Source organism: Paenibacillus amylolyticus, assembly GCF_003719335.1.
Lineage (GTDB): Bacteria > Bacillota > Bacilli > Paenibacillales > Paenibacillaceae > Paenibacillus > Paenibacillus amylolyticus_D.
Genome location: NZ_RIAS01000012.1, coordinates 1 through 218,012 on the forward strand (window position 1 = coordinate 1; position 218,012 = coordinate 218,012).

Sequence of the window (218,012 nt, forward strand, 5' to 3'; positions counted from 1 at the left end):
CAAGTCCGCTCGACTTGCATGTATTAGGCATGCCGCCAGCGTTCGTCCTGAGCCAGGATCAAACTCTCCAATAAAGTATTGAAAAGAGCGATAAGCTCATTTTGAATCTGACGAGATTAAAAATCTCATTTGTTCATTCTGCAAGCAGAATGTTTACTCACTCGTTGTTCAGTTTTCAAAGATCAAACACAATTATTTCACTCATTCTCGTCTTCGCCAAGTTTCGGCGGCGACTTGAATAATGTAACACATTTCGTTCATTTTCGTCAAGAACTTTTTTTTGAGATTCTTTTTTAACACTTCATGTTCTTCACTTTTCCTCAACTGAATTCGTCATTTTCTCACGATTCACTCATTTGGGGAACGAAATATAATGTACCATAATCTCCAGCTTAGAGTCAACACCTAAATATATAAATTATTAACAAACAAAAAAGGAAGGTTTCCCCTCCTTTATACATCCCTTCTCAACAGCAGATTATTCAAACAGATCAGGTCTCGATCCAATAGCGAATTTCCCGGCCTTCCCCTTCCAGAGAGGGCCATCCAGCTGATTCTTTTACTATAGAACGAAACACAAGTTTACGAAGTACCAATGGCAGGTCCTTGCGAACAAATCTTAATTGAGGATGATGAACAAGTTCATTAATACTCCATGGCTCTTTCCGGCTTCTAATCACACGGAGCAGAAGTTCAGAGCATTCTCCCATTTTCGACATGACAGAAAATTCGCAAGCAAGCAATACAAGCTCCACACGCTGTTCCAAAGTCTCAGAACTTACCGTTAGCTCCTGATATAGCTTCCATAATGCACGATCTAATTGCTGTACATGAGTCCAGACGGCATGATCAGGGTAGATGCCCTGTTCAATCAGCACGATCCTTGCCCAACTTCCCAGTGCTTCCAATGCATTATAATAGGCATCCACAACATGCCCCTGCTGGATATGACGCTTCGCCTCAACATACATCCTTAGAAAACTGGTGAACTCGTGAAACAGTTTTTGCTCACGCAACTCATTCCCAAACGAAGATAACTCTTCTCGCAAGTTGCTAATCTGATTGCCCGTTTCCCAGATAATCTCCCCTTCAATCAGGCATTGCATGAGATTATCATGTTCCCCAGTAACCGCAGTAATCTGTAAATCAGACTGGCCGACATAGATCAACTGATAACGAAGATCTCCATATCTGTAATGTTCGACCGTAGACATCGATTGATCTGTGTTATGCACGATCAGTACCATCAAGTCAAAATCCTGGATCAGGGAGCCGTGGAATCGCTCTCCCGGGTGGGAATAAGCGATAGCCCCAACTGCCCCTGTCTCTTCCGACTGCTCGGACAAAAAAGCAAGGTTCTTTAATTCCACGATTCCCTCCATACAATTTATACAATTCATGGCAGTTTAGCGCCAAGTCAGTTATAATGTAATTCGACATGATATACAATGTTTCCTTCTTTTTCAGGTCCGATACTACTCATACGATAGGAGCATTTTTTATGATTTTTAAATCAGCAAAAATTAATGCTTTTCGCACTTGGGGATTGCTGTTAACCATGCTAGGAATGGGCCTAATGATACTTGGCACAGCCGGAATTGTGTTCTGGGGACATGCCGGAAAGGTCATCGCAGCGGTCGGGCTTGTAATTGGCCTCGTTGCCATGCTGGGCAGTTTGATCATTTATTTCTGGGCAGGCATGCTCTCAACCAGTGCTGTGCAGGTCGATTGTCCAGAATGCGGCAAATTAACGAAGATGCTGGGTAAAACAGATCGTTGTATGTTCTGCCATACGATTCTGACGATGGACCCAAACAAAGCCAATACGATGAGTCCGCCTGTTGAACCATCTACTCCACCCGCCGCGCCTTCCAAGTAACTCACAAAGCGGCCCGAAATCCATTAATGCACTTTGTCTATAAACATTCACCGTGCACACTTGAATTCTGTACTTTACCGACAAGGTGGGTACACGCTATCCAGGGGTTTACACCGCATAGTTGCAGGTGTACTTGTTGTTAACAAGTTCTGAAACGGTATTCGTCCCAACAAAAAGACCCGGTATCTTTACCGGGTCTTTTTTGATATGGCACATGAAAATGATGAGTTCGATTTATTATAATTCATTTGGAATAACCAGCCTCTTTAAGTGTTTCCCAGGCTGATGAATTAGCAAAGCTTCTATTCCATGCAGCCACTCCGCCCAGTTTCAACGAAGAAATCAGATCTACCCGTGCTTGCAGGGATACCGCATCTTCGATCCAGATTTTTTTGACAGCGCCGTCTTCCTTATACTCTACATAGTTTTGTCCACTTGCTTGATCCAGAACAGGCTTGAGCTTCTTCTCTTTAATTAACTCCTGCACGGCGTTCATACCTACCGCTTTGGAAGAAACTTTAATTTCCCCCTGATCATTCGCTTTTTCAGTCCAAATCCGTGTATATAAAGGAACGGCCATAATAAGCTTGTCCGCAGGGACTTCATCTTCTTCCAGTATGCGACGCATGGAGGATTCGGTCCATGGCAGTGAGGCAACAGAACCTGCTTTCGGACTGGCTGCCCAGTGCTCGTCATACGCCATCACGACAATATAATCGGCAAAAGTTCCTAATCCACGACGATCCAAAAACGCAGACCACATTTCACTGTTTGATTTTGGCGTAACATCCACCGATAACATCAGTCCGTGAATACGAGCCATTGCCTTCATTTCACGTACAAACTGGGTAACATTCGCTCCATCCTTGGTATACACATTTTCAAAGTCGATATTAATACCATCCAGCCGGAACGTTTTAGCATAGTCCAGCATTTGTTCAATGATGTGTGTACGCTTGGCGTAGGTAGACAGTGCCTCCTTCGTGATGTCCGGATCAAAACTGTTATCCATCAATCCCCAAACTTCCATCCCTGAACGCTTCGCCCAGTTCACATAGGCTTGATCTGCTTTGCTTTTCACTGAGCCATTGCCATCGGTAATATGGAACCATGTCGGGCTCACTACGTTTACCCCAGGCATCTTGCCAATGGAGCCCACGTCAGGCTGACGATTGTAGACAGCCTCCCATACGAGATTCACCGGTTTGTTTTTCCACTTTTTCTCCGCCGCAGTGGGTGTAAACTTCGGCGTGTCCAGCGTCTTTTTCTCACCTAGAACAAGATGATCGTTATCTACATAACCGGCATAACCGTTATCCATCTGCACAAAGCTCTGATCTTTTCCCGTCTGCCACACACGCACTCTTGTATTCTGCTTCATATCCGTGAGAATGGGGGAAGACTCTTCTCCGCTTTTATACAGAGGAACGGTCTCATCTTCTTTGGATGACAACGTATCAATCGCAGCATATTGGATCGTGTCTCCGCCGCGCATCAAAATAATGGCTCCTGTTGTCGGATCTTCCTGAACGGCCAGCCCGTATACCTCCTTCAACGGTTGAAGAGGAATGTACGCCTCATTAGACTTTACCTCCGGCTTTACTTTGAGCGGATAATCTTGATGATTCAGTTCAGCCTGGGTACTGCCCTCTTTCATATGAAGCACTCTCTGCGGAGAAGCGATAATGATATCCCCCGAATCAGGTTCGTATCGTATTCCCGGATCTACCGTTTCTTGCAACACCTTCACGGGCAGTTTAAGCTGACCGCCTGTGCCAGAAGCTTCCTCATCCATAAGCTGTCCATCTACAAAAATAGGCTGATTTCTCCCGAGCCACTCCGGGTCCTCATAGACCTTATTCAACCATACGCTAGTAATAAGCCAATAGGCACCACCTGCCACCAGACAAGCACCAAGTAACCCTGGCCAAAATGAACGTCGTTTACGACGTGTATATTTGCTATTTCTACCCAAACGACTACCTCCGTTAATTCCTTAGATGCTGGTAAACATCCAAAAATAATAGATATATCACACGCATGATTTTCTCAAAAACCTGTATAAATAAAAAACGTGAAGAATCCATACTGAATTCCACACGTTAATATTGTAATTCATCTCTATTGATGCCTGCAACTTTTGCACACACCATATACTTCCAATCGGTGACCATGTACTTCAAATCCCGTGCTTGACTCAGCTTGAAGCTCCACACTCTTTAACGATGGATAGCTGAAGTCTTCAATCTTGCCACACTGGTCACATATCACATGATAATGATCCGTCACATTGGCATCAAAACGGCTTGAATTATCTCCGTAAGTCAGTTCCCGAACCATACCGGCTTCCAGAAACATTTTCAAATTGTTATATACGGTCGCCACGCTCATACTAGGAAATTGGGGTTCAAGTGCCTTGTAAATCTCATCGGCTGTCGGATGCCCCATCGATTCCATCAAATAGTTTAATATGGCATGACGCTGGGGTGTAATACGGACACCGGTCGTTTTGAGCTGCTCCAACGCATGTTGGACACGTGTTGCCATAAAGCCCACCGCCTTACCTTTCATTCTCTGTTTGAAGAAAAATAAACCTTCGCCCTCATACAAAGTATAATTTACCGGCTATACACAACGAAAAACGCTCTTTCACGTCATGTAACCTTGCCAGTGTACATTTATTGTACGGCGATTGCAAGTTTATTGTCAACGCGACGATGCAGGAACTTCGGTTGTATCCTCTTGGGAATTTGGACCTTCATCTGTCGTCTGCTGTCCATCCACATTCGTTTCCACTGACTCTTGCAATATCGATTCTGGTGTAGGAACTTCCGGATTACGCTCTACCGTAAGATCACTGTTCCCTTCGATTTTGATCCTGTATTCTCCCTCACCCAGCTGCCCTTCAATCGTTTTGTTTTTGACGTTGAATGGCATATCCGTCTTCAAATCACCGTAACTGCTGGAACCTGTGAGACTGTAGTCACCGCGTTCAGGGATCATAACGTTAATGGCTCCCACTGCGCTATATACATCCCAATCTCCACCAACTTTGGTCGAAACGACGTTAATACTGCCATTGAGAGACTGAGCTTTCACACTCAAATTAGCGCCATCCAGTGTAATATTGCCATTCCGGGTTTCAGCTGTAAATACACCAACAGAGTCTGTGATACTGACATTCCCCATTTGCGTGGTCAAGTCCACATCCCCCGAAACACCGCGTGCTTTCATATCGCCACGGTTGCTGTCCATATCCACGTTACCTATTGCATTCGCTACGATTACGTCCCCGTTTAGCGTTTTCCCCGAGATATCGCCAACCGCATTCGTAATCCGAATCCGCCCATTGCCTGTCTCGGCAAAAATGGTCTTGATTGCTTCAGGGCGGTTCAACAAAATGGCACCATTCGAGGTGCGGATATCCAGATTGAAACGGCGGTCGTCTGGAATGATGATCGTCATATTCATGCGTGGTTGCGTTTTTTCATTTTCACCATACGCTTTACCTGTTGCTTTAATATGAATGACCTTATCTCCTTCCGCTTCCACAAAAGAAGCCGCCGCTACTGCCTTGGCCTGGACTTCAGATGCTTGATCGACCCAGACAACGGTATTCACTTGAACCTCATCCGTATCTCCCCGCTGGAGCGTTATATCTCCGTTCACACCTTCGACCACAATATCCGAAGTATCCATACGGACAGGAACTGCGATCATGCCCTTATCTTCCTTGTATCCGGCAGCCTGACTGTAGTCCATTGAGGCAGCTCCGAGATTAAGACTGACGCGGTTCCACAGATGCATGTAGTGATCCTGTTCTGTCACAATAAACACAGACGCGGTTAAAATCAAAGAGGCCAGAATGCCTTTGGCATCCGGTCTAAAACGTGCTTTTTGGCGCTCATCGGGCGAGGACAAACGATCTAACTCTCGTTTACTTCTGATGCGTGTCCACAGGAACAATACAACCCATTCCACACCCAGAGCCACAAGCAAAAACGGCCACCAATCCACGAATTCGTAGAGGTAGTCTGTCCCCCACTGTTTATCCATAATGAGCAGTACACCGACAGCAACGATTAGAGCAGCAGCCGTATAACGCCCAACCCGGACTTTACGGTTCATTCTTTTTCCCTCCTTCCGTCCATATTCGTTCTCTATATTTTTTTCTTACGCAGCATAACCCAAAATTCCCGGCCGAATAGCAACAAGCCGCCTGCGATCATCAGAATAGCAAACGAATATCCACCGTACATGGCAATCAACTCTTGAAACCAGCGTGGTTTGCGGAAGAACAGCACCATCAGTGACCCCCCCACAATTAGCAGGAGTCCAAACGAAATGCCACGTTCCCATACCATCATTCGCTCCCGTTCAGAGCGTTCGCCAGCTTGCGGCTTGTCCAAATTGCCTTGCGTTACAGCCCGGCGTCTGCGCAGCATGACCCAATCAGCCGATTGCAATACATCATATACGTTGTAGAAATAAATTACCGGAATACAAAGAGCCAGCAAGATCAGTAAAGGCACATTGATCTGTATGCCGATGGACGAGAAGTATAACAAAGCGGACAAATCAAGCAAAACAAGCAAAATAAAAGTCAATCCACGCATGTACAGACGCAAATAAATATGTCCCAAGCCCGGAATAATAGCACTTAACAGCCCCGCAATAAACTTATGTGTTTTATTCCGTACCTTCTTGGGTTTTCGAGTCTTTCCCGTTCTTACGCGATCTATACGCCCTTTCCCCTTCTTCATAACATGCTCCTTTCTTCGAAAATAACCGTTACCTCTCATCATGCATTTGGTTAGATAGTACCCTAAAGCGCCCGAAGAGTAACTGGAAGAAAAATGGATATCAAGAAAAACCCTCCGCCGTACCTGTGCTCAGAGGGTTGGAATTTCCTTTATTCAATCGACACTTTGGTCATGTGTTCCCACTGTCTTAACTTGGAGACAATTTGTATCGTTTTAAAGTCATGCGGCACTTGCACATGCAGTACAATTTCTATTTTCCGCTCAACGGATACGACTTCTGCAAAAGCCAAATCTGGTTCATTCACGGTAATTTTACGAACTCTGATCTTTTCCTGTTCCATAAAAGACGAGACCTTCTCTAATGTCCCTGGTTCGGACAAGGTATGGAGGGTAATGACATGGAGCTTATTGCCGCGCAAATACCTCAGCTCTAATTTGTTGAATACCCAAAGATTTAAGAGTACCAGCACGGTGGAAACGATGGAGGCAAAAAAGAACCCGGCCCCTGAGGCAAGACCTATCGCGGCAACCACCCAGATCGACGCTGCGGTTGTGAGTCCCGTTATGGACTTACCTGTGAAAAGAATCGTACCTGCGCCTAAAAAACCGACACCGGTAATTACCGCTGTAGCCAGACGCGCAGGATCAATCCGCACGTTTAATTCATGTGCAAAATCTTTAAAACCATAAATAGACAGCATCATAATCAGCGCCGATCCAAGACAAACCAAAATATGAGTTCGTAGTCCAGCAGCATGATTGGAACGCTCACGTTCCAGACCGACAAGTCCACCAAGCAGCATTGCCAGCAATAAACGAAGCAAAATATGCCATTCATCAATAAACCAAGGATTGCTCAACGTTCTAGTTCCTCCTCTAAGTTGTTCACATGCTTAAAGCTTATTCTTATGAAATGTCGTTAATTCCACTCCAGGTGCGATCTCTGCAGCATCTACAGGCTTAAATCCAAACTTCATATATAGATTCACCGCGGCTGTATTCAGCGTTCCTGTGCATACGATGTAGCGAGGCAGATCGGGATGTAGTTCGAAGACATGCTTCATTAAAGAAGCGGCAATTCCTTTTCGAAAGTGGCTCGGATGTACCATCATACGTGTAATGGTTAGTGTGTCCCGTTCTTCCTCCATCACAGCCACTGCGCCAAGCAACTCTCCATCCTGCTCATCAACACATCCGTAAAATGTTTCCCCGCAGTTCTGTAATGTTTCCATCGTATCCAGCAAAGGTGGGATGTCTTGAAATCCGATAATCTTTGCTTCCAATCGGTAAGCCATATGCTGCAGCCTCCACAATTGAGCCAACATTTCCTCATCACGCAGTGACAATGTTTGAATTCTCATGGTCAAGCAACTCCTCCATATCAGACTTCATAAACCGTTAAAGCAAAATAAGGCAGTGCGTCAGAATTCTTTATACCAAAAAAAGAGGCTGTCACAGGGACGAGCCTCTTTCTGTCCGACCTCACTGGAAGGATTAGCGGTTCAATACATCTGCGAGCAGTTGGTTGGCAAGGGCTGGATTCGCCTTGCCTTTACTTTCTTTCATAACCTGACCTACGAGGAAACCGATGGCCTTTTGTTTGCCAGCCTTGTAATCTTCGACAGATTGCGGATTGTTCGCAACGACCTGCTCTACAATGGCGAGGATCGCTCCTTCGTCACTGATTTGCACAAGTCCTTTTTCTTCGACGATCTGCTGTGGAAGCTTGCCGCTCTCCAGCATTTCCTTGAATACAGTCTTAGCGATTTTGCTGTTGATGGTGCCTTTCTCCAGCAATCCGATCATCTCACCGAGTCCTTGCCCCGTCAGCGGAACTTGCGTTACCTCAAGGTTATTGGTGTTGAGGTAACCGAGCAGATCACCCATAATCCAGTTGGAAACGGATTTGGCATCCTGGGTATATTTCAGGCTGTCTTCAAACAGATCTGCAATTGCCTTGGAGGAGGTGATAACCTCGGCATCATAACTTGGCAGACTGTAATCCGCAGTGTACCGGGCTTTACGCTGATCCGGCAGTTCAGGAATGGACGCTCTGATGCGTTCCTTCCATTCGACATCAATATGCAGTTTTACCAGATCCGGGTCTGGGAAATAACGATAGTCATGCGCCTGCTCTTTGCCACGCATTGACAAGGTTTTGCCCTGAGCCTCATCCCAGCGGCGTGTCTCTTGAACAACTTCTCCGCCGTCATCGAGAATTTCGGCCTGACGATATTGTTCATATTCCAGACCACGCTGTACACCACGGAAGGAGTTCATGTTTTTGAGCTCCGCCCGAGTGCCCAACTTCTCCTGACCATGTGGACGCAAGCTGATGTTGGCATCACAACGAAGTGACCCCTCTTCCATCTTCACATCAGAAACATCACAGTACTGCATGATCGCACGAAGTTTTTCCAAATACGCACGCGCTTCTTCGGGAGAAGAAATCTCAGGTTCGGATACAATCTCTACCAGCGGAGTTCCGACACGGTTAAAGTCCACGAGAGAGGCATAACCACCATCTACGTGTGTGAGCTTTCCTGCATCCTCTTCCAGATGCAGACGTGTGATACCGATTCGTTTTGTTTCGCCGTTGACTTCGATATCAATCCAGCCATTCTCACCAATCGGCTGATCAAATTGTGAAATCTGATACGCTTTAGGTGAATCCGGGTAGAAGTAGTTTTTACGGTCAAACTTGCTGACATCGGCGATTGTACAATTGAGAGCCATTGCGGCTTTCATCGCATAGTCAACGGCCTGACGGTTCAGCACAGGCAATACGCCCGGGTGTCCGAGACAGACCGGACAGGTGTGTGTATTAGGCGGAGCTCCAAAAGCAGTGGAGCAGCCACAGAAAATTTTGGAGTTGGTATGCAACTCCACGTGGACTTCAAGTCCAACGACCGTTTCGTATTTAGATGCGGACATTTCTTATTACCTCCGTTCCGGGCAGTCTACAGCTGCGGACGCTGCTTGTGGAATGCTGTATTTTGTTCATACGCATGCGCTACGCGCAGTACGGTTGTTTCATCGAAAGCTTTACCGATAATCTGCAATCCAACAGGTAAACCATCTGCGAATCCGCAAGGAATGCTGACTGCTGGAACACCCGCCAAACTGACTGGGATCGTCAGAATGTCATTCAGATACATCGTAAGTGGATTGTCTACCTGAGAACCCAATTTAAATGCCGTTGTAGGCGCAGTAGGCCCAATAATTACGTCATATTTGGCAAAAACATCATCGAAGTCCTGTTTGATCAGCGTGCGCACTTTTTGAGCTTTCAAATAATACGCATCATAATAACCGGAGCTGAGTGCGTAGGTTCCAAGCATAATACGACGTTTCACTTCCGGACCAAAGCCCTGACTTCTGGACTGATGATACAGATCCAGCAGATTCTCCGGATTGTCCGCACGTACACCGTAACGTACACCGTCAAAACGAGCCAAGTTGGAAGACGCCTCAGAAGAAGCGAGCAGATAATAGGTAGCTACTGCATATTCGGTATGCGGCAAGGATACCTCTTCCCATGTCGCTCCAAGTCCCTCCAGCACGTTCAGTGCGGCAAGAACTTTCTCTTTTACTTGCGGGTCTACACCTTCACCGATGTATTCCTTCGGTACGGCAATACGCAATCCTTTGACATCCCCTGTCAGTCCGCTCAAGTAATCCGGAATATCTACCTTGGCAGATGTCGAATCTTTAGCATCATAACCGGCAATGGCTTGCAACACATAAGCAGAATCTTCTACATTTTTGGTCAGTGGTCCGATTTGGTCGAGGGATGATGCAAAGGCCACCAAGCCAAAACGGGAAACCAGTCCATAAGTAGGCTTTAAACCGACGATTCCGCAATAGGAAGCAGGCTGACGAATAGAACCGCCCGTGTCTGATCCAAGTGTGAAGTACGCTTCTCCCGCAGCAACCGCTGCAGCAGATCCACCTGAGGAACCACCTGGGACACGATCAAGTGCCCAAGGATTATGCACAGGGGAGAAGCTGGAATTCTCGTTGGAACCGCCCATGGCAAATTCGTCCATATTAAGTTTACCCAGGGTTACTGTATCCGCTGCCTTAAGCTTCTCGACAACCGTTGCATCATACACCGGGTCGAAATTGCGAAGGAACTGACTTCCGCAAGTCGTACGCAGTCCGTTCGTCACGATGTTATCTTTGATACCAACCGGTAAGCCAAACAGCAAACCTTTCTCTTCACCACTGACAAGTCGGTCATCCAGCTGACGAGCGCGTGCGCGTGCGTTCTCCTCGTCCAGTGTCAAATAAGCCTTCACTTTGTCATCATGCGCGCCGATATTCTGATACGCCTGATCGACCAGATCACTGACCGATAGTTCTTTGGCGTGCAGCTTGTTATGTAACTCAGGCAACGATTGTTCAAATAAACTCACAGTGCTTGTCCTCCTTCCAATTATCCGTTATTCCATCACAGCAGGCACTTTAAACTGCCCGTCTTCTTCATCTGGTGCGTTGTGCATCACCTGTTCTATGGACAGGCTTTCCTTGGTTTCATCCTCACGCATCACGTTGCTGACATGCAAAACGTGAGTTGTTGGCTCAATATTTTCCGTGTCCAGCTCGTTCAGCTTCTCTGCATATTTTAAGATCGCGTTCAGTTGACCTGTCAGCGTCTGTTCTTCTTCAGCAGTTAGATTAAGCCGAGCCAGCTTGGCCACATGCTGAACGTCATTGTTCGAAATACTCATTACCGGATGCCTCCTTCAATCGTTCTGTGCCTAAGACAAACCTGCAAACGAAGCGTTCGTTTAACGGGCTAAAGTCCCAAGATAACTTTTCTAATTATAGGTGAGATAGGTCGACAATTCAATGCAAAAGCAAAAAAGGAGCCGGCATCAGCCGACTCCTGAAATACTAGTCCTTAAATCCACGCACGCAGATTAACCTGCTTTATAAAATCCGCCTGAGACATTACATCAATCGCGGTTTCTTCTTCCTCTTCCACAGCTTGAGGCTCCCCGTTCATCAGTTGATGAAACAGCTTCTCATTATGTGTCGCAAGGGCGTAATCTATCAACGCTTCTCGCTCGACCCGCTCAGCTTCCTGCTTCAGCAGAACCTCTTCCAGATCGATGTCGCCGGATGGAACAAAAAAGTTCCGATTAACCAGCGGCACTCGAAGCACGTAATCGAACGCATTGTCCGGATTCCGGTCATAAGCGATGATGTATCCATATTCCCCCACAGGAAGATTCTGCTCAAACGCATCCGCGACGATGACAACCTTCTCTCCTAATCGTAGCATCGTCTAACCTCCTGGTAGTCTATCATTCATATTTATTTGTATAGTCTACTAGAAAAGAATAACGATGTCTAGGAATACTAGATTTAAACAACATATTTGTGCAAAATCTTTTTCGAGTTTTTCTCAAGATAACCCCGATCGTTCCCATATCATCTGTTATGTTTACTTCTTGCTGCGTCGTTTCATGTCTGTACGAATCACAACTAACCAGTATATTAGCAGTGGACCTGGAACGCTAGTTATCCCCCACAATCCCCATAACCAAGGAAAACGGCCTCGTTTACGTGCATCCAGAAAGATCCATGTTCCTTGAAACAACAGCAGAAGTGCAAGGAATACAAGCAGAACCGGAGGAATCTCTTCTAATGAATAATGCAATCTATTCATGATGCATCGTCTCCTTCCTGTGCCGGACCAACCATAATGCAGCTACAATAACAGCAATGACTGTACCCAGAACTTGTATACCCAAGTACACGGCAGGAGAAGAAACAAACAATAACGTTGCCAGTGTAATTACCATCAGAGCGACGAGCCAGAAGCAGATGATTTCAACCAGATTGGCTCTGCGCTTAATACGTCTTTGTTCCCTTACACGGGATTCAAGTGTTGCCAAGGATGGAATATCAGCAGGTTCACAGACATCATCCAGCGCTCTCATAGATTGCTGTAATCGCCGTACGATTTCCTGATCCTGTGACTCATTCGATCTGCTCATTTTATTCCAGCTCCTTTCTTAATTGACGGAGACCATATGCTGTCCGAGACTTTGCTGTTCCAGCAGGTATGCCCAACATATCGCCGATCTCATCGTAACTATAACCATAATAATGTTTCAGAAGCACAGTAATGCGATGCTCAGGGGTTAGCCTCGTCATCGCGTCCATGACGTCTGTCCATTCCTCGTTTCGACTTTCGAGTTGCCAGCGAAAACGACGGATGCCCTGATGGCGAATCAAGTCAATCCAGCTCTGCTCCCGCTTCTTTCGTCTGGTTCTGTCAATGTAGATACGGGTTCCGATAGTGATCATCCATGATGAAAATGCTGATGTGCCATCATAACGCCGAATATTTTCCATACAGCGTACCATCGTGTCCTGCACAATCTCTTCAGCGAGATTAGGATCCATCGTAACTTTCACAAGATATTTATAAACAAACGAGTAATGTCGCTGTAGTAGTGATGCAAGTGCACTGTCATCGCCCTCCGCCGCTCTACGCACTTCCTCCAATTCAGCTGTTCTCATCATGATAATCACCCGCTTCCTGTTCAATCTAAAGGTAATACGATAGACTACGCTCAAACGTTCAACGCAAAATGAGATGTTTTTTAAGGAACTTTATTTTCGAAAATTTCCGGGTAATATGAATACGACAATTTCCCGGGCAATCAGACTCCATTTCGGTAATCTTGCAGTTTGTCGAACCACCGCTGATCACGGGCTCCTTTCTGCAACACACGACTGGTCCATATATTTTGCTGAAATATGAGGTCTGGTTTAGTACGATCTAACTTAGAATGCCTCTGATCAGAGCGCGATTGCTTTGCTTTTTTTAAAATGGAATGATCTGAGTCAGTATAAGGATGACCTACACTCCAATGGGGATGTTTATTTCTATAAATTGGATTCAAACTGCTATTAGGTATGTATGCTTTCTGATGAACTGCTTCCTTAATAACCGAATTCATGACGGAATGTAACTCACGTCGTCGATCATCAAGACATGTGTATTCTGGTTGCTGCGGCTGAAACATGTTTATTTTCTCCACATCATTCTCCCTCACTCTCTCTTCTGAATACATATTTCTTATATTCTTCTAAATCCAGCTAAAAAAGGCTGAAAACAAAAAAAAGAACGCAAACCGGGTATAGACCACAGTCTGCGTGCTTCGCAAGTTAGGGTATTTCTATTCAACGCTTTAGTTAAGTGATGCCTTAACGCTTGTAACAACTAATTGCTATTCTAATGAAAAAGCTGACACTTGTCCAGACTTAATTCATATATTCTGTCGAATTATCTTGCAGGAACGTAAGGATTATTCTGTTTCTCATATCCTATCGTTGTTTTGGGACCGTGTCCCGGATATACCTTAACCTCATCGGGGAAACGATACAACTTATTCTGAATAGAGTCCACCAGATCACGTTCACGTCCACCTGTGAGGTCCGTTCTGCCTACGCCCATTCGGAACAACACATCCCCGGCAAACAGATCATTTTCGCATAGGAGACTGACACTGCCTGGAGAATGGCCTGGCGTATGGTATACCTGAAACGTGTGGCCAATCAATTGCAGCTTCTGACCTTCATCCAAGGCAAACTCTGCCGGTTTCGCTGTAATCGGTGGTGTTACTTGCGGCCAGTTCAGCGACCCGTTCAGCTTGGCCGTAGTCAGCCAGTCACTTTCCAGATCATGCAAGTAGACGGGACAGCCCTTCAGCTTACGAATCTCCTCCAGACCGCCGATGTGATCGAAATGAGCATGGGTCAGAAGAATCGCTTCAATCTCCAGATCCTGAATAGCCTTGAGCAACGGGCCAGGATTCATGCCTGGGTCAACTATAACAGCTTTACCCGGGTCCTCACCCTGTAACAGGTAGGCATTGGTTTGCATCGGCCCGAGCGTAAATGTACGAATGTTAAGCATATGAATTAAAAACCCGAAATCAGTTCACGCAACTCACGAATGATCACTGCATGGGACTCCGTTCCTTCCCCATAACGTTTCATAATCTCTTTGCGCGCTTCGGCCATGTTATCCTGGTAGTCTGCAGCTTCACGGTCAGGATTCAGTCGTTTGAACTCGACCATGACCTCTTGTACGTGTTGCGGACGCGGCCCCCATTGACCAAGCACATGTCCGCCTGTATCTGCTACGATCACAATCGGCACAGAACGGCCGCCCATCGTCAGGAATTCATCCATCACATCCGGATGATTTTCCATAATCAGAACCTCAGTCGGGATGCCTGAAATCTCCAGCGCCTGAAACACAACCGGAATATTACGTACTACGTCACCACACCAATCTACTGCCAGAATGAGCACACGAAGGTCGTCACGATAGTTCAAACTTTCGAAAAACTCACGATCCTCTTCGCTTGCCCAGACAAAGCTGTCATAGTTCGCCTGAAATTCACTTTGATTTTTGGTCATACTTGCGATAAATTCCTTCGGAGGCAAGCCTTTACCGAATTTGTGAGACAAGTTAGGTTTGGACATTACTTCACACTTCCTCTCTTTTTACGTACATTCATCCATTTGATAACAACATAAATAATCATAAGAGCGAGCGCGACAAGCAAGATCGGCGTAATAAACGGTGCCGCTTTCTCATCTACATGCTTCCACTGGTCTCCGAGAATCATCCCTAAATATATAAACAATGCAGTCCAAGGTATAACAGCGAGTGTGGTCAGCAGAATGAATTTGCCTGTGTGCATTTTCGTGATGCCAGCCGGAATGGAAATCGCATGCCTTACGACCGGAACAAATCGCGCAGTGAAAATAACACCTGTCCCATACTTGCGGAACCACTCTTCGGAATGATCGATGTGTTTTTTCTGGATCAATATGTATTTACCGTAGCGCTCAAGTACAGGTCTGCCACCATAACGGCCAATCCAGTAAATAAACAGCTGAGCCAGCACTCCGCCCACTGTACCAAAAATCATCGCACCGAAGAAGTTAATGTTATGCTGAGAAACGAGAAAACCACCATATGCCAGCACAATTTCACTTGGGATAACTTCCAGCATTAACCCGAGCATGATGCCAAAGTATCCGAGACTTTGAATCCAGTCGAATAATTGGCTGACAATGTTATGAATAACGTCCATCTCAACCCTCTTTCTTTTTCCTGAATGGCGGTGCCTTGCTGCACCTTGGATGTTCGTCCTTATTTTATCACAGCCCCCTGAACGTGGCTACTTGCGAGAACGGGACAGTATCCCGCAGGCACTGCTCCGCATATGGTATGGAGAGAGGAGTGTGGGAACGTGTCATTTAAATCCACGCCCGGGTCTCCCCCGGTCAAGCATAAGCAATCCGGACAACAGCTGCCCTCTGCCCGCGGTATTCGCCGTGCCTGCAGCAAGGAATTATATCGGACAGCCAAGAGGCTGAAACTGTACATCTCTCCAGAACGCATGGAGCAGGCCGAGGAAAAATACTACGCCAAAGTTATTGCGAATCTGCTCTGGATTGGAGAAAACCGCAATGACCGCAAAAAACTGTGCGAATGGTGGAATACCGAAGTCAGCGCAGATATTGCTGCGCTCTGGGACGTTGAGGTTGAACCGTTGAAAGAAGCATTCAAACATGCTTTTGGTGGTTACCGTCTGTAGAAAAGTTTGAACAGGCAGGCGAAAGCATTCTCGTCCGCCTGTTCAGGACCTGTGGAGAAAAGCAACCCGCAGCAATTCTGTGCAAATTCTCTGCAGTCAACGAAGATGAAGGATGCAATTGAAAACGACGATCGTTACGCATCCGTTCTGTATTTACCTGTGATGCTAATTCTTTGTAACGTTCATATATTTCTATCCCGATCGCCGCAGTCTTTTGGGCTTGTCGGACTTTTCCTTCTGAAATCTCACGCATCGTCGCCTGTTCCATCCAGTAGAGCGCCGTCCTCTGGGGTATAACATCATAACGATTCCGGGCGATGGCTGAAATGAAATATACCCCCGCTTGCTTCCCCTCTCCAGATTTGGCTTCCAATCGGCCAAGCTCTACATAGAGGTCAGGATTACTGGGCGAATGGGACAAGCTGTTCAATAAGATGAGTTTGGCTTCCGCTTGAGGCAGCGTACGCGCAAGAGAAATCGCCAAATCAGGCCGATATGGATTCAAACGATATGCCGATCGAAGATACTGGACACTCGCTGTTGTCCCCATTGGCTCAGTCAGTGCGTGACGATATTGCATGTCCGCCCCGGAGTACCGTGCTGTGATCCAGACGGTGCCCCCGAGCCAGCATGTAAGCATGAGTACGACTGCATATCGTTTGATGTGGCCTGGCCGGTGATGATGCGATGAGACTGGCTCCGCTTCTTTTCTCAGCGCGACCGCCCATGCCGCAAGCCAGATGAAGAGCATCCAGCTGAGCGCATAGCTCCAGTCGAAGTCCACGATTCCATGCAGGACGAAGACAAGCACTGGCGGCAGCAGCCGCGGTGCGAAGCGGCGGATGCTGCGCAGGGTGAAGAGCATCCACCCTGCAATCAGCGCGCTGCCGAGCAGGCCCGTATCCAGGGCCAGGTCCAGCAGCCCGCTGTGAACCTCGCCGCCAACATACGGCGAGGACTGGATGGCGCGGAACATGTTGCGCCATGTATCCCCCCCGTGGCCGAGCCATGCGGCCTCGGTCCATAACCGCAGGGCATCCCGCCACAGCTGCAGGCGGGATGCCCCTGTGCCGACACCTGCCGCGAAGCGTTCGGCGGTGGAGGCTGCGGCCATAAGTGCGGCGGCGATGCACGCCAGCACGGTGGCCGCCAAAGCAGAGGCGCGCCCGGCTGGGCCGCCGCTGTGCCAGAGACGGCACAGCAGCAGCGTGCCGAGCAGCGCAGCTGCCCACGCCCCGGCCAGTGCGAGCAGGCCGGGCACGGGTGCAGGCGCCAGCTGGGCATCAGCCAGCTGGCGGTACAGCCAGGCCGCGCACGCCAGAGGCGCGGCCAAGGCCAGCAGCAGCGGCAGGCGGGCACCGCGCCGCTGCAAGAAGGCGGCGGCCGCGGCACAGCCGGCCGCTAGCCAGGCGCCGCGCGACTCGCTCAGCAGGAGCGCGGCTTGCGCGGGCATGAGCGGCAGCACCGCCGCGAAGAGACGGCGCGCCGGGACGGCTCGCCCGGCCAGCACGCCCGCGGCGGCCGTAAGCCGCTCCAATGCGTACATGCCAACAACGGCACCGTACGCATTGGGGTACTGCAGCAATCCGCCGAGCCGGGCACCGGCGGAGCTGATCTCGGGATCGGCTGTCCGCATGACCCCGTAGGGCAGCGGCAGCACACCGCACACGGCTAAAATGCCGCTTAGCACAAGCACACCGCCTGCCAGCTGCCAGCCAAAGGCAAGCCAGCGCATACCATCCTTGCTCGCTGCCAGCAACACAGCGAGCAGGGCAAACATCGCGAGCAAGCTCCAGCGCAGCATCTCAAGGATACTGCCTTGCGTACTCACCGAGCCTGCCCAAGCATGCACGGCATAACACACCATGATTGCCAAAGGGAACCCAACATGCACTAAATCCCCGACGCGCAGCCGAATGGTTTCTGCCCGAACGGAGGCCAAGCCATCATTTTCCCTTTTCAGGACGCCACGGACATACATCACAAGCGAGAACAGCACGACAACACCGGTCATCAGAATAACGGGGTACAGGTCAGTTGAATGAAACAATCCTCTTCGCAAGCACCCTGTCAGCAATATAGCTACCATGCTTAAACCTAAGACTACAATCCACCAGCTGAATTCACTATTACGCTTCTCACAACCCTTATTCCCCATTTCAATCTCACAACTAGGCGCTGATGCCCCATGCCCGGAGATCAAGAAACGGCGTGGACTGGCTATATCGTTATATGTATTGTGATGAACTCTGAAATAGCACCCATTTTTGAGAAGGTTACTTGTGCTCACATTCATACTCACACCCATAAATTCGGATCGGTCAGAAGCTCGCTCTCTGATCTCATTCCTCTCATTCTGAAAGTTCTGATCTGGATCGGTATTTCCTACTTCCCCATTCTGTTTTACCTCCCTTGCATCCTGATCTGTATGTAGCTCTCTGTCCTTCACCCATGTCTCCTCCTTCCTTCACGATTTAAAAATACAAAAAAGGCAGAAGAGCCCCTCTTCGGGTCCTTCTGCCTTGGTTTACGCCCTCGCCGTCAGATCGGTATAATCTAGATCGGCAACCGTAACTTAACGGGATTCGGATGCATACGCACAGACTTATTGGAATCACTCATTCCCTTAACCATTATGAACTTGTTCACGCATATGCGGACATCATTGGCATTCTATATCTTGCACATCAAGTGAAGCGACCCTGGTACCAGTATGTCCTCTTCTTCACGTATGCAGACCAGCCGTGCACGAAACATCCCTGCTTTGGTTCTTCTTATAATATCAATTGAATTTTTCTCATCCATTACCTTCATGCAAAAATTAGTGAAGATTACACTTCGCAGTCCGCTCTAAGTTTTCCCTGTCCACTTTTCCACCAGTTATGCTTCCTTCAACCGGTAGCAGATCCGCACAAGCACGCTCCAGATATGGATCCGCATGAATGAAATCACGGAATGCGGTGTATTCAGCCCACATGTCCTTCACTTGACCCGCCTGTCCACGAACGGCGCGAATCAGTATATTTTTTGGTGTATTCTCCAGATCAATGAATTCAAGCAACTGTGTTTTATATCCCATAATGTCCAGCAGTTTAGCGCGAATCGCATCTGTTGCCAGTGCCGAGAAACGCTCCTTCAGAATGCCATGGGACAGAAGCGGATTCATCACCGAAGATTCGACCTGATCATACAGCTCATGCTGACAGCAAGGAACCGACAAAATGACAGAAGCTCCCCAACGCACTGCTTTCTCCAGTGCCGCATCCGTAGCCGTATCACAAGCATGGAGAGTAACGACCATATCCACTTCGTTCAGTTCATCATAATCCGCAATGTCACCTACAAGGAATTTCAGATCACCGTAATGCAAACGTCTGGCCAGATCATTACAGTGTGCGATAACATCCGCCTTTAAATCCAGACCGATGATGTTAAGCGAACGGCGCTGTTGTACGGATAAATAATGATACAGGGCAAAAGTCAGATACGACTTGCCGCAGCCAAAATCCACAATAGTCAGCGGACGTCCTTCTGGCAAATGGGCAATAACATCCTGCACCATCTCCAAAAAACGATTGATCTGTCTGAACTTGTCATACTTGCGTGCAAGCACACGTCCTTCGTCATTCATAATTCCAAGTTCAACGAGGAAAGAAACCGGAACGCCCTCTTCAAGTACATATTGCTTTTTGCGATTATGGGACAGATCGACCGCTGTTTTGGAGGGGGATTTGGTCAGAATCGATACTTTATATTTTTTGCTGATCAAAATTTGATAATCCGCATCTGCCGTACAGAGCAGTCCCTGACGGAACGTCTCTTCACACAACAAAGTCATACGTTCCAGCGCTTCAGCCGGGGTCAAATTCTCATGCAACACTTTATTCGCATAATGAAAAGCAAACTGATAATGAAGCTGATTCTTCAACGTAACCGGCTTCACCTGCACTTTGGTAAACGAGACATTGTCCCGTCTGCGCAGCTGACTCCAGGTCGCCGTAATCAGCGAGTTCTGTTCAAAAACATCTTGTATAAGCTTTCGCAACGAATCCACGGGGTACATCTCACTTTCGGTTTGGTTTGGTCAACCGTTACCATACCATAATTCTGTTCCCTCTCCAAGTGAAGAGCTACTCTCCATTGGTTCAGTCATCAGATATTTTATAAGTTCAGCGATCCGTTCGGTTATTCTTCTGTTACAGATAAGCAGTAAGTTGAATTATATATTTTTACGTTCTTCATCGTTCACTTGCTGACGTTTGGTTTCCAGCGCTGTAATCTGTGCCAGCCCCTCTTCGACCTCATCCCGCGGCAAACCGCCCTGTTCAAGTTGCTCATCTGTAAGTTCCGTCAACCTCTGATAAAAAGCTCTCGCGTCTTCTTCATACTGTACCGGATAATCCGTATCAAGATGCATCAATCTGTACCAGCCATTCTCGGCCGCATCATATCTGCCCTGTTGCTCCCGGTATAACGCAAGTTGCTTCTCCGTTCGCGCAGGAAGCTCATATCCCTTAATTTGCTCTATGATTCCTTCTATACGGTCAGGTACCTGTAACAACTCGCGATTAGCACCATGATTCTGGGCATACAGGTAAAAATGTAACGCTCGCATTAAACGAACAAGCGCCGCATCCTCTGCATCCAGTTTTTCCTCATCATCTATGCCTTCGACTCTGGCTTTCTCGTGATAGATATATGCTTCTTCCTCAATCAGTCTCGCCGCTTGCTGCAGATTGTCTACCTCAATGACGCCGCGAAAACGGAACATCTCGATCACATCCTCTGCTGGGAGAGAGTTAAGCAAATTGAGATTCATGCCAAATTGCCTGCGCATCAACTCATCCAGTTCAGACAAAGCCTCCGTATGTTTACGTTGCTGTCTAAGCGTAAAAGCCTTGCCAATTGCCTCTGTCATTTCCTCCATCATGCGGAGCAGATAATCCTTCCTGAACATCGGTGCGCCCCCTTATATCTTCACTCATTTATCGCATACTTTATATCGCGTATTCATATGATTTATTTTAATTCATGCCGTAAAAAAAAGCGAAAATCCGGCTTCCCCCTACTCCCGAAGCCGTTCAGCAAACACCTCAAAGCCCCTGCCTGTCCACATGGACACACAGGGGCTTCATATACAAACTCGATTGAGTGATCTTATGGTTAGTCGGACAATCCCGTCATAAACTGTTGAATCACCTGAATCAATTGTTCCGGCGCTTCATACATACTCATATGTCCTGCGCCCGCAATGGTGGCCTGCACAATATGAGGCTTGTCACTTGTGAAGGTTCGCTCCGGTGGAATCAGCCCATCCTTCTCTCCAGCCACAAGTAATACTGGAAGCGGTGTGGCAGACAACACATCACGGCGATCTGGACGTTCACGCATAGCCAGTGCCGCACCAACCGCACCTTGAGGAGCAGTTTGATAACCAATTTCCTTCACACGATTCACATGTGTCGACATTGATTCAATATGCTCTGGAGCGAACAGACCCGGTACCAGCCCGTCCACAAAATTCACAATGCCTTCAGTCTGAATCGTAGATACTGCACGTAAACGTTTCTCCTTCGCTTCCTCACCGTCCGGATACGCTGTTGAATGGATCAAACCGAACGCGTTAAGTCGCTCCGGATGGTGCTGCGCAATGGAAAGTGCAATATATCCGCCCATGGAATGTCCCAGAATTACTGCTTTTTCCACGTCTAACTCATCCAGCAATTGCAGCACATCATTGCCCATCTGTTCAATCGTGTAACTGCCTACAGGTGCATCCGTTTTGCCGTGCCCACGCAGATCAGGTACGATACAACGATAGCTACGGGCCAGCTCCGGCACTACTTCATCCCAATAGGATGAACTACCGCAGTAACCGTGAAGCAGTACAAGCGTTTCTCCCTTACCCTGCTCAGCATAACAAATCGTTGTTCCATCACACATCACTTTTTCCATATTAATCCCTCTCTCTGCGCGAATGTAATATTTCAGGTTGTATATTATTAAGCATTCATCTCATGAATGAAACGTTTCTTTTGTTTTCCATGCCTCCGTTACCGCATCGGCAATGGTTTGAGACATGCCCATGACCAAGTACAGCGAAGTCATCTGCAAAATCGAATAGGGTCTTGGGCCGTTGACATTCACTACCGCTGCTACACTGTATTCTCCAACAGGCGGCAAATTACCACCAACGGATTGGGCAGGGCGCAAAGATGTTCCCGATACATAGTATGTCCCGGCAGCATCTTTTGGGCCCAAACATGCATCTATTGCTATAACCGTATGGTGTGCCGGAATCTGGGCCACTCTCTTTTCGAGAGTGTCTGCATCACAAGGAGCTGCCAGTGTACCGATGACATGAGGTATGCCGCGCTCCTCCAGCAAAGTCCCCGTCATCGGTCCAAGTGCATCCCCGGTCGAGCGATCTGTACCGATACATAGGAACGTAAGCTCGTCCAGCTTATGAAGCTTGGAGATCTCCTTGAAAAAAAGGGCCATCTTGTCTCCAGGCACGCCTTTGCGTATACCTCGACTCTGTTGCCGGACAAGTTCTCGTTTGTATAAGGTCAAACTGAATTCCCTCCTTGTTACACACGAATATATTGGACAATCCTAGTGTTATCTTTATTTCCAGTCGTTGTGATCTATTCTCATATTGTAACCGATGCTCCATTCTCCCGCAAAATCATTGGCTTGTCCCCTTCCACTCATGCTACAATAACAGAAGTTCCGTGTGGACAAGCGAGTAACCCATCTCCGGAGATGGAAAGGATGAAGTTAACGATGGATTTAACACAAGCAACAGCAGAAAATATGGAATATATGATTGAAGCAATCAAAACCAAGCTGCGGATGGCCAGTGGTGCCGCGATGCAGGCTTCAGCGTTCCCACTTGAGAAATATGAAGATTTGCAGGATTTGTACGAAATGGTGATGAGCAAAGAACATTTGAGCATCTCCGAAGTAGAAGCGGTCGCTTCTGAACTCGGCAAACTCCGCAAATAAACTTCTCTCTAAGTTTTATCTTCACACCTGACACAAAATGAGCAAAAAAAAGGACCTGTCTTACATCAGAACACTGATGCAGGACAAGTCCTTTTGTATTGTTAGTCTACTTTTTAAGTTTACACATTGGCTTGTTCAGACCTTGTTCATGTCATCTCCGTCAAGGAAGATCCACAAGTACAAACTCGGCAGGCTCGCTGCCTGTACTGGTCATTTGTAAATCACAGCTTTTACGGATGCGAGCCGCGTCTCCGGGCTTGAGATTAAAGTTTCCATCGGAACACTGAATTTCCAGATGTCCGTTGATCAGGAACAAATGTGTACGACGCTCCTCATGTTGCGGAAACATTAGCTTCTTTCCCGACTCCAGCTTGGACAGATAACAGGTTACATCCTGAGCGATGCGGAGTGGGTCTTCGTCTATGGATTCATCCGATGGACCAGAGGCAGCTGACACAACTGGACAAAGTCGGTTGAGATGGGCAGACTCTTCTATTTTTCGATAAGCATAAGATGGTTTCAGCATTCGCTGAGAGGGCAAAAACCACATTTGCAGGAAACGTACCGGTTCATCCGTGGCTGGATTGGTTTCAGAGTGCTCTACGCCTGTACCTGCACTCATCACCTGAACTGTCCCGGCTTCCAGCAACTGTTCTGTGCCCATACTGTCTGTATGTTTAAGCGTACCTGATATCACATAACTGACAATTTCAAGGTCGTGATGTGGATGTTTCTTAAAGCCTTCTTGCGGCATCAGTATGTTGTCGTTGTGGGCTAACAGACAGCCAAAGTGAGCATTGCTTGGGTCCTCATAATCCGCAAAGGAAAAGCTGAATTCGCTGTGTATCCAACCGCGATCCGACGTGTGTCTTTCTTCCGATGTCACTACTTTAATCATATTCATCCACCTCCAGAGGATTGGAACTGCCTTATGGCAATAATCCATGCGTGTTCAAAATGATATAGGTCAATACCAGTTGGTATGTGATCTTTACCCGGGGTCCGGCCATTTTAATCACGTTCCTTCTAAAGGTTATACACTATATTTTCATGAGTGGAGCACGAATTCACTATCCATCCGTCCGACAAGAGTCCCTGCATCATTACGTATGTCTGAAGGAAATACTTCTGCCAGGCGGGCAATCGTTTTCGGGTTGGAATAGTTCAGTTGCTTCAATATCGATTGTGCAATGGAAGCCCATTCTTCCTCAGAGCCATCCAGCACTTTAAAGGTGATGCCCAGTCTTTCTTTCTTCAGCGCAAAACCAAATACACCCTTAAATCCGCCCTTAGCGACAATATTGTCGTCCTCCAGCAACACCGAATCCACGCGATTCGTGCCACCGACCATAAGAGGGTACTGATTCATCGCAGCAGTAATGGTCTCCACAGCGATGCGTGTGGATTCATCCTCAATGAGGTCAGGACATGCAAGTTTGAGATATGCATTGGCCAGTGCAGACAGAGGCAGCGAAAATACTGGGAAACCACAGCCATCCGTTCCTAATTGAATCTCTTTTTCTTCAATGCCTGCGAGACCTGCCAGTGTTTCAAGGATTTCCCGTTGCACTGGATGATCTGGCTCGGCATAGCTTCCCAAATCCAGTTTTCTCATCTGACTATAGCCCAGAATGCCCAGATGTTTACCCGAACAGTTATGCAGTATTCTGCGTTTCTCTCCTTGCGCCCGCAACCAGTTATTGCGGCTTTCTTCATTAAGCGGATAGCTTGGCGCACAGATCAGACATTCCTCACCAACTCCGATTTTATGAGCCAAATGCTCCAACACTTGAATATGCTCCGGCTCAGAGCGATGTGATGAAGCCATGATCGCAATCTCTTGTGGTTTAAGACTATAATGTTCGCCTATTCCAGCCCGAATCCCTGGAATCGCTTGAAACGGTTTGGCCGATGAACGTGTAAACGCTCTGAAATGAGGATCACCAGCCGAATATACAACCCGGCCATGCTCATCCGTAATACATATGTGTCCGTAGTGAGCGCATTCCATCACGCCTGCACGGTATTCTTTAACTAACAGGGCACTCTCCATGCGTGTTTCTCTCCTTCATACTCCCAAATTCATCTCTGCTTTGCTTCACGGCGCCGCATGGGATATCCTCATTAGTATAGTACAAAAACGACGTTTTTACAGTTTTTTCGACAGTTGTTTCGGGTAAAGATTTATCAGCCTCACTGAAACAATACAATTTCTTGAAGGAGATACCGCTTATGTTGCGCAATTCTCAACATCTCTCATCTGGACCATCTCATGTGATGTCTTTGCAATCTCTGCTGAAATACATCCTGATTGGTTCACTGCTAAGTTCGGCTACTGTAATATTATTAGCTGGTATCGGAGCCTGGCTGGGTCTGGAACGTTTAATTCGACTGGACACTCAAGTTCAGCAAATATTTTATCTCCATTCGCAATCCCGTCTGTCTTTGCTGCCATATACCTCCTTCATTACGGCACTGGGTTCATTTAAAATATCAGCACTCGCCGCAGCAGGTTTCGCACTGTTATGTTTCCTGCAGCGTCATTCCAGAACGACGATGTATGGTTATGTCATCTGCGCAAGTTTTGGAATGATGTGGATTTTGAATACGCTATTGAAGGAGATCTTCAGACGTAGCAGACCTGAGCTGGATCATCTTCTCGTTGTGCACGGATATAGTTATCCCAGTGGTCATGCCATGATTTCGATGGGTTTTTACGGTATGCTTTTTGTCATCTGGGCCATCGAATGGAAGGAACGGGATGTACTTAGAAGATGGCTTCCTGTCATTTGCGGTATTCTGTTTATTCTGTTGATCGGCGTAAGTCGGGTTATGCTCGGGGTTCATTATCCTACCGATGTCTTTGCCGGATTTGCCGCCGGATTTGTCTGGATCTTATGCATGGTTCCGGGAATAAAACGATTCGCTCCGTGATTCATTTCCTTCAATTTCCATTTTATTCAAAGGGCAGTTAGTTGTTTCACCATGTTGCACGGCGTTTATATACGAAGTAAGCAAACGCGAACAGACAACATCCTGCATCAAGTTGAAAGGAGGCGGTTGTTATGTGGGGCATTATTATCAGCATTGTCATGGCGATCATTATCGGTTTGATTGGAGATGCACTTGCCGGTCATAACATGCCGGGAGGCGTGATTGGTGCGATGATTGCCGGATTCGCCGGAGCCTGGCTGGGAGCACTTTTGCTTGGTAACTGGGGACCGGTTATCGGTAACTTTGCCGTCATTCCCGCCATCATTGGTACAGCGCTCTTTGTATTCTTGCTGGGGCTTGTGTCCAGACTGCTAAGACAGGCTGCCTGATTCGGGTTAGATGGTGTTCGTTGTTTCGTATCTGTTTCTTAAATTAACGAAGGAGTGATTAGACATGAATAAAGCAGAAGAGCAATATCCTGTACAAAGTGGTTCAACTTTCGCCAAAGGCATTTTCATCGGAGGTTTGCTGGGTGCGGCAGCTGCCCTGTTATTCGCCCCTAAACCAGGACGCGAATTGCGTGGTGATCTTTCCGAAAAGGTAGGCATGGTGACTGACCGTACAAAGGAAGTGGCCACTGTTGTTGGTGACAAAGCTTCTGAAATTGCCAAAACGGTATCATCCAAAACGTCTGATCTGGCAAGAACAGTAAACCAAGGTCGCAATGACGTTATGGATTCCGTGAAAAAAGCATCAGCAGATATTGCTGAGGAAGCAACACGTGCATCTGAAGAAGTGGCTGCCGCTTCCGCAGAAGCCAAGGAAGACGCACGCAAAGAATTGAACTCGACCAGCCTGTAAAAGCTGACGAGTTCGAGCGATGAATAGCCAGCTGCATATACAGCTGGCTATTTTTTATCCAAGTGAATGGAGGAATCACCAATATGAGTAAGGTTACGATCAATGGGAATACGCCAGTGACTGGAGGAACGCCTGCACAGCAGTATGACACCAGTGAACATCCTTTTGAATTGCGTCACGAGGTCAAACGGCTGAACACACGGCTCGACCAGATTGCTGACAGTCTGGAGAGGGCTCAGATCAAAGACATCATTGAAAATTATAGCAGTCCCAAGAAACGAATCATTACCAACTTTACAGCAGGTATGGCTCGTGGACTTGGATTGACCGTTGGTACGTTTGTTGTGCTCGGTTTGCTTGCCTTCATCCTTAGCCAATTCGTCAATATGCCTATCGTGGGCCAGTATATCGCCGACTTGCTCGGTTACATTGAGGATTACAAAAAATAAAAGAGGAACCGCCCAGTCTGTGACTATCGCGGTTCCTCTTTTCCTCTGTCCCGTTTTTCCCGAGCGGAGGACTGTGCAGATTTCACTTTTAACAAATCCCCTGTCCATCCTTTCATCATCATCCATATATACATGCTGATCATGCTGCAGATGATCAGTGTAATAACAAGCACGACTCCCCATGTCTTGTCGATCAGAGGCAAATTCTCGAAGTTCATCCCCCATATAGCACCGGCGGCTGTTGCTGGTGTAAACACGGATGTCACAATCGTCAGCGTCTTCATAATTTCGTTGCCGCGAACGCCTGAAATCGCGTTGTCTATCGAGATTAAGGTATCAATCTCCTTTTCATAATGCTGGAACAGGCACTCCATTCGTTCAACACGGTACTGAAGTTGCTGATAGAAGCGATTCTCTGTAATCTCTTGGAGATAAGCTTCCCGGGAAGCGGCCATTAATTCGGTGTAAGGAATAAACAGATTACTCCAGTACAGCAATTCGAAGCGCGCTACCAGAATCTGATCCATTAATGTCCGCGCATTCCGTGATTCCATTCTCCGTTCCAGATCACGCAAATTCATCTCAAAATGATCCATTCCCACATGATAATAATGCAATATGGCCCGAAAAAGCACAAACATGCCTTCTCTGGCCTGTGTACATTGTTGCAGCATTTGCATTCGTTCACCCGATTTCATAATGCCCCTTGTATTGTCGTCCAAATTGAGCGTGACCAAATTGAACTTATCAACATAAAAAAACATCTGATTATCTCTTCGTTGATCTTCTCTCTCATTTTTGACAGCATATAAGAAGGAGCCAAAAATAACCGCATCTGTGCCATTAAAATAACGAACGGACAAGTAGTTCGATTCAGCTTCCGGTATTTTGCTTAGCCAGTATTGCATCTCTGGAAATGCCTGTTCCAGATCACGCAGTGCACTGTTCATACTACTAGAATCCGGAGCTACCCAATCCCACCATTGCCAATCTTCGGAGCAGGATAACTGATCACGCCGAGCTTCCAGTTTGATTTGATCCACCTGACATTCCTCCTGACATATTTGTTCCATTCCGCCAAGTCTACCCCTCAATGAATTCAAAAAGGACACGTATGCAATCCAGTGCAATACCGTGTCCTCGTCAATCCGTATTGGGGCAACAATTGGAATAATGGTTCATAGCAAAGAAGCGTTAGACATAATCTGCTTCAGTTTCTCCGTAGCCCTTTTCTGAATCCGGGAGACACTCATCTGCGAAACACCCAGTTTCTGGGCTATAGCCCGCTGTGACTGTCCATCCTGAAAGGCTAAAATAAGTACTTTTTGTTCTTGCTCCTTAAGCTGACCTAATGCCTGCTGTAAATCCATTCGTTTTTCCACCGAATCAAAGTCATTCACGTCCGCGCTGATTAGTTCACCAAGTGTCGCAGCACTGTCATCCTGAGATAATGGAGAATCCAGTGAAACATAGTGGTAGCACTCCCGGCCAGCCAGAACTTCAATCGTTTCCTCCGGTGTAAGATCCAGGTACTCAGCAATCTCATTAACCCCGGGTGAACGTTCCAGCTTTACCGTCAGCTCATCAATGGCATGTTGCACCAATGCCCCTTTTTCTTTGATTCTTCTCGGTACTTGAATGTACCATGACTTATCCCGTAGATAATTTTTCATATGACCGATCATACTTTTCATCGCATACGGTTCAAATGGAATCCCCAGATTGATATCGTATTGCTTCAACAATCGGATCAAAGCCATTTGCCCCGTCTGGTACAGATCCTCATATAGATCCGGTCGATTTCGGGCAATTTTACCCGCAGCCATTTTGACCATCGGTTCGTACTTGCGGATAAGAACCGTAGCGATTTCATTGTCCTGTGTTTGTTGGTATTCCCAGATCAAACCAATCGCTTCAGACATGGACTCTGGGGGAGTCACTTTCTCATTCATACTTTCTCCTCACTTTTTGCAAGACGTTTTACGAGTACTACTTTCGTACCTTTGCCCGTCTCACTTTCAACACTGACATCATCCATCAAGGCTTGCATCAGGTAGAACCCAAGTCCGCCAATCTGAGCGTCTGTCAGTTCTTTGTCATGAAGTCCGGAACGTAATGCGGCTGGGTTCACATTCTCGAAGCTGGAACCCTCGTCTTTGACAGTGATCGCGAGCATCTCACCATCTACTTCAAAAACGACTTCCACCATGCCGCCTTCATGAGAGTAGGCATACAATACGGAATTGTTGCAGGCTTCGGACACAGCAACCTTCATATCCTCAATGTCTTCATAAGAGAATCCCATTTTGGACGCAACACCATATAGATTAAGTCTTACAATATCCACATATTCAGCTGTCGCCGGTAAATTCAGCGTAATTCTTTGGACTTCTGCATTCATTCCTTTTTCGATCCTTTCCTATTGGGAATTCTTCTGTGTAACAAAGAATTTGGCTATACCCGTCATATCAAAAAGTTTCTGAATTTGCGCAGGAACTTCCTGTACTTCAAAGCGAGCTTCCATTCCATGTCTAGCCTTGAGAACAGATAACAGGATACCAATCCCTGTGCTATCAATGTACTTTAGATCTTTCATGTTAATAATCAGATCCTGCTCCTTGTTGTCCACGAGCGGTTCCATTACCAAACGGAAGTCAGGAGCAACCGACAAATCGAGTTCGCCAGTCAGATACACTGTGCATACACCGTCATGTGTCTCGGTTCTTGCGTTGAATTTTTCATTTTTATTTGTATTCATTAGACATCTCTCTCCTGATCAATGGTTTCCTTACCTTATAACCCAACTTACGCACGAGTGAAACAGGAAACATAACTAGTAAAAATTTCAATTCGCCTGATTCATCGCTGAACTACCCGGATGGATAACCTGGCGTTTCTTCTGGAAATGGGAAAGTTTCTGTTTGACACTACCCATTTTTACCGGCTTGCTGATATAATCATCCATTCCCGCCTCAGTGCAGCGTTGCTGTATGCCTTCCATTACGTTAGCTGTCATGGCTATAATGACAGGTTGTTGCTTCTGAGGCACGCTTGCTCGTATTCTTCTCGTGCATTCCAGACCGTCCATCACTGGCATCTGTAGATCCATAAAAATAAAGTCATATGGCGACGGATTTTCCATCACCATGTTCAGTGCTTTCTGCCCATCTTCCGCTATATCTGAAAGAAGTCCAAGTTTGTGCAACATGATGGCCATCAACTTCTGATTGATCGGATGGTCATCCACGATTAATACAGTTGCATGTTTGTCTTCATGATTAACGTCTGTCAGCTTCTCTTCGCCGCTGCCCTGAACCAGTTCCGTTTCAATGTAACGCTTGGCCTGAATGGTAAACACGAAGGTAGCCCCCCGCTTTTCAGAGGTATCCAGATAAATCTGCCCACCCATCATTTCGACCAGTGTTTTACAGATCGCAAGACCAAGGCCAGTTCCACCATACTTTCGAGTCATGGACGTATCGAGCTGAGAGAAAGGCTGGAACAAGCGATCCACTTTCTCAGGTGCGATGCCTATACCTGTATCCTTGACAGCAAACTCCAAAGACATGTTTCCGTCCTTCTCTTCGTTGACGGAGACAATGAGATACACACCGCCCTGATCCGTAAACTTCACTGCGTTGGCGATCAAGTTCAGTAACACCTGACGGAGGCGTGCCATATCTCCATAGATTAACTCCGGCACAGCATCTTCAAGGAAAAAATCCAGTTCCAGACTTTTCTTACCTGCTTCTGCAGCGAACAAACCAAGCACTTCACGTATACAGGAAACCAGTTCAAATGGATGCTCCTCAAGCTCCATTTTGCCAGACTCCATCTTGGTAAAATCAAGAATGTCATTAATTACCGTGACGAGTGCATCGGCACTGCGGCGAACGATATCCACATATTCCTTCTGATCTTCCTTCAACTCGGTTTCCATCAACAGGTCGACCATACCAATGACTCCGTTCATCGGCGTACGGATCTCGTGGCTCATCATTGCCAAAAACTCCGTTTTGGCATTAGCCGCAATCTCGGCTTCTTCTTTGGCCTGCACGAGCTGCTGATTCATCTTCTCCAGTTCCTGCGTCTTCTGATGAAGCAACATGGTCTGTGTTTTTAGTCTTTTGTTTGAGATAAACATCTCCACAAAGCCCTCGATTTTGGACTTCAAAATCTGGGGAATAAACGGTTTGACCATATAATCAATGGCTCCGGCTGAGTATCCGGCAAATAAATGCTCAGCCTCTCTGCTATTCGCAGAAATAAAGATGATGGGTACATCCTTGGATTTGTCTCGCGCCTTGATTAATTTTGCCGTTTCAATTCCGTCCATCCCAGGCATCTGTACATCAAGTACAATGACCGCAAATTCGTCTTTGAGCAGACAACGGAGTGCCTCCTCTCCGGAATTTGCCTTGACGAGTTTATATTGCTCTGATTCCAGAACCGCTTCGAGCGCAAGCAGGTTCTCAGGGCGGTCATCTACCAACAATATGTGGATTGGTTCATTGAGCCCCATAGCTAAGCCTAACCCCCTATTTGATCTTCCGGTATATTTTTTCGGTCCGGTCTAACGGCTCATAGGCATCACTATATTCTGTAAAATGAATGGATTCTTTCGATCCTAGAACTAGTATGCCGAAGTGGCTCAAGCTCTCATGAAACAGCCCGTGCACATGATTCCGCAGCTCATCGTTGAAATAGATCATGACATTGCGGCAAAAAATAACGTTAAACTCATTAAATGATCGGTCCGTTGCCAGATTATGCTCGGCAAAGATAATATTTTTCTGAAGAAACGGGTGAAATATAACAGAATTATATTTCGCTGTATAGTATTCGGAGAAGGCTTTTGTGCCCCCTGCCTCCAGATAATTTGTTGTAAACAACTTCATTTTCTCGATCCCGTATACGCCTTCCTTGGCCTGTTGCAGCGAGCGGTCATTCATATCTGTTGCATAGATTCGTGCCTTGTCATACAGACCTTCCTCATGCAGCATAATCGCCATGGAATACACTTCTTCACCCGTAGAGCAGCCTGCATGCCATATCCGAATATAAGGATAGGTTCTCAGAATAGGAATGATCTTTTCCCGAAACATACGAAAAAGCGATGGGTCGCGGAACATTTCCGTTACCGGAATGGATAAATTCTGTACGAACCGTTCAAACGATGAACGGTTGTGCAGTACCTTTTCCTGCAGCCCGGATATGCTTTTCACTCCTTCCGCATGCGCATAATGCCATATTCTTCGTCTTAGGGATGGCAACGCATAATTTCTGAAGTCATACCCATACAAACGATGCATTCCTTCCAGCAGCAATTCAATCTCGATCAATTCCCGTTCTTCATCTTGCGGTATACGGATCGTATCTGCTCCCGTCTCGTTAGGTTCCCACGGTGTCATAACTTCTCTCCACTTCATCTTTGGTTACTTGCGTATGCGTTATTGTCCTTCATTACCCAAACCATACGCTTACGAATACAGCCATACCCGCATTAATGATAACAATTGATCGGTTTGAATCGGTTTTTTCACATAATCGGATGCTCCAGCTTCGATACATTTCCCACGATCCTCCTTCATCGCCTTGGCTGTGAGCGCAATAATCGGCAATTTATCAAATTTCGGGTTCTGTCTGATCCGTGTCATCGCTTCGTATCCGTCCATCTCTGGCATCATCATATCCATCAGCACCAGATCAAACTCCGGATTTTTCTCGAGTGCCTCCAGCGCCTCACGACCGTTCTCAGCAAATGTAACATCCATGCGGTACCCTTCAAGCACACTGGATAATGCAAACACATTCCGGATATCATCATCGACAAGCAATATTTTTTTACCTTCGAACAAGGTCTCTTTATTATGAAGCTTCTGCAAAATACGGCGTTTGTCCTCTGGCAGATTGGCTTCTACCCGATGCAGGAACAAAGTCGTTTCGTCCAATAATCGCTCCGGTGACTTCACGTCTTTGATAATGATCGATTCCGCATATTTACGAAGTTTCAGCTCTTCCTTGGAATCCAGCTCTTTTCCGGTATAAATGATGATTGGCAGATCATTCAGATATTCATCATCCCGAATCTGATCAAGCAGTTCGAAACCTGTCATATCCGTCAGCATCAGATCCAGTACCATACAATCGTAACGCTGGCTGTGCAATTCATTCAGAGCCTCTTGCCCTGTAGAAACAGCGGTGATAGCAACATCATCATGACCGATCAATTCAATGATTGCTTTGCGCTGAGTCTCATCATCTTCAACGATGAGCAATCGTTTTAATTGATTTTCCATATAGGATTCGATATGGGAGAATGCTTTATCTAGCGAATCTTTGCTGGATGGTTTTTTAAGATACGCGATGGCCCCCATCATCAACCCTTGTTTCATATCATCGACAACCGTAATAACATGCACCGGGATGTGACGTGTTACGGAGCTGCTCTTCAGCTCACCCAAGATCGTCCAACCATCCATTACAGGCAGCTGAATATCCAGGATGATCGCATCAGGCAAGTATTCACGAGCCATCTCCAGTCCAGTATCTCCCTGAAGGGCAACCAATGCCTTGAAGCCCCGGCCTCTCGCCATATCCATCAGAATATGGGCAAACTTCACATCATCTTCGATGATCAACAACGTTTTGTCACCTTCTGTGATGGTGTTAACATCGTCTTCTATACGTGTCAGCTCTGCACTGCGGGCAGGCGATAATTCAGCCACACGACTTCCTTCCGGGTCAGACGCAAGAATGGATTGTTGCGGAGTACGGACAGGTTTAATGTCGTGCACCAGCGCTTGTTGTTGTTCTGAAGATACCGCTGCTTCTTGTGTTGCTTTTTCCTCTGCCAATTCGGCCTCTTCATGATTATCCGGCAGGAACAGGGTAAAGGTGCTTCCCACTCCTTCTGAGGATTTCACCTGTATTGCGCCACCAAGCAGACGTGCCAATTCTCGGCTAATCGATAAACCAAGACCCGTACCGCCATATTTACGACTTGTCGTACCGTCTACCTGTTGGAACGCTTCGAAGATAAGATCCGTCTTGTCAGGTGGAATGCCAATGCCGGTATCTTTGATGCTGAATCCAAGGTATTCCTGGTTCGTATTCAGATATCCCGGCAATTCCTCTGGCTTCATACGCTTGGCAATCAGACTCACCGAGCCACGGTTTGTAAACTTGAATGCGTTGGACAACAGGTTTCTTAAAATTTGTTTCACCCGATGACTGTCTGTATAAATCCATTCCGGAAGTGAGCGATCAAAATCAATATTCAGATCCAGTTCCTTCTTGTTGGCCATCGGGCCAAAGTTCTGGGTGACAAAGCTGGTTAACTCATCCAATCGGACGGTTTCGTAGTTGATATCCATCTTGCCTGCATCTACTTTCGACAGATCAAGAATCTCATCAATCATCTTCAGCAAATCTGCACCTGACATATAAATGGTTTGTGCATATTCCTGCTGTTTGCTGCTGAGATTGCCATCCTTGTTCTCCGACAATAACTGAGACAATATGAGCAGACTGTTCAATGGAGTACGAAGTTCATGCGACATATTCGCCAAAAATTCTGACTTGTACTTACTGGTCATCGACAATTGCATCGCCTGTTGTTCCAATTGTGTCTTCGTTTTCTCAATTTCATCATTTTTCTCTTCCACTTCACGTACCTGCTCTTCAAGCGCACGCGTTTTCGCAATCAGTTCGGTATTGAAATGTTCCAATTCCTCCTGCTGACGTTGCAACAGTTCCTCCGAACGTTTAAGCGCATCCGTCTGTTCTTCCAAATTTTCATTGGAACGGCGCAATTCCTCCTGTTGTGTCTGCAGTTCCTCGGATTGCACCTGTAACTCTTCCGTAAGCGCCTGGGACTCCCGCAGCAATTCTTCCACACGAAGACGTCGCCGAACATTATTGAGAATGACGCCCAAATTCATAATCAACTGACCAAACAACTGCTTGTGCATCTCATTAAAACCTTCGAAGGAAGCCAGCTCCACCACACCGATCAATTCGTCTTCGAACACAACCGGATAGATCATAATTCCTGCAGCCCGTGCCGATCCAGAAGCAGAACCGATGCTCACATATTGGTCAGGTGTATGATCCAGCACAATTGGGCTCATATCCAGTGCAGCTTGACCAATCATGCCTTCCCCGATCCGATACATTTCTTTACCAAGCTCCCCATTCTCTTCAAAAGCATATGAACCATAACGTCTCAGTTCATCCGGATGCTTCTCTTCGTCAATCAAATACACCACACCCAGCTGTGCACCAAGCACAGGTGTAAATTCACTGATAAACATCTGGGAAATTTGACGAATGGAGCCGATGCCCCGCAGAAGTTCAGGCACTCTCGCAATGTTGGAACTCATCCAGTTTTGATCCTGCTGAGCCTGCACATAGGCTTTCTCGATCTCCAGCTTCTCTTCCAGGTCGTTAGAGACTTCTTTGAACACATTGGCAATTTGACCGATCTCATCGGTGGACTTGATTTGAATCCGGCGGATGGTTTTATATCGACCTTTGCCAAAACTCGTAATCATCATTGACACTGTATTCAGCCCACGCGTAATACTAGGAAGCACCCACAGGATGACTCCCAAGGCAAGCAGTAATCCCGCGACCATAATGCTAATCGTTATCTGAACCGCTCTGGTATATGCAGCGTTGGCATCTTTGATCTCGGCGTCAATCTCCTGATCCTGATAACGAGACAGGGCATTCAGACTATCCACCGCCTCCTTCTGAACGGCAAGTCCAGTAGAGTTGCGATAGTTGTTAGCATCCTCCACCCGGCTCTGGGACATCAGATTGATGACTCTTGTCGCATAATTCGTATAAGCATCCCAAGCATTATTCACACGATCCACAAGTTGATGCTCCGTGGCTGTATCTGCGCGATCCCTTACCTGTTCCAGATAACGGACACCTTTTTCCTTCATTTCCTTCAGATTTGATTCTGTCGCGCTGACCGAATTGCTCGGGTTTAACAACAAGTTAGCTACCACTTTAGCAATATCATTGACTTCTCCACGCGCCGCGGAAGTAAATCGCACCTTAAGATAACGTTCCTGATACATCTGATCGATCTGTTTATTACTGCTGTTAAGCCGCTCATAGCTTACAAAAGTAAGGGCAATCATAATGGCCATCAAGGCGGTAAAACCAATCAGCAGTTTATTTCTGATTTTCATTCCGTTACCGCCCCTTTATCTAGCGTAATCCACACGAGACACTTGTCATCGTCCCGTTCCGGATTCAATTCATCATTGAAGAATAACGCCTGCATTGCCTCTTCATTCCATGCATGGGAGCCTTTTAATTGCTCTTTCAGGAATTCCAACTGTTGCTCCTGATCCCCCTGAACGGCTTCAAGCAAGCCATCCGTATACATCGCAATATGTCCATCGCCTTCGTAATGAATGGTCTGCGGTTCAATATCCATTTTGTCGAATAATCCGACTGGGCAGCATACGCTGTCAAACGAAGTTACACTGCCGTCATTACGGAAAAATAGAGCTGGAGGATGCCCGGCATTTACATAATCAATCCGTTTCATACGCGTGTCTACGACTAAATAGATTGCTGTAAAGTAGTACTGCACCAGTTGTTTTCCCAGATTCAACTGGTTAAAGCGTCGATTTAACTCCTGGATAACCTTCTCTGGGTCTACATATGTCGTCACCGTATCCTTAAGCACAGACGCGATAAACATTGTAAACAGCGATGAAGATATGCCATGCCCCATCATATCCAGAAGCAGAACCCCGTAACGTCCCTCTCCAAGCGGGAACCAGGAGTAAAGATCACCTGCGAGCTCGAAAGATGGTTTATAGATAGCGTGCACCTGGAACAACGGATCTTCGATGGCATGACTCAGCACAGCACTTTGCACCATCGCTGCCAGTTTAAGCTCATCCTGAATTCGCTGGTCACGCTCCTTGTGCCAGTCTTTCTCCTGTTTCAGACGTAGCGCCAGCCGAATTCGGGCCATCAATTCCACTTTATTGATCGGCTTCGTTACATAGTCCGATGCACCTGCATCGAGTGCCTCTGCCAGCTTCTTGGAATCACCAATCGCAGTTACCATAATAATCGGGATATCTTTCAGATTTTCGTATTTCTGTACAATACTGCAAGCTTCGATGCCATCCATTTCAGGCATCATCATATCTAGCAAGATCAGGTCAATATCCGACGGCTTGGGACGCAGTTCGCTGTTATCTTCACCAATTCCCAATACTTCGAACATCTCCATAGCTGAGCTTGCTGTCACAATATCGCGGTAATTTTCTTTTTTCAAAATTTCTCGAATGATAATGACATTCGTCGGATTGTCGTCAACAATAAGTATTCTCATTTCTATCTCCTTATCTTTGGCGTCCGGGTTTGTCGATAGTTATCTATTCAACGAACAACCTTATTTATACAAAATTTGCATCCAGAGCGGGCAGTAGACATAACAATTCCTAGTCTAACTATAATGATAAATCCAGAAAATGACTATCAGCAAATCAAACCATTAGAGGTAGCTTTCCCTTGATTTTATGGTTTTTGCAACGGTTTATACCGGGAGCTTTTGCCCATGACGGGGGCAGAACTTGCAAAAACATAGATAAGGAATGGGGTTAACCCCATTCCTTATCTATGTTTTTGATTAAGCCTGTCCCGGTTCATCGCAGGGCCTTATCTCGATATAACACTCCTGCGTTCAGGATGTACATATTAGTCTTTCTTTTTGGCAATGATCAGTACCTTGCCTTTATCCAATTCACTTTCATAGAAATCAGCCTCGGCTTCGGTAAAGCCCATCGATACGATTTTGGCCCGAAGTTCGTCACCGCGTGAACGGAACAGATTCGCCATGGAATCAAATAAACCTTCCTCCTTGATGCCAATCTCGTTAGCATCTGCGGTATCAGCAATACGATCTGTACGATCCTTCTCATGGGCAAGAACGAAGATATGATCAGCTAAGTATCCAGTAGTCTGCAACTCTTTCACCGCTTCTACTGCTTGAACTCCGTTTTCTACCACTTTGGCATACGCCTGTGCATTGGTTGAATTCATCGTTTCCACTCTCCTCTGATTAATCTTCTTTATCGAGCTCTTATAGTATATAACCATACTATTTTACGTTGAAACGTAGGTTGGATTAGAATCTCAGAAAACCGTATCGTCGAAAAAGTCAACACCTTCAATCTGGTCAGAACCCGGTTTCATATACACTTTGATTGCGTAATGGCCCCGAAGAAACACCTCGCCATCCTCAGCAACAGTATAAGGCTCGCCCAAGACTTGATGAATTGCATCAATCTGCATTGGGATAGAATTTCCATTCAAGTTCAAGTCATCATGCGAACCATCGACATGGATGAACTGAATCATGTCTGTATCTTCACAAATCCCCACATTCACATGACGAAAATGATATTCCGGGCATCCCATATAAGGATCTTCTTCGATGGCAACTGGCTGACCTAACTCGGCAAATAATTCATGCTTTCCATCCTCTAGTGAAACGCCATTCAGAGTCCGAAACTGCTCGAACGTCTCGGAACGATCCGCAGCCAGAGTCATCTCTGGCTGCTGCTCCTCCATTACCGTCCACTGCATGTCGTGAGCAGCTGGTGTTGCTGCCGGTTGAACGGAAAAGGGAGAAATTACGCTAAACATGGTTACTAGCAGTAGTTTCATCATGATTCTCACCCTTTCATCAAGTTCATCACCGCCCTGAAGGCTTCACCCATTTTCAGAAAGCAGTCATGTTATTTACGCATCCGTTGCCACACATTAGCGGCAAGATCAATATAATTCATCCAGTTCTTCCCGCCCTTTGTTTTATCCTGATATGTAGCTTCATAGGATTGCACGGTGCGCTCCGCAGGCGTCGCAGGCGGAGCAGTTACCTGATTGGATTCAGACGGTTTGCCTGCTTTTGCTTTGGTTGGTCTCGTCTGAAATCGGGTCATCAGTGTGGTTGACACCTGCTTGGCTGCTGCCGTTACTTCACTCAGAACTTCTCCCAGATTCTCAACGGATTCCATTACCGGGTCAATCTTCTTCATTTTGTGCTGTACATCAGCCGTAATGTCATTGGCATGTCGTACCGTCTGTTTTACTTCATAACTGAGTTCATCAATCGTTTTTTGCACTTCCTGCAGTGTCTGAGAAACATTGTCCAGTGAGCTCTGGGCAGATTTTAATGTGCGAATCAAAAAGAAAACCAGTACAGCAAATGCCACTGCAATTAGGGCCACGCTCAGTTGATAGATCATAAAAGAACCTCTCTTTCCATGGTTGCGTTCGGTTTTGTTATTGCTATAGTTACCCGTCGCTTTCCCGGGCGAAACAAAATAAAAATGGTCCTCCAGCGACGTATAGAAGAAGAAAAAAACACCATGTTTCAAGTCATTTGACCTCGGTTAAGGTTAGACTACACAGGGCAGTGAGACACATCGTTCACGCCGTATCCCTAAATACGAAAGGATGAATTCTCATGTTAAAATGGTCAGTCATTTTTCTGATTATCGCGCTTGTCGCCGGAATCTTTGGATTCTTCGGAATTGTTGAAGCAGCTGCTTCAATTGCAAAAGTATTGTTCTTCATCTTTGTTGTACTCTTTGTCATTTCCCTTATTACGGGACGAAGCCGAATGCGATGAATGCGGATGTCTGAATCTGATGATTGCACTACATACGAAAGCCGATGATGCCTCTAGGCATGTCGGCTTTTGTTGCGTTCCAATACAGGTACACCTACCTATTTTTCTATATTTATGTATTACACTCCCTCCTGCTTTATTCCAAGATAAACCGCCGAAGAGTTCTTAAAAAACAGGACTTTAATGATATAGTCAGCCCGATTTTATGCCTCGTAAGTCTGATTTTTACAGGCTTTCTATATACCCACATATGCGCCAGTTGACTCTGGAGGAACCAAGAAAAAATTGTTATAATTTGTGATTCATAGGTGAGCTTGCTTGGTTACTTTTAACACAGGACACCAAAACTACATATTTAACCGAGGAGGAAAAACAAATGAAAAAAATCGTAAGTTTTGCCGCTGCTTTAACATTGATGGGTTCCATGGCTGCCGCTGCAGGTGCGGAGGAAGCGGTTACCGGCACGGTAACACCAACAACTTCCGGTACTGAAGCGACTACGACTACACCGGCAACAACAAAACCGGCTGTAGAAGTAAACAAACCTGCTGTTCAGACTGTTGAAGGCAAGGTAGAAACCGTAACAGGTAGTACTTACAGTGTAAATGGTAATAATCCTGTTCCTGGGTCTGACTTAATGTTCGAAGAGCCGCTTGTAAAACCGGGTGACGAAGTTGTAATGCCAACCATGCTGCTCAACTTGCTGGAACGCACATGGTTCTATGATGCGCCAAACGGTAAACCGATCGGTGCTCTGAGTGCGCAAGTCGTTGATACAACAGGTGAAATTGTTGACGGATTCGACGGCGGCGAATGGGTTCAAGTTTACACTTGGAAAGGTAAAGCCTGGATTCACGTTGCAATTCAATAACATCGTATAATCGTTTCTAACATAAGTAAAGAGGACAGTACGCGACATCGCGTCTGTCCTCTTTTTGATGTATCTATTTTGTGAAGACCTTCAATTGAATTATGACCGGTGAGCTTCTCCAGATCGTGGCTCGACATGTACATGAACATGCATAATATTATGCGAACGTTTCAGTCGTTCCTCTACCTGATTACAGATTTCATGTCCTTCCACCAGCGTTAATCCCCCGTCCACTTCGATGACCACATCCACCAGAACATGGCTGCCATGTACTCGTGCCTTCACATCTTTTATCGTTTCTACACCAGGAACCCGGGCAACGGCTGATCTCAGATCCGTTAATTGCTTTTGATCAAAGCCATCGGTAAGCAGATGCGTCGAATCGCGGAAAATTTCCCAGGCTGTCTTACAAATCAGCAGACCTACAAGGATGGCAGCTACTTTATCCAGCCAAGGGAGTCCGAATTGTGAACCAACGATGCCAATGGCAGCACCGATACTCACCCAGGCATCAGAACGGTTATCTTTAGCCGCCGCGAGCAATGCCTGGCTATTGATTTTTTGGGCTAGACGCGAGTTGTAGCGGTACACCCCCAGCATAACCACAGCACAGATCAAAGCTACGCCGGCCGCCCAGAGGTTCGGAGCAGTGTAATCACCTGCATACCAGGATCGGACTGCCTCAACCAATACCTGAAGTCCTACAACCGCCATAATAAATGAGGCAAGTAATGCCGCGATCGTTTCGGCCCGAAAATGACCATAGGCGTGATCCGAATCCGGCGGTTTTTGCGAGATGCGCAGGCCGACTAATACTGCGACAGACGCCACAATGTCCGTAGCATTATTGATACCATCCGCAACCAGAGCGCTGGAAGCAAACAAATATCCGCAGATCAGCTTAAATGCAGACAAAACGAGGTACGCCGCAATGCTGATCCAGGCTCCCCGCTCTCCTTTACGTATTTCTTCATAAGCGTTCAAGGGGACGACACTCCTTTTCACGATTCCAATAACTAGTTTTTCCATAGTACCAAATGCAAGCCGTGTGGGTCTATAGAAACAGTGTTGCCGGGTAGCAGGGCTGTAGGCAAGCCGAAACAAAGTTTCCAAGAGGCATGGCTTTAGTGATAAAGAAACAATGTTGGTTCAGGTAAAACTGGTGGAAAGCGGCATTTTATCAGGTTGCCCTTGTGACGCCTTTATAAAACGTATAAAATGAGTACATCCCGTCCAAATTGGACGGCTTACTGTAAGACCGGGAGGGATATATTATGAGCGAAAATAATGAACCGAAAAAGGTTAGCTTGCAAGACGCGATCCGTCAAAAGCTGGCACAAAAGAAAGAGCAACAAAACTCCGGCAACCAATCCGGTGCTTACTTTGAGGGCGGCCCTAAAGCCATGAAGAGCCAGAACAACAAAAAGCCGAACAACCAGCGTCGTCGTACAGGCGGATCTTAGGTTTAAGGTTTACTGGAGCCATTCAGCCGCAGTATAACAACACACAAAAAACCGCAGGCCCTCATGGAGGACCTAGCGGTTTTTTTGTGTGTTCTTATTCGAAAACGAGATTAAGCTTCAACAGGATACATCTTGTTCCGCAGCTCTTTCACTTCTTCGCTTTCCAGATATTCATCATAGCTCATCTGACGATCGATGAGACCCGTAGGCGTAATTTCGATGATACGGTTTGCAATCGTCTGGATGAACTGATGGTCATGGGAAGTGAACAGCATCGTGCCATCAAAATCGATCAAGCCGTTATTCAGCGCCGTAATGGATTCGAGATCCAAGTGGTTCGTTGGCTCATCCAGAATGAGAACGTTCGCGCCAGTCTGCATCATTTTCGCGAGCATACAGCGTACTTTCTCTCCTCCGGACAATACACTCGCTTTTTTCAAAGCTTCTTCCCCGGAGAACAACATACGGCCCAGGAAGCCACGCAGATACGTTTCATCCTGATCTTTGGAGTACTGACGAAGCCAATCCACAAGGCTCATCTCTACACCGTCAAAGTATTTCGAGTTATCCTTCGGGAAATACGCTTGAGTTGTGGTTACACCCCAAGTGTACTCACCACTGTCTGCTTCCGTTTCACCCATCACGACATCAAACAGTAACGATTTAGCATTACCGTTCGGGCCAACAAAAGCAATTTTGTCTCCCTTGTTCACCACGAAGCTGATATCGTTTAGCATATTTTCGCCTTCAACAGCTTTACTTACACGGTCAACCGTAAGCAGCTGTTTACCCGCTTCACGTTCAGGCTTGAAGTTAATGAACGGATATTTACGGTTGGATGGACGAAGATCATCCAGCGTAATTTTGTCGAGTTGTTTCTTCCGGGAAGTCGCCTGTTTGGATTTCGAAGCGTTCGCGGAGAAACGTTGAATAAAGGCTTGCAGCTCTTTAATCTTCTCTTCTTTTTTCTTGTTGGCATCCCGCTGCAACGCAAGCGCCAATTGGCTGGACTCGTACCAGAAGTCGTAGTTACCTACGTACAGCTGGATTTTACCAAAGTCGATGTCTGCAATATGCGTACATACTTTGTTCAGGAAGTGACGGTCATGGGATACTACGATGACAGTACCTTCATAATCCATCAGGAAGTTCTCGAGCCATTGAATGGATTCGAGGTCCAAGTGGTTGGTAGGCTCATCGAGCAATAAGTTGTTTGGACGGCCAAACAACGCTTGCGCAAGCAATACGCGGACTTTTTCGTTACCGCTAAGCTCTACCATTTTTTTGTCGTGCATATCGCGATCAATTCCGAGACCGATCAGGAGTGCTGCTGCATCCGGCTCAGCGTCCCAGCCGTTCAGTTCAGCAAACTCACCTTCAAGCTCACCTGCACGTAATCCATCTTCTTCCGTGAAATCTGCCTTCGCATACAAAGCATCCTTCTCTTTCATGATGGAATACAAACGGGAGTGACCCATAATGACGGTTTCGAGAACCGGGTACTCATCATATTCGAAGTGGTTTTGCTTCAATACGGCCATACGTTCGCCCGGGGTGATGTGCACCTCTCCCGAGTTGGCTTCAATCTCGCCGGACAAAATTTTCAAAAATGTTGATTTGCCGGCTCCGTTCGCACCGATCAGGCCGTAACAGTTACCTGGCGTGAATTTGATATTCACATCTTCAAAAAGTGCACGTTTTCCGTAGCGGAGCGTGATGCCGCTTGTACTGATCATTAAGCATACCATCCTTTATTGGTTAATCTGCATACTGCATGAATAGCAACCTGCGTAAATCATGGATTCAATATCCGATGCCTATTCTGGCACCATATTATAACACAAAAAAGCGGCAAATTCGAAAATCAGCCGCTTTTTACGGATTAAAGTTTTGGTAAATATGCTGTTCATGCACGTATGTTTATAGATTACCATATCTGGCTGGCTTTTGTTAGCCCACTTAACGTACTTTTCATGGACTTTTTTAATTACTACTCACTGGGTCTCATCAGCTTCATGCCGGATGCGAAGAGTCTCACCATGCCCCAGCACCCGAATGCGTTCCTTGGCGATACCGAGCCGTTCTCGCTCCGCCTCAAGCCGATCCAGTGCTTCCTTGGGTGTGTCGTCAGCCAGCTTGAAGGTTCCATAATGCATAGGCACCATAAGCTGTGAGCCTGTTTCTACGAACCCCTGTAAAGCCTCCTCTGGGGTAACATGCTGCGAGGTCATGAACCATTCGGGGTCATACGCGCCAATCGGCATCAGCGTTACATCTATATCGAAGCGTTCACCAATCGTTTTGAACTCCTTGAAATACCCGGTATCTCCCACAAAATATAGAACAGGTGGATAACCTGCTACTTGTTTGTCATCGTGAGCTTGCTGCGATTCAGAATTCACTGAAGCAGACTGGTCTGGCACTTCTTTTGTTGCTGCGCTCTCTTCTGTGGTATGCAAAACATGGTTTGGCTCCAATACATAACCGCCCCAATGAGACGTATTGGTATCAAATAACGTTCGACGTGTCCAATGCTGAGCAGGCACAAACGTAATCTTCACTCCACCAAGCACCGTATGTTCCCACCATTTCATCTCCTGACAGCGATGGAATCCCTTACGGATCATCTTGCGTTTCAGGCCATCCGGCACAATAAGCAATGTCTTCGATGTAATCAGCTTACGCAGGGAAGCCAAGTGCAAGTGATCATAGTGTGAGTGAGAGATAAGGATGACGTCAAGCGGCGGAATATCCTGAATCGGAATGCCGGGGGCACCAAGTCTGCGTTGAAACCCCATTTTTTCCGCCCACACCGGGTCGGTTACGATGTTCAGTCCATAATATTGGATGAAAAAGGTGGAGTGTCCGATCCACGTGATCGTGGTTTCTTCCCGGTTAGCATGCAAGTAATCGAGCTCTGGCTCATGCTTCGGAACTTTGTAGGAATAGTCCTTTACTTTGCGGCGGCGCTGTTCTCTCCACTGCTTGAACTCCTTCAGCGTTTTGTCTGTACTGACATTGTCAATATTGTTGTAACGAATTTTGGGCATGAAGGGGCCTCCTCCCTTCCTCAGTTCTTAACATCAGATTACCCGTATCGGGAGTGGACGTACCACCTGACATAAGTACAACGGCAATCCAATCAATCTTTTGGATTTTTACACACCGCCATATATACAAAGAGAAAAACGATCGCAACCACCATAATCAGAGGCGGAGCATACATGATCGTAAACGTCTCAAAAAAGCTAAGCCCCGTGATTCCCGGTATGCCTTTCACCCCTTCTTCCAAAAGCGGATGCAAGTGCAATCCCGGATAAATGCCCGTGGGCCATGCAGATCTCAACACTGAAAGATGCCGGGGCAGCAGAGCAGACAGCGTATAGAGAATATTCGAAATCGTCGTTGCAAACATGGCGAAGTCATCCTTTCTTTTTCCCGGCGTTACCGCGTACATAATTGGCATCAAACAGGAACAGCTTCATAATTAGCACCAGCGATGGAATGAGCACCAGCAACCCAAGACTGAATGCGGTAATCAGCGCAATCCCCATCGTTCGGTTTGTAAAGCTATCGTAAATATTGATGTACGGGTACAGAATATAGGGCAGATGTGAGCGACCGTAACCGTACCATGCAAAGGCAAATTGGAGCATAACCGCGATAAAACACCAGCCCAGGTATTTCTCCTTCCACACAAGTGACACTGCGATAACAAAACAGATAAAGGATGCGATAAACATCCATGACATGTCCACCATACGTTCAAAGTGAGCCGGATTTTGTTTGTTAATTTGCAGAAAAGCCAGAAAACTCGCAAAAATCGTGGGCAAGCTCCACAGCAGCGCATACTCCCGAAGTACGCCAAAGGCCGGCTCATCCCCGGCCCGCTTCGCGTAATAGGACAGGAACATCGCGGAGATGTACAGCACACTCACCAAAGCCAGCAAAACAACGGACCACGTATAGGGATTTGTCAAAAATTCACGCCAGCGAAAAAACACCTTTTCGCCTACCTGTTCGATAATTCCGCCTTCGGATATCGCTAAAATGGTGGAGAAGACTGCCGGGATCAGCAATCCCGTTGCCCCGTAAAGTGCCAGATAGATTCTGCTATTTTTCCCGTGGTTGCCATAAGTATTGTAGGCATAATACACCCCCCGAATCGCTAGTAGCACAATCGCCAGCGAACCCGGAACAAGCAGAGCCGTACCGTAAAAGAACGCACTATCCGGGTAGAAGCCGACCAGCCCCACCACAAAGAAAATAAGAAACACATTGGTCACTTCCCACACCGGTGACAGGTAACGTTGGATAATGTTATGAATTTTGTTTTCATGTCCGGTCAATATGCTGTAAAAGCTGAAAAAACCCGCGCCGAAGTCAATCGACGCTACGATCAGATAACCGAACAGAAACGTCCACAAAATCGCTATGCCCGCAATTTCAAAGCTCAATGCACGATGCCTCCTTCCAGACCAAGCGAATCCAGTTCCTTCTCCGCTTCCTTGTTACGGAACAACTTGCTGATCACGCGAATACACGAGAAACACAGCACCAGATACAGCAGGATGAACAGCACAAGCATCCAGCCAACCGAAGTCGAGGTCGTCGCCGCCTCAGACACCTTCATATATCCGCGCAAAATCCAGGGCTGTCTGCCCACCTCGGCAAACATCCAGCCAAGTTCAATCGCAATCATCGCCAGTGGGCCCAGGAGCACGATGCCAAGCAGCAGCCATTTGGGATAAGGTTTGCGTCCTGGCAACCAGCGGCGTAACACGTAAAGCACAGGTATCAGCAGAATAATGACTCCTGTTGTCACTTTCAGGTCGAACATGTAATGGATGGACAACGGGGGCCTGAGATCGGCTGGATATTCTTCCAGCCCCTTCACTTCTGTATCTGGTCGATTGCCAGCCAAAATGCTTAGCGCATAAGGAATTTCAATGGCATATTTGACCTCGTTGTTTTCATCCAGAATACCGCCATAGACGAGCGGTGCTTCCTTCATCGTTTTGAAATGCCACTCGGCAGCGGCCAGCTTCTCCGGCTGATATTTCGCCAGAAATTTACCTGAAGAATCACCGATCATGACGGTGCTGATCGCAAACACAAGCGCAGATACGGTTGTGAGCTTGAGCGCTTTTTTGTAGTACACATGATCACGTCCACGCAACAGACTGAACGCCGCAATACCTGCCAGCACGCCTGCGCTCAACGTGTAGGACGAAGCGAGCACGTGGGACACTTTCGTTGGTGTTGCCGGGTTCAGCATCGCGGCAATCGGATCAATGTCTTTCATGATGCCGTTAATCAAGGTGAATCCTTGCGGCTGGTTCATGAACGAGTTCACAGTTGTGATGAAGATGGCAGAAGCGGATGAGCCAAGAGCCACCGGAATGAGCAGCAGCATATGCGTATATTTCTTTTTGAAACGGTCCCAGGTGTAGAGGTAAATCCCGAGGAAGATGGCTTCCACAAAAAAGGCAAATGTCTCCATAAAAAGAGGTAACGCAATCGCCTGACCAGCCACACGCATGAACATGGGCCACAGCAAGCTGAGCTGTAAACCGATCGATGTGCCTGTGACTACACCCACAGCCACCGTAATCACAAAACCTCTCGCCCACCGACGAGCTAGCAAGGTGTAATGTATGTCATTGGTACGCAGCCCCCGCCATTCAGCCAAAGCAATCATGAGCGGAACACCGACACCAATGGAAGCAAAGATAATATGCACAAACAGGGTCAGACCGGTTAGAATCCGGCTGAGCAGTACAGGGTCCAGAGATGACATGGGTACACTCCTCTTTCAGCGTAATCGTTATCGTTGTTTGGTTGTTTCGTTATGGGTTATGTACATGCCTGAACGGATTTTTAATAACTCATAATACGGATGATGCTTTTGACCACGGCGTACAGTACAACTACAGCCGCCACCAGACAAACGATGATAAGCGTTTTCTCTTGTTTGCGAAACATATACGTGGTGACCTCCTTTTGCACAGAATGCAAATTATGGCTCTATATACAGTGTGCAAAAGTTCCCGTTTTTTTATCCCAGATGACGAAAAAACAAAGTTAGAACGATAAAAAAAAGCCTTTACCTTTCCGCACGGTTACGTGCCAAAAGATAAAAGCTCTCCATTCCATATCAACTTTCGGTAAACACACTAGAGGACAACGTCCTGTTTGGGCAGCCTGACTTTGAACGTACTGCCTTTCCCTGGAGCCGACATGAAGGTCAGACTTCCTTGATGATCCTCCACAATTTTGCGGGAGATATACAAACCGAGGCCCGTGCCACCAATCTGACGATGATCCGAATTATCTACACGATAGAATTTGTTAAACAGCAGATCCTTCTCACTCTCGGCAATCCCTATGCCATAATCCCGTACATCGATGCATAGGGCTCCCTCTTCTTCCCATAGTGTTACATCGATTCGTTCTGCTCCTGGTGAGTACTTTACCGCGTTGCCTATAAGATTATGCAATACTTGAACCATCCGGTTCTGATCCGCATAAGCAAAGAGATCACCATTAAAGACATGCACATAGATTCGCTGAGAAGACTTCATGTTCCACTGCTCTGCTACACCTTCAACAAGGTCCACGAGAGGAACGTAGGTCATATGATACGTCATGCCCTCATTATCGAGACGTTGGATATCAAGCACATCATCCAGCAAGCTGCTCAGACGTTTGCCTTCAGACGCAATAGTCTCCATGAACTCTTTACGTTGGGATGCCGGAAGGTCATACATTAACATCAGTTCAACATATCCCATGATGGTAGCCACAGGTGTCCGAAGTTCATGAGAAACAACGCTGATCAACTCGTTTTTCATCCGGTTGAGCCGCTCTTCACCCGTTAAGTCACGAAATACGAGCAGGAATCCATGATTTTTCCCCGGCACGTCCATCTGTTTCATATACAATGAAAATACGCTTTGTTCCACATTGTCAAAATAGAAATTGGTCTCGATGAATGCTTGTTCTCCATCCAGGAATGCTCTTGTCTGTTCTGTCAGATTGAAGTTTTCAGTCTGCACCATTGAATCGATGGCTTGAGCCAAGTCAGTTATCGATTCTCCTAGGAAATTACCCAGTCCAAACATCTCTTCTATTCGGCGATTCACAATCGTAATCGTCCCCGAACGGTCAGACATGACAAGTCCTTCACGAACCGATTCAATAAATTGTTCACTGATATCGCGCTGTTCCTGAATCGCTGCCTTCTCTTGGAACAGTTCCAGGTTAAGGTGCTCCAACACAAGGGCATGACGCACCCGATCTTCTTCAGCACGAGTACGTTCTGTAATATCTTTAATGAACAGATTGTACAACGTCTCGTTTTTCCCCAATTGAATCTCTACAATTTTATACTCAATCGGAAATACGGAGCCGTCATTACGAACACCTAATATTTCATCAACCGTTATATACCTTTTGCCTTCGACATACTCATATTGTTCTAACATCAACTTAATTTCCTGAAAACCAATCCCCTGAAAAAGAGAAGGTGCCTCCTTCTGCAACACGACCTCTTCCCGACCCAATCCAAACATCCTTTCGGCCTCAGGGTTAAACTCAATGATCACCCCTTGGGAATCAACCGAGATAATCGCATCAATGGAGGACTCGATGATCGCACGTTTAATTCCTTCACTATTTTTAAGTTCCTTCGTGCGGGCAACGACCCTGTCCTCCAGTGTTAACTTATCGAGTCGAATCTGTTCGAATTGTTCGAGTAACACATCCGCCATCTTGCGTAAGTTTCCAATGAGGATCTGGACTTCGGTCACATGACTGCTAGGCCAATCCATACCTCCGTTTCGAAACAGTAGACGGGGAAGAGAACCTGTTAGCCGGGTCAAGCGAAGTAAAGGACTAACCACTTTGCTGCTCAATGGAGCTGCTGCAATCATTGATGTAACGATAATAACGAATAAAGATTGTAACGTCGTCAAATAGATCTTTTCAATCTGCGTGTAATACTGGGACGAATTGGTTTCAACCAAAACCTCGTAAGGCGTTTCTGCCGTTTCCTCAGCCTCATAAATGAAAGAAGCCTGCCTCCAATGATCCAGGATATCACTGTAATGAGCTTTCTCCGAATTTAATAAAATTGGACCGCTCGCCGATGTAATCACCTGAAACTGATCCATATTTATGAACTCCCCCGGCTGATATTCTGGCAGTCCAGAAACAACGACCGCTTTGCGCTGATCTAGCAAAACCACATTCATCCCCAGCAAATGATGATAACGCTCTACATTTTCTGCAAGGTTACTCGGTGTTACATAATGCTGATCCAAATCCTGAACAACAGCATTCGCCGCATGTCTCATATCCCATAAGATGGATTCGTTCATCTGGCTCAATTGTCTGCGGCTATCCACGGACAACAGAACAAGAGATACAAACACAACAAAAGCAACCACATATTTAAATGCAATTCTGGATAAGGGAATCGTGCCTGCTCGTTTCGCCTGATGTTCCCCGAGCGTGATCCAAAAATCAACCACAATGCCTGCAATCAGGGCGTTTACCATGCTCACGACAGCCATGTACATATATTCATATTTGGTCACTTCCACACTCAGACCTAATACGTAATATCCGTAACCAATTACAGGAAGCGACATCGCAACCCAGAACACCCCGTTAGCTTTGATCAGACTGCCTTTTTTATAGTATCTCTGCCACCCCAGCATCCAGATCAGTTCTATAAAATGTCCTGCCATGACATAAAGGTTATGGGAATCCAGCCCAACGATCAGGCTTTTCAATAGATAGATTAACGTAAGTGATACAAAACCGTATATCCCCCCATACAAGCGAAGGGCAACCAATGCCGCGGCACTAATGACTACAAATTGCACACCATAGAACAATGTAAACGGAAAAATGGCACTTAATGAACCAAAGATCACTAGGAGACCTGTTCCAATCCAGGGTCTTCTCAAGTGCAATTGAATCCGTTCCAACAGGTTCCTTACTTCCGTTATCCCATACATATATATCTATCCTCACCATGGATTCGTTGTATGCCTGCTCTCTTTGGTCTCTCTAACAACATCTGTTCCCCCTAATAGCTGGCGATAACTTTGAACATTTCCCCCCTCAAACCACTCTGATCCATTATACTTTAATTAACATTCAATGTACGTATGGCAAAATTTATGATTCAGCAAAAAAAGTAAACTCATGATAAACTACATTATTAAGGTAAAGTCATTTTGCAAGTTGGTGCTACTTTCTATATTCTGGAATAGAACCATTAAATTTTTTGCGTTATTTTTAATCATTTTATTGTATTTTCTTAACAAATCCTTGTTCACCAGGAGTGTGAAGCTATGTCAATCAAAGTACTTCTTATAGAAGATGAAAAGAATTTAGCGGACATGATCGCTTTTTTTCTTGAGGAGGAAGGATACATAACCGAGCGGGTTCATCACCCCCGTGAAGCACTTCATTTATTTCCCCAGTTTCAACCTGATATTGTGGTGACGGACTTGATGTTGCCCGAGATTGACGGTAACGAACTTGTTGATGCTTTTCGTCAAAATTCCACCGTTCCTGTACTGATGATATCTGCAAGTACCATGTTAAATGATCGACTTCGTGCCTTACATAATGGTGCTGACGATTTCCTCTGTAAGCCGTTTAGTCTGAAGGAGTTGGACGCCAGAATTAAAGCATTGCTACGCAGGTCGATTATCACCTATCAGGATAAACCTGTTAAGGAGAATCAGCCAGCTGAAGTGACAGGTCACATTCATGTCAATGAATACAGGAGAACGTTATTTGTAGATGGTGTTGAAATCGATGTAACCCATATTGAATTTGAGATTATGAAGGAATTGTATCGCAATCCGGGCAAAGTGTTTACCCGTAATGAACTGATGGACCGCATCAAAGGCTCTGAACGCGCCTATCTGGATCGAACCATCGACGTACATATCTCTAGTCTTCGCAAAAAAATAGAGCCCGACCCCAAAAATCCCCGTTATATTAAAACGGTATGGGGTACAGGCTATAAATATATGGTCTAGTTAGTCTTCGATAAAGACGTCACCAAACATAAACATGACAAAGCTGTATAAAAACGGTTTCACGCACCATGCTTCTTTCGTTTTACCTGATGTGTAGAGCGGAAGGCATGGTTATTGGTGCTTCATACCCGAAAGTTTGCAGCCACTTCTTAATGCCGCTAACCAATTGATCGGGGTCTTGTTCATTCCAGAGCATCAACTTCATAACACCATTACCTGTTATCTGTTGCAGATGACGCTTACGAACCAAGGATGTAAAATCGGTAATGACCAGTAGCGGCACATCCGGTACAAAAGCACGAATGGCTTTCGCTGCGGATACTGCCTGTTCAGCGTTCCTGTAATCTACAATGCAAAAACGGGAATTTTCCCAATCCCCTCTTCCTGTTTCCTTTACTGAATCTGATGGCGCAGAAGCAATCCAATCCTCAAACAAAGGTTTGATCTCCTCAAAGTTAATACAACGCTCTCCATCCGTTAGCACAGTAACAGGCTCCATAGATATGACCTCCAATAGCTTCTTACCTATATTGTGTCAGGTTTCATTTAAAAATGTTTGTGCACGAACATGAAAGAAGTGTTAACAATCTTCGTACTTCTTCACATCCCTACGCAGATACCTCTTCTCGGCATGTAATTTCGCAGTTTTCCTGATTTCATGTAGAATAGAGATATCCGTTAAAATAAAGGTATCCGTGTGATTTATTTTGCGGAAGGTTGTGTATCAATCTGGTATTATAGGAGGTTTCACCCATGAATATCGTTTCCATTGAACCAACACCAAGTCCAAATACGATGATGTTACATCTCGACGAACGTCTGGAAGACGGGATTCGCAGAACCTATACACTCGACAACGAACGTTCAGCCCCGGCGTTTATTCGCCAGATGCTCCACATTCCAGGCGTGAAAAGTGTATTCCACACCACCGACTTCGTCGCACTGGATCGTAAAGGCAATGCAGACTGGTCTGTTATTCTTGGTGAAGTACAGAGCCGTCTGGGTCAGGAAAGTGTGAATCTGGACTGGATCGAGTCGGAAGATGCCACAGGTGAACACTTTGGGGAGGCACAAGTTTTTGTTCAGTTTTTCCGCGGAGTGCCGATGCAGATTCGAGTCAAAGCCGGAACGAAAGAAGAGCGAATTTCACTATCAGACCGTTTTGTTAAAGCCGTTACAGAAGTAGCCAGCGCTACGTTGATTAAAGAACGTAAACTGAGTGATTACGGCGTACGGTATGGTGAGCTTCCGGATATTGCACGTGAAGTTGAACAGGAACTGGAAGCGGCCTACCCGCCGGAACGATTGGAGCAGGTCATTCAGCAAGCTATTGCGCATGGTACAAATACGGAAGAATTCGTTGAGCATCGGCGTGCGCTGGTTGGAACGGAACTGGAAGAAGCGCTTCGGAGCGAAGACTGGAATGTACGCTATGCCGCACTGGATGGCATGGAGCCAACAGAAGAAAGACTGCCTCTGGTAGCTCAGGCGCTACGCGACAGCAAAATGCAAATTCGTCGCTTGGCCGTTGTCTATCTGGGGGATATTCGTACACCTGAAGCGATGGAACTTCTGTACGAAGCGCTTCGCGACAGTTCTCCCGCTGTACGGCGTACTGCCGGGGATACGTTGTCAGACATCGGTGACCCTGCTGCCACACCGGCCATGATCGAAACGTTAACGGACAAGAGCAAACTGGTGCGCTGGCGTGCGGCTCGTTTTCTGTATGAAGTCGGAACTGAAGAAGCGGAGCAGGCTTTACGTCTCGCCGCGGAAGATCCCGAATTTGAAGTGAGTTTACAGGCCAAAATGGCGCTAGAACGTATCGAATCTGGTGAACAGGCCGCCGGAACGGTGTGGCAGCAGATGGCAGGACGGAATAAAAAGCAGGATTAATCTGTTCTTCTACATGTTCTTTACCAAGCCATTAGAGCAAACTCCAACATTTGTTATTGCACTGTAAAACGATGAGCGGTATACTTGTTGTCTGTTTGATTAACAGGTTACACGCTGCTCGAAGCGTGATTTCTAATTTCATAAACAATAGATACACCTCATCCATTGCATGGTGAGGTAGAGGTCGCGGGTGCGATCAGTAAGCTGAAGAAGGCGTTAGGAGCCGCTGTTGAGATCAGCCGAAAGGTGTACCCGCCGAAGTTTACTGGACGTTCCTTTATCGGTCCGGTGAGCTGGGGCTGCAGCCGAAAGGTGCAGAACTGTCACAGCAAGTATTCGTATCTTTTTCTAAAAAAGGTATGACTTCTTCTGTGTTGAGCTATCTTAATCATCTGGGACATGGTGCGGATATAGATATCAAGACCGCTGGCTCATGCCTGTGGTCTTTTTTGGTTTATGGAGCTTATGATCTGCATTAGCAATACAAATGAAGGAGTGTTTTCATGCAAGACCGCAGCAACCAATCACACACAACAACAACTGGACCTACATTGAAAAAAGGATTGCGTGCACGTCACATGACCATGATTGCCCTCGGCGGCTCCATCGGTACGGGGCTGTTTCTGGCAAGTGGTACAGCCATCTCGACTGCCGGCCCTGGTGGTGCATTACTTGCCTACGCAGCTGTTGGAATCATGGTTTATTTCCTCATGACCAGCTTGGGAGAACTCGCAACCTTTATGCCGGACTCCGGTTCTTTTAATACGTATGCCGCTCGGTTCGTAGACCCCGCTCTCGGCTTCGCCATGGGCTGGAACTTCTGGTACAACTGGGCGGTAACGATTGCCGCGGAACTCGCTGCGGCTACCGTTCTGATTAAATATTGGTTTCCGGACAGCTCATCCATGCTATGGAGTCTGCTATTCCTGGTACTGATCTTTGCTCTAAATATCCTGTCCGTCAAAGGATACGGGGAATCGGAATATTGGTTTGCCATTATCAAAGTGGCCACCGTCATTATCTTCCTGAGTGTCGGCGTATTAATGATTTTTGGTATTCTGGGCGGTGAAGCTGTTGGCTTCAGCAACTTTACTGTCGGCGATGCACCATTCCACGGCGGCTTCTTCGCAGTCCTTGGCGTGTTTATGGCCGCGGGTTTCTCCTTCCAGGGAACGGAATTGATCGGTGTCGCCGCTGGTGAAAGCGAGAATCCACGCGAAAACGTGCCTCGTGCCATTCGCCAGGTCTTCTGGCGCATTCTGATCTTTTACATTTTGGCGATTACTGTAATCAGTTTAATTATTCCTTACACTCACCCGAATCTGCTCAAGGGTGATCTGGAGAACATCGGGGTCAGCCCGTTTACACTTGTCTTTGAAAAAGCAGGACTTGCGATTGCGGCTTCTGTCATGAATGCCGTCATCCTGACTTCCGTGCTCTCAGCCGGGAACTCCGGCATGTACGCTTCAAGCCGTGTGCTCTACGCTCTTGCTCGGGATGGCAAAGCTCCGCGTTTCCTTGGCAAGCTGAATAAACGAGGCATTCCGATGAATGCGCTGCTCGTCACAACCGCTGTTGGCATGCTTGCATTTCTGGCTTCTCTCTTCGGTGACGGCATTGTGTATACGTGGTTACTAAATGCATCCGGCATGTGTGGATTCATTACGTGGCTGGGTATTGCGATCAGTCATTACCGATTCCGGCGAGCTTATGTTGCACAAGGACGGGATTTAAGGGATTTGCCTTACCGTGCACGTTGGTTCCCGTTTGGGCCGATCTTTGCTTTTGTCCTTTGTATCATCGTGATTCTGGGACAGAACTATCAGGCATTCACAGGTGACCAGATCGACTGGAGTGGAGCCCTTGTTGCTTATCTGAGCGTGCCGCTATTCCTCATTCTATGGCTTGGTTACAAATGGATCAAAAAAACCAAGGTTGTTCCGCTGCAGGAATGTGACTTCACGCCTACCGAATCGTCGGGTATCAAAGAGTAGGGTCAGTCGCTAAGTGTAGTCGTCGTTGATTCAACCCTGCTTTTCGTTTAAACCTACGATAATGATTCATTAATCCCCTGTTCTACAGAGACTTTTTTTGTAGAACAGGGGAATTTATTTTTCAGTGCAATTCCCCTGAAAACTGAATATCAAAAAGAGCGCCCAGGTTACCGGGGCGCTCCAATCATTAGAAAGACACGTTGCTGTGCATATACTTGATCCGTTGTACGGGGGCTGAATCCTGAACCTGTCTGTCTATTACAAGGTCCAATTGATTTTGACACGCAGATCTGTTGTATCTTCCATCTTGGAGACAAAATAGGAGATGGACTTCATACCTAGCTGGTACAGATCCTGCAAATCTTCGATCAAACCGCTCTCCGTGCCCTTATATCTAAAAGTTAGCGAAGTTCCGCCCTCATTTAGCACACTCTGGACTTTGGTTTTGAGCACTGCCCGTTCCTTGACCGCATCCTGTTCATCGTACAGAGAGTACTCCAGTGCGTGGTACAGCTTTTGGTATACCTCCTGCTTGTTTCCGTCCGTCTTCGCCAGTTTAAGCAGCGCATCACGGTAAGGTGCATAGGCTGCAGGGTACTTGTTTTTGCCTGTCCAGACATGGTCACGCGCCATCTCTTTATCACTTAACAAGTAATAATTATGGCTCACAACGCCTTTGCGATCAGGTGTTGGATCATCCCATGTTGTATCGAGGTGATACCATTTTCCATCCAGCTTCACCAGATTCCAGGCATGGAGTTGTCCGCCTGCTTGACCTTCAACAATGCGATTTTCAATCCCTACCCGCTCCAGCATGCGATATGTGAGCAAGGAGTATCCTTGACATACAGTACTGCCTGTCGCAAGTCCGTCATAAGCCGTATATTTTTGTAATGAGGTATCATAAGCAAGGTTTAACACAATCCAATCATGAATAACTTTAACTTTCTCATGGCTCGTCATTCCAGGTTTAATGATTTCTTTGAGCACACTAGCTACTTTCCGATTCACATAATCGGTCTGCGCTTTCGTTTCCCGATACGAGAGGGTCACATCCACCTCGGCTGACGTATTGGAGCCTTTATAGTTAAACGCATAACTTTTCACTGTATATTGAATATAAGGATCACTCTTCATTGCTTCATCGATAGAGGTCTGCAACTGTTTCTTGAGGCCCTTCACATTCCCCTTATAGGTAAACACCACTTTCTCTGTACGCTGCGACATCGCATTCAACAGTGTCTGACGCAAATCCGTCGCTGTAGATAGTTCGGACGTACCTGACGCGGCATACAATTGATCAAGGTCAACCGTACGCGGCAACCAAGCCGCAACAAGACAGCCTGCCAGCAACAAGGTGATCACTCGTTTACCGTTCTTACCCATGAAAGGACCCCACCCTTCTTCGTAGCATTCTCATGCCCTATTGTATCATAAAAGGTCTTGCTTTCATTGTTCTATATAAGTTGAACTAAAAATTTTACACAGTCCACTCCAAGGACAGAATAACCTTCCCATCGCTGTTATCCCCAGATTTTTTGAATTCCCTTTTCCAAAGGGGAAAATCCGGTGATAAACGCGAGCGCTTCGCTTTTCCAGGTTTTTTCTGTCCACTTCGTTAGCGTGTAAAAGAATAATTCAACTTATATCTTTCCAATGTTAGTGTAATCAAGTGGAAAAGGGACCTTCTCGGAAGGCCCCTTGAACTTTAGTTGCAGTCATCATGTTTGCCGCTTCACTTCATCCTATGTTTTCCTGGAGCAGATTATGAGTGGCTTTGCCTGCGTATAGATTCGTACAAATGAATGCAGGTGAGCTCCGCCTGGAATTAATAAAGGCGGCTGCCTTTCATAAACGTGTCCGTTTTGCCCTGTAACTTGGCAAGTCGCTCAAGAACTTGAGATGCCTCGGCTACCGTTACTTTGCGCGCAGGCATAAATCTTCCCTCAATAGAAGGTAACAAGCCAAGCTTCAAGCTCAGAGAAACAGCACCCTTATTGTTGATCGCACTGGCGTCGGCAATGTTAGGCAAATCGGACGGCTGCATATAGAATCCGGCGAGCTTCTCATAACGTAGAATGCGCATCAGCAAGACTGCCAATTCCTCACGTGTCATTTCTTCCTCAGGTTTTAGCTGCTTCTCAGGGTCAGCTCCACCGATCCAGCGTTGATCTATGAGGACTTTCACCGCCTTGTAATACGGACTTTCTATGGTTAAATCAGCAAAAAGTTTTTCATTGCTATCGCTGTTATAGTACATGTCCATGTTCGGATTAATTGCTCTTGCCAGATAATTGAACCACTCTCCTCGGGTAACGACCCGATCCGGAAATACACGTCCCTGCTCATCGGCAAGCAACACCTTATGCTTGGTCATGTTACGCAAAGCTGATTCAGCAATATGACCCGCAATATCTGTCGGTTCGATCTGAGATGCCGCATGGTCTACACCGTACATGAAGAACCATTGACCTGTATTGGCATCGAGCAGTTCATTCAAATTGTATAGAGATTTCTTGCCGCTTACAGGTACGTAAGCCAAATTTACTCCTACAGGTACAGGTTCACTAGCACCCAAACCGAACCCACCGTAACGAGCATAATTCAACGTTAACGTATATTTCTTCAGATAGAGTTCCCTAGCTTTTTCGTAAGAGATTGCAGGTGTAATATCTGCCGGTAGTTGCTCAGAAGATGCCGCCAAGCGTGTATAGAATTCAGTAATATCCCCATTGTTCTTTACCTGCACCTGTGCCGTGTCATCCTGAACCCGAATCCCATTCAAATAACGCTGAAACACAAACGTACGAGCATCGTCTGCTTCTATCATTCTGGCCAGTTGATACTGCTCTTTTGCCTGTGGTACAGCGGCAATGATCGTATTCATCGCAAGTTTCTCGGCCTGTGTTGAAGTAACAGCCTTTTTATCCTTCTCTTGAGAAGGCTTTTCCTGCCCCATCTCTGGTCCAACCCGTTGCATCAAATTGTAGCTGTAGACCTGTCCGGTAACCGCATCGACCTGTGCCGAAATATCACGCATGAACATATAGGATATGTTTGCATTCCGATTGCTCCAGCTTAGACTCCATACCTGGCTGTTCGCATTGCCATAGTAACCTTTAGTTAATTGGCTGTGCTCGAGTTTGTAATCCTTGGGAATGTCAAAATTGGCTGCAACCCGCTCTACTGCCTGTTGCACATTTAGGCGCTGACCGCTCGCTGCGGCAAATGCCGGCCCATTGCCCGTTACTTTTTTATTTTGCTGTGAACTGCTCTTGTCCACGGCTTTTCCTGTCATCACGTCAATTCGGTCTAACGTGTTAGCGTTAATCGGCCCCATACTATCACCTTTTGGCAAATAACCAAGAACATATTTTTGCCCCTGTATGGAAGACAATTGTTCTTTGGAGATATATGCAAGCTCTACATCAAATCCATCTTCAAACACCTGTCTGGCCTGCTCTTCCGAGGCCTTCGGCTTGGAGGAGGGGTATTTTGCCGAGATAGTCGAACGTGAATACGATGTGGCCTGACCTCTCTCATCCACAGTTATGTAGACTGTCTCTGCATCCGACACAACACCATCATGTTTCAAGTTATAGACAAATTGATATTCATTGCGGCCAAATAACGCTTGCTGTTCCACAGGTGAAACCGTGTCTCCTAGCGGTACATACTGTCCATCCTTAAGTTCAGGAATCGCTTGATGTAGCAGTTCCAAAGCCGTTTTTTCGGCTTCTTCCTTGGTCAGTTGAACCTCTGATACGGATGACAACTGACTCTCTACAAACTCAGATGGCAGATGTACACTTAGGACTTCCCCTGTACCTGCATGCACACTTGCGCTGAATCCCATGGAATGATTGCCTTGTACAAACTGAAATCCGACATCCCATACTTTGTAATCCGGCGGTGGATAAGAATTGGATACATCGAAATTAGCGGATGAGATCGTCGCTTTTTTTAATAGCGGAAACAGCTTTAATATATTTTCAGCGGCTTGCCTGGATGAAATTTTTGCACCCTCCGGCACGTCATTGCTTGTTACGTCTAGTTGATCATTTTCCCCCGACACTGCTTCATTCACTGAGCCAGCTCCCGCCTGAGCAGCGGATGCGCTCCCCGTCAAACCTGGTACCTGTGTCGTAAACAGCAGAGTTGCCATTGCTGTTGCTGCGGCTTTGGCTGTGAACGTTTTAAGCCTTCCATTCATGTTCCAATCCCAACTCAAAATGGTTACCTCTCCCTTCGATTTCACGCAAGATGCATGATAAATACTCTCGCATGAATTTTGCCATTCTAATCTATGATACCATAAGCTTCCTTTTTAATCGCTGTTTTCCGGGTAATTTTACAATTGTGAATTTCTGTATAATAAAAAGACACAACAAAAAAAACGCCAATCGAGTTGGCGTTTTTCGCTATCAACCTGCGCTATGATGCAGATCTGTTGCGTCCTGATTAATTGTAGTTTCGTCATGCGCAGCTCTCTCTGGAGCGGAACGAACATGCATTTTCAGGAACGGTATGACCGTATCCCAGAAAGCCGGATCTTCCTCAGAGCAGCTGTGACCTTCACTGTTAACCCATAGATGCTCTACCGGCGGATCGGCTTTGGACATAAAATATTCCAGTTCACTCGGTGGAATAAAATTATCCCCTTTGGAGTGTACCATCAAAAATGGCAACTGCATGCTTCTTCGCCGCTCATTCAGCATCATTACTGCATCATTCTGCTGATACGTCTTTAAAGACTCACCTAACCGCCAAAACCAGATTCGGGGGATCAACTGTGCCAGCGGGAAAAGCGGCAGGCGCCGGCGTCTCAGTTCCGAACTGACGATCACCTGAAACTGGGATGGCATGGAGTCGGTGACCACGGCGGAAACTGGAATGCCTTCTGTAATTGCAAGAATCGTTCCCAGTCCGCCCAAGGAATGCCCCAACACTCCGATAGCTTCGGGGTCAATCTCGGACCGGCCTGATACATACGTCAACGCAGCCAGTAGATCGTCCCTAAACAGATAGGCTGATGCAGCACGAACAGGATCACTGGCTCCATGACTACGCACATCATACATAAACAGTGCATACCCGGCTTCCCAGATGGGGTGCGCATAGCGTAATACACGAGAGCGATTGGAACCCCAGCCATGTGCTATTATCACGAGCGGCCAAGGCTTAGGAACATCGGGTCTCGCTGGAATGAACCAACCTTGCACCTGTCCCCCTCCACTTTCAAAGGTAATATCCTCAAAAGGCATCGGCGGTGTCAACGTAATCGGAATTTTTTTGGGTGTCTGGCTTTTTACCGCTGCCTTCCATAAACCACCCGCAGTTACAGCGGCTACTGCCAACATACCGCCAATCATCGTTCTCGCTTTCACAAGGCCTCTCTCCTCTCTGGCTACTGACATATGCTTATCATACGATAACAGGATCAACTACACGTTAAATGATCTCCATTTTTGTTAGTAATCACGATTAACCATGTAAACTCTTTTTATATATACCCCATTACGCCTAATTTACTTATTTCTTCTTAAATTAAGCCCTCTACTCTAGTCCCTTTGCTCTTAACGTTACCTAAACGCTATCTACTGTCTGTTCTCGCAGTCGCTGCCTTCACAAATGCTCTTGCTCGCTCTGCAATCTGTGCGCTATCTCTCGAAGCTAGAGCTTCTTTTGGCAAAAGTGCACTTCCCAAGCCTACTGCGGCTGCACCTGCCTCATAATAGGCAGCGATATTCTCCAGCGTCGCGCCACCCGTTGCGAGCAGTGGAATGTGATCGAGAGGTGCCTTGATTTCACGCAGGTATGGAATACCCAGACTAGCCATAGGAAACAGCTTAACAGCCCGCGCTCCCGCTTCATATGCAGCTACAATCTCCGTTGGTGTCATCGCCCCAGGCCAAATCTCAACACCGTGTTCTACAGCATATTCAATAACAGACAGATCGACATTGGGGGATACCAAAAATTGTGCCCCTGCAGACACGGCTTCCTTCGCCATGCTCACATTGAGTACCGTGCCTGCGCCGACATAGGCTTGTCCTCCGTGACGTTCGCGCCAGTCAGCAATGATCTGATGCGCATTCGGTGTATTCAGCGTTACTTCCATTAAACGAATGCCACCGTCGGTCATGCCCTGACCAGCTGTCACCGCCTCTTCCCGGCTTATGCCGCGTACGATCGCGACCAGTCTGGATTCGAGTAATACTTCTGTCAGATCCATATCCATATCCATATTCATATCCATTCACTCCCCTTGCTTCGTTCAGATTCGGCAGCCAAAAACCCGTGAAGACAAGTCTTGGTGTTCACTGCTTTTCCGTTAAAAACTATTGTAATGCATATGCTCCATTGAACGAAATACATTAATCCATAATAGGGATCGTGGAAGTAGGGATTGTGGACAACATAACAATAAGTCTCCCTGCGGTGCCAGAACGACCAAGAGATAGAGGTATAGAGTATAAAGGCATCAAGGCATCAAGGCATCAAGACATCACGACCTCAGGCATCAGGCATCAGGCATCAGGCATCAGGCATCAGGCATTTCCATTTTGTCATTGCAATTATTAGCTCCGATTCGCGGTTTAGACATAACATCACATTTTCTAACGATCACCAGAAACCTTATTTAGCCTGATTCGCCACTACTTATTTTCTAACGATCACCAGAGAGCTTATTTACTCAGATTAGTGATGTTTTCGCCCCATTATGTGCATTCTTGCCGAAATAGCGTCTGTGGTGATCGTTAAAATTCTCATACCCTCAAAAACCTTGAAATAAGCTCTCCTGTGATCGTTAGAATAAAGTCGGAGCCAGTTACCCTGCCATGAATCCCACGAACTCATTGTAATATCCACTACGAGATACATCTAAAATGGCGCACATTTTCTCCAAAAAAACTCAGAGCGATGGTTTTCCACAAACTTATCTTTCGGAATATTGAGCTCTTCCGCGAGATCCCCTGCCAGTTTTCTCCCCCTGTGGGCCCGTCTCCTTAATTCTGGTTTTAAAAATAGACACAAAAAAACCTCTTCATCGCGAAGAGGTGGACTCTGTTAACCTTAGGATTCATTCTAGTTTTTTGAATAAGAGGAGCTACAAATGCAACAATTTCCTTGCATTACATGCATTATGGCAACTAACGTGCTGATCATATATCGCTATTAAAGCCCGTTAAGCTAAACTCTATGCATTCTCCAATACGCTTTCCTTCGCCAAATCCTTAAAATATCGATCATTGTACAACATACTTGGGTGAGTAGGATGATAAGCTAGGGCAATGTCGTTGTGCTCCTTCGCTTTCGCTCGGTTGCCCATCCGATCATAACATACACATAGTTGCAGATGCGGCATCCAAGTCCACGCTGCTTCATTCAGTACAACCATCGGATCACCTGGACGGATCGCCTGCACGGCCTGTTCATACCAGAATATAGCTTGGCGGTAGTCTTCTCTATCTGCAAAATATCCCCCCAGTCGGCAGCACACCTCTGCTCTCGGCAAATCATAGGCAAAGGAACGGAACAACGCAGCTGCTTCCCGTTCCGGGCGTTTCAGTACTGCCTCGCAATCCGCAATTTTCTGGCAGGCTGCAATCCGATCCTCGACCCATCCCAGTCCGGTGTCCAGAAATTTCTCATAGTAGGTTATGGCTTCTTCGTGATAAGCATGGTCTTTCAGTTCATTGCCAAAATAATAGAGGTCACGCGGTGAGAAGTCTTCACCAGCCTGTTCCCGTTTCCGATATATTCTTAGGTTTCGATCTGTATACACCTTATCTTTCTTATGCGTCACAGCCACATCACTATGCAGCAAATTACCTGCTACAGCCAAGTATTCATGCACTGCTCCAATCCAGCGAAACTGGCGATCCCGCCGCACCAGACGATTTCGCCGCAGACTATACGCGACCTTGCCCTCTGGAGTGAAGGAAAGGTTGTAATCCATCGTTACACTGTCCACTGCCGGATCAAGCGACTGTTTCAATGCAATCAGTTTGGCGCGATCCTCTGGTTCAAACACATCATCCGCATCCAGCCATAATATATATTCGCAGGAGGCCTGATCAAAGGCAAAGTTCCGTGCCGCAGCAAAATCATCCACCCACTCAAAATCGAAAATACAGTCGGTGTACTGAGCCGCAATTTGCCTTGTGCGATCCGTGGAACCTGTGTCCACGATGACGATCTCATCGGCAATTCCTTTTACGGAGTCCAGACATCTGGCAAGGGAGGTTTCTTCATTTTTCACAATCATACATAAGCTAATACGAATGCTCTCTTCGCCTCGTCTAATTCTGCGGTTATAGGCCGCTGCCCCCGGCAAGTCGGACAAACGATAGATATGATAGGCTGGGTAGTGAGTGTCCACAAACAGTTGAAACCCGTACGCCTGAGCACGAATGCAGAAATGACGATCCTCTCCCCAAAAAGAAACATTCGGGATACGATCAAAATTCACTCCCGCTTCAAGTACAGATCGCCGAATTAGAGTACAAGCACCTAATCCACCCACCTCATAACAACCCGGAATACGCAGCTGGTTTAGAAAGGTACTCGCCTGGGCGTCTTCATCCTGCGCTTCTATGCCCGCAAGAGCTGACCCTCCCCGACGATAGAGTGCATACTCATCCTGAAGCCATACTTGCGGCATTTCCTTTGTTCCCGGTTGCCAGCTGGTCCAAAAAATATTGGATACAATCTCATTTTGGCTCGATACCAATTGTTCCAGCGTACGCGGGTGCAGCACCAGATCGGAATCGATCAGAAACACACCATCATATTGATGCTCACGTGCGTACTGTAAAATGTTATTTTTCAGCCTGGCCACTCGCCATACCTGTTCGTTTCTCCAGTAGTGACCACCTTCATCTTTGTTGTAGTTCCCTGGATCGTCCGCGTCCCCACTCTCCGTACCATTCAAATCGCGAGCATGAATCATCTTACCGTTATGGCGAAGTACAAAATCATGCAGCATTTGCGAGGAGGCTGCTTCCTCATTATCATCTACAAACAAATAGTCTGTACGCACCGTCTTTCGCTCAAGTCTTTGCAGGGAATCCAAAAATTCATTCAGAATGGCCGCTGTCTGCCGTACAGGGCTGGCAATGAGGATACGCTCACGGGTACTTTGCGAGATATCCTCTTGCTCTTGCTCTTGCTTTTCCATTTTCTTGTCCTTTTCCTCTTCGCTTTGCTGTGGCTGTTGTTTTCCCTTCTGACTTGTCATTTGTTGGGGCTGTTCCACTTGCTTCTGTTCTTGTCCTTGTTCTTGTTCTTGTTCCGGGATTTGCTCTTGCTCCGGGGTTTGCTCTTGTTTGTGTACTCGCTCTTTTTCTTTTTCTTTTTCTTGTTTTATCCTTAACGTTTGCCCTGTCTCCTTCTCAGACTTGGATGGTATGGTATCCGCTGGCAGTTCATCTTGGATACTTTTGTTACTGCTTTTACGGTCTAGCGGTTCTTTCATCAATGAAGCTCACTCCCTTCCCCTTAATCAGACCATGGAATAAGCCGAGGCTCTGCATCCAATATCGATTCATATTGCTCTTTCCAGCCATACTGTGCTTCGGGGTCCAGTGTTTGGTATCTCTCATATTTGCGAACACGATCTTCTTCTCTTGCCCAGCCATAATGCTTCACTCGCGGGGTATGACAGGCATAGGGCAGATGCTGAATGCTCAACGGGAATCGTCCGCAATGCTGCGGTGTTTCCTTCCATTCATACACCATCCCGGGACGATACTTGATGAGAAAAGGCCGATAATACATATGTGCCTGCCAGTATGCATCCTCACGGTACGCAGTCTCACTCCACATATCATATAAACGGAAATAAATAGCTTCTTCCCATCCGCTTAAGATGTCATCCCGCAAAATCCCAAAATCCGGTGTTAAAACCTCGTCCGCATCCAGATTAAGAATCCACTCCGGGTTCGTTGAGAGGGTCTCCTCCCATTGTTGTTTTCGCAGAGTCACCTCATCGGAAAAACGCGAGACCGGATTCTGCACTAGTACAAGAGGAATACCTTGTAAAAGCTCTCTGCACATGGCGGCCGTCCCATCCGTACTTCCATCATCAATAATGACAGCCCGATCAATCCATGGACGATGTGTTACAAGTGCCTGCCTAAGATATCGCTTCTCCTCGTTGCATACAATCATGGATAAGGTGATATGTGGCCTTTGATTTACCAGTTGTTCCTTTCCCTGCCCATGATTCTGTTGCTCTTGCTCTTGCTCCTGTTCCTGTTCCTGCTCCTGTTGCTCCTGCTCTTCCAACCCCACACCCCCATGCTTCCGGTTCTTGTAGACGCAAACCCTCTATATCCAATCTATGCTAAGCTGGAATCCGGTTATGCAGGGCAAATGTGAGGTCCATAGAGTAAACAAAACAAAAAAGCACTCGCCTGCGCGAATGCTTCTCTAATGTTTCTTTTATCACAGCTTATGCTTTTATAGGCTTGTTCTGGAAATAGGATTGCTCCTGCTTCTCCATGGCGATTTAACGATATGCCGCCAAACGATCATTCAAGCCACGTGTCTGTCCGTACACCTCTTGATAAATGGCAAATAATCCGTCATAGACCGCTACCGTCTCCGGATTTGGTTCGTAGGACTTCGCTGGACGAATAAATGCCGCCGCACACTCTTGCAACGTCGGGAACCAGCCACTGCCATAAGCCGCCAGCATGGCTGCCCCCATCGCCGGACCTTGCTCACTCTCCAGCTTCACAATCGTTGCATTGAAAATGTCCGCTTGCATCTGCAGCCAAGCTTCGTTCTTCGCTCCGCCGCCAATGGAGATCACCTCATTGACCGTCTTGCCCGCACCACGCAAAATATCAATCGACTCACGTAACGAGAAGGTGATGCCTTCCATTACAGCACGTCCAAAATGCTCCAGCTTATGTCCGGCATCCATGCCGATAAAACTGCCTCGAATATTCGCATCAGGGTGAGGTGTGCGCTCCCCTACGATATATGGCGTGAACAGCAGACCGTTGCTTCCTGCCGGAATCTGGTCGATTCCCTGCAAAAGCACATCGAATGATTTGTCTGCTGCAAAGGTGTCTTTGAACCAGGAGAGACTGTATCCCGCCGCAAGCGTTACACCCATAATATAGAAGGCATCTTTCTCCCCGTGATTAAAAAAGTGCACTTTTCCTTCGAAATCGAGATCCTTACGTTCTTCGTACGAGAGAACGACCCCAGACGTACCGATGCTGCACATCGTCTGTCCTTCACTTAGTATGCCTGCGCCAATTGCACCGCAAGCATTATCGGCACCGCCAGCAAATACTTTAGTTACTGACGCCAAGCCTGTTTGCTCTGCAATCTCAGGCAATAAGGTGCCGACTTCGTCAAAAGATTCAACTAGGCGCGGGCAAAGTGACATCGGCAGATTAAATGCCGATGCGATCTCCGTGCTCCATTGTTTGCCTGCCACATCCAGCAGCAACGTACCCGCTGCATCGGAATAATCCATCGCGTAATCGCCAGTCAGGCGATAACGGACGTAGTCTTTTGGCAACAAGAACAAGGACGCTTGTTCCAGCAATTCAGGTTCATTTTCCTGCACCCACAAGATTTTAGGCAGCGTAAAACCTTCCAATGCACGGTTCCGGGCAATGCTGAGCAACTTGCTGTCAAGCACCTTCTCAATCCGGCGGCACTGTGCTGTCGTTCGGGTATCGTTCCACAGGATGGCATTGCGCAGTGGTTTACCTTCTGCATCCACCAGCACCAGCCCGTGCATCTGACCGGAGAAGCTTAATCCTTCAATCTCGGAAGGTTGCACGCCCGATACTTCCAATAGCTTGCGAAGCGATAAAATCGTCTGCTCCACCCAATCCTCTGGATTTTGTTCACTATATCCAGCTTTAGGCTGATACAACGGATAAGCCTCCGATGCTTCAAATGCCACTTTACCTTCTCGATTGACCAAAACGGTCTTGACTGCACTTGTTCCGAGATCGACGCCAATTACATAACTCATAAGTATACTCCTTTCGTTTATACAGGATTGAAACCTTAGTGGACATGGAAGGTCACTCCGTGTGCAGAAAGCCCTCCGATCTCCCTTACCCCCGGATTTCCTCACTTCCCCCTTTTCAAGGGTGAAATCCGGTTGTAAATGCGTAGCATATGCTTACGATGTCAGCTTTCCTCCTGAAAGCTTTCAGCTCCGTTTCTCCGGTTTCTTTCTCCCCACTCCGTTTCTGCATGCCCCTTGTAACGTTGCTTTCAAACGGTACAACCGTACTCGTTTGCGGCAAATTGGGCTTCAATGACAACAAACCGTCCCCGCCTTCCCAGAGGAAAGCGGGGACGGTTTGAATGTCACGCTTATTCAACGTCCAGGGTGCAACATACTTTTGCACCGAGTAGGAAGAGGTATGATTCCTATTTTATCTGCGGCAATGATCTAGTCATAGGCAGTTCGTTCGGACATGAATCCACTCTTCCTCTAAGACTGTTATTAAAGACTGCTATTAGTCAGCCAGGATGTATTGATTGAGTTTTGCTCTCAGCAATTCCTGACGTCCGGATTGGTTTTTGCGTGGATTTTCGTTGTTCAGTGCATACTCAGCGAGAGAAGCAAGTGTAGCTTTACCTGCAACAACATCTGCACCGATGCCTTCGTTGAAGCTGCTGTAACGTTGCTCGATGAATTCATCGAATACACGGTCTTCGATCAGCTTGGAAGCTACTTTCAGACCTTTCGCATACGTATCCATACCTGCGATGTGAGCCAGGAACAGATCCTCAGGTTCGAAGGAGCCACGGCGAACTTTAGCGTCAAAGTTTACGCCACCTTTGCCCAGACCGCCGTTTTTCAACACTTCATACATGGTCAGAGTAGCATCATACATATCAACCGGGAACTCGTCCGTATCCCAGCCAATCAGCAGATCGCCTTGGTTTGCATCCAGGGAACCGAGCATGCCGTTGATACGTGCTACGCGGATTTCATGGTCAAATGTGTGACCAGCCAGCGTTGCATGGTTCGCTTCAAGGTTCAGCTTGAACTGTTTGTCGAGATCATATTTTTGCAAGAATGCAATGGAAGTTGCTGCGTCAAAGTCATATTGGTGTTTCGTTGGCTCTTTAGGTTTAGGCTCGATCAGAAACTGAGCGTCAAAGCCGATTTCTTTTGCATAATCAACAGCCATGTGGAACATACGAGCAATGTTGTCTTGTTCCAGTTGCATATCCGTGTTCAGCAATGTGTCGTAACCTTCACGACCACCCCAGAAGACATAGTTTTCTGCACCGAGACGTTTACCTACTTCCAGGCCTTTTTTGATCTGTGCTGCTGCGTGAGCATATACATCTGCGTTGCAAGTGGATGCTGCACCAAACATGAAACGTGGGTTGGAGAACATGTTAGCCGTGTTCCACAGCAGCTTTTTGCCGCTTGCTTTCATGTGCTCTTCCAACAGATCAACGATCGTATCGATGTTGCTGTAGAATTCACGCAGTGATGCGCCTTCTGGAGCCACGTCTACATCGTGGAAACAGTAGTATGGGAGATTCATTTTTTCCATGAATTCAAAAGCCGCTTCTACACGAACTTTCGCTTTATCCAGACCGGAGTAGCTATCCCATGAACGTACCGCTGTTTCAGCACCGAACGGGTCACTGCCGCCTGCAGTTAATGTATGCCAGTAAGCCATACCGAAACGGAAGTGTTCTTCCATCGTTTTGCCAGCGACAACTTCTTGTGGATTATAATGTTTAAAAGCAAATGGATTCTTGGAATCTTTACCTTCGAATGCAATCTTATTAACGGATTCAAAATAGGCCATGTGATAAATGCCTCCTCAAAAGTTTTAAAAAGAGTTTGTTTAAGAAATCGTTTACACCGTTATCCTAACACATCCATTTTACTTTGTCTATTGGTTAAACAAAGTAAAAATAAAATTGTTTTTTCCCGGTTCGTTTACGCTATAATAGTCGAATAGCTTCTTAGCGGATATACATGAAATCCTTTGTTACAAAGAATAGGAGTGCCTTAACGATATGAAAATTACCGGAGACCAGATGCTGGTCAAAAAAATAAACAAGTCGATCGTACTGGATACGATTCGCCGTCACGCCCCCCTTTCCCGGGCCAAATTGTCTGAAGTGACCGGCCTCAACAAAGCAACGGTTTCCAATCTGGTGGCGGATTTGATCAGCGATGAGTTAGTGCAGGAGATTGGACCCGGAGAATCCAGCGGTGGACGCAAACCTCTAATGTTGCTTTTCCGAGGTACGGCTGGATATGCGGTTGGCCTGGAATTGAGCGTAACCCGTTTGAAAGGTGTGCTCACTGATCTTGAAGGTCATATCGTCGCCGAATATGCCCTTAATCTGGAGCAGCATGACACAGCGTCTGTATTTGAACAATTAAAGCTGGCTGCGAGTCACCTGATGAAGCAAGCTCCCCCCTCTCCACACGGCGTCATAGGCATTGGCATCGGCGTTCCAGGGATGGTGGATGAACAAGGCACCGTGCTGTTTGCGCCCAACTTGAAGTGGGAGATGGTACCCTTGCGAGCCATGATGGAAGAAAGCTTCAACCTGCCTGTCACCATAGATAACGAGGCCAACGCGGGAGCGCGTGGTGAATTGAATTTCGGTGCAGGTGTTGGTGTGCGTCATCTGATCTATATCAGTGCAGGGATCGGGATTGGTTCAGGCATTATGGTTGATGGTGAATTATATAAGGGTGCTTGGGGATACGCTGGTGAGACTGGACATATGTCCATTGAAGCAGAGGGTCTGCCTTGTTCTTGCGGAAATCGGGGATGCTGGGAGTTATATGCCTCGGAAAAAGTATACGAACACCCGGATCAGCAGCATCTGCCTGCATATACGACCAAAGAACTGATTGAACACGCCCAGAATGGACACCAGGACGTGATAGCCTTATACGACATCATTGGACGCAAGCTAGGTGTGGGTATTACCAACATCGTTAATAGCTTTAACCCGGAACGTATTATTATTGGAGGGCCGCTTTCGGAGGCTAAACCTTGGATTGAATCCGCACTCAAACAGGTGGTCGAGGAACGTACGCTGCCTTATCACCGTCGAAGTCTGCAAGTCGAATGGGCTGCACTCGGTAGCCGTTCAACTCGAATAGGGGCAGCATATTCAGCAATATCCCAATTTTTAGGAAATGTAAGGGTTTCTGTTTAATATTTAGCTAAAAATCATTAAAATTGACAAGATTTCGCCCCATTTCCTCCCTTTTTGTTAAAGAAATCCAGAGGTATAATGAGATTATGTGATTTTTGTCATGGCAGCGTTCTCGTTGCCGTGTTATCCGATAATGAAACGGAGTGAAAACTCGTGACCTACGTGGATACATCAGATATCTCGGCGCCAGTATTTGTCACCGTACTCCTGTTCCTGATTGTGCTTGCGCCCCTGTTCAGCCTGGGCATACTTCGATTTTTTCAGAGCAAAAAGAAGGCTGGTTTCATGTACATGTTGTCAGGTTTACTGGTGTATGTCGTATTTCAGACGTGTATGAGTATTTTTTTCTAGCTCAAAAAGAAGACGCTTATGCGCAATGTCCTTACATTCAGACGTTGCCTTACGCGTCTTCTTTTTTTGTTACTTTTACATTCCTTCTAAAAATGTAAAAACAGAAAAACCGTACCTCATCAGGTACGGTTTTTCTTCTCTTCACTTCTATATTCAAACGGCTCGCGCGAACCGGAATAGCTTCAATTCTGTTAAACTACATAGCCAGCAACCATAGCTAGCCAAGCATGAATTAAGCGTCCAACGCTTTAGCAAATTGTGTTTTGTTCATACCCAGAATGCGGTGTTCACCGATTACAGTCAAAGGAACTGCGCGTACGCCCATATCCCATACTTGTTGTGCGAACTCGTCGCTTGTCTCGATGTTGCGCTCTTCGTAAGCAATGCCTTTATCAGCCAGGAAAGACTTCACGGATTTGCAGTTCGGGCAGTTCGTGGATGTGTATACAATTACGTTTTCCATGTTCGATTCACCTCATAATGATTATTTGATTTATATCGTTAATTATTAATAAGCTTAAAAAAGCACTGTTCAACACTGGAGTTACAGCTTTTTAATCCAAAGTCCTTTAATGCCAACTCCGAATTACAACGCTACTGCGCTGTGCTCCAGGCTTTCAATGAATTTCTCGGTGTCCATCGCAGCCATACATCCGCTTCCTGCTGCTGTAATCGCTTGTTTATAGCGTGTATCCTGAACGTCACCACATGCGAATACGCCTGGGATGTTTGTTTCAGAAGTACCTGGAGTTGTCAAAATGTAACCATGCTCGTCTGTAGTAATCTGACCACCCAAGAAACCAGTGTTTGGTGTGTGACCAATCGCTACAAATACGCCGCTTGCCGGAATCACTTCTTCTTCGCCGGTTGCATTGTTGAGCACTTTCAAGCCAGTTACGCCGTTGTCGCCAGCAATCACTTCAAGTGGTGTGCGGTTCAGCGCCATTTCTACTTTCTCGTTGCTGCGTGCACGATCTTGCATGATTTTGGAGCCGCGCAGTTCTTCACGACGGTGCACCAGCGTTACTTTGGAACCGAAACGGGACAAGAAGCTTGCTTCTTCCAATGCGGAATCGCCGCCGCCGATAACGATAATCTCTTTGTTCCGGAAGAAGAATCCGTCACATGTCGCACAAGTGCTGACACCGCGGCCCACGTTTGTTTCTTCTCCTGGGATACCCAAATATTTAGCAGATGCGCCTGTAGACAAGATCAACGTTTCGGATACAAGTTCTCCCATACCTTCGACTTGAATTTTGAAAGGACGCTCGCTCATATCGATGTTGTTTACCCAGCCCGTACGGAATTCTGCGCCAAAACGCTCTGCTTGCTTACGCATATTGTCCATCAGTTCAGGGCCCATGATGCCATCAGGGAAACCCGGGAAGTTCTCCACTTCTGTCGTTGTTGTCAGCTGTCCGCCAGGTTGCGGTCCTTCAATAACGAGTGGGTTCAAGTTGGCGCGTGCCAGATAGATTGCTGCTGTCAGCCCTGCAGGGCCTGTTCCAATAATAATTGATTTATACATGTATAGTTCCTCCCCCATGTTCTGCAAAAAGATCAAGCCCTCCGGCATCAAAAGCGCGAGCCTTTGCATACACTAGAACGGATAGCCCACATCATGTCCATCAGAGCTGCCTGCGAATATGACGATTTGCCTATGCAGAAACGGAATTCTAATTTATAATCATTCTAATCTGTTGTTCATTATGATCTCTTTTATGTACGGTGTCAATGCTCGGCAGCGATTATGAAGAAGTCTTCATCAGGAGGGAAAATGGAAGCATGAACGACGCTCTACTCGGCAGTATTATTTCGGCCATGTCTACCGGACTTGGGGCCGTACCGATCTTATTTATGCGTAAAATATCACATCGTCTGCGCGACATTTTACTCGCTTACGCAGCGGGTATTATGACCTCGGCCTCGGTGTACAATCTCATTCCCGAAGCACTGGGACAATCTAATCTATTTGTTCTTGCTTTTGGCATTATGCTCGGTAGCTTGGTTCTGCTGGTGCTGGAGATGCGTATTCCGCACGTAGATCTGGAGAATCCCGAAAAGATGCCTTTCAAAATTGAAGGCAAAGCCTTTATGATTATCGCAGCTATTACGATGCATAACTTGCCGGAGGGCTTGTCCGTCGGTGTAAGTTACGCTAGTACGGATGAGAACTTAGGAAATCTGATCGCCTTTTCCATAGGATTACAAAATGCACCGGAAGGATTTCTGGTCGCTCTCTTTCTCGTCAATCAGAACATCGGTCGCTTCAAGGCACTTGGCATCGCAACACTGACTGGGGCTGTAGAGATTATAACGGCCATGATCGGATATACGCTCAGTAGTCTCGTTGCTGGGCTGGTGCCATATGGTCTTGCTTTTGCAGCAGGCGCGATGATGTTCATCGTGTACAAAGAGCTCATCCCTGAGAGTCACGGTGACGGCAATGCACGCGCAGCAACAATCTCCTTCCTGTTTGGTCTGATTACGATGATCGGACTAACCGAGCTATTTTAAATTGGTGCACAAGGTGAGCAGCTAAAAAAAGCTAAAAGATTCTGCAGATAGCGAACAAGAAATTACGCAATACAATATGTAAAGCAAAAGAACCCAGACCACAGCTCATGCTGAAGTTGGGTTCTTTTTTTAGCCACAAATGAAGATTCCATGAAATTGCTGAAATTGCTGAAATCATCTATAAGGCAATTTATATTTTCTTTTTATCCAAACGATCAAGATTGAATAAATCGAATCAGTTCGGCATTGTATTTTTCCAATTCATCATAAAATGCACCGTGTCCACTCTCTTCAAACACAACCAATTCGGCCGCAGGAATCGCTTTTTGCATCTCTTCAGCGAATTCGAACGGGCAGATTTCATCTTTTTTACCGTGGAAAATGGCTGTAGGCACCTGAATTGTTTCTAGTTCCCCGCGCAAATCCTCATCGCGCAGCGCCATCGCACTGCTGATCGTGCCATAAGACGAAGCCTCCATGCCGAGTGCATGGAACCACTGCATGAATGGCTGGCTGTGTTCTTTTGCAAAAAACATCCCGCCGAACGTATCCAGCAGCTTCGCCCGATCTGTAAAAATCGGCTCAATAATCTGCTCATTCAGCTCATCTGGCGTCAAGCCGTACGGATACCCGTCACGCTGTGTAAATACAGGAGCCGCTGCCGATAGCAAAGCCAGCTTCGATACCCCGTGCCCCTCATGACGCGCCATGTAATGTGCCGCGATAGCACCACCCATGGAGAAACCAGCGAGTACGGCATCTGTCAGTCCCAGATCGTCAATAACAGCACGAACATCGTCTGCCATGCGGTCATAGTCATATCCAATAGATGGCTTATCGGATAAACCGTAACCTCTGAAATCCATTGCAATGGTGCGAATTCCGTGGTTCGGCAACGCATTCAATTGGTATTCAAACATTTTATAATTGACAGGCCAGCCGTGCAAAAACAGTACCGGAGTCCCTTCACCAATATCTTCAACATATACTTTTACATTTGGTTCAACTTGTACGTAACGGTCCATTGTTCACAGCTCCCCTTATCATTAGTAATGATCGTTAATAAGAAACGTTATATTGTCTCTTCGACTATTTACCCTCTGACCACAGGTGTTCAAACGGAGCTGCCAGACTGTATCAATTAAACCTCAATGTGATTCACATGTTCATGCTTTTACACGGATACTCGTTATGCTCTTTCAGCTCAACTTAACGCAACAGCCGAAGTCCATTCAAAATTACCAGAATCGTACTACCTTCATGACCAATGACACCAAGCGGCAAAGCAACATCTTGCAGGAAATTGCCTGCGATTAACGCCAGAATGACCGTAATGGCAAACCACATATTGTGTCTCACCGTGCGTTCTGCTCGCCGAGCCTGCCCGATTACCCACGCAATCTCTTCGATATTGTCATTCATAAGCACCGCATCAGCTACCTCGATTGCTGTCCCACTGCCTGACAATCCCATGCCCATCCCCACCGTTGCTGCTGCAAGTGCTGGCGCATCATTGACCCCGTCACCAACCATGAGCACATGACCATATTGCTCGCGAAGCGCCTGCACCTGTTTGACCTTATCTTGAGGCAGCAAGTCCGCATAGATCAGGCTAACCCCGGTTTCGCGAGCAATGACCGAGGCTGAACGAGCGCGGTCGCCGGTTAACATCGCTACTTTGACGCCCATACTCTCCAGCTTTTGCACGGCAGCAGCCGCCTGTGGACGGATCATATCCCGCATCGCAATCAACCCCGCAAACTCACCATTGAGCGTTACAACAGATATCGTTTTCCCTTCCTGCTCCAGTTGGGTACATACCGCTTCCCAGTCCGCGGCACTGTTTACGGTTACTTCATCGACTGTGGTCTCCAAGGCAGTCTCTCTCTTGGATTCTGGCATTACAGCCAGTGTTTCCGTAGCTTCTCTCTTTTCCGTCGTTTGCATCATCTCTGATTCCTGTACCTCTTGCATTCTATTTTTCTCTTGATTATGTTGCTTCTCCTGCATCTCTTGCATCTTTTGTGTACCTTGTATCGATTGAAGCCACGTTGCTCCATCCAGTCGGCCAATCTTCCATACGACGCCGTTTACGGTTCCCTCAATACCATGTCCCGTAATGGATTGAACCTGCTCTGCTTCTTGTAGAGGCAAGTTCTCCTTGTTGGCCCGCTCCACAATAGCCTGGGCAAGAGGATGCATCGAGAGATTCTCTATGGACGCCACCGCAGATAATAATTGTTCTCTGCTTACGTTAGAAGTGGTCAGAATATCCGTTACTTGCGGCGTTCCCATAGTGAGTGTACCTGTTTTGTCAAAAGCAACCACCTTGGTTTGAGCGATATTCTCCATATGTGCCCCTCCCTTGAACAAAATACCGCGTCGGGCACTGCTGGACATTGCAGACAGCATGACAGGCATGATGGACGACACGAGCGCACAAGGGGAAGCCACCACAAGAAAAACCATCGCTTTGTAGAAAGCCTCATTCCACGTCCACCCCAAGAGCAGCGGGGTTCCTACAATAACAAGGAGTGTAACCCCTACTACAATGCGTGCATAGATGCCTTCAAAACGTTCCATAAAACGCTGTGAATCCGGCACCTCGGCTTGCGCTTCCTCCACCAATTTGATGATTTTCCCGAACAAAGATCCTGCAGCCGACTTCGTGACCTCGATATATAATGCCCCTTCACCGTTCACGGTGCCTGCGTAAACTTCGTCGCCTTCACTTTTATCCACTGGCATGGATTCACCGGTAATCGACGATTGGTTAATAAAAGAACTTCCCCGATAGACTACACCATCCGCAGGAATCAGCTCCCCCGGTTTTACCAGCAGCAGATCACCCGACTTCAATTCCTCAATAGCCACCACATTCATCTGCCCATCCTCGAGCCGCAGTGCTGTCTCCGGTTTCAGTGCCATCAAAGAAGAAATGTCTTTGTGACTGCGCTCCGTCGCGTAACTTTCCAATGCACCACTGAGAGCAAAAATAAAGATCAGCATCGCGCCTTCATTCCAGTAGCCAATCGTTGCTGCCCCGAGTGATGCGGCAATCATCAGCAGGTTGACATCCAGATCGCGATCCTTAACCAAGGTTTCGACGCCTTCCTTGGCCTTTGTCCAGCCACCAATGGCATAAGCGGCGATGTAGAGTATTACAGACAAGGTGGAAAAATAAGGAGCCATTCCCCATGCAATGAGCATCATAATGCCGCTGCCCAGCGCCGCCTGCATCTCCTTGTTCTGCAGCATCGCGCGGAAGTTCGGTTTCTTGCCCCGGTTGGGGCCAGGAGTTTGGGCGGACTTCTGTTTGGCTTGCTGTTTTCCTTGTAAAGGCTGATGTATCGCTTGCATATAAATCACATTCCCTTCGTATGAATTTGAGTGTAATGACGTCACTTCAGCTTTCTCCAATTCGTGCTTTTACTTCTACGAGTGCTTTGCTTTCGCTTCTACAAGTGCTTTTACTTCGTTAGTTCCAACGCCTAGGCTGTTCTCCTGTCTTCTTCTTTTTGGCTGCCTTCACCCAAATTGTATTGAGAATGAGAGCCATTGTTATTGCCCTAAAAATGGCACATGCTGCTGCGGGAATCCCGCAGCAGCATGGTTTAGAGATGATTTTGTCTTCTCATAGGATCAAAGATCCAGTGAGAATGATAATCATTTTTGTACTTATGCAATTATTTTTACTCAATACAACTTTTGCTTAATTATATGCCTGTGCCGTTCATTTGTAAATGGGTGTTTATCGGAACGGTGCACTATTCCAACTACGAAGTGGATAGGTATCCGTCCTTTTCAGAATCTGAATATGATGATTCCGTTGTTGCGAGTTCCAGCGCCTCCATACCCAAGACGAGTGCACCATATAAACCTGCTTGCTGTCCCAAGCCTGGTTGAACAATATATCGATCGATATTTTGTAGCAGTTCGGATGCCTTCACATAACCATTGATATTCTGGACAACCCGTTCCCGAATCATGGGAAACAGATGCGTTTGCTGCATGACTCCACCGCCCAGGATGACCTTCTGCGGCGAATGCAGCAGGATCGATGTTGTGATGGACTCTGCAATGTAGAAGGATTCGATCTCCCACGCCAGGTGGTCGGTCGGCAGCTCACTGCCGGGCCTCTCCCAGCGTGCTTCGATGGCCGGTCCTGCGGCCAGCCCTTCCAGACAATCTCCATGATAGTTGCATAGGCCAACAAAGTGATCATGAGGATGACGCCTAGTCCGAATATGTCCACCCTCGGGATGCAATAACCCATGTACCCTTTTCCCTCCGGCGATGAGTCCGACGCCAACCCCGGTGCCAATTGTGTAATACACACAGTTGTCCAGGCCCTGCGCAGCTCCCCATGTGACTTCACCCAGTGCAGCGGCATTCACATCCGTATCCCACCCGATAGGAAGCCCGAATTCACGCTTCAAGATGCCAACCACATTGCAGTTGCTCCATCCCGGCTTTGGGGTTGTCGTAATACAACCGTAAGAAGGGCTATCCGGTTGCAGGTCGAGCGGACCAAAGGAGCCAATGCCGATCGCAGCCACGCCTTTCCCCCGAAAATAATCCCTAACCTTGGCGAGTGTAGTCTCGGGATGTTCCGTCGGAAAACTACACCAGTCCTCCAGATGTCCTTGTTCATTACCTATTCCACATACAAATTTTGTTCCGCCTGCTTCAATCGCACCTATACGCATCACCCCGCCCTCCTTCTCTCTATTTTTCATTAATTACCACTTTTACTGGAGTCAACTTGTAGATATTAAGTGAGGAAAAGACTACGTTGTCGTCACCGGCATCTACCGTGATTCGTTTCGCTTCCGCATCCGGATAGATCAGATCGGTAATAACGGCCTGCCCCCCATTGGCAAATACCTCAACCGATGAAGAATCTACATAAATACGCAGATGATGATCTCCATTCTCTGACTGAATGCTTGCTGCATGACGTCCCCCGAAATGCTCATGAAAATCGACGATGCCTGATCGCTCGCGATCAACGTACACTTCTTGCCGACTCGCATCGATTCCAACGACGGTTTGATGATTTGCGCCGCTTCGCAATTTAAAGTGAACGGATTGCTCGGATATCCACTTCGCATCGACTTCATAGCTCTCCAATTGCAGGTTAGTAAGGTGAGTTCTAGCCTCTTTGACTGTTACGTTCTGCAAAGACAATATCGGTCTCCGGGCTAGTTCAAGCTCACGGGCAGGGCGCTGAACCAACGTTATTTTTCCGTTTATCGTTTCCAAACTGAGTTCACGGGCTATAGTCATGACGCCGCGGTAACCTTCTGTAGGCGTTTGGTTGGCATACATCCAATTGCTCATCCAGCCCATAAACAGCCGCCTGCCGTCTTCTGCCGGAATATCGGACCAACTGACCCCCGCGTAGTTGTCCCGTCCATGGTCAAGCCAGCGCACGGTGTGGGAAGCTTCATCCGGGACAAAGGTCGAACCATCGAACTCCCCGGTAAAGTATTGAGTTCGCGAACCTTCCTTAAACGCAGGATCTGCGCCAATGCTCACAAGCATAACCCATTTTATATGCTCATTATTTCCATCCACTGCTAGCGGAAACAGATCAGGACACTCCCACACACCGTCATGTGAACCGATGCCTGCACCGAATTCACTCCCGAGAGTCCACTCCTTCAGATTGGGAGAACGGTACAGGCACACGGTCTGGCCGCAAGCAATAATCATCACCCATTCCTTCGTCTGCTCATGCCAGAACACCTTGGGATCGCGAAAATCTACGAATGACTCATGCTGCAGTACCGGATTTCCCTTATATTTGTCCCATGTGCGGCCATTGTCCTTGCTGTACGCAATGCTTTGCCGCTGAACCGGCTGATCGTTCGGTACTTCCAAGTGGTGAGTGAAAATGGCTACTAGTCCTGGCTCCTCATCAAAGAAACCGGAAGTATTTTTCCAATCTACCACAGCACTCCCCGAGAAGATCATGCCATGTTCATCGGGCGCCAAAGCCACAGACAGCTCTTCCCAGGTAAAGAGGTCCTTGGTCACAGCGTGTCCCCAATGCATGGGTCCCCATGTATTACCGTACGGGTGATATTGATAGAACAGGTGGTACTCACCTTTGAAGAAAACCATTCCGTTAGGATCATTCATCCACTTCTCTTTTGGCGAGAAATGATAGGTACTGCGGTAATCGGTTGTTGAAATTGTAGACATGCTGATTCTCTCCTCTACATAGACCGGTTTGCCAGAGACTCTGATGTCTAAGCAGGTTGCCACTCGAAGTCAAAGTCTCCGTGTCCGGTTCGTTTATTGGGTATTGCGGTCGTATCCTGCTTGTTTGATTTGAAGCCATTCCTGTAATCCAAGACGATCCAGCTCTTTCAGATAGGCACTCCACTCCTGCTCAATCTTTCCGTTTTGATACCATTCCGTGCGCATGCGTAGTACATAGGCGAACAGGTCGGTTTCAATGGTAGACAGTCGGTCAAGCTCGTCGATGGAGAAAAATACGCTTGGGTAAACGTTATCTGCTTTCATATGTGGAACCATAACCCGATCAAGAAGCTCCATGCGCCATGCAGCATCTTCCGGTTTGGTTGTATACTTGCCGTAATAACTGTCGAGAATCGCCAGCGGTCCGGCAATGCTTGTTTTTTGTCTCAGTTCGACAGGCGCTGCCCCTTCCAGCGGCAGATGCTTCAGCATGCCTTTGGCTTCATCGAATTCAAAAATATTTTGCTGGGTTTCATCTCCGTACGTTCCCCAGTTATTTTGGATCGACTGGAGCGGTTCGTATAGCTGGTCCACCCACTTTGCTGTAGATTCCAGATTTTTATTGCTGCTCGTGATGACCATACGCCCTCGGTCAAGTCCGATTCCGTTAGTTCTTGTCACATTTCTCTCTCCGTTGGGACCGGCAACCGGTGGCAAAACACCATACGCATCATTCATTCCTGTAATGTTGGCCTTATCCCAAGTGAAATACATGCCATACTTATGGTCCTTGCCCTTGGCTAGATACGTATTCCAATCCTGCTGATAAGCCTCCACATCAACAAGGCCTTCCTTCACAAGCTCATGGATGAATTTCACGGCTTCCTTGTAGCCGTCATCCGCTGCGGTAAAGACCACCTTTCCATCGTTCGTCACTACAGTATGGTCCCAGTTCTCGCCAAGTCCAAATGCCGCAAAAAGAAAAGTCAGGTCTTCACCGCCCGGCTTGTTAATGAACGACAACGGAATTTCGTCTGCCTTCCCATTCCCATTCGGATCCTGCGTTTTGAATGCGATCAGCACCTTTTTCAATTCCTCCGTGGTAGTCGGCATCTTCAGTCCAAGCTTGTTCAACCACTCCACATTGATCCAGGGCAAATTATCCACCGCTTGTATCCGTTGCTTGCCGCTTCCCAACTCCTCGATCCATGGAAAAGAATAAATATGTCCATCCGGTGCTGTGATCATGCTCTTGTATTCCGGAGCTTCCTTTAATACCTTTTGCAGATTGGGCATATATTGATCGATCAAGTCTTCAAGCGGAATAATAGCCCCGTCTTTGGCCAGCTTCAAGAGATCATAATCCCCGTAACCCGCGTCAAAAATGGCATCGGGCAAATCCCCGCTGGCTACCGCCAGATTTCTTTTTTCGGCAAACACATCACTCGTATAGTTCTTCCAGTTGATATGCACATTGGTCTTTTCCTCAAGCCTTTTGTTAATCAGCTTCTCGTTGGGATCGGCCGGAGCCAGCGGCGAGCTCTGCGTTATAAAATTCAATGTCACTTTCCCATCCGGAGACTGAGCTTCACTTGCTGCCCCTCCCCCGCTCCCACCACAAGCCGAGAGCAGCAGCATAGCAGACAACATCGAAACGGAAAGCGTTGTAATGGCTCTTTTGGACTTTTTCATTTTTTTCATGACGTGACCTCCACTTTATAGGATTGAAACCGACTAGCGATATCTCAGGCCGTTCACTATTTCAGCGAACCTACCATGACACCCTTCTCGAAATACTTTTGAAAAAACGGATACATGATAATCAGCGGCAGACTCGAGATAACAATCGCAGAGTACTTAATCATCTCGGAAAGCCGTTTGAGCTCTGCCATAGCAAGCTGATCACTGATCATGCCCGGCGCAGCCTGATTCTGGATCAATATGGAACGCAGAACAAGCTGTAAGGGGTGCAGATTGGGATTATCCAGATAAATCATGGCATCGAAATATGAATTCCATTGTCCGACGAACGCATACAAGGCGAGGACAAATATGATGGGTTTAGACAACGGAATGACAATCTGGAAGAAAATCTTCATATCCGAAGCACCATCAACGTTCGCAGCTTCTTTGAGTTCCCTTGGGACACCTTTGAAAAACGTTCTGGATAGAATGATGTTCCACACGTTAACCGCTCCAGGAATAATGATCGCCCATATCGTATCGAGCATCCCGAGATTGCGTACGAGCAGATAAGTGGGAATGAGACCGCCGCCAAAGAACATCGTGATGATAAATATCACCATGAAGAAACCTCTTCCCGCCAGTCTTTCCTCAGACAATGCATAACCAGCACAGATTGAGACCGCAACGGTCACGAAGGCAAAGGAAACGGAGTATAGCACCGCATTCGCGAAACCTCGAATCATGGCCGGATTGGATAAAATCATCTGATAGCCGTCCAGACTCCAGTCCGATACTTTAAAAGACAAACCTTGATTAAGCAGTACCGTTGGATCCATAAAAGAAGCGATAACGATATAAATGAGAGGAACCACCACTACGAGTACAGCACACGTAAGAAAAATGGCATTCAGTGCAAGGATCAATCGATCCAGCCCTGTCGGTTTAATAGTCATGCCTAACACTCCATTCTAATAAAGTCCTTCACCTTCGTTTAATTTCTTCACGATCAGATTCACAGTAAGAAGCAGAATGACATTGATGAAAGAGTTAAACAATCCAACTGCCGCAGAATAGGCATAATCCCCGGATTGCAATCCCACTTTATAAACGTAGGTAGCAATAATTTCGGAGGATGGCAGGTTCATGGATGTTTGCATCAGGTACGCCTTTTCGAATCCGATGGACATAATTCCGCCCGCAGCAAGGATAAATACGATTGCCATAATCGGACGAATGGTCGGGAGGTCAATGTGGCGAATACGCTGAAGAAGATTGGCACCATCCAGATTGGCCGCATTGTGAAGCTCTGGATCGACATTGGCCAGAGCTGCAACGTATATAATCGAGGCCCAGCCTGCTCCAGTCCAAATATCGGACAAAATGTAAATCCAGCGGAAATATTCAGGTTCGGACATAAACATGACCGGCTGACCTGTAATCCACGTGGTTAATTGATTAATGGGACCTGTCGGGGATAAAAAGATAAACAACATGCCCACAACAACGACAACGGATATGAAATTAGGTGCGTATAGAAACAATTGAATATTCTTCTTCACAGCAGCTTTTCGCACCTGGTTCAGCATGATAGCCAGCAGAATAGGTACAGGGAAACTGAAAATCAATCCCAAAAAGCTGAGTTTAAGCGTATTCATAAAAATGACATCAAAATTGGGTGAAGCCAAAAATTTCTCGAAATGCTTAAAACCCACCCACTCACTACCCATGATGCCCTTGATCGGACTGAAGTCCTTGAACGCGATAATAGCTCCATACATCGGAATGTACTTAAAGATCAAAGTCAGGATGAGCGCTGGTGCAAGCAATACATACAAAAAATAATTCTTTTTCATTTGCTGCAGTGGGTGAAAAAGAGAGCTTCTCTCTTTGAGGCCGTTCGCCATCCTTTTATTCGTGTTCACTGTTTTGTCCAACACATGACCTCCGTTCATGAATGTAATTTACAATCGTTCATAGTAAGGGCTTACATTGTTTACAATTGCAACTTTTATATTTTACAATTTATCAGGATAAACCTTACTTCGTCAATACATAATGTGAAAATTTAATGTGCATATGCTCAATTTTCAGTGCGAAACTAATTGTATAATAGACAGATTTATAGCTCAAAAACCCCACCGTACGAGGTGTTTAAATACCTAATAACCGTGCCTGATTTTGATTTACATCGTAATAACAAGAAATGATACTTTCGCAGAATGCGACAGAAATAAGTTTACAAATGAAAATTAAAATTGTTCATTTGTAAATATACAATTGCTATTTGCCCTGATATATTATACATTTGGTTTAGAACATATTTGAGATGATGAATTGACCATTTGAGGTGAGATATGACATGGCAAAAGAGAAAGTGACGATACAGGATATCGCGGATGCTTTGGGCATTTCCAGAAATACAGCTTCCAAAGCCCTTAATGATAGCGGAAACATTCCAGAAGAGACACGGAATCGGGTTATTAGAAAGGCGATTGAGTTAAAATATAAACAATTTGCTTACGTGGAGAGTGAACAGATTCTCAGCAAAACGCCGGGCAATATCGCCCTGTTAACAGAAAACCTTCCTAATACGTCTCACTTTGGATCATTGTTAATCAGCGGACTGGAGAAAAGAATCAGTGCAGAGGGGTATAATCTTTCAATCCATATCGTTCGTGAAGTTGATCAGGATGGCCTGACATTACCAAACAATTTTGATGTTTCAAAAGTGGACGGCATCATTTGCATCGAGTTATTTAATCTGGAATACACCCGCCTTATTACAGAGCTCGGGATTCCTACGATCTTTATCGATTGTGCAGCCAATATTTGTTATCCGGATTTCCATGCCGATCTGTTACTTATGGAGAATGAACATAGTATCTACCAATTAACCAAAAAACTAATTGATAGCGGCTGCAAGAGTATCGGCTTTGCTGGGGATTACAATCACTGTAAAAGCTTTAATGAACGATGGATAGGATATCACCGTGCGATGCTGGAATCAGGACTGCAGGTAGATCTCTCCCACTGCATTACAGATGATGATAAGCTGTTCTTCTCAAAACCCGGTTGGATGAAGGAGCGGGTTTCTGCACTGGAGACATTTCCTTCGGCGTATGTATGTGCCAATGACTTCATTGCGGTTGAGCTAATCAGGGCCTTTAAATCTAGAGAAGTGACGGTTCCGCAGGATATTGTGGTATGTGGATTCGATAACGCGCCTGAATCAAGAATCATTGAGCCTCCTTTAACGACGGTTCATATCTACAGCAACGAGATGGGAATTAAGGCGGCAGAGATGCTGTTGTCCCGAATCGACAACCCCGAGCAGCCTTACCAGATCTCACATATTGTGACTACACCTATTATGAGAGAATCTACACCTGGTATTTTGCCGGACAAACTGACGCTTGTAAGCCAATAAAGGCACACGTAATGTACTCTCGTTTAACTCAATCCACCTTTAATATCGCGTTCTTTGAGCTGGTGGAATAAAAAAAGAAGTGAGCATCCAACAGAGGGATGCTCACTTCTTCGCAACTTTTATTGTACCTCAATGATTAAACTACACATTAAACTTAAACCTTTTTACGCCCCTACACTTGCACCTTGGCTCGCTTTAATCGCTTGCTCCAGGTCGTAGATGATATCCTGAACATTCTCCGTACCAATGGACAGACGGATCAATTCCGGATTTACGCCAGCTGCTGTTTGCTCTTCCTCTGTCAGCTGGGCATGGGTTGTGCTTGCAGGGTGGATGATCAATGACTTGGAATCGCCCACGTTGGCGAGGTGAGAGAATAGTTTTACATTTTCGATCAATTTACGTCCTGCTTCTACGCCACCTTTGATTCCAAATGTTAAGATTGCACCCTGCCCTCTTGGAAGATACTTCTGTGCAAGCTCATAAGATGGGTGACTTGGCAGACCGGCATAGCTCACCCAAAGAACATCCTCATGTTTCTCCAAATATTCCGCTACGGCCAGAGCGTTACTGCTGTGACGTTCCACGCGAAGATGTAATGTTTCCAGTCCTTGCAGTAACAACCATGAGTTAAATGGAGAGATCGACGCACCCAGATCACGCAACAACTGTACACGCGCTTTAATAATATAAGCAATTGGTCCAACCGCTTCTGTATACACAACCCCATGATAACTTGGGTCTGGTTCAGTCAGTCCCGGGAATTTACCACTTGCTTTCCAGTCGAATTTACCGCTGTCTACAATGACACCACCAATGGATGTACCATGTCCACCAATGAACTTCGTCGCTGAGTGAACAACGATATCCGCTCCATGCTCAATTGGACGAAGCAGATACGGGCTTGGGAACGTGTTATCCACGATCAGAGGAATCCCGTGCTCATGGGCAATTGCTGCCACGGCTTCAATATCAAGTACGTTACCTTTCGGGTTACCAATCGTTTCAGCGTACAACGCTTTTGTTTTCTCCGTAATCGCCGCGCGGAAGTTCTCAGGATCACTGGAATCTACAAATTTCACATCAAGGCCTAATTTCGGCAACGTGGTTGAGAACAGGTTATATGTCCCTCCATACAGACTTGCTGAGGACACAATCTCATCTCCAGCACCGGCAATATTCAGCAAAGAGAACGTAATGGCCGCTTGACCCGAAGCTGTAGCCAATGCCCCTGCTCCACCTTCCAAAGCCGCAATCCGCTGCTCAAATACATCCGTTGTTGGATTCATCAGACGTGTATAGATGTTGCCAAACTCTTTCAAACCAAACAGATTAGCAGCATGCTCCGTATCACGGAATCCATAAGATGTTGTCTGGTACAAAGGTACAGCTCTAGATTGAGTTGTTGGGTCAATCTCTTGACCTGCATGAATAGCTAATGTTTCAAATGAAAGCTCACGTTCGTTTGACATAATTCTGAATCCTCCCTTGATATATGCATTCTTGTGCATCCTGATCTCAACTTTTGGCTTCTTGATGTCTTCTCATGGCAGCTTATGTTTTCCATATTCTCTCACAAGATGTCGGTTTTGAAAAGAGTTATTTCCGATTTTTCCGATAAGAAATATTAATATGTAAAATACAATCTTGCTGTATTAAAAAAACCTTTGCCGTAGCAAAGGTTTTTCAGTTCATTCGTCGTTAGAACTTCTACTAAGCTCTCATTGCATTTTTGTAGTTTCATCATTCAGCATAACATTTTTCATCCGCTAGAGGAACGGACCGCTGACCGATTCTCTAATAGTCGTTCAACCCTCTTGTTATTAAACCTTCACGGCGTTCCATACCTCACGCAGGTGCTTGGCAGCAGGCACAGCCTCCTCTGCATTCACACCCTCCAGCGAAATATCAATGTGGGGTTTATACGTTTTGAGCAATTCGAAGAACAACGGATAATCCAGGATGCCCGATCCAGGAACAGGATTATACTTCTCACCCTGTGCGTTGAAAGCTACGTCCTTTGCATGAATCACGATAATCTTCTCATACAGTTTCTCCATGACTTCGCGCAGAAAAGCTCCTTGATCTTCAGTATGATGCTGTTTAATCAGATTGCACGGATCAAACAACATGCCCAGATTGGATGACGGAATCTCTTCAAACAAACGAGTCATATGTTCATGCGTATGAAGCGTATGTGTCGCCACGGGTTCAATGGCAGCATGTACGCCCCACTTTTCCGCTTCCTCCGTGATTTCCTCCAGCGTATCTTTCAGAACACTCCATGACTTTTCATCGTACGTGTCTGGATAGGTATCCCGATAAGTCGTTCGTTCTCCTGTTTCTGTTGCCACCATACTGCACCCGAAATCCCGGGCATATCGCAGATGTTCCTTGAACCGGTTAATGTCTGCGCGACGGCTCACAGGATCAGGATCAATCGGGTTGATATAACAGCCTAGAACGGCAATTTTCACCCCGCGGCTGGCAAATTGTTCTCCTACCTCATTAGCGAATCCAGGACTCAATTTGCCGTTCGCTGAATCCATGTCCGACAATGCTTTGGCAAGAGCCAGTTGCACGGAGTTGAATCCGTTGTCCGCAATGATTTGCGCCAGCTCAGCTGTAGGCCGTTTACCAAACGTATGGGCCAGAACACCAAGTTTCATCTCATTGCCTCCTTCTGCAAAACGGATCTCAGATGATGGTTTAACGTGCCATCCATCCGCCATCCACATTAAGTACGTGACCATTCAAATAATCCGATGCGGCAGAAGCCAGGAACACCACCGGACCTTTCAAATCCTCTGGTGTTCCCCAGCGACCTGCTGGAATACGCGCCGTAATATCGCGGTAACGGTTCTCGTCCGCACGAATTTGGGTTGTATTATCCGTTTCCATATAACCTGGAGCGATACCGTTAATCTGAATGCCTTTGCCAGCCCATTCGTTAGCCAGAGCTTTCGTCAACCCGGCAACGCCGTGTTTACTAGCCGTATACCCTGGAACATTAATGCCGCCTTGGTAAGAAAGCATCGATGCAATGTTAATGATTTTGCCGCTTCCACGTTCAATCATATGTCTACCCGCCAGCTGGCTAAGGAAAAACACACTGTTCAGGTTCAGAGCAATCACATCATGCCAGTCCTGATGTCCGTGATCCGCTGCTGGAGTGCGGCGAATGATACCCGCATTGTTGACGAGAATATCAATTCTTCCTTGGAACGCAAGTGCTTTTTCAAACACAGCTGACAATTCCTCTTCCTTGCTCAGATCAGCTTCGATGATATACGCTTTACGTCCCAGTGCTTCAATTGCACTTGCCGTCTCTGCCGGTTTGGAGTAAGACACCAGCACCACATCTGCCCCCGCTTCAGCGAGGCCAACTGCCATTCCTTGCCCGAGTCCTCCTGAAGTACCTGTCACCATTGCAACTTGTCCGCTTAAATCAAATGGGTTCATGAACATTTCCTCCACATGTCTTTGATATGCAAACAACAACTGTATTGTTCGTTATTTCATTCCGTTAAAAATACATGAAGTTAACTTTTGTAATCCACATCGACACCGCTCTGCCTGTATAAAGCCGCAGTCTCTTCATCCAGATTCCGGTCGCTGATAATATAATCCAGTTCAGAGCACTGTGCGAAGGTACGGAGTGCAAATTGCCCGAATTTGTAATGATCCACTACGCCAAACACCTGCTGTGCGGCAGCGATCATTGCTTTTTTCAGTGGAACCAAATCCCCTGTATAGATGGAAAGGCCAAATTCAGGATGAAGTGCCGTTGTTGAAATGAAGGCTTTGTGAATGTTCAGACCGGAGATAAATGCCGCCGTATCTTCACCTACCAGCATATTACGCACACGCGCTCCACCAGGAACGACCAGTCGCACCTGTTCCTTTTTCGTCAGCTCAGCAATGATGTACAAATCACTTGTGATCACCGTCAGCGGCTGATTATCGAGCCGCTTGGCCATCTCTAACGTGGTGCTGCCACCATCCAGTGCTACAATATCTCCGGGCTTAATGTACGCAAGTGCTCGTTCGGCAATCTCGGTTTTCTCGGACTGGTGTTTCTCCAGTGCCCCGCGGCTGTTCAGAATCCCATATTGATCATTCTGGGCCAGCATGGCTCCGCCGTGTACACGCACAAGCAATCCCATACTCTCCAGCTTGTCGAGATCCTCTCGCACCGTTTTGCCAGTCACCTGCAACAATTCGCTCAGGTCACTAACCGTGACCTCCTGGCGCTCCAGCAGAGCCTCCATTATCTTTTCATGTCGTTTCAATGGATTCATCTAATCAACTTCCTATTTCTTTCTTATTTCAGATCCTTCATCGCTACGCCGTCCATGTCTTCGAACGTTTGGTTTTCTCCAGCCATTGCCCAACAGAAAGTGTAGTTGCTTGTGCCCACACCGCTGTGAATAGACCAGCTTGGAGAGATGATCGCCTGACGATCACGTACAACGAGGTGACGCGTTTCAGTTGGCTCGCCCATCATATGAAATACAACGCCATCTTCAGGCAGGTTCCAGTACAAGTAAACTTCGGAACGGCGGTTATGCGTATGTGCCGGCATCGTGTTCCACATGTTACCTTTGTTCAGTTCAGTAATCCCCATAACCAATTGACAGCTCTTGATTCCGCCTTCACCTTGGTGAATGTAACGGTAGATCGTACGCTCGTTGGAGGTTTCGATGCTGCCGAGGTGGTTCGGCTGTGCTTGCTCCTGAGTTGCTTTTACCGTTGGATAGGTATGGTGAGCTGGTGTAGAAACAAAGTAGAACTGAGCCGCCTGCTCTGTGCCATTGCTCTTGAATACCACTTCCTTAACGCCTTTACCGATATAGAGGCATTCTTTGGCTCCAATTTCATACGCTTCTCCGTCCGCTGTTACTGTACCTTGTCCACCCACGTTGATGATACCGATTTCACGGCGCTCCAGGAAAAAATCTGTTCCGATATCTTTCAAGTTGACTTCAAGGGTAATGTCTTTGCTTTGTGTCACCGCAGTTCCTACGATGTAACGATCCACATGGGAGTACACAGTCACGAGTTCGTCTTTGGCAAACAATTGCTCCATAAGGAATTCCTCACGCAAACGAGCTGTATCATACGTTTTCACTTCATTCGGGTGGGCTGCATAACGGTTTTCCATTTGTAATCCATTCCTTTCGTCTTGTGAATTAAGTTTAGAGTTGAGCTCATTGTCGCTTTCTGGCTTTCAATGAAGTTCACTATGTTTATTAAAGTTCATATAAGTTCATTTTAGTTCATTTCCTATCATTTGTGTACCCTTATTTTATGATTCAACCAAATCATTGGACCGTGTTGGCTATTTTGAGTAAAACTTACGGCTCCAGTTACACACAACTTACCACTAAAAAAAGATGATTTCTGCAAGATGCAGAAATCACCCTTTTTTAGTCAACTCTCTTTTTTAAGATCACTTGATGAATTGAACTATATATACATTAGATCAATTCAGACTTTTGAAGAAGCTTCTGGATAATCGTGGCTACCTCAGCTCTTGTAATATAAGCCTTAGGTACAAGTGCTGTGGCACTTCTGCCAGATATGATGCCTGCTTGTACACTTTCCATAACGCTACTTTGTGCCCAATGAGAAACACTAGACGCATCTTGAAATGATTGAAGTATTCCATCTGTCGATTGTACAGGCTGCTTTTCCTTCAATCTGGTCAGAATCATTGCCTTGGAAAGGATCACCATCGCCTGTTCACGTGTAATCTTATCCATCGGACGGAAGGTACCATCTGGATAACCATCAAGCAATTCGTATGCATACGCCGTACTAATTACACTGCTATACCAATCGGAAGACTTAACGTCCGAGAAAGGCGTAGTCTCGTTCTCAAGTTTAAGTCCCAGTCCTCGAACAATGCTGGCTGCGAATTCGGCACGTGTAATATCTTGGTCGGGACTGAACTGCTCATTGCCGGTACCGTTGACAATCATTCGGGAACCCATATCGTTCACAGCTTTTTTAGCCCAGTGCTTTGCAACATCACTGAATTCTAGCGGGTGCCAGACAACGGTATAAGTGCTGTTTGTTAAACTGTTGATCCGAGCGTAATACATTCCCTCCTTGAAAATCACTTTGGTTGGTACATGCCTTACCGATCCATCCGGCTCTACCACCAAACCTGTTGTAATCTTATTCGGATCAATACCGTTCGGAAGAGCAACGCTTCTTTCAACATATGCGTTAAATTTTGATACGTCAATGGCCGTGCTTCCATATGTTGCGCTAATCTTGAAATCCGTCGGTGGAGCAACGAGCGTGAGCCCATTCTTCCCTGCCGCTTGGTCTACCACTTGCATCATATCCGTGATTGGAGCGGCGATTTCAATGCGAACTTTGATGTCTTGCAGGTTCAACTCTTTACCCAATTGGGCGGATAGGGCATTAATATTTATTTGTTGAGCTGGCAAGGTATATGTTGCTCGGGCTGTTCTAATCTCCAATGTCGCACTATAGCTTTCCAGATTTTTAATCATCTGACCGTTCAATTCACCAATCACAATATCCGATTTCGTATTAACTGGTAGAGTCACTACGGCTCCAGAGCCTTCCGATGCAAGCTTGTTGTCCAGCTTGTTCTGGTCGACGGATATCGTGGTTACGCTTTGGTTATTGCGTTGCGATGCCGTGGCCGTACCTGCGCTCTCCACTTTTCCGTTAACAAGAATGTCTACCCCAGTAGTGCCGCTTGAAGGAGCGCTGCTACCAGAACCACTAATTACCGGACTAGTCGGCGAACTTGGTACGTTAGGGATGTTAGGCACGGTCGGTGCATTATCCGTTGTTATGTTCGAAACGACATTCGATGTGCCAGCGTTCGTACCGCCAGTGACCACGAGTCGGAAGTCATACGACGTGGCTGGGTTCAATCCTGTTACCGTGGCACTTGTGGCATTGGCCGCAAGGGCTCCGCTTGTGGACGATGTTGTCCACGTGTTCGTGCCCGCTAGGGATTGTTCGATCACGATCCCAGTTGCCCCGCTGGCTGCTGTCCAGCTAAAACTTGCCGTTGTACTCGTCTTCGCCGTATTCGCAAAGTCGGTGAGCGGCACGCTTGGTGCATTATCCGTCGTTATGTTCGAGACCACATTCGATGTACCGGCATTTGTACCGCCAGTGACCACAAGGCGGAAATCGTATGACGTGGCCGGGTTCAATCCTGTTACCGTGGCACTTGTGGCATTGGACGCAAGGGTTACGTTTGTGGAGGCCGTTGTCCACGTGTTCGCACCCACAGGGGATTGTTCGATCACGATCCCAGTTGCCCCGCTCACTGCTGTCCAGCTAAAACTTGCCGTTGTACTCGTCTTCGCCGTATTCCCAAAATCCGTGAGCGGCACGCTTGGTGCGGTATCTGTCGTCACATTCGAGACCAAAATCGATGTACCGGCATTCGTACCGCCAGTGACCACAAGTCGGAAGTCATACGACGTGGCCGGGTTCAATCCTGTTACCGTGGCACTTGTGGCATTGGACGCAAGGGCTCCGCTTGTGGACGATGTTGTCCACGTGTTCGTGCCCGCTAGGGATTGTTCGATCACGATCCCAGTTGCCCCGCTCGCTGCTGTCCAGCTAAAACTTGCCGTTGTACTCGTCTTCGCCGTATTCGCAAAATCCGTGAGCGGCACGCTTGGTGCATTATCCGTCGTGATGTTCGAGACCACATTCGATGTACCGGCATTCGTACCGCCAGTGACCACAAGTCGGAAGTCATACGACGTGGCCGGGTTCAATCCTGTTACCGTGGCACTTGTGGCATTGGCCACAAGTGTTCCACTTGTTTGTGCCGTTGTCCATGTGTTCGTGCCCGCAGGGGATTGTTCGATCACGATCCCAGTTGCCCCGCTGGCTGCTGTCCAGCTAAAGCTTCCAGTTGTACTCGTCTTCGCCGTATTCGCAAAGTTAGAAATTGGTGCCATCCTGTTGATACTAATCTTGTAGTACAAGGTTGTATTGTCTGCCGCAACGACTTTGATGTATACATCTGTTCCTGAACCCGATGTAAGGTTTACGCTGCCGACATCAGGCGTCACGAAAGTACTGTCTGTTCCGTAGAAAGTCACCGTTGCTCCTGCGTCGTGCTTGACGATATCCCCGCCCGATACAGTGGATTCTCCATTTGCTACGGTGATGCTTGCCGTCTTCGGCGTCGCAATTGTTCCCGCTTCCGAACCTGCCGTTAGGGTCTGCCCCAATACGCTGGTCAAAGCTGCGTCGTTACTCGAACCGGAGGAAGCAAAAAAGTCGGTTTGTTTGCCAGAAACATAACCTGCCTCCATGTTAGTCCCATCAAAATACTGCAGCATCAGATTTCCAGTCGAAGGAGCGAACGGATACAGCACGTCCAAATTCTTGCCACGCAGGTTATTTAATTCTGAAATATCTATTAAACCCTTACTCCACGTATTACTTCCTGCAAATTTTCCGTAATAGTACAACGAAGTAGGAGTAAAATCATTTAAATCGATTGAAGCCGCAATAATAAACATATTATCATTCGCATCAATGACCAATTGACCTACTGGTTGGGCTGTTATCCCAGCTATGACAAAATCAACGTTATCAATCATTGTTGTTTCCCAGGATCCCCCGCTTCCAGTATCGGATACGATTCCGATACCACCATATCCATAGTCGCTATAAAGAATATGAATGTGACTCGACGAATCTAGTGCGGCACCATAATAAGAATAATAATTACTATCTCCATTTATTAATTCTGTAGATGATGAATATGGGGCACTGGAAACGTATATATTTACACCACTAGTTGCTTCGGTTGTATAAATAACATTGGTATTTCCGTTTTCATCACTTAAAATGCTACGAATAATTCCGGCTTTCGGCAAATTTATTACCGTTTCAGACCATATCGTATTGGCATTCGAACCCGTTTGCACTTTTATTTGATGATTCGGTGAAGCTCCATTTTTATATTTGGTATAGGCAACATTAACCCCACCTGAAGGTTTTACCTGAAGCTCAAGTGAATTATAATAGTCATGGACTACCGTTACAGGTTGTGTTGGAAGACTCTGTGTCTCGATCCCCGTAAATCCACTTGACCATGAGCTACTGTTTGTATTGTATGTACCATAATAAACGCCCTTGGAGTAGGAATACCAACCTCCACTATTAATAGAACCGGTCTTTAAGAAAGCGACGTGCAGCATTCCGGTTGAATCAACTGCCATTTTTAATTCCCTGTAATAATCATTAAGCTGGTCCAGTCCTACAACTGCATTGATACTCGTTTCTAATGAAAAAGAATTGCTCACTGAAGTCCATTTATATATCTTAAAATCACGAATCCCCTGGCCACCTTGAACGGCTCCCATTTCAGGATATGCAATATACATATCCCCGTTTGAGCCCTTGGCCACCGCCGATGGTATGCCATTGAATTCAGGATATGAATTGCTTGTAATCCCTGAAGCAGCCGATACAGGAAAAGAATGCAAACTAACGAAAAGTACAATTGCCATGAATGAAGAGAACACCTTATTAAGGTAGCTCTTCGCATTTTTTGTTGGATGGGATAAATGTCTTTGCAGCCCGATTTCTTCAGCTGTGGCCTTTTTCATCGCTATTCTCCTTTTTATTGAACCGTAGATTATGCAAGAGTTATTACAAACCTTATTTTGCTCGAGATTGTATCATGAATTTTAGAATCATAAATTTAAAGTTTCACCTCAGCCCCTTCCCAAATCATCCCTATAAAGTCTATATCGGTATGTAACCATACCGCCATCAGTCCTAATTGAAAAAAAAAGAACCTTCTCGTCTGAAATCCAGACAAGAAGGTTCTCGTTAAAAACTATTAATGTGCAACTGCGTTGTTCAGCATGATCCAGATCGAACCAATGACGATAGTCAACATCATCAGCAATCCGAAAATGAGAGCCATCACGTTCCAGCGAGGTTTCTCCGTTTCACGGATATGCATGAAAAAGAAGAGTTGAACTACAAACTGCAGTGCCGCAGTTCCCAGAATAACAATCATCGTTCCTGTTTTGCCCATCATGTCGTTCAGCACCACTACCAGAGGAATGATGGTCAGAACGATGGACAGTATGAAGCCGATGACATAAGACTTCAGGGAACCATGTTGTTCATGGCCATGAGAATCATGTGCGTTGTGCTGTGCCATCTACATCACCCCCATCAGATAGACGATGGTCAGGAGGAAGATCCATACAACGTCCAAGAAGTGCCAGTACAAACTGATTACGTTGATTTTACCGCGAGTGACATCGGTAATACCTCGTTTTTTCAGTTGGAACATCAGGCCGATCATCCAGATCAGACCGAGCGATACGTGAAGTCCGTGAGTACCTACAAGGGTAAAGAACGCGCCGGATGCTGCACTTGTTGTGTAGCTGAATCCTTCGTGAACCATCTCAACAAACTCATAAATCTCCAGGGCAAGGAAGCCTGCACCCAGAACGGCTGTAACGATCAACCAGTTAATCAATTGTTTTACTTTGCCTTGGTTCATTGCCAGAACTGCAAGTCCGCTCGTAAATGAACTTGTGAGCAACAAGAACGTTTCAGCAATGACACCAGGCATTTTGATCAATTCAGACAAAATCGGTCCGCCCGCCGTATTGTCACGCAACACAATGAAGGTTGCGAACAATACGGAGAACAGGATAACGTCGGAAATCAGGAAGAACCAGAATCCGAGAATTTTCATTTCCTGTGGATCATGGTGGCCATGGTCATGGCCGTGTGCATGATTCTCACCGTGCTTAGCGGCTGCTTGAGCCATCTATACCGACCCCCTTAACGACGCTTCGGTACGCTTGATTTCATCGACCGGAATGTAATAGTCCGTATCGTAAGAGAAGGAACGAGCAATCATGCAGATACCCACGCCAGCGAGTCCAAGGATTGCCATCCACAGCCATCCAAAGACGAAGCCGAAACCAGCTACGAACCAGAAGACAGACATAATGAACGGAATCGAGGAATTTTTCGGCATATGAATTGGCTCATATACAGGCTCAGGCGGATAGATGCCTTTCGCACGACGTTCTTTCTCTTCCCACCACTCATCCACATCATCTCCGCGAGGTGTAACAGCGAAGTTGTATTCTGGAGCTGGTGAAGGAATCGACCACTCGAGCGTACGACCATCCCATGGATCGCCAGAAGCTTTGAGTGTTTTATATTTGCGAATACCGTCTGCAATTTGTGCAACTTGGAACAAGAATCCAACGCCCATCAGGAAAGCCCCGATTGTGGATACGAAGTTCAGTTCCCACCAGCCGGTATCCCAGCCGTAAGTGCTCAGACGACGAGTCATACCCATCAGACCGACAGCATACTGCGGCATGAAGCACACGTAGAAACCAATATTCCAAGTCCAGAATGCCCATTTGCCCAGTTTTTCTTCCAATTGGAAACCGAACATTTTTGGCCACCAGTAGTACAGACCTGCGAAGTATCCGAAGACAACGCCACCGATCAATACTTGGTGGAAGTGGGCAATCAGGAAGTAACTGTTGTGGAACTGGAAGTCAGCAGGAGCAACAGATAACAGAACGCCCGTCATACCCCCGACGATAAAACACGGGATAAAGGCAAGTGTCCACATCATCGGAGTGGCCATGCGTATCCTTCCTTTATACATCGTAAACAGCCAGTTAAATATCTTAACCCCTGTTGGAATGGCAATCAACATCGTCGTAACCGCGAAGAATGCATTAACGTCCGCTCCGGAACCCATCGTGAAGAAGTGATGCGCCCACGTGAAGAAGGACAGGAAGCTGATGATCAGCATCGCGAATACCATCGATTTGTAACCAAACAGTTTTTTCTTCGAGAATGTACTTACAATCTCGGAGAACACACCAAATGCCGGCAAGACGACAATGTATACCTCAGGGTGACCCCACATCCAGATCAAGTTGATATACATCATTGGGTTGCCGCCCAGATCAAGTGTGAAGAAATGCGCCCCGGCAAACCTGTCGAGGAAGAGCAGTGCAAGTGTCACCGTCAAGATCGGGAATGCAAACAAGATAATGATACAAGTGGAGAATACTGACCATGTAAACATCGGCAGTTTCATCCATTTCATGCCTGGCGCACGCATTTTAATGATGGTAACCATAAAGTTGATACCGGTTGCCAGGGAACCGATACCCGATATCTGGATACCCCATATATAGAAGTTTTGTCCTACCCCCGGACTGTGCGACAGCTCCGATAGAGGCGGGTAACTCAGCCATCCTGCATCCGGTGAACCACCGATAACGAAGGACAGGTTGAACAGCATTGCGCCCAGGAAAAATAACCAGAAGCTCAGTGCGTTCAGGAACGGGAATGCAACGTCCCTCGCTCCGATCTGTAACGGCACAATGACGTTAAACAAACCGAACATAAATGGCATCGCCATGAACAGGATCATGATCGTACCATGTGTTGTGAAGACCTGATTATAGTGTTCTGGATGTAAGAAATCCATATTAGGCATAGCCAGCTGCAGACGCATCATCAATGCATCCACACCACCACGGAACAACATGATAATGGAAGCAATGATATACATAATACCGATCTTTTTGTGATCGACAGTAGTTAACCAGTTACGCCAGAGCCAGCCCCATTTTTTGAAATAAGTCAGCACCGTTACGATGGTAATCATCGTAATTCCGATCGCCACGTCTGCTCCATAGATCAACGGATCGCCGGTAACGAAAAACTCCGATGCAAACTCTTTTAGTCTCTCTAACATTGGGGGCCTCCTTTCGAATCTTTAATTCGTACTTGTATTTAATTTCGGTACAGATAAGGATTTGTCTCCAGCAGCAGACTCGTTCGAGCTTGAGCCTTCATGCTTGCTGTGAGCACTTTTACCGTCAACAACGTATTTGGTTACGATTTTCTGGAACAGACCTTCAGGAAACGCAGAGTAGTAAGCAACGTTACTTGTTCCTGGCTTAGCCAGTGCATCATACGTATCTTGTGTCATTGGCTGGGATTGTTGCTTCACTTCATTCACCCATTTATCAAACTCTTCGTCCGAAGTTGCATTAACATCAAAACGCATCTCCCCAAAGTGTTCACCAGTGAAGTTCGCGCCTGAACCCCAGTATTTACCCTCATGGTCAGCTTGCAAATACAAGGTCATTGCCATTCCTGACATCGTGTAAATTTGTCCACCCAATTGCGGAATCCAGAACGAGTTCATTGGTGAATCCGCAGTAAGTTCAAATTTCACAGGCCGGTCTGCAGGAATATTCAGTGTGTTAACTGTTGCAATGCCCTGCTCAGGATAAAGGAACAACCATTTCCAATCCAGTGAAGATACCTGAATCGTAATTGGTTCTTTCTCATGTGCCAATGGTTTGGAAGGCTCCAAATCATAGGTGTAGCGCACAGTAACGATGGCCAAAAGTCCGATGATGACAATCGGAATTGTCCACCAGATGACTTCCGCCTTTGTACTATGAGACCAGTTTGGCTTATACTCATTTTTGTTTTCTGGCTTGTCGCGGTAACGCCAAACGATTACAGCGGACATAATCAACACAGGGACGATGACAACAGCACACAGAAGAGTTGAAATAAGTATCAAATCTTTCTGTGCGGCGCCGATAGGCCCCTTCGGATCCAGAACAACATACTGCCCGCCTGCCAGCATTGGCCAGACAATCAATGCAATTGTAACCAACGTCAGGACAACCGGAAGGATAATCCGGATAAGCGACCTAGGTTTCTTGTTCATTTTGATCCCCTCTCCTTAAATATTCGCTAATACTAAAAAATCAGTATACTACTCTCTTCCTACTAAAGATATCAGAAACGAGTGACTTTTTTGTTCATGTTAACAAATTTGTCGATTTTACACCCTAAATGTGTGAATTTTTTCTCACAAATCGCTTGATCGGTTGATATTTGTACATTGTAATCTTTACACTTCAGCTCGCAAAACAAAACCCTTTGCAGTCCCGTTGAACGATTGTCAACGAATCCGCAAAGGGCTTTATTGACTGGATTTCCGGGGAATTCTCCAGTCTTATTATGGACGATATTACGCAAGATTATAATTAATCTGCACCTTCATCTTCATGCCGTGTATGAACCAAACCAATCGATTTAGCAATAACGTAGATAAATACGCTGCCTACAAGAAAGCCAATGCCGACCATTAATCCTAAATTGCGATCATTAAATTCATTCAAATTAATCAGGCACAGTACTACTCCGGTGATGAGCGCAACCCATGCCAGAACTGTCATCGTCAAAACTGCGCGACGCATATTTTTATCTTTACGCTCTAATTGGCTGACCATTGCTGTTTTAGATGCCATAGTAAACACTTCCTTTTCCCTTTTTGTAAGTGCTTTCCTAATACCAATATACCACATCAGTATGAATTTTAGTCAATAAATGTTCAAATTTATTTCTCATTTTTGACACTTTATTTCTCAAAAACATATTGACAAATACATCTTCACCATCACCATACTTCTTATAACCCAAAAACGATCATTTTATAACAGAAATTAAGTTAAAGCTTATGAACAGTTTAGAAATTCTAATTTTACTTGTGACAAATAGAAAAAGACGGTCTATCGGAGAACTCCGACAGAACCGCCTATATATAGTAGAAAAAAATAATTTCTGTTAATGAGGACATTCGCTCAAGCTTAGTTTCGGATCTCAAGCCAATTATTTTTAATCACGCTCTGATACCAGTAAAAGCTTTCCTTAGGTGTTCTTACAAGCGAACGAAAATCAACGTGTACCAAACCAAAGCGCATCCGGTAGCCTTCAGCCCATTCATAGTTATCCATCAGCGACCAAGCCATATATCCTTTCAGGTTGATGCCGTCATTGATAATGCGGTGGATCTGCGCCAAATGCTGCTCATAATACGAGATGCGGCGATCGTCGTTAATTTTGCCGTTCTCCAGATCGTCGTTAATGCATGCACCATTCTCTGTAATATACACATCCACGTTACCGTACTTTTGCAAATAATGCATAAACTCATACAAGCCGCGTGATTCCACAGGCCAGCCGATGTCTGTTTTAATTAATCCCATGTTCATTTCTTCCGACTGAAGCACACCCGCATCCGGATTATGACGGTTAATGCCCATCGTATAGTAGTTAATGCCAAGCAAGTCAATCGGCTCTGAGATAATTTCCATATCCCCATCTTGAATCGGTACAGTTGCTCCTGCTTCTGCAAACCAGTCCACCAGAAACTGAGGATAGGAGCCTTTATAGATTGGATCAAGGAACCAGTCTGTGTTCAGTGCGATAGAGCGGTCACATGCTGCCTGATCCTCAGCAGATTTGCTATACGGCTCAGCCCAGCATACATTCGGAGCGATACCGATCTGCCCCGTAATGCCCATACGGCGGAAAGACTGTACAGCTTTGCCATGTGCCACGAGCAGACCGTGAGCCACATTAATAGCCGTTTGTACATCTTTATTACCTGGCGCATGAATGCCAAGCATGTTGGACAGGAATGCAATACACCATGGTTCATTAAAGGTCAGCCAGAAGTTGATTTTGCCTGAAAATTCTTTGAAGATCACTTCAGCATATTTGACAAAAGCATCCACCGTTCTGCGGTTACCCCAGCCCCCGTCATCCTCCAGCGTCTGCGGCAAATCCCAGTGGTACAGTGTGAGGAACGGTTCAATACCAGCATCTAGCAGAGCATCTACAAAACGATGGTAGAAATCCAGACCTTCACGGTTGATCTCCCCATCCCCATCTGGAATAATGCGCGGCCACGCAATAGAGAAACGATACGTGTTAATCCCGAGCTTTTTCATGAGTGCAATATCTTCTTCATAGCGGTGGTAGCTGTCACACGCAACATCGCCATTGTCACCGTTAAACACTTTACCAGGAGTACGTGCAAATGTATCCCAGATGGATACTCCACGTCCTCCTTCTTGCGCAGCCCCTTCAATCTGATAGGAAGCCGTTGCGGTTCCCCAGCGGAAATCTTGCGGAAATTGAAAAATGGTCATTGCTAAATCCTCCATTTCAGATGACGTACGGATCGTATATCCCACGGCATTCAATAGTAATAGGGTAGTGCATGTGAGGCATCATTCCATCTCGCTTATCGCTTCATTTTTTCATTGCTGAAATACTTCAATTGCAATTAGCGAAACCAGTTTCCTAAAACGTTTTCGAAAAAGCGTAAATAAAAAAGATCCAGACATGTAAACATGCATAACTTAAAATCCATCCAATTGCTTGACTGGAAGTGCTTACAATAAGAGGATTATATGCGATATCAAAAATGTCGTCAATGCTTCTCGTTACAGAATTCTGAAAAGCTACTAATATAATAAAAGGCCCTCATAAATGAAGGCCCTTTTCCAACTACTCCGATTTGAAACTGGAATATTGATGAACTCAACTTATTTCACATCTTTACCTGTCCACAGGGATACACGATCTTTGATCCATTCCGTGTATTGTTTCTCCATCTCCACTGCGCCGGCTTTGTCCAATTCAGCCAGGAATGAATCATAGGTTGCATCGAAGTTCGCTGGTGAAGTCAGAACAGCTTCCGGAATACGTTTGCGCACGATATCCTGTGTTTTCTGGAATTTCACACTGTAATCTGTACCGGAAGGCACGGGCATATTATAAGCTGCCCCCCACTCTTTCAGCTTCAGATCATCTTCAGCAGGATAGAAATCCTTCCACGTGTTAATGCCGTAAGCTTTCAACGTTTCCTTCTCAGCCGCCGTGTATCCGGCCTGAATCTGCTCAGGGAAGTTGGTCGTGTAGTAATTGTCGGTTGCATCCTTCACGCCATCACCGTATCTGGCACTGAAAATGTTGTACATGCCAATACCCGTTTCTTTGGTGAATGCGGCGTTATCGTTTACTTTACGATCCTGAATATCCTGCGGAACGACACGTTTGCCATCCTCTACTTTGTAATGCTCATTTTCAATGCCCCAGTTTCTCAGGACTTGACCTTCATCGGATGCGAGCCAATCCATGAACTTGATAATGCGAACCGGGTCTTTCGCAGACGTCGTGATTCCGATGCCGTAACCGTCAAAGCCGGTTGGCTGGAACGTGTGGTCTACGATGTCCTTGTTCAGTGAGACGGAGAAGTGAGCATACGTGCTGTCATCCTTACCTGCGGACTTGAGAGCATTTTCGGCTTCACCATAGTTCCACTCCTGATCAATCAGACCTAGAACACGGCCGCTGGCAATTTTGGACTTGTATTGGTCATCTTTCTGCACAAATGTATCTTTGTCCAAGAGACCTTCGTTGTACATTTTATTCAACCAGCGGAAGTATTCTTTCTCCTCTGGACGTTTGTAGTGGAGCATCGCTTCATACGTTTCAGGGTTAATGTAGTATTCACCATCGTCCGGTGCTCCTGTAGCCTGGAAAGCCGGATTCGTAACGGTGATCATGATTTTCCAGTCATCGGCATTCAGCGTCAGTGGAATCGTTGGCTGACCATCGATCGTAGGATGTTTTTCATAATATGCTCGAAGTACATTTTCGTAATCTTCCAGTGTTTTTACTTCAGGGTAACCTAGTTCTTTCAATACCTTTTGCTGAATTTCGAATCCGCCTGTAGCGTCAAAGACAACGTTATCTACCCCCATATTGGTCGGGATGGTATAGATTGCTTGATCTTCGGTGCTGTATTTCAGACGGTTCATCTGATCACCATAGATTTTTTTCAGATTGGGAGCGTGCTCTTCAATCAAATCGGTGAGGTCAATCATTGCACCTGCATCCACCAATTTTGACAAGTTTCCTTTTGGGAAAATCATGTCTGGATAGTCACCGCTGGCCGCCATCAGCGCAACCTTCTGGTCACCGCCATTGTTAACATCATACTCGGCCTCAATCGTAACGCCGGTTTGCTTTGTGATTTCTTTACCAACGGCATCCTGCATGTTGTTCCAGGTTGGACTTGGGTCCGCGCCAAAGAACGAGATTGTAATCGGGTCGGTACCGCTGGATTCGGTAGTCTCCTTGGTGCCGGAGTTACCGCATCCAGCCGTAACCAACATTGCACTAGCCAACATTAACATTGCAAACGTCTTGGGTGTTTTACCTGTCATTCTGCCTTTCATTTTGCCTCTCATTTGTCTATCTCCCCTATTTATGAAGGTTTTATCTGTATAACAGGCTTGGTGCCTGTGAATACCACATCATATTTGAGCCAAGCTTATTCCAGAAAAATATAATCACAATTTTCCTTTAATCATTTATCTTGCTTATTTCACATCTTTACCTGTCCAGAGGGATACGCGATCCTTGATCCATACGGTGTACTGTTTTTCCATCTCTACTGCGCCTGCTTTATCCAGTTCAGCGAGCAGTCCGTCATAGAGAGTGTCAAATTGATCCGGCTTTGCCAAGATCGCTTCTGGAATGCGTTTGCGGATGATATCCTGTGTTTTTTGGAAGGTCACGTTGTATTCGGTATCGGAAGGCACCGGCATGTTATATGCTGCACCCCAATCCTTCAGTTTCAACTTATCCTCAGATGGGAAGAAGTCTTTCCATGTCGTGATGCCATACGCTTTCAACGTTTCTTTCTCCGCCGCTGTATATCCAGCCTGAATCTGTTCAGGGAAGTTCGTTGTGTAGTAGTTATCTGTGGAATCTTTCATACCATCACCATATCTGGCACTAAAGATGTTATACATTCCAACTCCTGACTCTTTCGTGAAGGCCGAGTTATCGTTGATTTTGCGATCTTGGACATCTTCCGGAACGATGCGTTTTCCATTCTCTACTTTGTAGTGCTGGTTCTCAACACCCCAGTACCGGAGTACCTGGCCTTCGTCAGAAGCAAGCCAATCCATAAACTTGATGATACGAACCGGATCTTTCGCAGACGTTGTAATACCAATACCGTAACCGTCAAAACCGGTTGGCTGGAACGTATGATCTACGATGTCTTTGTTCAGGGAAACGGAGAAGTGAGCATATGTGCTCTCGCCGTTGTTTTTGGATTTCAACGCATTCTCAGCTTCGCCATAGTTCCACTCCTGGTCGATCAGACCCAGAACGCGGCCACTGGCGATTTTGGACTTATACTGATCATCCTTTTGAACAAACGTATCTTTATCCAAGAGCCCTTCGTTGTACATTTTGTTCAGCCAGCGGAAATATTCTTTCTCCTCTGGGCGTTTGTAGTGCAGCTTTGCTTCATACGTCTCCGGATCAATATAATACTCACCATCGTCTGGTGCTCCTGTGGCTTGGAAGGCCGGGTTTGTAACCGTAATCATAATCTTCCAGTCATCGGCATTCAGCGTCAGCGGAATGGTAGGCTGCCCATCAATGGTTGGATGTTTCTCATAATAAGTGCGAAGCACATTTTCATAGTCTTCAAGGGTTTTCACTTCGGGATAACCCAGCTCTTTCAACACTTTCTGTTGAATCTCAAATCCGCCGGTCGCATCGAATGCGACGTTACCTACACCCATATTGGTTGGAATCGTATAGATGGCCTGATCTTCCGTGCTATACTTCAGACGGTTCATCTGATCACCATAGATTTTCTTCAGGTTAGGCGCATGTTCCTCAATCAGGTCGGTTAGATCAAGCATTGCACCTGCATCCACCAGCTTCGACAGATTTCCTTTGGGATAGATAATATCAGGGTAATCACCACTAGCAGCCATCAGCGGAATTTTCTGGTCTCCGCCATTATTCACGTCAAACTCTGCTTCAAGCGTAACACCGGTTGCCTTCGTGATCTCTTGCCCAACAGCATCCTTCATGTTATTCCAGTTCGGACTTGCATCGGCTCCGAAGAATGTAAAGGTGATTGGCGTGGTTGTATCCCCCGTGTCCACCGGTTTTTCTTCAGCTGATTTCCCTCCGCTAGTTCCGCATCCTGCTGTGATCGCAAGAGCGCTCGCTAACAAAAGCATTGCAAATGTTTTTGGTGTTCTGCCCTTCATGTATAATCCCCCTTTGGATAAAATGAAGCTGTGTATTTGTATAACAGGGCACGCCTGCTCATACCATATCCGGGTGAATCCAGTGTACTTTCTCAGATTCAGTGACATTAAAAGCGCTTACTTATTTTCCAGTCAATAAGGGATATAGAACTGACCTAACCAAGCTTTGATGACTCACATGTTTACTCAATTTGGTACTAACGTTTAAGTCTATCAAGCAGCGTACAAGTTTTTGTAAGTGCTTTCACAGTTGAATCATAATATCTAAAAAATACCTTGTCAATAGCTAATTATAAAAATATAAAACGGTTTCGCTAAAACGTTTTCTGTATAAAACAAACCCGATAGTTCAGGTTTGATTTCATTTTTGAAGTGGACAAGTCTGTACTACTTCAACACTAATCAGCGTTCCACAAACGAACGCGATTTTGAATTAAAACGGTATATTGTTTTTCCATTTTTTCTGCTCCCGCCTGGTTCAGCTCAGCGATCAAGCCATCATAAATGGCATCAAATTGATCTGGCGAACTTAGGACAGCTTCGGGAATCCGTTTGCGAATAATATCCTGTGTTTTCTGGAAAATGACATTATAATCCGAGTCCCCGGGTGTAGGCATGTTATAAGCTGCTCCCCAAGGTTTCACCGCGAATTCCTCTTCATTTGGAAACAGGTCCTTCCAAGTGGATGCCCCATATGCCTGTAGGGTTTCTTTCTCCGCTTGGGTATATGAAGCCTGAATCTGTTCAGGGAAATTCGTCGTATAGTAATTATTCGTCGAGTCTTTTACACCATCCCCGTATCGTCCAGACATATTTTTATAAAGTCCAATGCCAGACTCTCTCTGGAAGGCAGAAGCATGGTTTGTTTTTTGCTCCTGAACTGCTGCAGGAATTACACGTGTGCCATCCTTGATCTCGTAATGCTGGCCTTGGATGCCCCAGTTCATCAAGATCTGGCCTTCTTCGGAAGCCAAATAATCAAAAAACTGGATGGTACGCACCGGATCAGGGTTTGAAGTCGTTATGCCTATCCCCCAGCCCGATACAAATCCTGTATCCTGAAAAGAATGATCTTTCATGTCTTCGGACAACGTCACCGGAAAATGAGAATAGGTTGCTTCCGCTTTACCCGCTGATTTTAATGCGTCCTCAGCGTCGGCATATCCCCAATCCTGATCAATGAGACCCAGTACGCGTCCACTCGCTATCTTGGATTTATACTGATCTGATTTTTGTACAAAGCTTTCCTGATCGAGCAAACCTTCGTTGTACATATGGTTCAACCAGCGGAAGTACTCCTTTTCCTCTGGGCGTTTATAATGCAGCTTCGCTTCATAGGTGACCGGGTCAATGTAGTATTCGCCGTCATCCGGCGCGCCTGTTGCCAGAAACGCAGGATTCGTAACGGTGATCATGATTCTCCAGTTGTCAGCATCCAGCGTTAACGGAATGGTCGGCTGACCATCCGTCATGGGGTGTTTCTCGCTGTAAGCTCGCAATATATTTTCATAATCCTGAAGTGTACGAACCTTGGGGTATCCCAGCTCTTTGAGCACACGATGCTGAATACCGAATCCCCCGCCGGCATCAAAATACTTCTGGTCCACCGCATAATACGTTGGCAATACATAAATAGACTGATCCTCGTTGCTGTATTTCAACCGATTCATGGAATTACCATATAGCTTCTTTAGGTTGGGAGCGTGTTGTTCAATCAGGTCTGTCAGGTCGAGCATCGCTCCAGCATCAACCAGCTTGCTGAGTTCTCCTTTGGGAGAAACGATATCTGGATAGTCTCGACTTGCTGCCATCAGGGATATTCTGTCTTGTCCCCCGCTAACGGCAAATTCACCGTTCAGGGTGATGCCTGTTTTGGCTGTAATGACCTTGCCCACTTCATCCTTCATGCCATTCCAGTTCGGACTCGGATCAACACTGAAAAAATCGAACGTAAGTGGAGATGGCGCTCCGCTTGTATTCGTAAGTGACGTTTTACCGTCAACGCCTCCATCACAGGCTGTAAGCAAAAGTAAAGCCAGAACAGGCGCCAGTGCGACCTTCATTTTGAAACTGGACATAATGGTATTCCTCCCTATTTCATACGTCTGTCTTATACGGAACTGTTCTGTTCCTCTCTTAGCTTCATGAATATCCCTGCGCTGCCGCAACAACTTAAAAATTATAGCGTATGGCAGCAGTCGGGATACCCTGAGCTTCTCTATATAAGTACTCTATTATAGGTTTACAATCCATTATTAGGCCAGTCTTTACATCTGTACCACGGTCTATGCTTTTACTGCACCAAGCGTCATCCCGCCAACAAAATACTTTTGCAGGAATGGATACACAATCAGAATTGGAACGGTAACGACGATCGTAATCGCCATTTTGATCGACTCTGGAGAGATTTGCGTCATTTGCTGTGCCATATCATTCGCATTCCGTCCGGCTCCCGAACCTTGTTGTGTACTTTGCAATACTTTCATCAACTCATATTGCAACGTCGTCAGATGTGCTTTCGAGCCGTTATACAGATACGTATCGAACCAAGCATTCCACTGACCTACTGCCAGGAACAAAGCAATCGTTGCGAGTACCGGCTTACACAGCGGCAGAATGATCCGGTAATAGATTTTGAAATCATTCGCACCGTCCAGCTTCGCTGATTCCTGCAAAGCATAGGGCAGACCGTCAATGAATGAACGGATGATAAATACGTTCCAGGCACTGATCATACCAGGCAATACGTATACCCAGAATGTACCGATCAGGTTCAGGTCACGCATCAGGATGTATACCGGAATCAAACCACCCGAGAAATACATCGTAAGCGCCAGTGTTGTGGATACAAATTTCCGAAGACCGAAGTCAGGTCTACTGAGCGTAAAGGCAATCATGGAAGAACTGATCAGACCGAGCAGTGTACCTACGAGCGTACGCATAATGGAGATTTTCAAGCCTTGGAGCAAACCTTCATACTGGAAGATCGTCTGATAGTTCTGTAATGTAAATTCACGAGGCCATAAGTAAATTCCGCCGCGTACCGTATCTGCTGAGTTGTTCAGTGAGATCGCCAGTACGTTAAGGAATGGATAGAGTGTTACAATCAGCACCATGGTCATCGCGAGGATATTGAATATATCGAACACTTTATCGCCCCGTGTGGCATTGAATGTTTTGTTCGCCATAATGTCTCCCCCTCCCTACATGATGCTTTCTTTGGTGAATTTTTTGAACAACCCGTTAGCCGTAAACAGAAGGATGATACTGACAACAGAGTTGAAGATACCTATCGCTGTACCGTACGAGAATCGACCCATATTCAAACCGTAATTGAGTGCGTAGAGGTCGAGGACTTCCGAGTAATCCAACACCAGACTGTTCTGTAGCAAAAATTGTTTCTCAAACCCGATACTGATCAGATGTCCGATCGACATGATGAACAATACGGAGATCGTCGTCCGGATACCTGGCAGTGTAATATGCCACATCTGTCTAAAACGGTTTGCACCGTCTACACGGGATGCTTCATACAATTCTTGGTCGATACCTGTAATGGCCGCCAGATAGATAATCGCATTCCAGCCCGTTTCCTTCCACATATCTGAAGCGGTTACAATGTACCAGAACAGATTCCCTTTGGCCATAAACTGAATAGGCTGATCAATAATATTGAGACCGATGAGCAGGTCATTAATAATGCCACCATCCGTGGACAGCATCTTGGTAATAATCCCCGCGACAACAACCCAGGATACAAAGTGAGGCAGGTACGATACGGTCTGCACAGCCCGCTTGAAAAACATACCTTTCATCTCATTCAGGAGGATCGCGAAGAAAATCGGCACGATAAAACCGACAACCAGTCCCATCAAGCTCATCGCGAGTGTATTTCGAAGCACCAGATAGAACCTGTCATCACTGAACAATTCTACAAAGTGTTTAAAACCAACCCAGTCCTGTTCACCGAACGACCTGGCCGGTTTATAGTTTTGAAAAGCCATCGTCCATCCCCACAGCGGAAGATAGTTGAATACAAAAACCCAGGCAACGAATGGCAATGACATGAGATAAAGATATTTCTGTTGTTTCATTCTGTCCCAAACTCCGTTCCGCCTTGGCTTCAATGGCGGTTTGGGGTCACTGTTTCTTTTCGCGGAAGCGGATTTTTTTGTTAGCGTTTCCATCTCCGTTCCCCCTCCTCTGTTTTTATAAAATAATCATAATCGATAGAGCGTTTTCAAAATACCATCTGGATTTTAGAGAAAATCATATAAAAATTAGATATCCCCCTCTAAAATAAGACATTTATCCGTTAAAATTAGAGATATTAAATACTTATTAGTGTTACAAAATCTATATGAAGTAAAAAATAACTTTTTTAACTAAAATCCGAAAACGTTTTTTAGAAATCGTTTACTTCGCATGTTACACATCAAAAAAAGAGACCTGGATAGGTCTCTTGAGTGTCTTGATTCGTGCAGTCTACAGTGTACAGCATGGACAAACCTTTGCTTATACGGGGAATTACATGGACTATCTATAATTTGCTCCCGTACCATCGCGGGTTATTCATCTTCATTGTCATGGTGATTCGTTACTCTCGTGTGAGATTGCGATCTGGATTGTTTATATGCCGAAGGGGATTCGCCGACGTATTTCTTGAATTTACCGTGAAAATAGTCCACATTGGCATATCCCACTCTTGAAGCCACCTGATGAACCTTTAACCCTTCATCAAGCAATACTTTTGCTTTCTCAATCCGAACTTTATCCAGAAAGGCGTTAAAAGATTCGCCCGTGTGATTCTTGAACAATTTCCCCAAATAACTGCTGTTATAATTAAACACTTCGGCCAGAACCTCCAGCTTCAGATTCTCCCCCGGATTACGCTGAATAAAATCAATCATCTGTTTCATCACCGTATCCGTACTGCCACCACCCATGCGATGAATCAGACGATTCAAATGCTCCGCCGCCATCGCTTTCAGATCAGCCATCGTGAACTGATGATAGACTTCATTAATCAGCACGGAATGATCCTGCATAATGGATTGCATGTGCTGATTCGCTGCAGCAAGTTTGTTGAAAGCGAGCGAGAACACTTGAGAGAATGCCGTTTTGATTGCCTGCTCCGTCCAATGATAGGGAATCAGGCGCTCCTCCATCTCTCCAAGCACACGCATAACAGATTCACTGCTGCGAATATCCAAGGCATAATACAGCTTGTCCGCCAGTTCAACTTCATCAGGCTCTTGAACGCCGTCTGCTTCGACTCCCATACCGTTACTCTCCGCACTTGAAGGAGAAAGCCTCCCTTCATCCCAGCGTTTGATCCGTTGCTCTGTGAACAGGAACCGTTCTGCCATAAGGCTGCTTGCCTGTGTGTATGATCTGGCAATCTCCGCAGTAGACTGTACCGGTTCTCCAGCGGAAGCGTACATGTGAACATTCCATTCTTCGAGTAATGTTTGCAGTTCATCATAGAGATTCTGTGAAGAGGTATTCTGTGTAACCGCTTCTTTGATCAGTAACCCCAAGCCGGAATGATATGAAAATACGATACCTCTATTCTTCTGATCGAATGCTTCAATCAGTTTGCGTTTCATTTCATTCCCCCGCTGCAGATCCAGCGTTGCATGAATTTCCAGCAAAATCACTTGATACTGTGGCCAATGAAGTCCAAGGCCGTCCTCTTCCTTGCTCCCCTTACCTTGTAAAGAGTCATATAACAGTGCCTCGATCTGATGTTCTCTGTATGCCGTATCTTCTCCGGCGTAGCGAGCCTGCGTTTCCTGTTCCTGATGAAGCTGTCCCGCAATTCGCTCTAGTTCAGCGATGATCTCTTCTTCGTCAACCGGCTTCAGCAGATAACCATCCACGCCGAAACTAATTGCTTTCTTGGCATAATCAAAGTCAGCATAACCGCTCAAAATCAGAAAATGTGCGTCAGGTTCATGCTGGCGGATCTCTTCGATGACTTCCAGGCCAGTCATGCCTGGCATCCGTATATCAATAATGGTCAGGTCCGGCTTGATTTCGTTGAAACAGGCGATGGCCTCGCGCCCGCTTCCGGCTGTAGCCATGACCTGGAAGCTGTATTTTTCCCAATCGATAATCGTGGTCAATCCCTCGCGAATGCTTGGTTCATCGTCTACCAACAATACTTTATACATGCTGGTTCCCTCCTGCTGGCAAGGTGAAAGAAACCTCTGTTCCTTCCCCGTACACACTGTTAATCTGTAATCCGGCATTTTCCCCGTACGTCAACGTCAAACGCTGATGCACATTGCGCATGCCAATCCGGCTCTTCTCCTCTTCTTCAGGACCGCTGACAAACTGCATCACTTCTGCAAGTCGTTCCGGCGTGATGCCCGCTCCATCATCTTTCACTTGTACCCTGACCATGCGTTCTACCATACAAATCAGAATATGCACCCGCACGGTTCCTTCTTTGTTTTCCAGTCCATGCACAATGGCGTTTTCCACAATCGGCTGAATAATCAAAGGCGGGATATACATCCTCTCCACCTCAGGGTCCAGATGAATCTCAAAGGCTAATCTATCCCCGTACCGAAACTTCTGAATCTCCAGATAGGAACGCACCATTTCCAGTTCTGCCCGAAACGTTGTTTTGCCGCTGCCAATCTCCAGGCTTTTCCGCATCAGCTTGCCAAGCAACCTGACAATATTCGCAATCTCCGCTTCTCCCTTGATATGAGCCTTCATGCGAATGGATTCAAGCGCGTTAAACAAAAAATGAGGATTAATCTGGCTGGCCATCATTTTCAGTTTAATCTCTTTTTGGGCGATTTCCAATTGGTTGTTCTGCTCCGTTGTCTCGACCACCTGGGTCATCAGTTCGTTGATGCTTTTCACCATGTAGTTGAACTGACGTGATAATTGTCCAATCTCATCGTTCCCGTCAATGCGCGAAGTGACGTTCAAATCTCCAAGAGCCAGCTTGTTCAGATGTTTACTGAGGCGCAGTAGCCGGTTCGAGGTGAGAAACGAAATAATGTACACCAGCAGCAGCGCAATCACCAGCACCATAGTAATAAAAATCATGCCGATCTGGCTAATCTGGTTGGCATCTTTCACGATATTTTTGGTCGCAAACACCGAGATAACCTTTAGCTTGTTAAAGCTTGATCCCGGCCCCAGTTCATCAATGACAATATTCGAGGGTTCCCCCTGAAAATCAGCTTCAATGGTGCCCTTAGGTTGACTCTGGAGGTCTACACCAAAATCAAGCTCATCCAGCGTTTTCCCGACCAGGTCGGTATTTTTGGCTGCAACAACGTAACCCTGCTCATCCGTAATCAGTGTCTCGAACTGTTCCTGACGCAGCAAACCGTTAAGTTCTTCCTGATTGATTACGATCATGAGCACACCTTCGGTCTTATATTCGGCAAAAGGAACTTTACGCACCAGACTGAGCCGGTGAACCGGATTGTCTTCGTTGCCAGGGATATAAAACCAGCCAATGCTCGTTGTTTTCAGCGCTTCTTTATACCAGTAACTCTGCTTGGTTCGTTCATTGACCGGAATAAATTCAAGATTGTTGATCAATGTCGGGTTCGTCGAGTAAAAACGTATCCCTGCAATTTCCCGATAAAGCCTTCGATATTCCTGAAAATCTTTATACGCGAGGTAAGCCGAGGTCAGTTCCACCACACTCTTGTACTGTCGATTCACGATCTCCTTGAGATCGGTGTTAAACATGAGCAAGTTGGATATGTCTGTAGGCACGCGAAGCATCGTTGCCGTCTGGCTTTTAATTTTATCCACATTGATGATCGTTTGCCCAATGGCATTATCCAGCGCTTGCTGACGAAAATAACCGGTCACTGCGAGACCGATAATCAGGACGGGAACCATGACAACAAGCACGTAGGAAATGAGCAATTTATGCTTTAATTTGAGATCATTTGTAATACGAATCAGCCGTTTTAACATATCCGCACCTTCCGTCATCTTGTATAAGCGCTTACAACTTGCGATCATCCGATGCAGATCATTCTCACCTGCGCATCCATCATACCACATAAATGCAGCGTTCGATTTGACATTAAAGTGGAGATATGGATTGAGTTCCTATTGATTAGAACCATGGATGGGATTTAATAAAACATGGTCTACGCTAAAAAGACACTTCCATGATTGGAAGTGTCTCTTCATTAAATCTAACGTTAGATTTAACATTTTTATCTGATATTGTTCTTAAACTTTAAGTTATATTAAAGCTTTTTATGGACGTGGTGTGCTTACGCCGTTGAGAATCAACTTCGGATGAATATCTGCGCTCAGTGATGCGGAAACGGCGCAGTATTTCTCTTCAGCCATTTGGATGGCTTTCCAGATCCGGTAATCCGGGATGTCCCCGTCCACTTTGAAGATCAAGTCAATGGACGTAAAACCTTTGGGCATATCCTCGCTCCGTGTGCCTTGTGCTTCAATCTCAATCGAATCGATCTTGTCCAGAAAAGCATCCAGAATCATCGTAATATCGATTCCCATGCAACCGCCAAGGCCAGCGAGCAACAATTCCATCGGCGTAGCGCCTTGGCTGTCACCGCCATATGCCGCTGTGGCATCCATGCCTACAGCATACCCTGAGGGTCCTTCGGAGGTAAACGCGCGTTTTCCCTTCCATACTGTTGTTACATTCATGATGTTTTCCTTCTTTCTATATAGTTTTACACACACGCTCCGATGACAGAATAACCTTCCCATCACCGGGCAATTTAAAACTCGGTAATCTGCCGCAGGAACTGGCGTGTACGCTCTTGCGCCGGATGTTCGAAAAAGGCCTCCGGGCTTGCCGTCTCTACAATAGAACCGTCCGCCATAAAGACAATTTTGTTCGCCACGTTCCGGGCGAATTTCAGCTCGTGTGTCACGACCAGCATCGTCATGCCTTCCTGCGCCAGCTCTTTCATCACCGACAGCACCTCTCCAACCAGTTCGGGGTCAAGGGCTGAGGTCGGCTCGTCAAACAGCATCACTTCCGGTTCCATCGCCAGTGCCCGTGCAATGGCTACGCGTTGCTGTTGTCCACCGGATAAACGGGAAGGATACGCATCCTGCTTATCCGACAGACCTACACTATCCAGCAAAAGCCGTCCGCGCTCGGCGGCTTCGTCCCGTTTTATTTTTTTCACCGTCACAAGACCTTCCATGACATTACCAAGCACGGTCTTGTGCGGATACAGGTTAAACTGCTGGAATACCATGCCGGTCTGGCGACGAATCTCCAGCACCCGGGCACGCTGAACGCGTAGCGGATCTGCGCTGTTTACCACAATGCCGTTTACTTCGATCTGTCCGCCGGACAACTGTTCGAGTCCATTAAGACAGCGCAGCAGTGTACTTTTGCCTGAGCCACTGGGACCCAGCAAGACAACTATATCTTTGGCATCCACATGCATGTCGATATTGGTGAGCACTTCATGATTTTGAAAACGTTTGGTTAGTCCAGTTGTAGTAATCACCCGGTTCTCTCCCCCTTTAGTAAGCCCGGGCCAGCCGGCGCTCCACTTGTTCCAGAATGGCCGAGAAGCCGATGCTCATGATCCAGTAGATCACGCCGATTGCCAGATAAAATGGCATATTGAGCGCATACTGCGAAACCAAAAGCTGTGCAGAACGCAACAGTTCGGTAACGCCAATAGCAGCAACTAGCGATGTTTCCTTGAGCATGCCAATAAAGGTATTCCCCATCGGTGGAATGGCAATGCGAACAGCCTGCGGGAAAATGATCCGTCTCATCGCCTGAGCCGGAGTCATACCCGTAGCGTATGCCGCTTCCGTTTGCCCTTTGGGTACAGCTTGAATCGCACCGCGGAACGTTTCCGACAGGAACGCTCCTGCGTTCAGACTGAGACCAAGACAAGCGGCCGTTAGCGACCCGAGGGTTACGCCATAATCTACAAGCCCGTAATAGATAACGAATAATTGCACCAGCAGCGGGGTTCCCCGCATGATAGATACATAAAATCTGGCGATCAGCCTTAGCCACATCGGTCCTTTAAGCCTAGCAATAGCTACAAGCACCCCGATGATAAAGGCAAAAAACATGGAGATCACCGTAACATACAGCGTATAATAAGCCCCCTTCAGAAAGAAGGGGATATTTTCGAATATCAGTTCCATGGATCAAACTTCCCTTCGCCTTGCCGGTTCATTATTGCGCAGGCTCTTCACCAAACCATTTTTTGAAGATTGTATTGTACGTGCCGTCATCCTTCATGCCTTTCAGTGCATCGTTCAGTGCCGCTACAAGTTCAGGGTTGTCCTTACGCACCGCGATACCTGCCTGGTCACTCTTGATTGCTTCGCCAACAGCTTTAATTTTGAATCCATTCGCATCTACGATGGGCTTCAAAGCATACAGGTTGTTGATCGTTGCATCGATCCGTCCCGCGTTCAGGTCTTTCAGAGATGAGATAACATCATCATACGTTTTGATTGTAAAATCTCCGACTTTGGGCAACACTTCGTTGCGCAGGTACGTTTCATCGTTTGTGCCCAAACCTACACCGATCGTTTTGCCTTTGAAATCTTCCAGTTTCGTAATATCGTTGTTGTCTTCTTTGACAATGATTTTGACTTGGTTTGTGATGTACGGATCACTGAAATCCAGCACTTTTTTACGATCGTCCGTAATCGTCATTTGGCTGATAATCGCATCCAGCTTTTTCGCTTGCAGACTTGGTGTCAGACCGGAGAACTCCTGGGATACAAATTCAACCTTAACGCCGAGACGCTTCGCCACTTCACGTGCGATATCCGCATCAAATCCGTCCATTTCTTTCTTGTCGTTCAGGAAGTTGTATGGACGATACGTACCCATCATGCCGACCTTAATGACACCTGCTGATTTGATCTGTTCCAGTTCGTTGCCACCAGACTGTGCTGCATTATTTGTGTTGCCATTCTCCGCCGCTGGTTTGCTGCCGCACGCACTCAGTACGAGCACAACCATGAGCAGAATCGCGGTGATAGACCACCCTTTGCGGATTTTAGTTCCATATGTGTTATTCATGACGTTAACTTCCTCTCATTCATCTTATGTTCTCTTGGTGATTCCATTATTCCCTGTGGCTGGCTTAATCATGTGAAGAAGTGTATAACTGTGAATCCTTCCTGTCTCTTTTGCCTGAAAAATAAAGCCCCAGGCCTTGCCTACATTATGTGCCGAGCAGTCCGTAAAACTCAAAACTCGCCGCTTCAGCTGCCAACGCAGCAGCGCTCATCTCCGCGAAACGGCTGTGCAGCTCCTCTGAGCCAAACAACCATCGCGAGATCATGCCCTCGATCATGCTTACAAGCAGTGCCGCACGCAGGGGTACATTCATGTCTGCCGGCAACATCCCCAGCTCGATAGCTCGCTCCATATTGTGGCGGAACGCTGTCTCCACCGCATTACGGGTCTCTCCAACTAGCCTCTGGACGGATTCCTCGGTCACGATCCCCTTAAGCAACAACTCCATGAAATATCGATTCTGCGCAGCAAAGGTGAACAAGTTTGTAAACAGCTTCTCTGAGGCCTTCACCATATCTTCAACCGAACCGGCATCCTTTCGATACCCTTGCCCGATTGCTTCAAGTAGTTGTTCTCTGCCCGTTAACAAAATCTCGGAAGCAATGGCTTCCTTGCTCTTGAAGTGCCAGTAAAAGGTGCCTTGAGCGACTCCAGCTTCGCGAACAATATCAGAGATTTTCGTCTGATGATACCCTTGAGTTGCGAATCGTTCCATCGCTATACGAATAATTTGGTCCCTTCGTTCTTCTCCGGGTCCCAAACCGTTAACTTTGGCCATGCTTTTTACCCTCCCGATTGATCAGTCAGTCAGTTAATGTATATCCTATGGGATAACTAGGTTTTTGTCAATATAGTTTTAAACAACGGGTTACAAGCATAGAGTTGAAGTGAGAGGCAATTCTGAGCATAATAGAGAATAGTCTTGTTCGAAAGGACAGACATCGTTATAGCAGGACAAGCCTTATGGCTGTCATCTGCATTTCAAGGAGGAAGAGAATTGGACTTTATATCATCCATTATTATGGGCATCATCGAAGGTTTGACTGAGTTTTTGCCCGTGTCCTCTACCGGACACATGATTCTGACAGCTCACCTGCTGGGTCTATCAGAGGACAACGAGTCAGTCAAAACGTTTGAGGTGGTTGTCCAGCTTGGTGCTGTACTGGCTGTTGTTGTACTGTACTGGAACAAATTCATTGATATGTTTCGCTTCACTGGGGGCAAACGGCCGTATTCCCGCCGCCTCAATCTGGGACATATCATTCTGGCGATGGTTCCTGCTGTTGTCATCGGACTTGTGTTCCGGGACTGGATCAAGGCTCACTTGTTTGGTCCGCAAACCGTACTGTACAGCCTTGTTATCGGTGGTATATTGATGATCGTAGCTGAACGCTGGAGCCATAAGAGCTCACGGATTACCACACATGACGTTGACGATATTACCTACAAACAAGCTTTTGCTGTGGGTATGTTTCAGATTTTGGCGTTGTGGCCAGGCTTCTCCCGTTCCGGCTCTACGATCTCGGGCGGCTTGTTTGCCGGAATCAGCCGGGTGGCTGCGGCAGAGTTCACCTTCCTTGTGTCCGTTCCAATTATGATTGGTGCCACGGGATATGATATGTACAAGAGCATCGATCATCTGAACAGCGATGATTTTCTCATCTTTGCGATCGGATTTATCGCTGCGTTCATCGTTGCCATGCTGGCGATTAAGACATTCCTGTCTATTTTGAAAAGATTGAGCCTGACTGTCTTCGCTGTGTACCGCTTTGTACTGGCAGCTGTATTCTTTGTGATCTTGATGATGTAATGGATATCCATTGAACAAACTGAGTTCAGTTTACACCTCTCACTCCGATGACAGAATAACCTTCCAACCGCTGTTATCCCCAGATTTTTTGATTCCCTTTTCCCAAGGGGAAAATCCGGTGATAAGCGTATGCTTCCGATGTAGCTTTCTTTCAGAAAGCTTTCAGGCGGCCGCTTCGCTTTTCAGGTTTTTTCTGTCCTCTCCGTTTCTGTGTAAACACCGTTCAATTCTTATCAACCATCAAACAGATCCGTTGATTTAATTGGAAATGGCGGCCCTGTCTTCCTCACGGAAGTAGGGCCGCCATTTTGCCATTACTTATATGTACATGTACCATCATATTTCTATGGCATGTTCAGGAAGTTAGATCGTTACTCCCATCGATCGGCCTGAATGCTTCTTTGTCTTCTTCGCTCCTTGAGTCTCCCTAGCCATCGATATCTATTCAGCTTCTGTTCATGTAACATTTGTTTAACACCCATCATCAACAAGTGATATCGACGGTCGTCATTGTGGCTTAGTTGGTGCATCTCATCTATAATCTCTCTGCTCATGCGGCTCTTGTTCACTCCAATATTCAGTTTGTTCTATTAAGTATAACGAACGATACTGAACAAATTCTAAACAAGATTTTTACTGCTGCTGTCCAAACAATTGCAATGCCGTTTCCACAAATAAGCGCGAAGCTGGAGAAGCCTCCGTAAAGGAAGGTACAGCAAGCTGAACTGGACGATAGGCTTTTGGCTCCGTTGGCAGAGCTCTGACACCAGGTGGAAGCCAGGATAGCGAAATGGCAGGTAATATGGCTGTTCCCAATCCTTGTTCGATCATGTTTAGGCACGTATTGACATTATGAACAATAAAGCCGATGCTAAGCTCTGCTTCCGCACGGGCAAACAGATCTACAATAGGCATCTCATAACCACCGTTACAAATAATCATTGACTGCCCGCTTAGCCGTTTCACATCCAGTATGTCCTGATCAACAAACGTCTCGTCCTCACGAAATACCGCAAGCATCTCTTCGTTGTACAGCGGCATCGTTTCATAGTTTAGTTCTGCCGCCTCCTGCTCCGTTGCAATCATTAAAGCAACATCAATTACACGCGAATTCAGCCACTGCTGAATCTCCACAATATTGCCTTCGTGCAGCTCGAATTCGATCTGCGGATAACGATCACGGATAGATCGGATAATTTGAGGCAGTAGATGAGCCGAGGACATCGGAAAAGAACCGATGCGAATGGTTCCAATCTCCAGCCCTTTCTCCGCAGCAACGACTTGTTGTACCTTATCATATTGCTGTAAAATCCTGCGGAAAATGACTAATATTCGTTGCCCTACATCCGTCAGTATAATACCGTTACGTCGGTCTCGAATGATGAGCGAAACATCCAGTTCATTCTCCAGTGCGGAGATGGCACGGCTCACCGCAGGCTGCGTCATATTCATCTCTTGGCCAGCTCGTGTGAAACTTCTCGTCTCGGCTATTTTAATAAATAACTGCAATTGTGAATTGTTCATAACAGTTCTGGTATGCTCCTCATAAATAACATGCATTTCAATTATTATGTTTGTTATTGTATCATGGTGAACACGGACGATCAACGACTGGCAAATACAATAGCCAAAGAACATTCGAATGGGTTGATACAGATGAAAAGCTGTACTTTGCGGTTCAACAGACTTTTCCATATAACTTGAAGGAGAGATAATCTATGGCTTTATCACGTTCAAAAGCAGGCTGGATCTTGGCCTTTCTGGTTCTCATGTGGGGGATCAACTGGCCGCTGACCAAATACGCATTAAACTATACACCGCCCCTTCTGTTCGCAGGCATGCGGCTGCTAATTGCCGGACTGGTTCTTGGTTTTTATGCATTTCCGCGGTACAAAACACTTCAATTTCGGAAAACATGGTATATTTACGCCATCTCTGCCGCACTTAACATCATTTTCTTTTACGGTTTCCAGACGGTCGGTCTGACCGAAGTGCCTGCAGGATTGTTTTCTTCCATCGTGTTTCTGCAGCCTGTCCTGCTTGGTATTGGAGCATGGCTGTGGCTTGGTGAGACGATGTATACCATGAAAATAATCGGACTCGCGCTCGGCTTTGCAGGCGTAGCAACGATCAGCATCGGTGGCATGACTGGCAAAGTGTCCCCTGAAGGTGTCATGCTGGGATTGTTCAGCGCCATCAGTTGGGCAGCAGGCACGATCTATATGAAAAAAACTTCAGCCAAGGTGGACGGAATCTGGATGACAGCCATTCCAATTATCATTGGCGGTATAATCCTAACTTTAGCGGGAACCGCCACAGAGAACTGGAATGAGGTACAATGGGTTCTACCTTTTGTGATCGATATGCTGTTCATCTCCGTATTTGTCATTGCTCTCGGCTGGCTGGCCTTCTTCAAACTAGTCAGTTCCGGGGAAGCCAGCAAAGTAGGCTCCTTCACCTTTCTGATTCCACTGATTGCACTGCTGTGTAGTGTGTTATTTCTAGGAGAATCCATCACCATCAATCTGATTGCTGGACTGGTCATGATTATTGCAAGCATTTTGCTTGTAAACCTCAAGTCAAAAAGAAGTAAACTTGTTCAACTGTAACGCCAACGAAGCGATCACAATCAAAAACCCCTGCTTTGTCATAAGACAGGCAGGGGTTTTGCTAAGCATCAGTTTACACTTTGGATTCAAGGGTCTCCAGGTACTCCGAGATTTGTGCAGGGGTTTTTGCCCATTTGCTGTGAAGATGTGCAAGCTTTTTGCCGTTCTGGAACACCAGCAGGCTTGGAATGCCACGTACACCGTTCTCTTCAGCAAAAGGCTGGAACTCTTCTGCATCCAGCGCATAAAACGTTTTGTCTGTATGCTGATCAATCACGTCACCGATGAACCGATCCAGGTTTTTGCAGTCCGGGCACCAAGTTGTATCAAATTTAATGACCGTCATGCCGTCGGAGTTAATCAGGTCGCGGTATTGCTGTTCACTTTGAATTCTTTCCATATCTATTCTCTCCTTATGTCGTTCTAGTTAATGGTTGTTCTTTGTGTAGAAATGATTCAGTTCATTGTTCAGGCTTCTTATCTTGTACTGCTTCTACCTGTTTTTATTGTACCTTAAATAGTTACATTTGAAAACAGGCAACCCACCCATTAGCGATGCTGCGTGTAACGGTTGGCAGGGCTCTGTTCCCGTATGGCCTGAATCTCCGCAGTGGTGAGCGAAGCCGATGAAGCAGCAGCAATGTTATGCAGCAATTGTGTTCTGGAGCTGGCTCCGGGAACGACAGCAGCAACGGCAGGATGCGCAAGTGCATAACGTATTGCCGTCTGCGCCATGCTGCGATCATCTGTGACCAGTCCAGCCAGGCCTTGGCGAATGTGATGCAACTGCTCTGGCGTGTAATCCAAATATCCTTTATCCGCCTTCGCTGTTCCCGATGCTGCCAGTACACCGCTGGCAACCGGACCACGAGCGATGACACTGATTTCTTTTTGCTCAAGTAAAGGTAAAACTTCCTCTTCAGCACGGCGATCAAGCACACTGTATTGGTTCATTACGCTGACAATGGATGATTTCTCTACATACTCCCGAATCACGTTAGGGCGAATGGAAGAGATGCCGTAGTATCGGATAAGTCCTTCCTTCTTCAACTCCTCGAACGCTTCAATGGTCTCAGCGATTGGATCATCGAGCGTTCCTCCATGAAGCTGATACAGATCAATGTAATCGGTCTGCAGTCGTTTGAGGCTTTCATGCACAGCCTGTTTAATATAAGCTTTGGACGGGTCCCATGACCAGCCCTCTTTGCCAGGAATGCGGCGGTTCCCCACTTTGGTTGCCAGAATGACTTGATCCCGGCGCCCTTTGATCGCTTGTCCCACGATCTCTTCGTTCCGTCCGGCATCATACAGATCGGCTGTGTCCAGCAGATTAACCCCAAGATCCAGCGCTTCGTGAATCAGTTCCACCGCAGGTTTCAGTTCCGTTCCGAGCGACATACAGCCCAGTCCGATCTCCCCCACCATCAATTCCGAAGTGCCCAAACGATTTTTCTTCATAGAAGTGCCCATTTGACCTTTATCCACAAGCGCCTCTCCTCTCCATACGTTCTGCAAGTATTTATTGTATCATTCTTCATGGAAAAAATCGCATAGTGTGCAATCCCGCGTGACGCTCAGGCATCACATCAGAAAAACCCGGAACGATCGTCCCAGGTCTCTTTGATGTTGCTCGCCATATGCGTTTGCAAGTAGCAAGCAAGTACATGCAAGCACTTTTATGTTTACTTTTATGTTTACCTTTGTGTAACTCAAGTTATTCGAGGTATTGCTTAGTTTCTCCACTCTTGATTGCTAACCTCCACCCGCGGTCTAGCGGTACGGGCTGAAGACGATCCGTTCTTTTTCACCATATTTGATACGGTACTAATGACTTTGTCCCTTGCCTGTTTATTCCTCATCAGATACGTCACGCCAGCTCCAATCGCTGTCATGAGCAATTTGCGTTTCGACATGTAACTCTCCTCCTTCTGGATTCATGTACATCGTGTTCTTGTTTGAGTTTTACCCGATTTAGCGCAAACGAAACGATCCCCAAGCTCGCTTGTAAAAATAAAATGCTTCCTCTCAACTGGCACACCCTGATGTTTCGATTCGGCACTACAAAAAAAGATGATCACCGAAATGAAGAATGGTTCGGTGATCATCTTTTGCTTGGTTATTATGCTCCGTGACGTGAGCCTATATAAGCGATACAGGACTTTGTTTTGAATCCAATATGAGCTTATTAGGCATCAAATGGTTTCATATGTTTTATTAAGCTACTGTTGACCTAAACACTCGTCATCAATCAGATGGTCGGGCTACCTGACTCATCTCTTCATGCTTGTAAGTTGAGCCATCGGCGGTCAGATAAAAATGACCGGTCGGGTGCAGTTCTTCGTTCAACTCATAGACCAGCGGAATGCCTGTCGGGATGTTGAGCGCCATCACGTCAGCTTCGGACAATTGGTCCAGATGCATGACAAGTGAACGGAGCGTATTGCCATGCGCGGAGATCAGTACCCTTTTTCCCGAAGAAACCATCGGTTTAATCTCTGCATCCCAGTACTCCAGTACCCGCTTGGACGTATCCATTAAATTCTCTGTACGCGGGATGGTGCAACCAAGGCGCTTGTACTTGTCCAGATCCTGCACATATCTATCGTCATCCTCACCCAGAGCTGGCGGGGAAACGTTAATGGAACGACGCCATTCGTGAACCTGATCTTCCCCATATTTCATAGCCGTTTGCTGCTTGTTTAGTCCTTGTAGCGCACCATAGTGGCGCTCGTTCAGCTTCCACGTCTTCTCAATCGGAATCCACATCAAGTCCATCTCATCCAGCGCTATATCCAGTGTACGAATGGAACGTTTCAATACCGATGCGTAGGCACAGTCAAAATCAAACCCCTGCTCTTTCAGGATTTTCCCGGCCTTACGCGCTTCACCGTACCCGTCCTCGGTCAGATCCACGTCCGTCCAACCCGTAAACCGGTTTTCCACGTTCCACATGCTCTGTCCATGGCGAATCAACACTATTCTGTACATCACGTGACCCCTCCCTTCCTTGGATACATCCTCCACAGAACCAGCATACTTATACATCCTTAGCAGTCTGCCTAATGGTGGATATAGCTCATTCTAAGCATTCTAAGCTCATTCATTTCAGCTCAGTTTTAAAATATTCATCATACGAGTCCTTCATGGTATAAAAGAACTCAAAAATCAATAATACGGTGCCATCATCAAATAAACAACTACACCTGTAGAACTGACATACAACCAGATTGGCATCGTCCAGCGTGCGATTTTCCGGTGTTTCTGCAACTGGTTTGTCCAGCCCCATACGAGCGTAAAGAGCGCAAGTGGCACAATCAGGGCAGCCAGAATGCTGTGTGTGATCAAAATAAAGAAGTAGATCGAACGAACAATACCTTCGCCACCAAACTTGGATGTTTCCGGAGACAGATAATGAAACGTCAGATACGTCACCAGGAACAGCAACGTGGTTGAAAATGCTGCCAAAATAAAGCGTTTATGCAGCTTGACGTTACGTTTGATAATGGCAATCAGCGCAGCCAGCAAAAAGATAAAGGTGAAGCTGTTAAACACGGCATTAAAGCGTGGCAACACGGTGATGTCGAACGTAACCTCACCTTTGTAGCCAATCGAGGGTGCGAAAAACAATAACAAGATGATAACGTTAGCAAGAATGGAGATGGTAATAATGATACCTGCAAAATTTTTATTACTGGTCGGGGTGATCTGATTCGATGATGTGTTCAGATTCCCTCTGTCCTTTTTAGCCAATGCAAAATCCTCCTCATATCCTAACTTTCTGTGTTCTATATCATTATATCGCGGCAAATCAGGGCTGTTAAGTGACAACACTCTGAACAAAAACAGGTTGTCCTTACGTATAAATGCCCGTTTTAGGATGTTTTCATGCCTCTTCGAGCGAGTATGATTTTACCCGAGTCTTAAACTGTGGTATAATTAATGCACTTAATCACATACGCGTCGACTATGGAGGAGCCTGTCACCAAGGGCCCCTCTTTGTCTTTTACAGGCATGGAACGGTAACTTGTTATCGTTGTTCCGTGCCTTTTGTTTGTTCAAATTGGGTGGAACAGGGATGTTTTCCCTTGGAAAGGATATTCTAAGGTTGCCGCAATCAGAGAGGAGAAACCATCTGTGGAATTTATTTTAGTTCTTGCCCTTATTTTGATTTTCACCAAACTGGCCGGTGATCTCTCCGTTCGGTTAGGCCAGCCATCGGTGCTGGGTAAACTTATTGTGGGTGTTGTCATTGGGCCTGCCCTGCTAGGCTGGGTGGATAAAAGCGATTTTGTGCATTATATGGCCGAGATCGGGGTATTACTGCTTATGTTCATCGCCGGTCTGGAAACCGACCTGGAGCAATTAAAGAAAAACTGGAAGGCCGCTTTCGCTGTGGCGGTGGGCGGAGTCATTTTACCTTTTATCGGAGGGTATGGTTCGGCAATAGCTTTTGGGATGTCCCAGACACACGCGCTGTTCTTCGGCCTGTTATTCTGTGCCACCTCGGTAAGCATTTCCGTGCAAACCTTGAAGGATATGAACCAGCTTGGTTCACGTGAGGGTACCACCATTCTGGGAGCAGCGGTAGTGGATGATGTGCTCGTCGTTGTACTGCTCGCTGTCATGATGAGTGTACTCGGAACAGGTGGCGGTGATGTTTCCATTGGCTGGCTTATTGGTAAAAAGCTGTTGTTCTTCGTCATCATCATTGCAGCAAGCTGGCTGCTTGTACCACGAATCATGAAATGGATGGCTCCGCTGCGGGTTACAGAAACGGTCATTACAGCAGGACTTATCGTCTGCTTTGGCTTCTCTTATTTTGCAGAATGGATGGGTGTTGCAGGTATTATCGGTGCATTTGCGGCAGGCATCGCAATTTCTCAAACTGGATTCAAGCATGAAGTGGAGCAAAAGGTGGAACCGATCGCGTACAGTATATTTGTACCTGTTTTCTTCGTTAGCATTGGACTGAATGTAACTTTTGAAGGCGTAGGCTCACAGATTGGCTTGATCATCGTCATCAGCATCGTTGCTGTTGTCACCAAGCTTCTTGGCGGCGGGGCAGGAGCCCGTTTGACTGGTTTTGATCGTTCTTCTTCAATTGCCATCGGGGCAGGCATGATCTCCAGAGGGGAAGTTGCGCTTATTATTGCCTCGACTGGACTTGCATCAGGTTTACTTGATGCTGAATATTTTACCAGCGTTATCATTATGGTCATCGTCACCACACTGGTCACACCACCACTGCTCAAAATCACGTTTGCCCGTAAAAAAGGTGAACAACGTGTAGAACAAGGGATTGAGGATTCTCATCTGAACGGGTGAGGTGCACGGTACGTGAAAGATATTAACCTGTGAAATCCTACTTGTGTCAGGCATAGGATTCCCCAAAAATGGTGATATTCCTGAATGCAAGTTTGATATACAGATCGTATGATTTGTGGCTAAATCATTTAATTTGTATAAGCGTTGCCCTTGATACTTGGTGTGAGCTATACTTGTGTGAGACACCGAATTTAGAGTCATCTGGATGCTCAGCCTTTTGACTGGGCCTGCTACTGTCATAGCACCTAATTGGTCGTGAAGCACACGCCGCTTTGTTCATTTTCTACTCTTCCTATGAGGATGATGGAAATGGATAGAGCGGCTTTTTACATTTTTTCTCTAACTTTTCTAGGAGGTTTTCATGCCATGAGTACAATAATTCAAAATTTTGATGAGGCATATGAAGAATGGATCAAAGTGCTACTCGCAAAAGAAACCAACCCCCGCGTTCGATCGCGGATTGAACATGGGCTTGAACACGGTACATTGGAATTTTTGCGTTCCGTCTGGTTCCCCGTGATGAAAAATTTCAACCACTTACATCCCGAATGGGAAGTTCGAGATTTTCACAACGGCTATCGTTACTTGGATCTTGCCTACTTACCAGGGAATGGTGTGAAGGGTGGTATTGAGATTCAGGGTTACGGGCCTCATGCTCGAGATCTTGATGTGAGACGTTTCAAAGATCTATGCTGGCGACATTGTCTCCTAACACTGGAAGACTGGCTTTTCCTGCCGATTGCCTATCTCTCCATTAAAGACGAGCCAAAACAGTGTCAGCAACTGGTGCTAGCATTTATGGGTAAATTTATGGCTTCAGATGCGCCCGCCGCCCTGAACTGGTTGGATGCTGAGGCCGTACGGTATGCGAGACGTATAATACGTCCGTTTACACCTTTGGAATTGGCAACACATCTGCGTATCTCTGACGTACATACGAGAAGGGTTCTCCGCAGCCTGTTGGATCAACAAATAATATATGTCGCGAGCGGCAATCAGCGATATCGCACTTATGCTCTACGAGCGTAAAATGAGCAAGTGCTTGTGGCTCGGATGTGGCTCGGCTACGCAGTCGGATTTCCTGCGTGCAGTTTTAGCACGTGTCACGTAGACATAGTGAAAGCAGTTCCGTGGTGCGGTGGTTAGGCGTGTTTAGCAGACGTTATTCCATAGCGTGTGTAGTATTGGGACGCGCTTGGCGAGCGTTGTTTCGTGGTTTAGTTATTAGACGCATGTGGCGAACGTTATTCCATCGTGTAACGATTGCGTTTGATTCCGCAGCAACTAATAGTGGATGTGGCATCGCAGTATTTAGGTTTATGTTAATGATTACTTGCTCGTGGCTGATTTATGAGTAAATGGTTCTCTACTGTGTCACGTTAGACGTGTCTCATTATGTGTGAACGTTTCTTAGCAATGTGCTGAGGTATTAGTGCTCCCGATATCCTGCTCTCCACGTCTACATCTAAATGTGATTCCATAGTGGCTCAGTTGGCCATGGTCTCTGATGGCTACACATCATTTCAAAGTTTTTTAGCTGTGGATGATGAACCGGCCGTAGTCTTGCGCGAAACTTATGAGCAGAAATTTTCTAACGATCACCAGAGACGCTATTTGGCGTATATCGTACCTTTTTATTTTCTAACGATCTCAGGAGAGCTTATTTCGGTCATTTGATGTGAAAACAGGCCTACTTTATGTGTTTTTGCTGAAATAAGCTCCCTGGTGATCGTTAGAATTTCAAAGAGCTCAAAATCGTGCAAATAAGCTCATCTGTGATCGTTAGAAATGTTGGAGTATTGGTTGTATGGTTTTTAAGTAGTTTACACATACTTGCTCCACCACTGAGTTGGGTTGGGTTGGGTTGGGTTGGGTTGGGTAGGGTTGGGTTGGGTATGTTTTTTCGGTTAGCAACAACAAAAAAAGACCACCTTACACACGAAGAGGTCTTCCATTCTAAGTTGCATTATTTATCCGTTTTGCTGAGTCGCTTCTCAACCGTTTATTGTTGCCGGGGCGTGCACCCTTCAGGGGATTCACTGATTATAAGTACCCTTTTATATACCCCGTCTCTCCGCCTGCTATTTGGCATGTCCAACCTAGGTTAACACACCCACATAGAAACCAATCGAGATAAACACAACGCACCAAACAAATGCACCGATTCCTGAAATAATAGCATATCTTCCCATCCTCATGCGGCTCATGCCGGAGAAACAGCACATTAGATTCCGCACTCCTGGGATGAAGTAACCCAGAATAACGGACCAGGACCCATATTTGAGAAACCACGTTTCTACCCTGCTAAATCGCTTGGCATTAACCCCAATCCATTTACCATATCTGTCGAATAGGGGCCTGCCGGCTTTGCGGCCAATCGTATAACTCAGTATGCCTCCCGTAAACGCCCCGCCAAAGCAGACAGCGATGGATACGGAATAATCCAGAACGGATATCGAGGCGAGATAACCGACAAAGGTCATCAACACCTCATCCGGAATCGGTAGCCCAATAACACCAAGAGCGAGTAAACCATATATTGCGAAATACCCATATTGACTAATAATTTCTTTAGCAAATTCCATAACTTGACTCGCTCCTTATTTCGGTTCCACAATATCCTTCTCATGAGAGGGCAGTATTTGCTTCAATGAAGGGAAACGGATTTGACTAACCATGAGACCGGATAATACCACAATAACAAGATAGGCTACAGCATGATTAAAATAAGGGCTCCATAGAGCGAAGAACGACATCAGTCCACCTGCAAATGTAATCGGCATTCCGACAAAACCGCTAACCGGTGTTTTCTGGCAGTTATATCTTGCAAGACGAAGTGCTCCACATACCGGGAACAGGGCGGTCAACGCCATACCAAGCATACCCACTTCTGTCATCGAATTCAGGTAAAGAATCAGTACAGGCGCTGTACCGAAGGACACAACATCAGCGAGTGAATCCAGCGCCTTGCCAAATTCCCCTTCACAATGAAGCTTGCGTGCTGCATATCCATCAAACAAATCAAAAAACATCGCTACCCATATCATCGTCACAGCCAGTGCAAATTCCCCATGAATCGCCATAATGACCGCGAGCATCCCCGAACTTAAATTCCCCAAGGTTAAAATGGATGGTAAAGACTTCATAAAATTTAACTTCCTTTCATACTAGGCTTTAGGAAATGTAATATAAAAACGTACGCCATCCGGTGTATTCTCCACACCATAACCACATCCGTGCAGATCCAGGATCTGTTTTGCAATGGCCAGGCCTAGCCCGGTCCCTCCCATTTTACGATTGCGCGAGCGCTCTACACGGTAGAACCTCTCCCATATATATTGCCGTTCCTCTTCCGCGATGTGCTCACCTTTATTCTCGATTGTAACGTGAACACAACCTTCATGTCTGTTAATCTCAATCATTATATCGGTTTGCGGAACCGCGTGACGTATAGCATTCATCATGATATTGTAAAATACTTGCTCAAGCTTGCTTCGATCCCCTTCAATGGTCTGCTCCGTCGTGGATACAAGCACCACTTCAAGTCCTTTATCTTTTAACTGAGGCCCAAGGCGCCCAGCAATATCTTCAATCATATCAGCCAAAGCGATTGCTCCGGTATTCAATTGGATCGCGGCAGATTCAAGTCTGACCAGATCCAGCATTTCTTCAACCATTGTTTCCATCTTGATCGCTTCGTCAACAATGACCTCAATGTAGCGCTCCCGCTTGTTTTCACTGACACCGTCTTTTAGTCCTTCAGAATATCCCTTGATAATGCTTATAGGTGTCTTGAGTTCATGAGAGGCATCGGCAAAAAATTTGCGCTGACGCTGTTCAATCTGCTGCTTCATCTCCATATCGGTACGCATCTGGTCATTGGCCTGCTTGAGTTCCTCCAATGTTTTACCAAGTGTACCTGATAAGGCATTCAGACTCTCGGAAAGACTACCGATCTCGTCCTTACGCCGAATCGGAGACTTCACTGTAAAATCGAGCGTAGACATCTTCTTCGCCACATGATTTAGAGCGAGCAATGGCTTGGTTATAATTCGGGACAATAACAGTGCGAGCAAAAGAATCAGTACAAACGCGCCTATACCGAAATATCCATAGAATAATCGTGTTGCCTCGTTGGCTTCCCTCATCTCCTGTAGTGAGGTCAGTGAGAAAATCAACTGTTGCTCCGCTCCGGCACGGTGCACGGGAGCAATCGTAATGACGTTACGAACACCACTCCAGCTGTCCATCCACTCTTCATTAATCATCTTCCCGCTAGACAACATCTGCTGATCTTCTGACGACAAGGGGAATCGACTTTCGAGAGCCTGCACGAGAAGTCCTTGCCTTTGGCTCCACGTAGCAAGATCAGGCAGCACAACTTCCGTTAGCACCCCCGTCCATTCCTGGACGGGTAGCAGTGATTCCTGAAAAGTTTCTGTGCCCCATGCAGCAGAAGCCCCATCCTGAATTTTAAATGGATACACCATAGGTTCTGGTTTCTCCTCAACGCTGGATGGTCCTTTTACGGTCAGCTTTTGTCCAAATTTGAGATGAGACCTGATCCAGCCTGCATTTTCACTATTGATGAATAGTGACAGGGACACCTTCACACGTTTGCCGTCCTCCTGGAGTAGCGTGACGTGAAAGGGATCATCCACCAACTTGCCTGTGTTCGTCAAAATGACGAGATGAGACTGATTTTGTCTCATGAACCTGCCCGTTTCCTTGGCAAGCTGCAAATCGCTCCAGCGACTGGCCGAATACTGCTGTTCGAACTTGGACAGTTTCTTTTTCATACTGGTAATCTTCTGATGCTGGTAGAAATCGGGGAACCAGATCAGCTGGGCAAGCACCGTTGTCCCATATAGCAAGACCACAAATCCGGCCATGACCAGAAACAGCTTCATCGTTACGCCATTTCTTCTCATGCCTCTGCCTCAAAACGATACCCCGTACCAATAACAGTACGAATGCACTTCGCCTCATCGCCCAGTTTGCTGCGAAGTTTTTTGATATGCGTATCCACCACACGGGAATCCCCTTCAAAATCAAATCCCCATACCCGATTTAATATGGCTTCTCTGGATAAGACAATGCCAGCATTGCGAGCCAGATAGAGTAGCAGATCATATTCTTTAGGTGCAAGCTCCACCTCAATCCCGCTTCTCTCCAAACGTCTGGCCCAAGGGTCGAGAGTTACATCGCCAAAGCGAATCAAACCCTGCTCTCGCCCCATCGCACCTTCCACTCGTTTCATGAGTGTGTCCGCTCGTGCAACCAAAACCCGAGGGCTGAATGGCTTCGTGACATAATCGTCTACACCTAATTGAAATCCGTGGATCTTATCATCATCCTCAGACTTAGCGGTGAGCATGATAATAGGTACGGTAGAAGTGGAGCGAATATGCCCGCATAATGTCCATCCGTCCATTTCAGGCATCAATACATCCAGAATGACCAGGTCTACCTCATGTAAAGCTAGTTGTTCCAGCGCCTGCACGCCATCCTCGGCTTCAATCACATTCCATTGTTCTTTTATAAAATAATCGGCCACAATCTCACGAATGCGGCTTTCGTCTTCTACCAGAAGCACGGTTCTGATCATGACCGACTCTCCTTCTTTATTTCTATGGATAACATACCTGCTCCATGTGTCGTTCATGTGTCCTGATTCATCCATATAAATCCATTTATATTCAGAAACAGCTCCATCATATATACGATTAATATATACCAAAAGTTACTATTTTTTATCAAAATACGCAAAAAAAGAAGCAGCCAACAGATACTACTGTTCGTTGACCGCTCCTGAGATGAAATTCGGGATATGCTCATCAAAATTATGCGCTCTGATGAAGCCCGTCCTATTCTGGACAAGTGCATTCCAAACGCTGATTAACGTTGGTGCTCCAAACGATGTGCCACATGTAGTGTAGGGCCAACGAAGCGGTTCAACGGGAACCCGCCGGCAATCGCTTTGGTTACGAAAGCTTTCCCTTCACGTACAGCCTCTTTCACGGAAAGTCCACGAGCCAAGCCAGCAGTAACAGCCGCAGATGTTGTGCATCCTGCACCATGGGTGTAACCGGAACCGACAACATCAGCTTCGAACCAATCATAATTGGTTCCGTCATAGAGCAAGTCCATGGCTTTACCCGGGTTAATTACACCGCGATCTTTAATCAGGACATGTTTGGCACCATGCGCGTGAATTGTGGCTGCCGCAGCTTCCATCTGCTCTTTCGAACGAATTGGACCACTCTTCGCCAGTTGGGAAGCTTCGAACAGATTAGGCGTTACAAGATCTGCACCTGGAAGCAAAAATTCGATCATGGCTTCGGTGTTTTCCGGCTGTAGCACCTCATCCGTACCTTTGCACACCATAACTGGATCGATCACGATCTGTGGCAGACCGCTACGGCGAATATGTTTGGCAACAAGCTCAATGATATCCACTGAACCGAGCATGCCTGTCTTCATCGCGTCAAAACCAATACCGTCCAGCACGGTGCGAAGCTGAGCTTCGACCACATTTAATTCTACAGGAAAGACCTGGTGATCCCATGTCTCAGGTTCCATGGAAACAACCGTTGTTAATACGGTCATGCCGTATACGCCCAGTTCCTGGAATGTTTTCAAATCAGCTTGAATGCCTGCGCCACCGCTCGTATCCGAGCCAGCGATTGTTAATGTTTTTGGAATCGTCATGGTCGTTCTATTCTCCTTCGTGTTTCAGTTGACACTATCCTATCCCTTGTACGAGCGGATGTCAATGGCATGTGAGGCCATACGTGGCATGCTTTTCAGCACAAAAGAGATCCTGTCTTAATTCAAATCTTTGGTTTCCAACCGTGTCATGGAAAGTGCAGCGATCCATAAGCCGATTGCACCCAAGGTCAACGGAATTACGATGATGTTATTGACCGACATTGTAGGTCCACTGGAACCGCTGAAACCCGAGCATACGATGAGAACAAGGAAAATGGAAGCAACCATTGTAGCCGTCACCGAGTGCTTGCGCATACCGAAGAATAGAGGAATCAGAGCCATGGCAGCTGCAGAAAGCGAACTGATGGTGTATTTAAGCACCAGTTGCCCCAAAGCTGCTAATCCCAGCGGCTCGGTAATAAAACCATAATACTGATTGGCCGTGAGCAAGAGCACCCCCATTAAAATGTCTGTAAACATAATCATCACAAACGTAAAAATAAAGACTAACGTTAACTTCGCAGCAATGATTTTATGCCGTTTAATCGGGTAGGTAAACATCACATTCATCGTTTTGTCCCTATACTCGCTAATGATCAATTTGGATATCAATGAACCTGCAAATATGATAAACACTGCCCTGGAAAATGTATCAATTAGCATAAAGGCCCCGTGGTAATCGGCCAAGGCATAATCTTCAGCTCCCAGATCTGTGACACCAATCATGATCATAAATAGAAGAATGCTGATATTGGCGATACCCGCACCCACAAAATTCCGGGCAAAGCGATGCTTGCGCCATTCCAGACGAATGAGTTTAAGCAACATCATCAGCCCCTTTCATCAGACCCATGAAGTGCTCTTCCAAGGAGTGCGAACGTTTAGAAATCGACTCCACCGCAACCCCGTGCTGAACCAACTTGCTGTTAAGATCGGAAGCCGTTATATCCGAATCATAGACACGTAGCGTCTGCTCATCGAACAGCTTATAGTTGCTCAGATGCAACAAATGTTCTACGACGTAGGCAGCCTTCTTAGGATCTGCAGCCTGTACTTCAATATAATCGGTATGACTGCGACGGATGCTCTCCATGGATACTTCTTCGACAAGCCTTCCCTCGCGAATGATGCCAATCGTGTCCGCAACCTGCTCGACTTCACCCAGAATGTGACTGGAGATCAGCATAGTGATGCGATATTCTGTGCTTAATCGTTTGAAGAGATCGCGCATCTCTTTGATACCGACCGGATCAAGTCCATTGATCGGTTCATCCAGAATTAACAACTCGGGTGTTGTAATCAGTGCACGAGCCAGCCCAAGCCGCTGCTTCATACCGAGAGAGAAGTCCTTCACAGGTTTTTTGCCCGCATCCTTCAAGCCGACCATTTCCATATGTTTTGCAATCATCTGTTTGCTCGTGAACCCCATATACTCACAGTGCAGATCCAGATTTTCCCACGCAGACAGTTTGTCATAGAAAAAGGGATACTCGATAATACTGCCCATTCGTTTCAATAACTCATAAGAGTCAGGGTTTAGCTTTTCGCCGAAGAGTTCGATCTCACCCGCTGTAGGTTTAACAAGGTTGGTTAACATTTTCATTAATGTTGTTTTCCCTGCTCCGTTTGGCCCTAAAAATCCATAGATTTCGCCTTGCTTAATATTCATGTTAACGCCGGATACGACCTCTGTTCCTTCGTACACCTTGGTGAGATTTATGGTCCGTGCAATATAACTCATCTGGTCATTCTCCTTTACGTCCCCCTGCTCGGGTGCTTATATCTGTATTGTAAAGAAAAAAGTCTGCTTTTTTATTAATCAAATCTTACAAAAACCTTAAGTTGGAATGCGTGTTGACTGACACGGACACATTGGTGGGAAATGACCTGGATACGAATAACCGTCAACTTGGAATAGTCCAGTCTTTACAGCCCTACAACATTTCTTCCAACGTAAAAGAAAACACCGTCCGCTGATGTGGCACACTATGTACTTCGATACGTCCACCCATGCGTTCAACGAGTCGTTTCGTGATGGTCAGACCGAGACCGCTTCCCTGATACATCCGATTACGGGAATCTTCCAGCGTGTACATTCGTTCAAAGACACGACTGTGCTCTTGTTCCGGAATGCCCTTTCCGCGATCCCATACCTGCACAGTAAAGGGCTCTCCTTCTCTGTTCAGTATAGATATTCCGAGTTCCTTGCCATCGGCGCCATATTTCATCGCATTGGTAATCAGGTTGTCCAGCACGCGATCCAGTGCCTCTTCGTTTGCGCGAACGAACACATCCTGCTCCGGAATGTCCAATTCCACTTGTAACCCGAGCTTTGTAAGCAATTCGTAAAACGATAACATTTTGACACGGCACAGCTCACTGATGTTCACCCGGCTCAGTTCCAGCCTACGGTCTCCTGATTCAAGCTTGGCGAGATCAAAAAAAGAATGCATCAAACGCAGCACTTCCTGTGCTTTATCCTGTATTTTCTCCGTCATTACTGTCCGCTCCTCATCGGTCAGAGAAGCACTGTGCAATAACGTTTCACTGTACCCGAGTACAACCGTAAGCGGGGTCTTCAAATCATGTGAAATGTTAGAGAGCATATGACGCATTTCTTTCTCCTGGTTGGCATAATCTGCTTTGGCCAGATGGGCGTGTTCAAGCAACCGGTTCATGTCGTTTAAGAGCCGGCTTACCTGTGCATCACTATCAAATACAAGCAGACGTTCAAACGTGCCCTGCTCGAGAATGCCCGACACTTTATTGTGGATATAAGTTAGATGCGTACTTCGTTTACGAAGCTTTAATCCAAGCGCAATAACAGCACATGCAAGCAGTATCGTAGATACAGCAAGCAACCACAGCATCATAATCATACCGGCTCTGCCTCCAGTTTATATCCGATGCCCCATAACGTTTTAATGTAACGCGGAGCAGAAGGATCAACTTCCAGCTTTTCTCGCAAGCGGCGCATATGTACGTTGATAATATTTTCATCGCCATAATAGTGATCATTCCAGACGGACGCATAAATCTGAGCCTTGGTGAACACTTTACCGGGATGGGTTACAAACAATTTTAAAATGCCAAATTCCTTGGACGTTAATTTGATTGGCTCTCCTTCACGCTCTACCTCATACGTTTCCATATCCACCACAAGTCCGCCGAGAATGATCCTGTGGTCGTGTGCCTCTTCTTCCGCAGGCTGAGCGGTGTAATTGGCACGGCGGATAGCCGCTTTGATGCGGGCCGTCAGCTCAATCAGCGAGAACGGTTTGCTCAGGTAATCGTCAGCTCCAAATCCAAGACCCAGTGCTTTGTCCACGTCCCCATCTTTTGCAGATAGAATGAGCACGGGCACCAGACTTCTCGCGCGAATGGTTTGCAGGACATCCATCCCGCTGCGATGAGGCAGCATCAGATCAAGAATAATCAGGTCAAAACCAGGCTTCGCCTCGTTGAACAACCGTTCGGCCTCCAGACCGTCATAGGCATATGTAAGGTCAAAGCCCTCTTTTTCCAAATAAGGACCAACCATCTCACTAATCGAACGATCGTCTTCCACAAGCAGCAAGCGATGACTTGACATAAACTCCCCTCCGGTTAAAAACAATTACCTTCATTACCTCACAATCTGATGAAATTGGCAATGACAGTTCAAAAAAACCTGACCAAGCAGGCACTTCGGGTTCAAGTGTGCTTCATCAGGTTTATATGACGTAATTTATGATGCGTTGGTTCGTTCACAAAACGATGTAATTTGGATCAACAGTTGTCCTGTAGCTATGCATGTTCACCCCGAATCCAGCACAATCCGATTGTACCGGCACCGGCATGAATGCTCACCACCGGAATAAATGGCATGATCTCTGTTTTCAAACGTGGAAGCAGCTCCGCGATCTGCTGTTTGATACTATGGGCTTCGTCTTGATTGTTTGCATGCATGATGCACACATGTTTCACTTTCTCCATGTCCTTTTTCAGCATCTCAAGCATGCGCTCTTTAGTACGTTTGAACGTCCGAATCTTCTCATTCACCACCACTTTGCCCTCTTCGAATCGAAGCAACAAGTGTATTTTGAGCAGTTGGCTGATGATCAGTTGCGTCCCGGTCACACGACCGCTTCGATGAAGATTTTGCAGACTCGCAGGAATCAGATAAAATGACATGTTATCAATCATCTGTTCGATGTGATGTTTAATCTCGGCAGCGGAACATCCCTGTTTCTGCCATTCCAGACCTTGCATAATCATCTCGCGAAGAGGATAGGCTCCTGCCCTTGAATCAATTGCGGTAACCGTCACGCCTGCCATCTCCGCTGCCTGCATCGAGGTATGGAGCGTTCCGCTAAGTGCCGTGGAGCAATGAATCGTTATAATCTCATCATACTGATCCTTAATGGATTCATACAGTTCGATAAACTCGCCAATCGGCGGTTGTGAACTGCTGGCGCGCGATGAAGTTGCCAATTTCTCATAAAATGTATCGGGCGAGATTTCTTCGGTTTCCCGGTAACATTCCTCGCCAAATACAATGCGCAGCGGCACGATGTAGATGTGATTTTGCTCTGCAAAAGCGGAATCCAGTGTACTGGTGCTATCGGTGACCCATGCAATTTTCTTCATGACATCCTTCTCTCTTGCCGGATTATTCGTTCTGTATCCTACACGTCAAGCACAAGTCCGGCCGGTATTTTAAATTTGAATAAACACAATTGTAAACGTTTGCGATCTTACCTCTTCATTATAAAGGATTTCTTCCCTGCCTGTCTTGTGGCGCATTCATGAACAATCCCTTACCTTCCATTATTCTCTAAAAAAATGTCTTGCCTGTGAAGGAATAAATTGGTATGCTGTTGTCCTTCTCTCTTTTTCGCCTTGACTGAAGTGAACGGGTCCGCCGTTCAATCCACTTATCGGAGGTGTCATATGCTTTATCTTACGCTCGCTTCCAAAGCCTACGCCCGAAACCTGCAATATCGCGGGGCACACATGGTACATAACCTGGCAAGCGCCATGTTTGGCTACATGTATGCTTGTCTCTGGATCGGCATCGGGGCCGACCACCAGCTCGGAGAATACGGAGTTCAGGGGATGATCAGTTACATTGCATTCACGCAAGCATCACTCTGGATTTCAGGCTTCCTGACGAACGGACTCGGTATTCCGCTCAGTGTCAGGACAGGGCAGATCGCACTGGATCTCATGCGTCCGGTACATCTGTTCTCTCACCTGGTGGCACGGGAATGGGGGCAGATCGCCTACCAGTTCGTGTACAAAAGCCTTCCGATCTATCTTCTCTACTCTATCGTTTTTTCCCTGAAATGGCCTTCAGAGGCCTGGACTTTAGGTTATGCCGCACTTGCACTTGCCGGCGCAGCGTACTTGTCCATCTGCATGAACTATATTATCGGTGTCACATCCATGTGGACTACGGAATCGTCCTGGTTGCACTGGGCCAATCATGCCCTGATGAACCTGATGGCCGGTTTCTTTATCCCGCTGGAATGGCTGCCGAAATGGCTGGAACAACTAGCCTGGCTGTCGCCTTATCCATTTCTGCTTTACGTCCCTACCCGAATTTATCTTGGTTTTGAAGATGGCTCCTTGTTATGGGGAACCTTGCTTTGGTGTGTAGTCATGACGTTAATCTGTCTTGCCCTTACCCAAGTGTTACGCCGTAAAGTGGAGGTGCAGGGAGGATGAAACTTATCTCGTGGTTCCACTTATATAAAATACTCATTCGAACCAGCATCCGCAGCCGGATGCAGTACAAGTTTAACTTCGTGCTGGGAGCCATCCTGGCCGCACTTATTCAAATCTCCGAATTTCTGATGGTCGCATTGGTACTGCACAAATTTGGGGCGATCAAGGGCTGGTCATTACATGAGATCGGCTATCTTTTTGCGATTATGACATTATCCAAAACGCTGTATCGCACATTCGGCAATGAAGTACATCATCTGGAAAAATATTTGGTGGGCGGTGAGCTGGATCAACTGCTGACACGACCTATGCCTGTCCTGCTTGCGCTGATGCCGCAGAACTTCCGCATCATGATTGGTGAAGTACTTCAAGGCGGATTCATTCTGTGCTGGTCGCTTGCGGGGATGATGCACAGCGGGCAGATCGGCTGGACGGTTGTTCCGTTCTCCCTGTTTGTCATTGTGACTGGAGCCATCATTCTTTTTTCCATCGGACTCGCTACAGCGACTCTTGGTTTCTGGACGACACGTATTGAAGAGTTGCAAGTCATCACAGAGGATGCAGCTCGCACTGCGGCTCAATACCCGCTCACCCTCTATCCCAAATGGATGTCCAGTCTGTTGCTGACTGCCATTCCCGTCGGATTTGTAAATTACATCCCCTCTCTCTACCTGTTGCGCGGTGAAGGCGGCGCTTGGGTGTTGGCCGTCATTGCTGCGGTAGCGGTGATATGTTTAGCTGCCAGTTTGCGGTTCTGGACGTTCGGCATGACCAAATACCAAAGTACGGGCAGTTAGAGAAGTTATATACATTGAACGATTTATTTACACATTAACGGAGGAGGCGAAATACACATGAATATGATTACAGCACGCAACCTGCAAAAGCAATTCAAAACCCCTGTCGTGCGGGAAGGCCGCTTCTCAGGGGTACGTACCTTGTTTTCACGCCAGTATGTAACCAAAGAAGCGGTACGTGATATCAGCTTTGATATTAGGCAAGGGGAATTTGTTGGTTACATTGGTCCCAATGGGGCTGGCAAATCCACCACGATTAAAATGCTGACAGGCATTCTTCACCCGACAGCGGGTGAGGTTGTGCTTGGCGGGATGAATCCTCATGAGGAACGGCGTAAAACGGTTGCCAAGCTCGGCGTTGTGTTCGGACAGCGAAGTCAGCTCTGGTGGGACTTACCCGTAAAGGATTCGTATGATATTTTGGCAGAAATGTACGGTGTGAGTTCGGATGTCAAAAAGAAACGACTGTCCCAGTTCGCTGAACTGCTGGATCTTGAATCCTTCTGGGCGACCCCGGTTCGCAAGCTCTCTCTTGGGCAGCGCATGCGGGCCGATCTGGCAGCGTCTATGCTGCATGATCCAGAGCTGCTTTTTCTCGATGAACCCACCATCGGACTGGACGTGAATGCGAAGCGAAATATTCGCCGGTTTCTGCGCACATTAAATGAAGAGTTTGGCAAAACGATTCTGCTCACTACCCACGACATGGATGATATCGAACAGCTATGCAACCGAGTCATGGTCATTAACCACGGACAACTGACCTATGACGGAACCATCGCCTCCCTTCGAGATACGATCGGTTTGCCTACATTGATCCGTGTCGCCTTCCGTGGAAGGGTTAAACTGCCAGATGCTTTGCCTTCCGCCATTCAGGTTACACGTATGGACAATCAGGTGCTGACGGCACTGGTGAACCGGAAGGAATGGCGTACGATGGACATTTTGAAGGAGCTGGAGCAGTGGGGAGAGATTGACGATATTGAGATGAAGGAACCCGACTTCGAGGATGTTATACACAAAGTCTATTGATTCGTCCAGGGGTTGGCCTATCTTATAGTGAAACGGGTTATAGGGCTGTTCTAATGCCGTTACAGGAGAGAGGGACAGGACGTACTGTAGTAACGGAGGTGAGGGTCATGCTTGTGACCAGACATGTTCTTGCTGCACCCAGTCCCTATGCTACGCCTTATTACATCGTACGCGGAACGAATCCCGGACCCGTCATGATGATTACATCTGGAGTTCACGGCAATGAAACCGCGAGTATGGCCGCTGCACAGAAGCTTGCCGATGATTGTGCCGCAGGGCGGCGTGTGATCCATCGCGGAACCTTGATTATTGTGCCAAGAGTCAACCAGCAGGCTTATGCCAAAAAAATCAGAGGCAAACCTGATCTGAATCGTACCTTTCCTCGCCGCAAGTCAGGAAGATCGAAGCATCCACTGGCAGCCGCCGTGTTCAAGCTTGCACGCGAGCATCACCCTGACTGGTGGCTCGATCTACACGAGGCAAATGGTCTGTCACAGCTTAGTCCACGCGTGCTTGGACAAACGCTGATCACCAACCCCGGCAGCTCCAGCGTGCCGATCTGCCGCAGGGTGATTGAACGCATGAACCGATCTATACCGGTGGGCAAGCATCATTTTAATCTGAAGCGGCATGAGTTACCGGGCTCCGCTCGGACAGCGGCTTCAAGATTGCTGCATGCGAAGTCTGTCACCGTGGAAACGTGCTGGAGTCTGAAACGCGCTGTACGAATCAAGTACCAGACGGAGATTGTGCATTATTTTCTACGTGAAGCAGATATGACTTGAGCGAAAAAACAAAAACCACCTCCATTGCATAACCCGATGATTGACATCTTGGGGTGCACTGGAGGTGGTGATTTTTGTATCAATGATTCCGCATCACGAATTCCAGTAAATCCTTGCCTACAGGCTCAAGGAACGTGAGCGGATACAGATCTTTTTTCGTCAAAAACTTGTAGATCGCATCCAGATATTCATCCACACGATCGGCTGATCCAAAACAGTAATTGGATAATAATACGACACCTACGCCCTGCTCCTTGTTTATAGCTAAATAGCTGGTAGCACCAAAGGTACCGCCGTTATGCCACAAAATATTTTGATCCAATGCCGTATCCTCTTGCCACCCGAAATAAAGCTCTGATTCTCCGATTCGAATAGGTACGTGACTTTGTTGCATGGCAGAGGCTAGCGGGTGTTCTTCATTGAGATTGGCTTGTACAAATAAACTCATATCGTGAACAGATGACTTGATTGCTCCCGCTCCATCGTGTACTCCATTCAGATCCCAGTGAGGCATGACTTTTCCCGTTGATGTATGTCCATTCACCAATCGACTGTTCTGTTCTGTATTCAGAAGGGCGGCAGTTTCCATCATATGTAATGGGGTTGTGATATATTTTTTCAGTAGATCGTCATATGTTCTGTCTGTTACTTTACATAAGATGTATCCTAATAACCCCATACCGGTATTAGAGTATTCAAATTTACCGATCTGCTCCGTGTAATCAGCATCCGCTAAAAAGGCAAGCAAATCTTGCTCCGTATATCTGGAATACGGATTGTATCGATTTTTTTTCGAAGACAAATTAGGTGCTAATCTGGGTAATCCAGACGTATGCGTCGCCAAATGTTTGAGCGTAATTTTTTTCAAATAATCGTTTTTGCCCAGGTGTATGTACTTGCTGGCTGTGTCATCGGCAGAAAGCCGTTGTTGATGTTCTAATTCTAGTAGAAGCATACTTGTGAACACTTTGGTCAGAGAGCCGATTTCAAATAACCTGTGTTCAGGAGCAACTATATTCTGCTTTGGCGGATTGCCGAATGAATGATACTCGATATCTTCCTTGGTAACGATGCCAATCTCAAGATGAAGATGTTTTTTACCTTTAATATAATCAGAAACAAAACCTTGTATATCCCTCATCAAGCATTATGCTCCTCTCTGGTGTGTATCTAGTATTCCATACGGTGATTACGTTAAGAAACCTGATATGGAAAAATGAAACAAATTACTCGTTATATTCGATTTGCCTCCGTCATTTCCTGCTCGTAGATAAACGTTTGTCTGCTCTTAAAAAATAGAAAAAGAGCCGTGATTACGGCTCTACGGCTCTTTTTTCTCTACTCTAAAGGACTGGATATAACTATCGATTTCGTCCTCAGGTACAAGCAACAATCCGGCCAGCTGTTTTTGCATCTGCTCCAGATGTTCAATGTGCTGTTGAATGTCGGTGATCCGTTCACGTACAAGTGTTTTCAACGTCTCTTTTTCCATATCCTCATTACTTAGCAGCTCCAGCGTTTCCTTTATTGCTTTTAGCGAATAACCGAGCGTCTGTGCACCCTTAATGAACTTGACTTTGACCAGATAATCCTCGGTGTACTCGCGGTATCCGTTGGAGGATCGATGCGGAGCGGGCAGTATGCCGCTGTCCTCATAATAACGAAGCGTAGCCATACTTACTCCCGTCTTTTTGGCTAATTGGCCTCTTGTCATGGTCTGCACAACGTTCTCTCCTTTCCAGCTGACTCATTGCGCTTGTTCGTTACGTATCTTTGTATATTCATGATCATAAGATGCTTCGGGAAATTTCGCCGAACTTCCTTGCAGTAGAGGCTGCGCTTCACCCTTCAGATAACGATCAAAGAAGGCGAGTGCGTAACTTCTGGTAATATCGATATTATGCTCCGCAGACATATTCTTGGCAAACAAACGCGGTGAGATTAACGCAATATCGGTAAAGCTTTGATGGAAAAATCCATCCACGGTCAGATAATAGGTATCATTCAGACTGTTCTTCATTACATGTTCCAGATCGGGTTCAAACTCCGGATAGAATAACTTTTCATGCTCAGTAGGATTTGGCCCCAAGCTTTTGGCTGTCTTTCCAGACATGATGTACATAAAAGGTTGTTTCAGCGACGATTTGGAAACACTGCCCCAAAATCCACCTTCCAGGCTGAGTCCTGCATGAAAACGTTCATCCTGTGCGAGTGCTTCTGCTGTTGTTGCCCCGCCGTAGGAATGTCCCATAATGCCCGTGTGGTTCAGATCCAGTCTGCCCTCCAGCACCTGATTCGGATCATTCACATTCCACTGTTCCAGCGTGTCGAGTACAAAACGTGCATCTGCTGCACGAATGCCTACGCCCTGCACATTATATTGATACACTTCTTCGGATGTTGCGAATTCAGGCCCGGCATCGTAAGAGACCTTATGTCCATCTGGAAAAGTTACTCTAGCCGACGTATACGGATGATCCATCCCTACAACAATATAACCGTGGCTGACTAGTTCTTCCACCGCCGTCATACTTTGAAAACGAGCTGAACGGACACCGGGAGAAAACAGGACAACTGGATAAGAACTGCTTGCATTAGACATCGCTGCACCTTTGACCACATGTGTCGGTATCGTATCTAGGTAACTGAACACTTGAGACGGGATGCCAAACACCAGACTGATCGCTTCCCCCAATTCAGCAGGGTATGACTCCGGTTTAATGCCTTTTGCAACTTCCGGGTCTACCGGATACCACACATTAATCATCAGTTCCCGCTTGTCCCCGGCTTCAGGCGAAAGAGTCTCCTCACGAGATTCATCTACGATCTGTTGTGAAAATGTACCGATGGCAAATTGCCCCGTTGGCTCGGGCATGGTAAATGCCGGGAAGTAACTCGTAAGCACTCCTGATCCAATGCCCGAGAAAGCAGCAAGAAGAAGGATGAACAGTCCATGCATCCAGGCACGTCCTCTCGACTTCTTCTTATGTATTTCCGGTGCTATGCTTCCAGCGCTACGAGTCCATTTAATCAATTGAATCATTAACAGGATAAATAGAATGAGCGCGACAATATAAGACGGTAGTAACATCACCCGTACTGAATCCATGATCGCATGTAGCAGAAATGCGGTAACTAAGGCACTAAGCATGCCTACCGCAAGCTTTCGTCTTTTCGTATAAAACGGTAAACCCAGCGCCCCCACTATCGTTACTAGCACGAAAATCCATTCAAATATCTTCATGATTTTTCCTCCAAACGTTGTTGATACAACAACAATAAACCTTGAAGTATACTTCAAGGTCAAGGATTGAAATCGAGAATAATAAAATTATTTGACTGTTACCTTCGTACGCGGCATGGTGTGCATTGCACCTGAGGTTACATGTGCCTGGACAACGTACACCCCCGGCTCCTGAAATGTGTGCTTAACTTCATAGATGCCATCTCCCACAGAGCTAGCCTTCACTGCCCCGCGTGCCTCAAGCTCATCGGCGTTCATCATGCCTTCTTCGATGGATGGTGCCGCAGGTTCGTTCTCTTCGTTCCAGATTTGGAATTGTACATGATCGGCATCATCTACAGGTTTCTCCCCCTGGGTTAGTTTGATCTGTAAAGCGACTTCTTCGTTCACCTTCACCTGATCCGGCATCATGAGCTTCACTCGAATCATCTCCGGCATCTCGCCTGAGGCAGACTGCTCCGTGTAAGAGCAGCCATTCAGAATAAAAATCAGTATGAGCAAAGGCGTAAACCAGCGAGCTTGTCCCTTCATCACTGTTAGTCCTTTCTGAGTATAAAGATTTAAAAAGAAAACATAGATAAAAGATTTAAGAAGAACAGTTAGATAGAAGATTTAGGCGTTTTGCCGATGCCCCACAGCATCACGATAATCATGATAAATGCGATCAGAGCCAGCAATGGAATCGTGATAAAACCAAACCAGTTCAAATAATCGGTGTAACATGGCACCTTACCGCATGCCACTGCGTTGCCCGTAGCCGCGAAGATCCGTTGAATCGTTACGTGATACAAGGAAATGCCACCCCCGATAAAGCTGAGCGGAAGCACGTACTTGGCAATCCCCACGTCATCCTTAAAGTACGCAATACCAAGCAGAATCGTTAGCGGATACATAAAGATGCGCTGGAACCAGCACAGATCACATGGCAGAAACTGCTTAATCTCACTTAAATAAAGACTTCCCAAAGTTGCGATAACAGACACAGCCCAGGCAATAAATAATCGGGTATCTACACTCCGTGCGGGCTTCTCTGAATTGGATGTTGCACTCATACCTCTGTCCTCCTCTTTCATTGTTCATTTTGAATAGTTGAACAATAGTTTGTATTCCTTGAGTTATTTGAATGCTTATGTAATTGATTACGCGGTTAATTATACCAAATATTTGCTCTTTCAGGCGAATATAAAAAAGCTGCCACATGGGCAGCTTTTTTGGGTATGCATGTGAGATTAATTATATCAACTTATAAAGTGTATTGGCGCACAGCGTTGATAATTGCGTTACGTTTGCCTTACATTGCTTTGGTCAGCGTAATGGAACCATCTTTCTTAGCCCAATCCACATTCCATTGCAGCAATTCAGCAATGAAACGCAGCGGTACTTGTGTACGTCCATCTTTGTTAACAAACACGGTAGAACCAACGTTTTTCTTCATACCGTTCACTTCCATGACCGTGTTGTTTACCCAGAATACAAGTGTATCATCACCAGCCATAACGGTAACTTGCTGTGCTTTTTTGTCCCATTTCACCGTTGCTCCAATGCCTTCACTTAGGAAACGCAGCGGGATGTATGTTGTATTTTTCCAAAGCACAGGTGTGGTGTCCATGTTGGTTGTTTTATCGTTAATTTTCAGCATTTTGCTGTTCAGCTTCATCCAGACGGTTGTCATATCTGGCGCTGGCGTTGGTGCAGGCATTGTTGGTGTTGCTTCTTGGAACTTGTCGTTGAATTGAGTCACAATGGCATTACCCAGCGCTTGACCTACCCCGAACATCACTTTGAAGCCTTCACGATTCGTCGTGTAAGAAGCATCATAGTTGCCTGCTGCATATTGATCCAGCACTTTTTGCACTTGGTTTTCATGCGTCGTCAGCGCTTGTTGTGCTGCTGATTTCGGCAGGTTGCCCGCTGTTGCGGAATCCAGGAATGTAGCAAACTCCGTTGTAAATCCGTCGATCCGTTTTTGCACGGCTGCACGCGCAGTCGCATCATTATCTTTTACCGCTTTGACATAGTCACTTTGAGCGTTGACGTGGTTAGTCACCCAGATTTTCTCGAACGCATTGGCTCCTTCATTACCGTAAATGGAAGCGATGGCTGCCTTGAAATCCGCAGTATTTCCAGCTTCTGCTGTGACAAGGGCATTCGATGCTGCTGTACGTCCATCATACTGCTCTTGCATCTGCAGAGCGGAAAGCGCAAAGTGTTCCGAAGCCAAGTGGTTGAGTGCAGATCTCAAGTCAGCTGCTTTGGTATCCGCTTTGGTGTTGTTAAATTTCTCAGGCATTTGTGTAGTAATCGCAGTGGAAAGTGCTTTACTTACGTCAAACATTTCCTTGAAACCCTCACGATACGCTTTGTAAGCATCCGTGTAATCTCCGGCTACATACTCATCAAATACTTTTTGCACGAGGTCTTCATGCACTTTCAATGCTTGTTTTGCTGCGTCTTTCGGCAATTCACCTTCTGTAGCCGTGCTCAGGAATGTGGAGAATTCATCCACAAATCCGTTGATGTTATTCTGAGCTTGCTTGATGCCAGCCTGGTTGCCCATCTTGGTTGCTTTCACCAGATCGTCGGTATATTTGTTATGTGCGCGGAAGATACGTTCGAATTCTTTGGCACCCGCTTCACCGTAGAGGGAAGCAATTGCCGGTTGCATATCCAGTGCATTCTGGTCGAGTGCTTTGTAGGCTGCATCTGCATCTTTGGCTCCATCATAAGCTTTCGCCATAGCTGTTACCGCCAGAGCAAAGTGCTCAGACAACAGATGATCCAGGTTCGCTCTCAGGTCAGCCGCAGGGGTGTTCACGGATGCTTTCATCATGGTCATGGAAGTGGACGTCTGGGGTGCTGCAGCCGCTCCCGCGATTCCTGGCATTAACAGCGACAAGCTAAGTACAGGGGCAATAAATGTTTTCATTTTCATCTTCATTGGTGAGTCACTCCTTAAGTATGTTTTTGTTTCGTTTGTTTCTTTGTCATTGTCTTCATAGGGTGTAACGCACGGTCCTCGATTCTGGATCACTTTGCAGGCAAAAAAAATTACAGCTTTCGATAAAGAAAGCCGCAAATGCTTGATACATCTATGTTTTTTTATTCTAAAAAAATTTAAAATTCTAGTGATCCGAGTCTAAAACACACAACTCAAACTGCAATATACCGTATAGATTTAATTCATTCTTCCGTCTACATGTGCATGTATATCCTTCAAATTCAGATCACATAAATTTCCTATATTTCTCAATAATAGCTTACATTGCGAGTAAACCTGAGATACAATAGAGTAAACGCTCTCCATCGACTGGAAAAGGAGGTCAACTCATGACTTGGCTGCCTTATGCATTGGTTATCGGTATCGCCTTATTCGGCGGAATTGCTACACTTATCATCGGGAATTCGAAAGCCAATCGCATCAGTAACCCCGAATATGATCGCCGTACACGGCAAAATCTGAGCAAACTTACATATGTATACGTCGGCGCAGTGGTATTGGGCATAGGCGGGTTTGTAATGTATTTGTACAATTGATCCTGATTCACTGCATACTAAAGCAATATTTCTTTGAATACGGCAACTCTTCGCATGCCTCGCTCAATGTACTGCACCATCGGGGAGGTGACTCCCCTCTCCCTTATCAATGCCAGCCAGCCGCGCAGCATCCAAAGGTGAATTTGTTCATACAACCGTTCTCTTGTGAGCAATGCCCCGGCCTCGGCATACCCTTTCATTACTTCTTCCAGCATCAAGAAACACTCATTCGCTCCTGCCGTTGCAGGGATCATTGAGGTAAGCGCAGCAGCCACATCAAAATGCGGATCACCTCTTCTCACCTCTCCAAAATCGATCAAAAGCGCCTTTTGCTTCATAAATAACATATTCCACACACCCAGATCACCATGAATCATGCTATCATTTCTCACGACGTATTCTGTACATTGCTCTACATGCCCCTCAAGTGAGCCAACGATAGCTAACGAAGATCCCCTGACCTCATCACAGACTTGTGACCATAGTAGAGATAAAGCAAAGCGATCCGGCTGATCAACGATTTCAAGCTTGTGAGCAGTATGGTGGAAGCGAGCAAGCATGTTACCAAATTCAACAAAATGGATGGCTGCCTGATCGTATGGTACCGTTTCTTCCACATAGTACTGCAAATTATAAATTTCATTATTCAAATGAACATAGGACAACCCATTCCGCGCAATCACCATTGCTGGAGAGATGTTTTGCAATGACAGAACGTGGTGAAGTCTCTCTTCGTTTACAGCCTGCTGCTCATCTCTAAGTTTACGCAACACAAATTGACCTGCTGAAGAATCAATGCATTTTGCTTCAGAGCTCGTCCCCTGTTTCATCACTTCCACGCGCTGTATCCGACCAATATCATAAAACTCTTCAATAATGCGATGATCCATCTCTTTCCCTCCTTGATTATGAAACTCAAACAAGATGCTTCCCCTGTACCCTTTACATAACAACTCTCCATCATGATGCAAAGATCGTTACACATGTTTACAAGTTGGATATAATTCAGAATTATTCTGGATAAGTTCGAGGGGTAATATAAAGCCATAAGGAACAGCAAGACAACAAATAACCCCAACTTAAAGGAGAGATATAGGATGAAAAAGAACATGAAGAAATCGGTAGCTACAATGATGGTGCTGGGTATGACCTTAACCGGAGCAGCTGGTGTATTTGCCGGAACACAACTGGAGAAAATCTCGGCTTATCTCAATCACGGAATCAGCTTTAATGTAGGCGGTGCAGCATACACACCGACTGACGGGAATGGTAAAAAACTTGCACCGATCACGTATAATAACTCGACTTATCTGCCGGTTCGCGCATTGGCTGATGCACTGCATGTGCCTGTAACCTACGATGGTGCAAACAAACAAGTCATTATTGGTGAAACGAACAGCAATCCAACTGCACTAACCAATGTAACCTATACCGCAGCGCAAAAAGAAGCGATTCAAAAAGCATTTGCTCAATTCGAAGGCTTTGAAACAGCCTACGCGCCGCAGCAAATGACTACAGGTGATACATTCAAAAGTGTAGCCGCAGGCGGTGATGGCGTAAACTTCATTTTCAATCATATGAAAGTGGATGTTTCTCCAAGAGATTACTCGGAGGGCTACACAAGCAAAGAAGTGAAATTGTCCAACGGTGTTAGTGCAAAATGGTATTCACCGAGCGATATCGGCATGTTAACCTTCGAACTGGATGATCGGTATGTCACACTCAGCTCGCCAGATCATAAGCTGTCCCAAGCACAGTTGCAACAAATCGCTGTCTCTGTACAAAAAGTAAAGAGCGGCAATGATCAAGGTATTACTGCTTTTGAAAATGTAAGTTACTCCAAACAGCAACTGGAACAGATCCGTAAATCATTTGCTCAATTTGATGGCTTCACCACTGCTTATGCTCCACAACATATGGTTGCGGGAGATGCATTCAAAAGTGTTGGTGCAGGCGGCGATGGCGTGAACTTTGTCTTCAACCGCATGAATGTAACGGTATCTCCTAGAGATTACTCGTTCAGTTATGATGGCAAAACGGTAAAACTGCCTAACGGCGTATCCGCCAAATGGTACACACCGGAAAAAACCGACATGCTTACGTTCAAGCTGGATGATCGTTATGTGACACTCAGCTCGCAAAATAACCAATTGACCCATACCCAACTGGAACAAATGGCCGTAGCGGTGCAAAAAGTGAAATAAACCTCAGCTTCTTTAGAGCAATACCATAAGATAAGCACTAATCATGAAACACATACCCGATCGGCTCTTCCGTTCTCCAGACTTCGGAACCGATCGGGTATGTGTATTTGTATTGTTCAAGAAAAAAGCACAGCCCGGAGGCTGTACCTGTAATTATGCTATTCAAATTTGTTTTTATCGAACGGGGCTGGAAGTTTTAACGAGTATACATCAGTCGAGAGTCCCTTTTTACCTGGAATAAGAACATTCACAATGCCGTCTTGTATTAGATTCGCAGGTATTTTAGTCGTCGTGAATCCCCACTTTTTCTCCGGAATACTGGATACAGGCAAGGTTCCAATGACCGTATTAAAGTCCTGACTGGTAAACCATAACTCCTTCACTTCTTCTCCCGGAGATTCGTACGTTAACGTTCCATCAAAATTCAGCACTACACTATTTAATCCATTTGTATCAGAGGATTCCACCGGGCTTGTGTATACCTTATCTAACTGGTAACCATCCCCGACACTTTCCATCCTACGTGAGTATGCACGGAAAGGTAGGTCTTTAGGAGCCATAGCCAGCTCAGTCCCCTTTTCTTCATCACTCATAATCAATTCTCTATTATAAATACCGCCCTTTGTTTCTGAAACTTTCAAGCCCATATCCTTATTCCATTGACCTAACGGAATAAAGGTCTGATTATATAAGGTTAACAATTGGCTAGAAGGTTTGTTTATGCTGGAAGAGCGTTGCCCGCGAGTAAAGGTGATCCGATCTTTATCCAGCTGATATTGAATATGGAAGGCTTGCGTAAATTCTTGCAAAGGAACATAGTTCTGACCTCCCATGTAGAAGGATGGCTGGCCTTTATACTCTAATACCCCTTTGCCGGACTTCACCGCTACAAGCTCCATGGGATAGAAAATAGTAGAGAACTGGAACGAATTCCAGTGATTTTTCCAGTCCCTATAGGTGTCATACCTCAATTTGAGATGTTTATTCGCTGAAATAACATATAAGGATGGCGGGTAGCCGCCTGGATTAGAGAAGTATTGTTCAATCACATACTCATCCTCGGTAACCCATTGAATGCTTTCTGTACGAGCTTTATACGGTGAATCATAGGAGCGAATTTTCTTTAGTGTTTTCAGATCATAGAGATGTACTTTGGATGATTCCATTTTACTATCCAGACCACTCTCCGTAACCAATACCAATGTCTTTCTTTCAGGAGAGACAAAGGAATGCACATAGCCAACACGCTCTTTGATCAGCGTTGTTTTTTTGCCATTCTTAGTTGCAATCACAGTCCAGTCCGATTTCCGATCATGTACATTCCCCTGCGAAACGCTAAGTTGCACATCCGAACTTGCCTGAAATGATTTTGATGTTAGCTTGGTCTTCATGTCATGCATCATCTGTAAATTGCTAACTTTGGCCTTCTGTCCCTTTACTCCACCATACTCCAGGTAATGACAATCCTGTAATGTTGCATTGCAGTATACCCCGAAATCACGGCTCTTTGGTATTGGAGATACTGCATATTTCGTGTCAGTAATCTCTCTTTCTTTAAATATTTTCCCGTGAGTATATACTTTTTTTCCCGTTGCCATCGAATAATACTGATATTTTACTGCATTTTTCTCATACATGGTGTAAAACATGCCCAGCTGCGGTTCTACATATATACGATTTTCACTCTCATGAACCTTGCGAAGTTTATTCGAGCTATAATCATACTCATACAAAACATAGTATTGCTCGTTCTTTTCCGTTGCGTAATAAACCATGTATCCTTTTAAACCTGCTGGTGTATCACTGACGATTGGATCATAACTATGAGAGGTTGTCGTCAAACCCGTATGTATTCTTGGAAGAACGGCTGGATCTGTAAAATGGTACTCGTTTCTTTTCATTTCTCCGGTATCAAAACTGGTCTTCACTGTCGTAACTTCAACTTCGGTGCCTCGGACGGCAAAGCGAATGTTATGTTGAACCCGATCCGCAGATGAGGTCACTCGTTCTCCAGTCTGTGCACTTGGAGCCAAAGAGGCAGCGGACGCCTCGGAGAATCCATACACATTAGACATCAAGATAAATATAACTACAACACTTGCTACAAACAACTTGTACTCTTTGGACATACTTAACTCCTTCTCTATATAATGGATTGGATTGAGACTTGTTAAGTATATTTCCTTTATCTAAAAATTTCATCACTATTCATTCCATATATGAAAAAAATTGACGAATCAAAAACGAGATGTTCGTCCAGCTCTACCGAATGGTTCCTTCTGTCTAGTGGCGATGACTGGTCATTCTGCCCAATACCTCAGGTTTATTCATGACTCGGCGCAGCCAGTAATACCGATGTAAGTCCATGACAAAGTGAAACACAACAAAGATAAGCATGTTATATACGCAAATCAAAATAACGACTACTGTCTGTTCTGTAACGAAAGCCAGTGAAATGTTAGCCATCAGGTATGCCCCTCCTGTAATCACGGCTATGACAGCGGTAGGCATCCTGAAGTTTTTGTCTATTTTGTTAGGCCGAGGCGACTGCTTTAATTTTTGTAAACGAAACCTCACATATTGAATTAAAGTAAATACATACACCACGAAAGAACCAATTACATACCATGCCGTTGTCATACCCGTCCCGTACGCAAACTTCTGTATACCCACCATAAAGCTGACTGAACACACAAGTCCAAAAACACCACGAAACAATACATAATTTAATTGAAGCCTGCGTGGAGCAATAATCAGAACGATGGCCCACAGGTTCATGATCGCTAATGGCGGCAAAAGAAGATACGCATAAAGAGATTGATATGGAGCACTAAAGATCGGAATAAGCAGAAATACATTCAGGAAAAACAGAACCAGCGTGCCGGCACTGAGCCGAATTCCATCGGATGCATAGGTTACCAGATAATCCTGGAACGTTTTCTCGGGATATGACGTCCCCTTATACATGACCATGCCAGTAGTAACATTTGTTTTATGTGCCGAAGGTTCGGAACGATGTTTATTCGTCATCCAATTTCACATCCGTCAGACGGATTACCCGGCGATAATACAACGCATCCATCAATTCCTCCCAATCCAGTTCATCCACATTCATATCCCGGAAAAATACCGAAGCAGCAGGCAGATAGCTAAGCAATGGCCCTGTTCCTCCACAGATCATAGCCCCACCATCTCCGCCTTTCGGCATCACATCGTCATCCGCACCCAGCGTAAGCTCGTATTTATATGGATCTCCGGCAAACTGTATACCAAAGAAATTCGGCAATTCCAGATCATACAGATGATGATTTGCTCCAGTTGGCGAGAAAGCACTCGGTTCTGTATGTGTATCTGCCCCTGTATTAACGTCTGTATCTGTTTCTGAATTAACAGGCGCCTGGTCAAACTGACCTTGACTTTGAGGCTTCCCCAAATGTCTTAATCTCATTGTATAGTCAAAGCTGTCTCCCCAAGGGAATAACGTGCGACATCCTCCCCCATAGATATACTCCCACTCGTCTTCCGTCAACAAACTAAATCCAGCAGCTGCTTCTTCCCTTACAATGTCCTCCAGCTCGATCCCTTCATTAAACCAGAGAATTCGAACCTCTCCTTGGTCTTGAATCAGTTTAAATTCCAGATGAAGTTCATATTCATTCAGCCCCGATTCCTTGAATTCGGCCAAGGCCTTAGGAAAATCTTCATGCTCCTGGGCAAACGCTTCTTCCTCGGTTACTTCAATCCACCCCAGTGAGATGGTCTCACACTCCACAAGCATCGGGGCAATGTTAACGACTCGCATAGGTGACATCTGACTGGCAAGGAACGATTGTACATCCTCAATCCCGTAACTGCTTGCAGTTTCGTGCAGATCAGCAGTCGTTTGCTCATCCATTCCGTGATGCCACTTTTCCCAACCTAATGTTACCTGATCACCTGGAACAAATACGAATCGCTGTTCATCGTGTGTAAATACTCCGGTCTGAGTCCGCTGTCCATATCGTTCAAACGTCTGCAACCCCTCATACTGCATCCCTTCAGGCAGCTGAAGCGCAATGCGCTGCATCCATTCCTGCTTGTCCTGCTCAGACAGCCCCTGCCAGACGGTTCTCGTTAATGCTTCCATCTCCATCCACCTCTCACCAAGCTCATTTATTTAATAGAGTGAATTGATCGATCGTCACCCACCTGCAGCCTGAGCTAATCGCAGTAACGATTCTTTTCGTTTCCCCTCCGCTTTGCGTGCCAGTGCAACCAGTTTCTCTACCTTGCCAAAAATCGGGTAGAGCACACGCTGAACATCATATGACTCCAGTTCCTGAACCTGTTCCAGCAGCCACTCAAGCTTCTCGTCCTGCTCGAACTCCGGCAGCAACTTGAGCTTCAGTCCATCCGTTGAACGGCGCAAGCTCTGAACGAGGACTGACACTGAGTCTGCTGTTACCCCATATTTATCGGCAAAAGCAACAATAAATTTGTCCTGAATCATCTGATGTTCATCATCGACCTGCCCCATATAATCGTGAATCAGAGGAAAATACTGCTCGCTCGTAAGTCCAAGCCCAAAGGCTGCATAACTTCCAGGCATCCCACTCTTCTCCCCTTCCGTATCTGCATAAAACTCAAATTCCTGGATGGCTGCTCGTGCGTATTGTTCCAGAAATGAATGCAGCTCAGGATATTCTAAAGCATTTGCAAAGAACCGGTGTGTATCTGATTTGACAAGTCCTTTGATTGGCAGATACTGTTTTACTTTGGATTTCAGTTTGATGTGATAACCCTTGGAGAACCCCTGCTCCAGCAAACGAATAATAAAGGCTATCGCCTGTTGATATGCTCCTGGTCCTTCCTGATGTATCTGAATCGTTATCCTCGCAAAAACATCATTGGCCTGGCATTCCACCTGCTCCGTTTTAACATACGTATCTTCCGGCTTATATGTACCGCTGCCCTCAGTCAACATCCGTTCCGCCTGCTCACTGCCGAGCTGCTTGGCCAGTTCCAGAAATTTAAGTCCCCTTGGCTTGCTGTAACTGGGTTCGAAACGCAGAATCATCACCGCTGCATAGAGCAGCAGATCTATAGGGTGCGAATCCTCAGCCTGATCCTGATTCATACCTATTTCGATGTCCTTATCCTGCCCATCCAGCTTCTGACCAGACTTCAAAGTGTATTCATTTTCCCGATAATCTGAAATCTGCACGTCAAAATACTGAGGTAAAAATTGCCGTTCTGCCCACAATGTCAAGGCATAAATGATCGTATGACGGTGCTCGGCGAGAGCATCCTTCCGCTCCCGATTTAACGTTTGAATCCGTTCATATTGTCTGATGATCCATGCCGCATCCATGGATGGAAACAACACGGGATCAAGCAGATATTTTGCCAAAAAAGTCGTTTCAAGCGGTTTGGTCGGGTACACACCATTCTCCAGTTTTTGCTCCGTATACGTCCGAATGCGTTCCAGCAGCCGCTGTCTTTTCTCTTCGTTGATGTATTCCAGCAGCGTCAGCTTCAGCATCCCGTCCCTCGTAGGAAACTTTCCTCTAAACGTAAACCGGTAATCAATCAGCGGTGTATCTGCCCATTCGGCCAATTTTTCCTGAACCACTTCAACCAGCCTTGGCTGGATTTCGGTGCGTACCATTTCTTCTGTAAACCGGATCGTCTGCGTCGATAGTGAACCTTCATCCCATCCCATATCCAGGCTATCCACGATCGTTCTTCCCGGCTTGTACAAAACAAAAATATCATCAAATATGCCCATCTGCAGTTTCGTTCGTTGGATCGTCTGCTCTAAATCCGTACGTGCCGTTTGCTCATCAAACCATTCATGAATGGCCTGAATCATCTCTTCCAAAGCTTGTTCCAATGCGGCTGTCATTCTATCTCCTGCCTTTCCGTAAAACATGTTGTATGTACTCCTGTTCTAAAACCACGATGGCTTCTATCTCAAACTGCTTAAGCAGTCTGTATATTGAATGATAAAATACGCATTAACGTTCGCATTCCACCTATATTTTACACGCTTGGTCATACTCGCAACAATAAGTCTTACGCACGGTTGTCCCCTACTTGATCCTGATCAAGAGTCTCTTCTCTGACGTGAAACTTCGGAGGAAGCACAAAAAAAACACCGAAATGAGATGTCAGCAGCCTCGTTTCAGTGTATTTATGAAATAGCCCATAGCCTTATCGGACTTTCGTACGATTACATAACGACTAAACTCCTATCACTTAAAAAAACAGAAATCATTCATGTTATAAAATATTAAGGCCATGTATGATATAGCTATCCCTAAATTTTAACAGACGCTATATAATGTAAATAGATATTGCATACCACACTTATGAAGGAGGATCCAATGATGAAGTTGACAGAACAAGGTGTGTTAGTGCTTGAAGAAAAGGATATTGACTATATGCACTGCTACCGTGATCGAGATGGACTAAGGTTTGATGACTCATTTCTCTATTTCTTAGAATTTCAAAAAATAACACTCTCTGAAGGCGATGTCCGAACGATTCACTTTCAGTTTGACAAAGAAGAAATGCCGCTCTACGAAGAACGCGGACGACTTATTTCGGAGGTTCAGTCAGCTGTTCGTACACTTGACCCTAGCTATGATGGTTCCTTTGTGAAATGAAGCGTTTGGCATCGTTATACTCATTAATTAATTCATCCAGCACCATCGACTGACGAATGACTTCTGGATGTTGCAGACTCGTATATTGGTTTGCCATCTGGTAAAGTCTCAGCCTTGCGTTTTCGATACATTCCTGAAGGGTTTCCGGGTTCCGTACCATCGTTCTGCCCCCATTCATTCCTTGAATTCATCATCCAAATAAGACCATATATTATAATATTCGGAATGAAGCAGGATTCAGATTACCTTTATTTCAAATTTTATATATTATTTTTATAAAAGCAGCATTTATCCTTATTGAGTTCGAAACTCGAATGATATGCAAAAAAGACACCAGATTGGCTTATCGCCTTTCTGGTGTCTAACATGTCTAGATGTACAGCTTATTCGATGTTAAAGCATCGTGTGTTATCTGAGCCCAATATCCGAGCAGCGATTGTTGATCGTTTCAGAGAAAGCATCCTTAATCGCATCAATAGCAGCTTGTTCCGTATCACCTGCGCTCCGAATAAGTGAACTAACTCGATGTACACTTCCGGGTTCCCTTGCGTCCCATGCCGCGGAATTATCCAGCACTTCAACAATAGATACATAGAGATCCGCAAGCTGTGTGTATTGTACAATCACTTGATCCATATGCGGCGATAAATGTTCAAGCGCTCTGACATATGAGGCCATCTCCCCTCTTGTACAAGCATAATAGCGAAGCACCATTGCCGCCTGATTGCACTCATAGTTTCCAGACTGCAGCACATCCGCAACCGCGGTGTATGCGGCAGAACCGCAAGCGTAATCTTGCGCTGGCAGAATATAGTCGTGCGTTTCCCATTTGCATACAGCCTGGATTAACGACTCCTTGCATACCTCCCACATATCGATGGATTGATGAGCTTCCAACACTTGATAATACCAATAGGGTGAGTTATTCTGGCCGACTAAGGAATAGGGTAAACGAAGCACGTCAGGATCATCTCCTGTGCAGAAAAATAGGACTTCCTCGTCATCGTCATATCCGACAACAACAACAAATTGATCATGCCATAACACCGCCCCGGTTCCCCCATCAATCGAGGCCTTGATATCGCGCAGTGCCTGCTTCTGATAGAGCGGAAACGTCGGTTCAAAGGAAAAACCGGCAGCCTGACTCGCTGCCACTCCGATAAAATCAGCAGCAACAAAGTTCTCTGCCATCCAGTTATAGGCCGAGATGGATTCTGTCGTCAGACGACGGTCCACCACGAAACGAAAAAGACTTGCTGTCATGCCTGCAATCATATAACGCGGAAGATGTGTCCACTTTTTGTGTAACAAAATAGGATATAACGCATCTGCATAGGTGCCTGTTGCATATCGCCATGTATCCGTGTTCGTGGTACCCGAATTGGTCTGAGGTAGTCGTTGAATTAAATCAGCTAAATCAGTCAATAACCTCATTTTTTTCATACTTTGAGCCCCATTCCTACATCCATTCTGCCTTCCTTTTCTTCATCGTACCTCTGCATCCCCAATTCTACCGTGCGGAGTGTGTGCCCCAGCGGGGTACCGTAGATCGTTTACGATCCGCATACTGCGCTGATATGTTACGAAAAGAATCTACCGCCTGCTCTTCGAGTAACTTCGCCTGTCCAAGACACTGTGCTAGTTGCTCATTGGCATCCTCCCGCAGCGCAAGCCCGTGTTCTCCCCGTACCAGAAGTGCTCTCATCTGCTGGATCAGTTCAGCAATCTGGTTATAACGCATCCATGCCTGCTCCAGTTCAGTCCATAAGCCGCGAACATCATGTAAATACATTCGAATCTCGGTACGCGATTGGCAGTACGAATCCAGAAGATAAGCTGCTCCTGAAGCATCGTAATCTCCAGAGCGTAGTGCTTCAATCCAAACGTCATATGCCAGCCGGCCGGAAGCTATATTTTGATCAGGCAGCAAACGGTACGGAATATCCCAATCCTGGGTGGCAAGCCGCAAAGACTCAAGCACCATCTCCTGCTCTGTAAGCTGCACCTGATCACCAAAGATCTGACAGTACCAGAAACCGGTGAAATTCAATCCGAAATTATCATACAGCAAAATATGTGGCTCTTTGCTCCAGCCATCCTGCACATAAAAGACCCGATCTGCATCATCATATCCATAAATGACACCAAATTCGGGAATCCAGTAAATGACGCCTTTTCCTTCATCCAGGCTACGCTTGACCCAATTCACAGCATCTTGATGATAATAAGCAAATGTCGGATGGCGACTGCGTCCCCCGTCATATATTGTAAATAGGCCAAGATTATCGATTCCGCCTTGATGAGCCACTCCCCACTGTCCGTAAGCCGTTACCGACATGGGTAGTAATCTCTTATGAACGGACAATTTAAAGGCCATGCCGGTATACCCAGCAAGCATATACTTCTCACCCTGGAATTGACCTGAATGCGTTAATATGGCATGCAAGCTATCCACAAATGACTTCGACTCCCGTGTCATCACCAGATGCTCCAGCATGTTCTCAGCCATCCTGTTCTCCCCCGTTCGTTCCCCTGCTCAGCCGCTCTGTCATTTCTTCTACCCGCTTCATCAGCTTGCGTCTGAGCCATCCAGGGGAGAGTAGTTCCTCCCACTCCGCAGCATACAGATGTTGCAAGAATACGTCCGCATCGTAAAATTCAATCAAGCAGACCTGATCCTTTTGCTCCCGAATCCGGTACCCTTGCCACAGCTCCGATTGCTGTATTTCACGGAAACGAATCTCAGCCACAAAAGGTTTTCGCACAGGCAATGTATCCTCCCAGCTACTGATCCATGTATCCTGGCTGCATTCAAAGCGTTCGTCCAGCAGCGTCAGCTGCACGATGCTTTCCAGCCGAATCGCTGTCTGTTGCAGCGGGTCTGTCTCATACCCCACTACGTAGTCTGCATTAAACTGCGAGGTCATCTTCACAGGACAAAAGGTTCTCTGATGCTCCCCCTCGTGATCCTTGTAATAGATATGTACCTTTCGTGCATCAGCGGTGGCATGGGTTAACAATTCAAACCATTGAAGTTGCCTTGGCTGTGCCGCAAACACCGGGAACTGCTGTTTTTCAGACGGATGCTCCTCCATTGTAAAACGTTCCAGCAAATGCGCTACCCGCTTCACCGCATCCGATTGATCATAGTTATAATGCTGATACCGATGAGCCAGATATTTCAGAACACGCTGCTCCTCATCCGTCATATATAAATGCGGCAGGCGGAATGTCTGATCCTCGTAACAATACCCTCGATACTTGGCTACATACATTAATGGGGCTCTGAGGGTATTTAGCATATATTCTATATCACGCTGCGCCTGTCGCCGAGATATCTCGAATTGTTGTGCTAGTCCACCGCTATTCGGAAAACGCCCGCTTCGAATCTGTTCATCAAACCAATGAATCCGATGCATACTACTCAAGCGATTTCACCCCCCGAATCATTCCAACGTTTATTCCTGTATTATATCAAAAGGACATAGCCTGTTCCGAAGAACAGGCCATGAAAGGTTATCCGTATACATTTCCTTACGTGATTTGTCTTTCAGTTCTACACATTTGCCTCTGCCAGATCTACTCTGGACTGCACAGCTTTGGAGCATTTTTTACAAACTTTCAGACTCGTACCATCTGTTTTCGTTTGCGTATACAACAATTTGATTCGTGTACTCTTGCATATTGGACATGTTCCCCGTCCTCTGGACGGAAGACTCCACAGAACGCGACCTCTTTTCGTTTTAGCCAATGATTGTGAACCTCTTTTCAATAGGGTTTATGTGTTTTTGTTCACCATCATTATAGAGGCATTGGGACGACATAGAATGTCGCATCAGGAGCAATCTTTTATCAAGTCAATATGGAGTCATTCATTCGCATCTATCCAAAAAAAATGCCCCCTCTTCTTATCGAAGAAAGGACAATTATTCAGCCGATTCTGTGCTTGTCTGTGCTGCAGCTTGGAGAAGAGGTTGTAGCAACCCTGGAAATCGCTCTTCCAGATCCTCCGACCGCAATGTAATAAAATGCTGTGTACCCTGTACTCGGACTCGTATGACACCCGCCTCACGTAATGTACGAATATGGTGCGACATCGTAGATTTCACAACACGAGCATGAAAATGACTACACGGCTGCTCCCCGCTTCTAGCCGCTTCTGCCACTATTCCCAGCCGTGTTGGGTCGCTGAGTGCATAAAGCACTGAAGAAAGCTCGATATCCCCCACTTGAGGATGATGTAAAATTTTCATAGGGAAGTCTCCTTTTTTAAGACTATGCATTGTATTCTAACATACATCCATGATATATTTCTAATGTTCGACACCAATCGAACTTATAAATTTCGCATGCATCCCTTGTTGTGAAACACAGGGGCTGACATTATACACCATTTTGCAAATGTTACACACCGTTTCTGAAATGTTGCGAAATACACATCATGATAGGAGGTTTTTATGAACAACACGGCTACGGCAACTCCGATGGAACGGACTAGCATACGAGAAGGATTAATTGTGGCCTTACTTGGCTTCACCGTTGTGCTCGTTGTGATGAACACGATGATGTTTAATCTGGCTCTGCCCAAAATTGCGGCTGAATTCAAGCTGACCTCTGTCGCTTCGTCCTGGATTGTTACGGGTTATTCCATCGTATTTGCGATTTCCTCGATTACATTCTCCCGTTTATCCGATTTTGTGCCGATACGCAACCTGTTTACTACCGGGCTTACGTTGCTTGGAACTGCATCCGTATTGGGTTTCTTCAGTGATCACTTCATTGTTCTGCTCGTTGCCCGTCTGGTTCAGGCCGCAGGCGCAGCTTCCGTTCCGGGACTCGCGATTGTGCTGATTACTCGTTACATTCCGAATGACCGCCGGGGTAAATCCATGGCCGTCATCATGTCTGCCAGTTCGCTGGGACTCGGACTCGGCCCGGTGCTTGGCGGCAGCATTACTCAGTTTTTAGGATGGCATGATCTGTTTATCGTCACAGGTTTGGCGCTATTTTTGATTCCTGTTTTTTATAAACTGTTACCGCGAGAAACGCCGCAAAAGGGTTCCTTCGACATGCTCGGCGCAGTCTTGCTTGCCATCGGTACAACCGGGATTCTGTTATTCCTGACTTCGCGTCAGGTCATTACACTCATCATCGGGGTGAGCGCACTGCTGCTGTTCTGGTTCCGCATTCGCCGTGCAGCTGACCCGTTTGTGCAGCCCGCATTATTCAAAGACAAAAAATATATGATCCTCAGCTCGCTGGGTATTGTATCTTACATTAATAACTTCGCCACATTGTTTCTGCTTCCGCAGGTTTTGGCACATCTCTATGGACTGACACCCGCACAATCAGGACTTGTCATCTTCCCAGGTGCGCTCGTGTCGATGCTATTGTCCAACCGCATTGGGCGTATGATTGATCGTCATGGCAATACGTTGCTGCTGAAGTTTGCACCTTGGCTGCTCCTGGCGGCTGCTGGACTGTTTGCTCTGTTTGCAGATCAAAGCATCTATGCCATCATGGTTGTATACATGCTGCTCAGCGTTGGTTTCTCTTCCTTGACGACCAGCGTATCCAACGAATTGTCGGGCAATCTGTCCATGGATCAAGTGGGCGCAGGCATGGGACTGTTCCAGCTCAGTCAATTTTTCAGCGGTGCATTCAGCGTAGCCGTAACCGGGGTTGCTTTGACCGCGATGCAGAACATGCAGCTATCTTCAGCGTATAGCTTCATTTTCTGGGGTATGACTGCGGTTGGCATCGCTTCGGTTATCTTTTCGCAAATCTATCTGAGAATGCAGTCACGGAAACATAAGGTCGCCTAATTCTAAACAGATTGAGCAAGCCAGAAGGTACTGTCATCCGACAGGACTTCTGGTTTTTTTATTTTCTCGGGGTGATTTTGATATCATCGATAAAAGGAAAATAAACAAAAGAGCCTGATCATGATCAGACTCTCCACGTAAAATGTATAATCATTTAGCGGTTGTTTATTCAAACAGATCCAGGCGCAGACGTTTCAAGCTGGTATGCTGAATGCGCCACTGTCCATCGATCTTGACAAATGTTTCGTGATAATGCCCAAATCCGTGGAAGGATTTGTTCTCATTGCCTTCCGGGAACGTCACCCAGTCCTCCATCGGAGAAATAACCTTCGCTTCGGTCGCAGATACGAACTCCACCTCTGCACTATGTACATGATGCACAGTTACCGCCGGGTCTACAAGGTCACGGAACACTTGTACAATCGTGTCACGTCCAGTCAGAACGGGGATCGGATTGCCTTCCGTACTGAAATCAGCAACGGCATCCGGGGCAAATACATCACCGAGTTCGTCCCAAGCTTTCGTATCAATATAGCGGCAATAACGCGCCTTGGTATTTCTAATATTTTCGAGTGCAAGCAGTTGCTCCAGTTCCGTCATCGTCGTCGTTTGGCTCATGTGTTTGTTTTCCCTCCAGAGGTGTAAGATGCGATTAAGTATGTATTTATAGTATCTTCCTTATTGTAGCATTGCCCTTCTGTCAGGCACAACGCCAAACCAAGTGAGAAACCCAAAAACATTACCCAATCTTACTGGAATAGAAACATACAAGAGCCACACTAGAGCGGTAAAGACTATAGCGAATGAGCTTCCCTCATCTGGGATGCCAGTTCTGACATTTTTTTGTGATGCAAGAAATTTTCCATCTCTTCCTCAGCCTGAACCATAACCTGCTGGATTAAACACGCTGCATTATGATTCTGTGAGCATTCAAACAAGGAAGCCTTGCCTTCGATAGCATGAATGATTTCAAGAAAAGAAGGATCAGGGTTCCTGCGGCTCAGTCGATAACCGCCATTCGCACCGGAGGTGGATTCAATCATGCCAGCCTTGACCAGTTTAGTTAGTATTTTGGATAGGTACGTTGGAGAGACTTTCTGAAATTCAGCCAGCTGATGTACGCTGATCAGCTGCTCAGGCGCAGTGCTAACCAGATATAACATCGTGTGCAGCGCATAGTTGGTCGCTTTGGAATATTTCATGAGAGGACACCTCATTATATACGGATTTAATTTATCCATAATAGACCTGATTGAAGGCTCTGTCAAACGAATGTACATGAGAGTTACAAGGTAGATGGCTCTGCCGGAAGATTGCTTCATCCATTTTTCTTCCTTATTTATGGTACAACCCACGGTAATCGGTAGGGGTCATGCCCTCATGTGCCATAAACTGACGGTTAAAATAGCTCGCATTGGGATATCCCGCTTCCTCGGCAATCTGCCCAATGTTGGCAGACGGGCGTTCAAGCAGCCATTGCTTGGCCATCTGCAGCCGTGAACGTGTGATAAACTCCATTGGCGTCATCTCCACGGCATTTTTGAATATTTTGCAAAAATAATACGTACTTACCCCTGCCCGATCCGCCCAGTCTTGTAACAGAAAAGGCTCACACGCCTCCTGCTGCATCTGCGGCAATAGAGAGAGTACTCGGCTCTCCGTTTTACTCGTGGTACGTGTGTTCTTGAGTGGCACCGCATGTTGTACAAATTCCGCCAGCAAAGCATAGGTCAACGTGGATAACTGGGCTGGACGAAGCATCCGGTTCTGTTCCACCTCTTCAAGCAGCGCCAGATGAGCGTCTTCCCAAGAATTGCGCTGTCTCAATGTCCATAAAAGGTTGCGGTGCAAGCCCCGCTCCAGCATATAATCATGCAGCCGTTCCCCGTAAAAATGAACCCAGCGCACATCCCACGGTTCATCTTCGCTACTGTAATAGTGCTGCCGCTGATGCGGGAAATAAAGCACCGCTTGACCTGCCCTGAGCTCATGCACTACCCCATCCGCTTCCACGTATCCTTTACCTGCTGCAACATAGTGAATGTTAAAATTGCCCAGTACCCCTGCCTCCCGCAATACGGCGTGCTCCGCATGATTTGTATAATGTCCAACGGACTCGGGGTAACAGAAATAGGGGATATCCTGCAGCGTCAGCAATACGGTTTGTCTCATCACGGTTGGTTCACCCCATTAAGCAATATTGTGTTAATTCAATTCAATATATTATCATTTTAATTCATTCATCTATTCTTTATAATCACAATATACATTCAATTACAGGAGGAAACAAGTTATGAATTCTGTTCAAAAGTTACGCTGGGGCATTCTCGGCAGCGCCAACATTGCGATAGGTTCCGTTATTCCTGGCTTGCAGCAATCGGAGTTGAACGAGGTTACCGCTATTGCCAGCCGTGATCTCGATAAAGCACAGCAAACCGCTGATAAACTAGGAATTGAAAAGGCTTACGGAAGTTATGAAGCCATTTTAGAAGATGATTCAATTGATGCCGTTTACATTCCACTTCCGAATCATCTGCACCGGGAATGGACGATTCGCGCAGCACAGGCTGGCAAACATATTTTATGCGAAAAACCACTCGCTCTCACGGAAAAAGAAGCGCTTGAGATGGTTGAAGCTTGTGCAGATGCAGGCGTGCATCTGGCTGAAGCATTTATGTACCGCCATCATCCGCGTTATGACCAGATTCGGGAGATTATAGCCAGCGGCGAGATTGGTGAAATTCGTGGCATCCACAGTACATTTTCGTTTAACAATTCCGGTTCATCCGGCAATGTACGTTTCCGTAAGGAATGGGGTGGCGGCGCGCTGTACGATATCGGCTGTTATTCCATTAGTGCGGCTCGCCTTCTGCTGGGACAGGAGCCGAAGGCGGTAACCGTTATCGGTATGTTCTCACCAGAGCATGATCAGGTGGATATGATGGCTTCCGGGTTGCTTGAATTCGATAACCATGTTGGCGTTACGTTTGACAGCAGTATGTGGGCAGCCTTCCGTAATACGCTGGAGGTGCTTGGATCTGACGGTATTATCGAAGTCCCTTCTGCTTATATCGCTCGTACAGACAGCAGCTCTAACTTCTATGTTACGGCAGGCGGTGAACGCCGTGAAGTTGAGGTGCAACAGGTCAATCATTATGCACTACAAGGTGACGATATGGCTCGCGCTGTACTTCAGGGCAAAGAGCTTCGTTTCGCTCCTTCGGATGCGGCAGCCAATATGAAAGTCCTTGAAGCTTGTCTTCGCTCGGCAGAAGAACGTACACGAATTACGCTGTGAGGCGCGAACTAGAGACCATATGCTCTACAAGAAACTGCAAAGAACGGTAAAACTTCAAAACGAATTGTACCCTTATATAAGAGAGGACGGTTTATCTATGGAATACATTGAAATCGCTGGTGCTGGGAAAAAAGTCTCCCGACTAATCAAAGGAACAGATTATTTCTTCCATGATACGTATGAGAAAGCTGCAACAAATCTGGATGCATTTATGGCGATCGGCGGTAACACGGTGGATACAGCGCACATCTATTGCGGCGGACAGAGCGAAGAGGTACTGGGGCGATATATGAAGGAACGCGGCAATCGCGACCAGATGGTGATTCTCACCAAAGGGGCACATCATGACCAGAACGGACCTCGCGTGAACGCCGATGCAATCCGCAAAGACCTAAATCAAAGTCTGGAGCGGTTGCAGACGGATCATGTCGAGCTGTACGCACTGCATCGGGATGATCCCAACATGCCTGTCGCTGCCATTCTGGAGGCACTGAACGAGCACATCGAATCTGGAAAAATCGGCGCCATCGGCGCCTCCAACTGGACTTGGCAGCGGTTAGAAGAAGCTAACGCTTATGCCGCCTCCCACGGTCTGAAAGGATTCACGTTCAGCAGCCCGAACCTCAGTCTCGCCAAAGCGAACGAGCCATTCTGGGCAGGCTGTGTATCAGCAGATGCCGAAACGCTCGCATGGCATGAGCAATCACAACTGCCGCTTCTGTCCTGGTCTTCCCAGGCTCGTGGTTTCTTTACTGGTCGATTCACACCTGAGGTACGCGACAATGCGGACTTGGTACGCGTATTCTACAGCGATGGCAACTGGGAACGACTACGTCGTGCCGGGGAATTGGCTGCATCCAAGAATACAACGGCGATTCAGATCGCCTTGGCCTATGTATTGAATCAGTCCTTCCCAACCTGTGCCTTAATTGGTGCACAAAATCAAGCTGAGTTGCTCTCCTGTGACGAAGGCTCCCGCATCACACTTACGCCAGAAGAGATCGCCTGGATCGATCTCGCGAGTGAGGTTAAGCCAGCAGGTGTCTGAGGATCACACCCTGAAGTTCTAAACTTTTCTGAATGCAAAAAAACAGATCATGAAATAAACCACAAATATCAAGCTAAAAAACGGGATCAAGGTCACGGAATTTCCGCCTTGTCCCGTTTTTTTCATAGCTGTGCAACTGAACTAATATAGGGACGTCAGATAAACGGCGTGCTCCAAGCAACTGAACGTTAGCTTGGGCCTGCTGTTTTGGGCAATTTCACCTCAAAACCGCAACCGCAACCGTCGCAAAGTATACTTACTCACTGATGCACAGTAAACCCCTCATTTTTAGCACATTGAGCCAGCGGTTATATCCAAAAGACACGTACCGAATTTCTAACGATCACAGATGACGCTATTTCGCCTATTTCAGCCTATTCTCAAATCTAACGATCATGAGGAACGTTATTTTCAGATTTCACCTTCAATTCTGCTCTTTTGGGGGCATTTTTGGAGAAATAGCGTCGCTGGTGATCGTTACATTGTTCAGACCGCCAGAATCATGCAAATAAGCTCATCTGAGATCGTTAGCGCATTTCTTATTGTTCCGCACACACTTTTCCTCCGCAGATTACTAACATAAAAAGGACATTCTCCACCACACTACGCTGGAGAATGTCCTCTATTGATCGCGAACCAAATGCTTATTTCATCCTATTTACAAGCTATTACGACCTATTAAGTCTGTTACAGCTTAACGATCTGACCTGTTTTCTCGGATTCAAACGCAGCCAGAATGACTTGAAGGGAACGCAAGCCCTCTTCCCCCGAGATGGATGGAGGCGTCTTGGTTACGATGGATTCTACGAATGCATCGATTACGCCGCTTGGCACTTGTTTTTCATTGGTAGCCATTGCGCCAACTTTGTACGTTTCAACCGTACCATTGGTCAACTCGACGATAACCTCGTCACCATCTACTGTACCGATCTTCATTACGCCATTTTCACACCACAGCACGGTGCTGTTGTCTCCGCCTCTGTATTGTGTCCAGCTGGCTACGAGTGTACCGATTGCGCCGCTCTTCATGCGAAGCAGACATGTGGCATTATCATCCACATCCGTGCCTTCTTTGTGCAACGTGCTGATGAACCCAGCCACTTCGGATACTTCATCGTTCAGCAAATAACGGATAAAGTCGGATTTGTGCACGCCAAGGTCACCCATCGCGCCCATAATGGCTTCTTCTTTGCGGAAAAACCAGCTCCCTGCCCCATCTAAACTCCAGCCTTCCGGACCCGGATGACCAAAAGCAGTACGGAAGGTCAGCACTTTGCCCAATCGGCCGGAATCCAGAATTTCTTTTGCTTTCACGTGAGGAGGCATCAGACGTTGGTTGTGACCCACCATCAGATATACGCCGTTTTTCTTAGCCGCCTCAATCATTTGCTCGCCTTCTTCAGTGGAAACCGCCATCGGCTTCTCAACCAGCACATGCTTGCCCGCATTGGCAGCGGCAATCGTCATTGGTGCATGCAGATAGTTCGGTGTGCATACGCTCACCGCTTCTACTGTTGTTTCGTTTGCAAGCAATTCCTCATAACTGGAATACGCTTTACCGCCGTACATTTCAGCCATTTCCTGCGCCCGCTCCACAACCGGATCAGCAAATGCGACAAGTTCTACGTTCTCATTGGCAGCGTACTCTGGAATATGTCTGCGCTGAGCGATGGCTCCACAACCGAATACAGCAACTTTAATTTTACTCATGTACAAAAGTCTCCTTTGACAATTAGATTCATGTTTGAGTCGTTTAACTCTTAAAACTGGTTCAGGTAGTTTTGTTTCAGCCAGTTGTGACTGTTCTCAACGCTCTCAAGCGGAGGGTTCTGGCATACGTCTTGTTCCACGATCAGCCACTGCACGCCTGCATTTGTTGCGCTTTCAATAACAGCTGGCAGATCCACTTCGCCTTGTCCCAGCTCCAATGTTTTCATCTGACCCTGCTCGTCTTTGCTGAAATCTTTCAAGTGAAGCAACGGCAAACGGCCCGCATATTTATTAATATACTCGATCGGATTTTGTCCGGCAAATTGTACCCAACATACGTCCATTTCCACTTGTACCGCTTCTGGAGTCGTTTGAGCGAACATCGCATCAAAAGCATTCGCATCCCCAACTTGGCCATGGAATTCGAAGTCATGGTTGTGGTAACCAAAGATCAAACCTTGCTTTGCCGCTTCGGCTCCATACTGTTGCAACTCTTCAAACAGCTTTGTCCAGCCTTCTGCATTGTCCGGGCGATCTTCCGGCATCAGATAAGGGCAGATCATATATTGTGCATCAATTGTTTTCAGGTAATCAATTTGTTTTTGCAGGTCTTCGCGCATCGCATGAAGGGACACGTGGCTGCTGAAACCTTTTAGACCCAGCTCATCTAGCAGCGCTTTCATTTCCTCTGCTGGAATGTCGCCATATCCGGCAAATTCAACCCCTTCGTATCCAAGGGCGGCCACTTTGCGCAGTGTACCACGAAAATCTGCTGCAGTTTCATCACGAAGTGTAAAAAGTTGCAAACCAATGTTCAATTTTTTCATGATAGATACTCCTCTGCTCTCAAATTTGCTTACATTGCTCTATCTGGTATCATCCTAACGCAAAACAGGCTAAAATGAACATATACAATATAGTCAGAACATGAACTATCTGATCAAATTTTATTTCCATCCTGAATTGTCCTATCATTTCAGCTGTTTGACTGTACTCTAGACAGGATGATGAATCGTTAACGTTAATACAACAAGATCGAATGTTTGGGGGGCGTACATCTTTGGACACATTGGACACATCCGTATTGATCTGTGACTACTCCTATCACTACAAGGCATTCACCCATAATATGAAAGGCGAGCTAGCTACCTATCTATTCCGCTTGCAGACGGAAGGCTCGTGTAAAGTATACGTACAGGAAGAGGAGTTCCGCATGACCAGCGGTGATTTGCTTTTGCTCAAACCAGGGGATGATTACCGACTCGTCGTCGATGAACCGCATAAGGAAGGGCGATTGTCCAGCGGGGACTATTATCTCTTCTGCGAAGGCCAATGGATTGAAAAGTGGTGGAAACGCCAGCATCGTCCGACGGTAAGCCGTATTGGTCTGGATGACAAACTGATCAGTCTGTGGCGCAACATGCTGCTGGAGAAACGTCGCGGCCCGCTGGAGGAAAATGCGGAGCTGAAGGACGCTCTGCTGCGCGGATTATGTCTGTACATTGACCGGGCAATTACGGAAAATATCCAGACCGATCGGGCCGTCTCTTCGGCCCTTAAGCTGAAGCGTTTTATTGAAGAGCACGCCACAGTTACGTTTAAACTGGAGGAAGCCGCACGTTATGCCGGACTCAGTCTGTCCCGTGCCGTGCGTTTATTCAAAGAACACTATAACCAGACCATGATTCAATATGCCATCGAAATCCGCCTGAATGCCGCACTGGAGCGCATGAAATACAGTGAGATGACGCTGGAGCATATTGCCGAGTCCTGCGGTTTTGCCAGCTACTCTTATTTCCATCGGGTGTTTCGGGCACACTTTGGCGTGTCTCCAGCGGAGTACCAAAAATCCAAACAGCATGAACCGATAGATGATTTGGAGCATGTGTAGGTTAAAATAACTGCATAAATGGTTGCATGGCTATCCCTACGCTGCAACAACAGAAAAACGCTTTGGGTCATTCGCACATGCGATGTGTTTAACCCAAAGCGTTTCGTGTTATCATATTCAAGCCCCAGCTGCAAAAACATACGCTTCGCTCTCGAGCCCTCCTGTGGCCACGCTGCTCCTACGCACGATGCTCGCCCTTATTACGGAAATAGTTGTGCAAAAACTCTTTCGCACGTTCCGATTTGGGATGGTTAAAGACTTCGTCCGGTGTACCTTCCTCAACGATTTTCCCTTTATCCAGAAACAGCACCTTGGTTGCCACTTCATATACAAAGCTCATTTCATGCGAAACGAGAAGCATCGTTTGACCAGATGCAGCCGTCTTTTTAATTGTCTGCAGCACTTCACCCACAAGCTCCGGGTCGAGCGCAGAAGTAGGCTCATCCAGAAGCAGCAGCTTCGGTTTCATGGCGAGTGCACGTGCGATACCCACACGCTGTTGCTGACCTCCGGACAAATGTTTCGGATAATAAAGCGCCCGTTCGGAAAGGCCCACCTGTTCAAGCTGTTGTTTAGCCAGTGCGGTAGCCTCTTTGTCATTCATTTTTTTGACAACTTTGAGACCTTCCTTAACATTATCCAGAGCCGTACGATGCTGGAACAAATTAAAGTGCTGGAAGACCATAGCCGTCTGCTTGCGCAGCTCAAGCCGCTGTTTGTTCGTAATTGTACTGAAATCAACCTTGAATCCCTCCAGATCCAGTTGACCCTGATCGGCTGCTTCCAGGCAGTTTAATGCCCGCAGAAAAGTCGATTTACCCGCACCCGACGAGCCAATCAGTGCCACAACATCTCCCTTCTGAATATCGACCGAAAGATCATCCAGAATCAGATTGTTATGGAAGGATTTCGACAAATGACTTACCTTGATCATTAGATACCCCTCCTTCCCCATGAGAACCAGCCGCGATTCATCGTCCGCTGTACTGGATCAGGAATAGAGAATCGTTTCTCCAGGAAACGAAGAATCTGTTCGATAATAATCGTCATCACCCAATAGATGAGGGCAAGGGCCAGGTACACTTCAAAAAAGCGGAAGTTACTGCCTGAAATGATTTTACCTTGTGCCGTCATCTCAATAACACCTGCAACAAACGCCAGTGAAGTTCCTTTTAATAATCCAATAAGCGCATTGCCGAGAGGTGGAATGGCTACGACAAGGGCCTGAGGAACGATGACTCTCTTCAGCACTTGAAGATATGTCATACCAAGGGATTCGGCCGCTTCGATCTGCCCTTTGTTCACAGATTGCAGCGCTGCGCGAATCGTCTCGGAGTTATAGGCTGCTTCATTAAAAGCAAATGTCACCAGTACAAAAAGCATTGCGGGTACCGCATTAATGTTGTAATCTGTGCCGTACTGCTGATTAATAAATTTTAACAACAGCGGTATCCCGTTATAGGTCAGATACAACTGTACAATGATCGGCGTCCCGCGGATAAATGAGATAAATATGGTGACAAGCTGACTAAGCACAGGCACTTTTTTCATACGTATGACCGCAAACAGCAAAGCAAACACAAGACCCACAACCATCGAAATTGCTGTAATCTGCAGACTCACAGGAAGAACCTCTAACAGACGAGGAATCGCTGAGAATACCGCGTTGATATCAAAAATCTCTCCCATGATTTACATCCTTCCACGTTCATTTTCTCAAAAAAAAAAGCAAGAGCGGAATTACTTCCACTCTTTCACGGTTAAACGTTCGCCTTGGCGTATAATTTCGGTTTTGTAGCGTTCTTTGCTCACCGCATTGAGCCTTTCAACCAAAGAAGCCGTAGCCTCTTCCGAAGCAAGCACAGGCAATCCGCGTTTGGTCACACTGGCATGCGTCAGTCTAAGATCAATTGGAATCAGCTCATAATCAAACTGCTGCCGATCCGCATTCAGATCAAATGAAATCAGGAAGTTTTCCGAAAACTTAGCATGGCTGTAAAAGCCCTGCCAATTCCCTTCACTATCCTTCGTTCGGTTCTTGTGCAGCGTAGATGGAGATTCATTCTCGTCATACCCATATGCGATGAACATCTCGGGAGATATAATCGATTCGCCTGCTTCGAATTCCATCAGCAAACTTCCAATGTTATAGAAAATCGGCTGACCTTGGTGCAATTCCACACCTCTCGTAAAATGTGCACCATGTCCGAATACACAATGAGCTCCTGCATCCACAGCACTTCTTGCAAAGGTTTCAATGAACTCCGCGGGATAGTCCGAATACCAGTCTTCATTCTCTCCCTCGTGCGTATGCAGATTAACAAAAACAAAATCACTGCGTTCTTTGGCATCACGAATCGTTTCCAAAATCTCCTGCTGATCCTGTGCATGCGCTGCTGTTTTGACACGGGAATGTTCGCCCTTTTCGAAAGTCAGATATCCCTCGAACAAGGAGCCGAACTCATAATGATTCTCGGATTTGCTTTTGAATGTCTCAATCCGTTTGCCCGTTTCCATACTTGCAGCAATGCCGATCCGTTCGCTAATGCCTTTCAAAGCCTCAAAATCCTGCTCGTTGACCACATATGTACGTGACCAGCGAAGCGGGTTAAGACCTGGACGGGCAGGGACACCATTTCCCGGATTGGATGCCGCAAACACTTCACTACGCGTTACACCAATGGTAATGATGGCAATCCGTCCATCTGCAGTATCGATAAATACTGGTTTACGAGCTTCATGCAAACTCATACCGACCCCCAAAGGGATCAAACCACGTTGCTCGGCTTCCTCCATCGTATCGGTAAGACCTTCGATGCCATAATCCCCTGTATGGTTGTTAGCAAAGCCAACATAACGAATATTCAGACGTGCAAACTCGTCCAGTGTCCCGGGACGCACGCTCGTTTGATATCCCCGGCCCGCGGCCGGTGCCGTATTTTTGCGCGGGGTAATGAACTCTGCATTGGTGAAAACCTCATCGGCTTCCTTCAAAAGAGCCAGCAGATTCGGGTCCATGGTTTTATCTACATTCCGACTGGAAAACAAGGCGTCTCCTGTAACGATAAATTTCATGTTATTCCCCTTCCCTACTCCATTAATTCTTTCTTCGGCAGATAGTCGCCGCCCAGTTGCTCTTCACTGATCTTGAGCAATGTACCGTCATTGTACATTTCTTTAATTCGTTTATTCACTGCATCCAGCAACGTGCTGTCGGCAGATTTGGAGAGCAAAATGTATGAACCTGGATCACTGTTTTCACTGGAGAACGGAACGACTTTCAGGTTAGTGAAACCATGCTCCTTGATTGCTTTTTCAGCGGAAACACGAGAAATGATACGAACGTCGTAGCGTCCTGCCTCAATGCCTTCAAACTGTTTAACAAAGTTTTCTTCCGTGTACATAATATCCGCTTTGGCATCCGGGTGCGCTGTGTTGTAGTTCTCCAGCAGTGTGGCTCCCGAGTTCCCGACTTCAGTTACCGCTTTATACCCCTTCAAATCTTCGATAGATTTCAGTGTATTATCATCTTTGCGTACGACAAATACGTTGGCATTCTCAATGATCGGCAAAGAGAAATTGTACTTGCTGCGTCTTTCCGGATTGGAGCTGAAGTTGTTAGCCCCTAATTGAAAACGACCATTGTCTAAACCTGTCAAAATACCTTCGAACTCAATAGCTTGTACCTCCAGCTTGTATTCTGGAAGCTTCTCGAAAATCGCCTTCATAACTTCAACATCATAGCCGGTGAGTTTACCATCTTTATCGTAGCTGAATGGGTTACTTACGCCGCTTGTTGCAGCAACGATGGTCTTTTGACCAGAGTCCGCTCCTGCACCTGAACTTGCTTCGTTTTTGTTACCACAACCGGCAATGATCAAACCCATTACCAATACCAGAACTGCTGGCACAAATTTCTTTCTCATTGTTATGTCCCCCTTGTTGTGTTATCTCTCTGTTATTCTAACCCTGACTCTTAATTCATAGTAAATTAGTATGAAATGTATTATGTCACGCGACACATACACTGTCAAGGTAATTCGACAAAGTAATCTGCATATTACGACACTATTCTACATTATCTCCAAATAAACTTTTTTGTGACTCCTTCCCACCAAAAATGTACAATAATAATAGAAGCAGGAGCCTCACATACGGATTTACAATCATTACTTATCTTTATATACGCCTTCATTATAAACCTGGATGTACTGGAGTGATCCCATGAACTCGAAACGCAAAGTTCTCATTATCGAGGATGAACATGACATTTCCCGCATTTTACGCGATTATCTGATGAAAAATGGATATGAGGCCGCCGTCGCTGCCACTGGAGAAGACGGACTTCAGATCATGGAGTTGCTCCAGCCGGACTACATTATCCTCGATATTATGCTGCCGGATCAGGACGGTATCGATGTATGCCGCGAAATTCGCAGGCGAAATAACATTCCCATCCTTATCCTGAGTGCCAGAGGAAGTGATACGGATAAGGTGCTTGGGCTTGGATTCGGTGCAGACGACTATATGAGCAAACCTTTCTCCTTGAGCGAGCTGCTCGCCAGAATCAATGCACACTTTAGAAGATATGACAGTCTGAACACGGTACAGGATCACTCCCATCTACTACGTCTTGCTAACCTGGAGATAGACAACAGGGCTTACAAAGTTACCGTAAATGGCGATGAAGTCTCTCTATCGGCAAAAGAATTCCAACTGTTATATTATCTCGCAAGCAACAAAAATCAGGTCTTCTCGAAATCCCAATTACTTGATGCGATCTGGGGCTTCGACGCTTATGGAGACGAAAATACAGTAACAGTGTACATACGCAGACTGCGGGAAAAGATCGAACACGACGCCTCTCATCCAACCCTTCTAAAAACCGTCTGGGGAGTCGGATATAAGTTTAATCATGACTAAGCACGAATGGAGAAGCGTTCATGTCACTACATAACTGGTCTACAAGATGGCTGAAATTATCATTAGCAATCCTACTTCTAATTCTGCTGTGTAGCCTTGGATTATTCTTTCCTCTGCTCGCATCTCATTCTTCCAATGAGTCTGCACCGATGATTAATCAGGTGCGCCTGAAGGTTAACCCGATCCTGCTTGAGCTGGAACAAAATCATGATCGCCTTGCTCACCCTGTTGTTCAGGAGCGGATCCGGGAAGCAGCGAGCAAAGAAAACATTCCTTTTTCCTATGTCGGACTGGATGGTCTAATCAAACTGTCCTCCGTATCATCATCCGAAGGTACATTAGTTAATCTGAGATCGGTATTACATTATAATCTGGCAGATGTGTTACAGCTTGCGGATGGTAATGAATCACTGGATATTGCTTTTCCCGTTATGGGAAGCCCGGAAGGCCCTCAGGTCGGAAATGCCATTTTCACCGTACCCCGATCCCTGGTGTTTGCTCAGAAGCCGTCTACTGTTCCCATATTCCTGCTGGTTGCAGTAATCATACTTTCCCTTCTGCTCATGTTTCTTCTATACACCATCGTTCGCCGGATCAAAGAACAGATGTTAACCCCGGTTAAGCAATTGAAACATCATGCCGAATCGATTCTTAAAGGAAAATATGATGAGCAAATCCAATATCGACGCACGGACGAAATAGGTGACCTCTACGCTATGCTGGACTTGATGCGGATGGAACTTATGCATTTGAGCACACAGCGCATACGACAGGAAAAGGCTCAGAAAGAGCTCATCACCAATATTTCTCATGACCTCAAGACCCCCATTACGACGATAAAAGCGTACATAGATGCGATCTCCCAAGGGGTATGTGAAGATGAAGATACCCTGAAAGAATATTTGGATATTATGCAGATCCATACAGACAAAACAGCCCGGCTAGTAGAGGATTTGCTCGTTCACGCATTACATGAGCTTGGGCAGATCTCGGTTGAGCCTCAAGAACGATACAGTCGTTCTGTCTTTGAAAATATGCTGAGACCTATTGCACATATCGTGCAATCCCACGGATTGACCTACGAACAGCCCAGCCCTATCCCTGACGTACTTATTCGGATTGATCCGGTACGTATGGAACAGGTTATCTCCAATCTGGTATCTAATGCCCTTAAACATACTGCTCCCGGTGATTATATCCGTATTCATGCTGAGGTTCACTCGGGACAATTCAAACTGACCATCACGGATTCAGGGCGAGGGATACAAGCTCAGGACATGCCGTTTGTCTTTGAACGATATTTTAGAGGTGGCTCTTCCTCTTCCCCATACTCTACTCCAATCCAGGAAGGAACAGGACTTGGCCTTTCCATCTGCAAAAGCATTATTGAAGCGCATGGAGGGCAAATTCATTTTTCCAGCAAAAATGGTCAAGAAACTCTCTTTCAGTTCAGTCTGCCCTTATGTTAAGGGGACGAATTAGCAATAGAGTCACAGTGTTCATGAATACCGTTTTTACTCTGAGTGGTCTGTCCTAGGTTTGTAATACTTTATTTATATTTGGATAAGGGTTTCTCAATATCTTCCCTTTATGATGAACGATATACTGCAACGGGGAGTGAATCTGCTTGAACAAAATATCTATCATTCGTGCCCAAAATCTGTGTAAGACCTACCAGACCGGGAGTGAACAGTACCATGCGATTCGTAACGTTAATCTCGATATCTACGAAGGGGATTTCACTGTGATCATGGGCAATTCGGGTTCAGGCAAATCCACGCTGTTATATTTACTGAGTGGACTGGACCAAGTCACTGCTGGCGAGGTTTATTTTCAGAATCAACGTATTGATACCTATAGTGAACGAGAATTGTCTGCATTCCGCACACGTCGAATCGGGTACATCTATCAAAGCATCAACCTTGTTCCCGACCTTTCGATTCAAGAAAACATCGCACTTCCCGGGTACATCGCCAGAAACAAAAAAAGTGAGGTTCAAGCGCGGGCGAAACAACTTATGCGCGATATGGATATTCATAAACAACACAATCGCCTGCCGTCCCAGACCTCCGGTGGTCAGCAACAACGGGCTGCGATTGCCCGTGCACTCATCAATTCACCGGATATCCTGTTCGCTGACGAGCCTACTGGAAGTTTAAACTTCGAACATGGAAAAGCAGTGCTCGACATCCTGACTGAGATGAACCGAGAAGGACAGTCCGTCGTGATGGTAACACATGACATCCAAGCCGCTTGCCGGGCTGATCGTCTGATCTTGATTCAAGATGGCAAAGTCGGCGGTATTCTGGAATTCGACAAATATCACGAGCATCAGATTCCGGAGCGGGAGTCCATTGTCTTCGCTTTTGTATCGGGGAAGGAGTAATTTATGGCTGCCATCCTGAAACTGAGTTTTTCTTATCTCACTAAAAATAAAATCCAAAACCTGTTTATTACCATGCTTATTTTACTTTCCACCCTTCTGGTGTGCACTTCTGTCATCATTTTGGCGAACACAGGCTATCAGTTCAAGGAAATGCATAGCCGAACGAACGGATCTCATCAGATGTTGACATTCGAAAAAGAACTAAATGATCCCCAAACGGTGCATGATTGGTGGGTCGCTCAGAACGGTGTTCAGGTCTCGCCTTTGCTTACTTACCATACTTTGTCAGGTATGACCTTGGATAATGTGGATATCCCCAACATTTATCTGTACATGATGAACACCCCTCCACCTCCATGGGAGGTAGATCAACTCGTATTTGCATCCGGTAAAGAAAGCCCCTCTCCCGCACAAGGGAATGTATGGATTCCTACCTCGATGGCCTACAGTTATAACATTACTGTTGGTGATGTCGTTCAATTCAGAACGGGACCTGCTACGCTAAGTCTCACCGTATCGGCGATTGTTGTAGATGTTCCTTACGGAGCACCGTTCAGCAATACAGCAAGAATCTGGATGAACCCTGGCGATTATGAACATGATTTCAGCATGTTTGCCGGCAAAGAACATCACATGATGGGCATACATTTCGATGATTACAGTACGAGTTCCAGCTACTGGGATCGTTATGCAAGTGAGACAGGCTCCCCTTTTCTGGAAACCAAAATGGAATTCGAAAGTATCTCGTCCTTCTATCTCATTATCAACCAGATCATCGGTTTCATTATGATTTTCTTGGGAGCTATCATGATGGTGATTGCGCTCATTACGATTGGTTTTACCATATCCGATGCCATTCTGGCCAACTACAAAACGATAGGTATCCTCAAGTCGCTTGGACTGACCTCCCGAGCAACCATTGCTACCTACGTTATTCAATATGCCCTGCTGTCTGTTATCGCTGTTCTCCCCGGGCTTGCGCTGAGTATGATTGTGTCCAAATTCATTATGAGCATCTCCATATCATCTCTGCGCATAGACAATGTTGAATTCCCCATCAAGGGAATTGGAGCAACTATGCTTGTAGCAATGTTGTTAATCGTTCTGATTATTAGTTTTGTTGTGTTATATGCCAAGAAAGCTCGTAAGATTGAACCTGTTCAGGCCATTCGCTATGGTATGTCTGAGAGCGACAACGTACGTATGGTTAAACGAATGAATTCACCACTAGCACATACGGCTTCATTTGGAAAGTTACCTGTTTCTTTGGTCATAGGCATACGCAGTTTGATTAAAAATAGCAAAAGTTCCGTCTTAATGATACTTCTGACATCAGTGGCCGCTTCTGTTCTAGTCTTCGGATATGTTGTTCTGACCAGCATCATCGGAATCAATCAGACGGCAGCCCAATGGGGGTATGACAATGCCAACATTGCCGCGGTGGTTGTAGACAAAACGACATTTCCAAAAGCGGCGTTGCAACGCGTACTGGAAGAAGATCACCGCATCAAAAATGTGGGCTGGCACGGAAACCTTACCGGCGTTATTCCATCCGAAGTTTCATCAAACCATAAAACCAGTCCGTCGATCAGTCTTTATTTGGGTGTATTGGATGGGAGCTATAAGGACTCCGGCTTCGAGACGTTAAGAGGTAATAACCCTGAACACGAGAACGAAATTTCCATCGGGGTCAGTGTGGCCAAGATGTTAAACAAGGATTTGGGAGACCTTATTGATCTCTACATTGAAGGAGAGAAGCGCACATTCATCATTTCGGGTATCTATCAAGCCATCGCAAACATGTCGGTATCGGGGAGAATCACCGTTCAAGCGGTTCGGAGCGTAAATCCGAGTTACAGCGATGTAGATGTTGCCTTTATTAATGTTATCAACCCTTCACAAGCAGGGGCAATTGCAGCCCAACTGAATGAGCAGTTTAAAGACTCTGCATCGATCATCACACAAAAAACACTGCTGGATTCCGTTTTTGCTGAAGCAGCAAACATTCTCGTATATCCCATGGCTCTAATTGGTCTACTGTTCATCATCGTTACCTTTATGATCATCTTCAGTACCTGCCGGATTAGTATTCGCAAAGAAAACAAGACGTATGGCATCTACAAATCAATAGGTATGACATCCGGCAGTATTCGTTCTTCCCTCACGTTTGGTGTCGCATCGTTATCACTGATTGGTTCGGTGTTTGGCGTTGTTGCAGGCGTATACCTTCTTCCCCGGCTACTTGAACAAGTTCTCTCGCGATATGGAATCGTACACCTTCCCTTGGTTCTGAATGGATGGGGCATCCTGCTATTCGCCTGTTTGAGTATATTGGCAGCCGCGACTGGATGCTGGCTGGCATCCCTTGAAATTCGCAAGGCATCACCACGTATGTTAGTTATTGAATAACCTAAAAAGAACCCTTACCTATTGAATAGAAAAGTAAGGGCTCTTTTTAGGTTTATATGTTTTGTTTATATGCGTTTTTATAATCATATTCTATGCTTGTTCTATAAAAAACTTTGAGTTCTTAACCACGCCACTTCTTCGCCAGCTCGCTAATCTGATGTGGTGTTGTGCGGCAGCATCCGCCAATAATCTGAGCACCAGCCGCAACCCATTGTTCCGATGCATCCTTCATGCTGCCGCAGGATCCTTGGCCGCTCCATGTTTTCGTCTCGGCATCGTAAATCTCGCCTGAATTCGGGTACACGATGATTGGTTTATCGCAGGCTTGACGTAGAATACGGATCGCTTCCGTGACCACTTCCATCGGAGCACAGTTTAGGCCAATTGCCGCAATCTGAGGCTCAGAGCCAAAGGTCTGTGCGCATACCTCAAGCGCTGTGCCCTCGCTTATGTTTGTCCCATCTTTTAATGAAAAAGAAAGCCACGCATGAGCATCAGGAAAATCCTTAAGCAATTCGACAAGAACTCGAGCTTCTTGTAGCGAAGGAATCGTCTCGAACGCCAGAATGTCGGCTCCTGCTTCAATCAGCGCAGCTATGCGAGGACGGTGAAATGCAGCCAGTGTCTCATCTGATACGCCGTAATGTCCCACATATTCGGAACCATCCGCGAGATAGGCACCGTATGGGCCAACAGAGCCAGCAACGATAGGTCGCGGACGACGCAGCTTCTCGCCACTAATGTGAGCACCTTTATGATGTTCACGCTGCTCGTTTCCCACGTTCTCGGTTCGTCCCGAAGAAACGTTTACAAGCTGTCCTGTTGAACCTTCACCTGCTGTGGCTCCCTGCACTGCTGCCCATACATCATCTCTGGCCTTCGCCGCCAGCTCCACTGTTTTGCGAATCAGATCCAGTGCAGCCTCTTCTCCAATTCCACGCTTGCGGAAGCCCTCCACCGTTGCCTGATAACTGGAAGTGATTGCACAATCTGCCCCTGCACGGAAATAATCAGCATGCACGTTCACGATAACATCCGGGTTCTCCAGCAGCACGCGTGCAGACCAGAGCGGGTCATCCAGATCACAGCCATACTGTTCAAGTTCCGTTGCCAGTGCCCCATCCAGAATCATGACCGGATACTTGTCCAGAATTTGCTGTATTGCATTTATATCCTTCGTTTGCTCACGTTGAGTCATGAAGTCAGCCCTCTTTTCTTCTTCGTACGATCCGTCCAATAATACACGATATAACACAAAATAATGAATGGAATACCACAGTATAAAGCAATCCGCTGCGTCGGGTCAAAAGCGATACCAATACAGGATGCCAGGCACAACACAAACGAAACAATAGGTACGATTGGATACAATGGCGTTCGATAAACCAGGTCTTTTACGTCATGTCCTTCCCGCAGATACTGCCTACGGAACATGTACTGAGACACGCTGATGCTCATCCATACAACTACCACAGCAAGACCTGAGATCGAAACAAGCGTAATATAAACGGTTCCGGGCGCAATGATGCTGGACAGTAACGCCAGTGCACCACCAGCCATGCTAAGTACAAGTGCATTGAACGGTACACCGCGTTTGGTCAAACGGGCAAACCATGGAGAGATGGTTTTTTTATCCGCCAATGACCAGAGCATCCGTGATGAAGCATATAACCCCGAATTCGCTGCCGATAGAATCGCCGTTAAAATAACAAAGTTCATGATGTCGGCTGCATACGGAACACCTACTCGCTCCATGACAGCAACGAACGGACTCTCCAGCACACTCGCATCTGACATCGGCAACAAAGCAGACAGAATAACGATCGTACCAATAAAGAAAATAATTAAACGCCACAACGTGGTATGAATGGCTTTTGGAATGTTTTTTTCCGGATTTTCTGTTTCTCCTGCGGCAATACCAATCAGTTCAGTACCCGAAAAGGCAAAATTGACAGCCAGCATGGTCATCAGGATCGCAGTTGCCCCGTATGGGAACCACCCAGACGCTGTAATGTTGGAAAAGAACGGAGCCGGTTCAGCATCTGCCATAGGAATAATACCAAACATGGCGGCACCACCAAGAATAATAAAGATGATAATCGTCATCACCTTCACCAAGGAGAACCAAAATTCTGATTCGGCAAAAAGTTTTACCGTGAACGCATTGAACAGGAAGATCATCAGGGCAAACAGCGCACTCCAGATCCAGACGTTCACGGACGGAAACCAGCGCTGCATAAGCAGTCCCGCGGCTGTAAATTCCGATCCGAGCGCTACGGTCCAAGTAAGCCAGTACAGCCAAGCCACCGTGAATCCTGTAGCTGGTCCAATGTATTTAGCCGCATAACTATGAAATGCACCCGTCTCCGGCATATGCACAGATAGTTCGCCAAGACAGAGCATCACCAGGTACACCACCAAAGCACCGATCAGATAGGACAAAATCGTACCGAGCGGTCCTGCTTGTTGAATGGTATACCCTGAGCTAAGGAACAGACCTGTTCCAATGACCCCGCCAAGAGAGAGCATAACTACATGCCTTGTTTGCATTTTTCGCTGAAATTGACCTTTATCGCTACTATTCTCCATATAACCTGCTCCCTGCTTCTTCATCCAGAACAAACAAAAAAGACCCACTCTTCCCTAAGAGTGCGCCGCGACTGACAAATAAAAACAAACGCTCCTATCTATCAGGCTTTCACCCGCTGGAATTAGCACAGTATCCTTCAGATCTGTTGCTGAGGTTTCTAAGGGCCAGTCCCTCCACCTCTCTGGATAAGAAAATGATTTTGTATAACTATATCGACTGCTGCCTGATGTGTCAACATTTAAATAAACATTAGCTTCCCCAAGCGAGCTTTTGATCCTTTCCTTGGAGCCGAAGTGAACACATGCAGCATTCCGATTGGGTGCATCAAGCTACTCTGTAGAGGAACCTGGATTTACAATATTCGTTTTAATCTCATACGTAATAGGTACTGTCGCAAACACTTCATCCCAGTTATCTTTTACCTTCTTCCACGTTTTTGGATAATGGATTCGGATACTGTCCCGAAAACCGGCAACGTCAGCTTTATACGTATGCTGGAGTTTATAGAGCATTTGATCAATCTGTTGATCTACGATTTTAGCAAAATCCTTCTCCAGTTCCTTAAGATAGGCTCCCTTTTCTTCTTTTTCAGGGGAACGCCAGTCCTCCATTAACCAGCCTTCCGACTCTGCCTTGACGTGGAACGAAATGTCTCCACCTACCACCTTTGGAATGATTTTTATAGTCTTTTTCTTGATCTCATAGAGAACCGTGAAGCCTTCCTTACTATATGTTTTGATGACCCCGCCCGCCTTTTCCTCAGGCTTAATCCAAGATAATGCTTCAAGGTCGGTTTGGTTAAGCTCCCCGATAAATTTCGTTGTTTTAGCTTTAAAGATGCTGCCCCCTGAAAATTTATCCTCACCATCTGCATTTAACACATTTTGAAGCAAAAAGCTTGAGCCAGACTGCATCTCTGCATCCAGTTTGGCAAGCGAAACAGGTTCGAGTATTTTATTCGAAATGTAGGAGTTATTCGTAATTCCCGTAAGATAAAAAGCCGGAATTCGAGAAGGATCTCTCGAAGTAAGGACATCCAGCGCACGGTGATGGCTAATTAACACAAGGCAATTGGGGCGAATATCGTTATCCCGAAGCACAAAATCAAGCAACTGTTGTAGTCCATACTTTTTAGCAATATCTTTGGAAATGACGATTACTTTCAGATGATGTCCAATGAGCGGACGATCTCGGCGCAAGGAAAACTGACGAAATATTTGAAGCAACGAATCCCCGGTAAGTTGTTCGTTGGAATAAGAAGATTTGCCCGAAGAAGGTGAACCACCCTGTTCGCTCTGCTGACTGCTTGATTTACCCGGGGCAATCTGAACGGTTGCGGTCACATTTTCTTCCTTGGGATAATCCCCTCCTTGGGCTGATATATTTTTTTCAAATTTCGTTTCCTGTCCAACATCAATGCCGAGACCCACATACAGACTTAAATCCTCAATTTCCCGGCTGCTCCAGCACCCCGAGATCAGACTGAGAATAAGTAAGGCTGAGATGATACGTAGCCATAACCGGAGAGAAATCATGCGTGTTTACCTCCTTTCTTGCGAATAATGCTAAGCAGCAGCAATACCAAAGGCATAATGGCAAACAAAACGACAGATGCATTGCCCAGCATGTCACCTAGTGCAAACGTTTCATATACATTTTTGGGGATCATCGCTGTCAGATAGATGAACGGTATAAGAACGTACATGATCGTCCGCATCTTCTTGGCTTTAAACAGATCTCGAATCCCGACAGATGCACAGTAATGGGTAATGGCAAAGGTAGAGAAAATCTGTAAAATCCAGATGACCAGCAATAACGATTCGAAACGCTCAAAGATCAAACCTTGAATCTCAAAACTACGAACCAGATCCAGTGTTGGCCAGGTTCTCGTTTTAATTCCATCAAGCGATAAACTGCCAACGACCATAACGACCGTGATCAAATAAATCGCTGTAGATATGCCCAGCCCCCATGTCATAGCCTTATTGCTTTTTTTCGGATTTTGCATATACGCTGTAATGACGAGCATTACTTCATAACCTGTGTATGAAAGCAAGGAAGGTTTCAAGCCTTTGATTACAGGTAAAACCCCTTCTCCGAGAACCGGTCTTAAATTACTGATTTCGAACAGTTGATTACTCAGCAATATCTCCATCACAAAAATAACCAAGGTAATCGGCAAAATAATTTCAAACACACGCACGATAACTGGAAGTCCGCCGGAAATCAGATAGATTCCGATCCACATAAACACCATCACAATGGCCCAGGTAGGTGTACGCTCCAACAAATACATTCCGGTCACATCAGCCATCACCCGGATTTCAAAAGCTGCAATGACCATAAAATAAATAATGTTGGCACAGCCCAATATGTAAGCAATCCAACGTCCCGTAATCTCCTGAGTGAATTGGAAAACGGTTTTTTCCGGGAATCTTCGACACAAGGTCACCAATATCATTCCAACACCCGTAATAATCAATCCTGAAAGGATGATCGAAATCCAGACGTCCGGTGTTCCAACCGCTTTGCCCGTTGTCCGAGGTAGTGTTAATATGCCTGCACCAAGCATGTAATTGACGATTATGACCACCGCTTGTGTAGTGCTTATTTTTACTTGGGAGTCATTCAATTTTTAGCACCTCCAGACCATCTGTGGATTGTACGAGGCTAAACTGAACTGCATAGAACTTTTTTACATGAAACTTCACTTGAAACATCATTATTTCTTGCGATCTTCATCGGTCGGATTCATCATTTCAGGACGTCTTCTCATCATATTAAGCGGGGCACGGATGACAAAATCCTTCCAATCGCTCAAATGATATGGAACCGCTGGCGCTATATACGGTACCCCGAAACTGGAGAGTCTGGCCAGATGTGTGCACATCAGCAAGAAAAACATAACCACGCCATACAATCCCATGACTGCAGCACTGAACATTGCAGCAAAGCGCAACAATCGCAAGGTCAGTCCTGCACTGTATACTGGAATGGTAAAGGACGAAATGGCCGTGACTGCTACAACAATGACCAGGAACTGACTGATAATCCCCGCCTGTACTGCCGCCTGACCGATAATTAAACCTCCAACGATTCCCATTGCAGGTCCGATGGGTTTGGGCAGACGAATCCCGGCTTCCCTTAGAATCTCAATGGACAGCTCCATAATCAAAGCTTCAATAATCGAAGGAAAGGGCACACCCGAACGGGTTTCAATAATCGTCAGCACCAGTTTCGTTGGAATCAGACCTGGATGGAACGAAATAAAAGAGATATAAAGCGCCGGGGCAAGCAGGGCTAACATCGCTGCCATAAAACGTAGAATTCGAAGGAATGTACTTGGAATCCAGCGTTCATAGTAATCTTCTGGAGATTGGAGCAGCATGCTGAACGTAACCGGCACAACCAGAACAAACGGAGTGCCGTCCAGCAAAATAGCTACACGCCCCTCCAATAAAGCACCGATCACACGATCAGGCCTTTCCGTATTCAAAACCTGCTGGAAAGGACTCAGAGCATCATCTTCAATCAATTGTTCTACATAACCTGACTCCAGCATCGAATCCATATTGATACTCTTCACACGTTTTATAACCTCGGTCACGAGTTTAGGGTCGGCAATATCCTGAATATAAGCAATAGCCAATTCTTTTTTGTTCCGGCTGCCCACTTTAAGCTTTTCAATAAACAAGCTCTGATCGCTTCCATAACGTCGTAAAATGCCCGTGTTATCACTAAGCTCCTCTGTAAAACCGATACGCGGTCCGCGTAGCAGACCTTCAGATAAGGGTTCATCCACCCCGCGTGTCTTTAAACTGGACGTTCCGATCAGCATAGCTCCCGGTATGCCATCCACCAACAAACCGTTTTTCCCCACCAATACACCTGATGCAAGCTCCTGTAGAGATTGTGTCTCCTGAATCTCACTCACGGGAAGAATTTGAGTTTTCAGATACGTGGACAGGAAGTCTGCTTGTTCAGGATGAAGAAAACTTTCCTGTTTGAGCTCAGGTATACCCTTGATCATTAAAGGTTCAATTAAATATTTGTCGATCAGATCTGTGTCCGTAAGCCCTTCGGTATACATGATCGCCACTCTCGTATCCGTTCCTCGAATGGTGAACTCTCGAATATGTACATCTGCATTTTTGCCAAACGTCTCTCGAACCGTTATCAGATCTGTCGTGTGTCTCCCGGTTAGCTTAATATTGGCATAGTGCCCGGTTTCCGTCCCTGGTCCGATGCCAGCTTCAGCTGGTGAAATGTCCTTCGGCGAAGGAATCGTTTTATTTTTGCGAGAGAAGCTTCCCCGTTTGATTGCTGTATGGAACCAATTGGTTATGAAATACAGAACAATCGGTACGATAAAAACCATAAGTGCCTGTGCCCAGATCGTCCATTTCGGTACATAAGATAAGATCGTTGACCACACCCTCCATTCATCCTCCCTTCTCTGTAAAATCAAACCACAGGTATTCCCGGCTTATTGTGTCCTGTTTGCCCATAAAAATTCCGTGAATTTGGCAGGATATGCAATGGAACACTTTCCTTCCTGATGGTTAACAACCGCTTACGATTTGCAGAAAAATGATCCAAACAGCAAAAACGATCCTGCTAAAAGCACAGAATCGTTCTGGAATTCATACCGTTTTTATTTTTCACTTACACAATTCGAGTCACATGTTGTGCCTTATCATCCAATAGATGAGCTGCGGCCGCGATCGTTTGGAAATCATTTAACGCAATTTCAATTTTTTCGTGACTCTGTTGCATGTAGTCTTCTACCTTTTTCGTACCATTGGTAATATTGGTAATCTCTTTAGTAATGCCCGTGACACTGTCACGAATCTCATTAATTGAATTCTCCACCATGGCTGACAGCTTACGTACTTCTTTCGCCACAATATCGAATCCTCGGCCGAACTCTCCTGCATGTGCAGCCTCAATGGCTGCATTCAGCGCGAGCAGCTGTGTCTGAGAAGAGATTTCCCGGATGGTTCGCACCACGCCTTGAATGGAACCGGCCTGTTCTTGCAGATGCGTAAGTGTAGACTGGTTCGTTGCAGATACTTCCGAGATGTAAGAAAAGCTGGACATCAATTCATGGCTCCGACCAATCCCAGCACCCGCCTGCTCATTCAGTTCTTGAGATAAGGCCTTCAATTCCTGAACAACGGTTGTAATGTTATTCTGGCGCTGTGTAATATCGGTAGCCATCTTGCAAACGCCAAGCACCCTCTGATTCGACTCATCAAACACGGGCATATACGTAGCTTCGAGCCATACCGATTGGCCTTTGGCATCCATACGCTCAATCTTGTCCTGAAAGCTGTTTCCGCCCAAAATACCTCTCCAGAACTCCTCATACGCCGGACTGTCTGTAAACTTTCCAAAGCATAACTGGCGATGCTGCATACCGTACATCTCTTCCTTCGTGTACCCCATTCTTGAAGCAAATACATCGTTCACGTATGTAACCCTGCGATTTAAGTCGAAGCGAATAATTGCCAAACTTTTCTCCATCGCCTTGACCACTAACTCGTCCGTCACCTGATCTTGACGCCCAGTCTCCAATAAAGACATGCAAATCCCCCACAATCCGTCCCATAGTCAATAAAGTGTTGCAATTGAATTACTTAATACCGTTCGATAAAAGTGCATTCCTGCGATGCGTCGACTCCTAGTAAATGATACCCGAATTCGGGACTTTTGGATCACAAATTTGCATGCATCCCAAAAAAAATTTTTTTATGTACATACAACCTTCATACTTAGGGTACTACGGGCTTGTTCTTATCCTAATTCCATTGTTCTCTCCAGTTCAATTTTCACTATCTATAGGAAATTAGAGCAACACAAAAAGCAAGTTATGGGTAATCATAACTTGCTTTTTTCTAGCAACTTCAAACTAAACTTCAAATTCAAATATATATAAACGCAGCATAATCATTTCAAAACTTAAAAATCATGTACCGTTACACAAAGCTGAATGACAACACCAAACGGATCACGGATAATCCCGTAGCCGGGACTAAATTCATTCTTTGCATAAGGCACAAGTACCTTCACCCCTTCATGTTGCGTCAACGCCTCATAAAGTCCATCCATTTGGCCTTGCTCCTGGGATTGAATGCACAGCGATGTACTGTTTCCCAGTTCCCACGGTCTCTCCGCATCCATCGCTTCCTCCGCAATCATAATTTTGTTCGCTCCGATCTCCAGCACCGAATGTGTAATATACTCATCCTGACCGTCAGGATACGTAAAATCGGGACTCATCTGCTTCATTTCTTTGTAGCTTTTTCGGAATAATACTTTCGCACCTAACGTTTTTTCGTAAAATGTAATCGCTTCTGCCGCTTCTCCGTTCATCGAGAGAAAGGGAATGACTTCAACATTCATATGACTTGCCTCCTTCATTCGTCTGCCTTACACTTATCACTATAACGATAAATGGTGCCAATATATGACACCTTTTAGGGAAGGAGATGTGGACAGATGAAAAAGACTGAGCGTCTACACCATATGCTTCGCTTTATTAATCAAAAACAGCACTTCACGCTGCATGACTTAATGCAAGAGTTTCAAATATCCAAACGAACCGCCTTACGGGATATTGCGTCTCTGGAAGAGATGGGCGCACCCATCTATGTGGAGTACGGACGTTATGGCGGTTACCGTCTGCTCCAGCAGATGCAACTGCCTCCGATCTCTTTTAATACAGATGAGCTTCATGCCTTGTATTTCGCTATGCAGGCTCTTCGCAGCTTCACCAGCTTGCCTTTTCGAACCACATTTGAATCTGTTCATAAGAAATTTATGGCGGCATTATCAGACAGACAGCAAGAAAACATTCATAACATGCAACAGCGTGTTGCTTTTAAACACACTGAACAAATTAAGGACAGCTCCTATCTAGAGCTTCTATTGGAAGCTGCGGTGCAGCAGGTAGTCATGCAGATTACATATCCTTACAAAAATTCAGAACCTATTTCCAGAATAAAAACCAGTCTCCGTGTTATACAACCTATTGCTTTATATGCCAGTAAAGGCTACTGGTACTGTCAGGCATACGATCTGAAGAAAAAAGCGTACCGTGTATTTCGCTGTGATCGAATCATGTCGGCTGTATTAACGGATATCGAACCTGTCGCACACCTTGCTGACATCCATAGTGAACATCTCCAATCCCTATGGAAACCTTCCGAACAAGCTATCTCGTTTCAATGCAAGATCAGCCAGGCTGGCATGGAGCAATTTAAGCAAAACCACTATCCCTCCATACGCCTTAAAGAACAAGACGGCGTGAAGCTGCTTATCGGAACCTATGAACCTCATGAACTAGATTTCATTGTGAGCTACCTTGCAGGCTATGGGACTTCCATTAAGATTGTTGAGCCTGAGATGTTGAAGGAATCGTTGAGACAATACTATTTGAATTTGCTGGAGAGTATTTAATGTTAATAAAAAAACACCCGGCAGGGTGCATGCCGAAAGAAATACGGCATACCCCCAAGCCGGGTATAGGATTAGAACATAATATCGATCGCCTCTAGCTCATCTTGTTCCTGTTCGGATTGTCCTTTCAGGGAAATATCCTTCAGCAACATCGAAGGCTGTTCGCAAATCTGGCTGATGATGACGAGCAGATCCTGAGCGAAATTATCGATCAGATTGCGTGTAAACAACTTGGTCGCATATTCAAACTGCCCGGTCATTACCTCATCCAGCATCGAAATAATTAAAGTCAGATCGAATTGAGCAACCTTATGCTTTTCCGGATAAGATTCAATCTGGATCTCTCCGAAATTTTGAACGTTATCTTCCTTCGTTTCCAGAGCAAACATGACATCGAATACAGGATTGCGGCTTAGGTCTCGCGGTACCTGAAGTTTCTTCACAAGTTCCTCAAAAGGATAATCCTGGTGATCATAGGCCCCGAGCATCGTTTCTTTGACTTCGTTCAAGTAAGCAAGGAATGTCTTCTCCCCCGACGGATAATGCCGAATGGCCAACGTGTTGACAAACATTCCGATAAGTGGCTCCAGGTCGGTATGTGTGCGACCCGAAACCGGTGTGCCTAAAATGAAGTCTTCTTGCCCCGAGTACTTGCTGAGCAGGATGGAATAGGCCGCCGATAATACCATATAAAGAGTGGCGCCGTTCTCACTAGCCATGCGTTCCAAGCTTTCCGTCATCTGCTTGTCGATATTGAAAGGCAGCACATCGCCCTCAAAGCTGCGAGTAGCAGGTCTGACAAAGTCCGTAGGCAGTTCAAGCGTTGGTAACTCACCTTCCAGCACGTCCAGCCAGTAGGCTTCCTGACGTTTCAGCTGTTCTTTTACAGGCTCAGACTGCTGCCAAGCAGCGTATTCCTTGTATTGAATCCGAAGCGGTTCAAGAGTCTCGCCGTTATACAAGCGCAACAGTTCTTCGACGAAGATGCCCATCGACATGCCATCCGTGATGATATGATGAATATCAAGCATAAGCAAGTGCCGTTCCGCTTCCCATTCAACTAAGCCCACACGCAGCAGCGGCGGCCGCTCCAAATCAAAGACTCGCACAAATCCGTCCGCGATACTTTTCGTTTCACTTTCTGTCGCTTGGGTGTACTCGACGGCAAACTCCAAGTTCGGATAAATTCGTTGTACAGGTTCACCGTCGACCATTTCGAAGCCGGTTCGCAAAACTTCGTGACGAGCGATTAATCCTTTGAGCGCGGACTCGAATTGATTCCGTTCCAAACGCCCGACGAGAACCGTCATGCCGGACATGTTGTAACTAAGCTCCGCGCCCTCCATCTGCTGCTGGATGTACAACCGTTTTTGCACGGAAGAAAGAGCGTAGTAATCTCTCTGATCCAGAACCGGAATGGAGCGGTGTTCCTGCCACTCCAATTGACTGATAATTTCAGCCATCGACTCAATCGTCGAGTGCCGGAACACATCACGGAGCGGCAAGTCTACGCTCAACTCCTTGTGCACCTTGCTAACCAGCATTGTCGCCCGAAGGGAGTGCCCGCCAAGGTCAAAGAAGTTGTCCGTTACACCTATTGTTATTGATCCGAGCACGTCCTGCCAGATGGCGACGAGTTTCGCCTCTAGCTCAGTGCGTGGCGCCACGTATTCACGTCCTCCTCCAGCTCCTTCTTCTGGCGCTGGCAATGCCTTCCGGTCAACTTTCCCATTCGGCGTTAGTGGTAAGTTTTCCAGTTCTACAAAGTACGATGGGATCATGTACCCCGGCAACTCCTGGGCCAGTGCGCCGCGCAGATCATTCACTGCCAGTTCCGTTCCTGTATCCGGTGTGTAATATGCACATAACACTTTCTGCCCGTTTGTATCATTTCGAACCAGCACCACGGCTTCGCGTACGCCTTTCACCTGTAGCAACTTCGCTTCGACTTCGCCCGTCTCAATCCGGTAGCCCCGAATTTTAGCCTGATTGTCGATTCGACCAATGAAGTCCACATTGCCGTCTTCCGTCCACCGCGCCAAGTCTCCCGTGCGATACAACCGCTCACCCGCGGCAAACGGGCTGTCTACGAACTTCTCTTCCGTCAATTCTGGACGGTTCAAGTATCCGCGCGAGACCCCAACTCCGCCGATAACCAGTTCGCCCAGCACCCCGACAGGCACGGGATTCAAATGTGCATCCACAATGTAAAACTTCGCATTTAGCCACGCTTTGCCGATAGGCACATGCCCTGTCTCCGGAAGCACTTCCAGTGGCTCGTCGTAGAAACTGGAGTCGATCGCTGCTTCCGTTACACCGTAAGCGTTGATGATACGGAACAATGATCCGAAGCGTTCCTGCAAGGTACGATAATCGGCGACGCTGCAGCTGTCCGAACTAGTGATGAGTAACTCCATCTGACTCATATCCAGCTCTTGCTCATGCACATATTCCATAAACGGCACAATCAGCGCTGGCGTCGATTCAAATATAGTCACTTGCTCCTGCTCGATCCAATGGTGCAGACGAGACGGATCGATCCGGTCATCCTTCGGCACGATCACCATCGTTCCTCCGTTGTACAGCGTGCGTGCGATATCGCCCACGAATACGTCAAACGAGAAGCTGGCCAGCTGCAATAGCCGCACCGGGAACTGATCCAAACGATATTCCCGTCGGTATCCTGCCGCCGTATTGACCAGGCTGCGGTGCTCGATCATGACGCCTTTGGGTTGTCCTGTCGTTCCCGACGTGTAGATTACGTAGGCCAGATCCTCTGGCCGGGCTTCGTGGAAATCGTCCATACCAGAACTCATCGGCGCATTGGCCCGCTCCTCGCTATAGGTTGCTTCGTCGTCGAGATACACTACTGCCGCCAGCGCCAGTTCCTCTTCGTCCAGCCATGCTTCGGCACGCTCTCGCAGTGGCTTTTGGGTAAGTAGCACCTTTGCTCCGCTGTCTTCCAGCATGAATCTCACGCGGTCTGACGGGTAATCCGGATCGAGCGGGACATACGCGCCGCCTGCTTTCCAGACAGCGAGCACGGCTACCAGCAAATCCACTGAACGTTCGGCAAGAATGCCAACGATGGATTCCCGGCCGATGCCGCTTGCACGTAGCGTAGCCGCCAAACGGTTTGCCCGCTCGTTTAGCTCCGCATACGTTAGACGATCGTTTTCGTACACGACGGCCTCTGACTCCGGTGCGCACTGTGCCTGTTCCTCGAACAAACGGTGGAATGCAACCGCTGGAGTCGTTTCTGCTTCCGGTTGCGCCGGATTAAACGTAAGGAGCATTTCTTCTTTTTCCGCTGTGGTCAACAGGTGTAGCTCAGCAATCCTAGCATCCGGGCGGCTTACGATCTTCGCAAGCAAATGTCCGAAATGAGCCTGCAACCTTCGAATCGTGCTTTCTTTATAAAGAGCCGTTGCGAATTCAAAGTTGCACTCCAACACACCGTCTTCTTCTGTAACATCTACACTCAAATCGAACTTGGCTGAGCCGTAGTCGCTAGGGTACGGTGATAACTTCAGTCCTTTCAGTTCTATCTTTTTATCTTCCAAGTTTTGCAGGGAGAACATGGTATCAAAGAGCGGGTTGCGGCTCAGATCCCGGGTAACCTGTACTTTATCGACGAGCTCTTCGAACGGATAGTTCTGATGCTCGTAAGCCCCTAAAGTCGTTTCTTTCACTTCGTCCAAATACGAAAGGAAGGTTTTTTCTGACGTCGGATAATTACGAAGCGCCAGCGTATTGACAAACATTCCGATTAAGGGCTGCGTGTCTACATGTGTTCTGCCCGCAATCGACGTTCCGACGATCAAATCGTCCTGACCTGTGTATTTATGCAAAAGCACGGTATATGCCGCAAGTAACACCATATACAGCGTCGTTCCTCTTTGAGCGGCCAGCTGCTTCAAACCTTCGTTCGTTTCCTCATTCACGAAAGATGTTAATGTCTGTCCTTCAAAACTTTGCACGGCAGGACGCGGATAGTCCGTTGGCATTTCCAGCACCGGCAGCTCGCCATGGTAACGTTCCAACCAATAGGTTTCCTCACGTTTCAACTGCTCCTTTTGCTCGTCTGACTGCTGCCATACCGCATAGTCCTTGTATTGAATGCGCAAAGGCTCTAATGTCTCGTCGCCGTATAGACGAACGAGTTCATCGACGAATACGTCCATCGAAACCCCGTCGGAGATGATATGGTGCATGTCAAACATCAGCAAATAACGTTCGGTCGCCAGCTCTACGAGTTCCGCTCGCAGCAGTGGAGGCTTCGCCAAGTCGAAAGGCTGGATGAAGGCCTGTACAACGTCAGGCGCTTCTTCCTCGTTCGCATGACAGTAGTCCACAGCAAAGTCGACACTCTCATAAATGCGCTGTACTGCTTCGCCTTGCACGATCTCGAAGCCGGTTCGCAGCGTTTCGTGCCGTGCGATCAGTCCGCGGAAAGCCTTGTCCAACAGACCCCGATCAATCGTTCCTTCCACCAGTAGTACACCAGGCATGTTGTAGCTCTGATCAGCACCTTCCAGCTGATTCAGGATAAACAACCGCTTCTGGGCTGATGATAGTGGATAATATGCTCTTGTGTCTGCCAACGGAATCGACGAGAACGTCTGCTCTCCGATCCTTGATATGGCAAGAGCCATCTCTTCAAGCGTCGAATAACGAAATACGTCCCGCAGAGGCAACTCAACGTTCAACTCCTGGTGAACCTTACTTACCAGTGTTGTCGCCCGAAGTGAATGGCCGCCGAGGTCGAAGAAATTATCATGAACACCAATGCGCGTAAGTCCGAGCACACTTTTCCAAATATCAGCCAGACTGGCTTCGAGTGGAGTCCGCGGTGGAGTCCCCTCTTCGCCTGGCTGTAGGTGCTCCTCTGGCGCCGGGAGAGACTTGCGGTCAACCTTGCCGTTCGTTGTCAGCGGGAGTTGCTCTAACTGAATCAAGTACGACGGAATCATATAGGCCGGCAGCTCCTGGGAAAGTACACTCTTCACCTCAGCCGCTGGAAGCTCAACGTCAGCTTCATAATAAGCACAAAGTTGCTTTTCGCCTGAAGCATTCTCCCTTGCAAATACCGTTGTTTTCCGAATTCCCTCCACTTTCTGAAGCTGAGCTTCAATCTCGCCGAGTTCAATTCGGAAGCCACGAATTTTCACTTGATCATCCGTCCGTCCAACGTATTCGATTGTACCGTCCGACAACCATTTCGCTAAATCCCCCGTCCGGTACATGCGCTCTCCCGGTTGAAACGGATGTTCCACAAATTTCTCCGCCGTCAGCTCAGGCCGGTTATTGTAGCCCTGTACCAAGCCTTCTCCACCAACGCATAATTCGCCAGCCACACCGATCGGCAGAAGTTGGTTCCGGCTGTCGACGATACACACCGTTGTATTACTGATAGGTCTTCCGATGGGAACGGTAACCGCTGCGTCATCAATGAAATCGACCGGAAGGTATGTCGTATACACCGTGCTTTCCGATGGGCCATAAAGGTGGTTAAGTCTACCCGGTCCGATATGAGCGAGCGCTTTACGCACATGGCCAACCGACACCCGCTCTCCTCCGAACAATATTGCCCGGACATTCCGCAAGCAGTCGATGTTCACATCTACAAGCACGTTAAAAAAAGCCGTCGTTATCAGCATCACCGAGATATGCTCGCGCTGAATGAGTTCCGCTAACTGGCCAATCTCCAGCACAGTCTCACGGGGAACCAGCACCAACCGTGCTCCGTTGGTCAAAGCACCAAAAATATCGAAGATCGCTCCGTCAAACGAATAACTCGAAAGCTGGAGGACATGATCGTGCTCGGTGATGTCGATATAATTCGTATTTCGCACGATACGCACGATGTTGCGGTGCGAGACAAGGTTGCCTTTCGGCTTGCCTGTCGTGCCTGACGTATAGATGATGCATGCCAGATCTGTCGCTTCCGTGCCCGGATTTAAATCAGTGCAGTCCTCATGATAGAAAAATTCATCATCCAATAAGATCACGGAGTCCGAATCTGCCAGACGTTCACGCAAGCGGCTTTGGGTCAGCATGACCTGTGCTCCCGAATCCTCGATCAGAAAACGGATACGCTCCTCGGGATATTCCGGATCAATCGGTACGTAACCCGCTCCGGCTTTGTGTGCCGCCAGCATACCCACTACCATTTCAATGGAACGTTCAGCCATAATAGCGACTAGTCCTCCTCGGGTTATCCCGTGACTACGTAAGGTACGGGCAAGGCGGTTGACACGTTCATTCAGAGCGCGGTAGGTCATCTCTTGTCCATTAAAGGTGACCGCAGCTGCATCTGGGATGCGCTCCGCTTGTTCTTGGAACAAGCGAATGAGCGTCTTATCGCGAGGGAAATCTGTGGTGGTATCATTAAAACGTTCGAGAAGTTCCGTCTTTTCCGCCTCCGTCACAAGTTCCAGCTCACACACCGTAATTTTCGGATTAGCCGTCACCTGCTCCAGCAGATGCACGAGATGCCCCTTAAGCCGCTCGATACTCTCTTTGTCGAACACTTCAGCGTTAAAATCGAATCGAATTTCAATCTCGGCTCCTGGTGCCACTGTCACATTGAAGTTATAGTTCGTCTGCTCCTCCATCTGAACATCAGCAATCGTCAGCTCGCCATGTTGCTGGTCGCCTGCTTGCTCCATCTGTTCGTCTACCGGATAATTCTCGAAAGCGATAATATGGTTGATCAGGTTCTGCTTTTGCAAGCTGAGGGCTTGAATTTCATACAGTGGATAATAATCATAACGCCCCGACTCCAGCGCCTGCTCCTGGAGCTTCACCATCAGGTTGGCGAACACGGTGTCGGCTTCACTCGTAACACGAACCGGAACTGTATTGATAAACAGACCAATCATGGACTCGACGCCTGGAATTTCTACCGGTCTTCCAGCTACAACGCTACCGAATACGGCATCGTGAGTTCCGTTATATTTTTGCAACATCACACCCCATGCAGCTTGCAAAAGCGTATTTACGGTAACTAGATGCTGTTTCGCTACCTGATCCATCCGTTCACTTAACTCCTTGCCTAGCTGGGCAGTAACGTGATCAGCTTTAAATCTGTTATGCGGCGCTGATTCCTTTTGCCCAGGGAGTAGCGTTTTCCCTTCATAGCCTGCCAAGAATGTCATCCAGTAATCGGATGCCGCCTTATCGTCCTGCTTCTCCAACCATTCGATATAAGAGCCGTAATCTGCTCCTTTATCTACCACCGGTTGCTCACCAGAGATCAAAGCAGAATACACCTCAAACAGCTCCTGTGTCAGCTGAGACAGACACCAACCATCCATTAAAATATGCTGGAAACTCCACAATACATGGTAGCTTTGCTCTTCAGTACGCAGGATCGTAAACCGAACGAGTGCATCATGTTCCATGTCGAAGCCGCGAAGTTTGTCATCCTCAGCCTTTTTGTCCAGATAGGCCTGTTTTTCATCCATTTGCAAATGAAGCAGCTCTTCATATTCGAAGCCAACCGGTTTATCACGGTACACAATTTGCAACGGCTCCCCTGTCGGACCTTTCACAAAATTCGCCCGTAACACCAAATGTCGTTTTGCAAGCTCCATCCAGCTTTTCTCGAAAAGCTGAACATTGAGTGCTCCCCGCATCGTAAACCGCGTCTGCTCGAAGTAAGCGGCTGTTTGCTGATCAAGCGCGCTGTGGAACCACATGCCCTTTTGCATCGGCGTAAGCGAGTAAATATTTTCGATCTCTCCGAGATGACCGGAGCGCTGAGCGATTTGCTCCAATGCTGCAATGGTCAAACCTTTAAATTGTACGTCGCTTGGTGTCAATTCGGTATGTTCTTTCCCTACACAGTGCGCTATGAGTTCTCGGAGACTTTGCTCAAGCCCTTGAGCGAAAAATTCCATCGTTGCCTTCCGATACTGCTTGCGACTGTAGCTAAGATCAAGCGATAAAGCTCCGTCCAGCACCATGCCATTAATATCCAGCACAAAGCTGCGGGCCTGACGATCACTAGCCGGGCTGCCACTGGAATAAGAAGATATGCCGATCTCATCTTGATTGACATCATCGTCGAACTGACCGAGGTAATTAAAATTAATTTCCGGCTCTGCGCCCCAAACAAAGCCATCCTCCGACTTAGAAAGATAACGGCATAAGCCATACCCAAGCCCTTTGTTAGGAATGCGGCGCAAGTGTTCCTTGACCTGTTTAATCTGGTAGGCCAAATCCCGATCGCTTTCCGGCTCTAGGACCACTGGGAACTTGGTCGTAAACCAGCCAACTGTGCGATTAATGTCGATATCTGTTCCAATGGATTCACGTCCATGTCCTTCGAGATTGATCCGCACACGTTCGTGTCCTGTCCAATTGCGAATAGCTATGCCGAGCGCCGTGATTAAAATATCGTTCATTTCAGTGTTATAAGCTCGGTGAACCCGCTTCAGTAACAGCTCTGTTTCTTCGGGAGTCAAACGGACGAATAGTGATTCGCTGTCTTGTTGCGTTGTCATGTCCGTCTCCATATCCTTCGGTATGGCCGGAACCTCAATTTGTTCCACGTCCTGCCAATAGGCACGCTCCTTCGCAAGCTCCTCACTTTGTGCGTAAGCGGCCAATTGTTCTGACCAAGTGCGGTATGCATCCGTTTTCGCCGGGAAACGAATGTCCTCGTTTTTGACTGCCTGCTCGTAACCCAGTGCGAAATCCTCCATCAAAATACGCCAAGACACACCGTCCACCACGGCATGGTGAACCGTCAGTAGCAGATGATCACCATCCGCACACTGAAACAGTCCCGCTTTCATAAGAGGCCCATTCTCCAGATCAATACCCGCTTGAATGTCCGTTGCCTTGGCTTCCACAACCTGCCCGGTGTGTTGCTCCTCCTTGAAGTCGAACACATCCAGCGTGAACAGCCCGCCTTCCTGAATCGCTCGGTTCCGTGCGCTGAACCCTTGTTTCGTCTTACGGAATACCATTCGCAAAGCGTCATGATGCTCGGCCAGCTTTTGCAGTACATGTCCTGCCGTTTCTTCGTCGAAGCGTTCCTTCCGGTACAGCATCACCGACTGATTGAAATGATGTGCATCCACAAAAGAGCTCTCGAAAAACCATTGCTGGATCGGCGTCAGCACTGTTTCACCCGTTATTTCTCCTTGATCAATGGTACGTCCAATGGTTTTCACATGCAGACTGAGCTGTGAGATCGTTGGATATTTGAACAAATCCCTGATTTCCAGCTTGTATCCGGCTTGATGAAGACGCGAAGATACTTGGATGGACTTAATCGAGTCCCCACCCAGCTCAAAGAAATGATCGGTTACCCCAACGCGATCAGCGTTCAATACGGCTTGCCATACATCGGCAAGGGTCCGCTCCACTTCATTTCGGGGAGCAACGTACTCGCCTCCAATTAGTGCATTTCCTTCTGGGACAGGCAAAGCCTTTCGGTCAATTTTGTCGTTCGGTGTAAGGGGCATCCGTGGAAGCTGAACGAAATGCGCCGGAATCATGTAATTCGGCAAGTTTTGCGCCAGCGTGCTTCTCAGTTCACCTAGTGTAAGCGGGTGGCTCGCGACCAGGTATGCGCACAGTTCTTGACCGCTTTTGCCTTCCCGTGCCATCACGATTGTCTCCTGCACGGAGTCAATCTTCAGAAGTTGCTCTTCGATCTCTCCAATCTCGATTCGGAATCCACGGATTTTCACCTGATGGTCGATCCGGCCCAAATACTCCATATTTCCGTCTGGGAGCCAGCGGGCGAGATCTCCCGTACGGTAAAGACGTTCTCCCGGTGCAAACGGATGTTCCACGAACTTCTCTGCTGTTAGCTCTGGTTGGTTCAGATAACCTCTCGCAAGCCCCACTCCCGCAACGCACAACTCACCTTCCACTCCTGGAGGTACAAGTTGCAGTTGAGCATCCAAAATAAAAATCTGGTGATTCGCCAGTGGCCGCCCGATCGGAATCACTCTGTGTTCCGACTGCTCCTCGTCTGCATCCCAAAGTGTCGTAACAATGGATGCTTCAGTAGGGCCATAAGCATTGAAATAGTGGACCTTCGTTTTCCACTGTTGCACGAATTCGGCTGATACCGCCGAGCCTCCGGTTACGAGTTTCGTTAAACTAGGGAGGCGATCCGGGTTCAAATAAGCGCTGTACGTCGGCGGCAAAATCGCCGCTGTAATTGCATGCTCATTCATATAACGTTCGAACAAACGGGTGTCGAGAATCGTTTCGGCCGTAGGAATGTACAAAGTCGCACCAAAATAGAGCGCTTTGAACATTTCCCAGCAGGATGCATCGAATGACAGGCTGGCGAATTGAACAATTCGGTCTCGCTCCGTAATACGAAGCCTGTCTGCGAACATCAATTTCAAGCTTACCAAGCCCCGATGCTCCAGCATAACCCCTTTGGGTTTACCTGTTGTACCTGACGTATAGATGACATAAGCAAGGTCATTCGGGCCGCTAGATGGCTCCAGGTTCGCCCCATCGTTGCTATAGGAGTTCTCGTCATCCAGTGCAAGTACAGTCCCTTTGAAAGGTACCTGGTGCATCAGTTCCCTTTGAGTTAGCAATAGTTGCGCGTTAGAGTCCTCCAGAATGTAACGGATTCGTTCTTCCGGGTATTCGGGATCAATGGGCACGTAAGCACCGCCAGCTTTTAGAACTGCCAAAATACCAACAACCGTCTCCAGCGATCGCCTTATCATCAAGCCGACCAATTGATTGGGTAACACGCCGACGGATCGAAGCGTTCTCGCCAGCCGGTTGGCCCGTTCATTCAATTCCGCATATGAAAGTTGCTGATTCTCAAAAACAACTGCTGTTGCTTCTGGCACCCGCTGTACCTGTTCTTCTACGAGTTGATGAATTGTCCATTCCCAGGCATAGTCCTGCTTGGTATCGTTAAAGCTTTGGAGCAATTGAAATCTCTCATCTTCGGACAACATATCAATCTTCACGATGTCCAGTTCCAGCTCGTGGAGACCCACAGTTAGCAAGCTGTTGAGATGACCAACAACCCGAGTCATGAATTCAGAATCATATAAATGCTCGTTGTATAAAAGAGCTAGCTGTATTGTCCCGCCGGTTATGCTGAACTCAAAAGAACAATCCGTGACCGCATATTGTGCGATTTCATCCGTATGTAGCTCCTTGAGAGAGACTAGTGTATGGATGATGGGCTTCCCGTCCGCATATTGTAGGTCCAGCTTCTCTGTCATTTTCGAGAACGGAATATGTTGATGCTGAATCGCTTCCGGTAAGGAAGTCCTCAATTCACTCAGAAGTGTTTTAAAAGTCGCGCCCGCCGAAAACGAGTTTTTTAATATGACAGTATGATTAATGGATCGGCGCTGTTCCGTTTTTTTCGGTACAACTGGCATACCAACCAAAATGTCGGAAGCGCCTATATATTTATATAAAAGTGACTGAACACCAGCAAGCATAATCATAAACGTTGCCAGCGGAGCTCCCTTACTCATTTGCAGGACACGCTGCGATGCTTTCTCTGAGAGCGAACCACTAATGGTTGTCATCATGGGTCTTAAAGGGCTTTGAGTTTTGCTGTAAGGCAACCGCGTCAAAATATCATCATCACTACCGAGTTTTTCGTTCCAAAACAACGTTTCTTTTTCAAAAGCCACCTGGATCGTTCCCCTCTCTTCATCGGTAAAAGCAATCCGGCAGAGCCTATGCCGAAGCAACGCTCCCCGCCTTTTCAAAATGTGACAACAATAGCAATGGCTTATGCCAAATCACCGCTTTGCTTGTCCAATCGATCGCATATGACAATCTTCTGCCTGGCAACTGTCCCGAACGACTCCCATGCTTGAAAAAATATAAAGACATCGTTTACGCAAAAGGCGCAGCTGTTACTGGCTCCCTTGCTTCAATATGTTTACTGTGAACACGGCCGTCCGAAAACGGACCTTGAGTTAACCTTGGATTCGGAATTGGAATTAGAGGTGGACAAGGGAGGTTCCTCCCATTGATGTAAGACGTGCTGTAGGATTCCAGTAGGCCGGCAGGAAATTAGCCGTACCTCCGGATTTAGCAACGGAGTTGCCTTGATCAAAACCTATGTTAAGGGGCATGGATACACTCTATGTACGATTAGTGCATTCCCCCGCAGTCCCGATGTGGATAAGTCAAGATCAGGCTGCGGGGTAGTGATCTTTTCCCGATGATTACATGTGAAGATGGTATTTCATGAGACTCCCAAAAATGCTCTTTATTCGATGAATGGTTTAGCTCTAGGATTAGCAGTGAATTCCCATGTTACCTGACGGTACCAAGGAATTTCTCAGTGGAATTCCTATAGGAGCAAAACATCATCTGAACACCAGTGCCGAGCAACCCCTCAAAGAAATTCCCATTCCTATTGTCGGAAGTGCCTATCCGTTTGCCCAAGCTTAGGTCGTTACCAGCAAACGCTGGGCCTCTTGAGAGATTACCTGCAGAATACTAGACTTGATAATATTGCAACCAGCAGCCAGATTCTCCATGGAAACAGTTAGCGGAGGCATGATTTTCAAGACAAGGTCCCCTCTGCCAGCCCTTTCAATAATAAGTCCTTTCTCGAAACTGATCTCCGACATTCGCTTCGCCCCTGCTTCATCCGTGAAGCCCGAAACGTCAATGCCCCAGATCAGGCCAATCCCGCGGATGGTGATGGATGGATGTAGAGGTTTGATTTCTTTATCAAGGAACGAGCGCACGAACTCTTCCTTTTGCTTCACCTGTTCTTCCAAATCGGCTCTATCCCGGAACTCAAGAGCAGCCTTGGCAGCCACAAAAGCGAGCTGGTTGCCGCGGAAGGTACCGTTGTGTTCTCCTGGCGTCCAAAGATCCAGTTCAGGCTTCAAGAGCAGAAGGGACATTGGCAGGCCGTACCCGCTGATCGACTTTGACAGGGTAACAAGATCCGGCTCAATCCCCGCACGTTCGAAGGAGAAAAATTCACCCGTTCGACCGCAGCCGACTTGAATCTCATCGGTAATGAGCAGTATATCGTGCTTGCGGCAAATCTGTTGCAATCCACGTAGCCACTTTACGTCAGCGACATGAATGCCGCCTTCAGCTTGTACCGTTTCAAGCAGAATGGCAGCCGGTTTATCGACTCCGGAGTGCGAATCATTCAGGATATTCTCGATGTAACCGAGTGTATCCATCTCTGCGAAAGCCCCACTCGGGTGTGGTATGAATGTAACTCCATCCAGAGGAAGTCCCGCACCTTCTCTCATCGACTTGGAGCTTGTTGCCGAAAGGCTACCGAGTGACATGCCGTGGAAACCACCCATGAATGCAAATATGCCAGTTCTTTTCTTCGCCTTGCGTGCAAGCTTAAGTGCCGCTTCCACCGCATTTGTGCCCGTCGGACCGCAGAATTGAAGCTTGTAATTCAGCTTCTTCGGCTCCAGGATCCGCTCCGAGAAGCTCTGGATGAATTCTCGCTTGGCCATTGTGTACATATCCAGACCATGCATAATCCGGTCGGATGTCAGGTAATCGAGAATCCGCTCTTTAATATAATCGTTGTTATGACCGTAGTTCAGTGCTCCAGCACCTGCAAAAAAATCAATATATGCTCTTCCATCCTCAGCATATAACAGGTCTTCCTTGGCCCGGTCGAATACTACCGGAAAGCTTCTGCAGTAAGATCTTACGTTAGATTCCAGCTTTTCAAAAATGCTCACGCGCTTCATCCTCCATCGTAATTGGGATAAGGTTAGCTTCATTCTTTCTGAACCTTCTGGCGTCATCGAGCAAAACATTCTCGGCTGTCATTTACCACAATCGTCGGTCCTCGCATGCCGGCTTGCTGGGTATCCAGTGGACTGGTCTCTCGCACACAGCTTGGGTATGTATAAAAACCCACCAATTCTATTTTATTGCATAATTGGAAGGTCGACCTGGGTAGAATTATATCAAATTTCCAAAGAATGTATAGTAAAATTTTGGTTAAATTAGGTCTTTGAAGTATAAAGTGTTAATATTTCGCCTTAAATTAACACAATTAGGAGCATTACAAGCACAGTTTGTCATCTTTCGAGGAATTAAATAGGGGAAAAAGTCCAAATCACTGAATACCATTAATGGTATATATTACCTTATATATTCTCTGTCAAAATTTTGATTCCTTTCACTTTACAAAAATTTAACAAAATTATCCTAAATCACTTTCGTTAACTTATGTAAGCAGAAAAATGTAAGAAATTATAATGAGCGTCTAAAGAGTGGGACGTTTACAAATGCTCATGTAATAAAAACTTGGGACCCTGAAAGGATTCCAACGTCTTTCTTTTTAAGGTAGAGTGGGTATTTATACTTTTCATTTTAACTTTAATTTTAATTTACTTTTGTTTTGTAAAGATTAGCAGAGTTGAAAAATACATCGTTGTCGATTTAACAACTATTTTACGAAATACATTTGCTTGCAATTTCGCGATACGGAAGTTAATCCCTCTTCTTCGTTCGGTCCCTTGCATTTTCATTATGACGAATAATCAAGATTGCATAGTATATTTTAGAGAACTAAAAAAGGGAGCCACGAGTCAATCTCTCGGGCTCCCTTTTCGATCTTAAAACCATTTATCATACATTTTAATTCAACACTCTGTTACTGGTTCATAACTTTTTATCACTGACACTCTTGTTTGTTCATTCAAGCCTAGATTTTACTCAACCGTTACACTTTTCGCCAAGTTACGTGGTTTATCGACATCGTGACCCAGAGCGAGGGAAGCGTAGTATGCCAGCAATTGCAACGCTACAACAGACAGAGCTGGGCTTAGAAGCGGCAATGTCTTAGGAATCGCAAACGCTTGGTCAACGGATTTCAGCAATGGAGCTACGTGCTCTTCGTAGGTAATCGCCAGAACGTCCGCGCCACGTGCTTTTACTTCTTTGATGTTACTTACCGTTTTCTCCAGTACGTTCTCCTGTGTTGCCAAGGCAATAACAGGGATACCGTCTTCGATCAGCGCGAGTGTACCGTGTTTCAACTCACCTGCAGCATATGCTTCAGAGTGGATATAAGAGATCTCTTTCAGCTTCAACGAGCCTTCTTGGGCTACCGCATAATCGAGACCACGGCCGATGAAGAAGAGATGTTGATGTTTGGAGATTTGCTCCGCATATCCTTTAATCGCATCTGCCTGCTTCAGCATGGATTCCACTTGCTCAGGCAGTGCTTGCATCGCTGCCAATGTATGTGCAATCTCATCCTGAGTTTGTGTTCCACGTACTTGTGCAAGGTATAGACCAAGCAGGTTGAACGCGATCAGCTGGGAAGTATATGCCTTAGTGGAAGCTACGGCGATCTCAGGACCAGCCAATGTAGCAATCACATCGTCTGCATCACGTGCAATCGAGCTACCCACAACATTTGTAATCGCCAGTACATGCGCACCGTTAGATTGAGCTTCACGCAGTGCTGCCAGCGTATCTGCTGTTTCACCGGATTGGCTCACGACAATTACAAGCGTATCTTTGTTTACAATTGGTGAACGGTAACGGTACTCGGAAGCTACATCCGTTTCAACCGGAATACGAACCAATTGCTCAATCACTGTACGTCCAACCAGACCTGCATGATACGCCGTACCACATGCAATAATCTGAATGTTACGAATGTTTTTAATTTGCTCTTCCGTCATTTTGAGCTCAGGAAGCTGCACTCTTTTGCCTTCATTGTCGATGCGGCCCAGCATTGTATCACGATATGCTTTTGGTTGCTCATGAATCTCTTTCAACATAAAATGCTCAAATCCGCCTTTTTCCGCGGTTACTGCATCCCAATCGACACGAATCATTTCCCGAGAAATAAAATTGCCCTCAATCGTCATCAATTCGACAGCATCATGTGTCAATACAGCCATTTCACCGTCATTCAGAATGTACACATTACGTGTATGTTCCAGAATTGCCGGGATATCGGAACCAATGAAGTTCTCGCCTTCACCAACACCAATAATCAATGGACTAGCTTGACGCACAGCAACGAGTTTCTCAGGCTCATGCTCTGTCAATACACCCAGTGCGAATGCACCACGCAACAACGTGATCACTTTTTGCACAGTTTTAACAATATCACCATTGTATTCACGTGCAACCAGGTGAGAAATGACTTCTGTATCCGTCTCGGAAGTAAACGTGTGACCTTGAGAGATCAGCTCATCCTTCAGCTCCAGATAGTTCTCAATAATACCGTTATGCACAACGGAGAACTTCTGGCTTCCATCCGTGTGTGGATGGGAATTCTCGTCCGAAGGTTTACCATGCGTTGCCCAGCGAGTGTGTCCGATACCGGCATTACCTACCAGCGGAGCACCATCCAGCTTTGCTTCAAGGTTCGCCAAACGTCCTAGAGCTTTAGTGATTTGCAGACCTTGCGGTGTAAATACAGCGATCCCTGCAGAGTCATAACCACGATACTCGAGCTTTTTCAATCCTTCGACCAATACCGATTGAGTGTTCTTATTACCAATATATCCAACAATACCGCACATAATTTAGTTCCTCCGTTTGTATATGAATACTGTGTCTGGAAGAGAAACAGGCAGAGGTGGACGTATTGGAAAATGATAGATTGCTTACCGTATCATGAATATCATTTCCTATTCAGTTATCAATGATCAGAACGGCCATCTGCCGTCCCGCTGTGTTCATGCTCTATTACGAATGCAATCATGAATGTACATCATTTTCCCGTCCGCGCACTGTTTACGCTCTTCACGCACATTCATTTTAATTTTTATCTGATCCTCTGCACCTACCGGCGCGTTGTGTGGACAGTCACCCATCCATTTTCCGCGATCCGGTTTACGGCTCTGGTGCATCACCGGGAGGTCCCCGCCGAACAATCCGAACACCTCCACCTCGTCAGCTTGATTGCCGTCCATGTTTACTATGCTCTCTCCTGATTAGCAAAAGAGACATCCATCAACATGCGTCCCGCGCAACTCCAAGCTCTGGCGCTTGTGTAACTGTAACCTTACAATCCTCACTTTCCGTGTCTGAATGACGACTCCACTTATTATATGCACCTTAAGTCCATTTTGCAATGGAGCAAAGTACCTGTAACCATTTCAGCATATTTACCCACGCTCCTGGCCAAATAATCAGACCCATGGTCTTACCCAGCCAGGACGCAGGAACAATGAATCAATCGTTAAAATATGGAATTAAATCCGCTTCTGTATAAACATATGCCAAGAAATCAATTTTGTGAAAAATAACACTCAAATCGCATGACAACAGGCTTTTTTCAGTAGACTATACCAGTTCTTTTTGCACAACATCTGCAATCTGGGATACGAACTGCTCTAGCTCATCCTTATCTGGCCCTTCAGCCATAACACGGATCAAGGACTCGGTACCCGATGCACGAACAAGCACACGACCATTATCCCCCAGCTTTTCTTCTACTGCAGCGATTGCTTCCCCGATGGCGACATTTCCTTCGTATTTGCTCTTGTCTTCAACACGGACGTTAACCAGCACTTGTGGGTACTGTGTCATGATTGCTTTCAACTCACTCAGCTTTTTACCTGAAGCCTTCAATGTGTCGACAAGTTGAATCGCTGTTAGCATGCCATCTCCCGTTGTATTGTAATCCAGGAAAATAACGTGACCCGATTGTTCGCCGCCCAGATTATATCCTCCACGACGCATCTCTTCCATCACGTAGCGGTCACCAACAGCCGTTTTGGCCGTTTTCAGCGCAAGCTTCTCTGTTGCTTTGTAGAAACCAATATTACTCATAACGGTAGACACCACCGTGCTGTCTTTCAGCTTGCCTGCCCGATTCATCGCGTCTCCGCAAATGCACAGAATAAAGTCACCATCCACCTCGGCACCTGTTTCATCAATAGCAATCAGACGATCGGCATCCCCGTCAAAAGCAAGGCCAAGATCCGCTTGATGTTTCAGCACCTCTTGCTTTAAATGCTCCGGATGAGTCGAACCGCACTGCTCGTTAATGTTCAGACCGTTCGGCTCAGCGCCAATGGCAATAACTTCAGCACCAAGCTCACTAAATAATTTTGGCGCCAGTTCATATGCTGCACCATTGGCACAGTCGAGTACAATTTTGAGACCAGAGAACGACTCAGATACGGTTGTTTTCAGATAATCCAGATAACGATAGCGAGATTGCTCATCCATCGTCACGGTTCCAAGACCTGCACCAACGGGGCGTGGCAGTTCATCTTTTACAGCATCCATCAGTTCTTCAATCCGGTTCTCCGTCTCATCTGACAGCTTGAAGCCATCTCCACCGAAAAATTTGATGCCGTTATCCTCAACGGGATTGTGGGAAGCCGAGATCATTACACCCGCGTCTGCTTTGAGCAAACGAGTAATGTAAGCGACACCTGGAGTAGACACAACGCCCAAACGAATAACGTCGGCACCAATAGACAACAGACCCGCTACGAGTGCTGATTCCAACATAAGCCCGGAGATTCGTGTGTCCATACCGATCACTACTTTAGGTCTTTCCACTCCACCTGCAAGCACATAACCACCACAGCGTCCGATGCTGTACGCCAGCTCCGCCGTCAACTCTTTATTCGCAACCCCTCTGACACCATCTGTACCAAAATATTTACCCATGATCTAACTCCTTCTATTTCATCATATATGAGCACATCAATATCATTTTTAAATTTTAAAATAAAAAAATGCATAATTACGGTTACGGATTAGAACCAGATTTACTACCGTTGTTGTTATTACTTGTATTGTTGTTTACACTACCACGACTGGTTGATGAACTTCCCTGCTGGCTTTGATCCTGCTGTTCCGTATTCGATTCGTTTGGCTCTTCTACAGGATCCGTGTTTGGCTGTCCATTCTCAACTTCAGCTGGTGATGGATCTGGCCCTGATGGATTATCTTCACCCGAATTTTGCTCAGGAGGAGCAGTCGCATCTTCCGCTTTCTCACTGATCTTAACCGTAGCACTTAAATTATTGGATGCCTCATCCAGCTTGGCAAACCGGGGCAAGTCAGCTTCCAGATTAATCTCATGTGTGCCCACACCAAGTCCCTGGAGATTGGCCGTAAGCTTGATGTCATCACCACTTAGACCTTCAAGCATGCTTCGTGACCCGCTTAGCGTAATGTTCTGCCCACCACTTTTTGGAGTAACCAGCTCACCCTCCAGCCCGTTTCCCACACCCGTTAAATGAATCGGCACGTTGGGAAAGATTTTGGTCGTTTTTTCCACCTCATCATATGGGGACACCGTTACCTTGATCTGAATCGAACTAGGCTCGATTTTCTCAGAACCAGAAGGCGGCGTCAAGTCCACGTTAACTGTAGAGGTACCAGACTCCGCAAATTGCGTAAGATCAAGAGTAGCTTGGTCGTAGGACTGTATACCTGCAAGTGCTTCCTCACTCCCATAAATCGAGACTTCTTTCACGCTCGGCTCGACCGATGAGAGCACCAGACCCTCCGGTAACTGTCCTGAATATTTGATCCTCAAGGGAACTTTTGTGTAGGGCTGATTGACTGGTACTCGTACTTCAACCGTTTGGGGTGATATAGTTGCATTCTCGATGACTTTACCCTCGGCATCATATGCCTGAAGCTTCACTTTTTTCTGAATTACATCTTCCTTCGCATCTTTCACACTGACACTGCCCTGAACACTCGCTACAGCATCAAGCTGTCCTTCCGGCAAAGTTACCTTAACCGGAGCAGAAGGCTCAACCACGGGCGTTCCAGCCGTATATCCAGCCGAAGGCTCTCCTTCGGGTACAATATTCACGTTAAACGATTTGGTGCCCAATTTCTCCACGTTCACCGTCACCATGGACGGTTCCATGCTGACCACTTCAACACCGGAAGGCAGATCAGGTACAAGCGGCAGTGTATTCGAACCATCCTTAACCTGACTCAAATCAACCAGAACCTTATAATCATCATTAGTAAAAATTGATGTCAGCATCGAACGCTGCCCTTTGATCTCAAGTCGCACCTCATCTGTGCTAAGTGACGTAAGAACATAAGCATTACTATCCAGCCCGTAAGGCTGAACAGGCACAGTACGCTCCACGACCTTGCTGGATATCCCCGTTGTAATGGTTGGCGTTGTTGGTACCTCATCCAGATGAATCATGAACCAGAGAAGCAGGCTCACCGCCAGTGCAAGTATTTTCGCAAAGTTATTGTTGTTAAACCATTTATCCATTGTTACGTCCCCCCTTCCGTTTCCAGAAGGTTGACCATGCATTCTTTTTGCTCAAATTGGAGGTTGGACGCAATTCCTCATACAGCTTCGCAATCAGCGACTCTTCCTTGATATCACGAACTACCTGTCCGTTCATCGCCAGTGAAACTTGCCCTGTCTCCTCCGAAACAACCAGACAGATTGCATCGGCCACCTCCGTTATTCCAATCGCCGCACGATGGCGTGTTCCCAATTCCTTGCTTATAAATGGATTTTCGGATAATGGCAGATAACAAGCTGCTGCAGATATTTGTTTTCCTTGTATGATGACTGCCCCATCATGGAGCGGTGTGTTGGGAATAAAAATGTTAATCATCAGTTCAGAACTGACAAGAGATTGCATCTTGATCCCGGATTCCGTGTAGTCATTCAGTCCTGTTTCACGCTCGAAAACGACAAGTGCCCCAATTTTACGGCGGGACAAATAATTAACGGACTTAATAATTTCACCAATTAACACGGTTAATTCTTCATCACTTGCGGCGGCTGAGCGTCCAAACAGTTTACCACGACCCAATTGCTCCAAACCACGACGGAGTTCCGGCTGGAATATGATAAACACTGCAACAACCCCAAACGTAAACATCTGGTTCATTAGCCATTTAAGTGTATACAAATTTAGCCATGTGCTTAACGCCCAGATCAACACAAGGAACAAAATTCCTTTCAGAAGCTGAACCGCGCGTGTACCTCGCACAAGCAAAATCAGTTTGTACATTATATAGGTAACGATCAATATATCGATAACGTCCTTAATGGACTCTTTCCACGTTAAGTCAGCAAAATAATTCATAAGCCAGCCCCCGCTATCCCATTGATGAGTAAACTCTGATCTCATATTAACCATTCGGGATTTTGTATAATCCCTTCTTCGCATTTATTCAATGCTTATCTATATGTAGTATGTTCTCATTACTATCTAGGTTATAACGTTACCGTTCAGGTTGCAAGTTACTCCAGTCACAAACTGCATATAAGCTTCCTTTTTGCACTTTTTCTGTCATTTAGGCAATAAAAAAGAGTACCCCACGCAATTCGGAGGTACCCTGCTTGGTATATACCCGTGAAGGTTTACCCTCACTTAGCGGTAAGCCACTTCATTTACCATATTGGTTATTTTGTACCAAAACCAGTCCAGCGCCTGATCAATACTTTTCACCTGACCTGAGACGTGCGCTGTAGAAGCTTGAAACAGTTGTCCGTCGATGACCGTCAGATTGCCATTCACATCTCCATATACCTGAGCGGTTCCATTCTCTATCGTAAGATCGCCAGCAACTGACTTACCTTCTGGAACAATAACCGTGTTGCCTTGAATCACGAGCTGATCCAGACTGTTCCCCTTAACGACCATTTCGTTGTTCTGATTCCAGAAATTGAAGGCGCTAAAGAGCATCACGACCAAAAAGAAGGCTGCCGCCGTCAGCGCGGGGTGTCCTTTGACCCATCTGAGCCATACTTGCTGTCTCTTGGGCTGTGGCAGAGCATTCATAATTCGATTGGTCAGCTCATCCGAGGCAGACGGTGAATAGTGTTTCATGGCAAAGAGTAGCATTTCCGTCTGTTCCAACTCTTTAAAGCGCATGCGACAATCCGGACAGATCAACAAGTGGCTTTTCAATTCAGTCTTCTGTTCCGGGGACAACGACTCATCCAAACATTCATGCATTAAAGAGACGGCCGAGTTGCAATCCATATGAGAGCCAATCCTTTCCTTAGACACTTAGTCCATGCACCTGCAAAAAGCATGCATAAGACTTGCATACATTTCATACGCACCCGTTTCAGATATGTTTCAAATTATTTTGCCCAAAATTACGAGTGATCGTGGTTATAACTTATATTCTAGCTTTTTGCGCAGAAAATCACGGCCCCGGTGCACCCTTGTCTTGATCGTTGTTACGGGCATACCTGTGACATCACTGATCTCCTGTAATGACAAGTCCTGTAAGTATCTCAAAACCATAACGGACTTATACTTGGCTGGTAAGCTATCAATTGCCTCACGGATGAGGGTTTGCGTCTCGGAAAGCAGTGCTTCACTCTCCGGTGTTCGATCATCACTCGGAAGCATCGCATAACCGTCAGATCCTTCCTGATCATTCAGCTCAGCATCAAGTGAGTAGGAAGGTTTCTTTCTACGTAACCGGTCGATACACAAATTTGTTGCAATCCGGTAAATCCATGTCGAGAATTTCTGATTCGGATCATACTTTTCCATATTTCGAAACACACGCAAAAACGTCTCCTGAACAACGTCCTCTGCTTCGTGACGGTTGCTCAGCATCCGATATGCCAGATGAAACAGCTTGTCCTTGTATAATTCAACGATTTCTGCGAAGGCTCTCTGGTCACCCTTGAGTACCAGCTTCACAAGCCTGTTCTCCAAATTGTCCACCCTGATTCCCCCAGACATGCTGATGGGTCTTCCGTCTTCTGATACCCGTCCACACTTGTAATTCACCAATCAAATCGTAAATCAACTTTGGTCAAAAATCAAGACTGTATGTCAAATATGCTCCAAAAACAGTAAAAACGGGAACTCCAGTAGGAGTCCCGTCTAGTCTCACCTTTAAAAAGGAGAGATGGATATATATTTTGTTGCATAAATCATTCACCATATAAATGGTGTGAATGATCACTGATCAAACATCAACCTGTATTCCGCAATCCTGCTGCAATACCATTAATGGTCAACAATACTTCCCGAAGTAGTTCGGTATCATCCTCACCACGTTCACGCATGTCACGCAGTTCACTGAGCAACTGTACTTGCATGTAGGAAAGTGGATCAACATACGGATTACGCAGACGAATTGATTCCTGAATTACCGGTACATCATCCAGAATTTCAGCCTCACCCGTAATTTTCAGGATCAGCTCTTTAGTCAGCTTGAATTCAGCTTCGATCTGACCATAGATACGATCACGTGCCTCTTTGTTGGAGGTCATCGCCGAGTATTCTTTGGCAATTACAAGATCTGCTTTGGCAATCGCCATCTGCACCGTATCAATCAGCGTGCGGAAGAACGGAAAGTTAGCATACATGTCTTTCAGGACGTTCAGGTTTTCCTCTTTGCCCTGATAGTAACTTTGCAGCCCCGTACCTGCCGCATACCATGCCGGAAGCAAGTAACGACTTTGGGTCCAGGCAAATACCCAAGGAATCGCACGCAAGTCTTCAAACTTGTCACTGCCCTTCCGTTTGGATGGACGTGAACCAATGTTGAGTTCACCTACTTCTGGAAGCGGCGTAGACTCCTTAAAGAACGTGAAGAAGTCCGGGTCACGGAAAATGAGATCCTGATACTTCGTCAGTGACACTTCCGAGATGTCTTTAATAATCTCATCCCAAGCTTGCTCAGACGCTGACTCTTGCGGCTCCAGACCATTCAAAGCCGCTGTGATTAGCGCCGAAGTAGCCTGCTCCAAACTGCGGTAAGCAATTCCTTGGAGAGAATAACGAGATGAAATAACTTCACCTTGTTCCGTGATCTTGATCCCGCCGCCAATCGTATGAGGAGGTTGCGCAAGAATACTACGGTTCAGTGGCATGCCGCCACGTCCGAGCGCTCCGCCGCGTCCGTGAAAGAACTTCAGCTTCACACCATGCTCATTGCCCACAGCCGTAATCGCGTTCATCGCTACGCGCAGTTCCCAGTTTGCCGTAACTACACCGCCATCCTTATTACTGTCGGAATATCCAAGCATAATTTCGTGTAACTCATTACGTCCAGTCACGCTTGCACGATATATAGGTAAGTTAAACAACCGTTGCATAATTTCGGATGCTGCATGAAGGTCGTCAATCGTTTCAAACAATGGTACAGCTTGCAGTGTAGAGATCACTTCACCGTTTGCGCCTTTGGAGAACAAACCAACCTCTTTGGCAAATACCATCACTTCAAGTAGATCACTTGCTCCTTGTGTCATACTGATCAAGTAACTCGTGATACAGCCTGTACCGAATTCATTCTGTGCACGCTTAATTGCCCGGAAGACATCCAGACACTCTCTCGTTCCTTCCGTGTACTGATGATAAGGAGAAGTAAGCGGTCTTGGATCATCCAGCAAACGAGCAAGCAAATCGATTTTTCCGTCTTCTGTCAGACGGGCGTAATCATCTACAATATTCATTTTCGCCAAAATTTCCGACATTGCACTTTCATGCTCCTTGCTGTGCTGACGCACATCCAGCGCTGCTGTATGGAAACCGAACAGCTCTACCTGACGAATCATTTTGCGAACGGTTGTATCCGCTACATAGTCAGCAAAATGGTGACGCAGGCTGCGGTCGATAATTAACAGATCATCAATCAGGTCCTGAGCATTTTTATATCGATCCGGCTGACCTACCTTGTTCTCATCAAGAACATTATTCAGCTTGGCAATCATGTAAGCCAGTTTAATGCGATACGGCTCTTTTTCATTACGCCAAATGTCCACTTTTTTCAAAGCAACACAGTTGCGATCCTGCTCAATCGACTGCGCCAGTTCATCCGAGATATGGATGATGTTGGTGCTGAAGCTGAGATGACCCATAAGTTCAATCATAATCCGCTGATACTCACGCAAAGCTAGCTTGCGTTGCATGAGAAGCGTTTGCCATGTTACATCTGAAGTTACCGATGGATTTCCATCCCGGTCTCCACCAATCCAGGAACCGAACCGCAAATACGTCGGCACATGCCAGTCATGGTCTGGATAAAATTTATTCAGGCAGCGTTCCAGCTCCTGATATACATCCGGAAGTACATGGAACAACGTTTCATGAAAGTAATACATCCCGTTTCGCACTTCATCGAGTACGGTCGGCTTGCGATCGCGTAGCTCGTCTGTCTGCCAGAGCGTAATAACCTCATTCAAAAGTTTCTCACGCAGTTGTTCACGTTCACGCAACGTCAGCGTAGGATTGTCCAGCAGCATGACATCTTCTGAAATCCGTTTATGAATATCCAGAATAACCCGGCGCATCGCTTCTGTCGGGTGAGCTGTCATCACGAGTTCCAGTGATAAATCATCTAGAATCTCCTCTACTTCGGTATGAGACAATCCACGTTCTTTTAAGTCCTGCACTGCCTTTTCAATCGAACCTGGCTGTACAGCATCTCCTGCAGAACGCTCATAATCCCGTTTACGCCGAATCCGATGGTTTTGTTCAGCAATATTAACTAATTGAAAATAAATTGCGAAAGCTCGAATAACCTGATGACGATTGTCCGAGTCTAATTCCTGGATCATCGTTTTGAACTCTTCATACAGTTCTGGCAAAAACTCTGCACGCAACGATTTGCTCGTTTCCCGAATCTTCTCAACGACATCTAGAAGCTCCGTGCCGCCTTGATGGACAAGAACTTCTCCGAGTATGTTGCCCAGGAACCGCACGTCTCGCCGAAGCAGGTTGTTGGATTGGCTTTTGCTGGCGGTTACCATAGTTTCAGTCATGCTTATCCTCCCATCTGATCGTTCCATTCGTACACGTAAATTTGACACCTTCATAACATCATACAATAAAATGGTACGAAAATCTTTATTTTTCTACTAGTAAAAATGGGGATTATCCCCGAAATACATCACAAAAACACGCTTTTTTATTCATTTTCTTATTCTGCTTCTATGAATAGCCATATGCTGTCGCATGATACCTTTTTCACGTACTTTTTACACCTTGGACGTCTCATAACTAATCTAAAAAATTCATAATTATGCAGTCTGATTATTTTAGGTTTGAAATACGGAAGTAAGCTTTCAATTCTCCAGCTTTAGCTCTCATTGATAAACAGACGTTCCAAAGAAACATGACCGGCAAAGCAAGCTTTTGTATACTTTACCACACTGACGTAATGAATTAAAGAGAAATTTCGATATTCTAACACTTACCTTTGTCTTTCGGCTTATTTCTTATGTATTTCACGGCAACTTTGTTCGTCCCCCATAACTTAACACTCCGCCTGCTACATAATGTTCTTGTGAGTTTGGGCAGATTACTTGATAGTTCGTACAACATAAAGGAGGAGTTCACATCATGAAAAAAGCCACAACTATTATTGCTTCTATGTTAGTTGTTGCCGCAATGGCTGGTTCTGCAGGTGCTGAAGGGCATATGAACAACGGAATGGATACCAACGGTTCACGTGTCAAGTCTTATCAGAACAGCAACTACATGGACCGTACAAACAGCAACTTGAACATGAACATGGATGGTAACTATCGTACGAATGGTGATTACCGAAACAATGGGGATTACCGCACTAACAGTGTACGTACAAATGCAGCTACAACAACAGACCGCGACAACGGAATGGACTGGGGATGGCTTGGTTTGCTCGGGTTGCTGGGACTGGCCGGTATGCGTAAGAGAGCAACAGATCATCACGAGCGTTAATTTATTGATGTTTTTGTAAAAAAGATCTTCGCTACTAAGCTGGTTATCACTGACCTTTAGCGTAAAGCAACTATAAGAGAGCCAACCCCTTTGTGTGAAGCGATACACAAAGGGGTTGGCTCTTGAATACATACAAGGCAATCTGTGCCTCAGATCGCCCCTTAACACGACATATCAACATCTCAGATATATTATAGAATATGCAAAAAAAAGTCCCTGCTATAAATGCAGAGACTTTTTTTGAATCAGTAAGCGGGTGATGGGAATCGAACCCACGCTATTAGCTTGGAAGGCTAAAGTTCTACCATTGAACTACACCCGCATAAACGAAAAATCGGGATGACACGATTTGAACATGCGACCCCCTGGTCCCAAACCAGGTGCTCTACCAAGCTGAGCTACATCCCGATATGAAAGGTAATAATGGCGCGCCCTGAGAGATTCGAACTCCCGGCCTTTTGATTCGTAGTCAAACGCTCTATCCAGCTGAGCTAAG

At 46.4% G+C, this 218,012-nt stretch carries 184 protein-coding genes, 2 tRNA genes, 1 rRNA gene and 2 riboswitches; of the genes, 38 read left to right on the top strand and 149 right to left on the bottom strand.

The features are described 5' to 3' along the window. Window positions 1-74 (bottom strand): 16S ribosomal RNA (locus EC604_RS19865); the annotation flags it as partial. A gap of 417 nt (window positions 75-491) precedes the next feature. Then, window positions 492-1,370, bottom strand: coding sequence for a nucleotidyltransferase-like protein (locus EC604_RS19870; RefSeq protein ID WP_240037044.1), 879 nt, complete (start codon window positions 1,368-1,370; stop codon window positions 492-494). Between the two features lie 131 nt (window positions 1,371-1,501). Between EC604_RS19870 and EC604_RS19875 the strand changes: the two genes are divergently transcribed. Next, window positions 1,502-1,879, top strand: coding sequence for a DUF2614 family zinc ribbon-containing protein (locus EC604_RS19875; RefSeq protein ID WP_123065829.1), 378 nt, complete (start codon window positions 1,502-1,504; stop codon window positions 1,877-1,879). A gap of 244 nt (window positions 1,880-2,123) precedes the next feature. Here the strand turns inward: EC604_RS19875 and EC604_RS19880 are convergent, their stop codons facing one another. The 16 genes from EC604_RS19880 to EC604_RS19960 all read right to left on the bottom strand — a co-directional run bounded on the left by EC604_RS19880 (window position 2,124) and on the right by EC604_RS19960 (window position 15,773). Beyond that, a complete protein-coding gene (locus tag EC604_RS19880; protein WP_123065830.1) occupies window positions 2,124-3,854 on the bottom strand; it encodes a glycosyl hydrolase family 18 protein in 1,731 nt (576 codons plus the stop codon). Between the two features lie 146 nt (window positions 3,855-4,000). After that, complete coding sequence (perR, locus tag EC604_RS19885) at window positions 4,001-4,426, bottom strand: peroxide-responsive transcriptional repressor PerR (RefSeq protein WP_090924521.1); 426 nt, start codon at window positions 4,424-4,426, stop codon at window positions 4,001-4,003. Between the two features lie 159 nt (window positions 4,427-4,585). Next, on the bottom strand, window positions 4,586-6,007 hold the full coding sequence (locus EC604_RS19890) for a DUF4097 family beta strand repeat-containing protein (RefSeq protein WP_123065831.1): 1,422 nt from the start codon (window positions 6,005-6,007) through the stop codon (window positions 4,586-4,588). A gap of 32 nt (window positions 6,008-6,039) precedes the next feature. Beyond that, window positions 6,040-6,642, bottom strand: a complete 603-nt coding sequence (locus EC604_RS19895; RefSeq protein WP_123065832.1) for a hypothetical protein — start codon at window positions 6,640-6,642, stop codon at window positions 6,040-6,042. A gap of 149 nt (window positions 6,643-6,791) precedes the next feature. Next, the gene (locus EC604_RS19900) at window positions 6,792-7,502 is read right to left on the bottom strand and encodes an MgtC/SapB family protein (protein WP_090924508.1); all 711 of its coding nucleotides are present in this window, start codon (window positions 7,500-7,502) and stop codon (window positions 6,792-6,794) included. A 33-nt stretch (window positions 7,503-7,535) separates the two neighbouring features. After that, on the bottom strand, window positions 7,536-8,003 hold the full coding sequence (locus EC604_RS19905; protein WP_123065833.1) for a GNAT family N-acetyltransferase: 468 nt from the start codon (window positions 8,001-8,003) through the stop codon (window positions 7,536-7,538). A gap of 133 nt (window positions 8,004-8,136) precedes the next feature. Further along, window positions 8,137-9,576 (bottom strand): Asp-tRNA(Asn)/Glu-tRNA(Gln) amidotransferase subunit GatB, encoded by a 1,440-nt coding sequence (gatB, locus tag EC604_RS19910; protein ID WP_123065834.1) that lies wholly within the window; start codon window positions 9,574-9,576, stop codon window positions 8,137-8,139. A gap of 26 nt (window positions 9,577-9,602) precedes the next feature. Continuing rightward, on the bottom strand, window positions 9,603-11,060 hold the full coding sequence (gatA, locus tag EC604_RS19915) for an Asp-tRNA(Asn)/Glu-tRNA(Gln) amidotransferase subunit GatA (RefSeq protein ID WP_123065835.1): 1,458 nt from the start codon (window positions 11,058-11,060) through the stop codon (window positions 9,603-9,605). 27 nt (window positions 11,061-11,087) lie between these two features. Next, window positions 11,088-11,375 (bottom strand): Asp-tRNA(Asn)/Glu-tRNA(Gln) amidotransferase subunit GatC, encoded by a 288-nt coding sequence (gene gatC, locus EC604_RS19920; protein ID WP_123065836.1) that lies wholly within the window; start codon window positions 11,373-11,375, stop codon window positions 11,088-11,090. 173 nt (window positions 11,376-11,548) lie between these two features. Then, complete coding sequence (locus tag EC604_RS19925) at window positions 11,549-11,932, bottom strand: ATPase (protein WP_090924503.1); 384 nt, start codon at window positions 11,930-11,932, stop codon at window positions 11,549-11,551. 162 nt (window positions 11,933-12,094) lie between these two features. After that, window positions 12,095-12,319, bottom strand: coding sequence for a sigmaY antisigma factor component (locus EC604_RS19930; RefSeq protein WP_123065837.1), 225 nt, complete (start codon window positions 12,317-12,319; stop codon window positions 12,095-12,097). Beyond that, window positions 12,312-12,650 (bottom strand): YxlC family protein, encoded by a 339-nt coding sequence (locus tag EC604_RS19935; protein WP_123065838.1) that lies wholly within the window; start codon window positions 12,648-12,650, stop codon window positions 12,312-12,314. The genes EC604_RS19930 and EC604_RS19935 overlap by 8 nt, the downstream gene beginning before the upstream one ends. Window position 12,651: 1 nt before the next feature. Then, window positions 12,652-13,179 carry an RNA polymerase sigma factor SigY gene (sigY, locus tag EC604_RS19940; RefSeq protein ID WP_123065972.1) on the bottom strand — a complete coding sequence of 176 codons (528 nt, stop codon included), beginning with the start codon at window positions 13,177-13,179 and terminating at the stop codon, window positions 12,652-12,654. Window positions 13,180-13,948: 769 nt separating this feature from the next. After that, window positions 13,949-14,581 (bottom strand): MBL fold metallo-hydrolase, encoded by a 633-nt coding sequence (locus EC604_RS19950; protein WP_123065840.1) that lies wholly within the window; start codon window positions 14,579-14,581, stop codon window positions 13,949-13,951. 5 nt (window positions 14,582-14,586) lie between these two features. After that, the gene (locus EC604_RS19955) at window positions 14,587-15,156 is read right to left on the bottom strand and encodes a thioredoxin family protein (protein ID WP_123065841.1); all 570 of its coding nucleotides are present in this window, start codon (window positions 15,154-15,156) and stop codon (window positions 14,587-14,589) included. Then, complete coding sequence (locus EC604_RS19960; RefSeq protein ID WP_123065842.1) at window positions 15,156-15,773, bottom strand: DedA family protein; 618 nt, start codon at window positions 15,771-15,773, stop codon at window positions 15,156-15,158. Before EC604_RS19960 ends, EC604_RS19955 begins: the two co-directional genes overlap by 1 nt. Window positions 15,774-15,905: 132 nt before the next feature. Here EC604_RS19960 and EC604_RS19965 point away from each other — a divergent pair, with 132 nt between their 5' ends. Next, complete coding sequence (locus EC604_RS19965) at window positions 15,906-16,280, top strand: dehydrogenase (RefSeq protein WP_429352038.1); 375 nt, start codon at window positions 15,906-15,908, stop codon at window positions 16,278-16,280. Here EC604_RS19965 and EC604_RS19970 read toward each other — a convergent pair. From EC604_RS19970 to yyaC, 5 genes are all read right to left on the bottom strand, one after another. Next, window positions 16,249-18,729 (bottom strand): O-antigen ligase family protein, encoded by a 2,481-nt coding sequence (locus tag EC604_RS19970; RefSeq protein WP_123065844.1) that lies wholly within the window; start codon window positions 18,727-18,729, stop codon window positions 16,249-16,251. The two genes, EC604_RS19965 and EC604_RS19970, sit on opposite strands and share 32 nt — an antisense overlap. A gap of 372 nt (window positions 18,730-19,101) precedes the next feature. Beyond that, window positions 19,102-20,343, bottom strand: a complete 1,242-nt coding sequence (locus tag EC604_RS19975) for a class I SAM-dependent methyltransferase (protein ID WP_123065845.1) — start codon at window positions 20,341-20,343, stop codon at window positions 19,102-19,104. 156 nt (window positions 20,344-20,499) lie between these two features. After that, window positions 20,500-21,237: a DUF6483 family protein gene (locus EC604_RS19980; protein ID WP_123065846.1), complete on the bottom strand. Its 738-nt coding sequence runs from the start codon at window positions 21,235-21,237 to the stop codon at window positions 20,500-20,502. 206 nt (window positions 21,238-21,443) lie between these two features. Further along, window positions 21,444-22,235 (bottom strand): alpha/beta fold hydrolase, encoded by a 792-nt coding sequence (locus EC604_RS19985; RefSeq protein ID WP_123065847.1) that lies wholly within the window; start codon window positions 22,233-22,235, stop codon window positions 21,444-21,446. A gap of 60 nt (window positions 22,236-22,295) precedes the next feature. Further along, entirely contained in the window at window positions 22,296-22,853 is a 558-nt protein-coding gene (yyaC, locus tag EC604_RS19990; protein WP_240037045.1) for a spore protease YyaC, read from the bottom strand. A gap of 213 nt (window positions 22,854-23,066) precedes the next feature. On the opposite strand from yyaC, the gene EC604_RS19995 reads away from it, so the two are divergent. Further along, a complete protein-coding gene (locus EC604_RS19995; protein WP_123065974.1) occupies window positions 23,067-23,288 on the top strand; it encodes a DUF1128 domain-containing protein in 222 nt (73 codons plus the stop codon). 160 nt (window positions 23,289-23,448) lie between these two features. On the opposite strand, the gene EC604_RS20000 is transcribed toward EC604_RS19995, so the two are convergent. Continuing rightward, on the bottom strand, window positions 23,449-24,186 hold the full coding sequence (locus EC604_RS20000; RefSeq protein ID WP_123065848.1) for a pirin family protein: 738 nt from the start codon (window positions 24,184-24,186) through the stop codon (window positions 23,449-23,451). 150 nt (window positions 24,187-24,336) lie between these two features. Further along, complete coding sequence (locus EC604_RS20005; RefSeq protein WP_123065849.1) at window positions 24,337-25,341, bottom strand: asparaginase; 1,005 nt, start codon at window positions 25,339-25,341, stop codon at window positions 24,337-24,339. Window positions 25,342-25,520: 179 nt separating this feature from the next. Here EC604_RS20005 and EC604_RS20010 point away from each other — a divergent pair, with 179 nt between their 5' ends. The 4 genes from EC604_RS20010 to EC604_RS20025 all read left to right on the top strand — a co-directional run bounded on the left by EC604_RS20010 (window position 25,521) and on the right by EC604_RS20025 (window position 27,532). Beyond that, a complete protein-coding gene (locus EC604_RS20010; RefSeq protein ID WP_123065850.1) occupies window positions 25,521-26,222 on the top strand; it encodes a phosphatase PAP2 family protein in 702 nt (233 codons plus the stop codon). A 131-nt stretch (window positions 26,223-26,353) separates the two neighbouring features. Continuing rightward, window positions 26,354-26,611 carry a GlsB/YeaQ/YmgE family stress response membrane protein gene (locus EC604_RS20015; protein WP_090924488.1) on the top strand — a complete coding sequence of 86 codons (258 nt, stop codon included), beginning with the start codon at window positions 26,354-26,356 and terminating at the stop codon, window positions 26,609-26,611. 64 nt (window positions 26,612-26,675) lie between these two features. Beyond that, a complete protein-coding gene (locus EC604_RS20020; RefSeq protein WP_123065851.1) occupies window positions 26,676-27,083 on the top strand; it encodes a YtxH domain-containing protein in 408 nt (135 codons plus the stop codon). A gap of 83 nt (window positions 27,084-27,166) precedes the next feature. Next, window positions 27,167-27,532 (top strand): DUF5665 domain-containing protein, encoded by a 366-nt coding sequence (locus tag EC604_RS20025; RefSeq protein ID WP_123065852.1) that lies wholly within the window; start codon window positions 27,167-27,169, stop codon window positions 27,530-27,532. 23 nt (window positions 27,533-27,555) lie between these two features. Here EC604_RS20025 and EC604_RS20030 read toward each other — a convergent pair whose 3' ends face one another. From EC604_RS20030 to EC604_RS20080, 11 genes are all read right to left on the bottom strand, one after another. Next, a complete protein-coding gene (locus EC604_RS20030; RefSeq protein ID WP_240037046.1) occupies window positions 27,556-28,575 on the bottom strand; it encodes a magnesium transporter CorA family protein in 1,020 nt (339 codons plus the stop codon). A gap of 135 nt (window positions 28,576-28,710) precedes the next feature. Then, on the bottom strand, window positions 28,711-29,484 hold the full coding sequence (locus EC604_RS20035; RefSeq protein ID WP_090924486.1) for a sigma-70 family RNA polymerase sigma factor: 774 nt from the start codon (window positions 29,482-29,484) through the stop codon (window positions 28,711-28,713). Beyond that, complete coding sequence (rsbW, locus tag EC604_RS20040; protein ID WP_123065854.1) at window positions 29,481-29,933, bottom strand: anti-sigma B factor RsbW; 453 nt, start codon at window positions 29,931-29,933, stop codon at window positions 29,481-29,483. The genes EC604_RS20035 and rsbW overlap by 4 nt, the downstream gene beginning before the upstream one ends. Window positions 29,934-29,951: 18 nt before the next feature. Continuing rightward, on the bottom strand, window positions 29,952-30,290 hold the full coding sequence (locus EC604_RS20045) for an STAS domain-containing protein (RefSeq protein WP_090924484.1): 339 nt from the start codon (window positions 30,288-30,290) through the stop codon (window positions 29,952-29,954). Between the two features lie 87 nt (window positions 30,291-30,377). Continuing rightward, entirely contained in the window at window positions 30,378-32,054 is a 1,677-nt protein-coding gene (locus EC604_RS20050) for a response regulator (RefSeq protein WP_123065855.1), read from the bottom strand. Between the two features lie 16 nt (window positions 32,055-32,070). Next, window positions 32,071-32,943, bottom strand: a complete 873-nt coding sequence (locus tag EC604_RS20055) for a CheR family methyltransferase (protein WP_090924482.1) — start codon at window positions 32,941-32,943, stop codon at window positions 32,071-32,073. A gap of 69 nt (window positions 32,944-33,012) precedes the next feature. Beyond that, window positions 33,013-36,738: a response regulator gene (locus tag EC604_RS20060; protein ID WP_123065856.1), complete on the bottom strand. Its 3,726-nt coding sequence runs from the start codon at window positions 36,736-36,738 to the stop codon at window positions 33,013-33,015. Then, entirely contained in the window at window positions 36,735-37,904 is a 1,170-nt protein-coding gene (locus EC604_RS20065) for a PP2C family protein-serine/threonine phosphatase (RefSeq protein WP_123065857.1), read from the bottom strand. Before EC604_RS20065 ends, EC604_RS20060 begins: the two co-directional genes overlap by 4 nt. Window positions 37,905-38,269: 365 nt before the next feature. Continuing rightward, window positions 38,270-38,614: a general stress protein gene (locus tag EC604_RS20070; protein ID WP_090924479.1), complete on the bottom strand. Its 345-nt coding sequence runs from the start codon at window positions 38,612-38,614 to the stop codon at window positions 38,270-38,272. Window positions 38,615-38,707: 93 nt separating this feature from the next. Beyond that, window positions 38,708-39,220 (bottom strand): hypothetical protein, encoded by a 513-nt coding sequence (locus EC604_RS20075; RefSeq protein WP_161556990.1) that lies wholly within the window; start codon window positions 39,218-39,220, stop codon window positions 38,708-38,710. A 92-nt stretch (window positions 39,221-39,312) separates the two neighbouring features. Continuing rightward, entirely contained in the window at window positions 39,313-39,822 is a 510-nt protein-coding gene (locus EC604_RS20080) for a DUF948 domain-containing protein (protein ID WP_123065859.1), read from the bottom strand. Window positions 39,823-40,043: 221 nt separating this feature from the next. Here EC604_RS20080 and EC604_RS20085 point away from each other — a divergent pair, with 221 nt between their 5' ends. Both EC604_RS20085 and EC604_RS20090 read left to right on the top strand, forming a co-directional pair. Next, window positions 40,044-40,208: a DUF1328 domain-containing protein gene (locus EC604_RS20085; RefSeq protein WP_090924476.1), complete on the top strand. Its 165-nt coding sequence runs from the start codon at window positions 40,044-40,046 to the stop codon at window positions 40,206-40,208. 376 nt (window positions 40,209-40,584) lie between these two features. Next, a complete protein-coding gene (locus tag EC604_RS20090) occupies window positions 40,585-41,079 on the top strand; it encodes a hypothetical protein (RefSeq protein ID WP_123065860.1) in 495 nt (164 codons plus the stop codon). A 99-nt stretch (window positions 41,080-41,178) separates the two neighbouring features. On the opposite strand, the gene EC604_RS20095 is transcribed toward EC604_RS20090, so the two are convergent. After that, on the bottom strand, window positions 41,179-42,108 hold the full coding sequence (locus EC604_RS20095; RefSeq protein ID WP_123065861.1) for a cation diffusion facilitator family transporter: 930 nt from the start codon (window positions 42,106-42,108) through the stop codon (window positions 41,179-41,181). A gap of 245 nt (window positions 42,109-42,353) precedes the next feature. On the opposite strand from EC604_RS20095, the gene EC604_RS20100 reads away from it, so the two are divergent. After that, window positions 42,354-42,542 carry a hypothetical protein gene (locus EC604_RS20100; protein ID WP_090924473.1) on the top strand — a complete coding sequence of 63 codons (189 nt, stop codon included), beginning with the start codon at window positions 42,354-42,356 and terminating at the stop codon, window positions 42,540-42,542. Between the two features lie 110 nt (window positions 42,543-42,652). Here EC604_RS20100 and EC604_RS20105 read toward each other — a convergent pair whose 3' ends face one another. The 6 genes from EC604_RS20105 to EC604_RS20130 form a co-directional block, all read right to left on the bottom strand. Next, window positions 42,653-44,278, bottom strand: a complete 1,626-nt coding sequence (locus tag EC604_RS20105) for an ABC-F family ATP-binding cassette domain-containing protein (protein WP_123065862.1) — start codon at window positions 44,276-44,278, stop codon at window positions 42,653-42,655. Between the two features lie 258 nt (window positions 44,279-44,536). Beyond that, window positions 44,537-45,592 (bottom strand): MBL fold metallo-hydrolase, encoded by a 1,056-nt coding sequence (locus EC604_RS20110; protein WP_123065863.1) that lies wholly within the window; start codon window positions 45,590-45,592, stop codon window positions 44,537-44,539. 92 nt (window positions 45,593-45,684) lie between these two features. Next, the gene (locus EC604_RS20115) at window positions 45,685-45,957 is read right to left on the bottom strand and encodes a hypothetical protein (protein ID WP_123065864.1); all 273 of its coding nucleotides are present in this window, start codon (window positions 45,955-45,957) and stop codon (window positions 45,685-45,687) included. Window positions 45,958-45,964: 7 nt separating this feature from the next. Next, complete coding sequence (locus EC604_RS20120; protein WP_123065865.1) at window positions 45,965-46,999, bottom strand: cytochrome d ubiquinol oxidase subunit II; 1,035 nt, start codon at window positions 46,997-46,999, stop codon at window positions 45,965-45,967. Next, entirely contained in the window at window positions 46,996-48,342 is a 1,347-nt protein-coding gene (locus EC604_RS20125) for a cytochrome ubiquinol oxidase subunit I (RefSeq protein ID WP_090924468.1), read from the bottom strand. Before EC604_RS20125 ends, EC604_RS20120 begins: the two co-directional genes overlap by 4 nt. 376 nt (window positions 48,343-48,718) lie before the next feature. Further along, a complete protein-coding gene (locus EC604_RS20130) occupies window positions 48,719-51,568 on the bottom strand; it encodes a PAS domain-containing sensor histidine kinase (RefSeq protein ID WP_123065866.1) in 2,850 nt (949 codons plus the stop codon). Window positions 51,569-51,907: 339 nt separating this feature from the next. Between EC604_RS20130 and EC604_RS20135 the strand changes: the two genes are divergently transcribed. Continuing rightward, window positions 51,908-52,606: a response regulator transcription factor gene (locus EC604_RS20135; RefSeq protein ID WP_123065867.1), complete on the top strand. Its 699-nt coding sequence runs from the start codon at window positions 51,908-51,910 to the stop codon at window positions 52,604-52,606. An 82-nt stretch (window positions 52,607-52,688) separates the two neighbouring features. Here EC604_RS20135 and EC604_RS20140 read toward each other — a convergent pair whose 3' ends face one another. Further along, window positions 52,689-53,105, bottom strand: a complete 417-nt coding sequence (locus EC604_RS20140; RefSeq protein WP_123065868.1) for a hypothetical protein — start codon at window positions 53,103-53,105, stop codon at window positions 52,689-52,691. A gap of 254 nt (window positions 53,106-53,359) precedes the next feature. Between EC604_RS20140 and EC604_RS20145 the strand changes: the two genes are divergently transcribed. Together EC604_RS20145 and EC604_RS20150 are read left to right on the top strand one after the other, a co-directional pair. After that, window positions 53,360-54,502: a virulence factor gene (locus EC604_RS20145; RefSeq protein ID WP_123065869.1), complete on the top strand. Its 1,143-nt coding sequence runs from the start codon at window positions 53,360-53,362 to the stop codon at window positions 54,500-54,502. 170 nt (window positions 54,503-54,672) lie between these two features. After that, window positions 54,673-54,892: riboswitch (Lysine riboswitch) on the top strand. Between the two features lie 113 nt (window positions 54,893-55,005). Beyond that, window positions 55,006-56,496, top strand: coding sequence for an amino acid permease (locus tag EC604_RS20150; protein WP_123065870.1), 1,491 nt, complete (start codon window positions 55,006-55,008; stop codon window positions 56,494-56,496). A gap of 258 nt (window positions 56,497-56,754) precedes the next feature. On the opposite strand, the gene EC604_RS20155 is transcribed toward EC604_RS20150, so the two are convergent. From EC604_RS20155 to xylA, 9 genes are all read right to left on the bottom strand, one after another. Further along, window positions 56,755-57,882 carry a transglutaminase domain-containing protein gene (locus EC604_RS20155; protein ID WP_123065871.1) on the bottom strand — a complete coding sequence of 376 codons (1,128 nt, stop codon included), beginning with the start codon at window positions 57,880-57,882 and terminating at the stop codon, window positions 56,755-56,757. A 442-nt stretch (window positions 57,883-58,324) separates the two neighbouring features. Then, window positions 58,325-60,709 carry a YcdB/YcdC domain-containing protein gene (locus EC604_RS20160; protein ID WP_161556992.1) on the bottom strand — a complete coding sequence of 795 codons (2,385 nt, stop codon included), beginning with the start codon at window positions 60,707-60,709 and terminating at the stop codon, window positions 58,325-58,327. 211 nt (window positions 60,710-60,920) lie between these two features. Further along, window positions 60,921-61,883 carry an alpha/beta hydrolase gene (locus EC604_RS20165; protein WP_240037047.1) on the bottom strand — a complete coding sequence of 321 codons (963 nt, stop codon included), beginning with the start codon at window positions 61,881-61,883 and terminating at the stop codon, window positions 60,921-60,923. A gap of 206 nt (window positions 61,884-62,089) precedes the next feature. Then, window positions 62,090-62,731 (bottom strand): bifunctional 4-hydroxy-2-oxoglutarate aldolase/2-dehydro-3-deoxy-phosphogluconate aldolase, encoded by a 642-nt coding sequence (locus EC604_RS20170; RefSeq protein WP_123065976.1) that lies wholly within the window; start codon window positions 62,729-62,731, stop codon window positions 62,090-62,092. A gap of 966 nt (window positions 62,732-63,697) precedes the next feature. Then, a complete protein-coding gene (locus tag EC604_RS30290; RefSeq protein ID WP_240037048.1) occupies window positions 63,698-65,977 on the bottom strand; it encodes a glycosyltransferase in 2,280 nt (759 codons plus the stop codon). A 23-nt stretch (window positions 65,978-66,000) separates the two neighbouring features. Further along, window positions 66,001-66,789: a glycosyltransferase family 2 protein gene (locus EC604_RS20185; RefSeq protein ID WP_240037049.1), complete on the bottom strand. Its 789-nt coding sequence runs from the start codon at window positions 66,787-66,789 to the stop codon at window positions 66,001-66,003. A gap of 223 nt (window positions 66,790-67,012) precedes the next feature. Continuing rightward, entirely contained in the window at window positions 67,013-68,506 is a 1,494-nt protein-coding gene (gene xylB / locus EC604_RS20190; RefSeq protein WP_123065874.1) for a xylulokinase, read from the bottom strand. Window positions 68,507-68,621: 115 nt separating this feature from the next. Continuing rightward, complete coding sequence (locus EC604_RS30295; RefSeq protein WP_205127941.1) at window positions 68,622-68,864, bottom strand: hypothetical protein; 243 nt, start codon at window positions 68,862-68,864, stop codon at window positions 68,622-68,624. Window positions 68,865-69,002: 138 nt separating this feature from the next. Continuing rightward, complete coding sequence (xylA, locus tag EC604_RS20200; RefSeq protein ID WP_123065876.1) at window positions 69,003-70,319, bottom strand: xylose isomerase; 1,317 nt, start codon at window positions 70,317-70,319, stop codon at window positions 69,003-69,005. 214 nt (window positions 70,320-70,533) lie between these two features. Here xylA and EC604_RS20205 point away from each other — a divergent pair, with 214 nt between their 5' ends. Beyond that, a complete protein-coding gene (locus tag EC604_RS20205; protein WP_123065877.1) occupies window positions 70,534-71,697 on the top strand; it encodes an ROK family transcriptional regulator in 1,164 nt (387 codons plus the stop codon). Between the two features lie 162 nt (window positions 71,698-71,859). Beyond that, window positions 71,860-72,048 (top strand): hypothetical protein, encoded by a 189-nt coding sequence (locus EC604_RS20210; RefSeq protein WP_430538811.1) that lies wholly within the window; start codon window positions 71,860-71,862, stop codon window positions 72,046-72,048. Window positions 72,049-72,280: 232 nt separating this feature from the next. On the opposite strand, the gene EC604_RS20215 is transcribed toward EC604_RS20210, so the two are convergent. Then, entirely contained in the window at window positions 72,281-72,511 is a 231-nt protein-coding gene (locus EC604_RS20215; protein ID WP_056693307.1) for a glutaredoxin family protein, read from the bottom strand. Between the two features lie 123 nt (window positions 72,512-72,634). Further along, window positions 72,635-73,576, bottom strand: a complete 942-nt coding sequence (gene trxB, locus EC604_RS20220; protein WP_090924450.1) for a thioredoxin-disulfide reductase — start codon at window positions 73,574-73,576, stop codon at window positions 72,635-72,637. A gap of 257 nt (window positions 73,577-73,833) precedes the next feature. Here trxB and EC604_RS20225 point away from each other — a divergent pair, with 257 nt between their 5' ends. After that, window positions 73,834-74,565, top strand: a complete 732-nt coding sequence (locus EC604_RS20225; RefSeq protein ID WP_090924449.1) for a ZIP family metal transporter — start codon at window positions 73,834-73,836, stop codon at window positions 74,563-74,565. 215 nt (window positions 74,566-74,780) lie between these two features. Here EC604_RS20225 and EC604_RS20230 read toward each other — a convergent pair whose 3' ends face one another. From EC604_RS20230 to EC604_RS20260, 7 genes are all read right to left on the bottom strand, one after another. Continuing rightward, window positions 74,781-75,590 carry an alpha/beta fold hydrolase gene (locus tag EC604_RS20230; RefSeq protein WP_123065879.1) on the bottom strand — a complete coding sequence of 270 codons (810 nt, stop codon included), beginning with the start codon at window positions 75,588-75,590 and terminating at the stop codon, window positions 74,781-74,783. Window positions 75,591-75,774: 184 nt separating this feature from the next. Continuing rightward, the gene (locus EC604_RS20235; RefSeq protein WP_123065979.1) at window positions 75,775-77,925 is read right to left on the bottom strand and encodes a heavy metal translocating P-type ATPase; all 2,151 of its coding nucleotides are present in this window, start codon (window positions 77,923-77,925) and stop codon (window positions 75,775-75,777) included. 416 nt (window positions 77,926-78,341) lie between these two features. Continuing rightward, window positions 78,342-79,274, bottom strand: coding sequence for an ROK family protein (locus EC604_RS20240; RefSeq protein WP_123065880.1), 933 nt, complete (start codon window positions 79,272-79,274; stop codon window positions 78,342-78,344). A 19-nt stretch (window positions 79,275-79,293) separates the two neighbouring features. Beyond that, window positions 79,294-80,775, bottom strand: coding sequence for a glycoside hydrolase family 32 protein (locus EC604_RS20245; protein ID WP_123065881.1), 1,482 nt, complete (start codon window positions 80,773-80,775; stop codon window positions 79,294-79,296). A 93-nt stretch (window positions 80,776-80,868) separates the two neighbouring features. Further along, window positions 80,869-82,476 carry an ABC transporter substrate-binding protein gene (locus EC604_RS20250; protein ID WP_123065882.1) on the bottom strand — a complete coding sequence of 536 codons (1,608 nt, stop codon included), beginning with the start codon at window positions 82,474-82,476 and terminating at the stop codon, window positions 80,869-80,871. A 56-nt stretch (window positions 82,477-82,532) separates the two neighbouring features. Further along, complete coding sequence (locus EC604_RS20255) at window positions 82,533-83,414, bottom strand: carbohydrate ABC transporter permease (RefSeq protein WP_123065883.1); 882 nt, start codon at window positions 83,412-83,414, stop codon at window positions 82,533-82,535. A 15-nt stretch (window positions 83,415-83,429) separates the two neighbouring features. Beyond that, on the bottom strand, window positions 83,430-84,365 hold the full coding sequence (locus EC604_RS20260) for an ABC transporter permease (protein ID WP_240037059.1): 936 nt from the start codon (window positions 84,363-84,365) through the stop codon (window positions 83,430-83,432). A 455-nt stretch (window positions 84,366-84,820) separates the two neighbouring features. Between EC604_RS20260 and EC604_RS20265 the strand changes: the two genes are divergently transcribed. Then, window positions 84,821-85,888 carry a LacI family DNA-binding transcriptional regulator gene (locus tag EC604_RS20265; RefSeq protein ID WP_123065884.1) on the top strand — a complete coding sequence of 356 codons (1,068 nt, stop codon included), beginning with the start codon at window positions 84,821-84,823 and terminating at the stop codon, window positions 85,886-85,888. A gap of 164 nt (window positions 85,889-86,052) precedes the next feature. On the opposite strand, the gene EC604_RS20270 is transcribed toward EC604_RS20265, so the two are convergent. The 24 genes from EC604_RS20270 to EC604_RS20385 all read right to left on the bottom strand — a co-directional run bounded on the left by EC604_RS20270 (window position 86,053) and on the right by EC604_RS20385 (window position 117,713). Next, window positions 86,053-87,360 carry a homocysteine synthase gene (locus EC604_RS20270; protein ID WP_123065885.1) on the bottom strand — a complete coding sequence of 436 codons (1,308 nt, stop codon included), beginning with the start codon at window positions 87,358-87,360 and terminating at the stop codon, window positions 86,053-86,055. A gap of 351 nt (window positions 87,361-87,711) precedes the next feature. Continuing rightward, window positions 87,712-88,557: a sugar phosphate isomerase/epimerase family protein gene (locus tag EC604_RS20275; RefSeq protein ID WP_123065886.1), complete on the bottom strand. Its 846-nt coding sequence runs from the start codon at window positions 88,555-88,557 to the stop codon at window positions 87,712-87,714. A gap of 40 nt (window positions 88,558-88,597) precedes the next feature. Next, a complete protein-coding gene (gene kduD, locus EC604_RS20280) occupies window positions 88,598-89,350 on the bottom strand; it encodes a 2-dehydro-3-deoxy-D-gluconate 5-dehydrogenase KduD (protein WP_123065887.1) in 753 nt (250 codons plus the stop codon). Between the two features lie 80 nt (window positions 89,351-89,430). Then, on the bottom strand, window positions 89,431-90,189 hold the full coding sequence (locus tag EC604_RS20285; protein WP_123065888.1) for a DeoR/GlpR family DNA-binding transcription regulator: 759 nt from the start codon (window positions 90,187-90,189) through the stop codon (window positions 89,431-89,433). Between the two features lie 23 nt (window positions 90,190-90,212). Then, window positions 90,213-91,052: a 5-dehydro-4-deoxy-D-glucuronate isomerase gene (gene kduI, locus EC604_RS20290; protein WP_123065889.1), complete on the bottom strand. Its 840-nt coding sequence runs from the start codon at window positions 91,050-91,052 to the stop codon at window positions 90,213-90,215. A 316-nt stretch (window positions 91,053-91,368) separates the two neighbouring features. After that, the gene (locus EC604_RS20295; RefSeq protein WP_123065890.1) at window positions 91,369-95,523 is read right to left on the bottom strand and encodes an S-layer homology domain-containing protein; all 4,155 of its coding nucleotides are present in this window, start codon (window positions 95,521-95,523) and stop codon (window positions 91,369-91,371) included. Between the two features lie 236 nt (window positions 95,524-95,759). After that, window positions 95,760-96,089, bottom strand: coding sequence for a cytochrome o ubiquinol oxidase subunit IV (cyoD, locus tag EC604_RS20300; protein ID WP_090924960.1), 330 nt, complete (start codon window positions 96,087-96,089; stop codon window positions 95,760-95,762). Beyond that, the gene (gene cyoC / locus EC604_RS20305; protein ID WP_090924959.1) at window positions 96,090-96,710 is read right to left on the bottom strand and encodes a cytochrome o ubiquinol oxidase subunit III; all 621 of its coding nucleotides are present in this window, start codon (window positions 96,708-96,710) and stop codon (window positions 96,090-96,092) included. Then, the gene (locus tag EC604_RS20310) at window positions 96,711-98,681 is read right to left on the bottom strand and encodes a cbb3-type cytochrome c oxidase subunit I (RefSeq protein WP_123065891.1); all 1,971 of its coding nucleotides are present in this window, start codon (window positions 98,679-98,681) and stop codon (window positions 96,711-96,713) included. A gap of 21 nt (window positions 98,682-98,702) precedes the next feature. After that, window positions 98,703-99,674 (bottom strand): ubiquinol oxidase subunit II, encoded by a 972-nt coding sequence (cyoA, locus tag EC604_RS20315; protein ID WP_123065892.1) that lies wholly within the window; start codon window positions 99,672-99,674, stop codon window positions 98,703-98,705. A gap of 322 nt (window positions 99,675-99,996) precedes the next feature. Further along, window positions 99,997-100,260, bottom strand: coding sequence for a hypothetical protein (locus EC604_RS20320; protein ID WP_123065893.1), 264 nt, complete (start codon window positions 100,258-100,260; stop codon window positions 99,997-99,999). 339 nt (window positions 100,261-100,599) lie between these two features. Next, entirely contained in the window at window positions 100,600-101,946 is a 1,347-nt protein-coding gene (locus EC604_RS20325; protein ID WP_123065894.1) for a GH1 family beta-glucosidase, read from the bottom strand. A 399-nt stretch (window positions 101,947-102,345) separates the two neighbouring features. Continuing rightward, window positions 102,346-104,031 carry an ABC transporter substrate-binding protein gene (locus EC604_RS20330; protein WP_123065981.1) on the bottom strand — a complete coding sequence of 562 codons (1,686 nt, stop codon included), beginning with the start codon at window positions 104,029-104,031 and terminating at the stop codon, window positions 102,346-102,348. A 156-nt stretch (window positions 104,032-104,187) separates the two neighbouring features. Then, entirely contained in the window at window positions 104,188-105,888 is a 1,701-nt protein-coding gene (locus tag EC604_RS20335; protein ID WP_123065895.1) for an ABC transporter substrate-binding protein, read from the bottom strand. Window positions 105,889-106,286: 398 nt separating this feature from the next. Beyond that, window positions 106,287-107,966, bottom strand: coding sequence for an ABC transporter substrate-binding protein (locus EC604_RS20340; protein ID WP_123065896.1), 1,680 nt, complete (start codon window positions 107,964-107,966; stop codon window positions 106,287-106,289). Window positions 107,967-108,173: 207 nt separating this feature from the next. Next, the gene (locus EC604_RS20345) at window positions 108,174-109,076 is read right to left on the bottom strand and encodes a carbohydrate ABC transporter permease (RefSeq protein ID WP_090924952.1); all 903 of its coding nucleotides are present in this window, start codon (window positions 109,074-109,076) and stop codon (window positions 108,174-108,176) included. Between the two features lie 15 nt (window positions 109,077-109,091). Continuing rightward, window positions 109,092-110,075 carry an ABC transporter permease gene (locus EC604_RS20350; protein ID WP_123065897.1) on the bottom strand — a complete coding sequence of 328 codons (984 nt, stop codon included), beginning with the start codon at window positions 110,073-110,075 and terminating at the stop codon, window positions 109,092-109,094. A 381-nt stretch (window positions 110,076-110,456) separates the two neighbouring features. Continuing rightward, window positions 110,457-112,064 (bottom strand): response regulator transcription factor, encoded by a 1,608-nt coding sequence (locus EC604_RS20355; RefSeq protein ID WP_161556993.1) that lies wholly within the window; start codon window positions 112,062-112,064, stop codon window positions 110,457-110,459. After that, the gene (locus EC604_RS20360; RefSeq protein ID WP_123065982.1) at window positions 112,057-113,847 is read right to left on the bottom strand and encodes a sensor histidine kinase; all 1,791 of its coding nucleotides are present in this window, start codon (window positions 113,845-113,847) and stop codon (window positions 112,057-112,059) included. Before EC604_RS20360 ends, EC604_RS20355 begins: the two co-directional genes overlap by 8 nt. Window positions 113,848-114,138: 291 nt before the next feature. Then, the gene (locus EC604_RS20365) at window positions 114,139-114,561 is read right to left on the bottom strand and encodes an OsmC family protein (protein WP_090924948.1); all 423 of its coding nucleotides are present in this window, start codon (window positions 114,559-114,561) and stop codon (window positions 114,139-114,141) included. A 74-nt stretch (window positions 114,562-114,635) separates the two neighbouring features. Then, the gene (locus EC604_RS20370) at window positions 114,636-115,382 is read right to left on the bottom strand and encodes an amino acid ABC transporter ATP-binding protein (RefSeq protein ID WP_123065899.1); all 747 of its coding nucleotides are present in this window, start codon (window positions 115,380-115,382) and stop codon (window positions 114,636-114,638) included. Between the two features lie 16 nt (window positions 115,383-115,398). Further along, on the bottom strand, window positions 115,399-116,043 hold the full coding sequence (locus tag EC604_RS20375; RefSeq protein ID WP_123065900.1) for an amino acid ABC transporter permease: 645 nt from the start codon (window positions 116,041-116,043) through the stop codon (window positions 115,399-115,401). A gap of 31 nt (window positions 116,044-116,074) precedes the next feature. Then, window positions 116,075-116,935 (bottom strand): transporter substrate-binding domain-containing protein, encoded by an 861-nt coding sequence (locus EC604_RS20380; protein WP_123065901.1) that lies wholly within the window; start codon window positions 116,933-116,935, stop codon window positions 116,075-116,077. A gap of 145 nt (window positions 116,936-117,080) precedes the next feature. Beyond that, the gene (locus EC604_RS20385) at window positions 117,081-117,713 is read right to left on the bottom strand and encodes a TetR/AcrR family transcriptional regulator (protein WP_123065902.1); all 633 of its coding nucleotides are present in this window, start codon (window positions 117,711-117,713) and stop codon (window positions 117,081-117,083) included. Between the two features lie 243 nt (window positions 117,714-117,956). Here EC604_RS20385 and EC604_RS20390 point away from each other — a divergent pair, with 243 nt between their 5' ends. Then, window positions 117,957-118,745: an undecaprenyl-diphosphate phosphatase gene (locus EC604_RS20390; protein ID WP_240037061.1), complete on the top strand. Its 789-nt coding sequence runs from the start codon at window positions 117,957-117,959 to the stop codon at window positions 118,743-118,745. A gap of 371 nt (window positions 118,746-119,116) precedes the next feature. Here the strand turns inward: EC604_RS20390 and EC604_RS30300 are convergent, their stop codons facing one another. Next, window positions 119,117-119,299, bottom strand: coding sequence for a hypothetical protein (locus EC604_RS30300; RefSeq protein WP_123065904.1), 183 nt, complete (start codon window positions 119,297-119,299; stop codon window positions 119,117-119,119). A gap of 79 nt (window positions 119,300-119,378) precedes the next feature. Continuing rightward, complete coding sequence (locus EC604_RS20400) at window positions 119,379-120,269, bottom strand: LysR family transcriptional regulator (protein WP_123065905.1); 891 nt, start codon at window positions 120,267-120,269, stop codon at window positions 119,379-119,381. Window positions 120,270-120,463: 194 nt separating this feature from the next. On the opposite strand from EC604_RS20400, the gene EC604_RS20405 reads away from it, so the two are divergent. Then, entirely contained in the window at window positions 120,464-121,354 is an 891-nt protein-coding gene (locus tag EC604_RS20405) for a DMT family transporter (protein WP_123065906.1), read from the top strand. Window positions 121,355-121,427: 73 nt separating this feature from the next. Here EC604_RS20405 and EC604_RS20410 read toward each other — a convergent pair whose 3' ends face one another. The 5 genes from EC604_RS20410 to EC604_RS20430 all read right to left on the bottom strand — a co-directional run bounded on the left by EC604_RS20410 (window position 121,428) and on the right by EC604_RS20430 (window position 125,104). Beyond that, window positions 121,428-121,754, bottom strand: a complete 327-nt coding sequence (locus EC604_RS20410; RefSeq protein ID WP_123065907.1) for a thioredoxin family protein — start codon at window positions 121,752-121,754, stop codon at window positions 121,428-121,430. Between the two features lie 149 nt (window positions 121,755-121,903). Beyond that, window positions 121,904-122,812 (bottom strand): aldo/keto reductase, encoded by a 909-nt coding sequence (locus tag EC604_RS20415; RefSeq protein ID WP_123065983.1) that lies wholly within the window; start codon window positions 122,810-122,812, stop codon window positions 121,904-121,906. A 272-nt stretch (window positions 122,813-123,084) separates the two neighbouring features. Beyond that, window positions 123,085-123,267 (bottom strand): hypothetical protein, encoded by a 183-nt coding sequence (locus tag EC604_RS20420; protein ID WP_123065908.1) that lies wholly within the window; start codon window positions 123,265-123,267, stop codon window positions 123,085-123,087. 331 nt (window positions 123,268-123,598) lie between these two features. Then, the gene (gene gpmA / locus EC604_RS20425) at window positions 123,599-124,342 is read right to left on the bottom strand and encodes a 2,3-diphosphoglycerate-dependent phosphoglycerate mutase (RefSeq protein WP_123065909.1); all 744 of its coding nucleotides are present in this window, start codon (window positions 124,340-124,342) and stop codon (window positions 123,599-123,601) included. Window positions 124,343-124,519: 177 nt separating this feature from the next. Continuing rightward, entirely contained in the window at window positions 124,520-125,104 is a 585-nt protein-coding gene (locus EC604_RS20430) for a DUF420 domain-containing protein (RefSeq protein WP_429352182.1), read from the bottom strand. A gap of 384 nt (window positions 125,105-125,488) precedes the next feature. Between EC604_RS20430 and EC604_RS20435 the strand changes: the two genes are divergently transcribed. Both EC604_RS20435 and EC604_RS20440 read left to right on the top strand, forming a co-directional pair. Then, window positions 125,489-126,679, top strand: coding sequence for a cation:proton antiporter (locus EC604_RS20435; RefSeq protein WP_123065910.1), 1,191 nt, complete (start codon window positions 125,489-125,491; stop codon window positions 126,677-126,679). A gap of 366 nt (window positions 126,680-127,045) precedes the next feature. Next, entirely contained in the window at window positions 127,046-127,708 is a 663-nt protein-coding gene (locus tag EC604_RS20440) for a transcriptional regulator (protein ID WP_430538813.1), read from the top strand. 1,070 nt (window positions 127,709-128,778) lie between these two features. On the opposite strand, the gene EC604_RS20445 is transcribed toward EC604_RS20440, so the two are convergent. The 10 genes from EC604_RS20445 to EC604_RS20490 all read right to left on the bottom strand — a co-directional run bounded on the left by EC604_RS20445 (window position 128,779) and on the right by EC604_RS20490 (window position 138,019). Continuing rightward, window positions 128,779-129,264, bottom strand: a complete 486-nt coding sequence (locus tag EC604_RS20445) for a DedA family protein (RefSeq protein WP_123065911.1) — start codon at window positions 129,262-129,264, stop codon at window positions 128,779-128,781. Between the two features lie 15 nt (window positions 129,265-129,279). After that, window positions 129,280-129,825 (bottom strand): CDP-diacylglycerol--serine O-phosphatidyltransferase, encoded by a 546-nt coding sequence (pssA, locus tag EC604_RS20450; protein ID WP_123065912.1) that lies wholly within the window; start codon window positions 129,823-129,825, stop codon window positions 129,280-129,282. A 21-nt stretch (window positions 129,826-129,846) separates the two neighbouring features. Continuing rightward, window positions 129,847-131,610: a sensor histidine kinase gene (locus EC604_RS20455; RefSeq protein ID WP_123065913.1), complete on the bottom strand. Its 1,764-nt coding sequence runs from the start codon at window positions 131,608-131,610 to the stop codon at window positions 129,847-129,849. After that, window positions 131,607-132,287: a response regulator transcription factor gene (locus tag EC604_RS20460; protein WP_123065914.1), complete on the bottom strand. Its 681-nt coding sequence runs from the start codon at window positions 132,285-132,287 to the stop codon at window positions 131,607-131,609. The genes EC604_RS20455 and EC604_RS20460 overlap by 4 nt, the downstream gene beginning before the upstream one ends. 290 nt (window positions 132,288-132,577) lie before the next feature. Beyond that, window positions 132,578-133,390: a bifunctional hydroxymethylpyrimidine kinase/phosphomethylpyrimidine kinase gene (gene thiD / locus EC604_RS20465; protein WP_090924296.1), complete on the bottom strand. Its 813-nt coding sequence runs from the start codon at window positions 133,388-133,390 to the stop codon at window positions 132,578-132,580. Between the two features lie 117 nt (window positions 133,391-133,507). Further along, the gene (locus EC604_RS20470) at window positions 133,508-134,218 is read right to left on the bottom strand and encodes an ABC transporter permease (protein ID WP_161556994.1); all 711 of its coding nucleotides are present in this window, start codon (window positions 134,216-134,218) and stop codon (window positions 133,508-133,510) included. Further along, window positions 134,208-135,131: an ABC transporter ATP-binding protein gene (locus tag EC604_RS20475; protein ID WP_123065916.1), complete on the bottom strand. Its 924-nt coding sequence runs from the start codon at window positions 135,129-135,131 to the stop codon at window positions 134,208-134,210. The genes EC604_RS20470 and EC604_RS20475 overlap by 11 nt, the downstream gene beginning before the upstream one ends. Window positions 135,132-135,324: 193 nt before the next feature. After that, a complete protein-coding gene (locus EC604_RS20480) occupies window positions 135,325-136,263 on the bottom strand; it encodes a sensor histidine kinase (RefSeq protein WP_123065986.1) in 939 nt (312 codons plus the stop codon). 2 nt (window positions 136,264-136,265) lie between these two features. After that, window positions 136,266-136,982 (bottom strand): response regulator transcription factor, encoded by a 717-nt coding sequence (locus EC604_RS20485; protein WP_123065917.1) that lies wholly within the window; start codon window positions 136,980-136,982, stop codon window positions 136,266-136,268. Between the two features lie 194 nt (window positions 136,983-137,176). After that, window positions 137,177-138,019 (bottom strand): DegV family protein, encoded by an 843-nt coding sequence (locus EC604_RS20490; protein ID WP_123065918.1) that lies wholly within the window; start codon window positions 138,017-138,019, stop codon window positions 137,177-137,179. Between the two features lie 303 nt (window positions 138,020-138,322). Between EC604_RS20490 and EC604_RS20495 the strand changes: the two genes are divergently transcribed. The 4 genes from EC604_RS20495 to EC604_RS20510 all read left to right on the top strand — a co-directional run bounded on the left by EC604_RS20495 (window position 138,323) and on the right by EC604_RS20510 (window position 141,713). Continuing rightward, window positions 138,323-139,099, top strand: coding sequence for an ABC transporter permease (locus tag EC604_RS20495; protein WP_123065919.1), 777 nt, complete (start codon window positions 138,323-138,325; stop codon window positions 139,097-139,099). Continuing rightward, complete coding sequence (locus EC604_RS20500) at window positions 139,096-139,896, top strand: ABC transporter permease (protein ID WP_123065920.1); 801 nt, start codon at window positions 139,096-139,098, stop codon at window positions 139,894-139,896. The genes EC604_RS20495 and EC604_RS20500 overlap by 4 nt, the downstream gene beginning before the upstream one ends. Before the next feature lie 63 nt (window positions 139,897-139,959). Next, window positions 139,960-140,928 (top strand): ABC transporter ATP-binding protein, encoded by a 969-nt coding sequence (locus EC604_RS20505; protein WP_123065987.1) that lies wholly within the window; start codon window positions 139,960-139,962, stop codon window positions 140,926-140,928. Between the two features lie 107 nt (window positions 140,929-141,035). Then, a complete protein-coding gene (locus EC604_RS20510; RefSeq protein WP_123065921.1) occupies window positions 141,036-141,713 on the top strand; it encodes a succinylglutamate desuccinylase/aspartoacylase family protein in 678 nt (225 codons plus the stop codon). A gap of 79 nt (window positions 141,714-141,792) precedes the next feature. Here the strand turns inward: EC604_RS20510 and EC604_RS20515 are convergent, their stop codons facing one another. The 6 genes from EC604_RS20515 to EC604_RS20540 form a co-directional block, all read right to left on the bottom strand. Continuing rightward, entirely contained in the window at window positions 141,793-142,854 is a 1,062-nt protein-coding gene (locus EC604_RS20515) for a serine hydrolase domain-containing protein (protein WP_123065922.1), read from the bottom strand. 180 nt (window positions 142,855-143,034) lie between these two features. Next, window positions 143,035-143,427: a MerR family transcriptional regulator gene (locus EC604_RS20520; RefSeq protein ID WP_345789275.1), complete on the bottom strand. Its 393-nt coding sequence runs from the start codon at window positions 143,425-143,427 to the stop codon at window positions 143,035-143,037. A 33-nt stretch (window positions 143,428-143,460) separates the two neighbouring features. Continuing rightward, window positions 143,461-144,957 (bottom strand): lipase, encoded by a 1,497-nt coding sequence (locus EC604_RS20525; protein ID WP_123065924.1) that lies wholly within the window; start codon window positions 144,955-144,957, stop codon window positions 143,461-143,463. Window positions 144,958-145,044: 87 nt separating this feature from the next. Beyond that, complete coding sequence (locus EC604_RS20530) at window positions 145,045-145,488, bottom strand: FixH family protein (RefSeq protein ID WP_123065925.1); 444 nt, start codon at window positions 145,486-145,488, stop codon at window positions 145,045-145,047. 68 nt (window positions 145,489-145,556) lie between these two features. Then, the gene (locus tag EC604_RS20535) at window positions 145,557-146,009 is read right to left on the bottom strand and encodes a disulfide oxidoreductase (protein WP_123065926.1); all 453 of its coding nucleotides are present in this window, start codon (window positions 146,007-146,009) and stop codon (window positions 145,557-145,559) included. 239 nt (window positions 146,010-146,248) lie between these two features. Next, window positions 146,249-147,889, bottom strand: a complete 1,641-nt coding sequence (locus EC604_RS20540; RefSeq protein ID WP_123065988.1) for a copper amine oxidase N-terminal domain-containing protein — start codon at window positions 147,887-147,889, stop codon at window positions 146,249-146,251. 395 nt (window positions 147,890-148,284) lie between these two features. Between EC604_RS20540 and EC604_RS20545 the strand changes: the two genes are divergently transcribed. Continuing rightward, window positions 148,285-148,491 (top strand): hypothetical protein, encoded by a 207-nt coding sequence (locus EC604_RS20545; RefSeq protein ID WP_123065927.1) that lies wholly within the window; start codon window positions 148,285-148,287, stop codon window positions 148,489-148,491. Between the two features lie 17 nt (window positions 148,492-148,508). Here the strand turns inward: EC604_RS20545 and EC604_RS20550 are convergent, their stop codons facing one another. Further along, a complete protein-coding gene (locus EC604_RS20550; RefSeq protein WP_123065928.1) occupies window positions 148,509-149,381 on the bottom strand; it encodes a phosphotransferase in 873 nt (290 codons plus the stop codon). Window positions 149,382-149,588: 207 nt separating this feature from the next. On the opposite strand from EC604_RS20550, the gene EC604_RS20555 reads away from it, so the two are divergent. Further along, window positions 149,589-150,695, top strand: a complete 1,107-nt coding sequence (locus EC604_RS20555; protein WP_123065929.1) for a stalk domain-containing protein — start codon at window positions 149,589-149,591, stop codon at window positions 150,693-150,695. A 158-nt stretch (window positions 150,696-150,853) separates the two neighbouring features. Here EC604_RS20555 and EC604_RS20560 read toward each other — a convergent pair whose 3' ends face one another. The 4 genes from EC604_RS20560 to EC604_RS20575 all read right to left on the bottom strand — a co-directional run bounded on the left by EC604_RS20560 (window position 150,854) and on the right by EC604_RS20575 (window position 156,606). Then, window positions 150,854-152,824 carry a hypothetical protein gene (locus tag EC604_RS20560; protein WP_123065930.1) on the bottom strand — a complete coding sequence of 657 codons (1,971 nt, stop codon included), beginning with the start codon at window positions 152,822-152,824 and terminating at the stop codon, window positions 150,854-150,856. Window positions 152,825-152,978: 154 nt separating this feature from the next. Further along, complete coding sequence (locus EC604_RS20565; RefSeq protein ID WP_123065931.1) at window positions 152,979-153,725, bottom strand: hypothetical protein; 747 nt, start codon at window positions 153,723-153,725, stop codon at window positions 152,979-152,981. Then, window positions 153,715-154,821 carry a hypothetical protein gene (locus EC604_RS20570; RefSeq protein WP_123065932.1) on the bottom strand — a complete coding sequence of 369 codons (1,107 nt, stop codon included), beginning with the start codon at window positions 154,819-154,821 and terminating at the stop codon, window positions 153,715-153,717. Before EC604_RS20570 ends, EC604_RS20565 begins: the two co-directional genes overlap by 11 nt. Before the next feature lie 54 nt (window positions 154,822-154,875). Then, on the bottom strand, window positions 154,876-156,606 hold the full coding sequence (locus EC604_RS20575; protein WP_240037054.1) for a DUF6138 family protein: 1,731 nt from the start codon (window positions 156,604-156,606) through the stop codon (window positions 154,876-154,878). Window positions 156,607-157,063: 457 nt separating this feature from the next. On the opposite strand from EC604_RS20575, the gene EC604_RS20580 reads away from it, so the two are divergent. Further along, on the top strand, window positions 157,064-157,342 hold the full coding sequence (locus tag EC604_RS20580) for a hypothetical protein (protein WP_123065933.1): 279 nt from the start codon (window positions 157,064-157,066) through the stop codon (window positions 157,340-157,342). On the opposite strand, the gene EC604_RS20585 is transcribed toward EC604_RS20580, so the two are convergent. The 6 genes from EC604_RS20585 to EC604_RS20610 all read right to left on the bottom strand — a co-directional run bounded on the left by EC604_RS20585 (window position 157,314) and on the right by EC604_RS20610 (window position 161,595). Next, a complete protein-coding gene (locus EC604_RS20585; RefSeq protein ID WP_123065934.1) occupies window positions 157,314-157,502 on the bottom strand; it encodes an aspartyl-phosphate phosphatase Spo0E family protein in 189 nt (62 codons plus the stop codon). The two genes, EC604_RS20580 and EC604_RS20585, sit on opposite strands and share 29 nt — an antisense overlap. Before the next feature lie 248 nt (window positions 157,503-157,750). Continuing rightward, complete coding sequence (locus EC604_RS20590) at window positions 157,751-158,785, bottom strand: hypothetical protein (RefSeq protein ID WP_123065935.1); 1,035 nt, start codon at window positions 158,783-158,785, stop codon at window positions 157,751-157,753. 67 nt (window positions 158,786-158,852) lie between these two features. After that, the gene (locus EC604_RS20595; RefSeq protein ID WP_123065936.1) at window positions 158,853-159,851 is read right to left on the bottom strand and encodes a hypothetical protein; all 999 of its coding nucleotides are present in this window, start codon (window positions 159,849-159,851) and stop codon (window positions 158,853-158,855) included. Next, window positions 159,844-160,761, bottom strand: coding sequence for a helix-turn-helix transcriptional regulator (locus EC604_RS20600; RefSeq protein WP_240037063.1), 918 nt, complete (start codon window positions 160,759-160,761; stop codon window positions 159,844-159,846). The genes EC604_RS20595 and EC604_RS20600 overlap by 8 nt, the downstream gene beginning before the upstream one ends. Before the next feature lie 137 nt (window positions 160,762-160,898). After that, window positions 160,899-161,093, bottom strand: coding sequence for a hypothetical protein (locus tag EC604_RS30610; RefSeq protein ID WP_123065938.1), 195 nt, complete (start codon window positions 161,091-161,093; stop codon window positions 160,899-160,901). Window positions 161,094-161,268: 175 nt separating this feature from the next. After that, window positions 161,269-161,595: an ArsR/SmtB family transcription factor gene (locus EC604_RS20610; RefSeq protein WP_123065939.1), complete on the bottom strand. Its 327-nt coding sequence runs from the start codon at window positions 161,593-161,595 to the stop codon at window positions 161,269-161,271. A gap of 204 nt (window positions 161,596-161,799) precedes the next feature. Here EC604_RS20610 and EC604_RS20615 point away from each other — a divergent pair, with 204 nt between their 5' ends. Continuing rightward, window positions 161,800-163,167, top strand: coding sequence for an MFS transporter (locus tag EC604_RS20615; RefSeq protein WP_123065940.1), 1,368 nt, complete (start codon window positions 161,800-161,802; stop codon window positions 163,165-163,167). Between the two features lie 165 nt (window positions 163,168-163,332). Here the strand turns inward: EC604_RS20615 and EC604_RS20620 are convergent, their stop codons facing one another. From EC604_RS20620 to EC604_RS20630, 3 genes are all read right to left on the bottom strand, one after another. Then, complete coding sequence (locus EC604_RS20620; RefSeq protein ID WP_123065941.1) at window positions 163,333-163,785, bottom strand: nuclear transport factor 2 family protein; 453 nt, start codon at window positions 163,783-163,785, stop codon at window positions 163,333-163,335. Window positions 163,786-163,961: 176 nt separating this feature from the next. Then, the gene (locus tag EC604_RS20625; protein WP_123065942.1) at window positions 163,962-164,369 is read right to left on the bottom strand and encodes an Rrf2 family transcriptional regulator; all 408 of its coding nucleotides are present in this window, start codon (window positions 164,367-164,369) and stop codon (window positions 163,962-163,964) included. A gap of 133 nt (window positions 164,370-164,502) precedes the next feature. Further along, complete coding sequence (locus EC604_RS20630; RefSeq protein WP_123065943.1) at window positions 164,503-165,342, bottom strand: AraC family transcriptional regulator; 840 nt, start codon at window positions 165,340-165,342, stop codon at window positions 164,503-164,505. Between the two features lie 118 nt (window positions 165,343-165,460). Here EC604_RS20630 and EC604_RS20635 point away from each other — a divergent pair, with 118 nt between their 5' ends. After that, entirely contained in the window at window positions 165,461-166,465 is a 1,005-nt protein-coding gene (locus tag EC604_RS20635; RefSeq protein ID WP_123065944.1) for a Gfo/Idh/MocA family protein, read from the top strand. A gap of 97 nt (window positions 166,466-166,562) precedes the next feature. After that, complete coding sequence (locus EC604_RS20640; RefSeq protein WP_123065945.1) at window positions 166,563-167,513, top strand: aldo/keto reductase; 951 nt, start codon at window positions 166,563-166,565, stop codon at window positions 167,511-167,513. A gap of 687 nt (window positions 167,514-168,200) precedes the next feature. Here the strand turns inward: EC604_RS20640 and EC604_RS20645 are convergent. After that, window positions 168,201-169,223: a Gfo/Idh/MocA family protein gene (locus EC604_RS20645; RefSeq protein WP_123065946.1), complete on the bottom strand. Its 1,023-nt coding sequence runs from the start codon at window positions 169,221-169,223 to the stop codon at window positions 168,201-168,203. A 50-nt stretch (window positions 169,224-169,273) separates the two neighbouring features. Further along, complete coding sequence (locus EC604_RS20650; protein WP_123065947.1) at window positions 169,274-170,050, bottom strand: sugar phosphate isomerase/epimerase family protein; 777 nt, start codon at window positions 170,048-170,050, stop codon at window positions 169,274-169,276. 242 nt (window positions 170,051-170,292) lie between these two features. On the opposite strand from EC604_RS20650, the gene EC604_RS20655 reads away from it, so the two are divergent. After that, on the top strand, window positions 170,293-171,114 hold the full coding sequence (locus tag EC604_RS20655) for a helix-turn-helix domain-containing protein (RefSeq protein WP_123065990.1): 822 nt from the start codon (window positions 170,293-170,295) through the stop codon (window positions 171,112-171,114). 178 nt (window positions 171,115-171,292) lie between these two features. Here the strand turns inward: EC604_RS20655 and EC604_RS20660 are convergent, their stop codons facing one another. Genes EC604_RS20660 through EC604_RS20675 form a run of 4 tightly spaced genes read right to left on the bottom strand, consistent with a single transcriptional unit; the run spans window position 171,293 to window position 175,040 of the window. Next, window positions 171,293-172,048: an amino acid ABC transporter ATP-binding protein gene (locus EC604_RS20660; protein ID WP_123065948.1), complete on the bottom strand. Its 756-nt coding sequence runs from the start codon at window positions 172,046-172,048 to the stop codon at window positions 171,293-171,295. Next, window positions 172,048-172,803: an amino acid ABC transporter permease gene (locus tag EC604_RS20665; protein WP_123065949.1), complete on the bottom strand. Its 756-nt coding sequence runs from the start codon at window positions 172,801-172,803 to the stop codon at window positions 172,048-172,050. The genes EC604_RS20660 and EC604_RS20665 overlap by 1 nt, the downstream gene beginning before the upstream one ends. A gap of 51 nt (window positions 172,804-172,854) precedes the next feature. Then, the gene (locus EC604_RS20670; protein WP_123065950.1) at window positions 172,855-174,189 is read right to left on the bottom strand and encodes a CapA family protein; all 1,335 of its coding nucleotides are present in this window, start codon (window positions 174,187-174,189) and stop codon (window positions 172,855-172,857) included. 14 nt (window positions 174,190-174,203) lie between these two features. After that, window positions 174,204-175,040: a transporter substrate-binding domain-containing protein gene (locus EC604_RS20675; protein ID WP_123065951.1), complete on the bottom strand. Its 837-nt coding sequence runs from the start codon at window positions 175,038-175,040 to the stop codon at window positions 174,204-174,206. 298 nt (window positions 175,041-175,338) lie between these two features. Between EC604_RS20675 and EC604_RS20680 the strand changes: the two genes are divergently transcribed. The 4 genes from EC604_RS20680 (at window position 175,339) to EC604_RS20695 (ending at window position 180,832) form a co-directional block, all read left to right on the top strand. Further along, complete coding sequence (locus EC604_RS20680; RefSeq protein ID WP_123065952.1) at window positions 175,339-176,037, top strand: response regulator transcription factor; 699 nt, start codon at window positions 175,339-175,341, stop codon at window positions 176,035-176,037. Window positions 176,038-176,057: 20 nt separating this feature from the next. Next, window positions 176,058-177,506, top strand: coding sequence for a sensor histidine kinase (locus tag EC604_RS20685; protein WP_123065953.1), 1,449 nt, complete (start codon window positions 176,058-176,060; stop codon window positions 177,504-177,506). A gap of 158 nt (window positions 177,507-177,664) precedes the next feature. Further along, window positions 177,665-178,423 carry an ABC transporter ATP-binding protein gene (locus EC604_RS20690; RefSeq protein ID WP_123065954.1) on the top strand — a complete coding sequence of 253 codons (759 nt, stop codon included), beginning with the start codon at window positions 177,665-177,667 and terminating at the stop codon, window positions 178,421-178,423. A 72-nt stretch (window positions 178,424-178,495) separates the two neighbouring features. After that, entirely contained in the window at window positions 178,496-180,832 is a 2,337-nt protein-coding gene (locus EC604_RS20695; RefSeq protein ID WP_240037056.1) for an ABC transporter permease, read from the top strand. A 121-nt stretch (window positions 180,833-180,953) separates the two neighbouring features. Here EC604_RS20695 and mmuM read toward each other — a convergent pair whose 3' ends face one another. From mmuM to EC604_RS20730, 7 genes are all read right to left on the bottom strand, one after another. After that, entirely contained in the window at window positions 180,954-182,030 is a 1,077-nt protein-coding gene (gene mmuM, locus EC604_RS20700) for a homocysteine S-methyltransferase (RefSeq protein ID WP_123065956.1), read from the bottom strand. Then, window positions 182,027-183,421, bottom strand: coding sequence for an S-methylmethionine permease (gene mmuP / locus EC604_RS20705; protein WP_123065957.1), 1,395 nt, complete (start codon window positions 183,419-183,421; stop codon window positions 182,027-182,029). Before mmuP ends, mmuM begins: the two co-directional genes overlap by 4 nt. Window positions 183,422-183,512: 91 nt before the next feature. Next, a riboswitch (SAM riboswitch) is annotated at window positions 183,513-183,614 on the bottom strand. Between the two features lie 137 nt (window positions 183,615-183,751). Further along, window positions 183,752-184,957: a Ger(x)C family spore germination protein gene (locus EC604_RS20710; protein ID WP_123065958.1), complete on the bottom strand. Its 1,206-nt coding sequence runs from the start codon at window positions 184,955-184,957 to the stop codon at window positions 183,752-183,754. Then, on the bottom strand, window positions 184,954-186,054 hold the full coding sequence (locus EC604_RS20715; RefSeq protein WP_123065959.1) for a GerAB/ArcD/ProY family transporter: 1,101 nt from the start codon (window positions 186,052-186,054) through the stop codon (window positions 184,954-184,956). Before EC604_RS20715 ends, EC604_RS20710 begins: the two co-directional genes overlap by 4 nt. A gap of 90 nt (window positions 186,055-186,144) precedes the next feature. Then, window positions 186,145-187,857: a spore germination protein gene (locus tag EC604_RS20720; RefSeq protein WP_123065960.1), complete on the bottom strand. Its 1,713-nt coding sequence runs from the start codon at window positions 187,855-187,857 to the stop codon at window positions 186,145-186,147. A 230-nt stretch (window positions 187,858-188,087) separates the two neighbouring features. Then, entirely contained in the window at window positions 188,088-189,008 is a 921-nt protein-coding gene (locus EC604_RS20725; protein ID WP_123065961.1) for a methyl-accepting chemotaxis protein, read from the bottom strand. A gap of 375 nt (window positions 189,009-189,383) precedes the next feature. Beyond that, window positions 189,384-189,827: a VOC family protein gene (locus EC604_RS20730; protein ID WP_123065962.1), complete on the bottom strand. Its 444-nt coding sequence runs from the start codon at window positions 189,825-189,827 to the stop codon at window positions 189,384-189,386. A 96-nt stretch (window positions 189,828-189,923) separates the two neighbouring features. On the opposite strand from EC604_RS20730, the gene EC604_RS20735 reads away from it, so the two are divergent. Then, the gene (locus EC604_RS20735) at window positions 189,924-190,883 is read left to right on the top strand and encodes a helix-turn-helix transcriptional regulator (RefSeq protein ID WP_123065963.1); all 960 of its coding nucleotides are present in this window, start codon (window positions 189,924-189,926) and stop codon (window positions 190,881-190,883) included. A gap of 71 nt (window positions 190,884-190,954) precedes the next feature. On the opposite strand, the gene EC604_RS20740 is transcribed toward EC604_RS20735, so the two are convergent. The 11 genes from EC604_RS20740 to ppc form a co-directional block, all read right to left on the bottom strand. Further along, window positions 190,955-202,594: an amino acid adenylation domain-containing protein gene (locus tag EC604_RS20740; RefSeq protein WP_240037057.1), complete on the bottom strand. Its 11,640-nt coding sequence runs from the start codon at window positions 202,592-202,594 to the stop codon at window positions 190,955-190,957. After that, a complete protein-coding gene (locus tag EC604_RS29960; protein ID WP_161556996.1) occupies window positions 202,581-202,739 on the bottom strand; it encodes a hypothetical protein in 159 nt (52 codons plus the stop codon). The genes EC604_RS20740 and EC604_RS29960 overlap by 14 nt, the downstream gene beginning before the upstream one ends. A 563-nt stretch (window positions 202,740-203,302) precedes the next feature. After that, window positions 203,303-204,586 carry a diaminobutyrate--2-oxoglutarate transaminase gene (ectB, locus tag EC604_RS20745; RefSeq protein WP_123065964.1) on the bottom strand — a complete coding sequence of 428 codons (1,284 nt, stop codon included), beginning with the start codon at window positions 204,584-204,586 and terminating at the stop codon, window positions 203,303-203,305. Window positions 204,587-205,567: 981 nt separating this feature from the next. Beyond that, on the bottom strand, window positions 205,568-207,400 hold the full coding sequence (gene glmS / locus EC604_RS20755) for a glutamine--fructose-6-phosphate transaminase (isomerizing) (protein ID WP_123065965.1): 1,833 nt from the start codon (window positions 207,398-207,400) through the stop codon (window positions 205,568-205,570). A 156-nt stretch (window positions 207,401-207,556) separates the two neighbouring features. Beyond that, window positions 207,557-207,793, bottom strand: coding sequence for a hypothetical protein (locus tag EC604_RS20760; RefSeq protein WP_123065966.1), 237 nt, complete (start codon window positions 207,791-207,793; stop codon window positions 207,557-207,559). Window positions 207,794-208,166: 373 nt separating this feature from the next. Then, window positions 208,167-209,507 carry a phosphoglucosamine mutase gene (gene glmM, locus EC604_RS20765; RefSeq protein WP_123065967.1) on the bottom strand — a complete coding sequence of 447 codons (1,341 nt, stop codon included), beginning with the start codon at window positions 209,505-209,507 and terminating at the stop codon, window positions 208,167-208,169. 82 nt (window positions 209,508-209,589) lie between these two features. Beyond that, entirely contained in the window at window positions 209,590-211,092 is a 1,503-nt protein-coding gene (locus tag EC604_RS20770; RefSeq protein WP_161556997.1) for a CdaR family protein, read from the bottom strand. Beyond that, complete coding sequence (cdaA, locus tag EC604_RS20775) at window positions 211,085-211,924, bottom strand: diadenylate cyclase CdaA (protein ID WP_090924354.1); 840 nt, start codon at window positions 211,922-211,924, stop codon at window positions 211,085-211,087. The genes EC604_RS20770 and cdaA overlap by 8 nt, the downstream gene beginning before the upstream one ends. Window positions 211,925-212,212: 288 nt before the next feature. Continuing rightward, a complete protein-coding gene (locus tag EC604_RS20780; RefSeq protein ID WP_123065969.1) occupies window positions 212,213-212,827 on the bottom strand; it encodes a zf-HC2 domain-containing protein in 615 nt (204 codons plus the stop codon). Window positions 212,828-212,962: 135 nt separating this feature from the next. Continuing rightward, window positions 212,963-213,529: an RNA polymerase sigma factor SigW gene (gene sigW / locus EC604_RS20785; protein WP_090924356.1), complete on the bottom strand. Its 567-nt coding sequence runs from the start codon at window positions 213,527-213,529 to the stop codon at window positions 212,963-212,965. 254 nt (window positions 213,530-213,783) lie between these two features. After that, entirely contained in the window at window positions 213,784-216,576 is a 2,793-nt protein-coding gene (gene ppc, locus EC604_RS20790; RefSeq protein ID WP_123065970.1) for a phosphoenolpyruvate carboxylase, read from the bottom strand. A gap of 580 nt (window positions 216,577-217,156) precedes the next feature. Here ppc and EC604_RS20795 point away from each other — a divergent pair. Next, on the top strand, window positions 217,157-217,516 hold the full coding sequence (locus tag EC604_RS20795) for a WGxxGxxG family protein (protein WP_123065971.1): 360 nt from the start codon (window positions 217,157-217,159) through the stop codon (window positions 217,514-217,516). 251 nt (window positions 217,517-217,767) lie between these two features. Here EC604_RS20795 and EC604_RS20800 read toward each other — a convergent pair. Then, window positions 217,768-217,838, bottom strand: a tRNA-Gly gene (locus EC604_RS20800). A 12-nt stretch (window positions 217,839-217,850) separates the two neighbouring features. Next, window positions 217,851-217,924, bottom strand: a tRNA-Pro gene (locus tag EC604_RS20805). Window positions 217,925-218,012 lie beyond the last annotated feature (88 nt).

Coding starts and splice junctions, on each gene's coding strand:
- EC604_RS19875 (WP_123065829.1), top strand. CDS start 1,502: ATGATTTTTAAATCAGCAAAAATTAATGCTTTTCGCACTTGGGGATTG.
- perR (WP_090924521.1), bottom strand. CDS start 4,426: ATGGCAACACGTGTCCAACATGCGTTGGAGCAGCTCAAAACGACCGGT.
- EC604_RS19890 (WP_123065831.1), bottom strand. CDS start 6,007: ATGAACCGTAAAGTCCGGGTTGGGCGTTATACGGCTGCTGCTCTAATC.
- EC604_RS19895 (WP_123065832.1), bottom strand. CDS start 6,642: ATGAAGAAGGGGAAAGGGCGTATAGATCGCGTAAGAACGGGAAAGACT.
- EC604_RS19905 (WP_123065833.1), bottom strand. CDS start 8,003: ATGAGAATTCAAACATTGTCACTGCGTGATGAGGAAATGTTGGCTCAA.
- gatB (WP_123065834.1), bottom strand. CDS start 9,576: ATGTCCGCATCTAAATACGAAACGGTCGTTGGACTTGAAGTCCACGTG.
- gatC (WP_123065836.1), bottom strand. CDS start 11,375: ATGAGTATTTCGAACAATGACGTTCAGCATGTGGCCAAGCTGGCTCGG.
- EC604_RS19925 (WP_090924503.1), bottom strand. CDS start 11,932: ATGCTACGATTAGGAGAGAAGGTTGTCATCGTCGCGGATGCGTTTGAG.
- EC604_RS19930 (WP_123065837.1), bottom strand. CDS start 12,319: ATGAATAGATTGCATTATTCATTAGAAGAGATTCCTCCGGTTCTGCTT.
- EC604_RS19935 (WP_123065838.1), bottom strand. CDS start 12,650: ATGAGCAGATCGAATGAGTCACAGGATCAGGAAATCGTACGGCGATTA.
- sigY (WP_123065972.1), bottom strand. CDS start 13,179: ATGAGAACAGCTGAATTGGAGGAAGTGCGTAGAGCGGCGGAGGGCGAT.
- EC604_RS19950 (WP_123065840.1), bottom strand. CDS start 14,581: ATGCTTAACATTCGTACATTTACGCTCGGGCCGATGCAAACCAATGCC.
- EC604_RS19955 (WP_123065841.1), bottom strand. CDS start 15,156: ATGTCCAAACCTAACTTGTCTCACAAATTCGGTAAAGGCTTGCCTCCG.
- EC604_RS19960 (WP_123065842.1), bottom strand. CDS start 15,773: ATGGACGTTATTCATAACATTGTCAGCCAATTATTCGACTGGATTCAA.
- EC604_RS19965 (WP_429352038.1), top strand. CDS start 15,906: ATGGTATGGAGAGAGGAGTGTGGGAACGTGTCATTTAAATCCACGCCC.
- EC604_RS19975 (WP_123065845.1), bottom strand. CDS start 20,343: ATGTACCCCGTGGATTCGTTGCGAAAGCTTATACAAGATGTTTTTGAA.
- EC604_RS19980 (WP_123065846.1), bottom strand. CDS start 21,237: ATGTTCAGGAAGGATTATCTGCTCCGCATGATGGAGGAAATGACAGAG.
- EC604_RS19985 (WP_123065847.1), bottom strand. CDS start 22,235: ATGGAAAAAGTGATGTGTGATGGAACAACGATTTGTTATGCTGAGCAG.
- EC604_RS19995 (WP_123065974.1), top strand. CDS start 23,067: ATGGATTTAACACAAGCAACAGCAGAAAATATGGAATATATGATTGAA.
- EC604_RS20000 (WP_123065848.1), bottom strand. CDS start 24,186: ATGATTAAAGTAGTGACATCGGAAGAAAGACACACGTCGGATCGCGGT.
- EC604_RS20005 (WP_123065849.1), bottom strand. CDS start 25,341: ATGGAGAGTGCCCTGTTAGTTAAAGAATACCGTGCAGGCGTGATGGAA.
- EC604_RS20010 (WP_123065850.1), top strand. CDS start 25,521: ATGTTGCGCAATTCTCAACATCTCTCATCTGGACCATCTCATGTGATG.
- EC604_RS20015 (WP_090924488.1), top strand. CDS start 26,354: ATGTGGGGCATTATTATCAGCATTGTCATGGCGATCATTATCGGTTTG.
- EC604_RS20020 (WP_123065851.1), top strand. CDS start 26,676: ATGAATAAAGCAGAAGAGCAATATCCTGTACAAAGTGGTTCAACTTTC.
- EC604_RS20025 (WP_123065852.1), top strand. CDS start 27,167: ATGAGTAAGGTTACGATCAATGGGAATACGCCAGTGACTGGAGGAACG.
- EC604_RS20035 (WP_090924486.1), bottom strand. CDS start 29,484: ATGAATGAGAAAGTGACTCCCCCAGAGTCCATGTCTGAAGCGATTGGT.
- rsbW (WP_123065854.1), bottom strand. CDS start 29,933: ATGAATGCAGAAGTCCAAAGAATTACGCTGAATTTACCGGCGACAGCT.
- EC604_RS20045 (WP_090924484.1), bottom strand. CDS start 30,290: ATGAATACAAATAAAAATGAAAAATTCAACGCAAGAACCGAGACACAT.
- EC604_RS20050 (WP_123065855.1), bottom strand. CDS start 32,054: ATGGGGCTCAATGAACCAATCCACATATTGTTGGTAGATGACCGCCCT.
- EC604_RS20055 (WP_090924482.1), bottom strand. CDS start 32,943: ATGACACCGTGGGAACCTAACGAGACGGGAGCAGATACGATCCGTATA.
- EC604_RS20060 (WP_123065856.1), bottom strand. CDS start 36,738: ATGAAAATCAGAAATAAACTGCTGATTGGTTTTACCGCCTTGATGGCC.
- EC604_RS20065 (WP_123065857.1), bottom strand. CDS start 37,904: ATGAGAATACTTATTGTTGACGACAATCCGACGAATGTCATTATCATT.
- EC604_RS20070 (WP_090924479.1), bottom strand. CDS start 38,614: ATGAATTCAACCAATGCACAGGCGTATGCCAAAGTGGTAGAAAACGGA.
- EC604_RS20075 (WP_161556990.1), bottom strand. CDS start 39,220: ATGTTTAGCGTAATTTCTCCCTTTTCCGTTCAACCGGCAGCAACACCA.
- EC604_RS20080 (WP_123065859.1), bottom strand. CDS start 39,822: ATGATCTATCAACTGAGCGTGGCCCTAATTGCAGTGGCATTTGCTGTA.
- EC604_RS20085 (WP_090924476.1), top strand. CDS start 40,044: ATGTTAAAATGGTCAGTCATTTTTCTGATTATCGCGCTTGTCGCCGGA.
- EC604_RS20090 (WP_123065860.1), top strand. CDS start 40,585: ATGAAAAAAATCGTAAGTTTTGCCGCTGCTTTAACATTGATGGGTTCC.
- EC604_RS20095 (WP_123065861.1), bottom strand. CDS start 42,108: ATGGAAAAACTAGTTATTGGAATCGTGAAAAGGAGTGTCGTCCCCTTG.
- EC604_RS20100 (WP_090924473.1), top strand. CDS start 42,354: ATGAGCGAAAATAATGAACCGAAAAAGGTTAGCTTGCAAGACGCGATC.
- EC604_RS20105 (WP_123065862.1), bottom strand. CDS start 44,278: ATGATCAGTACAAGCGGCATCACGCTCCGCTACGGAAAACGTGCACTT.
- EC604_RS20110 (WP_123065863.1), bottom strand. CDS start 45,592: ATGCCCAAAATTCGTTACAACAATATTGACAATGTCAGTACAGACAAA.
- EC604_RS20115 (WP_123065864.1), bottom strand. CDS start 45,957: ATGTTTGCAACGACGATTTCGAATATTCTCTATACGCTGTCTGCTCTG.
- EC604_RS20125 (WP_090924468.1), bottom strand. CDS start 48,342: ATGTCATCTCTGGACCCTGTACTGCTCAGCCGGATTCTAACCGGTCTG.
- EC604_RS20130 (WP_123065866.1), bottom strand. CDS start 51,568: ATGTATGGGATAACGGAAGTAAGGAACCTGTTGGAACGGATTCAATTG.
- EC604_RS20135 (WP_123065867.1), top strand. CDS start 51,908: ATGTCAATCAAAGTACTTCTTATAGAAGATGAAAAGAATTTAGCGGAC.
- EC604_RS20140 (WP_123065868.1), bottom strand. CDS start 53,105: ATGGAGCCTGTTACTGTGCTAACGGATGGAGAGCGTTGTATTAACTTT.
- EC604_RS20145 (WP_123065869.1), top strand. CDS start 53,360: ATGAATATCGTTTCCATTGAACCAACACCAAGTCCAAATACGATGATG.
- EC604_RS20150 (WP_123065870.1), top strand. CDS start 55,006: ATGCAAGACCGCAGCAACCAATCACACACAACAACAACTGGACCTACA.
- EC604_RS20155 (WP_123065871.1), bottom strand. CDS start 57,882: ATGGGTAAGAACGGTAAACGAGTGATCACCTTGTTGCTGGCAGGCTGT.
- EC604_RS20160 (WP_161556992.1), bottom strand. CDS start 60,709: ATGAATGGAAGGCTTAAAACGTTCACAGCCAAAGCCGCAGCAACAGCA.
- EC604_RS20170 (WP_123065976.1), bottom strand. CDS start 62,731: ATGGATCTGACAGAAGTATTACTCGAATCCAGACTGGTCGCGATCGTA.
- EC604_RS30290 (WP_240037048.1), bottom strand. CDS start 65,977: ATGAAAGAACCGCTAGACCGTAAAAGCAGTAACAAAAGTATCCAAGAT.
- xylB (WP_123065874.1), bottom strand. CDS start 68,506: ATGAGTTATGTAATTGGCGTCGATCTCGGAACAAGTGCAGTCAAGACC.
- xylA (WP_123065876.1), bottom strand. CDS start 70,319: ATGGCCTATTTTGAATCCGTTAATAAGATTGCATTCGAAGGTAAAGAT.
- EC604_RS20205 (WP_123065877.1), top strand. CDS start 70,534: ATGAAAATTACCGGAGACCAGATGCTGGTCAAAAAAATAAACAAGTCG.
- EC604_RS20215 (WP_056693307.1), bottom strand. CDS start 72,511: ATGGAAAACGTAATTGTATACACATCCACGAACTGCCCGAACTGCAAA.
- trxB (WP_090924450.1), bottom strand. CDS start 73,576: ATGTATAAATCAATTATTATTGGAACAGGCCCTGCAGGGCTGACAGCA.
- EC604_RS20225 (WP_090924449.1), top strand. CDS start 73,834: ATGAACGACGCTCTACTCGGCAGTATTATTTCGGCCATGTCTACCGGA.
- EC604_RS20230 (WP_123065879.1), bottom strand. CDS start 75,590: ATGGACCGTTACGTACAAGTTGAACCAAATGTAAAAGTATATGTTGAA.
- EC604_RS20235 (WP_123065979.1), bottom strand. CDS start 77,925: ATGCAAGCGATACATCAGCCTTTACAAGGAAAACAGCAAGCCAAACAG.
- EC604_RS20240 (WP_123065880.1), bottom strand. CDS start 79,274: ATGCGTATAGGTGCGATTGAAGCAGGCGGAACAAAATTTGTATGTGGA.
- EC604_RS20245 (WP_123065881.1), bottom strand. CDS start 80,775: ATGTCTACAATTTCAACAACCGATTACCGCAGTACCTATCATTTCTCG.
- EC604_RS20250 (WP_123065882.1), bottom strand. CDS start 82,476: ATGAAAAAAATGAAAAAGTCCAAAAGAGCCATTACAACGCTTTCCGTT.
- EC604_RS20255 (WP_123065883.1), bottom strand. CDS start 83,414: ATGACTATTAAACCGACAGGGCTGGATCGATTGATCCTTGCACTGAAT.
- EC604_RS20260 (WP_240037059.1), bottom strand. CDS start 84,365: ATGGCGAACGGCCTCAAAGAGAGAAGCTCTCTTTTTCACCCACTGCAG.
- EC604_RS20265 (WP_123065884.1), top strand. CDS start 84,821: ATGGCAAAAGAGAAAGTGACGATACAGGATATCGCGGATGCTTTGGGC.
- EC604_RS20270 (WP_123065885.1), bottom strand. CDS start 87,360: ATGTCAAACGAACGTGAGCTTTCATTTGAAACATTAGCTATTCATGCA.
- EC604_RS20275 (WP_123065886.1), bottom strand. CDS start 88,557: ATGAAACTTGGTGTTCTGGCCCATACGTTTGGTAAACGGCCTACAGCT.
- kduD (WP_123065887.1), bottom strand. CDS start 89,350: ATGAACCCATTTGATTTAAGCGGACAAGTTGCAATGGTGACAGGTACT.
- EC604_RS20285 (WP_123065888.1), bottom strand. CDS start 90,189: ATGAATCCATTGAAACGACATGAAAAGATAATGGAGGCTCTGCTGGAG.
- kduI (WP_123065889.1), bottom strand. CDS start 91,052: ATGGAAAACCGTTATGCAGCCCACCCGAATGAAGTGAAAACGTATGAT.
- EC604_RS20295 (WP_123065890.1), bottom strand. CDS start 95,523: ATGAAAAAGGCCACAGCTGAAGAAATCGGGCTGCAAAGACATTTATCC.
- cyoD (WP_090924960.1), bottom strand. CDS start 96,089: ATGGCACAGCACAACGCACATGATTCTCATGGCCATGAACAACATGGT.
- cyoC (WP_090924959.1), bottom strand. CDS start 96,710: ATGGCTCAAGCAGCCGCTAAGCACGGTGAGAATCATGCACACGGCCAT.
- EC604_RS20310 (WP_123065891.1), bottom strand. CDS start 98,681: ATGTTAGAGAGACTAAAAGAGTTTGCATCGGAGTTTTTCGTTACCGGC.
- cyoA (WP_123065892.1), bottom strand. CDS start 99,674: ATGAACAAGAAACCTAGGTCGCTTATCCGGATTATCCTTCCGGTTGTC.
- EC604_RS20320 (WP_123065893.1), bottom strand. CDS start 100,260: ATGGCATCTAAAACAGCAATGGTCAGCCAATTAGAGCGTAAAGATAAA.
- EC604_RS20325 (WP_123065894.1), bottom strand. CDS start 101,946: ATGACCATTTTTCAATTTCCGCAAGATTTCCGCTGGGGAACCGCAACG.
- EC604_RS20330 (WP_123065981.1), bottom strand. CDS start 104,031: ATGACAGGTAAAACACCCAAGACGTTTGCAATGTTAATGTTGGCTAGT.
- EC604_RS20335 (WP_123065895.1), bottom strand. CDS start 105,888: ATGAAGGGCAGAACACCAAAAACATTTGCAATGCTTTTGTTAGCGAGC.
- EC604_RS20340 (WP_123065896.1), bottom strand. CDS start 107,966: ATGTCCAGTTTCAAAATGAAGGTCGCACTGGCGCCTGTTCTGGCTTTA.
- EC604_RS20345 (WP_090924952.1), bottom strand. CDS start 109,076: ATGGCGAACAAAACATTCAATGCCACACGGGGCGATAAAGTGTTCGAT.
- EC604_RS20350 (WP_123065897.1), bottom strand. CDS start 110,075: ATGGAAACGCTAACAAAAAAATCCGCTTCCGCGAAAAGAAACAGTGAC.
- EC604_RS20355 (WP_161556993.1), bottom strand. CDS start 112,064: ATGTATAAAGTATTGTTGGTAGACGATGAACCAAGCATTCGCGAGGGA.
- EC604_RS20360 (WP_123065982.1), bottom strand. CDS start 113,847: ATGTTAAAACGGCTGATTCGTATTACAAATGATCTCAAATTAAAGCAT.
- EC604_RS20365 (WP_090924948.1), bottom strand. CDS start 114,561: ATGAATGTAACAACAGTATGGAAGGGAAAACGCGCGTTTACCTCCGAA.
- EC604_RS20375 (WP_123065900.1), bottom strand. CDS start 116,043: ATGGAACTGATATTCGAAAATATCCCCTTCTTTCTGAAGGGGGCTTAT.
- EC604_RS20380 (WP_123065901.1), bottom strand. CDS start 116,935: ATGAATAACACATATGGAACTAAAATCCGCAAAGGGTGGTCTATCACC.
- EC604_RS20385 (WP_123065902.1), bottom strand. CDS start 117,713: ATGGCCAAAGTTAACGGTTTGGGACCCGGAGAAGAACGAAGGGACCAA.
- EC604_RS20390 (WP_240037061.1), top strand. CDS start 117,957: ATGGGCATCATCGAAGGTTTGACTGAGTTTTTGCCCGTGTCCTCTACC.
- EC604_RS30300 (WP_123065904.1), bottom strand. CDS start 119,299: ATGAGCAGAGAGATTATAGATGAGATGCACCAACTAAGCCACAATGAC.
- EC604_RS20400 (WP_123065905.1), bottom strand. CDS start 120,269: ATGAACAATTCACAATTGCAGTTATTTATTAAAATAGCCGAGACGAGA.
- EC604_RS20405 (WP_123065906.1), top strand. CDS start 120,464: ATGGCTTTATCACGTTCAAAAGCAGGCTGGATCTTGGCCTTTCTGGTT.
- EC604_RS20410 (WP_123065907.1), bottom strand. CDS start 121,754: ATGGAAAGAATTCAAAGTGAACAGCAATACCGCGACCTGATTAACTCC.
- EC604_RS20415 (WP_123065983.1), bottom strand. CDS start 122,812: ATGAAGAAAAATCGTTTGGGCACTTCGGAATTGATGGTGGGGGAGATC.
- EC604_RS20420 (WP_123065908.1), bottom strand. CDS start 123,267: ATGTCGAAACGCAAATTGCTCATGACAGCGATTGGAGCTGGCGTGACG.
- gpmA (WP_123065909.1), bottom strand. CDS start 124,342: ATGTACAGAATAGTGTTGATTCGCCATGGACAGAGCATGTGGAACGTG.
- EC604_RS20440 (WP_430538813.1), top strand. CDS start 127,046: ATGAGTACAATAATTCAAAATTTTGATGAGGCATATGAAGAATGGATC.
- EC604_RS20445 (WP_123065911.1), bottom strand. CDS start 129,264: ATGGAATTTGCTAAAGAAATTATTAGTCAATATGGGTATTTCGCAATA.
- pssA (WP_123065912.1), bottom strand. CDS start 129,825: ATGAAGTCTTTACCATCCATTTTAACCTTGGGGAATTTAAGTTCGGGG.
- EC604_RS20455 (WP_123065913.1), bottom strand. CDS start 131,610: ATGAGAAGAAATGGCGTAACGATGAAGCTGTTTCTGGTCATGGCCGGA.
- EC604_RS20460 (WP_123065914.1), bottom strand. CDS start 132,287: ATGATCAGAACCGTGCTTCTGGTAGAAGACGAAAGCCGCATTCGTGAG.
- thiD (WP_090924296.1), bottom strand. CDS start 133,390: ATGACGATTCCAAAAACATTAACAATCGCTGGCTCGGATACGAGCGGT.
- EC604_RS20470 (WP_161556994.1), bottom strand. CDS start 134,218: ATGTTGCTTAAACTCATTCGTCTGGAATGGCGCAAGCATCGCTTTGCC.
- EC604_RS20475 (WP_123065916.1), bottom strand. CDS start 135,131: ATGAGTTATATTGCACGGACCATAAATCTCACCAAGGTGTACGAAGGA.
- EC604_RS20480 (WP_123065986.1), bottom strand. CDS start 136,263: ATGATGCTGTGGTTGCTTGCTGTATCTACGATACTGCTTGCATGTGCT.
- EC604_RS20485 (WP_123065917.1), bottom strand. CDS start 136,982: ATGTCAAGTCATCGCTTGCTGCTTGTGGAAGACGATCGTTCGATTAGT.
- EC604_RS20490 (WP_123065918.1), bottom strand. CDS start 138,019: ATGAAGAAAATTGCATGGGTCACCGATAGCACCAGTACACTGGATTCC.
- EC604_RS20495 (WP_123065919.1), top strand. CDS start 138,323: ATGCTTTATCTTACGCTCGCTTCCAAAGCCTACGCCCGAAACCTGCAA.
- EC604_RS20500 (WP_123065920.1), top strand. CDS start 139,096: ATGAAACTTATCTCGTGGTTCCACTTATATAAAATACTCATTCGAACC.
- EC604_RS20505 (WP_123065987.1), top strand. CDS start 139,960: ATGATTACAGCACGCAACCTGCAAAAGCAATTCAAAACCCCTGTCGTG.
- EC604_RS20510 (WP_123065921.1), top strand. CDS start 141,036: ATGCTTGTGACCAGACATGTTCTTGCTGCACCCAGTCCCTATGCTACG.
- EC604_RS20515 (WP_123065922.1), bottom strand. CDS start 142,854: ATGAGGGATATACAAGGTTTTGTTTCTGATTATATTAAAGGTAAAAAA.
- EC604_RS20520 (WP_345789275.1), bottom strand. CDS start 143,427: ATGACAAGAGGCCAATTAGCCAAAAAGACGGGAGTAAGTATGGCTACG.
- EC604_RS20525 (WP_123065924.1), bottom strand. CDS start 144,957: ATGAAGATATTTGAATGGATTTTCGTGCTAGTAACGATAGTGGGGGCG.
- EC604_RS20530 (WP_123065925.1), bottom strand. CDS start 145,488: ATGAAGGGACAAGCTCGCTGGTTTACGCCTTTGCTCATACTGATTTTT.
- EC604_RS20535 (WP_123065926.1), bottom strand. CDS start 146,009: ATGAGTGCAACATCCAATTCAGAGAAGCCCGCACGGAGTGTAGATACC.
- EC604_RS20540 (WP_123065988.1), bottom strand. CDS start 147,889: ATGAAAATGAAAACATTTATTGCCCCTGTACTTAGCTTGTCGCTGTTA.
- EC604_RS20545 (WP_123065927.1), top strand. CDS start 148,285: ATGACTTGGCTGCCTTATGCATTGGTTATCGGTATCGCCTTATTCGGC.
- EC604_RS20550 (WP_123065928.1), bottom strand. CDS start 149,381: ATGGATCATCGCATTATTGAAGAGTTTTATGATATTGGTCGGATACAG.
- EC604_RS20555 (WP_123065929.1), top strand. CDS start 149,589: ATGAAAAAGAACATGAAGAAATCGGTAGCTACAATGATGGTGCTGGGT.
- EC604_RS20560 (WP_123065930.1), bottom strand. CDS start 152,824: ATGTCCAAAGAGTACAAGTTGTTTGTAGCAAGTGTTGTAGTTATATTT.
- EC604_RS20565 (WP_123065931.1), bottom strand. CDS start 153,725: ATGACGAATAAACATCGTTCCGAACCTTCGGCACATAAAACAAATGTT.
- EC604_RS20570 (WP_123065932.1), bottom strand. CDS start 154,821: ATGGAAGCATTAACGAGAACCGTCTGGCAGGGGCTGTCTGAGCAGGAC.
- EC604_RS20575 (WP_240037054.1), bottom strand. CDS start 156,606: ATGTTTTACGGAAAGGCAGGAGATAGAATGACAGCCGCATTGGAACAA.
- EC604_RS20580 (WP_123065933.1), top strand. CDS start 157,064: ATGAAGTTGACAGAACAAGGTGTGTTAGTGCTTGAAGAAAAGGATATT.
- EC604_RS20585 (WP_123065934.1), bottom strand. CDS start 157,502: ATGGTACGGAACCCGGAAACCCTTCAGGAATGTATCGAAAACGCAAGG.
- EC604_RS20590 (WP_123065935.1), bottom strand. CDS start 158,785: ATGAAAAAAATGAGGTTATTGACTGATTTAGCTGATTTAATTCAACGA.
- EC604_RS20595 (WP_123065936.1), bottom strand. CDS start 159,851: ATGGCTGAGAACATGCTGGAGCATCTGGTGATGACACGGGAGTCGAAG.
- EC604_RS20600 (WP_240037063.1), bottom strand. CDS start 160,761: ATGCATCGGATTCATTGGTTTGATGAACAGATTCGAAGCGGGCGTTTT.
- EC604_RS20610 (WP_123065939.1), bottom strand. CDS start 161,595: ATGAAAATTTTACATCATCCTCAAGTGGGGGATATCGAGCTTTCTTCA.
- EC604_RS20615 (WP_123065940.1), top strand. CDS start 161,800: ATGAACAACACGGCTACGGCAACTCCGATGGAACGGACTAGCATACGA.
- EC604_RS20620 (WP_123065941.1), bottom strand. CDS start 163,785: ATGAGCCAAACGACGACGATGACGGAACTGGAGCAACTGCTTGCACTC.
- EC604_RS20625 (WP_123065942.1), bottom strand. CDS start 164,369: ATGAAATATTCCAAAGCGACCAACTATGCGCTGCACACGATGTTATAT.
- EC604_RS20635 (WP_123065944.1), top strand. CDS start 165,461: ATGAATTCTGTTCAAAAGTTACGCTGGGGCATTCTCGGCAGCGCCAAC.
- EC604_RS20640 (WP_123065945.1), top strand. CDS start 166,563: ATGGAATACATTGAAATCGCTGGTGCTGGGAAAAAAGTCTCCCGACTA.
- EC604_RS20645 (WP_123065946.1), bottom strand. CDS start 169,223: ATGAGTAAAATTAAAGTTGCTGTATTCGGTTGTGGAGCCATCGCTCAG.
- EC604_RS20650 (WP_123065947.1), bottom strand. CDS start 170,050: ATGAAAAAATTGAACATTGGTTTGCAACTTTTTACACTTCGTGATGAA.
- EC604_RS20660 (WP_123065948.1), bottom strand. CDS start 172,048: ATGATCAAGGTAAGTCATTTGTCGAAATCCTTCCATAACAATCTGATT.
- EC604_RS20665 (WP_123065949.1), bottom strand. CDS start 172,803: ATGGGAGAGATTTTTGATATCAACGCGGTATTCTCAGCGATTCCTCGT.
- EC604_RS20670 (WP_123065950.1), bottom strand. CDS start 174,189: ATGAAATTTATCGTTACAGGAGACGCCTTGTTTTCCAGTCGGAATGTA.
- EC604_RS20675 (WP_123065951.1), bottom strand. CDS start 175,040: ATGAGAAAGAAATTTGTGCCAGCAGTTCTGGTATTGGTAATGGGTTTG.
- EC604_RS20680 (WP_123065952.1), top strand. CDS start 175,339: ATGAACTCGAAACGCAAAGTTCTCATTATCGAGGATGAACATGACATT.
- EC604_RS20685 (WP_123065953.1), top strand. CDS start 176,058: ATGTCACTACATAACTGGTCTACAAGATGGCTGAAATTATCATTAGCA.
- EC604_RS20695 (WP_240037056.1), top strand. CDS start 178,496: ATGCTTATTTTACTTTCCACCCTTCTGGTGTGCACTTCTGTCATCATT.
- mmuM (WP_123065956.1), bottom strand. CDS start 182,030: ATGACTCAACGTGAGCAAACGAAGGATATAAATGCAATACAGCAAATT.
- mmuP (WP_123065957.1), bottom strand. CDS start 183,421: ATGGAGAATAGTAGCGATAAAGGTCAATTTCAGCGAAAAATGCAAACA.
- EC604_RS20710 (WP_123065958.1), bottom strand. CDS start 184,957: ATGATTTCTCTCCGGTTATGGCTACGTATCATCTCAGCCTTACTTATT.
- EC604_RS20725 (WP_123065961.1), bottom strand. CDS start 189,008: ATGTCTTTATTGGAGACTGGGCGTCAAGATCAGGTGACGGACGAGTTA.
- EC604_RS20730 (WP_123065962.1), bottom strand. CDS start 189,827: ATGAATGTTGAAGTCATTCCCTTTCTCTCGATGAACGGAGAAGCGGCA.
- EC604_RS20735 (WP_123065963.1), top strand. CDS start 189,924: ATGAAAAAGACTGAGCGTCTACACCATATGCTTCGCTTTATTAATCAA.
- EC604_RS29960 (WP_161556996.1), bottom strand. CDS start 202,739: ATGTCTTTATATTTTTTCAAGCATGGGAGTCGTTCGGGACAGTTGCCA.
- glmS (WP_123065965.1), bottom strand. CDS start 207,400: ATGTGCGGTATTGTTGGATATATTGGTAATAAGAACACTCAATCGGTA.
- EC604_RS20760 (WP_123065966.1), bottom strand. CDS start 207,793: ATGGACGGCAATCAAGCTGACGAGGTGGAGGTGTTCGGATTGTTCGGC.
- glmM (WP_123065967.1), bottom strand. CDS start 209,507: ATGGGTAAATATTTTGGTACAGATGGTGTCAGAGGGGTTGCGAATAAA.
- EC604_RS20770 (WP_161556997.1), bottom strand. CDS start 211,092: ATGGATAAATGGTTTAACAACAATAACTTTGCGAAAATACTTGCACTG.
- cdaA (WP_090924354.1), bottom strand. CDS start 211,924: ATGAATTATTTTGCTGACTTAACGTGGAAAGAGTCCATTAAGGACGTT.
- EC604_RS20780 (WP_123065969.1), bottom strand. CDS start 212,827: ATGGATTGCAACTCGGCCGTCTCTTTAATGCATGAATGTTTGGATGAG.
- ppc (WP_123065970.1), bottom strand. CDS start 216,576: ATGACTGAAACTATGGTAACCGCCAGCAAAAGCCAATCCAACAACCTG.
- EC604_RS20795 (WP_123065971.1), top strand. CDS start 217,157: ATGAAAAAAGCCACAACTATTATTGCTTCTATGTTAGTTGTTGCCGCA.